This window comes from Comamonas sp. 26 (assembly GCF_002754475.1).
GTDB lineage: Bacteria > Pseudomonadota > Gammaproteobacteria > Burkholderiales > Burkholderiaceae_C > Comamonas.
Genome location: NZ_PEFL01000001.1, coordinates 1 through 230686, shown reverse-complemented (window position 1 = coordinate 230686; position 230686 = coordinate 1). Strand labels below are relative to the sequence as shown.

At 59.4% G+C, this 230686-nt stretch carries 204 protein-coding genes, 5 tRNA genes, 8 rRNA genes and 1 pseudogene (1 of these 218 cut by a window edge); 81 read left to right on the top strand and 137 right to left on the bottom strand.

Features of this window, described 5'->3' with window-relative positions:
• The 3 genes from htpG to CLU84_RS01070 all read right to left on the bottom strand — a co-directional run.
• Positions 1-426, bottom strand: partial view of a molecular chaperone HtpG gene (gene htpG, locus CLU84_RS01080; RefSeq protein WP_099735536.1) — the 5' portion only. Its footprint begins 1515 nt before the window's first position; the window shows 426 of its 1941 coding nt (coding positions 1-426); its start codon is at positions 424-426; its stop codon lies beyond the left edge, outside the window.
• Positions 427-735: 309 nt separating this feature from the next.
• Entirely contained in the window at positions 736-2946 is a 2211-nt protein-coding gene (locus tag CLU84_RS22285; RefSeq protein ID WP_233209896.1) for a pseudouridine synthase, read from the bottom strand.
• Positions 2947-3144: 198 nt separating this feature from the next.
• The gene (locus CLU84_RS01070; RefSeq protein ID WP_099737794.1) at positions 3145-3876 is read right to left on the bottom strand and encodes a Crp/Fnr family transcriptional regulator; all 732 of its coding nucleotides are present in this window, start codon (positions 3874-3876) and stop codon (positions 3145-3147) included.
• A 229-nt stretch (positions 3877-4105) separates the two neighbouring features.
• Between CLU84_RS01070 and CLU84_RS01065 the strand changes: the two genes are divergently transcribed.
• The 8 genes from CLU84_RS01065 (at position 4106) to CLU84_RS01030 (ending at position 14115) form a co-directional block, all read left to right on the top strand.
• Positions 4106-6043, top strand: a complete 1938-nt coding sequence (locus tag CLU84_RS01065; RefSeq protein ID WP_099735535.1) for a long-chain fatty acid--CoA ligase — start codon at positions 4106-4108, stop codon at positions 6041-6043.
• A gap of 11 nt (positions 6044-6054) precedes the next feature.
• The gene (locus tag CLU84_RS01060; protein WP_099735534.1) at positions 6055-6840 is read left to right on the top strand and encodes an ABC transporter ATP-binding protein; all 786 of its coding nucleotides are present in this window, start codon (positions 6055-6057) and stop codon (positions 6838-6840) included.
• A gap of 124 nt (positions 6841-6964) precedes the next feature.
• Positions 6965-7894, top strand: a complete 930-nt coding sequence (locus CLU84_RS01055) for a branched-chain amino acid ABC transporter permease (RefSeq protein WP_099735533.1) — start codon at positions 6965-6967, stop codon at positions 7892-7894.
• A 17-nt stretch (positions 7895-7911) separates the two neighbouring features.
• Positions 7912-8976, top strand: a complete 1065-nt coding sequence (locus CLU84_RS01050; protein ID WP_099735532.1) for a branched-chain amino acid ABC transporter permease — start codon at positions 7912-7914, stop codon at positions 8974-8976.
• Between the two features lie 216 nt (positions 8977-9192).
• Complete coding sequence (locus tag CLU84_RS01045) at positions 9193-10506, top strand: ABC transporter substrate-binding protein (RefSeq protein ID WP_099735531.1); 1314 nt, start codon at positions 9193-9195, stop codon at positions 10504-10506.
• Between the two features lie 115 nt (positions 10507-10621).
• Positions 10622-11461: an ABC transporter ATP-binding protein gene (locus tag CLU84_RS01040; RefSeq protein ID WP_099735530.1), complete on the top strand. Its 840-nt coding sequence runs from the start codon at positions 10622-10624 to the stop codon at positions 11459-11461.
• Positions 11462-11609: 148 nt separating this feature from the next.
• Positions 11610-12857 carry a phenylacetate--CoA ligase family protein gene (locus CLU84_RS01035; protein ID WP_099737793.1) on the top strand — a complete coding sequence of 416 codons (1248 nt, stop codon included), beginning with the start codon at positions 11610-11612 and terminating at the stop codon, positions 12855-12857.
• Positions 12858-13125: 268 nt separating this feature from the next.
• Entirely contained in the window at positions 13126-14115 is a 990-nt protein-coding gene (locus CLU84_RS01030) for a tripartite tricarboxylate transporter substrate-binding protein (protein ID WP_099735529.1), read from the top strand.
• 70 nt (positions 14116-14185) lie between these two features.
• Here the strand turns inward: CLU84_RS01030 and CLU84_RS01025 are convergent, their stop codons facing one another.
• From CLU84_RS01025 to CLU84_RS01015, 3 genes are all read right to left on the bottom strand, one after another.
• Entirely contained in the window at positions 14186-14521 is a 336-nt protein-coding gene (locus CLU84_RS01025; RefSeq protein ID WP_099735528.1) for a DUF1840 domain-containing protein, read from the bottom strand.
• A 12-nt stretch (positions 14522-14533) separates the two neighbouring features.
• On the bottom strand, positions 14534-15805 hold the full coding sequence (locus tag CLU84_RS01020; protein ID WP_099735527.1) for a cyclopropane-fatty-acyl-phospholipid synthase family protein: 1272 nt from the start codon (positions 15803-15805) through the stop codon (positions 14534-14536).
• Positions 15806-15874: 69 nt separating this feature from the next.
• Complete coding sequence (locus CLU84_RS01015; protein WP_099735526.1) at positions 15875-16492, bottom strand: hypothetical protein; 618 nt, start codon at positions 16490-16492, stop codon at positions 15875-15877.
• Between the two features lie 42 nt (positions 16493-16534).
• On the opposite strand from CLU84_RS01015, the gene CLU84_RS01010 reads away from it, so the two are divergent.
• Complete coding sequence (locus CLU84_RS01010) at positions 16535-17716, top strand: aminopeptidase (protein ID WP_099735525.1); 1182 nt, start codon at positions 16535-16537, stop codon at positions 17714-17716.
• A 114-nt stretch (positions 17717-17830) separates the two neighbouring features.
• Entirely contained in the window at positions 17831-19516 is a 1686-nt protein-coding gene (locus CLU84_RS01005) for a phosphoethanolamine transferase (protein WP_099735524.1), read from the top strand.
• A gap of 111 nt (positions 19517-19627) precedes the next feature.
• Here the strand turns inward: CLU84_RS01005 and CLU84_RS01000 are convergent, their stop codons facing one another.
• From CLU84_RS01000 to CLU84_RS00980, 5 genes are read right to left on the bottom strand one after another with little or no spacing between them, the layout of a single operon-like run.
• Entirely contained in the window at positions 19628-20398 is a 771-nt protein-coding gene (locus CLU84_RS01000; RefSeq protein ID WP_099735523.1) for an ABC transporter permease, read from the bottom strand.
• An 8-nt stretch (positions 20399-20406) separates the two neighbouring features.
• Positions 20407-21255, bottom strand: coding sequence for an ABC transporter ATP-binding protein (locus CLU84_RS00995; protein WP_099735522.1), 849 nt, complete (start codon positions 21253-21255; stop codon positions 20407-20409).
• A 59-nt stretch (positions 21256-21314) separates the two neighbouring features.
• The gene (locus tag CLU84_RS00990) at positions 21315-22343 is read right to left on the bottom strand and encodes an ABC transporter substrate-binding protein (RefSeq protein WP_099735521.1); all 1029 of its coding nucleotides are present in this window, start codon (positions 22341-22343) and stop codon (positions 21315-21317) included.
• A 32-nt stretch (positions 22344-22375) separates the two neighbouring features.
• The gene (locus CLU84_RS00985) at positions 22376-22885 is read right to left on the bottom strand and encodes a nucleoside deaminase (RefSeq protein WP_099735520.1); all 510 of its coding nucleotides are present in this window, start codon (positions 22883-22885) and stop codon (positions 22376-22378) included.
• A 13-nt stretch (positions 22886-22898) separates the two neighbouring features.
• Positions 22899-23915 carry an ABC transporter substrate-binding protein gene (locus tag CLU84_RS00980; RefSeq protein ID WP_099735519.1) on the bottom strand — a complete coding sequence of 339 codons (1017 nt, stop codon included), beginning with the start codon at positions 23913-23915 and terminating at the stop codon, positions 22899-22901.
• 490 nt (positions 23916-24405) lie between these two features.
• Here CLU84_RS00980 and CLU84_RS00975 point away from each other — a divergent pair, with 490 nt between their 5' ends.
• Positions 24406-25401: an isopenicillin N synthase family dioxygenase gene (locus CLU84_RS00975; RefSeq protein WP_369826848.1), complete on the top strand. Its 996-nt coding sequence runs from the start codon at positions 24406-24408 to the stop codon at positions 25399-25401.
• Between the two features lie 185 nt (positions 25402-25586).
• Here CLU84_RS00975 and CLU84_RS00970 read toward each other — a convergent pair whose 3' ends face one another.
• The 6 genes from CLU84_RS00970 to CLU84_RS00945 all read right to left on the bottom strand — a co-directional run bounded on the left by CLU84_RS00970 (position 25587) and on the right by CLU84_RS00945 (position 31557).
• Entirely contained in the window at positions 25587-25841 is a 255-nt protein-coding gene (locus tag CLU84_RS00970; protein ID WP_099735517.1) for an acyl-CoA-binding protein, read from the bottom strand.
• A 169-nt stretch (positions 25842-26010) separates the two neighbouring features.
• Complete coding sequence (locus CLU84_RS00965; protein WP_099735516.1) at positions 26011-27216, bottom strand: porin; 1206 nt, start codon at positions 27214-27216, stop codon at positions 26011-26013.
• Between the two features lie 252 nt (positions 27217-27468).
• Positions 27469-28440: a quinone oxidoreductase gene (locus tag CLU84_RS00960; protein WP_099735515.1), complete on the bottom strand. Its 972-nt coding sequence runs from the start codon at positions 28438-28440 to the stop codon at positions 27469-27471.
• A gap of 107 nt (positions 28441-28547) precedes the next feature.
• Entirely contained in the window at positions 28548-29516 is a 969-nt protein-coding gene (locus tag CLU84_RS00955) for a tripartite tricarboxylate transporter substrate binding protein (RefSeq protein ID WP_099737792.1), read from the bottom strand.
• A gap of 17 nt (positions 29517-29533) precedes the next feature.
• A complete protein-coding gene (locus CLU84_RS00950; protein WP_099735514.1) occupies positions 29534-30592 on the bottom strand; it encodes a 3-keto-5-aminohexanoate cleavage protein in 1059 nt (352 codons plus the stop codon).
• Positions 30593-30708: 116 nt separating this feature from the next.
• Positions 30709-31557 (bottom strand): TauD/TfdA family dioxygenase, encoded by an 849-nt coding sequence (locus tag CLU84_RS00945; RefSeq protein ID WP_099735513.1) that lies wholly within the window; start codon positions 31555-31557, stop codon positions 30709-30711.
• Positions 31558-31713: 156 nt separating this feature from the next.
• On the opposite strand from CLU84_RS00945, the gene CLU84_RS00940 reads away from it, so the two are divergent.
• The gene (locus CLU84_RS00940) at positions 31714-32748 is read left to right on the top strand and encodes an AraC family transcriptional regulator (RefSeq protein WP_099735512.1); all 1035 of its coding nucleotides are present in this window, start codon (positions 31714-31716) and stop codon (positions 32746-32748) included.
• On the opposite strand, the gene CLU84_RS00935 is transcribed toward CLU84_RS00940, so the two are convergent.
• Both CLU84_RS00935 and CLU84_RS00930 read right to left on the bottom strand, forming a co-directional pair.
• Positions 32735-33946 carry a M20 aminoacylase family protein gene (locus CLU84_RS00935; protein WP_099735511.1) on the bottom strand — a complete coding sequence of 404 codons (1212 nt, stop codon included), beginning with the start codon at positions 33944-33946 and terminating at the stop codon, positions 32735-32737. The two genes, CLU84_RS00940 and CLU84_RS00935, sit on opposite strands and share 14 nt — an antisense overlap.
• Positions 33947-34029: 83 nt before the next feature.
• Positions 34030-35190 (bottom strand): ABC transporter substrate-binding protein, encoded by a 1161-nt coding sequence (locus CLU84_RS00930; protein ID WP_099735510.1) that lies wholly within the window; start codon positions 35188-35190, stop codon positions 34030-34032.
• Between the two features lie 155 nt (positions 35191-35345).
• On the opposite strand from CLU84_RS00930, the gene CLU84_RS00925 reads away from it, so the two are divergent.
• On the top strand, positions 35346-37409 hold the full coding sequence (locus tag CLU84_RS00925; protein ID WP_099735509.1) for a molybdopterin-dependent oxidoreductase: 2064 nt from the start codon (positions 35346-35348) through the stop codon (positions 37407-37409).
• A gap of 143 nt (positions 37410-37552) precedes the next feature.
• Positions 37553-39163, top strand: a complete 1611-nt coding sequence (locus tag CLU84_RS00920) for a sensor domain-containing diguanylate cyclase (RefSeq protein ID WP_099735508.1) — start codon at positions 37553-37555, stop codon at positions 39161-39163.
• 241 nt (positions 39164-39404) lie between these two features.
• On the opposite strand, the gene CLU84_RS00915 is transcribed toward CLU84_RS00920, so the two are convergent.
• The 4 genes from CLU84_RS00915 to CLU84_RS00895 all read right to left on the bottom strand — a co-directional run bounded on the left by CLU84_RS00915 (position 39405) and on the right by CLU84_RS00895 (position 44914).
• Entirely contained in the window at positions 39405-41435 is a 2031-nt protein-coding gene (locus tag CLU84_RS00915; protein ID WP_233209895.1) for an MFS transporter, read from the bottom strand.
• Positions 41436-41437: 2 nt separating this feature from the next.
• Positions 41438-43327, bottom strand: a complete 1890-nt coding sequence (locus CLU84_RS00905; protein WP_099735506.1) for an amidohydrolase — start codon at positions 43325-43327, stop codon at positions 41438-41440.
• Between the two features lie 104 nt (positions 43328-43431).
• On the bottom strand, positions 43432-44109 hold the full coding sequence (locus CLU84_RS00900) for an isochorismatase family protein (protein ID WP_099735505.1): 678 nt from the start codon (positions 44107-44109) through the stop codon (positions 43432-43434).
• 85 nt (positions 44110-44194) lie between these two features.
• Positions 44195-44914, bottom strand: coding sequence for a pirin family protein (locus CLU84_RS00895; protein ID WP_099735504.1), 720 nt, complete (start codon positions 44912-44914; stop codon positions 44195-44197).
• Between the two features lie 178 nt (positions 44915-45092).
• Here CLU84_RS00895 and CLU84_RS00890 point away from each other — a divergent pair, with 178 nt between their 5' ends.
• A complete protein-coding gene (locus CLU84_RS00890; RefSeq protein ID WP_099735503.1) occupies positions 45093-45995 on the top strand; it encodes a LysR family transcriptional regulator in 903 nt (300 codons plus the stop codon).
• Positions 45996-46107: 112 nt separating this feature from the next.
• Here the strand turns inward: CLU84_RS00890 and CLU84_RS00885 are convergent, their stop codons facing one another.
• The 3 genes from CLU84_RS00885 to CLU84_RS00875 form a co-directional block, all read right to left on the bottom strand.
• Entirely contained in the window at positions 46108-47082 is a 975-nt protein-coding gene (locus CLU84_RS00885; RefSeq protein ID WP_099737791.1) for a tripartite tricarboxylate transporter substrate binding protein, read from the bottom strand.
• 98 nt (positions 47083-47180) lie between these two features.
• Positions 47181-48272, bottom strand: a complete 1092-nt coding sequence (locus CLU84_RS00880) for a TraB/GumN family protein (RefSeq protein ID WP_233209894.1) — start codon at positions 48270-48272, stop codon at positions 47181-47183.
• 17 nt (positions 48273-48289) lie between these two features.
• On the bottom strand, positions 48290-49357 hold the full coding sequence (locus tag CLU84_RS00875; RefSeq protein ID WP_099735501.1) for a fumarylacetoacetate hydrolase family protein: 1068 nt from the start codon (positions 49355-49357) through the stop codon (positions 48290-48292).
• Between the two features lie 108 nt (positions 49358-49465).
• Here CLU84_RS00875 and CLU84_RS00870 point away from each other — a divergent pair, with 108 nt between their 5' ends.
• The gene (locus CLU84_RS00870; RefSeq protein ID WP_099735500.1) at positions 49466-50257 is read left to right on the top strand and encodes an IclR family transcriptional regulator; all 792 of its coding nucleotides are present in this window, start codon (positions 49466-49468) and stop codon (positions 50255-50257) included.
• A gap of 41 nt (positions 50258-50298) precedes the next feature.
• Here CLU84_RS00870 and CLU84_RS22280 read toward each other — a convergent pair whose 3' ends face one another.
• Positions 50299-50469 (bottom strand): hypothetical protein, encoded by a 171-nt coding sequence (locus CLU84_RS22280; RefSeq protein ID WP_233209893.1) that lies wholly within the window; start codon positions 50467-50469, stop codon positions 50299-50301.
• A 321-nt stretch (positions 50470-50790) separates the two neighbouring features.
• On the opposite strand from CLU84_RS22280, the gene CLU84_RS22275 reads away from it, so the two are divergent.
• A complete protein-coding gene (locus CLU84_RS22275) occupies positions 50791-51447 on the top strand; it encodes a DUF3108 domain-containing protein (protein WP_233209892.1) in 657 nt (218 codons plus the stop codon).
• Between the two features lie 287 nt (positions 51448-51734).
• Positions 51735-52034, top strand: a complete 300-nt coding sequence (locus CLU84_RS00860; protein ID WP_099735499.1) for a DUF3567 domain-containing protein — start codon at positions 51735-51737, stop codon at positions 52032-52034.
• A 26-nt stretch (positions 52035-52060) separates the two neighbouring features.
• On the opposite strand, the gene CLU84_RS21760 is transcribed toward CLU84_RS00860, so the two are convergent.
• Complete coding sequence (locus tag CLU84_RS21760; RefSeq protein ID WP_144445400.1) at positions 52061-52411, bottom strand: hypothetical protein; 351 nt, start codon at positions 52409-52411, stop codon at positions 52061-52063.
• A gap of 1 nt (position 52412) precedes the next feature.
• Between CLU84_RS21760 and CLU84_RS00855 the strand changes: the two genes are divergently transcribed.
• Entirely contained in the window at positions 52413-53306 is an 894-nt protein-coding gene (locus CLU84_RS00855; protein WP_099735498.1) for a ChaN family lipoprotein, read from the top strand.
• 31 nt (positions 53307-53337) lie between these two features.
• Here CLU84_RS00855 and CLU84_RS00850 read toward each other — a convergent pair whose 3' ends face one another.
• Positions 53338-56055 carry an EAL domain-containing protein gene (locus CLU84_RS00850; protein WP_099735497.1) on the bottom strand — a complete coding sequence of 906 codons (2718 nt, stop codon included), beginning with the start codon at positions 56053-56055 and terminating at the stop codon, positions 53338-53340.
• Between the two features lie 51 nt (positions 56056-56106).
• On the opposite strand from CLU84_RS00850, the gene purU reads away from it, so the two are divergent.
• The 5 genes from purU (at position 56107) to CLU84_RS00825 (ending at position 62810) form a co-directional block, all read left to right on the top strand.
• Positions 56107-56955, top strand: coding sequence for a formyltetrahydrofolate deformylase (purU, locus tag CLU84_RS00845; protein ID WP_099735496.1), 849 nt, complete (start codon positions 56107-56109; stop codon positions 56953-56955).
• Positions 56956-56978: 23 nt separating this feature from the next.
• Positions 56979-57881, top strand: a complete 903-nt coding sequence (locus CLU84_RS00840) for a LysR substrate-binding domain-containing protein (RefSeq protein ID WP_099735495.1) — start codon at positions 56979-56981, stop codon at positions 57879-57881.
• A gap of 68 nt (positions 57882-57949) precedes the next feature.
• Positions 57950-59869, top strand: a complete 1920-nt coding sequence (locus CLU84_RS00835) for a UvrD-helicase domain-containing protein (protein WP_099735494.1) — start codon at positions 57950-57952, stop codon at positions 59867-59869.
• Between the two features lie 135 nt (positions 59870-60004).
• Entirely contained in the window at positions 60005-61123 is a 1119-nt protein-coding gene (locus CLU84_RS00830) for an ABC transporter substrate-binding protein (RefSeq protein WP_099735493.1), read from the top strand.
• A gap of 139 nt (positions 61124-61262) precedes the next feature.
• Entirely contained in the window at positions 61263-62810 is a 1548-nt protein-coding gene (locus tag CLU84_RS00825) for an FAD-linked oxidase C-terminal domain-containing protein (protein WP_099735492.1), read from the top strand.
• 4 nt (positions 62811-62814) lie between these two features.
• Here CLU84_RS00825 and CLU84_RS00820 read toward each other — a convergent pair whose 3' ends face one another.
• Genes CLU84_RS00820 through CLU84_RS00800 form a run of 5 tightly spaced genes read right to left on the bottom strand, consistent with a single transcriptional unit; the run spans position 62815 to position 70419 of the window.
• Positions 62815-63216 carry a hypothetical protein gene (locus CLU84_RS00820; RefSeq protein ID WP_099735491.1) on the bottom strand — a complete coding sequence of 134 codons (402 nt, stop codon included), beginning with the start codon at positions 63214-63216 and terminating at the stop codon, positions 62815-62817.
• Positions 63213-64553, bottom strand: a complete 1341-nt coding sequence (locus CLU84_RS00815; protein WP_099735490.1) for a D-serine ammonia-lyase — start codon at positions 64551-64553, stop codon at positions 63213-63215. The genes CLU84_RS00820 and CLU84_RS00815 overlap by 4 nt, the downstream gene beginning before the upstream one ends.
• A gap of 34 nt (positions 64554-64587) precedes the next feature.
• Complete coding sequence (locus CLU84_RS00810; RefSeq protein WP_099735489.1) at positions 64588-67746, bottom strand: efflux RND transporter permease subunit; 3159 nt, start codon at positions 67744-67746, stop codon at positions 64588-64590.
• 14 nt (positions 67747-67760) lie between these two features.
• The gene (locus CLU84_RS00805; RefSeq protein WP_099735488.1) at positions 67761-69134 is read right to left on the bottom strand and encodes an efflux RND transporter periplasmic adaptor subunit; all 1374 of its coding nucleotides are present in this window, start codon (positions 69132-69134) and stop codon (positions 67761-67763) included.
• Positions 69135-69147: 13 nt separating this feature from the next.
• Positions 69148-70419, bottom strand: coding sequence for a TolC family protein (locus CLU84_RS00800; RefSeq protein ID WP_099735487.1), 1272 nt, complete (start codon positions 70417-70419; stop codon positions 69148-69150).
• Positions 70420-70567: 148 nt separating this feature from the next.
• Here CLU84_RS00800 and CLU84_RS00795 point away from each other — a divergent pair, with 148 nt between their 5' ends.
• Positions 70568-71257: a heavy metal response regulator transcription factor gene (locus tag CLU84_RS00795; protein ID WP_099735486.1), complete on the top strand. Its 690-nt coding sequence runs from the start codon at positions 70568-70570 to the stop codon at positions 71255-71257.
• A gap of 16 nt (positions 71258-71273) precedes the next feature.
• On the opposite strand, the gene CLU84_RS00790 is transcribed toward CLU84_RS00795, so the two are convergent.
• The gene (locus CLU84_RS00790) at positions 71274-71615 is read right to left on the bottom strand and encodes a DUF5713 family protein (RefSeq protein ID WP_099735485.1); all 342 of its coding nucleotides are present in this window, start codon (positions 71613-71615) and stop codon (positions 71274-71276) included.
• Between the two features lie 75 nt (positions 71616-71690).
• Between CLU84_RS00790 and CLU84_RS00785 the strand changes: the two genes are divergently transcribed.
• From CLU84_RS00785 to CLU84_RS00775, 3 genes are all read left to right on the top strand, one after another.
• Positions 71691-73100: a heavy metal sensor histidine kinase gene (locus CLU84_RS00785; protein ID WP_099735484.1), complete on the top strand. Its 1410-nt coding sequence runs from the start codon at positions 71691-71693 to the stop codon at positions 73098-73100.
• Between the two features lie 100 nt (positions 73101-73200).
• Positions 73201-73605: a carboxypeptidase regulatory-like domain-containing protein gene (locus tag CLU84_RS00780; RefSeq protein ID WP_099735483.1), complete on the top strand. Its 405-nt coding sequence runs from the start codon at positions 73201-73203 to the stop codon at positions 73603-73605.
• 101 nt (positions 73606-73706) lie between these two features.
• The gene (locus CLU84_RS00775; RefSeq protein WP_099735482.1) at positions 73707-74138 is read left to right on the top strand and encodes a hypothetical protein; all 432 of its coding nucleotides are present in this window, start codon (positions 73707-73709) and stop codon (positions 74136-74138) included.
• Positions 74139-74243: 105 nt separating this feature from the next.
• Here the strand turns inward: CLU84_RS00775 and CLU84_RS00770 are convergent, their stop codons facing one another.
• The gene (locus tag CLU84_RS00770; RefSeq protein WP_099737790.1) at positions 74244-75569 is read right to left on the bottom strand and encodes a DUF445 domain-containing protein; all 1326 of its coding nucleotides are present in this window, start codon (positions 75567-75569) and stop codon (positions 74244-74246) included.
• A gap of 153 nt (positions 75570-75722) precedes the next feature.
• Between CLU84_RS00770 and CLU84_RS00765 the strand changes: the two genes are divergently transcribed.
• On the top strand, positions 75723-75968 hold the full coding sequence (locus CLU84_RS00765) for a DUF3297 family protein (RefSeq protein WP_099737789.1): 246 nt from the start codon (positions 75723-75725) through the stop codon (positions 75966-75968).
• 245 nt (positions 75969-76213) lie between these two features.
• Here the strand turns inward: CLU84_RS00765 and hmpA are convergent, their stop codons facing one another.
• Positions 76214-77392: an NO-inducible flavohemoprotein gene (gene hmpA, locus CLU84_RS00760; protein ID WP_099735481.1), complete on the bottom strand. Its 1179-nt coding sequence runs from the start codon at positions 77390-77392 to the stop codon at positions 76214-76216.
• Positions 77393-77551: 159 nt separating this feature from the next.
• Here hmpA and norR point away from each other — a divergent pair, with 159 nt between their 5' ends.
• Positions 77552-79135: a nitric oxide reductase transcriptional regulator NorR gene (gene norR / locus CLU84_RS00755; RefSeq protein WP_099735480.1), complete on the top strand. Its 1584-nt coding sequence runs from the start codon at positions 77552-77554 to the stop codon at positions 79133-79135.
• 15 nt (positions 79136-79150) lie between these two features.
• Here norR and CLU84_RS00750 read toward each other — a convergent pair whose 3' ends face one another.
• The 4 genes from CLU84_RS00750 to CLU84_RS00735 form a co-directional block, all read right to left on the bottom strand.
• Positions 79151-79561 carry an FKBP-type peptidyl-prolyl cis-trans isomerase gene (locus tag CLU84_RS00750; protein WP_099735479.1) on the bottom strand — a complete coding sequence of 137 codons (411 nt, stop codon included), beginning with the start codon at positions 79559-79561 and terminating at the stop codon, positions 79151-79153.
• 78 nt (positions 79562-79639) lie between these two features.
• On the bottom strand, positions 79640-80788 hold the full coding sequence (locus CLU84_RS00745; RefSeq protein WP_099735478.1) for an aminotransferase class V-fold PLP-dependent enzyme: 1149 nt from the start codon (positions 80786-80788) through the stop codon (positions 79640-79642).
• Between the two features lie 223 nt (positions 80789-81011).
• On the bottom strand, positions 81012-84311 hold the full coding sequence (locus CLU84_RS00740; RefSeq protein WP_099735477.1) for a carboxyl transferase domain-containing protein: 3300 nt from the start codon (positions 84309-84311) through the stop codon (positions 81012-81014).
• 67 nt (positions 84312-84378) lie between these two features.
• Positions 84379-85977, bottom strand: coding sequence for an AMP-binding protein (locus CLU84_RS00735; protein ID WP_099735476.1), 1599 nt, complete (start codon positions 85975-85977; stop codon positions 84379-84381).
• Between the two features lie 164 nt (positions 85978-86141).
• Here CLU84_RS00735 and CLU84_RS00730 point away from each other — a divergent pair, with 164 nt between their 5' ends.
• On the top strand, positions 86142-86930 hold the full coding sequence (locus CLU84_RS00730; RefSeq protein WP_099735475.1) for a TetR/AcrR family transcriptional regulator: 789 nt from the start codon (positions 86142-86144) through the stop codon (positions 86928-86930).
• Between the two features lie 43 nt (positions 86931-86973).
• On the top strand, positions 86974-88221 hold the full coding sequence (locus CLU84_RS00725) for a branched-chain amino acid ABC transporter substrate-binding protein (RefSeq protein ID WP_099735474.1): 1248 nt from the start codon (positions 86974-86976) through the stop codon (positions 88219-88221).
• Between the two features lie 115 nt (positions 88222-88336).
• Here CLU84_RS00725 and CLU84_RS00720 read toward each other — a convergent pair whose 3' ends face one another.
• On the bottom strand, positions 88337-89068 hold the full coding sequence (locus tag CLU84_RS00720; protein WP_099735473.1) for a YggS family pyridoxal phosphate-dependent enzyme: 732 nt from the start codon (positions 89066-89068) through the stop codon (positions 88337-88339).
• A 37-nt stretch (positions 89069-89105) separates the two neighbouring features.
• On the opposite strand from CLU84_RS00720, the gene CLU84_RS00715 reads away from it, so the two are divergent.
• The 3 genes from CLU84_RS00715 to CLU84_RS00705 all read left to right on the top strand — a co-directional run bounded on the left by CLU84_RS00715 (position 89106) and on the right by CLU84_RS00705 (position 92466).
• On the top strand, positions 89106-90149 hold the full coding sequence (locus CLU84_RS00715) for a type IV pilus twitching motility protein PilT (RefSeq protein ID WP_099735472.1): 1044 nt from the start codon (positions 89106-89108) through the stop codon (positions 90147-90149).
• 143 nt (positions 90150-90292) lie between these two features.
• On the top strand, positions 90293-91429 hold the full coding sequence (locus tag CLU84_RS00710) for a PilT/PilU family type 4a pilus ATPase (RefSeq protein ID WP_099735471.1): 1137 nt from the start codon (positions 90293-90295) through the stop codon (positions 91427-91429).
• Positions 91430-91557: 128 nt separating this feature from the next.
• Positions 91558-92466 carry an NAD(P)-dependent oxidoreductase gene (locus tag CLU84_RS00705; RefSeq protein WP_099737788.1) on the top strand — a complete coding sequence of 303 codons (909 nt, stop codon included), beginning with the start codon at positions 91558-91560 and terminating at the stop codon, positions 92464-92466.
• 63 nt (positions 92467-92529) lie between these two features.
• Here CLU84_RS00705 and CLU84_RS00700 read toward each other — a convergent pair whose 3' ends face one another.
• From CLU84_RS00700 to CLU84_RS00690, 3 genes are all read right to left on the bottom strand, one after another.
• Positions 92530-93183 carry a BON domain-containing protein gene (locus CLU84_RS00700; RefSeq protein WP_099735470.1) on the bottom strand — a complete coding sequence of 218 codons (654 nt, stop codon included), beginning with the start codon at positions 93181-93183 and terminating at the stop codon, positions 92530-92532.
• Positions 93180-93788, bottom strand: a complete 609-nt coding sequence (locus CLU84_RS00695; protein WP_099735469.1) for an SIS domain-containing protein — start codon at positions 93786-93788, stop codon at positions 93180-93182. The genes CLU84_RS00700 and CLU84_RS00695 overlap by 4 nt, the downstream gene beginning before the upstream one ends.
• 86 nt (positions 93789-93874) lie before the next feature.
• On the bottom strand, positions 93875-94291 hold the full coding sequence (locus tag CLU84_RS00690; protein ID WP_099735468.1) for a YraN family protein: 417 nt from the start codon (positions 94289-94291) through the stop codon (positions 93875-93877).
• Here CLU84_RS00690 and rsmI point away from each other — a divergent pair.
• Positions 94291-95223, top strand: coding sequence for a 16S rRNA (cytidine(1402)-2'-O)-methyltransferase (rsmI, locus tag CLU84_RS00685; protein ID WP_099735467.1), 933 nt, complete (start codon positions 94291-94293; stop codon positions 95221-95223). The genes CLU84_RS00690 and rsmI overlap by 1 nt on opposite strands.
• A gap of 57 nt (positions 95224-95280) precedes the next feature.
• Here the strand turns inward: rsmI and CLU84_RS00680 are convergent, their stop codons facing one another.
• From CLU84_RS00680 to CLU84_RS00580, 20 genes are all read right to left on the bottom strand, one after another.
• Positions 95281-96534 (bottom strand): Hsp70 family protein, encoded by a 1254-nt coding sequence (locus CLU84_RS00680; RefSeq protein ID WP_099735466.1) that lies wholly within the window; start codon positions 96532-96534, stop codon positions 95281-95283.
• A 190-nt stretch (positions 96535-96724) separates the two neighbouring features.
• A tRNA-Met gene (locus CLU84_RS00675) sits at positions 96725-96801 on the bottom strand.
• Between the two features lie 41 nt (positions 96802-96842).
• Entirely contained in the window at positions 96843-97226 is a 384-nt protein-coding gene (gene rplQ, locus CLU84_RS00670; protein ID WP_099735465.1) for a 50S ribosomal protein L17, read from the bottom strand.
• A gap of 132 nt (positions 97227-97358) precedes the next feature.
• Positions 97359-98357 carry a DNA-directed RNA polymerase subunit alpha gene (gene rpoA / locus CLU84_RS00665; RefSeq protein ID WP_003050542.1) on the bottom strand — a complete coding sequence of 333 codons (999 nt, stop codon included), beginning with the start codon at positions 98355-98357 and terminating at the stop codon, positions 97359-97361.
• A 112-nt stretch (positions 98358-98469) separates the two neighbouring features.
• A complete protein-coding gene (gene rpsD / locus CLU84_RS00660) occupies positions 98470-99093 on the bottom strand; it encodes a 30S ribosomal protein S4 (protein WP_099735464.1) in 624 nt (207 codons plus the stop codon).
• 88 nt (positions 99094-99181) lie between these two features.
• On the bottom strand, positions 99182-99586 hold the full coding sequence (gene rpsK, locus CLU84_RS00655; protein WP_003050538.1) for a 30S ribosomal protein S11: 405 nt from the start codon (positions 99584-99586) through the stop codon (positions 99182-99184).
• A gap of 17 nt (positions 99587-99603) precedes the next feature.
• Positions 99604-99969 (bottom strand): 30S ribosomal protein S13, encoded by a 366-nt coding sequence (gene rpsM / locus CLU84_RS00650; RefSeq protein ID WP_099735463.1) that lies wholly within the window; start codon positions 99967-99969, stop codon positions 99604-99606.
• Between the two features lie 21 nt (positions 99970-99990).
• On the bottom strand, positions 99991-100104 hold the full coding sequence (gene rpmJ, locus CLU84_RS00645) for a 50S ribosomal protein L36 (protein WP_003050535.1): 114 nt from the start codon (positions 100102-100104) through the stop codon (positions 99991-99993).
• A 116-nt stretch (positions 100105-100220) separates the two neighbouring features.
• Positions 100221-101534, bottom strand: a complete 1314-nt coding sequence (secY, locus tag CLU84_RS00640) for a preprotein translocase subunit SecY (protein ID WP_099735462.1) — start codon at positions 101532-101534, stop codon at positions 100221-100223.
• A 24-nt stretch (positions 101535-101558) separates the two neighbouring features.
• Positions 101559-101990 (bottom strand): 50S ribosomal protein L15, encoded by a 432-nt coding sequence (gene rplO / locus CLU84_RS00635; RefSeq protein ID WP_099737787.1) that lies wholly within the window; start codon positions 101988-101990, stop codon positions 101559-101561.
• Positions 101991-102001: 11 nt separating this feature from the next.
• The gene (gene rpmD, locus CLU84_RS00630) at positions 102002-102184 is read right to left on the bottom strand and encodes a 50S ribosomal protein L30 (RefSeq protein ID WP_099735461.1); all 183 of its coding nucleotides are present in this window, start codon (positions 102182-102184) and stop codon (positions 102002-102004) included.
• A 14-nt stretch (positions 102185-102198) separates the two neighbouring features.
• Complete coding sequence (rpsE, locus tag CLU84_RS00625) at positions 102199-102720, bottom strand: 30S ribosomal protein S5 (protein ID WP_099735460.1); 522 nt, start codon at positions 102718-102720, stop codon at positions 102199-102201.
• Positions 102721-102736: 16 nt separating this feature from the next.
• Complete coding sequence (gene rplR / locus CLU84_RS00620; RefSeq protein ID WP_099735459.1) at positions 102737-103102, bottom strand: 50S ribosomal protein L18; 366 nt, start codon at positions 103100-103102, stop codon at positions 102737-102739.
• Positions 103103-103113: 11 nt separating this feature from the next.
• On the bottom strand, positions 103114-103647 hold the full coding sequence (gene rplF / locus CLU84_RS00615) for a 50S ribosomal protein L6 (RefSeq protein ID WP_099735458.1): 534 nt from the start codon (positions 103645-103647) through the stop codon (positions 103114-103116).
• Between the two features lie 24 nt (positions 103648-103671).
• Positions 103672-104067: a 30S ribosomal protein S8 gene (gene rpsH, locus CLU84_RS00610; protein WP_099735457.1), complete on the bottom strand. Its 396-nt coding sequence runs from the start codon at positions 104065-104067 to the stop codon at positions 103672-103674.
• A 20-nt stretch (positions 104068-104087) separates the two neighbouring features.
• Positions 104088-104393, bottom strand: coding sequence for a 30S ribosomal protein S14 (gene rpsN, locus CLU84_RS00605; protein WP_099735456.1), 306 nt, complete (start codon positions 104391-104393; stop codon positions 104088-104090).
• Positions 104394-104401: 8 nt separating this feature from the next.
• Positions 104402-104941 (bottom strand): 50S ribosomal protein L5, encoded by a 540-nt coding sequence (gene rplE / locus CLU84_RS00600; protein ID WP_099735455.1) that lies wholly within the window; start codon positions 104939-104941, stop codon positions 104402-104404.
• A gap of 10 nt (positions 104942-104951) precedes the next feature.
• Positions 104952-105272, bottom strand: a complete 321-nt coding sequence (gene rplX / locus CLU84_RS00595) for a 50S ribosomal protein L24 (protein ID WP_099735454.1) — start codon at positions 105270-105272, stop codon at positions 104952-104954.
• An 11-nt stretch (positions 105273-105283) separates the two neighbouring features.
• Positions 105284-105652, bottom strand: coding sequence for a 50S ribosomal protein L14 (rplN, locus tag CLU84_RS00590; protein WP_099735453.1), 369 nt, complete (start codon positions 105650-105652; stop codon positions 105284-105286).
• 424 nt (positions 105653-106076) lie between these two features.
• Positions 106077-107672 (bottom strand): glycerol-3-phosphate dehydrogenase/oxidase, encoded by a 1596-nt coding sequence (locus tag CLU84_RS00580; RefSeq protein ID WP_099735451.1) that lies wholly within the window; start codon positions 107670-107672, stop codon positions 106077-106079.
• A 525-nt stretch (positions 107673-108197) separates the two neighbouring features.
• Here CLU84_RS00580 and CLU84_RS00575 point away from each other — a divergent pair.
• The 3 genes from CLU84_RS00575 to glpK are packed head-to-tail and all read left to right on the top strand — an operon-like array spanning position 108198 to position 110949.
• Positions 108198-108962, top strand: a complete 765-nt coding sequence (locus CLU84_RS00575; protein ID WP_099735450.1) for a DeoR/GlpR family DNA-binding transcription regulator — start codon at positions 108198-108200, stop codon at positions 108960-108962.
• Positions 108959-109456: a GNAT family N-acetyltransferase gene (locus CLU84_RS00570; RefSeq protein WP_099735449.1), complete on the top strand. Its 498-nt coding sequence runs from the start codon at positions 108959-108961 to the stop codon at positions 109454-109456. Before CLU84_RS00575 ends, CLU84_RS00570 begins: the two co-directional genes overlap by 4 nt.
• Complete coding sequence (gene glpK, locus CLU84_RS00565; protein WP_099735448.1) at positions 109453-110949, top strand: glycerol kinase GlpK; 1497 nt, start codon at positions 109453-109455, stop codon at positions 110947-110949. The genes CLU84_RS00570 and glpK overlap by 4 nt, the downstream gene beginning before the upstream one ends.
• Before the next feature lie 115 nt (positions 110950-111064).
• Here glpK and aqpZ read toward each other — a convergent pair whose 3' ends face one another.
• On the bottom strand, positions 111065-111763 hold the full coding sequence (aqpZ, locus tag CLU84_RS00560) for an aquaporin Z (protein ID WP_099735447.1): 699 nt from the start codon (positions 111761-111763) through the stop codon (positions 111065-111067).
• Between the two features lie 232 nt (positions 111764-111995).
• Here aqpZ and proC point away from each other — a divergent pair, with 232 nt between their 5' ends.
• Complete coding sequence (gene proC / locus CLU84_RS00555; RefSeq protein ID WP_099735446.1) at positions 111996-112829, top strand: pyrroline-5-carboxylate reductase; 834 nt, start codon at positions 111996-111998, stop codon at positions 112827-112829.
• Positions 112830-112921: 92 nt separating this feature from the next.
• On the opposite strand, the gene CLU84_RS00550 is transcribed toward proC, so the two are convergent.
• The 4 genes from CLU84_RS00550 to recG all read right to left on the bottom strand — a co-directional run bounded on the left by CLU84_RS00550 (position 112922) and on the right by recG (position 118133).
• On the bottom strand, positions 112922-113575 hold the full coding sequence (locus CLU84_RS00550; protein ID WP_099735445.1) for a DUF1269 domain-containing protein: 654 nt from the start codon (positions 113573-113575) through the stop codon (positions 112922-112924).
• Positions 113576-113787: 212 nt separating this feature from the next.
• Complete coding sequence (gene ubiA / locus CLU84_RS00545; RefSeq protein WP_099735444.1) at positions 113788-114678, bottom strand: 4-hydroxybenzoate octaprenyltransferase; 891 nt, start codon at positions 114676-114678, stop codon at positions 113788-113790.
• Positions 114679-114822: 144 nt separating this feature from the next.
• Positions 114823-115791, bottom strand: coding sequence for a LysR substrate-binding domain-containing protein (locus tag CLU84_RS00540; RefSeq protein WP_099735443.1), 969 nt, complete (start codon positions 115789-115791; stop codon positions 114823-114825).
• 143 nt (positions 115792-115934) lie between these two features.
• On the bottom strand, positions 115935-118133 hold the full coding sequence (recG, locus tag CLU84_RS00535) for an ATP-dependent DNA helicase RecG (protein ID WP_099737786.1): 2199 nt from the start codon (positions 118131-118133) through the stop codon (positions 115935-115937).
• A 149-nt stretch (positions 118134-118282) separates the two neighbouring features.
• Between recG and CLU84_RS00530 the strand changes: the two genes are divergently transcribed.
• The 4 genes from CLU84_RS00530 (at position 118283) to CLU84_RS00515 (ending at position 122696) form a co-directional block, all read left to right on the top strand.
• Positions 118283-119503, top strand: coding sequence for an HD-GYP domain-containing protein (locus tag CLU84_RS00530; RefSeq protein ID WP_099735442.1), 1221 nt, complete (start codon positions 118283-118285; stop codon positions 119501-119503).
• Positions 119504-119590: 87 nt separating this feature from the next.
• On the top strand, positions 119591-120679 hold the full coding sequence (gene queA / locus CLU84_RS00525; RefSeq protein WP_099735441.1) for a tRNA preQ1(34) S-adenosylmethionine ribosyltransferase-isomerase QueA: 1089 nt from the start codon (positions 119591-119593) through the stop codon (positions 120677-120679).
• A gap of 127 nt (positions 120680-120806) precedes the next feature.
• Positions 120807-121667, top strand: a complete 861-nt coding sequence (locus CLU84_RS00520; RefSeq protein ID WP_099735440.1) for a Wzz/FepE/Etk N-terminal domain-containing protein — start codon at positions 120807-120809, stop codon at positions 121665-121667.
• Between the two features lie 126 nt (positions 121668-121793).
• Entirely contained in the window at positions 121794-122696 is a 903-nt protein-coding gene (locus CLU84_RS00515; RefSeq protein WP_099737785.1) for a DMT family transporter, read from the top strand.
• Positions 122697-122704: 8 nt separating this feature from the next.
• On the opposite strand, the gene CLU84_RS00510 is transcribed toward CLU84_RS00515, so the two are convergent.
• The gene (locus CLU84_RS00510) at positions 122705-123442 is read right to left on the bottom strand and encodes a uracil-DNA glycosylase (RefSeq protein ID WP_099735439.1); all 738 of its coding nucleotides are present in this window, start codon (positions 123440-123442) and stop codon (positions 122705-122707) included.
• 173 nt (positions 123443-123615) lie between these two features.
• On the opposite strand from CLU84_RS00510, the gene CLU84_RS00505 reads away from it, so the two are divergent.
• Positions 123616-124020 (top strand): winged helix-turn-helix domain-containing protein, encoded by a 405-nt coding sequence (locus CLU84_RS00505; protein ID WP_099737784.1) that lies wholly within the window; start codon positions 123616-123618, stop codon positions 124018-124020.
• A 22-nt stretch (positions 124021-124042) separates the two neighbouring features.
• On the opposite strand, the gene trpC is transcribed toward CLU84_RS00505, so the two are convergent.
• The 6 genes from trpC to trpE form a co-directional block, all read right to left on the bottom strand.
• A complete protein-coding gene (gene trpC, locus CLU84_RS00500) occupies positions 124043-124843 on the bottom strand; it encodes an indole-3-glycerol phosphate synthase TrpC (protein WP_099735438.1) in 801 nt (266 codons plus the stop codon).
• The gene (locus tag CLU84_RS22105; RefSeq protein WP_199173663.1) at positions 124836-124997 is read right to left on the bottom strand and encodes a hypothetical protein; all 162 of its coding nucleotides are present in this window, start codon (positions 124995-124997) and stop codon (positions 124836-124838) included. Before CLU84_RS22105 ends, trpC begins: the two co-directional genes overlap by 8 nt.
• Positions 124994-126034: an anthranilate phosphoribosyltransferase gene (trpD, locus tag CLU84_RS00495; protein WP_099735437.1), complete on the bottom strand. Its 1041-nt coding sequence runs from the start codon at positions 126032-126034 to the stop codon at positions 124994-124996. Before trpD ends, CLU84_RS22105 begins: the two co-directional genes overlap by 4 nt.
• Before the next feature lie 119 nt (positions 126035-126153).
• Positions 126154-126735 (bottom strand): aminodeoxychorismate/anthranilate synthase component II, encoded by a 582-nt coding sequence (locus CLU84_RS00490; RefSeq protein ID WP_099735436.1) that lies wholly within the window; start codon positions 126733-126735, stop codon positions 126154-126156.
• 4 nt (positions 126736-126739) lie between these two features.
• On the bottom strand, positions 126740-127075 hold the full coding sequence (locus tag CLU84_RS00485) for a chorismate mutase (RefSeq protein WP_099735435.1): 336 nt from the start codon (positions 127073-127075) through the stop codon (positions 126740-126742).
• Positions 127072-128571, bottom strand: coding sequence for an anthranilate synthase component I (trpE, locus tag CLU84_RS00480; protein WP_099737783.1), 1500 nt, complete (start codon positions 128569-128571; stop codon positions 127072-127074). The genes CLU84_RS00485 and trpE overlap by 4 nt, the downstream gene beginning before the upstream one ends.
• Before the next feature lie 426 nt (positions 128572-128997).
• Here trpE and CLU84_RS00475 point away from each other — a divergent pair, with 426 nt between their 5' ends.
• Positions 128998-129603 (top strand): chalcone isomerase family protein, encoded by a 606-nt coding sequence (locus CLU84_RS00475; protein WP_099735434.1) that lies wholly within the window; start codon positions 128998-129000, stop codon positions 129601-129603.
• Position 129604: 1 nt separating this feature from the next.
• On the opposite strand, the gene speE is transcribed toward CLU84_RS00475, so the two are convergent.
• The 3 genes from speE to rpe form a co-directional block, all read right to left on the bottom strand.
• Positions 129605-130888 carry a polyamine aminopropyltransferase gene (speE, locus tag CLU84_RS00470; RefSeq protein WP_099735433.1) on the bottom strand — a complete coding sequence of 428 codons (1284 nt, stop codon included), beginning with the start codon at positions 130886-130888 and terminating at the stop codon, positions 129605-129607.
• 136 nt (positions 130889-131024) lie between these two features.
• Complete coding sequence (gph, locus tag CLU84_RS00465) at positions 131025-131708, bottom strand: phosphoglycolate phosphatase (protein WP_099735432.1); 684 nt, start codon at positions 131706-131708, stop codon at positions 131025-131027.
• Positions 131709-131855: 147 nt separating this feature from the next.
• Entirely contained in the window at positions 131856-132536 is a 681-nt protein-coding gene (rpe, locus tag CLU84_RS00460; protein WP_099735431.1) for a ribulose-phosphate 3-epimerase, read from the bottom strand.
• 31 nt (positions 132537-132567) lie between these two features.
• On the opposite strand from rpe, the gene apaG reads away from it, so the two are divergent.
• From apaG to CLU84_RS00430, 6 genes are all read left to right on the top strand, one after another.
• Positions 132568-132975, top strand: a complete 408-nt coding sequence (gene apaG, locus CLU84_RS00455; RefSeq protein WP_099737782.1) for a Co2+/Mg2+ efflux protein ApaG — start codon at positions 132568-132570, stop codon at positions 132973-132975.
• Between the two features lie 20 nt (positions 132976-132995).
• On the top strand, positions 132996-134957 hold the full coding sequence (locus CLU84_RS00450; protein ID WP_099735430.1) for a site-specific recombinase: 1962 nt from the start codon (positions 132996-132998) through the stop codon (positions 134955-134957).
• Positions 134958-135240: 283 nt separating this feature from the next.
• The gene (gene thiL / locus CLU84_RS00445; RefSeq protein WP_099735429.1) at positions 135241-136218 is read left to right on the top strand and encodes a thiamine-phosphate kinase; all 978 of its coding nucleotides are present in this window, start codon (positions 135241-135243) and stop codon (positions 136216-136218) included.
• A gap of 59 nt (positions 136219-136277) precedes the next feature.
• A complete protein-coding gene (locus CLU84_RS00440; RefSeq protein WP_099735428.1) occupies positions 136278-137897 on the top strand; it encodes a DUF4139 domain-containing protein in 1620 nt (539 codons plus the stop codon).
• Between the two features lie 101 nt (positions 137898-137998).
• A complete protein-coding gene (locus CLU84_RS00435) occupies positions 137999-138592 on the top strand; it encodes a phosphatidylglycerophosphatase A (protein WP_099735427.1) in 594 nt (197 codons plus the stop codon).
• Between the two features lie 23 nt (positions 138593-138615).
• Complete coding sequence (locus tag CLU84_RS00430; RefSeq protein ID WP_099735426.1) at positions 138616-139116, top strand: CinA family protein; 501 nt, start codon at positions 138616-138618, stop codon at positions 139114-139116.
• Here the strand turns inward: CLU84_RS00430 and CLU84_RS00425 are convergent.
• The 14 genes from CLU84_RS00425 to CLU84_RS00360 all read right to left on the bottom strand — a co-directional run bounded on the left by CLU84_RS00425 (position 139110) and on the right by CLU84_RS00360 (position 152993).
• Positions 139110-140996, bottom strand: coding sequence for a TadG family pilus assembly protein (locus tag CLU84_RS00425; RefSeq protein WP_099735425.1), 1887 nt, complete (start codon positions 140994-140996; stop codon positions 139110-139112). The two genes, CLU84_RS00430 and CLU84_RS00425, sit on opposite strands and share 7 nt — an antisense overlap.
• A gap of 24 nt (positions 140997-141020) precedes the next feature.
• Positions 141021-141464, bottom strand: a complete 444-nt coding sequence (locus CLU84_RS00420; RefSeq protein WP_099735424.1) for a DUF3613 domain-containing protein — start codon at positions 141462-141464, stop codon at positions 141021-141023.
• Between the two features lie 30 nt (positions 141465-141494).
• Positions 141495-143180, bottom strand: coding sequence for a lipopolysaccharide assembly protein LapB (locus tag CLU84_RS00415; protein ID WP_099735423.1), 1686 nt, complete (start codon positions 143178-143180; stop codon positions 141495-141497).
• Entirely contained in the window at positions 143177-144121 is a 945-nt protein-coding gene (locus CLU84_RS00410; protein ID WP_099735422.1) for a type II secretion system F family protein, read from the bottom strand. Before CLU84_RS00410 ends, CLU84_RS00415 begins: the two co-directional genes overlap by 4 nt.
• A complete protein-coding gene (locus CLU84_RS00405; RefSeq protein WP_099735421.1) occupies positions 144121-145089 on the bottom strand; it encodes a type II secretion system F family protein in 969 nt (322 codons plus the stop codon). The genes CLU84_RS00410 and CLU84_RS00405 overlap by 1 nt, the downstream gene beginning before the upstream one ends.
• The gene (locus CLU84_RS00400) at positions 145082-146404 is read right to left on the bottom strand and encodes a CpaF family protein (protein WP_099735420.1); all 1323 of its coding nucleotides are present in this window, start codon (positions 146402-146404) and stop codon (positions 145082-145084) included. Before CLU84_RS00400 ends, CLU84_RS00405 begins: the two co-directional genes overlap by 8 nt.
• The gene (locus CLU84_RS00395; protein ID WP_233209891.1) at positions 146401-147747 is read right to left on the bottom strand and encodes a histidine kinase; all 1347 of its coding nucleotides are present in this window, start codon (positions 147745-147747) and stop codon (positions 146401-146403) included. The genes CLU84_RS00400 and CLU84_RS00395 overlap by 4 nt, the downstream gene beginning before the upstream one ends.
• A gap of 28 nt (positions 147748-147775) precedes the next feature.
• Complete coding sequence (locus CLU84_RS00390) at positions 147776-149059, bottom strand: type II and III secretion system protein family protein (protein ID WP_255409123.1); 1284 nt, start codon at positions 149057-149059, stop codon at positions 147776-147778.
• Positions 149060-149140: 81 nt separating this feature from the next.
• Positions 149141-150133, bottom strand: coding sequence for a Flp pilus assembly protein CpaB (gene cpaB / locus CLU84_RS00385; RefSeq protein WP_099735418.1), 993 nt, complete (start codon positions 150131-150133; stop codon positions 149141-149143).
• 52 nt (positions 150134-150185) lie between these two features.
• Positions 150186-150671 (bottom strand): TadE/TadG family type IV pilus assembly protein, encoded by a 486-nt coding sequence (locus tag CLU84_RS00380; RefSeq protein ID WP_099735417.1) that lies wholly within the window; start codon positions 150669-150671, stop codon positions 150186-150188.
• Between the two features lie 13 nt (positions 150672-150684).
• Positions 150685-151164 (bottom strand): prepilin peptidase, encoded by a 480-nt coding sequence (locus tag CLU84_RS00375; protein ID WP_099735416.1) that lies wholly within the window; start codon positions 151162-151164, stop codon positions 150685-150687.
• Between the two features lie 19 nt (positions 151165-151183).
• Complete coding sequence (locus CLU84_RS00370; protein WP_099735415.1) at positions 151184-151369, bottom strand: Flp family type IVb pilin; 186 nt, start codon at positions 151367-151369, stop codon at positions 151184-151186.
• Between the two features lie 422 nt (positions 151370-151791).
• On the bottom strand, positions 151792-152109 hold the full coding sequence (locus CLU84_RS00365; protein WP_099735414.1) for a helix-turn-helix domain-containing protein: 318 nt from the start codon (positions 152107-152109) through the stop codon (positions 151792-151794).
• 86 nt (positions 152110-152195) lie between these two features.
• Positions 152196-152993, bottom strand: a complete 798-nt coding sequence (locus tag CLU84_RS00360) for a YecA family protein (protein WP_099737780.1) — start codon at positions 152991-152993, stop codon at positions 152196-152198.
• 199 nt (positions 152994-153192) lie between these two features.
• Here CLU84_RS00360 and CLU84_RS00355 point away from each other — a divergent pair, with 199 nt between their 5' ends.
• The gene (locus CLU84_RS00355; protein WP_099735413.1) at positions 153193-154941 is read left to right on the top strand and encodes an FMN-binding glutamate synthase family protein; all 1749 of its coding nucleotides are present in this window, start codon (positions 153193-153195) and stop codon (positions 154939-154941) included.
• A 68-nt stretch (positions 154942-155009) separates the two neighbouring features.
• Complete coding sequence (locus tag CLU84_RS00350; protein WP_099735412.1) at positions 155010-155819, top strand: RIO1 family regulatory kinase/ATPase; 810 nt, start codon at positions 155010-155012, stop codon at positions 155817-155819.
• A 127-nt stretch (positions 155820-155946) separates the two neighbouring features.
• Here CLU84_RS00350 and CLU84_RS00345 read toward each other — a convergent pair whose 3' ends face one another.
• Complete coding sequence (locus CLU84_RS00345; RefSeq protein ID WP_099735411.1) at positions 155947-157266, bottom strand: dicarboxylate/amino acid:cation symporter; 1320 nt, start codon at positions 157264-157266, stop codon at positions 155947-155949.
• 305 nt (positions 157267-157571) lie between these two features.
• On the opposite strand from CLU84_RS00345, the gene CLU84_RS00340 reads away from it, so the two are divergent.
• Positions 157572-160169 carry a PAS-domain containing protein gene (locus CLU84_RS00340; protein WP_099737779.1) on the top strand — a complete coding sequence of 866 codons (2598 nt, stop codon included), beginning with the start codon at positions 157572-157574 and terminating at the stop codon, positions 160167-160169.
• 169 nt (positions 160170-160338) lie between these two features.
• Here CLU84_RS00340 and CLU84_RS00335 read toward each other — a convergent pair whose 3' ends face one another.
• The 5 genes from CLU84_RS00335 to CLU84_RS00315 form a co-directional block, all read right to left on the bottom strand.
• The gene (locus CLU84_RS00335; protein WP_099735410.1) at positions 160339-160977 is read right to left on the bottom strand and encodes a response regulator transcription factor; all 639 of its coding nucleotides are present in this window, start codon (positions 160975-160977) and stop codon (positions 160339-160341) included.
• 116 nt (positions 160978-161093) lie between these two features.
• Complete coding sequence (locus tag CLU84_RS00330) at positions 161094-162068, bottom strand: tripartite tricarboxylate transporter substrate binding protein (RefSeq protein WP_198460437.1); 975 nt, start codon at positions 162066-162068, stop codon at positions 161094-161096.
• A 100-nt stretch (positions 162069-162168) separates the two neighbouring features.
• A complete protein-coding gene (locus CLU84_RS00325) occupies positions 162169-162435 on the bottom strand; it encodes a DUF2783 domain-containing protein (RefSeq protein ID WP_099735409.1) in 267 nt (88 codons plus the stop codon).
• 31 nt (positions 162436-162466) lie between these two features.
• Positions 162467-164155 carry an FAD-dependent oxidoreductase gene (locus CLU84_RS00320; protein WP_099737777.1) on the bottom strand — a complete coding sequence of 563 codons (1689 nt, stop codon included), beginning with the start codon at positions 164153-164155 and terminating at the stop codon, positions 162467-162469.
• Positions 164156-164316: 161 nt separating this feature from the next.
• Positions 164317-165273: an MBL fold metallo-hydrolase gene (locus CLU84_RS00315; protein WP_099735408.1), complete on the bottom strand. Its 957-nt coding sequence runs from the start codon at positions 165271-165273 to the stop codon at positions 164317-164319.
• A 148-nt stretch (positions 165274-165421) separates the two neighbouring features.
• Here CLU84_RS00315 and CLU84_RS00310 point away from each other — a divergent pair, with 148 nt between their 5' ends.
• On the top strand, positions 165422-166249 hold the full coding sequence (locus tag CLU84_RS00310; protein WP_099735407.1) for an IclR family transcriptional regulator: 828 nt from the start codon (positions 165422-165424) through the stop codon (positions 166247-166249).
• 10 nt (positions 166250-166259) lie between these two features.
• Here the strand turns inward: CLU84_RS00310 and CLU84_RS00305 are convergent, their stop codons facing one another.
• Positions 166260-167144: an IclR family transcriptional regulator gene (locus tag CLU84_RS00305; RefSeq protein WP_233209888.1), complete on the bottom strand. Its 885-nt coding sequence runs from the start codon at positions 167142-167144 to the stop codon at positions 166260-166262.
• Between the two features lie 193 nt (positions 167145-167337).
• On the opposite strand from CLU84_RS00305, the gene CLU84_RS00300 reads away from it, so the two are divergent.
• Both CLU84_RS00300 and CLU84_RS00295 read left to right on the top strand, forming a co-directional pair.
• A complete protein-coding gene (locus tag CLU84_RS00300) occupies positions 167338-168324 on the top strand; it encodes a tripartite tricarboxylate transporter substrate binding protein (RefSeq protein ID WP_099735406.1) in 987 nt (328 codons plus the stop codon).
• Positions 168325-168428: 104 nt separating this feature from the next.
• The gene (locus CLU84_RS00295) at positions 168429-170780 is read left to right on the top strand and encodes a cytochrome P450/oxidoreductase (protein ID WP_099735405.1); all 2352 of its coding nucleotides are present in this window, start codon (positions 168429-168431) and stop codon (positions 170778-170780) included.
• Here the strand turns inward: CLU84_RS00295 and CLU84_RS00290 are convergent, their stop codons facing one another.
• The 9 genes from CLU84_RS00290 to CLU84_RS22270 form a co-directional block, all read right to left on the bottom strand.
• Complete coding sequence (locus CLU84_RS00290) at positions 170781-171611, bottom strand: urease accessory protein UreD (protein ID WP_099735404.1); 831 nt, start codon at positions 171609-171611, stop codon at positions 170781-170783.
• Between the two features lie 30 nt (positions 171612-171641).
• The gene (gene urtE, locus CLU84_RS00285) at positions 171642-172334 is read right to left on the bottom strand and encodes an urea ABC transporter ATP-binding subunit UrtE (RefSeq protein WP_099735403.1); all 693 of its coding nucleotides are present in this window, start codon (positions 172332-172334) and stop codon (positions 171642-171644) included.
• Between the two features lie 169 nt (positions 172335-172503).
• Entirely contained in the window at positions 172504-173382 is an 879-nt protein-coding gene (gene urtD / locus CLU84_RS00280) for an urea ABC transporter ATP-binding protein UrtD (protein WP_099735402.1), read from the bottom strand.
• On the bottom strand, positions 173379-174593 hold the full coding sequence (gene urtC / locus CLU84_RS00275; RefSeq protein ID WP_099735401.1) for an urea ABC transporter permease subunit UrtC: 1215 nt from the start codon (positions 174591-174593) through the stop codon (positions 173379-173381). The genes urtD and urtC overlap by 4 nt, the downstream gene beginning before the upstream one ends.
• 1 nt (position 174594) lies before the next feature.
• Positions 174595-176208, bottom strand: a complete 1614-nt coding sequence (gene urtB / locus CLU84_RS00270; RefSeq protein ID WP_099735400.1) for an urea ABC transporter permease subunit UrtB — start codon at positions 176206-176208, stop codon at positions 174595-174597.
• Between the two features lie 118 nt (positions 176209-176326).
• On the bottom strand, positions 176327-177595 hold the full coding sequence (gene urtA, locus CLU84_RS00265) for an urea ABC transporter substrate-binding protein (protein ID WP_099735399.1): 1269 nt from the start codon (positions 177593-177595) through the stop codon (positions 176327-176329).
• 214 nt (positions 177596-177809) lie between these two features.
• A complete protein-coding gene (locus tag CLU84_RS00260) occupies positions 177810-178541 on the bottom strand; it encodes a DUF4198 domain-containing protein (protein ID WP_099737775.1) in 732 nt (243 codons plus the stop codon).
• A gap of 14 nt (positions 178542-178555) precedes the next feature.
• Positions 178556-180517: a TonB-dependent receptor gene (locus CLU84_RS00255; RefSeq protein ID WP_233209887.1), complete on the bottom strand. Its 1962-nt coding sequence runs from the start codon at positions 180515-180517 to the stop codon at positions 178556-178558.
• Complete coding sequence (locus tag CLU84_RS22270; RefSeq protein ID WP_233209886.1) at positions 180504-180641, bottom strand: hypothetical protein; 138 nt, start codon at positions 180639-180641, stop codon at positions 180504-180506. Before CLU84_RS22270 ends, CLU84_RS00255 begins: the two co-directional genes overlap by 14 nt.
• 246 nt (positions 180642-180887) lie before the next feature.
• Between CLU84_RS22270 and CLU84_RS00250 the strand changes: the two genes are divergently transcribed.
• The 4 genes from CLU84_RS00250 to ureC all read left to right on the top strand — a co-directional run bounded on the left by CLU84_RS00250 (position 180888) and on the right by ureC (position 183979).
• On the top strand, positions 180888-181190 hold the full coding sequence (locus CLU84_RS00250; protein ID WP_099735397.1) for an urease subunit gamma: 303 nt from the start codon (positions 180888-180890) through the stop codon (positions 181188-181190).
• 60 nt (positions 181191-181250) lie between these two features.
• Entirely contained in the window at positions 181251-181880 is a 630-nt protein-coding gene (locus CLU84_RS00245; protein ID WP_099735396.1) for a HupE/UreJ family protein, read from the top strand.
• Between the two features lie 10 nt (positions 181881-181890).
• The gene (locus tag CLU84_RS00240) at positions 181891-182196 is read left to right on the top strand and encodes an urease subunit beta (protein WP_099735395.1); all 306 of its coding nucleotides are present in this window, start codon (positions 181891-181893) and stop codon (positions 182194-182196) included.
• 64 nt (positions 182197-182260) lie between these two features.
• Complete coding sequence (gene ureC, locus CLU84_RS00235; protein WP_099735394.1) at positions 182261-183979, top strand: urease subunit alpha; 1719 nt, start codon at positions 182261-182263, stop codon at positions 183977-183979.
• On the opposite strand, the gene CLU84_RS00230 is transcribed toward ureC, so the two are convergent.
• Positions 183964-184455 carry a gamma-glutamylcyclotransferase gene (locus CLU84_RS00230; protein ID WP_099737774.1) on the bottom strand — a complete coding sequence of 164 codons (492 nt, stop codon included), beginning with the start codon at positions 184453-184455 and terminating at the stop codon, positions 183964-183966. The genes ureC and CLU84_RS00230 overlap by 16 nt on opposite strands.
• Positions 184456-184551: 96 nt before the next feature.
• On the opposite strand from CLU84_RS00230, the pseudogene ureE reads away from it, so the two are divergent.
• From ureE to CLU84_RS00210, 4 genes and pseudogenes are all read left to right on the top strand, one after another.
• Positions 184552-185088: pseudogene (ureE, locus tag CLU84_RS00225) on the top strand (urease accessory protein UreE); the annotation flags it as partial.
• A complete protein-coding gene (locus CLU84_RS00220; RefSeq protein ID WP_099737773.1) occupies positions 185081-185812 on the top strand; it encodes an urease accessory protein UreF in 732 nt (243 codons plus the stop codon). The pseudogene ureE and the gene CLU84_RS00220, both read left to right, overlap by 8 nt.
• On the top strand, positions 185809-186468 hold the full coding sequence (gene ureG / locus CLU84_RS00215; RefSeq protein WP_099735392.1) for an urease accessory protein UreG: 660 nt from the start codon (positions 185809-185811) through the stop codon (positions 186466-186468). Before CLU84_RS00220 ends, ureG begins: the two co-directional genes overlap by 4 nt.
• 606 nt (positions 186469-187074) lie before the next feature.
• The gene (locus CLU84_RS00210) at positions 187075-187590 is read left to right on the top strand and encodes an N-acetyltransferase (protein ID WP_099735391.1); all 516 of its coding nucleotides are present in this window, start codon (positions 187075-187077) and stop codon (positions 187588-187590) included.
• Positions 187591-187697: 107 nt separating this feature from the next.
• Here the strand turns inward: CLU84_RS00210 and CLU84_RS00205 are convergent, their stop codons facing one another.
• Together CLU84_RS00205 and CLU84_RS00200 are read right to left on the bottom strand one after the other, a co-directional pair.
• On the bottom strand, positions 187698-188837 hold the full coding sequence (locus CLU84_RS00205; protein WP_233209885.1) for a 3-deoxy-7-phosphoheptulonate synthase: 1140 nt from the start codon (positions 188835-188837) through the stop codon (positions 187698-187700).
• A 44-nt stretch (positions 188838-188881) separates the two neighbouring features.
• A complete protein-coding gene (locus CLU84_RS00200) occupies positions 188882-189202 on the bottom strand; it encodes a multidrug efflux SMR transporter (protein WP_099735390.1) in 321 nt (106 codons plus the stop codon).
• Positions 189203-189439: 237 nt separating this feature from the next.
• Between CLU84_RS00200 and CLU84_RS00195 the strand changes: the two genes are divergently transcribed.
• Positions 189440-190243: an SDR family NAD(P)-dependent oxidoreductase gene (locus CLU84_RS00195; protein WP_099735389.1), complete on the top strand. Its 804-nt coding sequence runs from the start codon at positions 189440-189442 to the stop codon at positions 190241-190243.
• A gap of 69 nt (positions 190244-190312) precedes the next feature.
• Here the strand turns inward: CLU84_RS00195 and CLU84_RS00190 are convergent, their stop codons facing one another.
• On the bottom strand, positions 190313-190828 hold the full coding sequence (locus tag CLU84_RS00190; protein ID WP_099735388.1) for a putative toxin-antitoxin system toxin component, PIN family: 516 nt from the start codon (positions 190826-190828) through the stop codon (positions 190313-190315).
• Complete coding sequence (locus CLU84_RS00185) at positions 190828-192123, bottom strand: class I SAM-dependent RNA methyltransferase (RefSeq protein WP_099735387.1); 1296 nt, start codon at positions 192121-192123, stop codon at positions 190828-190830. The genes CLU84_RS00190 and CLU84_RS00185 overlap by 1 nt, the downstream gene beginning before the upstream one ends.
• Before the next feature lie 167 nt (positions 192124-192290).
• Here CLU84_RS00185 and CLU84_RS00180 point away from each other — a divergent pair, with 167 nt between their 5' ends.
• The 3 genes from CLU84_RS00180 to CLU84_RS00170 all read left to right on the top strand — a co-directional run bounded on the left by CLU84_RS00180 (position 192291) and on the right by CLU84_RS00170 (position 194978).
• Positions 192291-192629 (top strand): tRNA-binding protein, encoded by a 339-nt coding sequence (locus CLU84_RS00180; RefSeq protein WP_099735386.1) that lies wholly within the window; start codon positions 192291-192293, stop codon positions 192627-192629.
• A 57-nt stretch (positions 192630-192686) separates the two neighbouring features.
• Positions 192687-193919 (top strand): DUF711 family protein, encoded by a 1233-nt coding sequence (locus CLU84_RS00175; protein WP_099735385.1) that lies wholly within the window; start codon positions 192687-192689, stop codon positions 193917-193919.
• Positions 193920-194054: 135 nt separating this feature from the next.
• Positions 194055-194978, top strand: coding sequence for an aspartyl/asparaginyl beta-hydroxylase domain-containing protein (locus tag CLU84_RS00170; protein ID WP_099735384.1), 924 nt, complete (start codon positions 194055-194057; stop codon positions 194976-194978).
• 77 nt (positions 194979-195055) lie between these two features.
• Here CLU84_RS00170 and CLU84_RS00165 read toward each other — a convergent pair whose 3' ends face one another.
• The 8 genes from CLU84_RS00165 to CLU84_RS00130 form a co-directional block, all read right to left on the bottom strand.
• A complete protein-coding gene (locus CLU84_RS00165) occupies positions 195056-196657 on the bottom strand; it encodes an RNA polymerase factor sigma-54 (RefSeq protein WP_099735383.1) in 1602 nt (533 codons plus the stop codon).
• A 142-nt stretch (positions 196658-196799) separates the two neighbouring features.
• A complete protein-coding gene (gene lptB / locus CLU84_RS00160) occupies positions 196800-197582 on the bottom strand; it encodes an LPS export ABC transporter ATP-binding protein (RefSeq protein WP_099735382.1) in 783 nt (260 codons plus the stop codon).
• A complete protein-coding gene (gene lptA / locus CLU84_RS00155) occupies positions 197579-198235 on the bottom strand; it encodes a lipopolysaccharide transport periplasmic protein LptA (protein WP_099735381.1) in 657 nt (218 codons plus the stop codon). Before lptA ends, lptB begins: the two co-directional genes overlap by 4 nt.
• A 129-nt stretch (positions 198236-198364) precedes the next feature.
• Positions 198365-199015: a thiol:disulfide interchange protein DsbA/DsbL gene (locus tag CLU84_RS00150; protein WP_099735380.1), complete on the bottom strand. Its 651-nt coding sequence runs from the start codon at positions 199013-199015 to the stop codon at positions 198365-198367.
• 168 nt (positions 199016-199183) lie between these two features.
• Positions 199184-199912, bottom strand: coding sequence for an SPOR domain-containing protein (locus CLU84_RS00145; RefSeq protein WP_099735379.1), 729 nt, complete (start codon positions 199910-199912; stop codon positions 199184-199186).
• 28 nt (positions 199913-199940) lie between these two features.
• Positions 199941-201650 (bottom strand): arginine--tRNA ligase, encoded by a 1710-nt coding sequence (argS, locus tag CLU84_RS00140; protein ID WP_099735378.1) that lies wholly within the window; start codon positions 201648-201650, stop codon positions 199941-199943.
• A gap of 82 nt (positions 201651-201732) precedes the next feature.
• On the bottom strand, positions 201733-202179 hold the full coding sequence (locus CLU84_RS00135; RefSeq protein ID WP_099735377.1) for a DUF2214 family protein: 447 nt from the start codon (positions 202177-202179) through the stop codon (positions 201733-201735).
• A gap of 85 nt (positions 202180-202264) precedes the next feature.
• On the bottom strand, positions 202265-203200 hold the full coding sequence (locus tag CLU84_RS00130; RefSeq protein WP_099735376.1) for a LysR family transcriptional regulator: 936 nt from the start codon (positions 203198-203200) through the stop codon (positions 202265-202267).
• Between the two features lie 390 nt (positions 203201-203590).
• Between CLU84_RS00130 and CLU84_RS00125 the strand changes: the two genes are divergently transcribed.
• Together CLU84_RS00125 and CLU84_RS00120 are read left to right on the top strand one after the other, a co-directional pair.
• A complete protein-coding gene (locus tag CLU84_RS00125; protein WP_099735375.1) occupies positions 203591-204805 on the top strand; it encodes a PAS domain-containing sensor histidine kinase in 1215 nt (404 codons plus the stop codon).
• 11 nt (positions 204806-204816) lie between these two features.
• The gene (locus tag CLU84_RS00120) at positions 204817-205503 is read left to right on the top strand and encodes a response regulator transcription factor (RefSeq protein ID WP_099735374.1); all 687 of its coding nucleotides are present in this window, start codon (positions 204817-204819) and stop codon (positions 205501-205503) included.
• Between the two features lie 75 nt (positions 205504-205578).
• Here the strand turns inward: CLU84_RS00120 and CLU84_RS00115 are convergent, their stop codons facing one another.
• Positions 205579-205938: a hypothetical protein gene (locus tag CLU84_RS00115; protein ID WP_099735373.1), complete on the bottom strand. Its 360-nt coding sequence runs from the start codon at positions 205936-205938 to the stop codon at positions 205579-205581.
• 489 nt (positions 205939-206427) lie between these two features.
• On the opposite strand from CLU84_RS00115, the gene CLU84_RS00110 reads away from it, so the two are divergent.
• Positions 206428-208617, top strand: coding sequence for a malate synthase G (locus tag CLU84_RS00110; RefSeq protein ID WP_099735372.1), 2190 nt, complete (start codon positions 206428-206430; stop codon positions 208615-208617).
• A gap of 138 nt (positions 208618-208755) precedes the next feature.
• Here the strand turns inward: CLU84_RS00110 and CLU84_RS00105 are convergent, their stop codons facing one another.
• A complete protein-coding gene (locus CLU84_RS00105) occupies positions 208756-209652 on the bottom strand; it encodes a LysR family transcriptional regulator (RefSeq protein WP_099735371.1) in 897 nt (298 codons plus the stop codon).
• An 83-nt stretch (positions 209653-209735) separates the two neighbouring features.
• On the opposite strand from CLU84_RS00105, the gene CLU84_RS00100 reads away from it, so the two are divergent.
• The 8 genes from CLU84_RS00100 to CLU84_RS00065 all read left to right on the top strand — a co-directional run bounded on the left by CLU84_RS00100 (position 209736) and on the right by CLU84_RS00065 (position 215854).
• Positions 209736-211139: an acyclic terpene utilization AtuA family protein gene (locus tag CLU84_RS00100; RefSeq protein ID WP_099735370.1), complete on the top strand. Its 1404-nt coding sequence runs from the start codon at positions 209736-209738 to the stop codon at positions 211137-211139.
• A complete protein-coding gene (locus CLU84_RS00095; protein WP_099735369.1) occupies positions 211132-211521 on the top strand; it encodes a hypothetical protein in 390 nt (129 codons plus the stop codon). The genes CLU84_RS00100 and CLU84_RS00095 overlap by 8 nt, the downstream gene beginning before the upstream one ends.
• Before the next feature lie 55 nt (positions 211522-211576).
• Positions 211577-212548, top strand: a complete 972-nt coding sequence (locus tag CLU84_RS00090; protein WP_099735368.1) for a tripartite tricarboxylate transporter substrate binding protein — start codon at positions 211577-211579, stop codon at positions 212546-212548.
• Positions 212549-212786: 238 nt separating this feature from the next.
• Positions 212787-213005, top strand: coding sequence for a cysteine-rich CWC family protein (locus CLU84_RS00085; RefSeq protein ID WP_099737771.1), 219 nt, complete (start codon positions 212787-212789; stop codon positions 213003-213005).
• A 53-nt stretch (positions 213006-213058) separates the two neighbouring features.
• Positions 213059-213247 carry a 4-oxalocrotonate tautomerase gene (locus tag CLU84_RS00080; RefSeq protein ID WP_099735367.1) on the top strand — a complete coding sequence of 63 codons (189 nt, stop codon included), beginning with the start codon at positions 213059-213061 and terminating at the stop codon, positions 213245-213247.
• 111 nt (positions 213248-213358) lie between these two features.
• The gene (locus CLU84_RS00075) at positions 213359-213547 is read left to right on the top strand and encodes a 4-oxalocrotonate tautomerase (RefSeq protein ID WP_099735366.1); all 189 of its coding nucleotides are present in this window, start codon (positions 213359-213361) and stop codon (positions 213545-213547) included.
• Positions 213544-215028 (top strand): DHA2 family efflux MFS transporter permease subunit, encoded by a 1485-nt coding sequence (locus CLU84_RS00070; protein ID WP_099735365.1) that lies wholly within the window; start codon positions 213544-213546, stop codon positions 215026-215028. The genes CLU84_RS00075 and CLU84_RS00070 overlap by 4 nt, the downstream gene beginning before the upstream one ends.
• Before the next feature lie 58 nt (positions 215029-215086).
• Entirely contained in the window at positions 215087-215854 is a 768-nt protein-coding gene (locus tag CLU84_RS00065) for a class II glutamine amidotransferase (protein ID WP_099735364.1), read from the top strand.
• Between the two features lie 193 nt (positions 215855-216047).
• Here the strand turns inward: CLU84_RS00065 and rrf (CLU84_RS00060) are convergent.
• The 12 genes from rrf (CLU84_RS00060) to CLU84_RS00005 form a co-directional block, all read right to left on the bottom strand.
• A 5S ribosomal RNA gene (rrf, locus tag CLU84_RS00060) occupies positions 216048-216160 on the bottom strand.
• A gap of 180 nt (positions 216161-216340) precedes the next feature.
• Positions 216341-219220: ribosomal RNA gene (locus tag CLU84_RS00055) — 23S ribosomal RNA — on the bottom strand.
• A 418-nt stretch (positions 219221-219638) separates the two neighbouring features.
• Positions 219639-219714: transfer RNA gene (locus CLU84_RS00050), tRNA-Ala, on the bottom strand.
• Positions 219715-219743: 29 nt separating this feature from the next.
• Positions 219744-219820 (bottom strand) — tRNA-Ile (locus CLU84_RS00045).
• 100 nt (positions 219821-219920) lie between these two features.
• Positions 219921-221453 (bottom strand): 16S ribosomal RNA (locus CLU84_RS00040).
• Between the two features lie 352 nt (positions 221454-221805).
• Positions 221806-221918, bottom strand: a 5S ribosomal RNA gene (gene rrf, locus CLU84_RS00035).
• Positions 221919-222098: 180 nt separating this feature from the next.
• Positions 222099-224978, bottom strand: a 23S ribosomal RNA gene (locus tag CLU84_RS00030).
• A gap of 418 nt (positions 224979-225396) precedes the next feature.
• A tRNA-Ala gene (locus CLU84_RS00025) sits at positions 225397-225472 on the bottom strand.
• Positions 225473-225501: 29 nt separating this feature from the next.
• Positions 225502-225578, bottom strand: a tRNA-Ile gene (locus CLU84_RS00020).
• A 100-nt stretch (positions 225579-225678) separates the two neighbouring features.
• Positions 225679-227211, bottom strand: a 16S ribosomal RNA gene (locus CLU84_RS00015).
• 352 nt (positions 227212-227563) lie between these two features.
• Positions 227564-227676: ribosomal RNA gene (rrf, locus tag CLU84_RS00010) — 5S ribosomal RNA — on the bottom strand.
• Positions 227677-227856: 180 nt separating this feature from the next.
• Positions 227857-230686, bottom strand: a 23S ribosomal RNA gene (locus CLU84_RS00005); the annotation flags it as partial.

Sequence of the window (230686 nt, the reverse complement as noted above, 5' to 3'; positions counted from 1 at the left end):
ACGGCGGGTTTCCACAGTGATCTTGTCGGCCACGATGAAGCCGGAGTAAAAGCCCACGCCAAACTGGCCGATCAGCTGCGAATCCGCCTTCTGGTCACCAGACAGCTTGTCCATGAACGCCTTGGTACCGCTCTTGGCGATCGTGCCCAGGTTGTCGATGGCTTCCTGCTCGGTCATGCCGATACCGGTGTCGGTAATCGTCAGCGTCTTGGCGGCCTTGTCAAAGGACACGCGCACTTCCAGATTGGGCTGATCACCGTACAGGCTGGCATCAGCCAGCGCTTCAAAGCGCAGCTTGTCGCAAGCATCCGAAGCATTGGAGATCAGCTCGCGCAGGAAAATTTCCTGGTTGGAATACAGCGAATGCGTAACCAGGTGGAGCAGTTGGGCCACTTCGGCCTGAAAGGAATGGGTTTGCTTTGTCATGAGCGTTCTATGAAATTCTGAAAAAACCGCAAAAATTTATCGCCCAAGGCGATGCGCTTTATTAGCTTGGGACAGCCCTGCCAATTTCAAGGGCTTTGGCCTACAAACGGAAAAAGCGCAAGCGCTATTCAAAAAGAATAGCTGCTTGCGCTTATCTATCAAGGGCTACAGGCCGATTTTTCTTAAAAACCGCCACTCCCCAAACCCAGAGATGCCGAGCAAGAGCCGCCTCGCGGCGAAGGCATCGTCCCCCTCCCCTAGCGCGACAGTGCGTAGAGAGGGGGAAGGCGCAAAGCGCCTCAGGGGGTGTCAAAACGTCTCGTTTTGACCCAGATAACGCCACTGACCCACAGGCAAGTTGCCCAGAGTCACGCCGCCGATGCGGATGCGCTTGAGGCCCACCACGCGCAGACCTACCTGCTCGCACATACGGCGAATCTGGCGCTTCTTGCCTTCGGTCAGCACAAAACGCAGCTGCTCGGGGTTCTGCCAGTCCACCTTGGCGGGCTGCAGAGGCTGGTCGTCCAGCGACAGGCCATGGCGCAGCAGTTCCAGCTTTTCTTCAGGGAAGACAGACTGAATGTCCAGATCACGGTCACCCATGGTCACGCGCACCAGGTATTCCTTGTCGACTTCGGAATCCTCGCCAATGATCTGGCGGGCCACGCGGCCATCCTGAGTCATCACCAGCAGGCCCACGGAGTCAATGTCCAGACGACCGCAAGGTGCCAGACCCTTGAGCTGGCTGAAGTTGAAGCGGGTCTTGCTGCGGTCTTCGTTCCAGCGGTTCTCGTTGGTGAACAGCACCACAGCCGGTTCGTGACCGTCTTCAGCCTGACCGCTCACATAACCCATGGGCTTGTGCAGCAGGATGGTGACTTGCTGTTCCTGGCGCTCCTGCGCCTTCTGGTCGATCTCAACCTTGTCGCCGGGAACCACGTTCTGGCCCATGATGGCGACTTCGCCGTTGACCGTCACCCAGCCGTTTTCCACCCACTCATCGGCCTCGCGACGCGAGCACATGCCCATGTCAGCGATGCGCTTGTTGATGCGAACTGCACCGGGACGGTCATCCTGACGGGCTTCCACTTCGGGCAGCTTGACGGGAATCACGCGATCCGAGCCATCAGCGGCAGGACGGTAAGTGCGGATACCGGTCGTTGGGCGGCGGGTCGCTTCAGAAATAAACGAGCCGGGGATATGGCGCTTTTCAGGCTCGCCACCACGGTCATCACGACGATCGCCACCGCGTTCACCACGGCGCTCGTCATTGCGGCGATCACCACGGTCGTTTCGGTCAAAGGAACGGCCTTCAGGACGGTCACCAAAACCACGGTTCTGTGGACGATCACCAAAGTCACGACCTTGAGGGCGCTCATCACGGCGGCCTTCAAAGCGGTCACCACCACGACGCTCAGCGTCACGCGGTTGATAGTCGCGGCGTTCGTCGTCACGGGGACGGAATTCACGGCGCTCACCACCTTCGGAGCGCTCCGGGCGACCAAAGCCACGGTTTTGTGGGCGATCACCAAAGTCACGGCCGCCTTGAGGACGGTCATCGCGGCGGTCGTCACGCGGACGGAACTCGCGGCGCTCGCCACCTTCGGAACGCTCTGGACGGCCTTGGTCAGGACGGCCAAAACCGGAGGAACGTGGACGGTCACCAAAGTCACGACCACCTTGAGGGCGGTCATCACGGCGGTCGTCACGAGGACGGAACTCGCGGCGTTCGCCACCTTCGGAACGCTCTGGGCGACCTTGGTCAGGACGACCAAAACCGGAAGAACGTGGACGGTCACCAAAGTCACGGCCGCCTTGAGGGCGGTCATCACGGCGGTCGTCACGCGGGCGGAACTCGCGGCGATCGCCACCTTCGGAGCGCTCTGGACGGCCTTGGTCAGGACGGCCAAAACCGGACGAACGTGGACGGTCACCAAAGTCACGACCACCTTGAGGGCGGTCATCACGGCGATCGTCACGCGGACGGAACTCGCGGCGATCGCCACCTTCGGAGCGCTCTGGGCGACCTTGGTCAGGACGGCCAAAGCCGGACGAACGTGGACGGTCACCAAAGTCACGGTTTTGAGGACGATCGCCACCGCGATCACCATCACGCGACTCGCCGTAAGGGCGGAAGCCACGGTCACCACCGCCGAAGCTGCGCTCGCCGCCTTGAGCGGGGCGTTCATCGCGGTTAAAGCGGGGACGATCATCACGTGGGGCAAAGCCACCACGGCGGTCGCCGTCATCGCGGGATGGGCGACCTTGTTCAGGGCGACCATAGCCGGAGGAACGCGGACGATCGTCACGTTGAGGGCGTGCACCGCGATCACCACGCGGTGCATCGCTGCGGGGGCCGCGATCGGAGCGGTCGCCGCCGGATCGGTAGCCACGGTCTTCAGCGGGCCTCTCGGCCTTGGCTGGTGCACGCAAAACAGGGCGTTCCGACGAGGAATCGGACGACGCGGAGGAATTGCCAGCACCTGGGGTGCCGGAATCTTTAGGAGTATTGACTGACATTTGGCCGCTATTTTCGCGCAACGCGCGTACGCGAGGCGAAAGTTATCCACAATTCCAGCGTGGCACTGGGTTTTAGGACAAGAGGCCAGCGCAGCTTGCTTCAGAACGTGTTGAAGCTTTCTGGCTGCGCCCACAAGCGCCATGGAATCAACACCTTACGCCAAGAGCATGGAGTTGGCGCAAACTTCATAGCAAGCATCAGGCCACAGCCTTGCGCGGCGAGCTGAATTGGCCATAACGCAGCGCTTCAAGGTCGAGCACACGCAGGCCGCCGTACTCGATCTGAATCACCCGCTCGCGCTGCAGCACAGACAGCGCCTCGTTCACGCGCTGACGCGACAAACCGACGAGATTGGCAAGTTCCTGCTGAGTAATGCGCAGCACCTGCCCCACGCCGGGGTAAAGCAAGGGGTTAAACAGCGCGGCCAGACTGCGCGCCACGCGCAGGTCGGGGTTGCTCATGCGGTCAATCTCGCGCGCAGCGATGAACTGGCCCAGTCGTTCATTGAGCTGGTTCATCACAAAGCGGTTAAAGCCAATGGAGTGATCAAGCAGCCAGTGAAACATGTCAATGGGCAAGCCGCCCACCACGCTTTTGCGCAAGGCCTGCACGTTGTAGCGATAAGGCTCGCGCTTGATGACCGTTCCCTCGCCAAACCAGCCGCCTGGCGGCAGCCCGGCCAGCGTCATGCTGACACCGTCGGCGTTCTCGGTGTTCATCTTGAACAGACCATCAACCACGCCAAACCAGTAGGTCGGCGAATGGCCGGTGCGGCAGACATAGTCTCCGGGCTCGGCATCCCCCACCACCAGCACGCGCTGCACGTTCTCGCGCTCAAGGGGCAGCAGCACCGGCCACCACGGAATACCCTCCAGCTCCACATCCAAAGGCTTGCGACGCCTTTGATGCAATGACAGTTCTTGACTCATGGCATGCAGCATTGCCAAAGCCGGGCCGATGCAAAAGCGGGATTTCCACGAGGCAGCAAATGCACCGTTTTCAGCAGCATTTGCCACAGCGGATATTCACTATGAAGGCTTTCCCTCAAATTGTCGCCCAACAGACATCCTGGCGTCAAAGTCATCCTTAGCATGACTGCAAGACTTCAGGTTCCGGGTGTTCATCACGCCGGCGCTCCCAAGACCCAAAGGACCCGGCATGACAACCACGTTTCCGCAACTGCTGCTCAAGCACGCGACAGAGCGCCCCGATGCGCCCGCCTTGCGTGAGAAGGAGTACGGCATCTGGCAAACCTGGAGCTGGCGCGAAGCCGCCCAAACCGTGCGCCACATGGCCTGCGGCCTGCGTGCGCTGGGGCTTGCACGAGGACAGAACCTGGCTTTTATCAGCGACAACCGCCCGCATGTCTACATGGGTTTTCTGGCGGTGCAGGCCTGCGGGGCTGTTCCCATCCCGCTGTACCAGGATGCCGTGGCCGCCGAGATGATGTTTGTGATGGAGGACGCAGAAATCGCGTTTGCCTTTGCTGAAAATCAGGAGCAGGTGGACAAGCTGCTGGAAGTGCGCGAGAGCGTTGCCAGCATTCGCCACATCATTTATGACGACCCGCGTGGCCTGCGCAAGTACGACCAGCCCGGTCTCATCAGCACCGAAGATCTGCTGGCCAAGGGCAAAGAGTGGGATGCGCAAAACACCGGTGCGTATGAGGCCATGATTCAGGCCGTTCAACCTGAGGATGTCTCGGTCATCCTCTACACCTCGGGCACCACCGGCAAACCCAAGGGCGTGTGCCAGACTCACGCCAGCTTTGGCGAATCCGCTCGCGGCGGTGCGCAGACCGATAAGCTCAATGCTTCAGACAACGTCATCTGCTACCTGCCCCCAGCCTGGGTCGGTGACCATCTGTTTTCCTTTGCGCAGTGGCTGGTGGCGGGTTTCACCATCAACTGCCCGGAATCTGCGGCCACCATCTCCATCGACCTGCGCGAGATTGGCCCCAGCTACTACTTTGCGCCGCCCCGCATTTTCGAAGGCATGCTGACTTCGGTCTCCATCCGCATGGAAGACGCGTCGCCACTCAAGCAATGGATGTACGCCAAGGCCATGGGCGTGGCCCGCCGCGTGGGCTCGGACATTCTGGATGGCAAGAGCGTGGGCGCCATCGACCGGCTCAAGTACCAGCTGGGCAATCTCTTCATCTACGGGCCGCTGCGCAACGCCATGGGTCTGTCGCGCATTCGGGTGGCCTATACGGCGGGTGCGGCCATCGGCCCTGAGCTGTTTCGCTTCTTTCGCTCCATCGGCATCAACCTCAAGCAGCTCTATGGCCAGACCGAGACCTGCGCCTATGTCTGCCTGCAGCGCGACGGGCAGGTTGAACTCTCCAGCGTGGGACAGGCAGCACCCGGTATTGAGCTAAAAATTGCCGACAACGGCGAGGTACTGGTCAAGGGCGTATCCGTGCTCAAGGAGTACTACAAGCGCCCCGACGCAACGGCCGAAGTGATGGATGCCAACGGCTACTTTCACACCGGCGATGCCGGCGTGATCGACGCCAGCGGCCAGCTGCGCATCATCGACCGCGCCAAGGACGTAGGCAAGACCAGCCGCGGTGCCATGTTTGCGCCCAACTACATCGAAAACAAGCTCAAGTTCTTCCCCCACATCAAGGAAGCCGTGTGCTTTGGCCATGGCAAGGACGAGGTCTGCGCCTTCATCAACATCGACTATGAAGCTGTCGGCAACTGGGCCGAGCGCCAGGGCCTGCCCTATGGCGGTTATGTCGATCTGGCCAGCAAGGCCAAGGTTCTGGAACTGGTGGCCGAATGCATCGGCCAGGTCAACGCCGACCTGGCCAGCGAGCCCGGCATGGCCGACACCCAGGTAGCGCGCTTTCTGGTGCTGCACAAAGAGCTGGACCCCGATGACGACGAGCTGACCCGTACCCGCAAGGTGCGCCGCAACTTCATTGCCGACAAATACGGCGTGCTGATTGAGGCACTGTACACGGGCAAAAAAGAGCAGTTCATTGAGACGCTGGTGAAGTTTGAGGACGGCCGCACCGGCAGCGTCAGCGCCACGCTGTCCATCGTGGATGCAAGCATCCATCCCGCCGCCGTCAAAGCCGTCGCCTGAGAGGAATTTTCATGAATACAAAAACCGCTGGCGACGTGATTCTGGACATCAAGAACATCAGCCTGCGCTTTGGCGGCGTCAAGGCTCTGACCGATATTTCTTTCAACGTCAAAGAGCATGAAATCCGCGCCATCATTGGCCCCAACGGTGCCGGAAAAAGCTCCATGCTCAACTGCATCAACGGTGTCTACACGCCGTCCGAAGGCTCCATCACTTTTCGTGGCCAGACCTTCAACCACATGAACAGTCGGCAGGTTGCAGAGATGGGCGTAGCGCGCACCTTTCAGAATCTGGCGCTGTTCAAAGGCATGAGCGTGATCGACAACATCATGACCGGCCGCAATCTCAAAATTAAGAGCAATATTCTCATGCAGGCATTGCGCCTTGGTCCTGCACAGCGTGAGGAAATGCAGCACCGCGAGTTTGTCGAGCACATCATCGACTTTCTTGAAATCCAGGCCTGGCGCAAGACCCCTGTGGGCCAACTGCCCTACGGCCTGCAAAAGCGGGTGGACCTTGGCCGAGCCCTCGCCATGGAGCCGCAAGTGCTGCTGCTGGACGAGCCCATGGCCGGCATGAACGTGGAAGAAAAGCAGGACATGTGCCGCTTCATCCTTGACGTAAATGAAGAGTTCGGCACCACCATCGTGCTGATTGAGCACGACATGGGCGTGGTGATGGACATCTCGGACCGCGTCGTGGTGCTGGATTACGGCAAAAAAATTGGCGACGGTGCCCCCGATGAAGTACGCAACAACGAAGACGTGATCCGGGCCTATCTGGGCGCTGGCCACTGAAATGAGATACCCCCTGAGCCGCTTCGCATCGTCCCCCAAGGGGAACGACAGCCTTTGCTGCGGGGCGGCCCTTGCTGGCTGTCCCTCGCTGGGACGGCTCCACGGATAACTGACAGGAGCAGTCATGGGATTTTTTCTAGAAACCTTGTTCGGCGGCCTCATGGTGGGCACGCTGTACGCGCTGATTGCCATTGGCTTTGTGCTGATTTTCAAAGCCTCGGGCGTCTTCAACTTTGCGCAGGGTGCGATGGTGCTGTTCTCAGCCCTGACCATGGCACGCTTTTCGCAGTGGATTCCCGGCTGGCTGGGCATGGAGCCCGGCTTGGTCGGCAACCTGCTGGCCATCATCGTCACGCTGGCGCTCATGGTGGTGGTGGCCTGGGTGATTGAGCGACTGGCCCTTCGTCATCTGGTCAACCAGGAGCCCATCACCTTGCTGATGGCCACGCTGGGCATTGCCTATCTGCTCGACGGCCTCGGCCCCATGATTTTTGGCAGCGAGGTTTACAAGATTGATGTGGGCATGCCCAAAGATCCTATCTTCATCATGGACGGCCTGTTCCCCGGCGGCGTGATGATCAGTCTGGAAGATCTGTACGCCGCCTGCATTGCCGCTGTGCTGGTGATTTGCCTGAGTGTGTTTTTCCAGAAAACCAAGACCGGCCGCGCCCTGCGCGCCGTGGCCGACGACCATCAGGCGGCGCAGTCCATCGGCATTCCTCTGTCGCGCATCTGGGTCATCGTCTGGTCGGTGGCCGGTGGTGTGGCACTGGTCGTAGGCATCATCTGGGGCAGCAAACTGGGCGTGCAGTATTCGCTGTCACTGGTCGCCCTCAAGGCCCTGCCCGTCGTGATTCTGGGCGGCCTGACATCGCTGCCCGGCGCCATCATCGGCGGCCTGATCATCGGCGTGGGCGAGAAGCTGTCCGAAGTCTATCTGGGCCCCATGGTGGGTGGCGGCATCGAGACCTGGTTTGCCTACGGTCTGGCCCTGTGCTTTCTGCTGGTACGGCCTCAAGGCCTGTTCGGCGACAAGATCATTGACCGCGTTTAAGGCCGAAGGAACGACCTATGTTTTATCGTGAAAACGGCCAATTCAAGACCAGCTACGCGGCAGACCAGCAGATTTTTGGCGTGGCGCAAGACCGCTGGGCCATCTTGCTGGTACTGGCCTTCGCCTTTCTGATCGTCCCCTTTGTCGCCAGCGACTACACCTTTCAGGCGATCCTGATTCCCTTCGTCATCATGTCGCTGGGTGCACTGGGGCTCAACATCCTCGTGGGCTATTGCGGTCAGATCTCTCTGGGAACCGCCGCCTTCATGGCTGTAGGCGCTTATGCGGCCTACAACCTGCAGGCCCGCATCGAAGGCATGCCACTGCTGCTGGCCTTGATCGGCGGCGGCGTGGTGGCCATGGTGTTCGGCGTGATTTTCGGCCTGCCCAGTCTGCGCATTCGCGGCCTGTACCTGGCCGTGGCGACGCTGGCCGCCCAGTTCTTTGTGGACTGGCTGACCACCCGCGCCGCCTGGGTGACCAACAACTCCTCGTCCGGCTCGGTCAGTGCCAAGCCGCTGGCCATCTTGAGCTGGCAGATCGACACCCCCATGGAGAAGTACCTGCTGTGCCTGGTGCTGCTGTGCGTGCTGGCCCTGGCTGCCAAGAATCTGGTGCGCAGCGCCATTGGCCGCGAGTGGATGGCCATGCGCGACATGGATGTGGCCGCCGCCGTGATCGGCATCCGCCCCACCTACGCCAAGCTTTCGGCCTTTGCCGTCAGCAGCTTCATCGTCGGCATTGCCGGCGCGCTCTGGGGCTTTGTCCACCTGGGTGCCTGGGAGCCCGCAGCCTTCAGCCTGGATCGTTCGCTGCAGCTGCTTTTCATGATCATCATCGGCGGTCTGGGTTCAATTGTTGGCAGCATTTTTGGCGCCGCCTTCTTTGTGCTGCTGCCCCTGCTGCTCAACCAGGTGCCGCACTGGCTGGGTCTTCCCCTGTCCACGGCTACAGCCACCTATCTGGAACACATGATTTTTGGTGCCCTCATCGTGTTCTTCCTGATTGTGGAACCCCATGGATTGGCCAAGCTGTGGGCAACCGCACGCCAAAAGCTGCGCGTCTGGCCCTTCCCACATTGATATGAAACACCTCCTGAGTCGCTTCGAGCCTTCCTCCTCTCTCGCTTCGCGGGAAGAGGACGGCATCCTCGCTGCGGGGTGGCCCTTGCTTGATGTCTCTGAGACGGCTCTTGCCAGTTCCAAAGACCGTTTTCATTGCCTTAGCTCATATTTTTCTTAAGACACCACAGAGTGCCTGCCCGGGACTTTGTCCCAAACAACCCAAGGAGACAGTTGATGATGTTCAAGAAAGTTGCGATGGCTGCCGCTACTGTGGCGGCAAGCATGGGCGCCTTGATGACTGCGCCCGCAGTGCAGGCACAAGAACAGTTTGTCCCTCTGCTGGTGTACCGCACCGGCCAGTTCGCACCGCTGGGTATCCCATGGGCCGACGGCAAGCAGGACTACCTCAAGCTCATCAACGCCAAGGGCGGCATCAATGGGGTGAAGATCAAGTTTGAAGAATGCGAAACCGCTTATGACACCGCCAAAGGCGTGGAATGCTATGAGCGCCTGAAAGGCAAAGACGGCGGCGCATCCGGTTTTGATACCCAATCCACCGGCATTACCTTTGCCGTGACGGACAAGGCCGTAGGCGACAAAATTCCCGTCGTCACACCCGGCTATGGCCTGTCGCAATCGGCAGACGGCAAGGTGTTCGAGTGGAACTTCCCGCTGCTGGGCAATTACTGGACCGCCGCAGATTCCATGATTCAGGACATTCTGAAGAAGGAAAAAGGCAGCCTCAAGGGCAAGAAAATCGCCCTCGTCTATCACGACTCGCCTTATGGCAAGGAGCCCATTCCATTGCTGGAAAAGCGCGCCGCCAAGGAAGGCTTTGAGTTAATCAAGCTGCCCGTGACGGCTCCGGGCGTGGAGCAAAAATCGACCTGGCTGCAAATTCGCCAGAACCGCCCCGACTATGTGCTGCTGTGGTCTGCCGGCGTGATGACACCCACGGCCGTACGTGAAGCACAGGCCACGGGCTACCCGCGCGAGAAAATGTATGCCATCTGGTGGGGCGGCTCCGATCATGACGTGAAAGACATCGGTGCCGGTGCCAAGGGTTACAACACCGTGACCATTCACAACACGGCCGAGCGCGACAAGGTACATGACGAAGTCAAGGCCCAGGTCTACGACAAGAACCAGGGCACGGCCAAAGATGTCAAGGAGCTGGGCCAGCTGGCCCACACGCGCGGCATGATGATTTCCATGCTGCAGGTCGAGGCCATCCGCACCGCGCAGGAAAAGTTCGGCAAGGGCAAGGTCATGACGCCCGAGCAAGTGCGCTGGGGCCTGGAGAACTTGAACCTGACTCAGGCTCGCCTCAATGAGCTGGGCTTTGGAAAAATGATTCGCCCCTTCAAGACCAGCTGCGACAACCACCTGGGTGCCGACTGGGCGCGCATTGCAACCTGGGACGGTGCCAAGTTCACAGTGACCTCCGACTGGTACCAATCCGACAAGACCTTGATCGATCCCCTGGTCAAGGAATACGCGGAAAAGTACGCCAAGGAAAAGAACGTCAAGGTACGTAGCTGCAGCTAAGCAGCCCACAGGCCCGGTCCATTACGGGTTGGGCCTGTTTTCAAGATAAACATGCCTCAAGCGCTTACCAGTCAAACGGAAGCAGCTATCAATTTAGAGATCATCAGGTGATGCCATGAGTGATACAGCGCCCACAGTTTCCGCCTCCGCCAAGCCTGCTCCGCTGGTGGAAGTCAATGGCATCGAGGTCATCTACAACCATGTCATTTTGGTGCTCAAAGGCGTGTCGCTGCAGGTGCCGCACCAGAGCATCGTGGCGCTACTGGGCGGCAATGGTGCGGGCAAGACCACCACGCTGCGCGCCATCTCCAACCTGCTCAAGGGCGAGCGCGGCGAAGTCACCAAGGGCGGTATCACGCTGGAGGGCGAGCAGATTGCCAATCTCTCGCCAGCCGATCTGGTCAAGCGCGGTGTGGTGCAGGTCATGGAAGGCCGTCACTGCTTTGCCCACCTGAGCATTGAAGAAAACCTGCTGACGGGCAGCTACACCCGCACGGACAAAGGCGAGATCGCCGCCAATCTGGAGAAGGTCTACAACTACTTTCCGCGCCTCAAGACCCGGCGCACCAGCCAGGCCGCGTACACATCGGGCGGCGAGCAGCAGATGTGCGCCATCGGCCGCGCGCTGATGAGCAACCCGCGCATGGTGCTGCTCGACGAGCCATCGATGGGCCTTGCCCCGCAGATCGTCGACGAGGTATTCCACATCGTCAAAGACCTCAACAGCAAGGAAAAAGTCACCTTCCTGCTGGCCGAGCAGAACACCAATATGGCGCTCAAATACGCCGACTACGGCTACATCATGGAAAGCGGCCGCATCGTGATGGATGGTCCGGCTTCCGATCTGGCCAGCAATGAAGACGTCAAAGAGTTTTATCTGGGCGTTGGCGGTGGGGAGCGCAAGAGTTTCAAGGATGTGAAGAGCTACAAACGGCGCAAGCGCTGGCTGGCTTGATGACTCCCCCCTGAGATGCTTCACGCCTTCCCCCAAGGGGATGACAGCCTCGCTACGCAGCCGCGCTTGCTCGCTGCCTTTCGCTTGGGTTGCGCCAGTTTTAACGATTCGCCCTGCTCCTGAATTTTTCTTTTTCACAGGATTTGCCATGAGTGCTTTCTACGACGCGCTGGAAACGCGCAGCCCTGATGAACGCGAAGCGGCATTGCTGGCTGCGCTGCCGACTCAGATCGCCCATGCACAGCAGCGCTCCGGCGCTTTTGCAGAAATTCTCAAGGGTGTGAATCCAGCAACCATCACCAGCCGCGCGGCGCTGGCGCAACTGCCTGTGACGCGCAAGAGCGAGCTACTGGAGAGGCAAGGCGCACAGCGCCCACAGCAGATTTTTGGCGGCTTCAACGCCATCGACCTGGGCCACGAAATGCCCCGGCTGTTTGCCAGCCCCGGCCCCATCTATGAACCCGAAAGCCGCCGCCCCGATTACTGGCGCATGGCGCGCTCCATGTACGCCGCAGGCTTTCGCGCGGGCGAGCTGGTGCACAACTGCTTTTCCTATCACTTCGTCCCTGCGGGCTCGATGATGGAAACCGGCGCCCATGCTCTGGGCTGCACGGTTTTTGCGGGCGGGACCGGTCAGACCGAGCAGCAAGTTCAGGCCATGGTTGATCTGCAACCCGCCGCCTATGTGGGCACGCCCAGCTTTCTGAAAATCATTGTGGAAAAATCGCAGGAGATGGGCGTCAAGCTGCCCAGCCTGACCAAGGCCATGGTCAGCGGCGAGGCGTTTCCACCCTCGCTGTGCAACTGGATGCGCGAGCACGGCATCGACGCTTATCAGGGCTATGGCACGGCTGATCTGGGTCTGATTGCCTATGAAACCTCGGCCCGCGAAGGTCTGGTTCTGGACGAGGGCGTGATCGTGGAAATCGTGCGCCCCGGCACGGGCGACCCGGTGGCCGAGGGCGAAGTGGGCGAACTGGTCATCACCACGCTCAACCCCGATTATCCGCTCATCCGTTTTGGCACCGGCGACCTGTCCGCCTATCTGCCCGGCCAGTGCCCCACAGGCCGCACCAATGCCCGTATCAAGGGCTGGATGGGCCGCGCCGACCAGACCACCAAGGTGCGCGGCATGTTCGTGCATGCCAAGCAGGTGGCCGAGGTCGTCAAGCGCTTTCCGCAGATCGGCAAAGCCAGACTGGTGGTCACGGGCGAGATGGCCAACGACCAGATGCAGCTGCTGGTGGAGACCACGGAAACCGCTCCAGGTTTCGCCCTGCAGGTGATTGAAGCCCTGCGCGATGTCACCAAGCTGCGCGGCGATGTGCAGATGGTGGCCCCTGGCAGCCTGCCCAACGATGGCAAGGTGGTCGAGGACGCTCGCTCCTACCAGTAATTTTTCTGCCTGCACACTGGCGGCAAACGTTAGTGCGCGCAGCTTTAAGGGGGGCCAGTGGCCCCTTCGCGCATTTTTGATGCACCCCAAACTCGATGCAAGCCTTTTTTGCGGAAGCTCAAAAAGCTGTGTGATTGCACTCACCAAAAAGGGATAACACTTAGAAAATAGATAAAACCCCACGGTTTTACGTTGCCTAAAATCCGGTCTCACGTCACAACAAGCCAACTGTCTTGGTCCGTTTGGACGGTATTCCTAGGGAGACAACATGCAGACAATTTTCAAGATCGCCGCCATCGCTCTGGCCGCCACCGCAGCTATCAGCAGCCATGCCGACACCTACCCTGTCGCAGGTAAGACGATCACGATCATCGTGCCTTTCACCGCAGGCGGCCCCACCGACAAGGTCGCCCGTGACCTGGCAGAGTCCATGCGCAAGCAGTTGGGCAATGCCACCATCGTGATCGACAACGCCGACGGCGCTGGCAGCACCATCGGTATCGGCAAAGCTGCACGTGCCAAGAATGACGGCTACACGCTGCTGCTGACGCACATCGCGATGTCGACCATCCCTACGCTGTATCGCAAGCTGCCCTTCAATGTGCTCAACGACTTTGAGTACGCCGGCATCATCAACGATGTGCCCATGACACTGATCGGTCGCCCCACGCTGCCCGCCAAGAATTTCGCTGAAGTCAAAGACTGGGTCGGCAAGAACCAGGGCAAGGTAAATCTGGCCAACGCTGGCGTGGGCTCCGCCTCGCACCTGTGCGGCCTGATGTTCCAGTCGGCCCTGCAGCAGGACATGACTCCCGTGCCTTACAAGGGTGCAGCCCCCGCGATTGCCGATCTTATGGGCAACCAGGTGGACCTGCTGTGCGACCAGACCACCAACACAACATCACAGATCGCTGCCAAGAAGGTTCAGGCCTATGGCGTGACCACCACCAAGCAGCTGACTACGCCCGCACTCAAGGATCTGCCCACGCTGCAGTCTCTGGGTCTGAAGGACTTCAACGTCACCATCTGGCACGGCCTGTACGCACCCAAGGGAACGCCAGCCGAGGTCGTCAAGAAGGTCAACGAAGCCATGAAAACTTCGCTGAAGGATCCTGAATTCATCAAGCGCCAGGAAGCACTGGGTGCCGTGATCGCCTCGGATGACCGTATCAATCCCGCAGGCCACAAGAAGTTTGTGGAAAGCGAAATTGCCAAGTGGGGCAAGGTCATCAAGGCCGCAGGCATCTACGCCGACTAATCAAACGATTGACCCATAAAAAAGCCTGCTCACGCAGGCTTTTTTATTATTGGGCGGAGCAGAGAGCTGCTTACCAGGTCACGTCCTTACCCTCGGCTGCACTGCGGCGCAGCATATCGACCAGCGGCACGATGCGCTGGGCCAGACCCACGCTGTCGTGGCTCGCGCTGTCTGCATCTTCGCCCTGCTCATCGTCCTCGGGCTGAGCATTGCTCTGGCCATTACGCCGCGCGGTTTCTTCTGCGGCAGCGGCTTCCAGAGCCGCGATGGCAGCCGGAATTTGCTCTACGGTGATGATGCCTTGCGCATCGTCAGGCGACTTGCCCATGATTTCCAGCAGCGTGCGGGCATTGGCATCCAGCATGATGAGGTCTGCGGTGGCGCGCGATTTGAATTTATAAGTCATGGTGCTATTCCTTCAACGGTAGATGTATTCGCGATTGAAAGGATAGCCGCTCTGCGCGCCTTTCATCACCCCGGTGTTCAGGTCGCCATCAGGTCTGCTGCATAGCATCTGATGCAGGGCAATCCAGCCATGCTCAAAACCCATGGCGCTGCCCGCCAGATACAAGCGATAGGCGCGTATGGCCTTGGCGGCCTTCGCCTCGTCATACTGGGCCTGCAGTATGGCCTGCGCCTCGCCCAGTTGGGCTTCCAGCATATCCGACCAGGCCCAGAGCGTGCGCGCATAGTGGGGGCGCAAGTTTTCTGTGTCCACCATCTCCAGTCCGCTGGCCGCCACATCGTGCAGCACACGACTCACATGCATCAGCTCGCCGCCGGGAAAGATGTAGCGGTTGATAAAGTCGCCCATGCCCGCGCCCAGCTCCACGTTGCTGACGCCGCCTGCGGTAATACCGTGCACCAGCGCCAGCCCGCCGGGCTTGAGCATGGAATAGATGGTCTCGAAGTATTCAGGCAGATTGGCACTGCCTACATGCTCGAACATGCCAACCGAGCCAATCTTGTCAAAGGGCTGTACTCCCTCCATCTGCCGGTAGTCCCGCAACTCCACCTGCACGCGGCCCTGCAGGCCTTTTTCGGCAATCAGCCGCTGGACATGGTCAAACTGGTTGCGCGACAGGGTGATGCCGTGGGCCTGCACGCCGTAGTGCTCTGCGGCCCAGAAAATCAAGCCGCCCCAGCCCGAACCAATGTCCCAGAAGCGTTCGCCCGGCTGCAGCTTGAGCTTTTTGCAGATGTGGTCCAGCTTGGCTTCTTGCGCCTGCGCCAATGTCATGGCCGCATCTTTGTAATAAGCGCAGGAATAGACTCGACGTGGGTCCAGCCACAGCGCGTAGAAATCATCCGAGAGGTCGTAGTGAAACTGAATTTGCTCGGCATCATGCGTCAGCGTGTGCATGGCCAGCGAGCGAGCCTTGGAGATCGTCTGCCCCAGCCATGAGGGGGTGTGACTGACCGGGTCGCCGTGCAGCAGGCCAGCAGCGACGGCCATGATGTCGCGCGGGCTGCCCTGCACTTCGACCCAGCCCTCGACGATGGCCGAGGCCACAGACCCCACCTCGCCCCCCACCAGCGCCGCAAACGCTTTGGGAGATCGAAAGATCAGCTGAACCGCACTGCCTTCAGGGCCAGTGCGCTCGCCCGAGGGGAGTTGCACCGATACCGTCACCGGAAGTTTTTCAAGCAGCGGCGCCAATGTGCTCAACAGGTTTTTCATGAAAACCATTGTTCACATCGACTATGGCAGGGTCAAGACGGGAAACTTCTCAACCGCAAGCGAAAACCAGGTCAGAGCTCAGCGGCGAGCATTCACCAGCTTTTGATAGGCCTTGAGCGTTTCAGGTGCCACGGACTGCAGCACCTGCTCGTACGCTGTCTTGTGGCGCGCCAGCAGGCGCATGGATGCCACGGTGCGGCCACGGCAGAACCAGTGGCAGGTGTGCTGCATCAGCATCAGCTCAGCCGTCATGGTGAAGGCGCGGCGCTTGCGCTCTTCGTCGTCGGTGGCATCACCCACGCGGGCTGCGGCCATGGCCTTGGCGTGTAGCTTCATGGCCTCGCGTACATCCAGCGTGGCCGATGGCAGAACGCGGGTCATATAAGGAAGGGCCAGTGGCAAGGTGCTGGCGCGCGTCTGCTCTGCAGGCAGGGAGGCAAATTCATCGGCAAAGCGCTGAAACTGACTGACCAGACTGCTTTCGGTATTCTCAAGCACGGGCCAGATCTGATCGCGGCGCTGGGTATCTGGCTCACCCAGCACGCGCAGATAGCCTTCCATCAGATTGGCCATGAGTTTTTCAATCTGAAAGTTCGACAAGTGCTGGCCCAGCAGCTGGGTGTGCTGGCGCTGCTCCTGCTTCTTGAGCACAAAGAGCACGGTGGTGACAATGATGGCGAGAGTTAAAAAATCCATGAAACAGAACCAGACTGGCGGACAAGCGCAATGAGAAAAAGGATGAGTGTAGTCAGCCTGACGGCTGCACTAGGAATTAGCGCCGTAATTCTCGGCCTTGCGGGCTGCAGCAGCGCGGGCTATTACTGGCAGGGATTCAAGGGGCAGATGCAAATCATGCAGGCAGCCAAACCCATTGATGACTGGCTGACCGACCCGGCGCTGAGTCCTGCTCTGCGCCAGCGGCTGCAAACCGCGCAGCAGATGCGCCGCTTTGCCAGCCAGCAACTGGCCCTGCCCGACAACGCCAGCTACACCCGCTTTGCCCAGCTGCAGCGCCCGTTTGCCGTTTGGAATGTGGTGGCCGCGCCGCCCTACAGCCTGACCATGCACCAGTGGTGCTTTCCCATTACCGGCTGCATTGCCTACCGCGGCTATTTCGCCAAGAGCGACGCGCAGACCGAGGCCAGCGCCATGCAAGCCCAAGGGCTGGAAACCAGCGTCTATGGCGTACCCGCCTATTCCACGCTGGGCTATCTGAACTGGCTGGGCGGCGACCCGCTGCTCAGCACCTTTACCCACTGGCAGGAGGGCGACTTTGCCGGCTTGCTGTTCCATGAACTGGCGCACCAGCTGCTGTATGTGAAGAACGACTCGGCCTTCAACGAATCGTTTGCCAGCACGGTGGAGCGCATTGCCACGCCGCTGTGGCTGCAAACCCATGCCAGCGCTGCCACGCAAAAGCGCTGGCAGCAAGGCCAGCAGCGCCGCTCACTCTGGCAGCAGCTGACGCGCGACACCCGCCAGCGTCTGCAAAGTATTTATGAGTCAAACAGCACTCAACCGCTTGATGAACAAACGCTGATAGCTATTAAAACAAGAGTGTTTACAGATTTCCGCGCCAGTTATGCACAGCTCCGAGCGCAATGGCTGGTCGCCGATGAGCCACTGCTCACCACGCCCGCCCTGCGTGAGCAGTACCTGCAGCGCCTAGCCCAGACGGATGACTGGGTGGCCAACGCCAACAACGCCAGCTTTGGCGCCCTGTCCACCTACGATGACTGGATACCGGCCATGACGCACTGGTGGCAGCAGCTGCGCGGCAATGACCCGGCAACACCCGAGACCTGGCAGCGCTTTTACGCACAGATGCGCGAGCTGGCCGAGCTGCCTGCCGATGAGCGCCGCCAGCGCCTGTGCGCGCAGTGGGACGACGCAGCCACGGCAGCCGCACTCTGCCCATAAACCTGGTAAAAAGACATAAACCATTGCTTACAAGGGTTAACCATGTAGGAGGCTTCAGCGGTTTTTAAGAAAGTCCAGCCAGAATTCCTCGATACCTATTTACTCGCTGTCGTTGTGGCTACCCTAGACTCCGAACTCTCCTCCTCGCACAAGCGACTCTTCCAGCCCCGCACCCCCCAGTTCATCGCTCTGGCTCTGGCCATCTGGCTGACGCTGACAGCCAACTGGGCACTGTGGCTGCGCCTACCTGAACTGGATGGCTACCACGGCAGCCTGACCCTGCTTGCCATTCGCATCCTGCCACTGGTGCTGGGTGCCAGCCTGCTGGTGACGGCCCTGTTCGCCTGGCCTCGCTTTACCAAGCCTTTCTGGACGGTGCTGCTGCTGGTGGCAGCCAGCGCTCAGTATTTCATGGTCAGCTACGGCACGGTCATGGACAAGGGCATGATTCACAACATCCTGCAAACGGATGCGCGTGAGAGTGCCGACCTGTTCAACATCAAACTGCTGGGCGAGATGCTGGTCGTCGCCATACTGCCAGCCATCTGGCTGTGGAAAACCCCTCTCAAGCCAGCTCGAAGCGCTCTGCGCAATGTGCTGCGTACGGCGCTGATGCTGGTGCTGGGCGCAGCGCTCATCGCAGCGTCGCTGGCCGTGTCGTACAAAGACCTGGCTCCTGTGGTGCGCAACAACCTGTGGCTGCGCTACATGATCAACCCGATCAACCCCGTGCTCTCCGCCGCATCGGTGGCGCTGGACCCCATCCTCAACAAGACCAAACCCTTTGTCAGCATCACAGCGGGCGCGGCGCTAGGCACAAGTTATGCAGCAGCTCAAAAGCCGCCGCTGCTGGTGCTGGTGGTGGGTGAGACAGCCCGCGCCAAGAACTTCAGCCTCAACGGCTATGCGCGCGACACCAACCCCGAACTGTCCAAACTCGACGTGCTGAGCTGGCGCAATGCCCGCTCCTGCGGCACCAGCACCCGCGAATCCGTGCCCTGCATGTTCTCCAATCTGGGACGCGAAGGCTATTACGCCTCCAAGGTCGAGCATGACAACCTGCTCGACGTGATACAGGCCGCCGGTCTGGCCGTGCTCTGGGTCGATAACCAGGCAGGCTGCAAAGGCGTGTGCAAGCGCATCCCCATGGCCGATACCGCCGACAGCGTGAACACCCCTGCAGGCAAGGCTCTGTGCAGCAAAGACGGCGAATGTCTGGACGGCATGCTGCTCAACGGCCTGGATGAACGCATCGCCAAGCTGGACCCCGCACGCCGCGCCAAGGGCGTGGTGCTGGTCATGCACCAGATGGGCAGCCATGGCCCTGAATACTTCAAGCGCTCCACGCCCGATCTCAAGGCCTTCAAGCCTGAGTGCGCCACCAATGCCCTTTCGAGCTGCAGCAAGGACAGCGTGGTCAACGTCTACGACAACTCCATTCGCTACACCGACCACTTTCTGGCCCAGACCATAGCCTGGCTCAAGACCCAGCAAAGCCAGTACGAAACCGGCATGTTCTACATGTCCGATCACGGCGAATCGCTGGGCGAGCTGGGCGTGTACCTGCACGGCATGCCCTATGCCATGGCCCCTGATGACCAGAAACATGTACCCATGATCAGCTGGCTGGGCACGCTGGGCGCGCGCACCCGCCTTGACCAGAGCTGCCTGAGCAAGACGCTGGATCAGCCGCTCTCGCACGACAACCTGTTCCACACCGTGCTTGGCTTGATGGATGTGACAACGCCTACCTACAAGCAGCCTATGGACGCTTTCTCCAGCTGCCGCAAAGCCAGCTAAGAGTCACACCCTGCCGAAAACAAAAGGCCTGCCAGATTCATGATCTGGCAGGCCTTTTCCTTATATGGATAGTGCGCAGGCAGCTATCAAAATCAGTGCAACGATCTCAGATCACTCACCCTGGGAGCCACGGTGCGCCCAGCCCGTTGTGTGCTTTTCGACCAGATTGAACAGCTCATACATCACCATCGCCATAGCGCCCACCACGATGAGCCCGGCAAACGCCAGCCCCATCTGCATGGATGATCCGGCGGAAACCAGCAGGTAGCCAATGCCTTCGTTGGCAGCCGTCATCTCGCTGACTGTGGTGCCCACAAATGCCAGCGTGATCGCCACTTTGAGCGAACCAAAAAAGTAGGGGAGCGAACGCGGCAGGCCGACTTTCATCAGCACATCCCAGCGCTTGGAACCCAGCACGCGCAGCACGTCTTCCAGCTCAGGCTCCAGCGTGGCCAGCCCTGTCGCGATATTGACCATGACGGGGAAGAAGCTGATGAGAAACGCCGTCAGAATCGCCGGCCCCGCGCCAATGCCGAACCAGACCACCAGAATCGGCACAAACGCCGCCTTGGGCAGCGCATTGAAGGCCGTCATCAACGGGTAGAAGGCGGCATAGGCCAGGCGCGATGAGCCGATCAGAAAACCCAGCAGCACGCCCACCACAATCGCCAGCCCAAAGCCCGCCATCGTCACCCAGTAGGTGCGCCACGCGTGCATGGCAATCGTGCCTGCAAACTCATAAAGCTGATGGCCTATGGCCCAGGGGCTGGGGAAGATGAATTCCGACACGCCAAAGCCCGCGCAGATCACCTGCCAGAGCAGAACGATCAGCAGCAGCAAGACCCAAGGCGCCCAGCGTTCCGCTATTTTTTTATGCTTCATGGTGCGCCTTATTGGTTGATCACAGTGCCGCTCGAAGCGCCACTCTTGCGCATGGCACCGATATGGCCGCGCAGTTCATAAACAATGTCTGAAAACTCTGGCGTGTAGGTCACTTCCAGATCTCGCGGACGTGGCAGATCGATGTCGCGGCGCACCACAAAGCGGCCAGGGCTCTTGCTCATCACATAAATGGTGTCCGCCAGAAACACGCTCTCGCGCAGGTCGTGCGTGACCAGAATCACGTTGAACTTCTGCTCGGCCTGCAGGTCACGCAAAATGCACCACAGCTCCTCACGGGTGAAGGCATCCAGCGCGCCGAAGGGCTCATCCAGGAGCAGCATCTGCGGCTCATGAATCAATGCCCGGCAAATGCTGGCGCGCTGCTGCATGCCGCCCGAAAGCTGCCATGGAAACTTGCGCTCATAGCCCGCCAGCCCCACCTTGGCCAGCAGCGCAATCGCACGCGCCTCATATTCCTTGCGCTTTTTCTTGAACTGCGAGCGGTGCGGCTCCACGATCTCCAGCGGCAGCAGTACGTTATCGAGCGTGGTGCGCCAGGGCAGCAGCGACGATGACTGAAACGCCATGCCCGAAATTTTGAGCGGCCCGGTCACGCGCTCACCATCCACGGTAATGCGCCCTATGGACGGCATCTTCAGCCCCGTGGTCAGCTTCATGAAGGTGGACTTTCCGCAACCCGACGGGCCAACGATGGCGATGAACTCGCCGCGCTTGACCGTCAGGTCAATCGCCTCCACCGCAAAGTGATTGGCCTGCAGCAATTCCTCGTTGTAGGCCAGCCAGACATCCTTGAATTCGACAAACGGTCTGGCAATTTCAGTATCTGATGAGTTCATAAGAAACAGGGCTGTAGCGCTTGTCCATCAAGCGCATTCAGCTATTAATCAATGAGCAATTATTTCTTGGGGAAGACGTCGAGATCGGCAACAGGCGGCAGAAATCGGCCACTCCAGACCAGGTCAGGATTCACGCGCGTCTTGGTCGCATACACATCCGACACCTGCGACGCCATCAGCGCCATGCGCGTGGTGCTGATCTGGCCAAAACCCTCAGCACGTGCATCGCTGGTGTTGACCACGCCATCCAGCGCCAGCTGCAGGCGGCGGGTTTCCATGGCGGGGTTGACGATACCGTCACGCTCTTTCACATAAGCAATGGATGCTGCCGGGTTGGCCATGACCTCCTTGGCCCCTTTGGCAAAGGCTTTGAGAAACGCGCGAATGGCTTCGGGGTTCTCGCGCACCATCTTGGCGCTGGCGATGATGGCGTTGCCGTAGTGCTTCACACCGTTGTCCGCAAACGGCATGACCACCACATCAGAAGCCTTGACGCCACGCGCTTCGAGATTCAGCAGCGATGTGAAACTGAAGCCCGTGATCGCATCAATATCACCACGCACCAGCATGGTCTCGCGCAGCGGTGGGTCCATGCTCGTCCACTGCACATCGCCCACCTTGTTGGCCTTGGCAAACAGCGCAAAACCACGGCGGCCACCATCAAAAACCGGTGCACCCATCTTCTTACCCGTCAGGTCCGCAGGCTTGGCGATACCGCTTTTCTTCAGCGCCAGCACCGATGATGGCGTGCTGTTGTAGACCATCATCACGGCCACTGGCTTGTCTTTCACCTCGGGGTTGTTGGCGTGAAACTCCATCAGCGCTGCCATGTCGGCAAAACCCATGTCATACGATCCTGATGCCACGCGCTGAATGGCACCACCAGAGCCACTGCCAGCATCCACCACCACATTCAGACCTGCGGCCTGAAAGTAGCCCTTGGCGACAGGCTGCAAAAACAAGGCAGACGGTCCTTCAAAGCGCCAGTCCAGCTGAAACTTGATGGGCGTGGCGGCAAAGGCTGCCGTGGCGCTGGCGCAAGCACCCAGAGCCAGCACGGTCTGCATGAACAGTCGCTTGGTTTGCATGGTGAATTCCTCTCTCGTTGGCTTGTAAAAATTCAATTCGTTCCGCTTTTCCAGCCGCCTTGGTGCGACTGACTCGCCTCGTCTATGAGTGACGGACCGATACATTCAATGGCGTGTGACGAACGCTCAAAAACGTCGCGACAAGACAGCTCTGCATCCTTTTGATCCAGTCTCTCGCCACGGAATACGCGCAGGCGCTCGGCATCAATGCCATAGACCACGCGGCCAATGGCCGACCAGAAGATCGCGCCCGCGCACATCACGCAGGGCTCGGCCGATGAGTACAGCGTGGCGGTGGCCAGCGCATCACGGCAGTACAGCGGGCTGGCCAGGCGAATGGCCGACAGCTCGGCATGGGCCGTGCAGTCGCCGCTTTCGCCGTTGGCGTTACTGGCCTCGGCCAGCACGCGCCCATCGGCCGCCACAATCAGCGCCCCAAACGGGCGGTTGCCGCGTTCACGCGCCCTGTCGGCCAAGGTGATGGCCTGGCGCAGATAGCGGCCATCCACGTCATTGAGTATTTGTTCTTGAGGCAAAGACATGTGCATCTGCTCCTCAGGCCTTGAGCATTCGCACCGACTTGGGCGGCAACATGCTGCTATTGAACAGGGCATCCGCCGATGGCATTGTTTTGAGCGCAAAGGTCTGCACCACGCTGTCCACCTGCTGCTCCAGAAGGCGCTTGCTGAAGTCGCCCAAACCATGGCTTTTCGTGTCTGCCGCAGCGATGTACTGGGTGGTGATGGCCCAGCGCGCCAGCTCCGTTTTCTCATCCAGAATCGGCTCGCGCTGGCGCACGGCGGCGATTGCAGCGGCCGGGTTGGCAATGCACTCCACAATCGCGCGGTTGGTGGCCCGCAAAAAGGCGGCAACCAGCTGCGGCTTTTCAGCAATCAATGCGCTGGAAGCAAGGATGGCGTTGCCATACAGCTGCACGCCAGCATCGGTGTAGTGCAGTATGGAAAGTTCCTCGGGCTTGATGCGCGCAAACAGCGACACCGCAGAGTCATGGAAATAAGTGGCGGCATCGACATCACCACGCACCATCACGTTATCGCGGGCTGAGAACTCGGTGGTAGACCATGAAAACAGATCGGCAGGCAGATGCTTGTTGCGCGCCACCATGGGCCATGCACGGCGTGTGGACTCCACCGCCGCAGCGGCGACCTTCTTGCCCTTGAGGCTCAGGAAGTCAGAGGTGATTCCGCGATCTTTGCGCCCAATGATGACGAAGGGCGCGCGGTTGTAGTACTGGTAGACGGCCTGCACACGGGGCGTTCCAGCATTCTGTGCATTGAACTCGATCAGCGAGCTGATATCGCCCAGACCCAGCTGGTAGGCGCCGCTGGCAATGCGGGTAATCGAAGCCACCGAGCCCGAGCCCACGTCCAGACTTACATCCAGCCCTTCTTCGCGGTAGTAGCCGTTTTGCAGCGCCAGAAAAAACGGTGCCGTCTGCGAAGTGACGCGAAAGTCCAGCGTGAATTTCAGCGGAGTCAGCGACTTGTTCTGCGCATGCACCCAGGGCGCAGAACATAGGGGTAAGGCAGCGAGAAAATGACGACGTTGCATGGCGGAACTCTCAAGTCTTGGGGCACATATCCAGCAGCACAGCCACTGGCAGAACATGAGCAATTTCCGGGCGCTGCGCGAATGGCAGGCTGAACGCTTCTACTCGTTCATCAACTAAGCAATTGGCGTGCCTGCTTTTTGACGCCTCTGAAAAGTAGTGCCAACGACTCACAACGGTGCAAGGTAACCACCACTGTGCATGCGTTGATGCACAGGTCTGCACCAAGTTGAAGCAATGCACCAAAAATGCCGCCATCTATCCCGTAAGCCTTGCTGGCACGGTGTTTGCTGCACTTCAATCAAGAGTAGAAGCGTTCAGCACGGTGCACTGTTCTCAACCAGAGATTCAGCAGCTTCGCGGGTCATTGCTCTTGAAGCGGGTACGGCTTTGGCCGCACTTGTTCCTCATACTTCAGAGGCACGCCATCTCAAGCCAACGCTCCATGCGCGTGCGTCTGAAGTCATTGCAAGAGAGAGACTTATGCAGACCATGAATGCCAACCAATCCACTTACGCACTGGACGAACTCGACAAGGAAGCCCGCATGGGCGGACAGGGCGTAGAGACCAGCGCCCGCGAAGTGCGCGTCATCGACATCAGCAACTTTGAAGCGCGCAGGCCGGAAATTGCCGAACAGCTGTGGAGCGCCGCTGTAGACATCGGCTTTTTTCAGGTTTCAGGTCACGGCATTGCGCAGGCCGATATCGATGCGGCGTTTGAGCGTGCGCAGCAGTTCTTTGCCCAGCCCGCAGAAGTGAAGGCGCAATGGCCGCTGGCACGCAATGCCGGCTGGGAGCACAAGGCGCAGATTCGCCCATCCACCAAGACACCGGACCAGAAGGAGTCTTATCAAGTCACACGCCCGCGCATGCAAGGGCTGTGGCCCGGTGAAGAGGAGCTTTCAGGTTTCCAGCAAGCCACACTGGAGTTTGAGCAGCAATGCTGGAAGGTGGGCATGCAGCTGCTGTCTTGCTTTGCCTACAAGCTGGGCTTTGACGAAGACTTCTTTACCCGCGCGCACAACCCAGCAGTGCCCAGCTACCAGAGCACTCTGCGCATGCTGCATTACTTTGCGGTCGACCCGGCATTGAAAGAAGAAACAGGCTTGTGGCGTGCAGGTGCGCATACCGACTTTGATTGCCTGACCCTGCTGTTCCAGCGCGCCCGACAAGGCGGCCTGCAGGTGCTGCCAGGAAAAGAGGCCGAAGCTCAGCAATGGACGCCGGTAGAGCCCGTGGACGGCGTCATCACCTGCAATATCGGTGACATGCTGACGCGCTGGAGCGACGACCAGCTACCCAGCAACTTTCACCGCGTACGCAACCCGCAGCCCCATGAATACCAGGGCTCGCGCTACAGCCTGGCGTTCTTTTGCCAGGCCAACGAAGATGCGGTCATTGAAGGGCCGGGCAAAAAATATCCGCCCATCACAGGGGCGGATTATTTGCGACAGCGCATCTCTGCCAACTTCTCGAATAGGTATTGATCCCCCCTGAGCGGCTGCGCCGCTTCCCCCTGAGGGGGACGACACCTTCGGGGCGGGGCGCCCCTTCCTCGGTATCCCTGGCTTGGGGTCCAGCCCCCCGCCTTTGGCGTGGTGTGATGTGGTCTGAATTGAAACGACAAGGCCCCGGAACTCGGGGCCTTGTCGGTAATCAGGGGCGGCGCAGATCAGCGCAGCGACGCGATGAGATCGATGTACAGCTGCTTGGCTTCATCTGACGAGGTGCCTTCGAGCTTGGCCCAGGCATCCCACTTGGCACGCGCCACCATGTCGGTGAAGCTGGGCTTCTTGGTCTCGTTGTCTCCATCTGTGGCCTGCTTGTACAGTCCATAGATCTTGAGCAGCGTGGCGTTATCAGGGCGCTCGCTGATCGAGGTGGAATTCTTGACGGCTTCTTCAAACGTGGTGTTCAGATCGGACATGAAGGGCCTCCTGGGCTTTGAGTAGTTCAGTGCAGTGTAGCCAAAAATCCATCAAATTAGAACGACCGTTCTTTTTATTTCGCAAAGTGCACAACCACAGAAACGCAGTACGTGCTGAAAGCCAGGTTTGCGCTTCACAGTCACGTCTGCCATGCACGCCAGCCCGGCCTCAGAACACCATGCGCAGACCCATATCAAAGCCCAATGCGCTGCGTGGCTGCATTCCAGGGCTGTTGCTGTAGGCTGGTTGCGGCATGATGACTGGGCTGCTGACGGCCAGCGGCGTCACACCCATCACAGCCGGGTTGTTGTGCCCATTGCTCACACTGATACGTGACACCGTGGTGTACAGTGCCGTGCGTTTGGAGAGGTTGTGCACATAGCCCAGGGCCAGCTTGTTCACCGATGCGTCGCCCGTTCCCTGGCCGTTCTTGAATTGCACCCGCGCCACCGATGCCCTGAGCTGATGGAGCCCGACAGGGATCTGCACACCGGCCAGCAGCCCGTCATAGCGGTCAGTGGCCTGAACATCGCTGCGCGCATTGCGCACCTGCGACCACTCACCCAGAACCTTGACTGGGCCAAAGTTGTACGACCCACCCAGGTTCAATGACTTGATGGTTTCCTTTCGGCCATTGAAAGTACCCAGCATGCTTTCGCCATAACCCAGCGCGATATCGGTGGGGCCACTGGCCCAGCCGATGCGCCCGCCCGCATAGCGGCCACGCCTGGAATCATTTTCTGGAAAGGCATACATCAGCTGACCGTAAACACCGCCCAGCCCTGTTGGCAGGTGGTAGCCAATGGAGTTATTAGCACGCAGATAGTTATCCGTACCTGCCGACAGACCATTGCCCAGCAAGCGCTCGGTCAATGTGCCGGTAGTCTGTGTACTCAGCGCACGGTTAATGGCCAGGTTGCTGCTGACCACGGCCAGCAGATTCACACCCACGCCGTTGACGGTGTAAGGATCAAACGCCCAGTCATTCAGAAACGACGGCGTGTGGTCTCGCCCGAGACGCAGCTCGCCCCAGTTGCCTGTCAGGCTGACGGTGGAACGCCGCCCAAAGTTCAGCGCGCCACCACCCGTATCGTTGGTCACGGGAGCCTCAAGCCACATGCTTGCAGACATTCCGCCTCCCAGATCTTCAACAGCGCGAACGCCCAGACGACTGGCCAGATTGCCTGAGGGCGACAAGGCCCAGACGCCCTGACTTGCGGTTCGGCCGGAGCCATCCCAGGAATTGCTGCGCACCATGTAACGGCTGACGCCCGCATCCATCACGCCGAACAGAGTGACAGATGACTGCGCACTGGCCAGACTGGTGACAGACAGCGCAAAAAAACCCCAGAACTTTCGTGAAATACGCGGCATGTTGTGTCTCCTTTTCGTTATGAATTGGCGGTTTTGATCCGCGAAATCACTCTAAAAAAGGAAGACTTCAGCTCTTGTGCAGTTGATGCCATCCATTGCTTATTTGGTGCCACTCACTCAAGGTGAATTCCCTAGGAATGTCGCCGCATTGCATGAGCACTGTCTTTAAACAAAAAATGCCAGCGCTTTGGGTAAAGCGCTGGCACAGGTCTCTGCAATGGATTTACATGCCTTGCATTTCCACCAAGCGGTTCACGGCACGAGCACGGTAGATCCCATGGTCTTGCGCGACTCCAGCGCGCGATGGGCTTGCGCAGCATCGGCCAGCGCAAACTCTTGCTGAGGCTCGCTGACGATACGACCCGCCAGCACGTGATCGAACAGCTCTGCAGCCATGTCCAGCATATGCGAGCGAGGCTGGATGTAATGCATCATGGCCGGCCTTGTCATCCAGATCGAGCCTTTGGCAGCCAACAGCGAAGAGTCCACGACGACAGGTCCAGAGGATGTGCCATTGCTGACCAATGACCCACGTGACTGCAGACAGTCGAGTGAGTCCATCAGGGTGTCTTTGCCCACCGAGTCATAGACCACTGGAACGCCTTTGCCACCCGTAATGTCCTTGACCCGCTCGACGATGCTTTCGCGCGAAGTCACGATGGTGTGCGTGCACCCGTTCGCCTTGGCCAGTGCGGCTTTTTCATCCGTGCTGACGGTGCCAATCATGGTGACACCCATAGCGCGAGCCCATTGGCAGGCAATCAGGCCGACGCCGCCGGCAGCAGCGTGATAAAGAATGGTCTCGCCGCCCTTGAGCGGATAAACCTGACGAAACAGATACTGCGCAGTCATCCCCTTCATCATGAGCGTGGCTGCACTACGGTCAGAGATACCGTCAGGCAGCGAGATCAGCACTTCAGCCGGCATGACACGCACCTGTGAATAAGCGCCTTGCGGGCCGATCAGATAGCCGACGCGATCACCGACCTGGATGCCCGTCACACCCTGCCCCACCGCCTCGACCACACCCACCGCATCCGAGCCCAGACCATTTGGCAATGCCAGCGGGTAACGCCCGGTGCGAAAGTACACATCGATGAAATTGAGCGCGATATAGGTATGCCGCACACGCGCCTGACCGGGTCCGGGCTCGCCCACTTCAACGGTTTCCAGCCGCAGAACTTCTGGGCCGCCAGTCTCATGAAAGCGGATGGCTTGGGTCATGGAATGCTCCTGTTTTTATCGTTCACAACGAGATGCAGCAAGCGCTGCAAAGCAAAAGTCCGGGCACCCTCAATGACAGGCATGCCCGGACCGAGTAGCAAGCAGATTCAGTTCAGCTTGATGCCAAAGTTCTTGACGATCTCGCCGTTGCGGTTGTATTCCGCCTGCAGCTCCGTAGACAGCTGCTCCAGCGTTCGTTCCTGCTTGATGGGCTCGAAGCCGGTGGACACATAGCGCGCCTGCACCGCTTGGCTGGCATTGACCTTCTGCAGGGTGGCATTGATCTTATCCATCAGCGGCTGAGGTGTCTTGGCTGATGCGAACACGCCCGCCCAGTTGCTGAAATCAAGCTCCGGATAGCCCAGTTCAGCCATCGTCGGAACATTGGGGTAGTCAGGCAGACGGCTCTTGTAAGCCACGGCCAGCAGCTTGACCTTGCCACTGGGCACCAGAGGTTTGGTGGTCACAGAGCCATCGAACATCAGCGGAATCTGGTTGCCCATGACTTGCGCCAGCGCTGGGGAAGAGCCCGGAAACGGCACATGCTGCATGTCCAGCCCTGCCTTCTGATTCAGGATCGCCCCAGCGTACTGCGACGCCGTCCCTTGGCTATAGGAGGCAAAAGAAAGCTGACCCGGGTGGGCCTTCACATAGGCGATGGCCTCCTTGGCATCCTTGGCGGGGAACTGAGGTGACGCAATGAAGACCATGACCGAGCGCGCCATCTGCGAGACGGGCCGGACATCCTTCATGGCATCAAAGCCTCCTTTGAGCACATGGGGCACCTCGGTCAGGATGTTGGTCACCGTCACCAGCAAGGTATTGCCATCGGCAGGCTGCGCGAGCATGTACTTGACCGCCAGTGCGCCACCAGCACCGGGGCGGTTTTCCACCACCACGGGCTGCTTGATCTCATGCGCCAGCTGATCGCTGATGATGCGCGCAAACACATCAATCGTGCCGCCCGGTGGGGCCGGAACAATGAGCTTGATGGGTTTATCGGTAAACGCGAGGGCGCTGCCAACCGGCAAAACGGCAGCCAGAGCCATGGATAAAAGAGCTGGAATGCGTTGCATCATGTGCTCCTTTGAACTCAGGCGACCTTGCGCAGAAAGCCCTGCTGGCCGCCATTGCGGTTGGGGGCAAAGCCGTTCTTCTCCAGCGTTTCTTCCACGCTGTCATAGAACACGCCGATCTGGCACATCTCGCGCGCTTGCTGTGGCGTGGCGATGGGGCGGCTGAACTCCTTGGCAATACGCACCAGCTGCTCGATCTGCGCCACGGTGCCCATTTTTTCCGTGCGGGTCTGGTTCCACAAGTTGTCTTCGGTACCGCAACGCACATGCAAGCCCATGGCAATGCCCATCACGTTGATCGGCAGCACATTGAGCACCGAACTTTCCACCGTCAGCACCGCACCATCGGGCACGGCGCGCACAAAGTGGGCCAGGCTGTAGATATTGGGTGCATCCATGCCACCGCCAATCGCCACCCAGTTCATCACCAGCGGGCCCTTGTAGATGCCGCGACGCATCAAGCGCTCTAAAGATTCGAAGCTATTGATGTTGTAGCACTGGAAGGCGCTCTGGATACCGGCTTCGCTCAGGCGACGAATATGCTCTTCGGCCCATCCGGGCTGAGCCGGCACTGTCATTTCCTTGTAGGCATTAAAGATGGCCGGGTCTTCCATAGAGGTGCCCTGGATGTCGCGCACATCAAACTGCTCCAGCACGTTCATTTGCGAGGTGTTGATGGTCACCGTCACCTGATCGGGCTTGGGGTCCAGCTCGGCCAGCATATGACGCGTGTCATCGCTCAGCCACTTGGCGGCCGCACCGTCGCTCTCTGGCGCAAAACTGATGGATCCTCCCACCTGGATGATCATCTCGGGAACACGGGAACGCACCCCGGCAATCAGCTCATTGAACTTGGACAGACGCTTGCTGCCACGACCATCCAGCTCGCGCACATGCAGATGCAGCACCTGGGCGCCAGCGTTGTAGCAGTCCACCGCTTTCTGAATCTGCTCTTCCATGGTGACCGCGATCTCACCGGGAAAGTCCGATGGCAGCCAGGATGGTGCGTAGGGTGCTGCCGTGATGATCAGGGGTTGCTGGTTTTCGGGGAACAGGTGGCCGTCGAGAAAATTCATGGTGTTGTCTCCGTTGTTATATGAAAGTCATGCTCGCACTCAGAGCCATGCGCACAGCTCTGGATACATCGTTGCCCGGCCAGGCTCTACGCCTTGCCTCTGGCGCTCTTTGATGTTCAGTAGGTCGGCGTGCCGATGATTCCGGCACGTTCCATCTTGCGATGGCTGGGCGGGTAGTCCATCACCGCGTAATGCTGCGTCGCCCGGTTGTCCCAGATGGCAATGCTGTCGGGCTCCCAGCGCCAGCGCACCTGGTATTCCGGAATTGAGGCCTGGTTGATCAGGTACTGCAACAAGCTGGAGGCCCCCTGCGTGAAGTCCTGACCCACACGCACATTGGCGGGTGTGTGAAAGTTGGTGAAATGGGTGGCAAAGCCGCTGACAAACAGCACTTTCTCACCAGTCTCTGGATGCGTGCGCACCACCGGATGCTCTGCGTCTGGAAACTGGGCCTTGAGAGCCAGGCGCTTCTCAATCGGCATCGCCGCACCGAAGGTGCATTCAATGCTGTGGCGTGCCCTCAGTGGTGCAATCACCTCCTTGATATGCGGTGGCAGCATCTCGTAGGCCAGTGCCATATTGGCCCACATGGTGTCGCCGCCAACGGGCGGGCATTCGACACAGCGCAGCACACAGCCCATGGGCGGGACCTCGCGCCAAGTGGCATCACAGTGCCAGGAGTTTTCATAGCGGTCTTTGGACTTGTCCGGTGTCTTGTAGATCTGCACCAGGCCTGGGTGCTCCGGGTCGCTGCCTACCACCGGGTGGTCCTCCAGCTGACCAAAGCGCTGCGCGAAGGCCACATGCTCGCCGCGGCTGATTTTCTGGCGCCGCAGAAACAGTACTTTGTGCTTAAGCAAGGCTGCTTTGATCGCCGAGAAAAGTCCTTCATCGCGTACTGCGTCTGCCAGCTGCACATCAGCCAGTTCCGCACCGATGGCACAGGTCAGAGGGTTTATCCGCATAACTGTCTCCTACACTTTTTTGAATCCAGGCTTTTGCTAGTCTCTGCCGCCCGGTAAGTCCACTGTAGAAAACCTGTGTCACATAGGTTGTGCATTTCATGCCTCACGCTATGCATCTCATGCCAGAATTTCACTGCCTTTTTGCGTGGAGCAGTCATGGTCACTTTTGTGCGTGCGGCATCTCTGACGAATTTTTCAGAACTCCTCAGTGAACTCGGTGGAGACCCAGATGCAGCACTGCGCCGTGCAGGCCTGCGCCCCTCCATGGTGAGCGAGCAAGATCAATTGATTGATGTTCTGGTCGCCGGGCGACTGCTGGAAGATGCAGCCGCTGCGACGGGTTGCACGAATTTCGGGCTGCGCATGGCCCAATCGCGCCAGGTATCCAACTTCGGCATCGTGAGTCTTTTGCTGCTGCACCAGCCAACGCTGCGCAAGGTGCTGAGCACGCTGATCGAGCATGTGCACCTGCTCAATGAATCGCTGATGATTCACATGGATGAGGAGAACGGCGTCGTAGTCCTGCGCGAGGAGTTCACGTTGCCCGAGACTTTTCCTCAATCGATGGAGCTGGCAATTGGCGTGCTGTTTCGCACCTGTAATCTGCTGATGCACGAGCGCTGGCGCCCCCAGCGCGTCTGCTTCAGTCACACCACACCGCGTGATATCAGCTTGCACAAGCAAATGTTCGGCTGCCGTGTGGAGTTTGACGCAGACTTCAACGGGATTGTGTTTCGCACCGAAGACCTTGACGCTCACAACCCCATGGCAGACCCAGTGCTGGTGCGCTATGCCCAATCCATTGTGGATACAACCCAGCAGGGCCGCCAGGCCTCCATCGCCCAGCGCGTGCGCAAGGCGATCTACCTCATGCTGCCCTCAGGCAATGCGACTTGCATCTGCGTGGCTCAAGGCCTGGGGCGCAGCGTGCGGACTTTGCAACGCGAGCTTGACGGTGAAGGTTTCAGCTTTACCGATCTGCTGGTTGAAGTTCGATACGACCTGGCACAACGCTATGTGCGCAACCCGGAGTACTCCGTCGGCCAGATCGCATCCATGCTGGGCTACAACAGCCACAGCGCCTTCACGCGCTGGTTCAGCACGCTCTTTGGCTGCCCGCCCGAAGTCTGGCGTGAAAAAAACCTGCCTCCGGGCAAACTCCAGCGGACGGAAGCAATCAACCGCGCGTAGGCTGCTCCAGCCAGCGCTGGGCCAGCTTGACCCAGAAGGTAGCGCCCAATGGGATCAGCTCGTCATTGAAGTCATAACTGGGGTTGTGCAGCGTGCAGGGGCCGCCGCCGTGGCCCAGCGCGCGGTGATCGCCGTCGCCGTTGGCGATAAAGCAGTAGGCGCCGGGCTTTTCCAGCAGCATGAAGGCAAAGTCTTCCGCGCCCATGGATGGCTCCTGCGGCACCACACCAGCATCGCCCAGAATCTCACGCATCACGTTTTGCGCAAATTCGGCCTCGGGGGCGGTGTTGATGGTGGGCGGGTAGTTGCGCACAAACTCAAACGTGCATTGCGTGCCGTGGGCAGCGCATAGCGATTCGCTGATCTGCTTCATGCGCTGCTCGATCAGGTCCAGCACCTCAAGCGAGAAGGTGCGCACCGTGCCTTGCAGCTCTACGCTGTCGGGCACCACGTTGGTAGCTTCGCCCGCATGAATCATGGTGACGGAGATCACGCCTGCTTCAATCGGCTTTACGTTGCGGCTGACGATGGTCTGAAACGCCATGATGAGCTGGGCCGCCACGGGCACCGGGTCCACCACCATGTGCGGCATGGCGGCGTGACCGCCCTTGCCCCGCACCACGATCTTGAATTCATTGCTGGAGGCCATGGCCGGGCCTGCACCTACGGCCATGGTTCCGGCCTTCATGCCAGGCCAGTTGTGCATGCCATACACGGCCTGCATGGGGAACTGGGTGAACAGGCCGTCATTGACCATCTCACGCGCGCCGCCACCGCCTTCTTCTGCGGGCTGAAAGATGGCGTAGACCGTACCCTCAAAGCTGTCGCGATGGGCCGCCAGATATTGCGCAGCGGCCAGCAGCATGGCCGTGTGGCCGTCGTGACCGCAGGCGTGCATCTTGCCCGCGTGGCGGCTGGCATGTTCAAAAGTGTTGAACTCCTGCATGGGCAAGGCGTCCATATCCGCACGCAGGCCAATGGCGCGGCCATTCTTGCCACCATCGCGGCCGTGGATGATGCCTACCACCCCGGTCTTGCCCAAACCACGATGGGTAGGAATACCCCATTGTTCCAGCTTGTCAGCGACCAGATCGGAGGTGCGAATTTCCTCAAAACACAACTCCGGGTGGGCATGAATATCGCGGCGCAGGGCGGCAATGTCAGGGGCGCTTTTTTGAAGTTCGGGCAGCAGGGCCATGCGCTCTCTCCTTGGGGTCATCATTGGCAAAACAATATGATGACCCAAAGCAAGAGAGGCTGCGCCCACGCTGCATCAAAACCTCAAACTCTCGCCTTGCCGTCGCTTGTAAGCATGGACAGCTCCACAAAACCCGGCTTGCCTGCCTGAGGGCGGAAAGCAATGGGGAAACCAGCAACCTGCTGACCGTTGAGGGCCTCCAGCGCCGCCACCAGACCGTCGCGCTGCAGCCGACCTGCAGCAGCTGCAGACTTCAGCGCCTCACCGACAACGCGGGCGGCCAGATAACCTTCCATGCTCGAGTAATTGGGCTGCAATGACGCACCATTTTTCTGCAGTGCCGCCTGAAACTCTCGCGCCAGAGGATGTGATGTCTTGAATGGCGAGGGCACGACCTGGGTCACCACTACGCCCTCGGCCTCCTTGCCCAAAGCCTGGGCCAGCGCCGAGGTCCCCACAAATGACACGTTGTAGAACTGACCGCCATAGCCGGATTGGCGCGCGGCGCGCACAAAGGCGGCGCTGGCCGCATAAGTGCCCACCTGCACGATCACATCCGCGCCCAGTGGCACCAATGTCTTGATCGCGTTGCCCACATCCTGAGAGTTGCGCTCCACGGTGGCGGCTCCCACGGGCTTGAGGCCCTGGCTTTGCAATGCCTGCGTCACGCCGTCCAGACCCGACTGGCCATAGGCATCGTTTTGATAAAACACCGCGATTTTCTTGAGGCCCAGCGAGACCAGCTGCTTGACCATGAGCGCGGTTTCATCGGCATAGGAGGCGCGCAGATTGAAGACCGTCTGCGCCAGCTTGGGGTCACGCAAAGCGGCGCTACCTGTCAGCGGCGCAATCAGTGGCACCTTGGCTTTTTGCAGCAAGGGCAGTGCAGCCATGCTGGTCGGCGTGCCAAGGTAACCAAACAGGGCCATCACGTTATCGGCCAGAAATTTCTGCGTATTGGCCACACAGCGCTCGGGCTCGTAGCCATCATCCAGCGTGCGCAGCTCTACCAGACGGCGGCCGATGCCGCCCTGGGCATTGAGCTGATCGAAGTACAGCTTGGCACCCTGCGAGAACTGCGTACCCAGCTGTGCTGATGCCCCTGTCAGTGCGCAAGACTGGCCCAGCACGATGGGGCCTGTCGCCTCCTGTGCGTAGCTGTTCACTCCCCAGACTCCTGCGGCCAAGCCTGCCGTGGCAGTCACAAACTGACGACGATTCCACCCCATTTGCATGTCTCGCATTGCTCTCGCTCTCATTACTGGCTGTTCATCGTTACGAGCCTGATCGGCTCATTTTTGGTATGTCGCACTTCAGGTTTTTTGACCTTCATGCGAGCCGCATAATAGGCTGACAAAGCGGTTTGTCCGCGAATTGCTCCCGTTTTCGAGCTCACAACATGCCCCACATCGCTCAAGTACGCGGCGCCTGCCCGCATGACTGCCCGGACACCTGCGCCCTCATCACCACCGTCGCAGACGGCACGGCCATCAAGGTCCAGGGCAACCCAGAGCATGCACACACAGGTGGCGTTCTCTGCGCCAAGGTCAGCAAGTACACAGAGCGCACCTATCACGCAGGCCGCGTGCTGCAGCCGCTCAAGCGCAGCGGCCCCAAGGGCAGCGGCCAGTTCACCCCCGTCAGCTGGGACGAAGCCCTGGCCGACATTGCCCAGCGCCTGCACCACATTGCGCAGCACAACCCCGAGGCGATTCTTCCCTACAGCTACGCAGGCACCATGGGCCTGGTGCAAAGCGAAAGCATGGACCGGCGCTTCTTTCATCAGTTGGGGGCCAGCCTGCTGGATCGCACCATCTGCGCCAGCGCGGGCAGCGAAGCGCTCACCCACACCTATGGCGGCAAGCTGGGCATGCGGGTGGAATTCTTTGCCGAGAGCCAGCTCATCCTGATCTGGGGCAGCAACAGTATTTCCAGCAATCTGCATTTCTGGCGCTATGCGCAAGAGGCCAAGCGCAACGGCGCCAAGCTGATCTGCATAGACCCACGCAAGAGCGAAACCGCCGACAAATGCCACGAACATCTGCAACTGCTGCCCGGCACCGATGCCGCACTGGCACTGGCACTGGCACTGATGCATGAGCTGATCGCCAACAACTGGCTGGATCATGACTACCTGGCGCAATACACGCAAGGCTGGGATGCTCTCAAAGCCAGAGCACTGCAGTGGCCGCCAGAGAGCGCTGCTCAGGTCTGCGGGCTGACGGTGGAGCAGATTCAGTCACTGGCCCGTGACTACGGCACGACCCAACCGGCAGCCATTCGCCTGAACTACGGCATGCAGCGCGTGCGCGGGGGCGGCAATGCGGTGCGGGCCATTGCCTGTATACCCGCCTTGATTGGCGCCTGGCGCAACCGTGCCGGTGGCCTGCTGCTATCAAGTTCAGGCGTATCGCCCTTCAACCGGCCTGCAGTGCAGATGCCACAGTTGCTGGGCCAGCGCAGGCCACGCACGCTGAACATGAGCCAGATTGGCGATGTGCTGCTGCATGAAGGCGATGCCCAATTTGGCCCGCAGGTACAAGCCGTGGTGGTCTACAACAGCAACCCCGTGGCCGTGGCTCCGGAGTCTGCCAAAGTAGCCGCCGGTTTTGAGCGCGAAGACCTGTTCACCGTGGTGCTTGAGCATTTCATGACCGACACGGCCGATTACGCAGACTATGTGCTGCCCGCCACCACCCAGCTCGAGCATTGGGACATTCACGGCAGCTACGGCCACACCGATGTGCTGCTCAACCGCCCCGCCATTGCGCCCGAGGGTCAGGCCCGCAGCAACGGGCAGATCTTCCGCGACCTGGCCTCCCATATGGCCAGACTCGACCCCGCCTTTGCCGCAGCCCATTTTTCAGATTCAGATGAGGCTCTATGCCGCGCAGCTGTTGCGCATACGGCTATTGATTTTGAAGAGTTGATGGAGCGCGGCTTTGCGCATATTCCGCTGCCCGATGCGCCGTTTGCTAAAGGGCACTTTGCCACTCCATCCGGTAAATGCGAGTTTGACAATCCGGCGCTGGCGGCACTGGGCATCAACACCCTGCCCGACTATCTTCCCAATTACGAGCCGCCCACGGCCGAATACCCGCTGGCCATGATCTCGCCGCCCGCGCGCAACTTTCTCAACAGCACGTTTGCCAATGTGGGCAGTCTGGCCCGCATGGAAGATAAGCCCATGCTGGAGATGCACCCTGACGATGCCGCCCTGCGCGGTATTGCCGACGGTGACCGGCTGCGCGTCTTCAATGCTCGTGGCGAGCATGTCTGCCACGCCAGCCTCAACGGCCGCGCACGTCTGGGGCTGGTGGTGGGGCTGGGTATCTGGTGGCGCAAGCAAGGGGCAAACGGCACCAATGTGAACGAGCTGACGCACCAGAAGCTCACCGACATTGGCCGAGCACCCTGCTTTTACGACTGTGCGGTGCAGGTTCAGCGAATAGGGCCGGCCTGACATGCCCCCCATCGTTGTTGACCATGAACCGGTTTCTGGCCCGAAGAACCATAATGAGAATAAATACTCGATGAACATGTGATCGGGGACTGCCCGCCCTGAAGCACAGGAGCAAGACCGCCCTCGCCACTGCGACACACACTGTGAAGAAATCCACCTCCTGGCGCCGCAGCCTTGCGCCCTCCCGGCTTGACCTGCGGCGTCTGATCCTCGCGCTGACCATCGCCAGCGCGCTGATTCCGTTTATCAACACCTTCTACGCCGGCTACCTGGTGCAGCGCCAGCAGTTGATAGACACCACACTGGAAGGCCACCACGCCTACGCGACCAAGCTAGCCAAGAGCACGGACGATTTTCTGCAGTCCGCCCTGCAGCAGCTGGCATACAGCGCCCAGCTCATGGTCCCTCACATGAAGGACCCCGGGTACCTGACCCAGGAAGCCCATCGCCTGCGTCTGCAGACCAAGAGTTTCAACTCCGTCACCATCATAGACCCCACGGGTTATGTGCTGGCCACCTCACCCGAAACCTTGCAAATCAAGGGCAAGACACTGCAAAGCGCAGGGGTGGTGGAAACGCTGACCAAGCGCGGCCCGGTGGTCAGCCAGCCTTATTTGTCCGTCACGGGTAACTACATCGTCTTTATTTCGCAGCCTATTTTTAGCGCTGACGGGCAATACCTGGGTGCAGTGGGCGGCAGCGTCTACCTCAAGGAAGACAATATTCTCGACACGCTGCTGGGCTCGCACTTCTACCAGGACGGCACCTATGTCTATGTGGTGGACAAGAACAAGCACATCATCTACCACCCCGACGGTCATCGCGTAGGCGACAGAGTGATCAATAACGACGTCATCAACTCCGTGATCAAAGGGGAGTCAGGCGCAGCCACCGTATTCAACAGCAAGGGCGTTGAAATGCTGGCGGGCTACGCCATCATTCCCGTCGCCGGCTGGGGGATAGTTGCCCAGCGTCCCAAGACCACTACGCTGGCACCGCTCAACAAGCTGATGCGTGCCGTGCTCTACAAAACGCTGCCCATTGCATTGGTCATGCTGATCGTCATCTGGTGGAGCGCACGCCGTATTGCCAGCCCGCTGCGCCAGCTGGCGAATGGCGCACACGATATGGACAAGCCCGAGACCGCGCAGAACATCCAGGCCGTCAAGTCCTGGTACTTCGAGTCTCATGAGCTGAAAAAAGCCATGCTCAAGGGGCTGAACCTGCTGCAGCGCAACATCACCAAGCTGCGTGAAGACGTGAATACCGACCCACTGACCGGCCTGGGCAACCGTCGCCATCTGGAGGCTGCCGTCACGGCCTTCCGGACACAGGAGCTGTCTTTCTCCGTCATTGCCATCGACATCGATCACTTCAAACGCATCAACGACAGCTTTGGCCATGACACGGGCGACGAAGTGCTTACGCAACTGGCCCACACCATGCGCGATGTCTCGCGCGCGGGCGACGTAGCCTGCCGTGTGGGCGGCGAAGAATTCTTGCTGCTGCTGCCCTGCACTGCGCTGGAGGCCGCGGCCCATGCCGCCGAGCGCCTGCGCCAACTCGTCGAGGAGATGGAGATTCCACAGGTCGGCCGCATCACCATCTCTCTGGGCGTTGCGCAATGGCCAGACAGCGATTCGGACATCAAAACCGTTTTCCTGCAGGCCGACACCATGCTCTATGCCGCCAAACGCAGCGGACGCAACCGGGTAATGGTCAACGAAGCAGGCAGCATGCCGCACAAAACCTGAATCACGCGCGGGAAGTTCTGCTGCCACGATGACCCCAAGGCGTATCCGCAGTGATGGTGGATACGCCTTTTTTATTCATTCTGCGGTTCGAATGCACCAATTTGAATCGAGGTAGCGGACGTGCGTGCTGCCAAGGCCATCAAGTGAGTTGCTGAACCGGCAAACATCCATCAACACTCTCCACATCGAAATAAGGAGCACCCATCGCTTATTCCATCGGCGATGAGTGCCGATTTCATATTCAGTGCAAGGACACACCCGGGCCTGCCTGCGTGCTGCGTCCATTCAAGGACAGAAAATGGTGGACCACGGGCTTGTCAGGTCCCTGGTGGTAGCGCAGCGCTGCAGCCTGCAGGTCGGCATCGGCCTTGGACACACGGCCATGCTGGCGCAGGTGCTCGGCCCAGGATTCGACCAGGAACCACTCGATCACCCGTCCCGGCTCTCCCGTGTGCTCGGCCACGCCCCAGGCATAGGCCCCGTCGCGGCGGCGTTCATGGGCCACCTGCTGCATGGCCTGCAGAAAGGCGGACAGATCCTCGCGGGCAATCCGGTATTCGATCTGGATCATGACCGGGCCGCGGTCGTGGGCCACAGGCTCGGCCAGCAGCGGCTCGGGCCAGTGGTTGGACGGCTGCAGATCGGCCTCGCCGGTGGGCAGCTTGATGCGGTGGAAGACCAGCGACACCAGCACCAGACCCACGGCTCCGATCAGCAGCGTGACCGGCAGGCCCATCTGACCGGCGATCAGGCCCCAGCCCAGGCTGCCCAGCGCCATGGCGCCGTTGAACACCATGAGATAGATCGCCAGGCCTCGGCCGCGCACCCAGTTGGGCAGCACCGCCTGGGCCACACCGTTGAGCGTGGTCAGCGCCAGAATCCAGCCCAAGCCCAGCACCAGCATCAGCGCCACGGCCAGCCACTGGGGTGGAGCCTGGGTCAGCACCGCCATCACGGCCGCCGTGATCACGGAAGCCAGCAGCACCAGACCGTCGGTATCGAGGCGCTTGCGCAGCTTGGGCAGCAGCACGGCGCCCAGGATGGCCCCCGCACCTACGGCCCCCAGCATCACGCCGTAGAAACCGGCCGTACCGCCCAGCATGCGGCGCGCCACCAGGGGCAGCAGGGCCCAGACCGCACTGGCGAACAGGAAGAACACGGCAGCACGCAGCAGCACCACATGCAGCTCGCGGCTGGCACGGGCATAACGCACGCCGGCCCGGAAGGCGCCGAAGAACTGCTCGTTGAGCGCCGAGGCCTCGGCCTTGGGACGTTTCCACCAGATCAGGGCGGCAATCACGAACACATAACTGAGCACATCCAGGCCGTAGGCCGCGGCGGCGCCGAAGCTGGCCAGCAGCAGGCCGCCGGCGGCCGGGCCTATGGCACGGGCGATGTTGATGCCCAGCGAGTTGAGTGCCACGGCGCTCTTGAGTTCGCTGCGCGGCACCAGTTCGGGCACGATGGACTGCCAGGTCGGGCCCATGAGGGCGGCGCCGATGCCGCCCACAAAGGTCAGGGCCACGAGATACTCCACGGTCAGCGTGTTGGTCTGTGCCAGCACCAGCAGCGTGCCGCTCACGGCACCCAGCAGCACCTGCACGCCGATGAGGAAGCGACGACGGTCCAGGATGTCGGACAGCACACCGGCGGGAATGGCCAGCAGGAAGACGGGCAGCGTGGCCGCCGTCTGGATTAGGGCCACGGCCGTGGGGCTGCTGGACAGCTCGGTCACCATCCAGGCGCTGGCCACATCGCGCATGAAGCTGCCGATATTGCCCAGCACCGTGGCGGCCCACAGCACGGCGAAGACGGGGATGGCGAGCGGCGCGAAGCTGCCCGAGGTGTTGTTGGTGGTGGTTTTGTTATCCGGCACGGTGGCCTCCCAGGTCGTGCCAGACGACGAGCAACATGCCGCCAACCAGGCCCAGTGTTCAAAAAATGCATTGGCAGTACGCTGGCGATCGGCCTGCGGCGCTGCCCAGAAGCGGTCGGCCAGAAAGGCCGCGGCCACGGTGAAGGCTGCCAGCGCCAGGGCACCCGCCCAGCGGTACCAGCCCGACACGATCAGCGCCGAGGCGCCCAGCTGCAGCGCGATGGTGGCCGCCGCGATGGGCACGGCCGGCGCCAGGCCGAACTGGCGCATCTCGGCGACCGCGCCGCGGAAGTTGCGGGCCTTGTCCACCCCGCCTTGCAGGTAGGCGGCACACAGACACAGCAGGGCCAGCGACTGCACCCAGGGTGCGGTGGCAGCGGAACGCAGCGCGTCCATGCTCAGACCGCCCAGCAGGCGCAGCCCAGGGCGCCCCAGAAGCCCTTGAGATCGGCCACGGGCAGTTGGCTGCTCCAAGCCGTGGCATGGGCGTGTCCGTGCATGTTGCAGTTGCTGGCGCAGCCGCAGTTTGCCGCCGCATTGCGCATCACGGCTTGCAGCGGCGCGCCTTCCTGCACACCCCAGGCACCATAGCCCTTGAAGGTGCGCACGGGGGACCAGTCGGGCATGGCCAGGGGCGGGGCCGATTCATCGAAGTCGGCGAAGCTGCCGGCGCCGTAGACCACCTTGCCGCCCACCACGGTGAGCAGGGCCGAGGTGTCGGCGATATCGGACTCTGGGCAAGCGAAGAAGTCGCGGTCGGGCACGATCACATCGGCCAACTGGCCCACCTGGATACGGCCCTTCTTGCCCTGTTCGTTGCTGAACCAGGTCACGTTTTCGGTCCACATGCGCAGGGCCTGGTCGCGGGTCAGGCAGTTGCGCTGGGGCGTGAGCTGCAGGCCGCCCAGGGTCTTGCCGGTGACAAGCCAGGACAGCGAGACCCAGGGGTTGTAGCTGGCGACGCGGGTGGCGTCGGTACCGGCGGACACGTTCACGCCCTTTTCCAGCATGCGCTTGACCGGGGGCGTGGCTTCGGCCGCAGCGGCACCGTAGCGCTCGACGAAGTACTCGCCCTGGTAGGCCATGCGGTGCTGCACGGCCACGCCGCCGCCCAGGGCCGCAATGCGATCGATGGACTTTTCGGAGATGGTTTCTGCGTGATCGAAGAACCAGTTCAGGCCGGCCAGGGGGATGTCTTCGTTGACCTTCTCGAACACATTGAGGGCGCGGTCGATAGTCTCGTCGTAGGTGGCGTGCATGCGCCAGGGCCAGCGATTCTGGGCCAGGATGCGCACCACCTCTTCGAGCTCGCCTTCCATGCCGGGGGCCAGCTCGGGCTGTGGCTGGCGGAAGTCCTCGAAGTCGGCGGCCGAGAACACCAGCATCTCGCCCGCGCCGTTGTGGCGGAAGTAGTCCGTGCCCTGCTTGTACTGCGAGGTCGCGGTCCAGCGCAGAAAGTCGTCCTTCTCTTGCTTGGGCTTTTGCGTGAACAGGTTGTAGGCCAGGCGGATGGTGAGCTGGTCGGCATCGGCGAGCTCCTGAATCACGTCGTAGTCGTCGGGGTAGTTCTGCATGCCGCCACCCGCGTCAATGGCGCCGGTCACGCCAAGGCGGTTGAGTTCGCGCATGAAGTGACGCGTGGAATTGACCTGGTAGTCGCGCGGCAGCTTGGGGCCTTTGGCCAGCGTAGCGTAGAGGATGGCCGCATTGGGCTTGGCCAGCAACAGGCCCGTGGGGTTGCCGGCGCTATCGCGCACGATCTCGCCACCGGGAGGCGAAGGCGTGTCCTTGGTATAACCCACTGCGCGCAGGGCAGCAGCATTGAGCAGGGCACGGTCGTACAGGTGCAGGATGAAGACCGGGGTGTCGGGCGCCACGGCGTTCAGCTCGGCCAGCGTGGGCAGGCGCTTTTCCACGAACTGGTGCTCGGTGAAACCACCCACCACGCGCACCCATTGCGGCGCGGGGGTCACATCCACCTGGGCCTTGAGCATGGCCATGGCATCGGCCAGGCTCTTCATACCGTCCCAGCGCAGCTCCATGTTGAAGTTCAGACCACCCCGGATCAGATGCAAGTGGTTGTCGATCAGACCCGGCAGCGCACTGCGCCCGCCCAGATCGATGCGCCGGGTCTGCGGGCTGGCCAGGGGCAGTACTTCGCGGTCGCTGCCAACGGCACTGAAGCGGCCCTGACTCACGGCCACGGCCGTGGCCGTGGGCTTGCTGCGGTCCAGGGTGGTGAAGCGGCCGTTGAACAGGATCAGTTCGGGAGTGGTGAGCTGGGTCATGGATGTCTCTGAAAGTTCAGTGGCGCGAGGAATGCGCCAGATTTCGTAGCGAGCAGACCGCAGGTGTGAGATCGGTCTGCACGGCAGAAAGATGGTGCGCTCTTTTAGCCTTCGTGAGCACCGAACATGGTCTTGGCGTAGGTGATACCGATGCCGTAGCCGCCGCCCAGCTTCTTGGCGATGCCGGTCGTCATGTCATAGGTCTCGGTACGGGCCCAGTCACGCTGCATTTCCAGCAGGTATTGCAGCGAGGTGATGGGCTGGGCACCGGCTTGGACCATGCGGTCCATGGCACGGTTGTGCGCTTCGGTGGAGATGTCGCCGCAGGCATCGGCGATCACAAAGACTTCAAAACCCTGGTCCAGCGCCGACAGGGCCGGACCCACGATGCACACGCTGGTCCACAGGCCGGCCAGCACGATGCGAGGCTTGCCGATCTCGTTGACCTTCTTAATGACGGCCTCGTCTTCCCAGGTGTTCATCGAGGTACGGTCCAGTAGAGCCTGGCCGGGGAACGGCCCGGTCACTTCCTCGAACATGGGACCTGAGAAGCTCTTTTCCGCCACGGTGGTCAGGATGGTCGAGGCACCGAAGCCGGCGGCAGCCGAAGCGACCAGGGCGGCGTTGGAGCGCAGTTGCACGGGATCGATGGAGTGCGTGGCAAAAGCCATCTGCGACTGGAAGTCGATCATGATCAGCGTGTGATCATGGGGGTTGATCAGCTTGGCTCCGGGTTTGGCGAAGGCGACGGGACGGGCGATGGAAGCGTTGGTGTTGGACATGGTGGTACTCCGGGTGAAAGGTGAAAGTGAGGTTGAGGGCGGAACAAGAAAGCGCTATGAAAACAGGGGGACAGGACGCAGTTGCTTACAGCGCAGGTAGCTCATGGGGGCGCAGGTCGAAGACCAGCACCTCGGCCTGCTCACCCTGATCAAAGCGCAGGGCGCCGGCATTGCGGATGCGGGCGCCGTCGCCTTCGGACAGGCGCTCGCCGTTAACATTCAGGCTGCCGCGAGCCACATGCACATAGACATGGCGCTCGGGCCCCACATCGAGTTCGGCGGATTCAGCGCCATCGAACAGGCCGGCATAGACCCGGGCGTCCTGGCGCACGGCCAGGGTGCCGTCTGCGCCTTCGGGGGCGATGATCAGGCGCAGGCGGCCACGCTTGTCTGCCTCGTCCACATGAACCTGCTGGTAGCGCGGTGTGGCGCTGCGTTCGCCAGGCACGATCCAGATCTGCAGGAAGTGCACGGAATCCTGGGCCGAGTGGTTGAACTCGCTGTGTTGCACGCCGGTGCCGGCACTCATCATCTGCACGTCGCCGGGGCGGATCACCGAGCCCGTGCCCATGGAGTCCTTGTGCTCCAGGGCGCCTTCCAGCACGTAGGAGAAGATTTCCATGTCGCGGTGGCCGTGGGTACCGAAACCCTGGCCGGGGGACACATGGTCGTCGTTGATGACCAGCAGGTCCGAGAAGCCTTGCTGGTTGGCGTCGCGGTAATGGCCGAAGGAGAAAGTGTGGCGCGATTGCAGCCAGCCATGGTTGGCGCGACCGCGATGGTTGGATTGGCGAACTTCAAGCATTTTCATCTCCTGATAAATCGATGGGTTTCACACGTCCTGCTGCGGTTCGGCTCTTCCGTTTTTCGCTGTATTCCGTGTTGCGATGAATGAAGTATCGGCGGCTGATAAAGGCCAAATGTTGAAAGAAAAATGCTTTAATCATCGAAAATTTCGATGATTAGTTTTTACGCACACCACCATGCTCAAACTCTCCCTGGAAGCCATTGAACTCGTGGACGCCATCGCGCGCTATGGTTCATTCGCCAGCGCGGCCGAACGCCTGCACAAAGTGCCATCGACCATCTCCTACGCCGTATCCAAACTGGAGGAGCAACTGGGCCTGAACCTTTTCATGCGCAACGGCCCGCGCGTCAGCCTCACGCCTGCGGGTGAGGAACTGCTCAAGGAAGGGCGCTGGCTGCTGGCGGCGGCACGCCAACTCGAGTCCCGGCTGCACCAGGTGGCTACGGGGTTTGAAACCGAAATCCGCCTGGTCCACGACTCACTGATTCCCACCAGTGCCTTCGGCCCCGAAATCCAGGCTTTCGAGGCCTTGAACAGCGGCACGCGCCTGCGCATCGGCAGCGAAACCCTGACCGGCACCTGGGAGGCCCTGCGCGAAGGCCGGGCCGACCTGGTGGTGGCCGCGGGCGAAGGTCCGGCCGGTGGCGGCTACAAGGCAGTGGCCGTGGGCCAGCTGGACTTTGTGTTCTGCGTGACGGCCAGCCACCCGCTGGTCCGCCTGGGTCGACCGCTGGCGCGCAGCGATCTGCTGGAGCACACGGCCGTGGTCGTGGGCGACGGCGCGCGTTCGCTGACCGACCGCACCGTGGGCCTGTTGGCGGGCCAGCGCCGCATCACCGTGCCCGATATGCAGGCCAAAATCCAATGCCAGGTTGCAGGCCTGGGCCTCGGCTTTCTACCGCGCGCCTGCGTGCGCGTGGAACTGGAAACGGGGATGCTGGTGGAACTGCCCGTGGAGGAGCCGCGCCCGCCAGAAACCTTCTGGCTGGCCTGGCGCAGCGATGCGCGGGGCCGCGCCCAGCAATGGTGGCGCGAGCGCCTGAATCGCCAGTTGCTGCCCGGCATACTCCCCTATTGAAAACAGCCCTGCAACGCAAGATTGCAGGGCTGTTGCTGTGCGAAGCTGGCGAGGTCTGCGAGACGGCTCACGCCATGCGCCATGACCTTCGCGAAGTCCAGAGACGGGACGGTCAGTCCAGCTTCACACCGGCGGTCTTGATCACCTCCCCCCAGCGCTTGGCTTCAGCACGGGCCAGCTGGTGGAATTGCTCAGGCGTGCCGGGCAGGGCTTCCATGCCGAAATCAGCCATGCGCTTGACCACATCGGGAGAGCTCAAGGCCTTTTGCAGATCGCTGTTGAGGCGCTGCACGATGGCAGGCGGCATGCCCTTGGGGCCCAGAATGCCCTGGAAGGCATAGACCTCGGAGTCCTTCAGACCCAGCTCGGCCAGCGTAGGCACATTGGGCAGGTTGGGCACGCGCTTGGCAGTGCCAATGGCCAGGGCTCGCACCTTGCCGGACTGAATCACGGGCAAGCCCGAAGCCAGATCCAGGAACATGCAAGGCACTTGTCCGCCCATCACATCGGCCACGGCTGGCGCAGCACCCTTATAGGGGATGTGGGTCAGGCTGGTGCCGGTACGGCTTTTGAACAGCTCCATGGCCAGATGGTGGGGCGAGCCATTGCCGGGCGAGGCGTAATTGAGCTTGCCGGGATTGGCCTTGGCATAGGCCAGGAATTCCTTGAAATCCTTGGCTTCAAACGCAGGGTTCACCACCAGCGCCATAGGGAAGCGGCTGATGCCACCCACATAGCTGAAGTCTTTGTCGGGGTTGAACGGCAGCTTGCTGAACAGGTGCTCATTGAAGGCCAGGATGGCGTTGTCCGCAGACATGATGGTGTAGCCATCGGGCTTGGCCGAGGCCACCATCTGGCCGCCAATATTGGTCGAGGCACCGGGGCGATTGTCCACCACAATGGTCTGATTCAGGCTCTTGCGCATGGCCTCGGCCACCGTGCGGGCCAGCACATCGGTGCCGCCACCCGGTGGATAAGGCACGACCCAGCGTACGGGGTTGGCAGGCCATTCCTGTGCCATGGCGAAGGGGGATGCTCCCGCAGCCGAAGTGGCAGCCACAGCGGCCAGAAATTGTCGACGATCCATCATTTGTCTCCTAAGGTTTATGTTTGGGGCGATGAAATCTTGTGCTGTCTTCGCAAGGCCGCTTGCTCTAATTTATTCATAGCAGCCTGCGCTTGTCTTTATTTGGTTTTCATGGGTTTTGACGGTTTTTTCTGCAATGGCAATGGTGTGAACTCCACCCGTTCAACCCGGTAGCCCTTCTGACGCAGCAGCTCGGGCAAGCCCATGGGACCCACCATGTGCAGAGCACCCACGGCGGCAAACACCGTTTTGTCTTGTTTAAGCAACGCCGCAATACCATCGGCCATGCCGGGGTTGCGGCCGTCAATCATGCGTTTAAGCTGGGCGCGCTCGCGCTCGGTATTGGCGCAATCGCACCAGTCGGCATAGTTCTCCAGCTTGCGCGCATTGCCGCTGGCCCAGACCTGCGCCAGCAGCTGCAGCATCTCGGGAGCCATGCCATCTTCCAGCTGTTTAAGCCCGTCATCCACGGTTTCGACGATCTCGACGGGGTCATCTGACACCAGCTCATTGAGCTGGGTCTGCACCGCCTCCAGCCCTGTGATGGGCTTGCCCAGCGCATAGGCCATGCCCGCCAGCGTGATATCTACGCCGTACTCCGCATTCAGCCCTTGCCGGCTGCCAGTCTTGGCCAGCAGGCCCAGAATCTGCGCTTCTGGCCTCAGCCGGACCAGGTCTTCGGCGCAGGCCAGCTTGAGCTGCCGGTTCAGTCGCTGGCTCAAGTCTGCTGCCAGCGGCGGCGCATCAGCACGTGCCTTCAGGCCTTCTGCCAGTGCTTTACCCACCTCCGGATCCAGAATATTCAACTCCAGCGCCAGTTGATCTGCGCCCTGCACGGCACGCACAATACTGCGCCCCGGCATCATCCATTCGCGCTTGCCCACGTGCATGGTTCCGTAGAGCCAGCTAGCACGCGCGCCATCACGTTGGCTATCCGTCACGCGCCAGAGCAGGCCTCTGTCCTGCGCCTGCGCGGCCAGCGCTTTCATCTCTGCCGGTGTCGGCATAGCGGGCTTGGCGGGGCAAATCACAGCAGCTTGCGCTGTGCTGCTGGCCTTGCTGCCATTTTTCACGCCATGGGCAGGCGATGCAGCCAGTACCAGGCCAGAAGTCAGCGCAGCGGCCAGCGCCAGAAAGCGGCGAGCCAACGGCGAACAAACAGGCTTGGGGGTCAGCATTCGGGTAGCCATCAGCGTTCCAGCAAAGTTCAGACCTTGGGAGTATCGGCTGCAGCGCTTTCTGGAGCCGCATCATTGCCACCGGGCGGCGCAATGTTCTGGTCGATGGCGCCAAAAATGCTCTGGCCATCCTTGCCCTTCATCTCGATGCGAATCGTGTCGCCAAACTGCATGAACTCGGTCTTGGGCGCGCCGTCCTGAATGGTCTCGATGCAGCGCTTTTCAGCGATGCAGCTATAGCCCTTGGGCCATTCCATGCGCTTATTCTTGCCGCTGCCAGTCTCCACGCCACGATTGCTCACCGTACCGCTGCCCACGATGGAGCCCGCGCGCACATTACGCGTCTTGCAGATATGGGCAATCAGCTGGCCGAAGTGGAAGGTCATATCCTCGCCGGCATCGCACATGCCGACCTTGCGGCCGTTCCAGGTCGATTGCAGCGTCAGGTGCAGACGGCCGCCCTTCCAGGCATCGCCCAGCTCATCCAGCGTTACCGCCACGGGGCTGAAAGCCGTCGCTGGTTTGCTCTGGAAGAAGCCAAAGCCCTTGGCCAACTCATTGGGAATCAGGTTGCGCAGGCTGACGTCGTTGACGAGCATGACCAGGCGAATATCGTCCAGCGCATCCTTGGCATCCGTGCCCATAGGCACATCGCCGGTGATGACGGCAATCTCGGCCTCAAAGTCGATACCCATGGCCGTGCTGGGCACGATCACATCGTCGCAGGGACCGATGAAGTCATCGCTGCCGCCCTGGTACATCAGCGGGTCGCTGTAGAAGTTGGCGGGCACCTCGGCATTGCGCGCCTTGCGCACCAGCTCTACGTGGTTGATATAGGCCGAACCATCAGCCCATTGGTAAGCACGTGGCAGCGGCGCCATACAGCGCTGCGGGTCAAACGGGAAGGCATGGCGTGCCTTGCCGTGATTGAGCTCATGCGACAAATCCTGCAACTGGGGAGCCATATAGCTCCAGTCATCCAGCACCTGCTGCATGCGGTTGGCAATGCCGGTCGCATAACAGGCCTGACTCAGGTCGCGCGACACCACAACCAACTGCCCATCACGCGAGCCATCCTTGTACGTTGCCAGCTTCATGCTCTATCCCTCTGCTTTGCTTGCGTTGCTGGCACAATGCCTGACAACGCTAGCCAAAATTACGATTGGTTAAATTGATTTAACTAAACAAAACACGATTCTATTGCAATGGATAAGGAACGCGCAGGGATTCAGTCGGTCGAAGTGGGTTTCTCCCTAGTCGAAGCACTGGCGCAAGCCAGCGGCCCGCTGATGCTCAAGGATGTTGCCGCCGCCGCAGGCATGAGTGCGGCCAAGGCTCACCGCTATCTGGTGAGCTTTCAGCGCATCGGTCTGGTCAGTCAAGACGAGCGCAACTCGCGCTATGACCTAGGGCCAGCGGCACTCAAAATCGGCCTGGCCTCGTTGGCCCGGCTCGATCCGGTACGTCTGGCCCGAGAGCGCATTCCTGGCCTGCTGGACACCCTCAACCACACGCTGGCGATTGCCGTCTGGGGCAATCACGGCCCCACCATCGTGCACTGGGAGGAGTCGGCACAGTCTGTCACCGCCAATCTGCGTCTGGGCGATGTGATGCCCATGCTGGCCTCGGCCACGGGCCGCTGCTTTGGCGCATGGCTGCCGCGCGAGATCACCGCGCCGCTGCTGGAGCCCGAGCTGGAACGCGCCCGCAAGGCCAAGCGCCAAGACCTGCCGCTGACCGAGGAAGCCGTTGCCGCCATGCTGACCGAGGTCCGCAAGCGTGGCACGGCCCGCGTGGTCGATACCGTACTGCCGGGCATCGTGGCGTTTTGTGTGCCGGTCTTCGATGCATCAGGTCATATCGTGCTGGGCCTGATGACCCTGGGCTCGCTGGCGACTTTCGACCCCGAATATGGTGGAGCCATAGACGCGCCGCTGCAAGCCGCCGCCCGCCAGCTATCCAGCGATCTGGGCTGGCGCGCCACCGCTGGCGAATAATCCACTCCCAGCCAATCCCCACAGCCCATGGGCCGCATCACTCAGCCACGCAAAATCCTGTTGCCAGTCACCGGCGCGGTGCTGGTGGCCCATGCACTGGCCTTATGGGGTCTGCCCCAGCTCAACCCACCCAAGCCCGCAGATGCGTCCATCGTGATGGAGACGCGCATGGTGGAAGTGGCTCCGCCGCCACCCACGTCCAAGCCGCCCACTCCCAAGCCACCTGCGCCTGAACCAGCTGCCCCTCCCCCCAAACCGCCAAGCCACGGCCTGCGCCAAGGCCACCCGCTCCAGCACCGGCTCCTGCCCCCGTCCCTGCCGCGCCAGAATCTGAGTCAAATCAGCCTCAAGACCAAGATACGCAAGCGCAACAAGCTCCTGAAACAGAAGCACCCGCAGAAGCCCCGGCAACATCACCTGCACCACCGCCAGCCCCCGAACCCGCAGCCGAGCTGCCTGAAAGCAATGGCGCAGACACCGCCCGTCCGCTTCAGATCACCCCCGCAGGCGGTGCGCCGCTGCCGCCGGGCACGGTGCTGCCCGTCTCCCTGCCCAACTCGGCCACGCTGGAGTTCAATGCCTCCGGTCAGGTCAAAGGCTTTCAGTACTCGGCCGGTGCCAAGCTGCAGTGGCAGCATGACGGCCAGTACTACCAGGCGCGTCAGTCCATCAGCATGTTTTTGATGGGCGAGCGCTCTCAAACCAGCGAGGGCCTGATCACGCCCAGCGGCCTGCAGCCGCTGAACTTCAGCGACAAGGGGCGCAAAACCCAGTCCGCCAACTTTGACGTAGCCAGCGGCAAGGCCCACTTCAGCGGCGGCACGGCCGATGCGGCGATTGCCGACGGCATACAAGACCGCCTTAGCGTGTTTCTGCAGCTCTCCGCCCTCATGGCGGCTGACCCCGGCAAATACCCGCCCGGCACTCTGATAGAGATGACCGCCAGCAGCGCCCGCTCAGCCGCCCGCTGGCAATTCCGCGTGGGAGCGACCGAGGCGCTGGATTTGCCGTTTGGCAGCGTAATGGCACTGCGGCTAGACAAGCTGCCCGGCAAAAGCGGCAACGACCAGCGCGGCGCCGTCTGGCTGGCTCCTGCCATGCAATACCTGCCCGTGCGCATCAAACTCACGCAGGGGCAGGATGACTTTGTCGACCTGCAGCTCAAAAAATACTCGCCTGCGCCGCAATAGCCGCAAAGCCTCTGGCTCCTGACGTAAACCCCGAGCCCGCATCAGATCAAGCACTCACACCCAGAGCGCACAAGGCCCGCCGCCTGCAAGCCCAAGAGCCCCGCGCTGGCGCGCCGCCCAAAGCGCGGACTACCACAGCAGGCGAAAGCCGGGCCTGCACAGCGCGGCCTAATCCATGGAATACTGTGATCAAGTGCCAAGAGCAGGCATTTCCAGCTTGAAATGCGGCACCCTGTCGCCATATCCATGGCAGGCATGCTCATAACGGAAATGAAAGGGGGATCACCATGCAAATGCTTTACGACTCGGAATCCTTTGCGGTGCTCCATCTGCGTCCAGACATGGAGGCAGACGTTCCGGCAGGCACTGCCCCGGCCGCAACAGAGCGAAAGCACCAACTGCCCCGCCACGGCTTTGAAATTGTGGACAAGCGCTCGGGCAAAGAGGTGTATCTCGATGGTTCCTGGGCCGAAATGTTCCAAAAGACTATCTTGGCCTGGCAGCAAGACGCCCCCACTGAGGAAGAGGTAGAGGAAACGCTGGACAAATACACCGGCCTCGCCCAGCAGCCAGTCATCATCCACTGAGCGATCCGTCTCAAAACAAAAGCCACTCAATCACTTGAGTGGCTTTTTTCATGGTTTACGCAGATGCAGAAAGCGCTGCCAGCTATGCTTTTTGTAGTTTCTGCAGTGCCTAGAGCAGCAGCCCCCTGCAAACCGCCAAGACTCAGGCTGATGAAGCTGCAGATTCGCCAGTGCTTTTTCATCAACCCATTGGGGTTTTGCGCGCTGAAGCCCTCGATAAAGTGGCGCTTACGCAGAACAGCAGCCCGCCAAGGCCTGACAATATCTGGGAGGCAGCAGCCAACACCGCTGCCCCGCGTCAAATTTCGGTGGGCAAAGCCGGTGCGATTTTCTGAGGTACGAAGCCATGCCCCGTCTTTCAAAACAGGACTGGTCAATATGTGGACTTCTTCGCAGGCACTTCAACGCCCTTTTTTCAAACCGCTGGCTAAGCCTCTCGTTCTTGCCACCGCCTTGCTGCTGGGCGGTTGTGCCCATCAGAGCACAGCTCTGACTAGCGATGCCCAGTGGCAGCAGACGCTGGCGCAATGGTCAGGCACCCCCGCCATCTTGCTGGGCGAGCAGCATGACCAGACATCGCACCACCAGTGGGAAGCGGCTACGGTGCGCCACCTGGCAGCGAAAGGGCAGCTGGCCGCTTTGGTGATTGAGATGGCCCCAGCCGGCGGCGATACCCGCGCCCTGCAGCCCGGTGCCAGCGATGAAGAGGTCAAAACCGCACTGCTGTGGGCGCAGGGCGGCGGCCCCGGTGGCTGGCCTTGGAAGGACTATGGCCCCATGGTGATGGCTGCCGTGCAGGCTGGCGTGCCCGTACTGGGCGGCAACCTGCCCCGCGCCCAGATGAAACAGTCCATGGGCGATGTCCGTTATGACAGCCACTTGCCCGCCACAGGCTGGCAGTTGCAGCTGGATGCCATCAAGGAAGGCCATTGCGGCCTGCTGCCCGAGTCGCAATTCGCCCCCATGGCCCGCATTCAGCTGGCGCGCGATGAATCCATGGCCAAGGTAAGCACTGCTGCGCACAAACTGGCCAAGCCCGGTCAAACCGTGCTGCTGGTGGCAGGCCGTGGCCATGTGCGCAGCGATATTGGCGTGCCTACCTGGTTGGCTGCAGACTTCAAGCCAAAAGTGGCCATAGCGCAATCAGATAAAGCGCAAACAGCTATCAATATGAAAGCAGACAAGCTGCTGACGCTGCCAGGTACCGCCTCTAAAGATCACTGTGCAGAGTTAAGCGAGCAGTGGAAGAACAGGGCCGCGCCCAAGCCCTGACTCCACGGAGTTGCGCATCGGCGGCTGACGTTCAAACCACCACATGCTCGCCAGCCGCAGCGATATCCACCAGCGGCAGGCCATCACGCGCTTTCTCCAACAGACGCGTGAAGTCTTCCGCCGGAACGGGACGGCTGCAAAAGTAGCCCTGAAAGTAGTCGCAGCCTTTTTCCTGCAAAAATGCCAGCTGCTCGCGTGTTTCCACCCCCTCGGCCAGCACCTTCAGGCCCATGGCGTGGCCCAGTGCAATGACCGAGCTGCTGATGGTCATGTCGTCCGCGCTGTTGGGAATGTCGCGGATAAAGCCCTGGTCGATCTTGAGAAGATCGAGCGGAAAGCGCTTGAGGTGAGCCAGCGACGAATAGCCGGTGCCAAAGTCATCAATGGCCAGACGCAGGCCCAGATCACGCAGGCGGGTGAGCACGGTAAGCGCGTCTTCAGGCTTTTCGGCCAGCGCGCTTTCAGTGATTTCCAGCTCCAGAAATTCCGCTGGAAAGCATGACTCTGCCAGCACCTGGTTCGTCGCGCCCACCAGATCGGTGAGCAGAAACTGGTGCAACGAGACATTCACGGCAATCGTCAGATCGGGCAGTCCCGCAGTGCGCCATTGCTGGCCCTGACGGCAGGCCTCGCCCAGCACCCACAAGCCCAGCGGGCCGATGACGCCCGAGCTTTCAGCCACCGGAATAAAGCGTGCCGGAGAAATCAGGCCTTCTTCAGGATCCAGCCAGCGCAGCAGTGCCTCAGCACCCATCAGGCGACCAGTCTGCAGATCAATCTGCGGCTGGTAGTACAGGCGCATATGACCCAGATCCAGGGCACGGCGCAGGCGTGCCTCCAGCTCAAGGCGCTCGCGCGCGGCCTGCGTCATGTCTTCATGGAAGAAGCACCATGCGTTGGAGCCTCGGCTCTTGGCCCCATACACTGCGGCATGGGCGCCTTGCAGCAATTCCTCGGCAGTCTGCGCATGCTCGGGGTACAGGCAAATACCAGCGCTCACGCTGACCACGACAGACAGGCCATCTGGCGTAGTCCACGGTTTGCCCGCAGCAGCCATTAAACGCTCTGTCACTTCTATGGCGGCTTGACGGCCAGAGAGGGAGTTGGCCACCACACACAGCTCGTCTCCGGCAAGTCGAGCAATGATGTCGCCGCTGCGCAAGGCGGCCTGCATCTGATGCGCTACATGCCTGAGCACCTCGTCACCAATGGAGTGACCGTAGCTGTCGTTCACGTCCTTGAAGCGGTCAATATTGAAGAGCATCACCGCCATGCCAGTGCCAGTGAGCTGGCTGTCCGCCAGCGCATTGCCCAGCATCAGGCTGAACTGCGAGCGATTTGGCAGACCGGTCAGCACATCCCTGTGCGCGAGAAACTCCAGCTGCTGCTCACGCGCCTTCTCGGCCGAGATGTCGGTGAACATGCAGACGTAATGGGTGACATGATCATTGGCGTCCTTGACCGCGCTCAGCGACATGCGCTCGGGAAAGACTTCCCCGTTCTTGCGACGATTCCAGATCTCCCCCTGCCAGTGCCCATGGGAGCGCATTCTTGCCCACATGGCATCGTAGAACGCCTTGTCGTGACGGCCGGACTTGAACATGCGCGGAGTCTGGCCCAGCATTTCTTCTTCAGAGAAACCCAGCAGACGCGTGAAAGAGCGATTGACCGAGAGAATGCGGCTGTACGCATCGGTCACCACCACGCCCTCGATGGTGTTTTCTACCACGGTGGAGGCAAGTCGGCGGCGCTCATCGGCCTCGCGGCTTGCGGTCTGATCAGACAGCAGGCCGGAAATACGCAGCAATCGACCATCCGCATCTTTATGGGCCTGACCACGAGCGCGAAACCAGCGGTACATGCCATCAAAGCACAGCAGTCGCGCCGTCAGCACCAGCATGCTGCCCTGCTCCAGAGCCTGATCCACCTGCAGGCGTGCAGCAGCCACATCTTCGGGGTGCAGGCGCTGGTAGAAGTCAAAGTCCGCAGCCAGGTCCTGGCCCTGATATTTCAGCAAAGCGCACATGCCCGAAGAAAAGTTCAGGCGCAACGCCAGCGCATCCCATTCCCAGACACCATTACCGCTGCCTTCCAGCGCCATGCGCAGCATGGTTTCACTGCGCACCATGGCATTGCGCGCATTCACCATCTCGCTCAAATCTTGCAGCACACAGACCAAGGCCACCGGCCCATCCACGCCAGAGGACGCCACGCGACTAGTGGTACACAGCACAGGCGTGACCTTGCCGGTGGTGGCGTTGACGCAGGTGCGCAAAGCCTGGTAGTAGTTGGTACTGCCGTCGAGCAAGCGCTCAAGCTGCAGCGCGATTTCTTCCTTGTCGTCAGCGAGCACCAGAGCGCGAAAGTCCTGACCGCGCAGAGATTCGACGCTGCAGCCCAGCCAGCCTGCCAGCTTGGGATTGGCCCAGGCAATTTTTCCGCCGCCCAGGTGCACACGAGCCATACCGGCCGGTGCGTAACGCACGATCAGCTCTAGCTCCTGCGCCGTTTCCCGGCTGCGCTGATCAGCTTGCCGCTTGCGCTGCATGAACCACAGCGCCACCAGTGCAGTCACTAGCAACCAAACGATGAACAGGCCTATCTGCCAACGCAGCGACTGGCGATTGAGCGATACCGCAAAATAGTCAAGCACGCTTGCCTGAGCGCCCAACCACATCATTCCCGCACACACATAGAGGGTGACTATCACCCAGGGTGTGAGGCGAGAATGGCCTCCCTCGCTTTTCATGAATTTCCTTTGTCCGCAGGGTCCTCGCCTTGCTGCGACAATCGCCGAGCTATGACCCAAGCCTATATTTTGACTTTATCTTGCCCAGATCGACTGGGCCTGGTGCATGCCGTTTCGGGCTTTTTGCTCGAACAAGGCGGCAATATCGAAGAAGCAGCACAGTACAACGACACGGTGACTGGCCTGTTTTTCATGCGCGTGCAGTTTGCCTGTGACGGCAAGGACCCCGCCGCTCTTAAAGCATCTGTCGCTGAATTAGCTGATCAATATCAAATGCAGTGGAGTTTGCACTCCAAAACTGAGCGGATGAAGACCGTGATCATGGTCAGCAAGGAAGGCCATTGCCTCAACGACCTGCTGTTCCGCTGGAAGTCGGGTCTGCTGCCTATCGAGATCAAGGCCATCGTCAGCAACCACCGCGAGTTCTACCAACTGGCGGCCAGCTACAACATCCCCTTCCACCACATCCCCGTGACGGCTGCGACCAAGGCTCAGGCCGAAGAGCGCCAGTACGAGATCATTCAGGAAGAAGGCGCAGAGCTGGTCGTGCTGGCCCGCTACATGCAAGTGCTGTCCAACGACCTGTGCAAGAAGCTGTCTGGCCGCGCCATCAACATCCACCACAGCTTTTTGCCCAGTTTCAAGGGTGCCAAGCCCTACTACCAGGCGCATGACCGCGGCGTAAAGCTGATCGGCGCTACCGCCCACTATGTAACGGCTGACCTGGACGAAGGTCCTATCATTGAGCAGGACGTCGCCCGTGCCGACCACACCGACACAGTGGAAGACCTGACCGCTCGCGGCCGCGATACCGAAAGCCAGGTGCTGGCCCGCGCCGTGAAGTGGCACAGCGAACGCCGCGTGATCTTGAACGGTCACAAGACCGTGGTCTTCCGCTAACCCTCAGGCTTGGGACTTTTTGCATGACCCGCAGCCCCAGCGCCTTAAACAGCATCACCGCCCGGCGCATCCCGCCGATCCAGTGCCTGCTTACTTTTGAGGCCCTGGCGCGGCTGCGTTCTGTCACGCAAACGGCAGAGGAGCTGTGCGTGACGCCCAGCGCCGTCAGCCACCGCGTCAAGCAGCTGGAGCAGATGCTGGGCGCGCGTCTATTTGGTCGGGCGGATTTTTCGCTGACCACAGACGGCATCGCCTATCTGGCCCATGTCCGCGAAGGTCTGGGCGCACTGCAGCGCTTTCCCGGCGCAGCCGCATCCCCGGGACGCAGACGCCTGAAACTGGCCGTCACCCCCACTTTTGCGCGCGTGATTCTAATTCCGCGCCTGCGCCAGTTCACCGAGGCCTACCCGGAAATCGACATTGCGCTGCAAGTCTCGATTCCGCTGCTGGACGTCATTGGTGAAGATGCCGACCTGATGGTGCGTTTTGGTGCCGGTCACTATGCCGATGTGGAGCATATCGAGTTGGCCCGCGACACTATCACGCCCCTGGCATCGCCCAGCTTCATCCGGGAACATGGCCCGTTCGAGCGGCCCGAAGACCTTGAAGGCATGCCGCTGCTGCGCAGCCCTCTGGAGCCCTGGCGAACCTGGTTTGCGGCCACTGGCCTCGACATGGCCGAGCCCAACGAAGGCTCGCAGTTCAACGACATTGGCCTGATGTGCGACGCCGCATCCGCCAGCATGGGCATTGCACTGGTGCGCCACAAACTGGGCGCGCCCTGGCTGGAGAACGGCACGCTGGTGCGCCTGTTCGACACCGATGCCCACAGCCCGCACGCCCACTACCTGTGCTGGAAGACCGGCATCATGGACCGCTGGGAATGCTCGGCCTTTGCCGAGTGGCTGCGCAAGGCCATGAGCTGACGACTGCTCCGGAAAGCGCCCCACGGCATGGGCTGCGCCATGGATAACGAAGATGGAGTACCCACTGCATGAACCTTCAGCCCAGGCATTACCCCGGCATTGACCAGAACCAGGCACTCAACAGCGAAGCGCCCTCTTTGCTCATCCGCGCCCTGGCCGGCACGGGCAAAACAACCACGCTGGCCATCAAGGCCGCCGATCTGATCCACACCAAGGGTGCGCGCAACGTGCTGATGCTGGCCTACTCGGAAGCCGGCATCAAGGCCATTCAGGAGCGGCTGACCCGGTTCACCGCCGTGCGGCTCGAAGACCTGCATCTGCTCACACTGGAGCAGTTGTGCGCACAGATGCTCACAGAGCAAGGCGACCCTGTCCCCACTCTTTCCTCCGACCTAGAGAAGAACCTGCTCATCGCGCAGGCGCAGGGAGCACTGTCTCAAGAGGTTGAGCGGCACGCGGAGATCGACATACCCGAGCTGGCGGACTACTTCGCCCGCCCACTGGACATCAGCGCCTTCCTCGCCTTCGAGGCCCAGGCCAAGCAGCGCATGCTGGAGCTCAGCATCGAGGACAGCGGCCTTGGCGCGCTGGCCTATTGCCGCGACAACGCACTGGACTACGGCCTGTACCGGCTATTGCGCAGCTATGAGCGGCTGCGCGCTGGCCCCACCCGGGAGCCACAGTTCTACGCACCCGGCGACTGCACCTATGCGCTGGCCTGCCAACTGGCCACACTGGACTTCAATGCCTGCTTCGCGCCACTGCAGGGCCGCTTCGACGCAGTGCTATTCGACGAGCTGCAAGACCTGGACGAAGCCGCACTGCTGGTGCTGCGCCACCTGGCGCGTGGCAACGGCGGCTTCATCGGTGTGGGCGATTTCAACCAGCACATCCTACCGGGTGCATCCTCCGTCTTTGGAGACGGTGCCCAGCGCATACTGCAAGAGCTACCCGTCGGCACGGCCCAGACCACGCTCAACACCACCTATCGCTTCGGCCCCGCCATCTGCCAGCAGCTGAACCGATTCTTCAGCGTGGGGTTCGAAGCCCATTACCGCAACGCTGCCGCATGGTTCGAGCATCGCCACGGCGATGATGAGGACTGTGCGCGACAGCTACTGGATATTCATGCCACGGTGGCCCGCCTGCCCCGCAAGCCGCACGAGGCGCCCGCCCTGCTGCGAATCATCCTGCGCTCGCCCGAAGATTCGGTACCGCTCGAATGGCTGTTCGCCCATGAAGGCGTGCACTACGCCTGCAAGGGCATGCAGCGCTTCTACCAGCGCCGCGAAATCGCCCTGGTGCTGGCCATGCTGTGGGCCATGAAAGGCTGCAGTGGCAGCGCGCTGCTCTCACAAGGTATTTTGAACAGCGCAGCCGAAGGCCTGATGCGCTACGTGCGCCATGCCACCTCACCCGACCGGGACCTGCTGGCCAACGGCCTGTTCGACATGGGCGCACTGGGGGATGCTCCTCCTGAATCCGACACGCTGCGCATTGCCGCCGAACTCATGGGGCAGCAAGCCGCCATGCGCCGCTTCTTTGCCGCTCACATCGCATCAGACTCGCCTGCTGCCCGACTGCTAGCCCTGCCCGCCGACCAATGCGCCGATGCAGGGCGGCTGTGCCAGCACCCTCTGATGCAGCAGTTCTTCGCTCAGGCCCCCATCAGTCAGGGCGAACTGCGCCAGTGCCTGGCCAGCCTGAAAGCGCTGTCACGCATCTGCGCTGGTCTTTCCGTCGATGAATTTCTGGGCCGTCTCAGCCTCATGGTTCAGTCGAGCATCGCGCAGCATCAGCGCCAGGAAAAGCCAAGCCTGCAACTGCTCACGGTGGAGCGCAGCAAAGGCCATGAATATGAATTCGTCGCTGTGCCTTTTGTCGATATCAGGCACCTCTCGCCCAATGCGAGCGACCCAGAGCGCAACATGCTCTACGTTGCCATGACCCGCGCCAGCAAACGCCTGTGGATGCTGGAAAGACGCTGACCCCGGTCAAATGACCAAGCCATACGCGGGTCAAAACAGCATAACGTCGCCCCCAGCCGACATAGCCACGGTTGCCCTCTCCCTCACCTGTTGCCACCCAACCACCATGGGCTGATAACAACGAGGAGGAGAGATATGCAATCCCTATTGCGCAGCGCCTGGCTTCTGGCCGCCGCCACCACCACCCTGTCGCTACATGCACAGGAAAGCAGCATCACCATCGGCACCAGCCTGCCTCTCTCCGGAGCGCAGGCCGAGGCCGGCAAGGAAGGGCTGGCCATCATGCAAGCCCAGATTGATGCACTCAACAAACAAGGTGGCCTGAGCGGACGGCAACTGGCCCTCAAGGTGCTGGACGATGGCTATGACCCGCAGCGCGCCGCCAGCAATGCACGCCAGCTGCTTCAGGAGGGCTCTGTCGCCCTGCTCAACTGCTGGGGCACAGCCAGCTGCACCGCCATGCAGCCCGAAGTGCAGCAGGGCCAGACCCCGCTGGTAGGCGTGATTGCCGGTGCAGGCACTATGCGCCAGCAGCCGGGCCGCCACGCCTACCCGCTGCGCGCCACCACGCAGGCTGAAATCTCCGCCATGCTGCAGCAAATGCAGACCCTTGGTCTGCAACGTGTTGTCATCGTTTATCAAAATGATGGCTTCGGCAAAGACGGCCTGCAGATCGCAATGACCGCCTTCACCGCCAAGGGCTTGAAACCAATCACCACCCTGGCTGTGGAGCCATCAGGCGCCAATACCCCAGACCTGGCCAAGCAACTGGCTGCCCAGCCCGATCTGCAAGGCGTCATCGTGCTGGCTGGCACCCCTGCCACCATCGGCCTCATCACCATGGCAAGGCAGGCCCACATCACCGCCCCGTTCTACAACCTGGCTGCACAGGCCAACCGCGCCGTGGTGCAGGGACTGGGGCCGTACACACGCGGCATTGCCTTTACCACGCTGGTGCCCAGCCCGTGGAAGGGCGCGGTGCCTGCGGTCAAGGATTACCAGCAACTCGTCAGCCACAGCGGCATGCCGCCTGCGTCCTATCTGGGGCTGGAGGTTTTTCTCAACACCCGTACCCTGCTCGATGGTCTGCGCAAAGCCAGTCCTGCCGCCAGTCGCGCAGCGCTGACCACCGCACTCGATGCCATGGGTGAAATTCGCTACGGTGCCATGAGCCTGCGCTTTGCCGCACCGCGCACAGGCTCCAGCTATGTGGGGCTGACCATGATTGACTCCGGCGGTCAATTCAGAGAATAAAAGGCCTTCAGCGCTTATCAATAAAACGCTGATAGCTATCATTTAAATAGCAAACATCAGCCTTATGCACTGCGCATTTCAATCAGCTTTGCAATAAAGCTCACACCGCTGTGCGGGCTCATCCCCTACATTTGCAGGCATGACGCCCGCCAGCACCTTCACCGATCTTGTCGCAACCTCTAGCGATGCCGCCAACGCCGCGCACCGCCAGCCAGAACTGTCTGAGCGCGCCCGGCGCCAGGCCGAGGTGCTGGCCGCTCTGCGCCCACATGTGCCAGCACATGCCCTGCTCTACCAGAGCGAAGACACCACGCCCTATGAGTGCGATGGCCTGACCGCCTACCGCCAGCGCCCACTGCTGGTCTGCCTGCCCGAGACTTATGCACAGGTGCAGGCCGTGCTTAAGGCCTGCCACGCCGTTGGCGCGCCGGTCATTGCACGCGGTGCGGGCACGGGCTTATCGGGCGGTGCCATGCCCCACCCCATGGGCGTGACGCTGTCACTGGCCAAGTTCAACAAAATTCTGAACGTCGATGCCTATAGCCGCACGGCGCTGGTGCAATGCGGCGTGCGCAATCTGGCCATCAGCGAAGCCGCTGCGCCCTACGGCCTGTATTACGCCCCCGATCCCAGCAGCCAGATTGCCTGCACGATTGGCGGCAACGTGGCTGAAAACTCCGGCGGGGTGCACTGCCTGAAATACGGGCTGACGGTGCACAACGTGCTCAAAGTCAAAGGCTTCACCATTGAAGGCGAGCCGGTCGAATTCGGCTCAGACGCGCTGGATACGCCGGGCATGGACTTGCTGGCCATCATGATCGGTAGCGAAGGCATGCTGGCCGTGGTCACCGAAGTCACCGTCAAGCTCATCCCCAAGCCCCAACTGGCGCGCTGCATCATGGCCAGTTTTGACGATGTGCGCAAAGCCGGCGCGGCCGTAGCCGCCGTGATTGCCGCCGGCATCATTCCCGCAGGGCTGGAGATGATGGACAAGCCCATGACGGCCGCCGTGGAAGACTTTGTGCGCGCCGGTTACGACCTCACGGCAGAGGCGATTCTCTTGTGTGAGAGCGACGGCACGCCCGAGGAAGTAGAAGAAGAGATCGCCCGCATGAGCGAGGTGCTGCGCAACGCCGGTGCCACAGCCATCACCGTGAGCGAAAGCGAAGAAGAGCGCCTGCGCTTCTGGAGTGGGCGCAAGAACGCCTTCCCCGCCAGCGGCCGCATCAGCCCCGATTACATGTGCATGGACTCCACCATTCCACGCAAGCGCCTGGCCGACATCCTGCTAGCCATTCAGGAGATGGAAAAGAAGTACCAGCTGCGCTGCGCCAACGTCTTTCACGCCGGTGACGGCAATCTGCACCCGCTGATTCTGTTTGATGCCAACAACCCCGACGAGCTGCACCGCTGCGAGCTGTTTGGTGCCGACATTCTGGAAACCAGCGTGGCCATGGGCGGCACGGTGACGGGCGAACATGGTGTGGGCGTGGAAAAGCTCAACAGCATGTGCACCCAGTTCACCACGGCTGAAAATGCCCAGATGTTCGCCCTCAAGGCGGCATTTGACCCGCAAGCCCTGCTCAACCCTGGCAAGGTAATTCCCACGCTCAACCGCTGCGCCGAATACGGAAAAATGCTGGTGCGCGGCGGGCAGATTGCCCACCCCGATCTACCGCGGTTTTAAGCCTTCAACGCAGTTGCGCCAGTCGCTCTGCCAGCTCGGCATCCTGCAAGGCCTGCATTTCCAGCTGTGCAAAAACGGCGCTGGCTTCATCGGCCTTTTGCGGCCCAAACAAGGCCTGATAGCAGTCCATGAACGGCAGAGCGGTATCACGCATTTGCAGCCACTGCGGCGCACAGGTCAGCAAGGCCTTTCGGGCTTGTTCGGCCTGTTCATGCCCTGCACCCAGCTGTGCAATAGCCCAGAGCGCAGACTGCGCCTCCACCTCATCCAGATCGGCGTGGTCTTGCACCAGCAATTGCAGGGCTGCGTACTTGTCGGTATCGGCCACGGCAGGGTCGCCCAGCAGGCGACCAATTTCTGCAATCGCCGGTACGCGAGACGGCAGACCGTGATTGTTAACGCTCATGCAGACATCAGCACGGCACCGCGCTGCAAAAACTTGGCGTATTCCTCATCGGGCACAAACAGGCCGCCTGTGGTCCAGACGATATGCGTGGCGTTGGGCAGATACGCCAGCAGGTTCTGGCGCTGCAGATAGTCCTGCCCGGCAGCGCTTTGCAGCAACTCACGCGGGCCGCTGAAGCCTGCAGCAGCCGATGGCTCGATGCTCAGGCCTTCGCTGTTCTTCAGCAGGTAGAGGTGGCGAAACAAGGTTTCATCTTCCACCGTCAATACGCCGCCCAGAAAGCCGCGCACCACATCAGCCGCCAGCTCAGATGCGCGCGGCACAGCCAGACCATCGGCCTCGGTCTGGTTGTTCAGGCCCAGCTCATACACCGAAGGATGTGCCTCTAACTGCGGCAGCGCTGCCGCGCCAGCCAGCATCTCGACGATGAAGCAAGGCGACTGCACGGGTTCTGCAAAAAAACAGTGCACATGCGGACCAAAGGCTTGCTGCAAACCCAGCGCCACGCCGCCCGGCGCACCGCCCACACCGCAGGGGATATAGACAAACAAAGGGTGTTTTTCGTCTACAACGCGCTTGCTTTCTGCGATCTGCGCTACCAGATGCGGAGCAGCGGCGGCATAGCCCAGCAGCAGCGACAGAGAATGTTCATCATCCACAAAATGGCAATGCGGGTCTTGCTCGGCCAGCGCGCGGCCAGCGGCCACGGCCATGGCGTAGTCACCCGTATGCTCCACCACCTGCACGCCACGGGCGCGCAGGCGCTGCTTTTTCCACTCCTTGGCGTCAGCAGACATATGTACCGCTGCCTTGAAGCCCAGCGCCGAAGCCATAACGCCAATCGACAGGCCCAGATTGCCGGTAGAACCCACCGCCACCTGGTACTGGGCAAACACGGCACGCGCGGCATCCGAGGCCAGTTGCAGATAGTCGCCATCGGCCAGCAGGCCATGCTGCAGGGCGATGTTTTCGGCGTATTCCAGCACCTCATGCACACCGCCACGCGCCTTGACAGAACCTGCCACTGGCAGGCTGTGATCGGCCTTAAGCCACAGCTGACCCGCCTCTTGCGGCAATTGCAGTGCCTGCTGCATCTGCGGCACTTGCAGCAAGGGCGACTCGATACGGCCAGCGGAGGCCGTCAACTCAGGGAACAGCTTCATCAACAGGGGTGCAAAACGCTCAAAGCGCTGCACAGCCTGCTGCACTTGCTGCGGGCTAATGTCGTGGGTGGATTGCTCCTTCGCCCCCCGCCCGGCCCACAGCGTGGGCTTGGCGCTCTGCAAGGATTCAATGATGCTGGCTTGCAGATCGGTGGGGGCGGAGGATGGATGCATGACGAGGCTCTCTCAAAACCCGTATGTTAAGTGCTCACTCTTCCTTCAAAATTGTTGCTGCACCGGCTTTTGGCAACTTGTCGCCATAAACCAGTCGATACAGCAGCGGCAGCACCAGCAGCGTCAGGATGGTGGACGAAATAATGCCCCCAATCACCACCGTGGCCAGCGGCCTTTGCACCTCGGCTCCGGTGCCTGTCGCAATCGCCATGGGCACAAAGCCCAGCGATGCGACCAGCGCCGTCATCAGCACCGGGCGCAGGCGGGTCAAAGCGCCTTCGGTCACGGCCTGCTCCACACCCATGCCCTGCTCACGCAGAGAGCGGATGTACGAGATCATCACCAGCCCGTTGAGAACGGCCACGCCGCACAGTGCGATAAAACCAATAGCCGCCGAAATCGACAGCGGAATGCCCCGCAGCCACAGCGCGGCGATACCGCCCGTCAATGCAAACGGAATGCCGGTGAAGACGATAAGACCATCGCGCACATTGCCGAACATGGCGAACAGCAGCGTGAAAACCAGCGCCAGCGCCACAGGCACCACGATCATCAGGCGCTGGCGAGCGGATTCGAGGTTCTCGAAGGAGCCGCCCCAGCGTGTCCAGTAACCGGCGGGCAGCACAATGCCTTGCAGCTCTTGCTGGGCCTGTGCCACAAACGAGCCGATATCACGCCCGCGCACATTGGCGCTGACGACGATGCGGCGCTTGCCATCCTCACGGCTGACCTGATTGGGGCCGGGTGCCAGCTCAACCGTGGCAATGGATGACAGCGGCACAAAGCCAAGTCGCCCATCGCCACCGCGCGGCAGCGCAATCGGCAGGCGGCCAATGCCGTCCATATCGCTGCGCACCGCCTCAGGCAGGCGCACCTGAATGGCAAAGCGGCGGTCGCCCTCAAACACAGTCCCCGCTTCACGCCCGCCCAGGCCAGTGCTGATGGCGTCTTGCACATCGCCCATGTTCAGGCCGTAGCGCGATGCTTTTTCCCGGTCGATCTGTACCGTGAGCATGGGCAGGCCCGTGGTCTGCTCCACCTTTACTTCAGATGCGCCGGGAATCTTCTGCAGCATGGCGGCCACGCTTTGCGCGGACTTCTCCAGCTGGGCCATATCATCGCCAAAAATCTTGACGGCCACATCGCTGCGCACACCCGAAATCAGCTCATTGAAGCGCAGCTGAATCGGCTGAGAAAACTCATAATTGCTGCCAGGAATCTGCTCCACCGCTTCTTGCACGGCAGCCAGCAGATCATCACGCGTGCGCGTTGGATCGGGCCACTGATCGCGGGGCTTTAGCATGATGTAGCCGTCCGAGATATTGGGCGGCATGGGGTCAGACGCAATCTCGGCCGTTCCGGTGCGCGCAAACACACGTTCAATCTCGGGGAACTCATTTTTCAGCGTGCGCTCCAGTTGCATCTGCATCTCTACCGACTGCGTGAGGCTGGTGCCCGGTATGCGCAGCGCCTGCACGGCAAAGTCGCCCTCGTTCAGATTGGGCGCAAATTCGCTCCCCATGCGCGTCGCCAGCAACAAGCTCAATGCGACAACCACAGCTGCCGCCGTCAGCACCACGGCAGGTGCGTGCATGACCTTGTCCAGCACCGGCGCATAAGCACTGCGTGCCCAGACCATCAGGCGGTTTTCTTTCTCTGCAACCTTGTCGCCCATGAACAGCGCAATCGCTGCGGGGATAAAGGTGATGGACAGCAGCATGGCCCCCAGCAGCGCAATCACCACCGTCAGCGCCATCGGGTGGAACATCTTTCCTTCGACGCCCGTTAACGCAAAAATGGGCAGGTACACCACCATGATGATGAGCTGCCCAAACAGCAAGGGGCGACGCGATTCTTTGGCGGCGGCAAACACTTCTTCAAAGCGCTCACTGCGCGTGAGCGAGCGGCCCGCAGCCTGCTGCGCGTGCGCCAGACGCCGCACGCAGCTCTCCACAATCACCACCGCACCATCGATGATGATGCCGAAGTCCAGCGCGCCCAAGCTCATCAAATTGGCGCTGACGCGCATCTGCACCATGCCCGTGAAGGTGAACAGCATGGACAACGGAATAATCAGCGCCGTAATCAGCGCCGCACGCAGATTTCCGAGGAACAAGAACAGCACGACCACCACCAGCGCGGCGCCTTCGATCAGGTTCTTCTTCACGGTGGCAATGGCTTTGTCCACCAGATGCGTGCGGTCGTACACCGTCACCGCCTTCACACCGGGCGGCAGGCTTTTGTTGATCTCCTGCATGCGTGCATCCACGGCCTGCGACACGGCACGACTGTTCTCGCCAATCAGCATGAAGACGGTGCCCAGCACCACCTCGCGCCCGTTGTCCGTCGCAGCGCCGGTGCGCAGCTCGCGCCCCAGCTCCACATCCGCCAGATCGCGCACACGAATGGGCTGACCCTGAGCCGTGCCCACAATCACCTCGCGAATATCGGCCATGCCACGCACCTGGCCCGGTGCGCGAATCAGGTACTGCTCGCCCTGGCGCTCGATATAGCCTGCGCCCACATTGGCGTTGTTGCGCTCCAGCGCCGTGACAATATCGGCCAGCGTAAAGCCATAGGCTGCCAGCTTTTGCGGCTGCGGTGCGACCAGATACTCCTTGGCAAAACCTCCAATGGAGTTGATCTCTGTGACCCCTGCCACGTTGCGCAGCTGGGGCTTGATGACCCAGTCCTGAATTTCGCGCAAATCCATAGGGGTGTAGGGCGATCCATCGGGCTTTTGGGCACCGTCATCGGCCTCCACCGTCCACAGATAAATCTCACCCAGACCGGTAGAAATAGGCCCCAGCGCCGGGGCCACGCCCGCAGGCAGGGCATCACGCGCCTGCTGCAAACGCTCGTTGACCAGCTGGCGCGCAAAGTAGATGTCCGTGCCGTCCTTGAAGACCACGGTGATCTGCGACAAGCCATAGCGCGACAGCGATCGCGTCTGCTCCAGATGCGGCAGGCCCGCCATGGCGGTCTCGATAGGGAAGGTGACGCGCTGCTCGGTCTCCAGCGGCGAATAGCCGGGCGACGAGGTATTGATCTGCACCTGCACATTGGTGATGTCCGGCACGGCATCAATGGGCAGGCGCTGGTAGTTGTAGATGCCAAGGCCGATCAGTGCGATGGTGGCCAGCATGACCAGCCAGCGCTGGGCAATGGCGAAACGGATGATGCGTTCAAACATGAAGAATCACCCTATCAATGAACGTGTTCAGCACTGGCTTTGCCCAGCTCAGACTTCAGCACAAAGCTGCCACCCACCACATAGCTCTGGCCTGCGCTCAGGCCCTGCAGCACCTCGGTGTTCCGGCTGTCGGCCTTGCCCAGCTTCACGCTTTGCGCCTTGAAGCCGCCTTGCACCGGCACAAACACCACGGTTTTTTCGCCCTCAATTTTCTGAATGGCCGCGCTGTTCACCGTCACCGCCGCCTTTTGGCTGGATGCCGTCAAATCCACGTTCACAAACAGGCCCGGACGCCAGATGCCGTCTGGGTTATCCAGCGTGATGCGCGCGGGGGCCGTGCGTGTTTCCTGCCCAATCAACGCGCCCACATAGGCTACCGTACCCGTGCCCTTGGATTCAAAGGCCGTGGCATGCACCGTGGCCTTTTCGCCCACGCGCACAAACGGCAGGTCAGATGCAGCCACCTTCATCTCGGCCCAGACGGAGCGCAAGTCAGAGATGGTGAACACCGCCGTGCTGTCCTGCACGGCTTCGCCCACGGACAAATGCTTTTCCACCACCACGCCATCAAACGGCGCACGCAGCTCAAAGCGGTTCAGCGCACCGCCAGAGGCCACACCAGCGCCAATCGCCGCCAGTTTTTGCTGGGCATTAGCCGCTGCAATTTCTGCTTCACGCAGCGCCTGCTGGGCCTGCAGATAGTCTTGCTCAGCCGATATTTTTTCCTGCCACAGCTGCTTTTCACGCTGATAGGTGGTGCGCGCCAGCGCGAGGCGCTTTTGCGAAGCCATCAACTCGCTGCGCTGCTCGGACACTGTGGGGCTGGTCAAAGTCGCCAGCACCTGGCCCTTTTTCACCACCTGCCCCAGATTGGCGGCCACGCTCTCGGCCACACCGGCTACGCGCGGCACGACGTGGGCAGTCTTGTCGTCGTTGAAGCGAATTTCACCGGGCAATTGCAGCGTGTTGCCAATGCTGGCAGCACCTGCCTGGGCCAGCGTGACACCAGCCACCTTGGCACGAGCGGCATCGAGCTGGAGCACGCCTTCTTCATGCGCTTCGCCGCTTTCTTTGGCGTGGTCATGATCGTGGTCGTGCTCAGCTTCTGCAGCGGGCTTTTCATGACTGTGGTCATGCTTTTCGTCCCCGTGGCCGTTCTTCTCATCATGCTCGCCATGGGCTTCTTCTTTGCCGTGGGCATGATCGCCCTCTTTACCTTGTGCAGGTGCATCTGGCGACTTTTTCTCGCCTGCGTGTGAGTGGCTATCAGCGCCCGCAGCGGCAGGTTCCGTGCCGCGAACAATGAAGAAAGCGGCGGCCGCGCCCAGCGCCAGAATGGCGGCAATGGCAATCGCCGTGCGGCGCGATGTGGTGGGTTGTGCGTTCATGGGTGGTGACTATTTATTCAAGACCGGGCACATCGCCCAGCTGTCGGGTAATGTCGGCGGCAGCCTGATGGGTGGCGACCAGCTGCTCCAGATACAGGCTGCGCGCATCGGCCAGAGTGCGCTGCGCGTCCAGCACTTCCAAGTAGCTGAATTTGCCCAGCGCAAAGCCCTTGGCAGAGACCTCGTAGGCCGACTCTGCCGCTGGCAACACCTGCTGCGCCAGCTGCTGCGCCTGTGCCCGGCTGGTTTGCAGCAGCTCCAGTTGCTGTTGCAGCTGCGCGTTCAGCTGCTGGCGCATGGCCAGCAATTCGTCTTCAGCCTTGTCCGCCAGGCGCAGCGCCTGCAGCTGGTTGCCACGATTGCTGTCCAGAATCGGCAACGGCACCGAAATGCCGACCACCAGCTGATTGCGCCCCACTTCCTGCGCGCGCTTCATACCCAGACTTACCGTGGGATCAGGTAGGCGCTTGGCGCGCTCCAGCTCGGCCACAGACTTTGCCTGCAAAACGGCCTTCTGCGCCCGCAGCATCTGCGGTGAATGCTCTAATTTTTCTAGCATGGAACGGCTATCTGGCAAGGCGGGCAAATCACCCAGCTCGCCCACGGCGCGGCCCATGGATGTGGGCTGTGCGCCCCACAGCAGGGCGAGCTGCTGGCGTGCCACACGCATGCCAGACTGGGCTTGCGCCAGCGCCAGCTGGGCACTGCTCTCGGCCACGCGGGCCTTGGTTTCTTCCAGCGGGGCAATCTTGCCGGCCAGCACGCGCTTGGCAGCGGCATCGAGGGCGTTGCTGGCAATCTCCAGCGTTTTTTCATGCAGCTGCACACGCTGCTGCCCGGCCAGCACCTTGGCAAAGGCGGCGCGCACATCGGCACGCAGACCGGCGCGGGCTGCATCCAGCTCGGCCTGCACCAGCTCGCGGCCATGCTCGGCAGCCTTCATGCGGGCGGCGCGCTTGCCGCCGATTTCTATGGGCTGGTTCCACTGCAGCGTCATGCTGCGGGTTTCGCGCCGCGTGTCTTCTTGCGAATAGGCCAGCTCCGGGTTGGGCCGCGCACGGCTTTGAAGAACCGCGCCTTCGCTGGCGGCCACGGCCTGCGCAGCAGCGCGCAGGCTGGGGTTGTGCTCCATGGCCAGTGCCAGCGCGGTCTGCAAGCTCATGGGAACGGGCGTGGCGGCAATCACTGGTGCTGTAGCTGATGCCTGCTGCGCCCAGCCCAAGGGCGCCAGCAGGCTCAGCCCGCCGCCCAGCAGCACTGCAGCTGCCTTGGTAATAAATGTCATGGTGATGCTCCTCCTGCAAGCCTGCCCTCCCGTTGGCAGACCTTTGCAGGCTGGGCGAATCTAGCGCGCCAGCACCGACAGAGCACTGTCCTGCAGATTACAAATTTGTCATTTAGTGAGCCGACCGACTTGCTCGACAATCTGTGCCATGAAGCTTCTAGTCATTGAAGACGAAACCAAGCTCGCCGAGTACCTGCAAAAAGGCCTGAGCGAAGAAGGCTTTGTGGTCGATACCGTCCACAACGGCATTGACGGCCTGCATCTGGCAACCGAGCAGCCCTACGACCTCATCATTCTGGATGGCATGCTGCCCGGCATTGATGGCCTGGCCGTGCTCGCCGCGCTGCGCCAGTCACGGCAGACGCCTGTGCTCATGCTCACGGCCCGCGCGCAGGTGGAAGACCGCGTCAAAGGGCTGCAAGGCGGCGCGGACGACTATCTGGTCAAGCCCTTTGCATTCTCTGAACTGGTAGCCCGCATCCATGTGCTGCTGCGCCGGGGTCTGCAGACGCAAGCCACGCCCGAAGCTACGGTGCTGCGCATGGCCGATCTGGAGCTGGACTTGCTGCGCCACCGCGCCACCCGCGCCGGGCAGCGGCTGGAGCTGACGGCCAAAGAGTTCAATCTGCTGAGCCTTTTGCTGCGCAGACAGGGCGAGGTGCTGTCGCGCACCGAGCTGGCATCTCAGGTCTGGGACATGAACTTTGACAGCGAAACCAATGTGGTCGAAGTCGCCGTGCGCCGCCTACGCCTCAAGCTCGATGCGCCGTTTGAGCTGCCTCTGCTGCACACCGTGCGCGGCATGGGCTATGTGCTGGAACTGCGCAAAGAGGAGTGAGAAGGCGAAACAGCGCTTACCAGTCGCGCTCGCTGATCAGCGCTTCATTGTCGGCATTGTCAAAACCATAGGCATGGGCAATCGCCAGAAAATCGGTGCCAATGCAACCTCGGGCCACTGTTTCAATCTCGCTACCCTGCTCATCAAATTCTTGCTGCAAGTCATTGAAGCGCTCGGTCGCCACCAGGGTCAGCGCATAAAGCTGCTCCAGACTGGCAGGCTTTTGCGCCTCAATCTGCTGGCACAGCTCCACCAGAATGTCTGCTCCTTTTTTTACCAGTGCGCCGGGGTAATACGCATCGTCATACATTTCTGCCAAAAAGCGGTAGCCCGCCATTTTTGAATTGCTCAAGCTCACAAAATATCTCCTGAATACAAGGCCGGTGCAGCATAGCAGCGCTATGTGGCAGAACCTGATCCCCAAGGAAAACCCATGACCCCATCTACTCCCCATCTGGGCAAACGCCTGTCGCGCTCTCTGGCTCTGCAGACCATGCTGGGGCTGGGTCTGGTCTGCGTGGCCGTGTACTGGGGCAGTCTGCTGGCGTTGACACTGCGCCAGCAGGAAAGCCTGGAACAAAAACAGGCCACCGTGACGCACCTGCTCCAGCAAGGCCGGGACAGCCATTCAGCAAGCGCCATGCAGCACATGCTGTCCGACTTTCTGACGGGGCATGAGGACATGTCTATACGCGTCACGCAACAGTCCGGCCAGCTGTTTTTTGAAAAGCTCAATCGCCCACTGGACGACCGCCACAGCACACGCCGCAGCTTTAGTGTGGAGCTGCCCGCCAGCGCTGCCAATCAGTCGCCTCAAACCCTGCAGGTGCTGCTGCTGCTGGACCGCCGCCCCGACGATGCTCTGCTGCGCCAGCTGGCATGGATTCTGGGCCTGGCCGCCGTGAGCAGCTCGCTGCTGGTGTCCCTTACCAGCGCCTGGCTGGTGCGGCGCGGGCTGGCGCCGCTGCATTCGCTGGTTGAACAAACCCGGCAGTTAGGCGCGCAAGACCTGAGCCGCGACTGGCAAAAACGGCTGGACGACACCGACCAGCCGCAGGAGCTGCGCCCGCTGATCGACCAGTTCAACGCCCTGCTGGAGCGGCTGGCCGTGGCTTACCGGCAGATGGAGGCTTTTAACGCCGATGTGGCCCATGAGCTCAACACTCCTCTGACCACGCTCATCAGCAGCTGCGAGCTGGCCCTGCGCAAGCCGCGTGATGCGGAGGAGCTGCGCGACATTCTGGCCTCCAACCTCGAAGACCTGCAGCGCATGGCCGGTATCGTGGCGGACATGCTGTTCCTGTCCCACGCCGATAGAGGTGAGAGCGCGCACCGCATTCAGGTCGCCAGCCTCGCCAGTCTGGCCGCCGAAGTGGTGGACTATCACGAGGCCGCCTTGCAAGAAGCTGGCCTGCGAGTGCGCGTGCAAGGCGATGCACAGGCCCAGGTCGACGCCCGTCTGCTGCGCCGCGCGTTATCGAACCTGCTGGGTAATGCCACGCGCTACGCCACGCCGGGCAGCTGCATTGAAGTGCAGATTCAGAGCACATCACAGCACACAGCGCAGGAGACCATCACTCTGAGCGTACAAAACCACGGCCCAACCATTACCGCCGAGCACCTGCCCCGGCTGTTTGACCGCTTTTACCGCTCAGACACCGCCCGCAGTCAGGCCGACCGCAACCACGGGCTGGGGCTGGCGATTGTGTCCGCCATTGCACGCATGCATGGCGGGCAGGCGTTTGCGCGATCCGACCTCACTGTCACCACCATCGGACTGAGCTTGCTTGCAGATCAGATCTCACAGCCCGAGCCGGCCGATACCGTCAGCAACACTGCGTAAACGCCCATGGCGCCCACAAGCAGCACCCAGCAGAGATGACATACGACAGAGCGGCAAAGCCGCAATATCTCCTGCCTGTGCATCTCTGAAAGAAAACACCATGCTTGGTTTTCGAAACACTGCCTGCCTGGCCCTTGCCGCCAGCGCCTGGCTCAGCCTGCCCGCCCTGGCTCAAGGTCAGATTCCCGAAATGCAAGAGGCCGGTGCGCTGCGCTACAGCTGCGGCGGCATCGGCGAAGACGAATCCACGGCCATGCGTTCCGCAATGAAGAACTACCCGCTGGCGCTGCTGTTTGCGGAAAAAAGCGGTGCCTATTTGGCCAATGTCGCCGTCGATATTCGCTCTAAACAGGTCAACAGCCAGTTCACGGCCGAAGGCCCGGTCTGCCTGATCAAGCTGCCCGCTGGCAATTACAAGATCACGGCCACCACCAAGAGCGGCAGCAGCCAGACTCAGTCGGTACAGGTCGGAAAAACTCCCCGCCAGCTCGACTTCCGTTACTAGCAAAAAATCACCGGCCCGGCGCGGGCAAAGCCCCGAGGCAGCGCAGGGGACATGGACCTCGGCGCGCTCCGCACGGCCACTCAATGAGGACAATACCGGCCATGTCCCAAGATCAAGACGCATCCAACTATCAGGCCCACCTGCAGGCCGGCAACGCACTGGTGCAGCAAGCCCAGAAGATTGCCACGCAAGACTTCGAGCAGGCCCGCGGCCTGTGGCAAGCCGCTGGCAAAGAGTTCTATCTGGCGCATAAGGCCGACATGAACGAGCCGGAAGCCGCTTTCCGCCTCGCTCAGGCCTGGATGGCCGAAGCCCATGCGCTCCAAAAAGAAGGCTCGAACAATGCCCAGGTCATGTGGGCCAACGCCGCCGCGCAGTGCGAACTGGCTTTTGACCTGGAGCCCGAAAACGGCCGCCTGGCCATGACCGCCGCCAGCTGCCACCTGTTTGCAGGCCAGAACGACGCCGCCAAGGCCTGGCAGCAAATCGGCAAACAGCTGCTGCCGCCAGAGCCAGCTGAAGAGCAGAAGTAAAAAATACTTTATAGATAGCTTTCAGCGCTTTTATTCATTGGGTTTCAGGCGCATTAATAGATAAAGCCCTTGGTTAACAAGCGCTGGAAGCTATCAAAAACTGAGTCACCCAAAAGACTGCATCGCGCTGCGCCACAAAATTCCGGCGTGCGAAAAAAGGAACAGCAGCAGCCCAATCGCCCCGCCCACCAGCGTGCCGTTGATGCGTATGTACTGCAAATCTTTGCCGATATGCGCCTCGATCAGCTCTGAGAGCTGCTCCGCATCCCAGCGTTTGACGGTGTCTGCAATATGCTGGCCGATAAACTTCGACACATCGGGTGCCAGTGTCGTCGCCCAGCGTTTCAGGCGCTCGTTCATCGAGGCTCTCAGCGCCTCGTCATGCGCCAGCGCCTGCCCCAGCCAGCGCCCCATCACGGCGGCACGCCGCGCCATGGCCGAGTTTTCGTCGGCCAGATCACGCTCAAGACGGGCGCGCCAGCCCGCCCACAGCTCGCGCAGATAGGCGGCAAGCTTCTCGTCATGCAGCAGATAGTTGCGCAGCTTTTCCACGCGCTCGGCATAGGCCGGATCATTTTGCAGCCCCTCAATCAGCCGCTGCACCGAGCCATCAAACGCCTCGCGCAGGCGGTGGTCAGGGTTGTGCGCCACATCTTGCAGCAGGCTATCCAGCGCGCTGGCGATCAAGGCCGCACCCTTGTCGCTGAGCCAGTCCGTGGGCAGCATTTTTTCCTTGATCGGGTGCTCGCGCTTGAGCCAGACCACAATGGTCTGCGCAATCAGCACATGGGTCTGCTCTTTTTGCAGCACGCGGCTGATGCGGGCCAGCACATCGTCCAGCACCTCCTGATGGCGGCCGCCCGCCGTAAGCCCGGACAGCAGCGAAGCGGCCGTGCGCGACAGATCGACATGCGCCATCACGGCCTTGAACGACTGGGTCAGAAACTTCTCGACCTGCTTGTCCTGCACCATTTCCAGCGCGGCCAGCGCCAGCCGCGCCACCTGCTTGCCCAATAGCTGATGGTTGGTGGGTGCCGTCAGCCAGTCGGCCAGCGCCTGTGCGGGGTTATGGCGCTCGATCAGCGCGACCAGCGATGGCGCATCAAGAAATTTGTCACGCACAAACACGGCCAGGTTCTCGCCAATGCGATCTTTGTTGCGCGGGATGATGGCCGTGTGCTGCCCCACCAGCGGCAGCGGTATGCGCCGAAACAGGGCCGAGACGGCAAACCAGTCGGCCAGCGCGCCCACCATGGCGGCCTCGCAGATGGCGCGCAGACACACCAGCCACAGCGGCACGGCCTGCCCGGCAATGCCCCAGCGTGCGCCAGCCAGCGCCGTAGCGATGAATCCAGCGGTCACCAGCAGCAGCAAAATCAGCGGCAACCGCTTGGCGTGTTGCAATGACAGACGTTGTTCTTGAGTCAGCATGAACGCCAGCATAGGCGAGTCAGGCCAGCTCGCCTATGCCGGCAGCCCCGATCAGCGGTCGTCGCCGGTCTTACACAATTGCGTCAGTCCAAGGCAGGCTTTTGCAAATACACCGAAAATGGCCCCCTTGTATTTCCTGAATTTCGAAAAATCATGACCGACGCCATCCGCCCAGAACTGCCCGACCACCTGTCCATCGACCCCCGCAGCCCCCACCATGTGGCCGCCGTGTTCGAGCATGACATCGGCATCCGCTTCAACGGCACCGACCGTTTCGACGTCGAGGAATACTGCGTCAGCGAAGGCTGGGTCAAGATCCCTCACGCCAAGGCCATCGACCGCAAGGGCAAGCCTCTGCTGATCAAGATCAAGGGTACGGTCGAGGCGTACTATCGTTAACCCCCTGAGGCGCTTCGCGCCTTCCCCCTCTCTCTTCGGGAGGGGGACGACATCCTTGCTGCGGTGCGGTCCTTGCTTGATGTCTCTGATTGGGTAATCGCCCAATTCAAAGCGCAATGAGCCAAGTCGCTGCCTCAATAAAAAGAGCTGCTTGCGCTGGATTGATATGGGTTTCAGATGTTTTATGCACTGAAAACCAGCAATACCAGCCGCTAGCAGCTCTTTTTTAATGAGCAATCAGTCGCTCAGACCAGTGCCTCGGCCGGGCCAAAGAACTCGTAATGCACCTGCGCATCAGGCACGCCTAAAGTGCTCAGCGATTGCTTGACGCTGCGCATAAAGCCACGTGGACCCAGGAAGTAGACGTCTGCATCACGCGACTCTGGCAGCCACTCACCCAACTGCTCGGTGCTCAGCAGGCCTTGCGCATCCACCTCGTCGCCAGCCACTGCGGCGTCGTAGCAATAGCGGCGCGTGAGCTGGCTGTGGGACGCTGCCAGCGCATCAATTTTTTCGCGGAAGGCGTGCACACCGCGATCACGTGCGCAGTGGATGAAAGTGATCTCGCGGCCCGTGGGCAGAGCGGCCTGCAGCATGGGCAAGGTGGGCGTAATGCCCACGCCGCCGCTGATCAGCACCAGTGGCTTGGCATTGCTTTGCAGCGTGAAGTGGCCTGCGGGGGGGAACAACTCCAGCGTATCGCCCACATGAACGCTGTCATGCAGATAGCTGGAGACCTTGCCGCCCGCCTCGCGCTTGACGCTGATGCGGTAGCTCTTGCCATTGCTGGCCGCCGACAGCGAGTAGTTGCGGCGCTGCTCCACGCCATCCACCACCGCGCGCAGGCCGATGTACTGGCCGGGCTGGTGGGTGATGACCGCACCGCCATCCACGGGCTCCAGATAAAACGAGGTGATTTCGGCAGATTCGGCCTGTTTTTGCACCAGCTTGAAGGCGCGCGCACCGCGCCAGCCACCTTCGGCCGCTGCAGTCTGCTCGTACACCGCGCGCTCTGCACCAATCAAAATATCGGCCAGTTGCTGATAGGCGGCGGCCCAGGCGGCAATCACCTCATCCGTCGCAATCTCGGCGCCCAGCACCTCGCGAATGGCACGTAGCAGGCAGGCACCCACCACCGGGTAATGCTCGGCCTGCACCTGCAGCGCCACATGCTTGTTGATGATTTGCGCAGGCAGGCTGCCCAGGTTTTCCAGACGGTCAATGTTCTTGGCGTACATCAGCACGCTGTTCGCCAGCGCGCGCGGCTGGGCACCGCTTTGCTGGTGTGCCTGATTGAACAGCGGGCGCACTTCCGGGTGCTCAGCCAGCATGATTTGGTAGAAATGGGTGGTCAGCGCCTCGCCGCCGGTTTCCAGCAGTGGTACGGTGGCTTTGACAATCTCGCGTTGACGTTCGGTAAGCATGCAAATCTCCTGATGAGGTCCTTGCCAGCTGCAAGGTTTGATTAATTCAACGCAAGCCGCATGCCAGTTTAAAGACCATTACAAAACAATGACTTGCGAAAACATGAGTCAATATGACATCTAACAAATAAAGTCTTATTGACACCAATTGATGTCGTTATGACAACATCCCATATCCTCAATGCCGTCAGCCCGCTGATTGCCGATCTGGCCCAGGACCTGAGCGAACGCGAACGCCTGCGCCGCCTTCTGGCTGCGCTGCGCAATCTGCTGCCCGCCGATGCCGTCGCCCTGCTCAAACTTGAGGGCGAATGGCTGCACCCCATGGCGATTGATGGCCTGATGCCCGATACGCTGGGCCGCCGCTTTCGTCTGGCCGAGCACCCGCGCTTTGCCCAGTTGCTGGCCGCCGGTCAGGCCATGCGCTTTGAGCCAGACAGCCCCCTGCCCGACCCCTACGACGGTCTGATCGCCCACAAAGGCCAGACGATTACCGAGCTGCATGTGCACGACTGCATGGGCTGTGTGCTGCAGCTGAGCGGCACGCCCTGGGGCCTGCTGACGCTGGATGCGCTGGAGCCCGGCCGCTTTGCCGACCCGGCGGCGCTGGCCATGCTGCAGGCCTTCAGCAATCTGGCAGCGGCCACCGTGGCCACGGCAGAGCGCGTGCACCAGCTCTCTCAGCTGGCACGCGGTGCCAGCAATACTGCCAGTACCGCTGCAGCGCCTGAACGCGGCTTGCAGGGCTCAAGCCCTGCCATGCGACAGCTGCAAAAAGACATAGCACTGGTCGCAGCCAGCGATCTCAGCGTGCTCATCACCGGGGAAACCGGCACCGGCAAAGAACTGGTGGCACAGGCCGTACACGCACAGTCAGGGCGCGCGGGCAAGCCCATGGTCAGCATCAACTGTGCGGCCCTGCCCGACAACCTGGTGGAAAGCGAGCTGTTCGGCCATGTGCGCGGTGCCTTTACCGGCGCACTGACCGAGCGCAGCGGCAAGTTCGAGCAGGCGCATCAGGGCACGCTGTTTCTCGATGAAGTGGGTGAGCTTTCGCTGCCCGTGCAGGCCAAGCTGCTGCGTGTGTTGCAAAGCGGGCAGCTGCAGCGCCTGGGCTCGGACCGGGAGCACCATGTGGATGTGCGCGTGATTGCGGCCACCAACCGCGATCTGGCGTCGGAAGTCAGCGCCGGGCGCATGCGCGCGGACTTTTATCACCGACTCAACGTCTACCCGCTCAATGTGCCGCCGCTGCGCGAGCGCGACAGCGATGTGCTGCAGCTGGCCGGCTATTTTCTCGAAGAGAACCGCTCGCGGCTCAAGCTGGGCGGCCTGCGGCTGGAGACCACTGCGCAAGCGGCTTTGCTGAACCACCGCTGGGCCGGCAATGTGCGCGAGCTGGAGCACCTGATCAGCCGCGCCGTGCTCAAGGCATTAAGCCGCAACGATGGCAGCGCTGGCCGCGCCAGTAGCAGGCTGCGTATCGTGACCCTGGGGGTGGTCGACCTCTGGGACCAACCAGAAGCTACGGTGGCGACAACTGCGCCACAGGCCCCAGTCACTCAATTGCTACCCGCACCAGAAATGGGTCTGCGCGATGCAGTCACCAGCTACGAGCGCGAGCTGGTCAATGCCAGTCTGGCGCGCCATCATGGCAGCTGGGCTGCAGCGGCGCGCGAGCTTCAAATCGACCGCGCCAATCTGCAGCGGCTGGCCAAACGGCTGGACATCGCCAGACCGTGAATTCAAAGCCGCAGATCAGCGGCCCTGAATGCCCAGCAATTCCACATCAAAGTTCAGCGTGGCATTGGGCGGCACGGCGCGGCCTGCGCCTCGGGCACCGTAGGCAATCCCTGGTGGGCAGGTGAGCTTGGCCTTGCCACCGACCTTCATTTTCTGCACGCCCTCCGTCCAGCAGGGGATCACGCCGCTGAGCGGAAACTCAATCGGCTGCTGGCGCGCGTAGGAGCTGTCAAACTCTTTGCCGGTATCGGGAAAGTAACCACGGTAATGCACCTTGACGGTGTCCGTTGCCTTGGGGCTAGGGCCGCTGCCCTCGACCTTGCTGTCATAAATCAGGCCGCTGGCGGTGGTGACCGGCGTAGCCTGAGCGGCTGCGCCAGCAACCATGGCAAACAAGACACAGAGAGCGGATGCTGCTTTTTTCATAGGTATGGGCTGTAACAACAAAGCCCCGACTGTAGTACGAAGCGGGGCTTTGCAGAATTCATTGCCGCAGTGCGGCGCTTAATTCGGAGCGGCGGGGATGCCAATATCATCGAGCGCCTTTGAGAGATGACCCACCGTGCGATCGGGGTCATGCCACTTTTCCAGCCCGAACAAGCCGATGCGGAAGCTCTTGAAATCTGGCCCTTCATCGCACTGCAGCGGCACGCCAGAAGCCGTCTGCAAGCCCACCTTCAGAAAGGCGCGGCTGCTTTGAATTTCGGGGTCGGTGGTGTAGCTGACCACCACGCCGGGGGCTTTGTAGCCTTCCATCGCCACGCTGGGGAAGCCGCGTGATTCCAGCAGCGCGCGCACCTTGCGGCCCAGCTCGATTTGCTCTTCACGCACCTTGGCAAAGCCGTATTCACGCGTCTCCAGCATCACATCGCGCAGGCGCAGCAAGGCATCGGTGGGCATGGTGGTGTGATAGGCGTGCTGGCCTTTTTCATAGCCCTCGGCAATCAGCATCCACTTCTTCAGATCACAGGAGAAGCTGGAGCTTTGCGTGTGCTCAATCGCTTCGCGGGCACGCACGGACAGCATCACCATGGCGCAGCAGGGCGAGCTGCTCCAGCCTTTTTGCGGTGCCGAGATCAGCACGTCCACACCGGTCTTTTCCATGTCCACCCACATGGCACCCGAGGCCACACAGTCCAGCACAAACAGCGCGCCCACCTCGTGCGCAGCATCCGCCACGGTGCGCAGATAGTCATCGGGCAGCATGATGCCGCTGGCGGTTTCCACATGCGGAGCGAACACCACCTTGGGGCGCTCGACGCGAATGGTTTCCGCCACATCGGCGGCAGGGCAAGGTGCCCAGGGATCCTGGCTGCCTTCGCCCTGCTTGCGTGCCTTGCAGACGATAGAGCCTCCACCCAGGCCTGCATCGGCGTCGAAAATCTGCGTCCAGCGGTAGCTGAACCAGCCGTTGCGCACGATGAGCACTTTCTCTCGGTTGACAAACTGGCGCGCCACGGCTTCCATGCCGAAGGTGCCACTGCCGGGGATCAGCACGGCCGTATTGGCGTGATAGACCTCTTTGAGCGTGGCCAGCACATCCTGCATCACACCCACAAATTTTTTGGACATGTGGTTGAGCGCTCTGTCGGTATAGACCACCGAAAATTCGAGCAGGCCATCGGGATCAACATCGGGCAAAAGTCCAGGCATGAAATATCTCCAGTCGCAAGAGCGGTAGCAGTCCAAAGTGCCCGTCACAGCCACCTTGGCGGTCAGGCAATTTCGGCAAGACTTTCAGCTTAGCATGAGGCTGAATATGGTTTCCTGTATAGAGAAAATATCAAAAACAGGAGCTATAGGCGCTTTATACATAAGCACTAGAAGCTGATTTCATACCAAATCCCAAACACTGAGCCAGCGAAAGTCTCAGCGTTTACCATGTGTCCACAAACGCCCCTTGGCTCTCACGCAGCTGTGCACCGGCCAGAGCGCGCACCAGCCAGTGACGGGTGTCCGCAGGGTCGATGACGGCATCAATCTCCAGCGTGGCAGCCATATGCATGGCCTCGCCGTGTGCGTACTGCTGGGCCAGCAATTTCTGAAACAGTGCATCGCGCTGTGCCCCCTCGGGCAAGGCTTCCAGCTCCTTGCGAAAACCCAGCCGCACCGCGCCTTCCAGCCCCATGGCTCCAAACTCTCCCGTCGGCCAGGCCACGTTGAAGATAGGCGCGTGAAAGCTGCCCGCTGTCATGCCCATAGCCCCCAGCCCATAGCCCTTGCGCAGCACCACACTGAAGTAGGGCACGCGCAGCTTGGCCGCCGTGACGAACAAGCGGCTGACATGGCGCACCTGGGCCGTCTTTTCAATCTCAGGCCCCACCATGAAGCCGGGCGTATCGACCAGGCTGATGATGGGAAGGCCATGCGCATTGCACAGTTGCATAAAGCGCGCGGCCTTGTCTGCGGCATCGGCATCAATCGCGCCGCCCAAGTGGCCGGGGTTGTTGGCCATTAAAGCCACAGGCCGCCCTTCAATACGCGCCAGCGCGGTGTGAATGCCCAGGCCAAAGCCGGTGCGCAGCATGAGCAGACTGCCCTCATCCACCAGACCGACCATGGCGGCGCGTGTGTCGTAAATGCGCAAGCGATTTTCGGGCACCACATGGCGCAAATGGCGCTGATCAGGCGCTGACCATTGCGCGCTGCTGCGGCCCTGAAAAAATGACAGATAGTGGCGCGCTGCGGCCACGGCCTGCGCTTCATCTTCCACCAGAATGTCGATCACGCCATTGGCATGCTGCACGCTGCTGGGGCCGACTTCTTCAGGCTTGAAAACGCCCAGCCCACCGCCCTCGATCATGGCTGGCCCGCCCATGCCAATGGTGCTGGAACGCGTGGCAATAATCACATCGCTGCAGCCCAGCAGCGCCGCGTTACCCGCAAAGCAGCGGCCATGCGTAATGCCAATCACCGGCACCTGCCCCGAGAGCGCTGCATAGGCTGCAAACGTGTGGACATGCAGGCCCGCCACCACGGGCGTATCGGTATCGCCAGGGCGGCCACCGCCACCTTCGGCAAACAGCACCACGGGCAATTTTTGCTGCAGGGCAACACCCAGCATGCGATCGGTCTTGGCATGGTTGCGCGCGCCCTGCGTACCGGCCAGCACCGTCGCGTCATACGACATGACGACAGCTCGCGATTTTTCTTCGCCAAACTGATGGCCATTGATGGAACCAATGCCTGTCACCATGCCGTCTGCGGGCGTGTTGGCGACCAGATCGTCAATGCTGCGGCGACGTGTTTGCGCGGCAATGGCCAGTGCGCCGTATTCGATAAAACTGCTTTCATCACACAGGTCTGCAATATTCTCGCGGGCGCTGCGGCTGCCCTGCGCGTGGCGCTTGGCCATGGCATCGGGCCGGGCGGCATCCAGCGTGAAGGCATGGCGATCTTTGACACGCTGCAGGTCGGCACGAATGTCATCAGGGTCCAGCGCTTGCTGCTGCACTTCGGAATGGGCGGCGTCGCCCTGCGCATCGCCCAGCACCAGCAACGCCTGACCCTGCACCACATAGCTGCCTGGCTCTGCCAGCAATTCCTGCACCACACCCGCAGCCTGTGCCAACAGCACATGCTGCATCTTCATGGCTTCCAGAATGCCTAGCTCTGCGCCCTTGGCCACCACATCACCAGCGGCGACAGCCCATTGCACGACTCTGGCTGGCATGGGTGCCAGCACTGCATTTTCAGGAGCTTTTTGCGCTTGATTTGATTGAGTTTCAGCCGGTTTGTTCTCTGAATTTTTTTGAAGAATGGCGTTAACAGCTATCTTTTCAGAAGCATCTACCAGCTGCGGCAAAACTTCTTCCAGCCAGCGCGTGTGCACGGCCTGGCTTTGCATTTCTGGCCGTTCGGCTAGCGCCTGCAGCAGCGGCAGATTGGTGTCAAAACCGACAATGCAGCACTCGGCCAGAGCACGCCGCGAGCGGCGCAGCACATCCTCAAAGCGCGGGGCATTGTTGTGCACGATGAGCTTGGCCAGCAAAGTGTCGTAATGCGGCGATGGGCTGGCACCCTGCTGAGCATGGCTGTCGATGCGAATGCCCGGCCCTTGCGGCCAGCGCAGCTCAGCAATGCGGCCGCTGCCGGGGTGGGCGTTGCCTTGCGCGTCCAGTGTTTCGGCGTTGATGCGCCACTGCATGGCATAGCCGCGTGGCTGCGGTGGCTGATTCACGTTCAGGCCTAAGTCCGCAAAGTGATCACCGGCGGCAATACGAATCTGCGCCTGCACCAGATCGACACCAAAGACCTCTTCGGTAATGGTGTGCTCCACCTGCAGGCGCGGGTTGGCCTCGATGAATACATAAGGCAAGGTCTGCGACTGCAGATCGACCAGAAATTCGAAGGTGCCCAGACTCTCGTAGCGCAGCTGGGCTGCCATGCGCAGCGCATCTTGCGTGATGCGTTCGCGCAGCGGCTGCGGCAGGCTGGGGCTGGGCGCAACCTCCACCAGCTTTTGAAAGCGGCGCTGCAGCGTGCATTCGCGCTCGCCCAGTGCCATCGGCCATTCGCTGCCGTCACCCAGCAGCTGAATCTCGATATGGCGTGCGCCTGTCATCAGGCGCTCTACATACACGCCGTCCACACCAAACGCCGCTTTTGCCTCGCTGCGGCAGCGCTCATAGGCAGCGGCCACCTCACCGGCCCGATTCACCGCCCGCATACCGCGCCCGCCGCCACCGCCAATGGCCTTGATCATGATACCGCTGGCCCCATCGGCCTGCTGCTGGGCAAAGAACTGCTGAGCCTGTGCAAGCGTCACCGCCTCGGTACTACCGGGCATCAAAGGCACGCCGCATTGCTGCGCCAGCACGCGGGCTCTGGCCTTGTCGCCCAGCAGTGCCAGCTGCTCTGGCGTGGGGCCAATAAAGCGCACACCGGCTGCAGCACAAGCCAGCGCAAAGTCTGCGTTTTCGCTCAAAAAACCGTAGCCGGGGTGCAGCGCATCGCAGCCCTGTGCCTGCGCTATCTGCAGCAGATGTGCGCCATCCAGATATGCCGATGGGCCGCTGGCGCCCAGTGCGACGGAGGCGTCTGCGGCCTGCCCATGGGGAGCCTGCGCATCATCCTGCGCATAGACCGCAAGGCTGGAAATGCCCAATTCCTGCAAGGCGCGGATGATGCGCAAGGCGATTTCGCCACGGTTGGCGATCAGGACTTTTTCAAACATAGAACTCTCGTTTTAATAGCTTTAGCGCACGCCCATCAAGGGCTTGAGGCATTTTTCACTCGAAACATCAAGGAATATCGCGCAGCAAGCGGCGCAGCACTTTTCCCGCGCCGGTGGCGGGTAGCGCCTCAATAAAACGCACCTCACGCGGAGCCTTGTAAGTCGCCATGTTTTCTTTGGCCCAGGCCAGCAGCGCATCGGCTTCCAGACTCTGACCGGGCTTGCGCACGATGAAGGCGCGCACCACTTCGCCCTTTTGCGCATCGGCCACGCCAAGTACGGCGGCCTGCGCAATCGCGGGGTGCTTGATCAAAATGGTTTCAACCTCTTCGGGGAAGACGCTGTAGCCCGAGACCTTGATCATTTCCTTGAAGCGGCCGATGAAGGTGAGGTAGCCGTCTTCATCAAACTTGCCCATGTCGCCGGTGTAGACCCAACCGTCTTTGAGCGTCTTGGCCGTGGCTTCGGGCTTGTTCCAGTAACCCTTGAAGTTGCCCGGGCCGCGAATGATGATTTCACCCACCTCGCCGGGTGGCAGTTGCGCGCTGGTTTCGGGGTCGATGACGCGAATTTCATTGCCCGGTGCAGGCTTGCCGTGCGTGCCCCAGCGAATGGCATCGCCGGGCATGAAGGTGTCCATGGTGTGCGTTTCGGACAGGCCGTAGGCCGCTTCGCTGGAGATGGCATTGGGCGTAAAGCGCTTCCATTGCTCGGCCAGCGCCTGTGTATAGCTAATGCCAAAGCTGGTGACGGTGTTGCGGCGCAGCGCACTGAAATCCATCTGTTCAACGCCGGGCACCTGCATCAGCGCCACATTCATGGGTGCAATGCTGTACCACCAGGTCACGCGGTAACGCTCAAGCGCCTGCGCCACGGCCAGCGGATCAAAGCGGTGCAGCAGCACGCAGGGCGCACCCGAGTGCACGGGCATGTTGACGCCCATGGACATGCCGGCAATGTGATAGAGCGGCGCCACGGCCAGCAGCACATCCTGATCGCTCACACCCGTCACCGTCGATGCGCCAGCGGTCTTGTACGCCGCTGCGCCAAAGCTCAGCATTGCGCCCTTGGGCAGGCCGGTAGTGCCCGAGGTATAGGTCATCAACGCCACGTCATCCATGCTGACGGCGACAGGCAGGGGCTTTGCGCCGCTGTGCATGACCGCCCAGAACGACTCCACATGGCCGGGCAGCTCCTGCGCTGGCACTTGCAACTCCGGCGGCAGGGCCAGCGTGGTTTGCGCAGGCAGCCAGTCGCCATAACGCACGGCCAGCACATGCTCAATCGCCGTGGTGCTGCGCACCTTGTCGACCACAGGCAACAAGCCATCAGCGGCGATGATGATGCGCGCACGCAAATCGTTGAGCTGGTATTCCAGCTCATGCTCTTTGTTCAGCGGCCCGCAAGGGCAGACGATGGCCCCGATTTTCTGCACCGCGTAGTGCGCGACGATGTACTGCGGGCAGTTGTTCATGAACAGCGCCACCGGCTCACCTTTTTGCACGCCCAGCTGCTGCAGGTGCGCAGCCACGGCATCGCTGGCCTCGTCCACTTGCCGCCAGCTGATGTGCTGGCCATACCAGATATAGGCAACGCGTTCGGGGTGCTTGCGCGCATTGCGGCGCAGGGCCTCATGCAAGGGAATGAGGGTCTCGGATTCAGCCATGGTTGTCTCCTGGGTGTCTCGTGAAAACCGAGGCGTGGTGCGCTTTTTGCGTCATCTCAGGGATAGCCTTAGGCCGATTCCCGCCCCGATGTCTTGCCAATGTATACCTGCCGGTAGAACAATACTACCCATCGGTATAACGAACGTGACACACGGAAACCCGCATGGCTACCGCCCCCAGAAAAACAAAGAAATCGCTTGCCCCAGCTGTCGCCACGCCTGTGGCTCCGAGAGGTCGCCAGAAGCTTCAAACCGCCGGTTCTGACGAGAAGCGCGAGCGCATTCTGAAAGCCGCTGAAGCGCTGTTTGACCGCTACGGCTACGCCAGCACCACCATTGAGCAGATCGTGCAGGCGCTGGGCGTGACCAAGCCTTTTGTGTACTACTACTTTCGCAACAAGCAGGAGATTTTTGAGACCCTGTGCTGGGCACCGACTGAGGCCTGTTTTACGGTGCTGGACTTTGCGGCAGACGACCCGCGCCCCGCGCATGAAAAAGCGATTGATGGTCTGCAGCGCCTGATTGCGGTCACCATTGCGCATTACCCGGCGGGCTTTTTTCCGTACCGCGAACCACAGGCCTTCAGCCCCGCCTACCTCAAAGCTTCACGCGATGTGGCGCAGCAGTTTTACCAACAGTTTTGCACCCTGCTTGAAGAAGGCCGCGCCAGCGGGAATTTTGATTTTCGCGATGCCCGCATCACGGCGCAGGCCGCCTGCAGCCTGCCTGGCTTTCTCTACAACTGGTACCAGCCAAACGGCAGACTCGGCCCCGCCGAAATGGTGGTGGAACTGACCGATCTCGCATCGCGCGTGTTAGGACTGCGCAGCAGCTCAGCACTTGCCCCGCCCCCTTCCCGTAAACGCAGCACAAGCAAGCCAGCGCCAGCCGCCGAAGAGTCCCCGCCCAAGCGCCGCAAGAGCGCCTCATCCCCCAGCAGCACCGCCGCATAAGAGAACGGCTACGGCGTAATTCCACCCTCTGGAGACAACCACCATGTCAGTTCGTTTTTCAGCCATTGCACTGGCTGCCAGCCTTTGCGCTGGCGGCGTTTCTGCCCAGACGGCAGAGCCGTTCAAAATTGCCTTTATCGACCCGCTCTCTGGCCCGTTTGCCAACGTGGGCGAAGTGATGCGCAACCATGTGCTGTATGCGGTGGATGATGTCAACGCCAAGGGCAGGCTCTACAACGGCGCTAAATTTCAGCTGCTGCAGTTCGACAGCAAGCTCTCCGCTCAGGAAAGCCAAAGTGCGCTGCAAGCCGCCATTGATCAGGGCGCACGCGTGGTGGTGACGGGTGGTTCCGGCTCGTCCGTAGTCACTGCACTGGTTCAGGCCGCATCGCGCTACAACCAGCGCAATCCGGGCAAGGAGGTACTGATCCTCAACCACTCATCAATTGACCCGGAGCTGACGGGCAAGGCCTGCAGCTTCTGGCATTTCATGTTTGACGCCAATACGGCCATGCGCATGCAAGCGATTGCCAACTACATCAAGACCCAGCCGGAAATCAAGAAGGTTTTTCTGCTCAACCAGGACTATGCCCACGGCAAGCAATGGGCCAGCTTTGGCCGCAGCATGGTGGGCAAGGCAAGACCCGATATTCAGTTTGTGGGCGAAACCCTGCACCCCATGGGCCGCATCAAGGATTTCGCGCCCTATGTGGCCAAGATGAAGGAGGTCGGAACCGACTCCGTCATCACCGGCAACTGGGGGCAGGACATGACGCTGCTGCTCAAATCTGCAGGCGACTCCGGCTACAACCTGCGCTATTTCAACCATAGCGCGGGTGGCTTTCCGGGCACCGTAACCTCCATCTCTCAGGCCAAAATCGGCCAGGTGACCTGGGTCGCCGAATGGCACCCCGGCATGGCGGATCGCGCCCAGGCCGCCGCCCGAGCCAAGGAATACAAGGCCAAGATGAACCAGGACTTTCTGGCCCCGCGCATGGACCTCGTTCCCCGCATGCTGGCCGCTGCCATGGCCAAAGCCCAGTCCACCGAGCCCGTCAAAATCGCAAAGGCGATGGAAGACATGCAGATGGACACCGTCTTCGGCCCCGTCAAGATGCGCGGCAAAGACCATCAGCTGCTGCTGCCCCAGGTCGTCAACACCATCGCCCCAGTGGATGGCAAGCTGGTCAAAACCGGCTGGGAAGGTACGAACCACGGCTTCAGAACCGATGCTGTCTATTCCGCCCAGCAGCTTGATCTACCGACCGAATGCCAGATGAAACGGCCTTGAGCGCAAGAGCTTGAAACCGCCGTGTCCCATGCGAGAAACGCCGAGCAAGGGCAGCCCCGCTGCAAGGGCGTTGTCCCCTCCCGCGAAGCGAGAGAGGGGGAAGCCGCTACGCGGCTCAGGGGGTGGGCGTACCGTAGGTACGACTTCCAAATATCCCGCTACCCACTCGCACCATCGTGCTGCCCGCTGCCACCGCCGCTTCCAGATCACCCGTCATGCCCATGGACAGCGTGTCAAAGCGCTCCAGCCCCGGCAAGCCACTGACCTTGATGACATCAAAAATGGCGCTAGCCCTTTGATGGACAGCGCATTGCGCTTCAAAATCAGGAGTGTCATCAGGAATGCTCATGATGCCGCGCAGCACCAGATTGGGCAGTTTCACAATGGCTTCAGCCAGCGCCAGCGCATCCTCAGCCATCACGCCCGACTTGGTCGGCCCGCCATCCACATTGACCTGAATGCAGATATTGAGCGGTGCCATGCCCTGGGGGCGCTGGGCCGACAGGCGTTCGGCAATCTTGAGCCGGTCCACGGTCTGGGCCCAGTCAAAGTTCTCGGCCACCAACCGCGTCTTATTGCTTTGCATGGGGCCGATGCAGTGCCATTGCAAGGCTTCAGCGCCAGGCAGTTGCATGGCGCGCACAGCAGCAATCTTTTCGACCGCCTCCTGTATATAGTTCTCACCAAAGCTGCGCTGACCGGCCAGCACTGCCTCGCGTACGGCATCTGCGCCAAAAGTTTTGGAAACGGCCAGCAACTGCACCGATGTCACGGGTCGGTTTGCCTGAGCGCAAGCTGCAGCCATACGGGCATGAATCTGCCCCAGATTGTTTTCAATCGTCGTCATAATTGGCGCCAGAGTATCAAACAAGAGAGGGATCTCCGTGGATATCACGCAATTGCTGGCATTCAGTGTCAAGAACAAAGCTTCGGACTTGCATTTGTCGGCGGGCTTGCCGCCCATGATTCGCGTGCACGGCGATGTGCGCCGCATCAACATCGACCCGCTGGATCACAAGACCGTGCATGCCATGGTCTACGACATCATGAGCGATGCGCAGCGCAAGCAGTACGAAGAGTTTCTGGAGGTGGACTTCTCCTTCGAAATTGAAGGGCTGGCACGCTTTCGTGTGAACGCCTTCAACCAGAACCGAGGCTCCGCAGCCGTCTTTCGTACCATTCCCAGCAAGATTCTGACGCTGGAGCAACTGAACGCCCCCAAGATTTTTGGCGACCTGGCCTTGAAGCCACGTGGCCTGGTTCTGGTGACCGGCCCTACGGGTTCGGGCAAGTCCACCACGCTGGCGGCCATGGTCAACTTTCTGAATGAAACCGAGTACGGCCACATTCTGACGGTGGAAGACCCCATCGAATTTGTCCACGAGTCCAAGAAGTGCCTGATCAACCAGCGTGAAGTCGGCCCGATGACGCTGTCCTTCGCGGCAGCGCTCAAATCTGCGCTGCGTGAAGATCCGGATGCAATTCTGGTCGGTGAAATGCGTGACCTGGAAACCATTCGTCTGGCCATGACGGCAGCCGAAACCGGTCACCTGGTGTTTGGCACGCTGCACACCTCGTCTGCCGCCAAGACCATCGACCGTATCATCGACGTCTTCCCTGCCGAAGAAAAAGAAATGGTTCGCGCCATGCTGTCCGAATCACTGCAGGCCGTGATCTCGCAGACACTGTGCAAGACCAAGGACGGCCAGGGCCGCGTGGCCGCGCACGAGATCATGCTGGGCACGCCCGCGATCCGTAACTTGATCCGCGAAGCCAAGGTGGCGCAGATGTACTCCACCATCCAGACCAGCCAGAACGTGGGCATGCAGACGCTGGACCAGAACCTGACCGACCTGGTGCGCCGTAACCTGATCAGCCCAGCCGAGGCACGCAGCAAGGCGAAGATTCCAGAGAATTTTCCTGGATAAGGCTCCCCCTGAGCGGCGTTGCCGCGTCCCCCTGAGGGGGACAACACCTTCGCGGCGGGGCGGCCCTTGCTCGGTGTTTCTCGTCCGGGCCGCGCCAGTTTTTAGAGTGGCCCTTGCTGTTGGCCACTGCACAAGGAGTGATCATGGAACGCGATCAGGCCAGTAAATTCATCAACGATCTGCTCAAGCTCATGGTCAGCCGCAACGGCAGTGACCTGTTCATCACGGCAGAGTTTCCGCCCGCCATCAAGATTGATGGCAAGGTCACCAAAGTCTCGCCCCAGCCACTGACGCAGTTGCACACTTTGGCTCTGGCTCGCTCCATCATGAGTGACAAGCAGGTGGCGGACTTCGAGCACACCAAGGAGTGCAACTTCGCTATCTCGCCAGCTGGCGTAGGGCGCTTTCGTGTCAACGCCTTTGTGCAGCAGGGCAAGATTGGCATGGTGCTGCGTACCATTCCCACCACCCTGCCAACGATTGATGGACTGGGCGTGCCGCAGGTGCTCAAGGAAGTGACCATGACCAAGCGCGGCCTGTGCATCATGGTTGGCGCGACGGGCTCTGGTAAATCCACCACGCTGGCTGCCATGGTGGACTGGCGCAATGAGAACTCCTTTGGCCACATCATCACGATCGAAGATCCCGTGGAATTTGTGCACCCGCACAAGAACTGCGTAGTCACCCAGCGCGAAGTGGGACTGGATACCGAGAGCTGGGAAGCTGCGCTGAAGAACACGCTGCGCCAGGCCCCCGACGTGATTCTGATGGGCGAAATTCGTGACCGTGAGACCATGGAGCATGCCGTGGCCTTTGCCGAAACCGGTCACTTGTGCCTTGCCACGCTGCACGCCAACAGCGCCAACCAGGCACTGGACCGTATCGTCAACTTCTTCCCTGAAGAGCGCCGCCCGCAGCTGCTGATGGATTTGTCGCTGAACCTTCGCGCACTGGTCTCCCAGCGCCTGCTCCCCAAGCAGGACAGCAAAGGCCGGGTAGCCGCGATTGAAGTGATGCTCAACTCGCCGCTGATTGCCGACCTGATCTTCAAGGGCGAGGTCGCAGAGATCAAAGAAATCATGAAGAAAAGCCGCAACATCGGCATGCAGACCTTTGACCAGGCGCTGTTTGACCTGTTTGAGGCCAATCTCGTCACCTACGAAGATGCGCTGCGCAATGCTGACTCGGTCAACGATTTGCGCCTGCAGATCAAACTCAACAGCCAGCGCGCCCGCACGCTGGATCTGGCGGCAGGTACCGAGCACTTGACGATTGTGTAACTCCCTGAGGCGCTACGCGCATCAGGACAGCCGCAGGGCGACCCTTGCGGTCCAAGCCCGACTTCAAGCCTGCGCACAGTACGATGGGCAACTGGTTTTCTCAGCAGCCAAGTATTCAAGGACTTCTCATGACCGCCTCCATCACTTCCCGCAGCTACAAGCCATCGCCCTCCACCAAGGTTGCATTTCTGGGCCTGGGCACCATGGGCTACCCCATGGCAGGGCATCTGGCCATGGCGGGTCATCAAGTCACAGCCTACAACCGCACAGCTTCCAAGGCCCAGGCCTGGGCCGAGGAATTCCCCAGCGGCCATCAGGCCTCAACGCCACGCGAAGCCGTCAAGGGCGCACGCATGGTGTTTTGCTGCGTAGGCAATGACGATGACCTGCGCGCCATTGTGCTGGGCGACGATGGCGCTTTTGCGGGCATGGAGCCCGGTGCCATCTTTGTAGACCACACCACTGCCTCAGCCCAGGTTGCACGCGAGTTGTATGCCGAAGCGCAAAAGCACGGCCTTCACTTCATCGATGCACCGGTCTCGGGCGGTCAGGCTGGAGCCGTCAACGGCCAGCTCACCGTCATGTGCGGCGGCGATCAGATGGTGTTTGATCAGGTCATACCCATGGCCGATGCATTCTCGCGCGCCTTTACCTATATGGGTGAATGCGGCAGCGGCCAGCTGACCAAGATGGTCAATCAGATCTGCGTGGCCGGCCTAGTGCAGGCCCTGTCTGAAGCCATTGCCTTCGGCCTGCGCGCCGATCTCGACGTGGAGAAGGTGCTGGATGTCATCGGCAAGGGGGCCGCTCAGAGCTGGCAGCTGGACAACCGCGGCAAGACCATGGCCGTGGGCAAGTTTGACTTTGGCTTTGCCGTGGACTGGATGCGCAAGGATCTGGGCCTGGTACTGCAAGAAGCTCAGCGCAACGGCGCCCGCCTGCCCGTCACAGCGCTGGTGGATCAGTTTTATGCCGATGTACAGGCCATGGGCGGCAGCCGCTGGGATACATCGAGCCTGATTCAGCGTCTGCGATAAGCCATTCTCTCCATGAAAAAAGCCGGACTCAGATCCGGCTTTTTGATTGAAGGCCAAAGCGCATCAATTGACGCTGGCCTTGTCCTCGGTCACGGGAGCCGCATTGGGCGTCATGGATGCCAGCTCGTCTTCAGAGATAACTTCAAAGAGTCGCACTACCTTGGTGACGTCATTGACACCACGGGCAATCTCAGCGGCACGCTTGGATTCACGTGGGGTGACGATACCCATGAGGTAGACCACATTGTTCTCGGTCACGACCTTGATGGCTGATGAGGTAATGTCCTTGGCATTGACCAGACTGGCCTTGACCTGGCCGGTAATCATGGTGTCCTTGGAGCGCTGGCCCAGCGTGGCCGTGAACGGAACGACTTCAATCTCGTTATAGACCTGACGCACGGTGGCTTGCTCGCGCACCAATTTTTCCATCGCGGCCTTGTCCGTCGCGTTGCCAGCCTGCCCCGTCAGCAGCACCATGCGGTTGTAACTGGTGACGCTGACACGGGCCTTGTCACCCATCACCTCACTCACCCGGTTGCCTGCACGCAGCTCGATACCCTGATCTTCCACCTGCGTGCCTGTTGTGCGGCGGTCAACCGCCGACATGCCTGCCACGGCAGCACCGCCGCCCACCAAGGCAACGCAGCCACTCAAAGCGCCGCCCAGTGCGGCTACGGTCAAGGCGGCACATGCCACACGGGTCCACTGCAACTTCATAAAGGCATCTCCTGGTCACCAAGCAATTGAGAGTCCACACCGTCAGCCAGACAGTGCAATATCAAAGTATGGGCTTCACGCACGCGGGCACCGCGGTCATGGGGCACGCAGATCAGTACATCGGTCTCGCGCACCACCGTTGCCAGATTGCCGCCTGTGCGACCTGTCAGCACCACGGCCATCATGTCGCGCTCATGAGCGGCCTCCAGCGCGTCCTGCACTGCCACGTCGTTACCCGTCACGGACATAACCAGCAGCAGGTCGCCAGGCTGGCCCAGCGCACGCACCTGGCGCGCCAGATACTGGGTGGCATTACCGCCCGAGCCTGTCGTGCCCACGGAGCCCAGCAGGCCACCGTCTGACGTCAAAGCCAGCGCAGCCAGCTCGGGGCGGTCGCGTTCAAACCCTGTGACACACAGGGAGGCAAATAATTGGGCATCGCTGGCCGAAACGCCTGCGCCGCAAGCCAGAACCTTGCCGCCGCCGGTCACGCAGGCCAGCATGGCTTGTACGGCAAAAGCGATAGGTTGGCTCAGCGCTTGGGCGGCCTGGTACTTCAGGTCGGCACTGTCGATGAAATGCTGTTGGATTCGTTGCTCTAGCATGGAGGCCCGATGATACCTGCCAGCTGTTATCTCTTTGCTAGCAAACCGTTATTTACGCACCAGTGTTGCGCGCAAATTGTGACGAACTACATCGCATCGAAGGCCGCCTTAAGCCATTCAATCGCTGCAGGGCTGCCTGAACTGTCTACCAGCACCACATCAAAACGGCACGGCGGCGGTGCCGCCAGCCTCATCAGGTAATGCCGGGCGGCCAGCACAATGCGCTGCTGCTTGGCATGACCAATGCTGGCACCAGCGCCACCAAAGCGGTCGGTATTACGGCTTCTGACCTCTACAAACACCAAAGACCCGTCACGGTCACGCACGATCAGATCGATTTCACCGCCGCCACGGCCCGGCGTCCGATAATTGCGCTCAACGAGCTTCAAGCCCTGCGCCTGCAAATAGGCCAGCGCCGCATCTTCGGCCAACTGGCCACGTGCGGTGGTGCTATTCACAGGTTTGACGGCAGGCCTTTGCGGCCGCTTTCCAAGGAAATCCATTGACTACCTCTTTCGCCTCTGCACTGACTGCCGCACATGAAGCGGCCGCTTCCCAGCATTATCCGCAGGGAGCCCTGTATGTGGTGGCGACCCCCATCGGCAATCTGGCCGACATCAGCCTACGCGCTCTGCATGTGCTTCAAATGGTGGACTGCATTGCCTGTGAAGACACCCGCCACACACAAGGCATGCTGCGCAGCTATGGCATCGATCGCCCCGGAAGCCAGTTGCTGGCCGTGCACCAGCACAATGAGGCAGAGGCCGCACAGCAGGTCATCAGCCGCCTGCAGCAGGGCCAGCGCGTGGCTTATGTCAGTGATGCAGGCACACCCGGCGTCAGCGACCCCGGCGCACGCCTTTGCGCAGCGTTGCAGATTGTCGGCCTGCGCAGCATTCCATTGCCTGGTGCCAGCAGCGTGACGTCTGCCATCAGCGTGGCTGGCGCGGTGACGCCCGGGCAAGGCGAAAGCGGTTTTCTGTTTGCCGGTTTTCTGCCCACCAAGAATGCAGAGCGTCTGTCTGCTGTGCAAAAGCTGGCTGACGAGCCGCGCTGCACGGTGCTGCTGGAGGCTCCACACCGCATCATCGACATGGCACAGGCTCTGGCGCTGCTGGGCGATCGCCCGGTCACACTGGCGCGCGAGATCACCAAGCAGTTTGAAGACATTGCCACCATGCCAGCCCGCGAGCTGGTCAGCTGGCTGCAGGCGTCGCCTCAGCGCGTAAAAGGTGAATTCGCCATCGTGCTGCACCCTGTTGCCGTATTGCAGGGCGAGGGCCTGGATTCTGAAGCCGAGCGTGTGCTCAAGCTACTGCTGGCCGAGCTGCCCACCAAGGCTGCCGTCAAGCTGGCCACCGAAATCACCGGAGCCAGCCGCAACACGCTGTATGACCGCGCACTGGAACTCAAGCGCGCCGCCGAAGAAGAATAAGCATCAAAAATGCCGATAGCGCTTGTGTATCAAACGCTATCAGCTCACTTTTTAATATCAGGCGTAGGCCAACCCTGTGGCGACGCCGCCAAACAAATCACCTTCAACCTGCGGAACATCGGGAAATGCTTCGCGCAGCGCATCGCGCAAAGTGCGCAGGGCCGAAGACCCTCCCGTCAGATAGATGGCATCGGGCGCGGCCACACCTGCTTGACGCACGCAATCCTGCGCGCACTCCACCACCTGCTTCAGCAAGGCCTGCAACTGCTCCTGCAACACCTCGGGCGAGATTTCTGCAGGCAAGTCATCTTCCAGCCAGCCCAGCGCAATCTCAGCTGCAGCATGGCTTTGTGAAGCGCCAATCTTGGCCTGCTCCACGGCATCGGCCAGACGATGGCCCTCGCGCCAATCCAGCACCTTCATCAGGCGCCGGTGCAGTTGCAAATCGCTGTAATCGGTCTTGAGGTTACGTGCCGAAGCCAGCGACTTGGCCGTGTACAGCCACTGAATCAGGTGCCAGGTCGAGAGGTCAAAAAACACACCACTTGGTACTTCACGCCCGCTGGGTCCAATGTGCTTGTAGCCCAGCAGCGGCATGACCTGTGCCACATTCAGGCGGTGGTCAAAGTCGGTACCGCCAATGTGCACACCCGTGGTGGCCAGAATGTCCTGATTGCGATCCTCATGCTTGGCCTGCTGCGGGCCAAGGCGCACCACGGTGAAGTCCGAGGTGCCGCCGCCAATATCGACCACCAGCACCAGTTGTTCTTCGCTCAGGCGCTGCTCATAGTCCAGCGCTGCGGCAATCGGCTCCAACTGAAAACTCACTTCCCCCAGGCCTGCTGTACGCGCAGCCGCAGCCAATGCATCTTGCGCCTGACGGTCACGCTCTGGATGGGCGTCGACAAAATGCACTGGGCGACCCAGCACCACACGCTCAGGCAGTGCGCCATTCAGGGCCACGCGCGCCTGATCGGCCACACGCTTGAGGAAGATGGCAATCACATCCTGATAGCTCATCAGCTGCTCATGTACTGCCGTCTTCTCCAGCAGCAGGCTGCTGCCCAGCAGGCTTTTGAGCGAACGCATCAAACGGCCTTCTTCGCCAGCCAGATATTGCTGCATGGCATCGCGGCCAAAGTGCGTGCTACGCTCTTCGGTGTTGAAGAACAAAGCCGTTGGCATGCCGGTCGCAGCCGATTCCAGAGGGAGCAGGCGGGCTGTCTCGCCCATCACACGGTAAGCCGCAGCCGAGTTCGAGGTGCCAAAGTCGATACCCAGCGTGCCGGGAACAGTCAATGCATTTGCCATGAGAGTACAAAAATTGAAGCAGCAACCGTTTGCTATTACTTAACCTTGAATCACTTTGATCTTCAAAGTCATCAACATCAAGCGCTGGTTGCTCACATTTTCACCAGTGCTTTATTCAGAAAGCAGTGGCAACTAAAAATGAAAAGCCAAAAACAAAAACGCCCGCTGATGTCAGCGGGCGTTTTTAATTTGGTTGCGCGAGAAGGATTTGAACCTCCGACCTTTGGGTTATGAGCCCAACGAGCTACCAGACTGCTCCATCGCGCGGTATTTCCAAATTATAGCAGACTTTTCAGCCTGCCATTTGCTTATTCAGCAGCTGCGACGGCTTCTTCAGCGCGCTCAACCAGCTCAACATAGGCCATAGGAGCGTTGTCGCCCACGCGGAAGCCCATCTTCAAGATACGTGTGTAGCCACCGGGACGCGTTGCGTTGCGGGGACCCAGCACGTTGAACAGCTTGGTCACGCTGTCGCGGTCGCGCAGACGGTCAAAAGCCAGACGACGGTTAGCCACGGTATCAACCTTGGCCAGAGTGATCATGGGCTCGATCACGCGACGCAGTTCCTTGGCCTTGGGGACCGTGGTCTTGATGGCTTCGTGCTCGATCAGCGAGTTCATCATGTTCTGCAGCATCGCCTTGCGGTGAGCAGAAGTGCGGTTCAGTTTGCGGAGTCCGTTGCCGTGACGCATGGTGCTTTTCCTTTTGCTCCGTTTTTATCCGGAGATCATTTCTAAATTAAATCAGGCAGCCGTATCAGGTACTGCCCGATGCACTTGGGCTTTTGCCGAAATCAATTCCAGCAAAGCCCATGATTGTAGCAATTAACGCTTTTCCAAGCCAGCCGGTGGCCAGTTTTCAAGCTTCATGCCCAGAGTCAGACCGCGGGAAGCCAGGACTTCCTTGATCTCGTTGAGCGACTTACGACCCAGGTTAGGAGTCTTCAGCAGCTCGTTTTCGGTACGCTGAATCAGGTCGCCGATGTAGTAGATGTTTTCTGCCTTCAGGCAGTTAGCAGAACGAACGGTGAGTTCGAGCTCATCCACAGGACGCAACAAGATTGGATCGAAGGACGTAGCAGCGCCACGACCACCGGCAGGAGCGTCAAACACGCTGGCGATATCGCCACCGTCCAGCTGCGCGAACACAGCCAGTTGTTCCACCAAGATCTTGGCGGATGCGCGCACTGCATCTTCAGCGGTGATAGCACCGTTGGTTTCGATTTCCAGAACCAGCTTGTCCAGATCGGTACGCTGTTCCACACGTGCGGATTCGACAGCATAGCTCACGCGCTTGACGGGCGAGAACGAAGCGTCGAGCACGATACGGCCGATCGACTTAGTCGATTCGTCACCGTAGCGGCGCACGTTGCCGGGCACATAGCCACGGCCCTTTTCAACCTTGATCTGCATGTCCAGCTTACCACCTTGCGACAGGTGAGCGATCACGTGATCAGGGTTGACGATTTCTACGTCGTGGGGTGTCTGGATGTCACGTGCAGTAACAACACCTTCACCATCCTTGCGCAGGCTCAAGGTGACTTCGTCACGGTTGTGCAGCTTGAACACCACACCCTTGAGATTCAGCAGGATGTTGGTTACATCTTCCTGGACGCCATCGATGGAAGAGTACTCATGCAGCACTCCAGCAATCGTCACTTCAGTCGCTGCGTAACCCACCATGGAGGAGAGCAGAACACGGCGCAGGGCGTTGCCCAGCGTATGACCGTAGCCACGCTCAAACGGCTCCAGAACCACCTTGGCACGGTTGTGACCAAGTTGTTCGACATTAATTGTCTTGGGCTTCAGCAAATTCGTTTGCATGCAGACTTCCTCTCAATACCCTCGGCTCGTTACACCGGTAAGGCTGGTGAAGCACCCACGGCGCGATGCCTCGCGCCGTGGGAACGTTTAACAGAAATGTCGCTGCTAAGAATTAACGCGAGTACAACTCAACGATCAGAGATTCGTTGATGTCAGCTGCGAATTCATCGCGGTCAGGAGACTTCTTGAAAGTACCTTCTGCCTTGTCAGCAGACACTTCAACCCATGCGGGGAAGCCCACTTGAGCAGCCAGTTGCAGAGCTTCGACAACACGAGCTTGCTTCTTGGACTGTTCACGCAGAGCAACCACGTCGCCTTCCTTCACGGAGAAAGAAGGAATGTTCACGGACTGGCCGTTCACGGTGATAGCCTTGTGCGAAACCAGCTGACGTGCTTCAGCGCGAGTGGAGCCGAAGCCCATGCGGTACACGACGTTGTCCAGACGGCATTCCAGCAGCGACAGCAGGTTGGCACCAGTGTTGCCACGCTTGCGATCAGCTGTTTCAAAGTAGCGGCGGAATTGCTTCTCCAGCACGCCGTACATGCGCTTGACCTTCTGCTTTTCACGCAGTTGCAGACCGTAGTCGGAAGTGCGTTGACCGGAAGTGCGTCCATGCTGACCAGGCTTGGTGTCAAACTTAGCCTTGTCAGCGATGGAGCGACGTGCGCTCTTCAGGAACAGATCAGTGCCTTCGCGGCGGGAGAGTTTAGCCTTAGGGCCAATATAGCGTGCCACTTGATTTCCTTTGTGTCATCTACCGTGCGCAAACACGGGAGCCGCCCGCGATGCTAAAGCATCTGGGCGGCGGTGGGCTTGATAATAATTAGATACGACGACGCTTTTGAGGGCGGCAGCCGTTGTGGGGAACCGGTGTCACGTCCGAAATGGAAGTGATACGGATGCCCAGAGCACCTAGGGCGCGAACCGAGGATTCACGGCCTGGACCGGGACCCTTGATTTCGACTTCCAGGTTCTTGATGCCCTGTTCGATAGCAGCACGACCAGCCACTTCCGAAGCGACCTGAGCTGCAAAGGGAGTCGACTTACGCGAACCCTTGAAACCTTGGCCACCCGACGAAGCCCACGACAGAGCGTTGCCTTGACGGTCGGTGATTGTGATGATCGTGTTGTTGAACGAAGCGTGCACGTGTGCAATGCCGTCAGAAATATTCTTGCGGACTTTTTTGCGAACGCGAGCAGCTGCGTTATTTGCGGGAGACTTAGCCATAATGATCTTTCAATCTCTTATTTCTTCAGAGCCGCTGCACCCTTGCGCGGACCCTTACGAGTGCGAGCATTCGTACGGGTACGTTGACCGCGCATAGGCAGTCCGCGACGATGACGGAAACCGCGGTAGCAGCCAATGTCCATCAATCGCTTGATGTTCATCGTGGTTTCGCGACGCAGGTCGCCTTCCAGAGTCATGGGATTCAGCAGATCGCGGATCTTTTCCAGATCAGCGTCCGTCAGATCCTTGATCTTCTTGGAGTATTCAATACCGCATGCTTCGCAAATTTTACGAGCTGTTGTGCGACCGATGCCGAAGATGGCGGTCAGGCCGATTTCAGCATGCTTGTGCGGCGGGATGTTAATGCCAGCAATACGTGCCATATTAGTCCTCTATGCTTTCAATCAACCTTGGCGCTGCTTATGGCGCTGGTCAGTGCAGATCACGCGCACGACACCTTTGCGGCGGATGATCTTGCAGTTGCGGCAGATTTTCTTGACCGAAGCCGAAACTCTCATTTTATTCTCCTAAAACTATCCATCCACTATCGGCCTATCGACCGGGGACAATGCCCGCGATAGCTCGATGGGCGTCTACTAACTTTTGGCAGGCTGCCCTTAGGGCAACCCTATCATCAAATACCAGCTTTAAAGTTCGCTTTTTTAAGAAGCGACTCGTATTGCTGCGACATCACGTAGTTCTGCACTTGCGCCATGAAGTCCATCGTCACGACCACAATGATCAGCAGCGATGTACCACCAAAGTAGAACGGAACGTTGTACTTCAGGATCATGAATTCGGGCAACAAGCACACGAAGGTAATGTAGATCGCGCCAGCCAGGGTCAGGCGAACCAGAATCTTGTCAATGTAGCGGGCTGTCTGTTCGCCAGGACGAATCCCAGGGATAAAAGCGCCACTCTTCTTCAGGTTGTCGGCAGTTTCCCGGCTGTTGAAGACCAGGGCCGTATAGAAGAAGCAGAAGAAAATGATCGCGGCAGCATAAAGGATGACATAGATTGGTTGACCGGGGGTCAACGTGCTCGAAATATCCTTCAGCCAGCGCATGGATTCCCCTGCACTGAACCAATTCACCACCGTTGCAGGCAGCAAGATGATTGACGAAGCGAAGATGGGAGGAATCACACCTGCCATGTTCAGCTTCAGTGGCAAGTGCGAAGACTGACCACCGTACACCTTGTTGCCGACTTGTCGGCGTGCGTAATTCACCAAGATCTTGCGTTGACCTCGTTCGACATACACGACGAAGTACGTCACGGCTGCCACAACGAGAACAATGAAGATTGCCGCCAGAATGCTCATGGCACCGGTTCGCACCAGTTCCAGCAGACCACCAATGGAGCTCGGAAGACCTGCGGCGATACCGCCGAAGATCAGTATCGAGATACCGTTGCCCAGACCACGTTCCGTGATCTGTTCACCGAGCCACATCAGAAACAGGGTACCAGCCGTGAGACTGACTACCGCAGTCATGCGGAAGCCAAAACCAGGGTTTAAAACCAAGCCTGCAGAGCTTTCCAGAGCAACAGCAATTCCCAAGGACTGAAACAGCGCCAGGCCCAATGTGCCGTAGCGGGTGTACTGGGTAATCTTGCGACGACCCGCTTCACCTTCCTTTTTCATCTGCTCAAATGTAGGGACCACGTAGGTCATGAGCTGCATGATGATCGATGCCGAGATGTACGGCATGATCCCCAGTGCAAACACTGTGAAACGCGAGAGCGCTCCACCCGAGAACATATTGAACAGATTGAGAATGCCGCCCTGCTGGCCAGAGAACAGCTGCTGCAGCTGCGCTGGATCGATGCCCGGAACGGGGATATGAGCCCCGATTCGGTATACGACCAGCGCAAGCAACAGAAAAACCAGACGACGACGTAGGTCGCCGAATTTTCCAGTCTTTGCAATTTGAGCTGCGCTAGTAGCCACGGATGTCTTCTTTCAGAACTTTAATCAGGCGATGCTGCCACCGGCAGCTTCGATGGCGGCTTTGGCACCGGCAGTAGCGCCGATGCCGTTGAGCTTGACAGCCTTAGTCAGTTCACCACGCTTGATGATCTTGACGACCTTAGCGATAGAACCAACCAGACCGGCTTGCTTCAGAGCAGCCAGATCGACTTCAGCCAGGCCGAGCTTATCCAGCTCAGACAGGCTCACTTCTGCATTGAACTTCAGCAGATGCGACTTGAAGCCACGCTTGGGCAGGCGACGCTGCAGAGGCATTTGACCGCCTTCGAAGCCTACCTTGTGGTAGCCACCCGAGCGCGACTTTTGACCCTTGTGGCCACGACCGGCGGTCTTACCCAGACCAGAACCGATACCGCGACCCACGCGACGCTTCGCATGCTTGGAGCCATCTGCAGGCTTGATGCTATTGAGTTCCATCATCAATCCTTTCAGAGAACTTTCACCAAGTAGGCGATCTTGTTAATCATGCCGCGCACTTCAGGAGTGTCCTGCAGTTCGCTGACGCTGTTCAGCTTACGCAGACCCAGGCCACGCACAGTCGCACGATGCGACTCTTTGGTGCCAATGGGGCTACGAACCAGCTGAACCTTGACAGTTTGTTGTGTTGTCATGTGCTGGTCTCCGATCAGGCGGTGAAGATGTCTTCAACCGACTTGCCGCGCTTTGCTGCCACGTTCGCAGGGGTCGTGGAGTTCTTCAAAGCGTCGAAAGTTGCGCGAACCATGTTGTAGGGGTTCGACGAACCGTGGCTCTTGGCCACGATGTCGGTGATACCCACCACTTCAAAAACAGCGCGCATTGGGCCGCCAGCGATGATGCCGGTACCCTTAGGAGCTGGGTGCAGTTCAACCTTGGCTGCGCCGTGATGGCCCTTCACCGAGTGGTGAATGGTGCCGCTCTTCAGTGCAACCTTCATCAGGTTGCGACGGCATTCTTCCATCGCTTTTTGCACGGCAGCAGGCACTTCCTTGGACTTGCCCTTACCCATGCCAACGCGGCCATCACCATCGCCAACCACGGTCAGTGCAGCGAAGCCGAGAATACGACCACCCTTCACAACCTTGGTGACGCGGTTAACCGCGATCATTTTTTCGCGCAGACCGTCGTCATTGCCCTGGTCTTGCACTTTGGGGGAAAACTTTGCCATTTTCAATCCGCTCCGCTTAGAACTGCAGGCCCGCTTCGCGAGCGGCCTCTGCCAAAGCCTTCACGCGGCCGTGGTATGCAAAACCGGCGCGGTCGAAAGCGACTTTCTCAACGCCAGCAGCCTTTGCCTTTTCAGCAATACGCTTGCCGATCAGTGTGGCTGCAGCCACGTTGCCACCCTTGCCAGCGGCGCCGATTTGGGCGCGCACTTCGGCTTCTGCAGTGGAGGCCGAAGCCAGCACCTTGGTGCCGTCTTCCGAAACCACGGAAGCGTAGATGTGGAGGTTCGTGCGATTCACGCTCAAACGCGCAACGCCTTGCTGTGCAATGCGGATACGTGTTTGACGCGAGCGACGCAGACGCTGCTCTTTCTTGGTCAACATAATGCAGCTCCTTACTTCTTCTTGGTCTCTTTGATCGTGACCTTCTCATTCGCATAGCGAATGCCCTTGCCCTTGTAAGGCTCGGGAGGACGAACGGCACGGATCTCAGCAGCCAATTGACCGACCACTTGACGGTCAGCACCCTTGATCACGATTTCAGTCGGAGTGGGGGTAGCAATAGTGATGCCGGCAGGCATCTCGAAGTTGACGGGGTGCGAGAAGCCCACTGCCAGGTTCAGCTTGGAACCGGATGCAGCAGCCTTGTAGCCCACGCCAATCAGCGTCAGCTTCTTCTCGAAGCCTTCAGTCACGCCCTTGACCATGTTGTTGACCAACTGGCGGAATGTACCGGCCAGAGCGTCAGCTTCACGGGAATCGTTCGAGGGAGCGAAAGACAGCTTGCCGTCGTTGTTGCCGATGTTCACCAGGGCGTTCAGAGCCAGCGACAGATCGCCGCCCTTGCCCTTGACCTTGATGGAGTCAGCGTTGATAGACACATCCACGCCAGCGGGGATGGTCACAATAGCTTTTGCTACGCGAGACATTTCAGTATTTCTCCTTAATGTCCGTTAAGCCACATAGCACAGCACTTCACCGCCGATACCGGCAGCACGTGCTTTGCGATCTGTCATCACGCCCTGGGGGGTAGTGATGATGGCTACGCCCAGGCCGTTTTGGACCTGAGGGATTGCGTTGCTACCCTTGTAAACGCGCAGGCCAGGACGGCTCACACGTTCAATACGTTCGATCACAGGCTGACCGGCGTAGTATTTCAGGGTAATTTCGAGTTCGGACTTGCCACCTTCGGACTTCACTTCGAAGCCGTCGATATAGCCTTCTTCCTTCAGCACCTGTGCAATAGCAACCTTCACTTTGGAGGAAGGAGCCGACACGGTGGTCTTGGAAACCATTTGTGCGTTGCGGATGCGTGTCAGCAAGTCAGCGATGGGATCACTCATGCTCATGTTTAATCTCTCCTGCTTGCTTACCAGCTGGCCTTGGTGACACCGGGGATGTCGCCAGCAAAGGCCAATTCACGCACCTTGGCGCGGCCCAGACCGAATTGACGGAATGTGCCACGTGGACGGCCAGTGATCTCGCAACGGTTACGCTGACGAGTGGGGTTCGAGTTACGGGGCAGCTTCTGCAGACCCAGGCGAGCGGCATCGCGCTCTTCGTCGGAACGCTTTGCGTCGCCGGCGATTGCCTTCAGTTCTGCATACTTGGCAGCAAACTTGGCTGCCAGCTTTTCGCGCTTGATTTCGCGCTGAATCATTGCTACTTTAGCCATGCGCCACCTCAGTTCTTGAAGGGGAATTTGAACGCTGCGAGCAGTGCCTTGCACTCTTCGTCGTTCTTCGCTGTTGTCGTGATGCTGATGTTCAGACCACGCAGAGCGTCCACCTTGTCGTACTCGATTTCAGGGAAGATGATTTGTTCTTTGACGCCAACGTTGTAGTTGCCGCGACCATCGAACGAACGGCCCGAAATACCACGGAAGTCACGAACGCGGGGCAGAGCCACGGTCACGAAACGGTCCAGGAATTCGTACATTTGAACGCCACGCAGGGTCACCATGCAGCCAATTGCTTGGCCTTCACGGATCTTGAAACCAGCGATAGCCTTCTTGGCCTTAGTCACCACAGGCTGCTGACCAGCAATTTTGGTCAGATCAGCTACGGCGTTGTCCATCACCTTCTTGTCGGCCACGGCTTCGCTCACACCCATGTTCAGGGTGATCTTGCTCAGACGAGGCACTTCCATAGCGGAGGTGTAACCGAACTTTTCTTTCAGTTCAGCCGCGATCTTTTCGCGATAGAGTTTTTGCAGTCGTGCCATGTGTTACTCCTCAAGCGGCCTTGATTTCGGCGCCGCTGGACTTGAACACGCGAACACGTGCGCCGTCGGCGTTGACCTTGATGCCCACGCGATCAGCCTTGCCAGTCGCTGCATTGAAGATAGCCACGTTGGACTGGTGAATAGGCATAGCCTTTTCAACGATACCGCCGGTGGTGCCCTTCATGGGGTTTGGCTTGGTGTGCTTCTTGACCAGGTTGATACCGTCCACGATAACGTGGGAGTCATCCTTGCGCAGAGAAACAGTGCCACGCTTGCCCTTGTCACGGCCAGTCAGCACGATAACTTCGTCGCCCTTGCGAATCTTGTTCATAGTGCTTTCCTTTAGAGAACTTCAGGGGCCAGCGACACGATCTTCATGAACTTTTCGGTACGCAGTTCACGAGTCACGGGGCCAAAGATGCGGGTGCCGATAGGCTCCAGCTTCGCATTCAGCAGCACGGCGGCATTGCCGTCGAACTTTACGAGCGAACCGTCTGCACGACGGATGCCCTTTGCGGTGCGCACCACCACAGCACTGTAGATCTCGCCTTTTTTGACGCGACCACGAGGAGCTGCTTCCTTGATGCTCACCTTGATGATGTCGCCAACGCTCGCATAGCGACGATGAGAACCGCCCAGTACCTTAATGCACTGAACAGATTTCGCACCGGTGTTGTCGGCAACCTCTAACCGAGATTCTGTTTGGATCATTTCAATATTCCCAACTTGCTCCAGCAAACCAGACAGCCCCAGAGTCTTCTCAAGGGCTGATCAAGCAGCCAGTCAGTCTTGGGCCCGTCGTCCACACCACGAACCATTTCGTAGTGCTTCCACTGGGCAGAACACTTCACGTTTTTACATGTGAAGCAGAAGATTGTCGCAGTAATTCCTTTGTACGTCAAGCGCTTAGCCTGCAATACCCGCAACAACCACATCGACAATTGATGCGGGCAGCCATCCCTGCATCAATCATTATCAAAACAATAGCAGGCAGCACCTGCAATGTTTTGATTTCATGACAGAAAACGCTTGAAATCATTAGACATCAAGCGCTTTCAGCTCATATTTCCCCAAGGCTATGTGGAAGGAGCCGCTGTTGCCGCTCAGCCACAGCCCCTTATCCGCAAGAGGCCGCTCAGGCCTGTGCTGGCAAATATTGCTGGGCCAGCATCATGAAATCGTTCAAGTTCGCATCACGACCCAGCTCTTCGACCAAGATAGCGGCCACGCGCGGAGCGATCTCAGCAGCCTTGCGTGCATCGAGGAACAGCAGGCGACTGCGGCGCGCCAGCATGTCTTCAACCGTGCGTGCATATTCAAAACGCGCCGCAAAGCGCACCATGGCTTCGGACAAACCATCCATCAGCCAGTTCTGCGCACCGGGCAGCGAAGCGACCGCTTCTGCATCCGTGCCGTAGGAGTGCAGGCCTTGCGCCTGATTCATGCTGTGCGTCACCGCCGCTTCCGCTGGCGCACCAACCAAGGGCAGATTCACCGTTACACCCGCAGGCCGGCTGGGCAGACGGCCAATCTGGAAGCATTCGCTCAGCACATCTTCCGACATGGCACGGTAAGTCGTCCACTTGCCGCCAGTGACCGTGACCAGACCGGTTTTACTCGACATGACGGTGTGTTCGCGACTGATCTTCTTGGTGTTTTCGCCGTCATCGTCCTGTGGCTTGACCAGAGGGCGCAGGCCTACCCACATGCTGCGCACATCGGCCAGCGTGGGCTGACGGTTCAGATACTTGCCGGCTTCGCTCAGGATGAAGTCCAGCTCTTCAGGGAAGGGCAAGGGCTCACGAGCCAGATCGTGACGCGGAGTGTCTGTCGTGCCCAGAATGACCTTGCCCAGCCATGGCACGGCGAACAGCACACGACCATCGGCGGTCTTCGGCACCAGCAGTGCGTGGTCGGTCGGCAAAAACTCACGATCAACCACCACGTGAACACCCTGGCTAGGCGCAACCATGGGCTTAACGGGCTTGCCCTGCGCCTCGGCGTCTTGTTGGCGAAATAGATCCACCCAAGGGCCTGTGGCATTGACCACGCACTTGGCGCGCACGGTGTAGCTCTGGCCAGACTCGGTATCGCGACAGACCAGACCGGCAATCTGCTTGTCTTCGTAGATCAGCTTTTCAGCAGCGCAGTAATTAACGAGCAAAGCACCCTTGACCGCAGCCGTGCGGGCCAGCGCCAGCGCCAGTCGGGCATCGTCAAACTGTCCATCCCAGTACTTGACGCCGCCCTTGAGGCTTTTCTGCTGCACCGTTGGCAGGTATTTCACCGTCTTGGCAGCCGAGAGAAATTCCGTGGAACCCAGACCGGCTTTGCCGGCCAGCGCGTCATACATCTTGAGGCCGATGCCGTAGAACGGCGTATCCAGCAGCTTGTATGAAGGCATGACAAAGGCCAGCGGCTGCGCCAGATGCGGCGCGTTGTGCAGCAGCGTGGTGCGCTCATGCAGCGCCTCGCGCACCAGCGAAATATTGCCTTGCGCCAGATAGCGCACACCGCCGTGCACCAGCTTGGTGGCACGCGACGAGGTGCCCTTGGCAAAGTCCATGGACTCCAGCAGCACCACCTTGAAGCCGCGCGCCGCCGCATCCACCGCCACGCCCAGCCCGGTGGCTCCGCCCCCTACGATCGCCAGGTCATAGGTTTCAGACTGCGCCAAACGCTCCAGCAATTGCGCGCGCGTTGTGGCCAAGAGTTGAGTGGACTGATTCATGGAAAGATTTCTGCAGTGACATGCCGAGTCGCACCCACATCACCCCAAGCGATGTGCTGCGCAAAGCAAAGAACAAATTTCAGACCGTGTATTTTCGCTCTTTTTCGTTTCTATGGTATTCAACCCTAGAAATAATGATTCGTTTTAGCGCGATTTGAAAAATCGTCCTTCACAAACAGGCCTGAGCGGATACATCCACTATTACCACAAGGCAAGCCAAAAGCAATCAGAATCAGCCGTACGTCCTTGAACGCAATAGACCCAGGCATCCCAAAAATGCTTGTGTGGCGGATCAGCCCACGACCCTGGCACGCTCTTCACCCCCGGTCATCCCAACGTTCCAAATCCGTCACAACCGCTCAACGCGCATTCATTTTTGTTTCTTACCGCGCAAATCCATAGAAAATCCCCCTATTAGAGGTTCGTTTGGATTCGCCCACAATCTGGACTCAGCGCACGACAAGCATCGTTGAGCGAGCCAAGGCAGGCAATGCGCCAAGTCACCTATATAACTAGTCAGAAGCCATGAACAGCAACCCCCGTCAGCTACAGCTTGTCGAAGAAGTCCGTGCCCGTCAGTCCACCTCGGTGGAGCATCTGGCCGAAACCCTCGGAGTCACGCTGCAAACCGTGCGCCGCGACATTCAAAAGCTGGCCGATGCAGGCTTGCTGGTGCGCTTTCACGGCGGTGTGCGCGTGCCCAGCGCCACGGTGGAGAACCTGGCCCATACCCAGCGCCAGGTGCTGCATGCCGAGGGCAAGATGCGCATTGCACGCGCCGTTGCCGATTCCATCCCTAATGGCTGCTCGCTGATTCTCAATATCGGCACCACAACAGAAGCCGTGGCTCAGGCTCTGCTGCACCACAAAGGCCTGCGCGTCATTACCAACAATCTGAACGTGGCGGCCATCCTCAGCAGCAATGCGGACTGCGAAGTCATCGTGGCAGGCGGCGTGGTGCGCACCCGCGACCGCGGCATTGTGGGCGAGGCGGCGGTGGACTTCATGCGCCAGTTCAAGGTGGACATTGCCGTAATCGGCATCTCGGCCATCGAGTCCGACGGCAGCCTGCGCGACTTTGACTTGCGTGAGGTGAAAGTGGCCCAGACCATCATCGGCCAGTCGCGTGAAGTATGGCTAGCCGCCGATCACAGCAAGTTCAGCCGCCAGGCCATGGTGGAGCTGGCCCGCCTGAACCAGATTGACCGCCTGTTTACCGATGTGCCGCCCTCCCCCCCCTTCGACGCCTTGCTGCGCGATGCCGAGGTGCAGTGCACGATTGCCCAATGAGCGGGCCCAGCCATGTCATTCGCCACGCCCTGACCTCTGACGCAGCAGGCATTGCCGAGCTGCTGCACGGCATCGGCTGGTTCAAGGCCTATGAGAGCCAGACCCCAGCCCAGAACCGGCAGGCCGTACAGACTTTGCTAGACCATGCACACACCGAGCCAGAAAGCAGCCTGCTACTGATCGCCGAAGACGCGCAGCAGCACATTCACGGTTACTGCGCCGTGCATTGGCTACCCATTGCCGTCTTGCAGGGCTGGGAAGGCTATGTGAGCGAACTCTTTATTGCCGAGGCCGCACGCGGCGCTGGTCTTGGCCAGCAATTGCTCGACGCCGCCACGCAGGCGGCACGCGACAAGGGCTGCATGCGCATCTGGTTGGTCAACAACCGCGAACGCTCATCCTATGTGCGCGGCTTCTACCCTCAACAGGGCTGGAGCGAGCAAGCCGAAATGGCACGCTTTGTTCTCCCCCTCAGAACGACAGTTCCATCATGACCACTTATCTGCTCGCCCTGGATCAGGGCACATCCAGCTCCCGCTCCATCGTGTTTGACACGCAGGGTCGCATCGTCGCATCGTCCCAGCAAGAGCTGACGCAAATCTACCCTCAGCCGGGCTGGGTGGAGCACGACCCGCGCGAGATCTGGCGCACCCAGCTGATCACGGCCCAAGAGGCGTTGGTCAAGGCTGGCCTCAAAGCCAGCGACATTCGCTCAGTCGGCATTACCAACCAGCGCGAGACCACCATCGTCTGGAACCGCAAAACCGGCGCGCCCATTCACCACGCCATCGTCTGGCAGGACCGCCGTGCCGAGCCCACCTGCGTGCAACTGCGCGAGGCAGGCCATGGAGACGCCATTCTGCAAAAGACAGGCCTGCGCATTGATGCTTACTTCTCGGGCACCAAGCTCAAGTGGCTGCTGGATAACGTGCCCGGCGCTCGCGCCGCCGCACAAGCAGGCGAGCTGGCCTTTGGCACGGTGGATTGCTGGCTGATGTGGCAGCTAACTGGTGGCAAGCGCCATGTGACGGATGTGAGCAACGCCAGCCGCACCATGCTGTTTAACGTGCATAGCAACCAGTGGGATACCGACCTGCTGGCTCTGCTGGACATTCCCGCCAGCCTCATGCCCGAGGTTCTGCCCTCGGCCGCCGACTTTGGCCAGACCGCTGACGACGTGCTGGGCGGCCACATCAATATTGGCGGCGTGGCGGGCGACCAGCAAAGCGCCCTCTTCGGCCAGGCCTGTTTTGACGCGGGCATGGCCAAAAACACCTATGGCACGGGCTGCTTCACGCTCATGCACACAGGCTGCCACTTTCAGACATCAGCCAACGGCCTGCTGACCACCAGCGCCGCCCAGACCAGCGCGGCGCCCCAGTTTGCGCTGGAGGGCAGCGTATTCGTCGGCGGCGCCGTGGTGCAGTGGCTGCGCGATGGCCTGCAGGCCATTGAACACAGCGGCCAAGTACAGCAGCTGGCCGAAAGCGTGCCCGACAGCGGCGGCGTGATGATGGTGCCCGCCTTCACCGGCCTGGGCGCCCCCTACTGGAAGCCCGATGCCCGCGGCACCATCACCGGCCTGACCCGTGGCACCACCATTGCCCACATTGCCCGCGCCGCGCTCGAATCCATCGCCTACCAAAGCGCCGCCCTGCTGCAAGCCATGAGCCGCGACGCAGTCAGCAACGGCGGCCGCCCTGTCAGTGAGCTGCGCGTGGATGGCGGTGCCAGCGTGAACAATCTGCTCATGCAGTTTCAGGCTGACCTGCTAGGCATTCCCGTAGTGCGCCCGGCCTGCGTGGAGACCACCGCCTTGGGCGCTGCGTATCTGGCAGGCCTGTCCAGCGGCGTCTATCAAAGCACCCAAGAGCTGTCCGCCATGTGGAAGGCCGATCGCCGCTTCATGCCAACACTGAGCAAGGACCGCGCCGACGAGCTGATGCAGCGCTGGGAACAAGCCGTGCGCCAGACCACCGCACTGTAGAACTATCAATTCAGGAGCTACTGGCACTTACCTATAAAGCACTGCAGGCCTCAAAGAGTATAAAAAAGGGATGCCCAGGCATCCCTTTTTTCATTCAGCGCGTGGTGATGGCTGATTATTCTTCGTCGCCCAGCAGCGCCTTGTGAATCACGGCGCCGATAATGGCACCCACGATGGGAGCCAGCCAGAACAGCCACAGCTGCTCCATGGCAATGGCCGGACCGAACAGTGCAGGGCCCGTGCTGCGCGCAGGGTTGACCGAGGTGTTGGTCACAGGGATCGAAATCAGGTGAATCAGCGTCAGGCACAGGCCGATGCTCATGCCCGCAAAGCCCACAGCAGCCTTCTTGGAGGTGGAGCCCAGAATCACCAGCAGGAAGACGGCCGTCAGCACCACCTCAATCACCAGTGCAGCCCACATATTGAACTTGCCGGGCGAGTGATCGCCAAAACCGTTGGTAGCCAAATCGGTCACATTGGCACCGGCCTTGCCGCTGGCAATGAAATACAACACGGCTGCAGCCATGATGGCGCCCAGTACCTGGGCAATGATGTAACCCGGTAACTCGGCCAAGCGAAAACGCCCCGCGACCGCCAGGCCCACCGATACCGCCGGGTTGAAATGACCGCCAGAGACCGGGCCAAACGCATAGGCTCCCGTCAACACTGTCAGGCCAAAAGCGAAGGACACGCCCAGCAGGCCTATGCCTATTTCTGGGAAGGCCGCCGCCAGTACCGCGCTGCCGCAGCCGCCAAAGGTGAGCCAGAAAGTCCCCAGAAACTCCGCTGACCATTTCTTGACATTGGATGCCATGATGTTCTCCCGCTCTTGGATCAATGCAGTCCCTGCCGCACAACGCGGCACAGAGCGCACTGTGCATGGATCTTAGAAACGCTTGGGTGATGAGCACAAGTCAGGAATGTGAACAATCTGCGACATAGCCGGCAATCCCCATCGCTTTGGCCTGAAACAGGCGACGGCGCAGGCGGGCATGCCACCGGTTTATAGTCAACATCCACTTTCATTCGCCATCCGTGAACCGACCATGAGCCAGAACGCAAGCACCACCTTTCCTCCCATCGCCTTTATCGGCGGGGGCAATATGGCCAGCGCCATCATTGGCGGCCTGATAGGCCAGGGGGTTCCTGCCGCCAACATCCTCGTGGTCGAGCCCTTCGAAGCAACCCGCACCGCTTTGCACAGCCAGTTCGGCATCAATGCCCTGCCCGAGGCCACGGCAGCGCTGCAAGCGGCTCAGCTGGTGGTCTGGGCCGTTAAGCCCCAGACGTTCAAGGGTGCAGCCGCTGCTGCCGCCCCGTTCACCCAGGCCGCCCTGCACCTGAGTGTGGCCGCGGGCATCACCACCGACAGCATTGCCAGCTGGACCGGCAGCCGCCGCATTGTGCGCGCCATGCCCAATACGCCTGCGCTGGTGGGCAAGGGCATGACGGGGCTGTTTGCCCGACCCGAGGTGGAAGCCGTCGGCAAGGCCTTGATCGACGCCGTGATGGGCAGTACCGGCCAGATCAGCTGGGTGGACAGGGAAGAGCATCTGGATGCCGTGACCGCCCTGTCCGGCTCGGGGCCGGCTTATGTCTTCCTGTTCCTCGAGGCCATGACGCAGGCCGGCGTGGATATGGGCCTGAGCGCCGAACAAAGCTACAAGCTGGCCGTGGCCACGTTTGCCGGCGGCTCTGAGCTGGCAGCACGCTCCAGCGAAAGCGCCGAAGTGCTGCGCCAGCGTGTGACCAGCAAGGGCGGCACCACGTACGCGGCCATCACCCATATGCAGGAGCAGAAGCTGCCTGAGCATTTCATCGAAGCCATGCGCAAGGCCGAAGCCCGCGCCAAGGAGCTGGCGCAGGAGTTTGGCCGCTAAGCCGCCAAGTCGCTCGGACTCGCTTTCCCACACAGAAAAAAGCCAGGCGTTGCCTGGCTTTTTTCATAGCTGCTTGCGCCCTATCAGTAGGCTTAAGAGCCGGATTTCTTATCCGAACTAAAAGCATGCTCTATGCGGGCTTTGAGCTTTTCTATGCCTTCGCCCAAGTCATCCTTCCAGTCGTCGAGCTTTTCGCGCCACTCCTCGGTCTGCTTGCCGCGCAGAACTCGGCGCGCTTCCTTGGCCGCTGCGGCCTGGGCTTCGTTCTGGGCATCCACCTCTGCCTGCACCACAGCCAGAGGGCGGCGCATCACGCTGCCGTCGAGCTGCTGCACCATGCCGTTGATCACCTCTTGCGCATACTCGCCCACCGTGGCTATCAGCATGGTGGAGCCATTGGGCATGGCATCCATCATCTGTTCGAGCACGCTCAGTCGATCCTTTGCCTTGTCGATGGCAATCGTGCTGCCAATCAATGCTCCCGATGCGCTGCCCAGCAGCACACCAAGAGGTCCGGCCAGCAGACCCACCAAGGCACCGATCAGCGTGCCCGTCAGAGGCCCGGTGGCATCGGCACCGTCACTGGCCCCATCCTTGACCGAGACTACGCCATTGCGATCCCGGCTGACGACCGCAGCATTGATCAGTTGCACCTTTTGCTGAAGTGCCAGCGCCTTCAGCTCCGACAAGGCCTGATAGGCCTTGCTTTCCTCGGCAAAGCTCAGAACCACGACGTTTTGATCCATAACAAGCACTCCTATTCATGTTTTCAACACCCAAAACTTGCACAGGCCACTGTGCAGCACGACTGGACAACAGCCTAGAGGAAGAAGCAGGTAACAGGCATCAAAAATAATTGATGAAGACCAAACAACATGTATTGCCTTGAAGGAAAAAATCAATCAAAACCGCTTTAAAGGCTTTCTATAAGGACGTAAGCAGCTATCAAAAAAATTTACTATCGGAATCCAAACCCCAATACCACGCCAGCAAAGATGCTGGCTCCAATCCAGTGGCTCTTGCTGAAAGCCACAAAGCAGCCCTCGCGCGTGCGGTTGCGAATCAGCGTGTAGTGCCAGACGATCTGAGCAGCAGCCACGCCCATGCCCAACCAGAAGGGCCAGCCCAGCTGATAGGGTGCCAGCACCCAGGCCGTGAGCCCCCAGCAAAGGGCAAAAAACGCCATGACGCCTGCTACATCAAAACGGCCCAGGGTGATGGCCGAGGTTTTCATACCGATCTTCAAATCATCGTCACGATCCACCATGGCGTATTCGGTGTCATAGGCCAGCACCAGAAACATATTGGCCAGCCACAGCGTCCACGCCGTGGCGTTAACCTCACCCGTCACCGCAGCAAAGGCGATCACGATGCCAAAGTTAAAAGCAATGCCCAGAAACGCCTGGGGCATGGCAAAAAAGCGCTTGGTGAATGGGTAGAGGATGGTGAACAGCACAGCTGGCACCGACCACGCCACGGCTTCCCAACGGGTAGACAGCACCAGGCCGAATGAAATCAGCGTGAGCACCAAGCCGACCATGGCGGCCTCTCTGACCGAGACCTGGCCGCTGGTGATGGGGCGGTTGGTGGTGCGCTTCACATGCCGGTCAAAGTCGCGGTCAGCAATGTCGTTGATGGTGCAGCCCGCGCTGCGCATGAGCACCGTGCCCAGCACAAAGACGATGAGCAGATGCCAGCCCGGAAAGCCATTGGACGCGACCCACAGCGCCACCAGCGTGGGCCAGACCAGCACCAGCCAGCCAGCGGGGCGGTTAAAGCGAATCAAATCCAGATACAGCGACAGGCGGCTGCGCTGCGCTGCTGGAGCGATGGGGGTGGAGGCAGTCATGGCAAAAATCTTGGGTTTACGGCTGCGCTTATTGTGCCGCGCATAGGCGCAGCACCATCACCGCCGCAACCACATAGCCATTCAGTGAACATGAAAAAGGCCGCATTCAGCGGCCTTGGGAAGAGTCTGCAACTGCGAGCGTTTTTACTCGGACAGGCGCTGCACACCGGGCAACGGACAGGCATACACGGCGTTGCGCAATGCGGCAATCGCTTCATAGCGCGTAAAGCTGCGGCGCCATGCCAGCACCACGCGGCGAGTAGGCGGCGCAATGCCGTCTTCCTCATGAATGGGCAGGTAGCGGATATGCGGCTCATCCACACGGCGGCGGCGCTCGGTGGAGGCCAGGGCTTCTTCAGGCACGGACAGGCGCGGCACCAGTGTCACGCCCATGCCTGCAGCCACCATGTATTTGATGGTTTCCAGCGACGAGCCTTCAAACGTACGGCGAATGCCTTCGGAATTGCTGGCGTAGCGCGCAAATTCGGGGCAAACCTCCAGCACATGGTCGCGGAAGCAGTGGCCCGCGCCCAGCAGCAGCATGGTCTCGTTCTTGAGATCAGTGGTGGACACGCTGGCCTTTTGAGCCAGCGGGTGCGCGCTGGGAACGGCGGCCATGAAGGGCTCGTCGTACAGAGGTGCCAGCGCCAGACCGGTATCAGGGAAGGGCTCGGCCATGATGGCGCAGTCAATCTCACCCGTGCGCAGCATCTCCAGCAGCTTGACGGTGAAGTTCTCCTGCAGCATCAGCGGCATTTGCGGCGTCATGTTGATGGAGTTACGCACCAGATCGGGCAGCAGATAAGGGCCGATGGTGTAAATCACACCCAGCGTCAGCACTCCGGACAGGGGGTCTTTGCCACGCTTGGCAATTTCTTTGATCTCGCTGGCCTGCTCCAGCACGCTTTGCGCCTGGCGCACGATTTCCTCGCCCAGCGAGGTCACCGAGACTTCCCCAGCACTGCGCTCAAAAATCTTGACATCCAGCTCTTCTTCCAGCTTCTTGATGGCCACGGACAGCGTGGGCTGGGAGACGTAGCAGGCTTCGGCCGCACGGCCAAAGTGCTTTTCCCGCGCCACGGCCACGATGTACTTCAATTCAGTGAGAGTCATTTAGAGAGTGGGTAATTGAGACTATCAATAACAGCATTGACTCATCTCTTTTATTGCATTCAATCACATATCGGATCGGCAAAGGATTACAGATATTCCTAAAACAGGATAACCAGTTACGTTTCAGCACACATTAGCCGTTTTCAGGCCTTCAGATACTCGGCTTTTCCACCCAGCCAGCGACTGACATGGCGCGCGGCCAGCATGGGGTTTTGCTCAAGCATACGCGGCGCCAGTTCTCGCGCCCAGTCCAGCAGCAGCACATCCTGCTCCAGATCGGCAAAGCGCAGCATGGCTGCACCTGATTGCCGCGCGCCCAGAAACTCGCCAGGGCCACGGATTTCCAGGTCACGCCGGGCGATTTCGAAGCCGTCATTGGTTTCAGCCATGGCGCGCAGGCGCTCTTTGCCGGTATCTGACAATCTTCCGTTGTCGTTCACCGAATAAAGCAGCACGCACGCCGATGCGGCGGCTCCGCGCCCCACGCGCCCACGCAGCTGGTGCAGCTGCGAGAGGCCAAAGCGCTCTGAATGCTCAATCACCATCAGGCTGGCATTGGGCACGTCCACACCGACTTCAATCACGGTGGTGGAGACCAACACGCCCATGATGCCGGCCGAGAACAACTCCATCACGGCCTTTTTTTCAGCCGTGGGCATGCGCGAATGCAGCAGACCGACCATGACGCCTGGCAGCATCTCGCTCAAATGCTCATGCGTGGCCGTGGCGTTGGAGAGGTCCAGCGCCTCACTCTCTTCAATCAGCGGACAAACCCAGTACACCTGCCTGCCGCTGGTGACCTGGGCAGCAATGCGCTCAATCACCTCGTCTTTGCGGCTGTCAGCAATCAGTTTGGTGACGATGGGCGTGCGCCCCGGTGGCAGCTCGTCGATGGTCGAAACATCGAGATCGGCGTAATAGCTCATGGCCAGCGTGCGCGGAATGGGCGTGGCGCTCATCATCAGCATATGTGGCTCAAGGCCAGTGGCCGCCAGCTTTTGCCGCAGCGCCAGACGCTGGGCCACGCCAAAGCGGTGCTGCTCATCAATCACGGCCAGCGCCAGATTTTTGAATTGCACCTGGTCTTGAATCACGGCATGGGTGCCGACGACCAGCGCGGCCTCGCCGCTGGCCACCAGCGCCAGCATTTCGGCCCGCTCTTTCTTCTTTTGCGCCCCCGCCAGCCATGCCACCTTTTTGCCCAAGGGCTCCAAAATCGGCTCCAGCCAGCCGACCAGCTTGCCAAAATGCTGCTCGGCCAGAATTTCGGTGGGCGCCATCAGCGCGCATTGCCAGCCAGCCTCAATGCAGGCCATGGCAGAGAGTGCCGCCACCACGGTTTTGCCCGATCCCACATCGCCCTGCAGCAGGCGGTGCATGGGAATGCGGCGCTCCATATCGGTACGAATCTCGGCCACCACGCGCTGCTGCGCCCCGGTCAGGCCAAACGGCAGCTGGGCCAGAAATTGCTGCGTCAGGTCGGGCATATCCGGCAGCGGTTTGAGCACCGGGGCACGCAGTCTGGCGCGCTCGCGCTTGGCTTTGTATTGCGACAGTTGCTGGGCCAGCAACTCTTCAGCCTTCAGGCGCTGCCAGGCAGGGTGGGAGTGATCTTCAAGCGTGACCAGAGCTACATCGGCCGTCGGGTGATGCAAAAAGGTGAGCGCATTGCGCAGATCATAAAAGGGCTGCAAGCCGTTTTGACCATAAAACTGCGCCACAGGGGGCTGCTCACCATGCGGCAGGGTTTCGGCCAGATCAGCGCGCAGCAAGGCCGTGGCAATGGCCCGGCGCAGATACGCCTGAGGCAGCGTGGCCGTGGCAGGATACACCGGCGTCAGCGCCGTAGGCAGCTCACCACCCGCAACGCGAAAGGTCGGGTGCATCATCTGCCGCCCCCAGAAGCCGCCTTTGACCTCGCCTCGAATACGCAGGCACGCGCCCACAGCCATGGTTTTTTGCTGCGATGGGTAAAAGCTGAAAAATGTCAGCAAGCAAGTGCCTGTGCCGTCATCCACAGTGACGTTGAGCATGCGCCTGGGGCGCAATTGCACTTCGCTATGCGTGACCGTGGCTTCGATCTGTACCGTATCGCCATCCCGTGCGTTCTTCAGCTGGGTGATGCGGGTTTCGTCCTCGTAGCGCAGCGGCAGGTGCAGGGCCAGATCGATATCACGGGTCAGCCCTAGTTTGATAAGCGCCTGCTGGGCTGGGCTGATGGTCTTTTTGGGCGCAGCCTCAGTGCCTGCCACAGCCTTCTTGGCACGGCCAGCACCTCGCTTGGCGGAATCTGCCTTAGCAGCAGGCTTCGGCTCGGCAACAGGCTTTTTTGACACAGGCAACTCAAGCTCCTTGACTACATTGCCCACTCACAGGCAAATAGTGTATTTATATACAGCATTCTGCACGTTTTCCAGCAGTCAGTTGTCAGCGAGCTCCTGCCAAAATCGCTAACATCTCAATTTGTTACTCTATGCTTTTTTAATACTCCATGTTGAAGCGCATTGCTGTCGAGCACCTCTGCCCTGAAATGTTTGTGCACGAGTTTTGTGGCTCATGGATGGAGCATCCCTTTCTGCGCACCCGTTTCCTGCTCACTCAGCCCAGTGACCTGGAGCGTCTGCGTGCAACCACCGTCCGTCAGGTATGGATTGATACCAGCAAAGGCGCAGACCTTCCGGTCGAAATAGACGCCGCTGAAGAAGTCGATTCGCCTGCCGATGAGGCAGATCAGCAACCCGCCCCGCAGATCAAGCCCATCAGCACCAGCAAGGAGCTGCATCAGGCCCGCGAGATCATTGGTCAGGCCCGCGAAACGCTCAAGACCATGCTCCAGGACATCCGGCTCGGCCACTCGCCGGATTTGCCTGCATCAGTACAGCTGGTCGATGAGATGACGCTCTCCATCAAGCGCAATCCTCATGCACTGATAAGCCTGGTGCGCTTGAAGACGGCCGATAACTACACCTATATGCATTGCATCGCCGTGGGTGCGCTGATGATTGGTCTGGCGCGCCGCATGGGGCAAGACGATGACAGCGTGCGCCAGGCTGGTTTGGTGGGTCTGCTGCACGATGTAGGCAAGACCCGCGTGCCCCTTGCAGTTCTCAACAAGCCCGGCCCGCTGGACACGCAGGAATGGGCCATCATGAAAGCGCATTCGCAATGGGGCTTCGAGATTCTTCAGCCGCTGGGACTGGATGAGGCCATTGCCGATGCCTGCCTGCACCACCATGAGAAAGTGAATGGTTCTGGCTACCCTGATGGCTTGAAACAGGGCGAAATCAGCCTGCTGGCGCGCATGGCCTCTATTTGCGATGTGTATGACGCCATCACCTCAGATCGCCCTTACAAGGAAGGCTGGCAGCCGGCCATTGCACTGCAGCGCATGGCGCAGTGGGCACCCCAGCAGTTCGACAAGAGCATCTTTGAGCAGTTTGTTCAGACCGTCGGCATCTACCCTCTGGGCTCCTTGGTGCGCCTGCAGTCAGAGCATCTGGCCGTGGTGATTGATGTCTCTGAAAGCCGTCTGCTGACTCCGCAGGTCAAACGCTTTTACTGCCTGCGCGAGCAGCGGCGCATTACCCCCGAGATTGTGGACCTGGCCTCGCCCAGTGCCCGCAACAGCATCATCGGGCGTGAAGACCCTGCCGACTGGCCTTTCAAGAATCTGGAAGAGCTGTGGCACGGCTTCACGGCTACACACCCCTGAGAGCTGCAGCCCTAATGGTGATTTGAGACAATCTCACACTTGTTTGATTGAACTTGGAACGGGCCCCGTTCGGCCCTCAAGCCCCGCATGTCTTCCAGCACCCGTGAATTCACTCTCAGCGATTTCGACTTCGACCTGCCCGAGTCGCTGATTGCCCAGCATCCCACCGCCGTTCGCAGCGCATCTCGCCTGCTTGACGGCCGCAGCCTCCCGCCCACCGACCGGATCTTCCGCGAGCTGCCCGATCTGCTGCAGAGCGGCGATCTGCTGGTCTTCAATGACACAAAAGTCATCAAGGCGCGCGTCTTTGGCGAAAAAGCCAGCGGCGGCAAGATTGAGCTTCTGGTTGAGCGCGTGCTGCAGAACAACGAAGTCGTAGCACATATGCGCGTGAGCAAGAAGCCCTTGCCCGGCGCAAAAATTCACTTGTGCGGCGGTCTGAAAAACGGCGGCTTTGAAGCCACCCTGCTGGGCCGCTGGCCCGATGAGAATGGCCCGCTGTTTCACCTTTCCTTCAAAGGCATCAACGGCGCGTCGCCCTACGATTTGCTGGAGCAGTTCGGTCACCTGCCGCTGCCGCCCTATATCGAGCGCCAGCAAAACGCCGAGCATGACCCTGACGAAAAAGAAGACAGCGAGCGCTATCAAACCGTGTTCGCCGCCCACCCCGGTGCGGTAGCCGCACCGACAGCCGCTCTGCACTTTGACGAGTCCGTGCTCGCTGCCCTCGAAGCCAAGGGCGTGGAGCGCGCCAGCGTCACTTTGCACGTAGGCGCAGGGACCTTTCAGCCCGTCAAGACCGAAAAATTGGCCGACCACACCATGCACAGCGAGTGGTACGACGTCCCTATGGCCACGTTAGCCGCCATGGAGCGCTGCCGCCAGCGCGGCGGTCGAATCATCGCTGTTGGCACGACTACCGTGCGCACGCTGGAGTCTTGGGCCAAATACGGCAGTATTACGGGCGACACCAGCATCTTCATCACCCCCGGCTTTCAGTACCAAGTCGTGGACATGCTGATCACCAACTTTCACCTGCCCAAAAGCACGCTGATGATGCTGGTCAGCGCCTTCGCCGGTTACGAGCACATCATGGGCATGTACCGACATGCGATTGCCCAGCAATACCGTTTTTTCAGCTACGGCGACTCCATGCTGCTGGAGCGCGAGCGCTGATTAGCGACAAAGTGAGCCTGCATTTCATACACTTGAAATATTGAGTTGCATGAAATGCCGCTTGACTCACTGCTTGATGGTAGATTCCCGGGTTTAGTCCAAATATTTGCTCGTCCGCAAGAAGTCAATGGAAATACAAAACCAAAACCCACAAGATGAAGAGCTTGATCTGCTGGACCTCTTGGTCACACTCGCAGAAAACTGGAAGCTTTTAATTTTTGGGCCGCTGATCGCAGGAGTAGTGGCGTTTGGCATTGGTTTTGTCATTCCAAAGACTTTCGAAAGCAGCTCCTCTGTTCAGGTAGAGCGCCCAGGGTCGAGCTTCTCGGCCCCCATGGCTGCCAGCTTGGCCATGTCCGCCGACGTTCTTCACCAGATTGCCCCAGTTGCTGGTCTGGATGACGGTCTGACCGCCGAAGAAATCTACAAAAAACTAAGCAAGCGCATCACGGTCAGCGTCGGCAAGCAAGATAAGCTGCTGAACATCGCGACTCAAGCCAAATCGCCTGAAGCCGCTCAAAAGTTGAATCAGGCTTTGCTGGACACGCTTTTCCCGTTCAGCAAGCCTCGCGGCCTGGAAAAGAAGCAGCTTCAAATGCAACTGGACAGCGAAAAACTGCGCCTACAAGAAGCCCTCAAGCTGGAGCATGACACTGCCGCCAACATTGCATCTGGCAAAAGCATAAGCGAAGCAACCAGCCGCCTTTATGGCGAGCTTCTTTCGGCCAACAGCGCTCGCCAAAAAGCCGTTCTGGATATGGAGCGCCGTATCGAAGGTCTGGACAAGGACGACATCATTCAGGCGCCTACCTTGCCTGAGCAATCCATCAAACCAAAGAAATCACTGCTGGCCATTGGCGGTGCCGCCGCGACGGCCTTTGCCTTGCTGTTGTTCGTTTTCATTCGACAAGCCCTGCGCACTGCCAAGGAGTCTTCGCCTGAACAAGCCGAAAAGCTGGCCCGCATTCGCAGCGCGATGCCTTGGTAAAGGCAAAGTCGCCTCTCAAGCCCGCGTCAACCTTCGCGGGCTTTTTTATGAGCGCAATGGATAGTGACGCCATTCCAAAATTCCCGTATTACTTCACCGCCTTCGTCACCTCAACTCGCTCCAGACATACGTTTTCGCCGGCTCTCTTTTCTCTCGCCTTCAGCGCAGTCTGCAGCCCTTGGCGTCACACTCACCGTCGCAGCCTGTGCGCTATTTGCGGTTCTGGATAGCGCCACCAAATTCAGCGGACAGCTTCTGCCTGTACTCATGGTGCTGTGGCTGCGCTTTCTGGCTCAGGCCTGCGTGACCAGCGCTCTGGTCTTGCCACGGCACGGCTTTGGCGCACTCAAAACCCAACATCTGAAATTTCAGCTACTGCGCGCCATTGCCGGTCTCTTGACCACGGTTTGCGCATTTTTCTGCATCCAGAACATGCCTCTGGCCAACTTCACCGCCATCTGGTCTGCTGCGCCGCTGTTTATTGTCGTGGCCTCTGCGCTCATTTTTAAAGAGCGAGTCAGCACTGCGCGCTGGGCTTTGCTGGTGATGGGCTTGCTCGCAGTGATTGCCATTGTCCGACCCGAAAATGACGGCCACAGTCTGGGCCTGTCAGCGCTCTGGCCCGTGGGTTTGCTGATTTGCGGCACTACATACCAAGTGCTGGGCAGTCGCCTCTCGCGTCTAGACTCCCCCTCCACCACCCAGATTTACTCCACTTGGCTCCCCATCTTGCTGACCACGCCCTTGGTTGGCTGGCTATGGCAGCCCATCGACCACTGGCAAATCTATGCTGCAGTTGCGGTCATGGGGCTTTGCAGCGGCATTGGTCACCTGATGCTGCTGCAAGCCTACACATATGCCACACCGGCCACCGTGGCGCCATTTCTCTACAGCCAGATCGGCTTTGCCATGCTGATGGGCTGGTTGTTCTTTGGGCAAATGCCTGATGCCCTGTCACTGGCAGGCATGGGCGTTGTCACACTCAGCGGCCTGCTTGGCGTCTGGCTGGGGGTACGAGAAAAGCACTAGCCCCAGCCTCAATACCCGTGCTCGATGCGAAACGCCTTGGCCTTGCCAAAGTGCCCGTTGCCGATAAACGGCACGGGCGGGCGCAGCGCCGAAAGCGGTGAGGGGTGGTTGCTCATCAGCACCAGGTGTCCACGATCCTCAGGAATGAAAACACGCTTGGCTTGGGCATGAGCGCCCCAGAGCATGAAAACGGTAGGTCGTCCTTGCTCGGCCACATGCCGAATGATGGAGTCGGTTAGCGCTTCCCAGCCTTTTTTAGCATGACTGGCGGCCTGTCCTTCTTCAACCGTCAGGCAGGTGTTGAGCAACAGCACGCCATGCTCGGCCCAACTCACCAGACTACCGCCGGGCTGGGGAAAAGCGGGAAATGGCGCGCCCAGGTCGCGCAGCATTTCTTTGAAGATGTTCTGTAGCGAAGGAGGAATACGCACACCAGGTGCGACCGAAAACGACAGCCCCTCGGCCTGACCTCGGCCGTGATAAGGGTCCTGGCCCAGGATGACGACACGCACATTCTCTGGCGCCGTCAGCTCCAGCGCACGCAAAGGCTTGGGCGGGAAGACAACCGCACTCGCATCCAGTCTTTGCTGTAGAAACTGCAGCAGCTTCTGCCCCGTTGCCCCTTCAAAAAATGCATCTGTCAGCGCTTGCCAGCCAGGTGCCACAGGCCAGGCCTGCGGATCAGCACTGTGCAATTGCGTAGGGGTGGATTCGTCCGTGCTTAGACTCTGGCTTGTGAGGTTCATGCCCGGATTTTCGCAACTTCCGAGGGGTCTACCGCCCACAAAACCGAGGGTTTTCACTGAATTTCAGGCTAAAAAATACCTGATTTCAGTGAGTGACATCTGGTCACCAATTGCAAAGAATTGACTCCAGTACAGCTGGCCACTTGATGGCACAGGCTCACAAGGAGTTATTTATGCACACCGCGTCCGCCACCCACGCTCGCTCCGCCATCCCAAAAGGCTTCTTTGCGTCCGCCCGCTCCGCTTTCAATCTGGGGCCACAGGGCTTCAAATTTGCCGACTGGGAACTGCGCCTGCGCTCGCGCAGCCTCATCAGCGATACAGGGCATGAGGTAGGCCTGACAAAAACCGAGTTCGCACTGCTGCTGGTTTTGCTCAAGTGCCCCAGGCAGATCATGAGCCGCGAGCAAATCATGGACATGACGCAGGCTGAAGACGAAGTCTTTGACCGCGCCATTGATGTGCAGATGCTGCGCCTGCGCCGCAAGGTTGAGCCATCAAACCGCGCCCCGACGCTGCTCAAGACCAAGCGTGGCGCGGGCTATTTTCTGGATGCGGATGTGCAGGTTCTGGCCTGAACCTGCTCCGCTTTTTTGCAGATTACTGGAACAGTTTAGCCAGCGCTTCGCCCGGCTCAGGGGCACGCATAAAGGCCTCGCCCACCAGGAAGGCATCTATGCCTGCACCTCGCAGTGTCTGCACATCGGCCTGGGTCAGGATGCCGGACTCGGTCACCAGCAGGCGGTCTGCAGGCACATCCTTCTTGAGGGCAATCGTGGTCTGAATATCCACATCAAAGGTGCGCAGATTGCGGTTGTTGATGCCCACCAGCGGTGTCTTCAGCTTGAGGGCGCGCTGCAACTCCTCACCGTCGTGCACCTCAACCAGCACATCCATGTTCAAATTGAAGGCAATCTGCTCCATCTCGGCCATTTGCGCGTCATCCAGACAAGCGGCAATCAGCAGCACGCAGTCGGCGCCCATCACGCGTGATTCGTAGATCTGGTACGGATCAACCATAAAATCCTTGCGCAGCACGGGCAGCAGCGTGCTGGCTCGGGCTTGCTTCAGATAATCAGGCTGGCCTTGAAAAAACTGGCGGTCGGTCAGCACCGACAGGCAGGCAGCGCTGATCTTGCCATCGCCCACCATATAGCTCTGGGCGATATCGGCAGGGTCGAAGTCGGCGCGAATCACACCCTTGCTGGGGCTGGCTTTCTTGACCTCGGCAATCACACCGGCCTGACCCTTGTCAATTTTGGCGCGAATAGCACCCACAAAATCACGTGTGGAGACCCGGCTTTCCGCATCGCGGCGCATCTCGGTGAGTGGGATGGCCTTCTTGGCTGCAGCCACTTCCTGGACTTTGACGTCACAGATTTTTTTCAGAATGTCAGACATGTTTTTCCTTGTTGGTGGCATCGCCCTGCGGCGCGCGCAAGACCGTCATGATGACGCGGTGCATCACGATGCCCACCACGATAAATAGAAGGGAGATGCCCAGCACAATCCATGTGCCGGCATCGTTCCAGATGGGTGCATCCAGCAGGCTCATGTCGCTGTGCTCAGCTTTTGCGAATAGCTCACCAAATCCTTGAGCTTGGCCAGCGCCGCGCCGCTATCCACCGCCTTTTGTGCACGATCCAGACCATCTTCGATGGAGCTGGCCACATTGGCGGCATACAGCGCCGCGCCTGTATTCAGGCAGACGATATCGCGCGCCGGGCCTTGCTCGCCCTGCAGCACACCCAGCAGCATGGCCTTGGATTCTTCGGGGTTCTCGACCTTGAGCGAGCGCGTTCCCGCCATGCGCAGGCCAAAGTCTTCGGGGTGGACTTCGTATTCACGCACCACGCCGTCTTTGAGCTCACCAACCAGCGTTCCGGCACCCAGACTGATTTCGTCCAGACCATCGCGGCCATAGACGACCAGCGCGTGTTCTGCGCCCAAGCGCTGCAGCGCACGCACCTGAATGCCGACCAGGTCTTCGTGGAACACGCCCATCAGAATATTGGGAGCACTGGCCGGATTGGTCAGCGGGCCCAGGATATTGAAGATGGTGCGCACGCCCAGCTCTTTGCGCACGGGCGCCACATTCTTCATGGCGGGGTGATGGTTGGGCGCGAACATGAAGCCGATACCCACGTCGCGGATACAGTCCGCAATTTGCGCAGCGTTCAAGTTGATGTTGACGCCCAGCGCTTCCATCGCGTCTGCGCTACCGCTTTTGCTGCTGACGCTGCGGCCGCCATGCTTGCTCACCTTGCCGCCCGCAGCCGAAATCACAAAGGTGGAGCAGGTGGAGATATTGAAGGTGTTGGCGCCATCGCCACCCGTGCCCACGATGTCGACCAGATGGGTCTTGTCATGCACATTCACCTTGTGGGAGAACTCACGCATCACCTCGGCTGCGGCCGAAATTTCGCCAATCGTTTCCTTCTTCACGCGCAGGCCGGTGAGGATGGACGCGGTCATGACCGGGGACAGCTCTCCACGCATGATCATGCGCATCAAATGCAGCATCTCGTCGTGGAAGATTTCGCGGTGCTCAATCGTGCGTTGCAGCGCTTCCTGGGCAGTAATCATTGCAATATCTCTCTATGTTTTTAAGAGCTGCTTGCGCCTGTCTTTGCTGGCTTTCTTATAGTTTTCATTCTGAAACCAATACAAGACGAGCGCTAGCAGCTACTGATTAATGAGTAAAACCCGGTTTACTTCTGATCGAGAAAGTTCTTGAGCATGGCATGACCATGCTCGGTCAGGATGCTTTCGGGGTGGAACTGCACGCCCTCAATAGCCAGCGTTTTGTGGCGCACGCCCTGAATTTCACCATCTTCACTGGTGGCCGTGATTTCAAGACACTCCGGCAGCGTGTTCTTGTCGATCACCAAGGAGTGATAGCGGTTGACCGTAAACGCCTTGGGCAGCTCGGCAAAAACGCCCTTCTGGTCGGTGTTGATGACGCTGGTTTTGCCATGCATTTGCTGGCCCGCACGGATGATGTCGCCGCCAAACGCGGCACCAATGCTCTGGTGGCCCAGACACACGCCCAGAATGGGCAGCTTGCCCGCAAAATGCTGGATCGCAGCCACCGATACTCCAGCCTCGTTGGGCGAGCAAGGGCCGGGAGAAATCACCAAACGCTCAATGCCTTCGCGGGCGATCAGCGCTTCCACTTCGGCCACGCTGGCTTCATCGTTGCGCACCACGGTCACCTCGGCACCCAGCTCACCAAAGTACTGAACGATGTTGTAGGTAAAGCTGTCGTAGTTATCGACCATCAGTAACTTCATGGTCTTACTCCTGATTGTGCGTTTTTTGAGCCGTGCGCAGGCGCGCGAACTCACTGTGTTCGTAGGCGATGCACTCTTCCATCAGATGGCGGTACACGGCCTCCATCACATCGGGCTGACCGCCTTCCTGCAACGTGCGCTCACGCACGCGGCTGACGATGGCTTCGATGCGATCTTCATCGCGCACCTGAGTCACATCACCCTTGATGCGCGCGGCCTGCTGCATATAGCCGATACGTGTGACCAGCAGCGGCACCAGCACATCGTCCAGCGCATTTACATTGCGGCGCACATCTTCCATGGTGGTGCAGGGCTGCACCAAGTCAATTGCCTTGTTCATTCCAGACCTTCTTCCACCAGTTCAGCCGCACGCAGCAGGGCGCGGGCCTTGTGTTCCGTTTCTTTCCATTCCATCTCGGGGATGGAATCGGCCACCACACCAGCAGCTGCCTGCACATAGAGCATGTTGTCTTTGATGACGCCGGTGCGAATCGCAATCGCCAGATCCATATCACCCGCAAAGCTCAGGTAGCCGCAAGCGCCACCGTAAATACCGCGCTTGGTGGGTTCCAGCTGGTCGATGATCTCCATGGCATGCACCTTGGGCGCGCCGGTCAGCGTGCCAGCGGGGAAGGTGGACTTGAAGACATCCATATTGTCCATTCCGTCCTGCAAGATGCCTTCCACATTGCTCACGATATGCATGACGTGGCTGTAGCGCTCAACCGAGAAGGCCTCGGTCACCTTCACGCTGCCAGTCTTGGCGATGCGGCCAATGTCGTTGCGCGCCAGATCAATCAACATCACGTGCTCGGCACGTTCCTTGGGATCAGCGATCAATTCTTGTTCGGTAGCCTTGTCTGATTCCACTGTGCTGCCACGCGGGCGGGTTCCAGCCAGCGGGCGAATGGTGACCTTCTGGCCATCAGGCGTGCGCTCCTGGCGCACCAGAATCTCGGGGCTGGCGCCCACCACATGGAAGTCACCAAAATGGTAGAAGTACATGTAAGGGCTGGGGTTCAGCGAGCGCAGCGCGCGGTACAAACTCAGCGGCGATGCGGTGAAGCGCTTTTGAATACGCTGACCGACCTGCACCTGCATGAAGTCGCCCGCCGCAATCAGATCCTTGGCCTTTTGCACGGCGGCAAGATAGTCCTGCTTGTCAAAACTACGCTCGGCAGGGTAGCTCTCCCCCGCACGAATTTGCGGCGCGCTGACGGAGTAGCGCAGCTGATCTTTCAGCTGGCGCAGGCGCTTCTTGGCCTTGCCAAAGGCTTCAGCCTCGGCAGGGTTGGCGTAGACGATGAGGTAGAGCTTGCCAGAGAGGTTGTCGATGACGGCGACCTCTTCGCACTGCAGCAGCATGATGTCGGGCGTACCCAGACTGTCGGGCGGGCAGGATTTTTCGAGCTTTTTCTCGATATAGCGCACAGCGTCATAGCCAAAGTAGCCCGCCAGACCACCGCAAAAACGCGGCATGCCAGGCGTAATGGCAACCTTGAAGCGCTGCTGATAGGCAGCGATGAAGTCCAGCGGGTTGCCGCTGGCAGTCTCCACCACCTGACCATCGCTCACCACCTCGGTTTTGGCCTCGTCACCAAAGCCCGATGCGCGCACAAAGCTGCGGGCCGGCAGGCCGATAAAGCTGTAGCGACCAAAGCGCTCGCCACCGACCACGGATTCCAGCAAAAAGCTGTACTTGCCGTCGCCATTGGCGTGTGCCAGCTTGAGGTAGAGGGAGAGCGGGGTTTCGAGGTCGGCAAACGCCTCGATCAACAAAGGGATGCGGTTATAGCCCTGGGCCGCGAGAGACTTGAATTCCAGTTCCGTGATCACGGTGAAAACTCCGGATACATGGCGCATGGCTCACCTGCTCTGACTTTTGAGATGGCAGGTGACGCTGATTTTCTGGGGGATGCGCCGGTTCATTCCATGGCCCTAGGTCGGGCCGCGAGTGCACGCCGGGCTCGCGGCCGGGTGCTTTAGCAGTTCAGATGTGCAGGCTTACGCCAGGGCCAGGCTCCCCGGTCTCCACAACCTGCATTGAACGTGCGATGAATGAACATGATGCAAACAGTGTAGCGCATACAGGGACACGCCATCGCTTTCGCGCGGTTCGTAGAGCGGCGAGCCGTGACCGCTGCCATCCTCACTGCGCTGGGGTGAGTCCTTATTGCAGTGAACGCTTACAAATTTAAACATACACATCCCAACCGGCAGCCACCAGAGCTTCAACGCCGGCCTACCGAGGAGACACACCCCATGCCCAGCTCTCGTTTTACGCGCGCCCTGCTGCTCGCGGTGGCGCTTGCCAGCTCCGCCTCTCTGGCACAGGCCACATCGACCGAACCCGTCAAAATCCACGGCGTGACCTATGCACCTACGGTGCAGTCGCAAGGCAAGGCCCTGGAACTCAACGGCGCGGGCACGCGCTACAAGGCAGTTTTCAAGGTCTATACCGCCGGCCTGTATCTGGAAAAGCCTGCCCACAGTTTTCAGGATGTGGCAGCCCTTGGCGGCCACAAGCGCATCACCGTGACCATGCTGCGCGACATTGATTCGGCAGAGCTGGGAAAGCTGTTTTCACGCGGGATGGAAGACAACATGGAGCGCGCTGCGTTCTCCAAGCTGATTCCTGGCGTGATGCGCATGAGCGAGCTGTTCAGCCAGCACAAAAAGCTGCTGACGGGCGAAAACTTCTCCGTGGACTGGATTCCCGGTCAGGGCAGCATCGTCACCGTCAAGGGGCAGCCGCAGGGCGAAGCCTTTAAAGAGCCAGAGTTCTTCAACGCCCTGCTGGGCATCTGGCTAGGCCCCAGGCCCGCCGATCAGCAGCTTAAAAAAGCGCTGCTGGGCGAGGCCGGCTGACTCACTGCGGCTTCAGCAGCTCGCGGTAGTAGCCAGGCAGTGCAAACAGCGCTCCGTGTACCTGGGTGTTGTAGTACTGCAGATCGCCCACATTGCGCTGCTTAAGGCGCTCGGCCACCCTCTGCTCCCTCAGCTCCAGCGGGTCCAGTTCGTCAGAGGCCACAGCCAGCCCCCAGTAAGCACCATAAAGCGGAATGTAGAGGCCATAGCAGCGCACCACGGCAAACTGCTCGCGCAGGCTGCGCGCCAGCTCAGCCACCTGCTTGCCATGAAAGACCGGGCTGCCCAGATGCAGCACCAGCGCGCCGCCCGGTGCCAGCACACGCTTCATGCGCGCCAGTGACGCTGGCGAATACAGGGCGCTGGCAGGTGTATCGGGGTCTGTCAGGTCCATCAGTGCCAGGTCAAAGCGTTCATCGGTTTCGTCCATCAAGGCCAGCCCGTCACCTATGCAGACCTGCACGCGCGCATCATCGAGCGCGCCGCGATGCACTGTTTGCAGATGCTGACGCGAGAACTGCACCACAGCCTCATCCAGCTCGGCCAGCACTACACGCTCAATGCTCGGGTGCTTGAGCAGCTCTTCGGCCGCCCCGCCGTCACCACCGCCCAGAATCAAGGCCTTGCGCGGCGCGGGATGGGCCATGGCGGCAGGGTGAACCAGTGCCTCATGGTAAAAAAATTCCTCGCCCTCGGAGGTCATGAAGCGATCATCGAGCCGCAGCACCTTGCCAAACTGCGGCGTCTGCAGCAGCTCCAGTTGCTGAAACGGAGTCTGCTGCTTTTCGCTGCCCGTTGTGCGATAGCCAAAGCGGGTGTTCGGCGTGAGTTGCTCCATGGTCCAGCTGGATTCGGTCTGCGCCGCGCTCTCTGGAACGTCCTCAGTCGCGTCTTCAGCAGGCGTTGCCATGCGGATGTCGCCACGCATCAGGTGCTGACGCAGCACGCGCTGGGGTGCAAACGCTTCGATCACGCCTTCCATCAGGCTGCGGGCCTTGCCCGAGTTGTCATCCGAGAAGTTGCACACATAAACGTCAATGGTGACGCTGCCCGTTTCCGGCCAAGTGTGGATGGCCAGATGCGACTCCGCCAGCAAAACAGTTCCCGTAACGCCACCGGGCTGACCTTCATAGGGTGGGAATTTCACCCATGTGTCATCCACCAGCGTCAGGCCCGAAGCCGCAGTCTGGTCGCGGCAAAGCTGGGCGATGGCATCGGCATCGAGCATGTAGCGCTCGTGGCCTGTGCATTGGTAAAGGTCGGCAGTCAGGTGCAGTCCGTGCATGTGGCGTGAGTCCCTCTCGTTCTCTGCCAGCACCCCAGTACATCTGGGGGCGGCATGGTTCATGCAAAGCCAACGACTCTAGCAAATATGCTTATCCGCACTCTTTCTTGCCAGAAATGTGGACAACACTACGGTATCACACAGCAAACTGCGCCAGAGAATGCAAATGCGCCTTGGCATCCACCGCCGTGATGGGCTCACCATGGTTGTAGCCGTAGGTCATCAGTACCACCGGGCAGCCTGCGGCGTGGGCGGCCTGCGCGTCGTTGCTGGAATCGCCCACCATCAGCGTGCGGGCCGGTTCACTGCCCAATGCCTTGCAGGTCTCGACCAGCGGCATCGGGTCAGGCTTTTTGCGCGGAAAGGAATCACCACCAAACACGCAGTCAAAAAAGCCATCCAGGCCTTTGGCAGCCAGCAGCGGCTGAGCAAAAGACAAAGGCTTGTTGGTCAGGCAGGCCATGCGCAACCCCATGGATTGAAGCGCCTGCAAACCTTCAAGCACGCCGGGGTAGAGGTCGGCAAACTGGCCGTTGATAGCCAGATAGTGATGCTCGTAGCGCAGCCAGGCTTGCTGGTAAACCGCCTCGATATCTGCCGCACCCACATGCGCCAGCACGGAGCGAATCAGGTTCTCGCTCCCCTTACCCACCATGTTCTCAATGGCTTGCGGCGCAATGGCGGGCAAAGACAGATCGGCCAGCATGCGGTTAAGTGCTTCGGCAAAGTCGCCCAGCGTGTTCACCATGGTTCCGTCGAGATCGACCATGACGGCATCAATATCCAGTGCAGCGGCGGGAGTGGGCAGGTTCAGCTTCATACAACTATCAATTCAATAGCTGCAAGCGCAATCAGATAGAGCGCTTACAGCCAAAAAGACTCAAAAAAAGCCTGCATGACGTGACCATGCAGGCTTTGGTTCAAACGACTCCAGCACGGACGCCAAGCCAGAGCCGCTCAGAGCGAGTTAGCCCAAGTTCTTACGCATCTGGTCAATCACGGCCTTGTAATCAGGCTGGTTGAAGATGGCACTGCCAGCCACAAAGGTGTCGGCACCGGCGTCGGCCACGGCACGGATATTGGCTTCCTTGATGCCGCCATCCACTTCCAGGCGGATGTCTTTGCCAGAAGCATCAATCAGCTTGCGGGCCTTTTCAATCTTGCGCAGCGTGCTATCAATAAAGCTTTGACCACCAAAGCCGGGGTTCACGCTCATCAGCAAAATCAGGTCGATGTCCTCGATCATCCAGTCCAGCACATCCAGCGACGCGGCGGGATTGAAGGTCAGACCAGCCTTGCAGCCGTGGGACTTGATGTTTTGCACACTGCGGTGCACATGCTGCGATGCATCGGGGTGGAAGCTGATGTAGTCAGCACCGGCCTTGGCAAAGGCGGTGGCCAGATCGTCCACGGGCTGAACCATCAGGTGCACGTCAATCGGCACGGGCTTGCCGTCGGCCGTCACGGCGTGCGGCTTCAAAGCCTGACAGATCATGGGGCCGAAAGTCAGATTCGGCACGTAATGGTTGTCCATCACATCGAAGTGAATCCAGTCTGCGCCTGCAGCAATGACATTGCGCACTTCTTCACCCAGGCGGGCAAAGTCGGCAGACAGGATGGAGGGGGCAATACGGTAGGTGGGGCTCATGGTTGGCAATTGTCGCAGTTACCATTGGGCCATGCCAATGCACGAGTTTCTGGTTCAAGTCCAGCCCGCCTATTTGCCCGAGCAGTCCACCCCGGCCGCCGGCGTCTATGTGTTTTCTTACACCATCACCGTGACCAACACGGGTGAGGTGCCCGCGCAGCTGATTGCGCGGCACTGGGTGATCACCAATGAGCTGGGCCATGTCGAAGAGGTCAAGGGCCTGGGCGTGGTGGGGCGCCAGCCGCTGCTGCAGCCCGGTGAATCGTTTGAGTACAGCAGCGGCTGCCAGCTGCGCACACCCTCGGGCACCATGCGAGGCACGTATCTGTGCGTGAGTCACGAAGGTGAAACCTTTGAGTGCGAGATTCCTCTTTTCGTGCTGCAGATGAACGACTCTGGCGAGGCTATGCCCATGCCCGAAACACGCGTTCTGCACTAAGACGCGATTACCGTTAAAGCATGAAAAAAAGCACTCTTGACCTGCCCGGCCTGCTCCTGTCTCTGGACCCCGGCGCAGGCCTTGCACAGCGCCATCTGTGGCTGATTTATCTGGCCGAATGGATACGCGCAGCCCAGCCATCGGTGGATGGCGCTGTGCGGCGCGTAGAAGAAATCGTGGCCGCCTTCGAGGCCGACCCCGAAGCACTGAATCGCCTGCGCCGCTGGAGCAAGACGCTGGTGGAGACGGTTGACATCACCGCCTTGCTGGCCGACTTTGGCTTTGCGCCTCGCACCGCCATGGCCAGCGAAGTGGTCGAGCGCCTGCGCTACAAGCTACCCAGCACGCCCGAGACGGTAGATGCCTCAGAGCTGTTCATGCTGGTCTTTCCCGACCGCTTTGATGCCCGCTGGCTGCATGCGCTGGATAGCCAGCTCATGAACCGCATCACGGCGCTGCTGGCCCCGCAGCAGGAAGAAGGCGTCAGCTTCTGGGAACGCAATCTGCTCGACGCCATCACCTATTGCTCGGGCCAGATTCTCTCCACGGGCTTTGCGCCCGAGCTGCGTCTGCGCATGAGCGAACAAGCGCGCGAGGAAAAGCCATTTCACGCACTGATTCACGACGTGGAAAACCTGCGCGTGGAAGTCATGCTGCCGCTGCGCACCACAGATCGTCGTGATGCCGCTGCCGCACAGTTGCGCGAACGCCTTGAAGCCTGCCGCGCCGCCGTGTCCTCGGTGTACTCCTATGTCGAGGCTGAAGGTATTTCCGTAGGCCTGATCTTCCGACTGCGCCAGGTGCGCGCCCGCATTGTGCGCATTCGCCGCCTGCTGGACTGCCTGCTGTCAAACGACCGCTCGTACGAAACGTCCGAGCTGCTCTCCAACCTCGTCGCTGTGGGCATTGAACGCCGCAGTGTGCGTGCGCTGATGTCCACCAACTCGTCGCTGCTGGCCGCCAAAGTGGCCGAGCGCAGCGCAGAAACCGGCGAGCACTACATCACCCGCGACGGTGCCGAATACCGCAGCATGATGGCCAAGGCCGCAGGCGGCGGCTTTGTGATGGCCTTTACCACGCTGGCCAAGTTTGCGCTGTATGCGCTGGGTCTGTCCGTCTTCTGGTCGGGGATGGCGGCGGGCTTCAACTACGCCATCAGCTTTGTGCTGATCCAGATGCTGCATTTCACGGTGGCCACCAAGCAGCCCGCCATGACGGCACCAGCCATGGCTGCCAAGCTCAAGGACATCCAGACCGACAGCTCCATTCAGGAGTTTGTCGACGAGGTTGCCCATCTGGTGCGCTCTCAGGTCGCAGCCATTCTGGGCAACGTGCTTATCGTCTTCCCCGCCGCGCTGCTGCTGTCTCTTGGCTACGCCTATCTCACAGGCCATCAGGCACTCAGTACCAAGCATGCAGAGCAGGTACTGGATTCGCTGAGCCTGCTCGGTCCATCGGTGCTGTTTGCAGCATTCACAGGCGTTCTGCTGTTCACCAGCAGCCTGATTGCAGGCGGTGCAGAAAACTGGTTTGTGCTGCGCAATATCGACTCGGTCATTCGCTACAACCCAAGCATCACACGCACGCTGGGCGCGGAGCGTGCAGACCGCTGGGCGACTTTTTTGCGCAAGAACATCTCCAGCCTCGCATCCAATATCTCGCTGGGCTTCATGCTGGGATTGGTACCCGCATTTACGGCCTTCTTTGGTCTTGGCATGGAGGTGCGCCACGTCACCCTGTCCACAGGCCAGATCGGCGTCGCCGCAGCATCGCTAGGCTGGGAAGTGCTGCACGACGACCTGCTTTGGTGGGCCGTGGCCATGCTGCCCTTCAACGCAGCGTTGAATGTGGGCGTGAGCTTTTACATGGCTTTCCGCGTGGCACTGCGTGCCCACAATGTCAGCGGTGTGGACCGCTCGCGCATCTACAAAGCCATACGCCAGCGCATGTGGCGCAAGCCATGGAGCTTTTTCTGGCCATGAGTCCAAAAAGCAGTCCCAAAATGTGAACTTCAATACTGCTGAGCCTCGCTTTCTCATGATCTGAGAGCTTGTTCTACTGTTTTGCAGCCATGCACAAGCCAATATCGCCCCTCAATCACCCAGTCTCATGTCTGCGAAGTGTTCGATTTCAGCGGCTTCCCGACCATCTGCCATGTCACGGTCACGCAAGGCAAGGCAAGGCAAGGCAAGGCACTGGAACAGTTTTAACCATGGCCGTTGACCAGCGGCCCAACGCGCCGCCTTTGAAGCGGCCAGTGACTTCATGGGTGAATTTGACCTGATCCGCCGCTACTTCCAGCGGCCCGTACGCCGCGCCGCTTTGGGCGTGGGCGACGACTGCGCGCTGCTGGCTCCGGCACCCGGCATGCAGCTGGCCATCTCCAGCGACATGCTGGTCGAAGGCCGCCACTTCTTCCCCGACGTCAATCCGCGCCTGCTGGGCCACAAGGCGCTGGCCGTCAACCTCAGCGATCTGGCAGCCAGCGGTGCCAAGCCTCTCGCCTTCACCCTCGCCCTGTCTCTGCCCCGCGCTGATGAGCCATGGATCAGCGAATTTGCCGCAGGCTTGCTGGCACTGGCCGACGCGCACGACTGTGAGTTGATCGGCGGCGACACCACCAGCGGCCCGCTCAACATCTGCATCACCGTGTTTGGCGAAGTACCGCCCGGTCAAGCCCTGCTGCGCAGCGGTGCCAAGGCTGGCGATGAAATCTGGGTCAGCGGCCACCTGGGCGATGCGCGACTGGCGCTGGAAGCCCTGCAAGGCCATATCCAGCTGCCAGCTGCCTTGCTTGAACAAACCCGCCAGAGGCTGGAAAGTCCCACACCACGCGTCGCCCTGGGCCTTGCCCTGCACGGCATTGCCAGCAGCGCGCTGGATGTGAGCGATGGCCTGCTGGGCGACCTCGGCCATATCCTTGAACTGTCGCAAGTCGGTGCCACTGTGGATAGCCGCCTCACTACGCCTTTGATAGCTGCCAGCGATTATCCGCAAAGCGCTTCATGGCAGTTTGGCTTGAATCTTCAGCAGCAATGCACGCTAGCCGGTGGCGACGATTACGAGCTGTGCTTTACCGCCCCAGTCGCACGTCATGCCGATGTACTGGCCGCAGGTGCCGCTAGCGCCACGCCCGTGACCTGCATAGGCCGCATTGATGCCAGATCAGGCCTGCGCGTCATCGGCGCTGATGGCGCTTTGATGGCCAGCCAGTGGAAGTCCTTCGACCACTTTGGCAGCTAAACGCTGTGCGCGCTCTCGGTTAAGCTCAAACCTTGTTCACTGGAAACAAGAGCTGTCTCATGCGTTCACGCCATCTGCTGCCTGTCTACTTTGCCGGCCTTGCTGCCACTCTGCCTGCATTGAATGCGCAGGCGGCGGATGGTGCCAGCCTCAGCGTTTCAGGCAGCCGTGCGCCGATTACGGAGGTCACGCTCTACCCCGGCATTGCCGCCGTGCAACGCGAGGCCCGCATTGAAGCGCAAACCCGTCAACTGAGCTTTGAGTGCCTGCCCGCCAGTGTGGACACGCAAAGCCTGCAGATCAGCGGCGACGAAGGCCTGCGCGTGGGTGAGATCAAGGTGCTGATGCAGGCCCGCCAGATGGCGGCCAAAGATTGCACCAGCCCGCTGGATCAGCAGATTCGCACGCTGGAAGACCAGCTCGCCAGCATCGAAGCCGAAGAAAACGCCGCCAAGCTGGTGGGCGACTTTCTGCAGGGCGTGAGCAAACCCAGCGACGAAGCCCGAGTTACGCCCACGCAGATTGCGAGCACCAGCCAGGTCCTGCGCCAAAGCAGCCGCGACAACAGCCTGCGCGCCCACCAAGTTCAGCGGCAAAAGCAAGACCTGCTGGCGCAATTGCAGCCGCTGCGCCAGGAACGCGACCGCACCGGTGGTCAGCAGTCACAGGTCATGAAAATCACCGTGCAACTGGCCAGCCCCCGCGCAGCCAATGTGCGACTGAGCTATCAAGTGCGCGGCCCAAGCTGGCAGCCCACCTACCGTGCCCAGCTGAACAGCGTCAAAAATCAGGTACAGCTTGAACGGCAGGCCTTTGTCGTGCAGGCCAGCGGCGAGGACTGGAGCAATGTGCGCCTGCGCCTTTCCACCGGCCAGCCCACACGCAACACACAAGGTGCCATGCCCCGCCCTTGGGTGGTCGATGTCGTCCAGCCCATAGCCCTAGCAGCGCCTGCGCCAGCACCGGTCATGATGGCCCGCGCCAGCGCCAAGATGACTGCCGAAGTCGCTGACGCGCCGGCTCTTCCAGATTTGGATGTCTCCAGCATCAATACGGCATACAGCACGCAATTTGTCGTGCCCTACAAGATCACCGTTCCATCCAGCGCCGAGCGCACCACGCTCTCGCTGGGGCAGGAAAATCTGGCCACCAGCCTGCTCACCCGCACGGCCCCTGCCGTGGAAGAGGCGGCCTACCTGATCGCCACGCTGCAGGCGCCGCAAGGCATCTGGCCTGCAGGCCCTGTCACCCTGTTCCGCGACGAAGCACTGGTCGGCAATGGGCGGCTGGACTTTGGCAACGCCCAGGCACTGGCACAGGGCCTGTCTTTTGGCCGCGATGAGAAAGTGGTGGTGCGCCGCCTGCCCGCACAGAGCAATACCGGCAGCAGTGGCTGGGCCAGCAGCAAGACCGAACGCACTGTGGTGCGCAGCTACGCCGTAGAAAATCGCCACGACCAGCCCATTGCGCTGCAGGTGCTGGACACGGCTCCCATCTCTGGCAATGAGCAGATCAAGGTGCAATCGCAATACGCGCCCCAGCCCACCAGTACCCGCTGGAATGCGCAAAACGGCATGATTTCCTGGGAACAAAACCTTGCCGCACGCAGCACAGCGCAATTTCAGGCCACGCATGAGATTCGCTTCCCCGAAAACCTGCCCATCAGCGGCCTTCAGTAAAAGCGATTGACACGCATCTTGCCCATTAAAAAGGGCAAGGCTTGGCGATGCCCTGACAAGGTGAGTATTGGCAGAGCCAAGGCCACGCGTATCATCAAGTCATGACCGACGAACCCTCAAATATCGCTGAAGCGCAGGCATATATTGCGCAAGCAGCTATCAATAGCAAAGCGCACGCTGAGATGGGAACTGCTCCCATCGCTCACCCCTCGGTCAGCTTCATGCTGCAGCACCCGGCCCACATGATTGCGCTGGGCTTTGGCTCAGGCCTGCCCCGCATAGCTCCCGGAACCTTCGGCACGCTATGGGCCTGGCTTGCCTATCTGGTACTGGCGCAGTGGCTGGATAAAGCACAGATCGGCTGGGTGATTGCCGCCAGCATCCCCGTGGGCTGGTGGGCCTGCACCGTCACAGCCCAGCACATGCGCGTGGCCGACCCCGGCCATATCGTCTGGGATGAAGTCGTCGCCATGTGGATCATTCTTTGGCTGTGCACGCCTCTGGGTTTCTGGGGCCAGCTCGTCTGCTTTGCACTGTTCCGCTTCTTTGATGCCGTCAAACCCCAGCCCGTCAAATGGGCCGACCGCCTGTTCAAAGGCTTCGGCCCGCGCGGCGGCTGGGGAATCATGTGGGATGACCTGGTAGCTGCTTTTTGCACGCTACTTGTGATCGCGCTCTGGCGACATTTCTTCTAAGTAAATAAGCGATGGAGAAGACAATGAGCGAACAAGAAACCAGCATTGAAGAGCTGGTTCAACAACTGGCAGCCAAGCTGACCGAAAAAGGCTGGATGCTGGCCACCGCTGAAAGCTGCACCGGAGGCATGATCGCCGCCGCCTGCACCGATCTTGCAGGCTCCAGCCAATGGTTTGATCGCGGCTTTGTGACCTACTCCAACGAAGCCAAGACCGAGATGCTGGGCGTGCCCGCCGAGCTGATCGCCAAACACGGTGCCGTCAGCGAAGAAGTCGTGTGCGCCATGGCAGAAGGCGCGATTCGTCACTCCCGCGCTCAGGTCAGTATTGCGGTGACGGGGATTGCCGGGCCTGGAGGCGGGTCGGTGGAGAAGCCTGTGGGAACGGTTTGGGTGGGGTGGTGTGTGCAAGGCGTGCCCCATAGTATTTTGCTCAACCTGATAGGCAGCCGACACTACATAAGGCAGGCCACGACCACTTATGCGTTGCAGAGACTCCATTTGCAGTTGCATCAAGCTCAGTAGACCAGCTCGACCGCTCCGCAGTCCATGCGGCCTTCTACCTGTGCCTGGGCCACATCAATGCCAAGCAGGCCCAGCAGTTGATCCAGCACCGGGTCCAACAAAGGCGCAAGTATCTTGCCAACGACGCTCGAGAGAGTCTTGAGCACTTCCGCCAAAATATTGTTTACCAGCCCTACGAGCCCGGCAAGTGGACTACTTCCAGTGGGCGGTTGAATGATCTGAAGTGCATCCGAGTTGAGTAAACCCTGCAGGCTTGCGATGATTCCCGTCATGCTGAAGTTCTGAAACGCCTCCTTGCTACTGTTCAAAGGCAACACAGTATCAGGTGCAGCAAGATTAAAAATCTTGCTGTTTTTCAATCCAGCGGTGGTATCAATCTTCAGCCCCACTCCGCCGTAGTATCCAGCCTCTCGAAACAAAAGCACCTGCCGCCCGATATCAATGACCTTGAACGGCTGCAGATAGTTGGATGGATTTTTGCTATAGGCATTTGCCAGGGCCTCATCAGCCGTATTGCCCATTCTTCCAAACCGAATCTTGGCAATAGATGTCTCCGCATGCACCTTCATCTGCTTAGTTGGAGAACATTGCCCACTTTCCACCCATGCCTGACCTCCAACACCTTCGATATGCAGGTCAAATCTCGCTGGAATATCCGTCAATTGAGGTGACACGGACGTCAGCAAACCCACTAAACCACCCAGAATGTTGACTAGCCCACTGAGACCATCCAGCACCTTGAGGTCTGCAGAAATCAGTGCCTGGATCTGTGCTGTTTTCACAGCAATGGCAGCATTCTCGAAAGATGTTGCACTTACAGATGGCAGTGGAGCGATCACCGATGACTGAGGAGGCTCAATCACTTTCAAGCTGATTTTGACGGCCCCGATTCCTGGAAGATCAAGAACATTGCTCTTGACCACAAGACCATTCTTTTGCCCCGAAACCTGTGCCAAAAGCTGCACAGTATTTAGTGCGTTCAGTTGTGCGCCCAAAGCCGCATCCGAAGTGCCAGACTTGATATCCAGCAGTTCCCTCAGCTTGAGCTGAACCTTGGATATATTGGCCGAAACAATGGCACTCAAAGCGGTTATCGCCGCACTCACGGCCTGGGGGTTGTTGTTGCTATTGGTTTGCCTCTGAAGCGCAGATAGCATGACATCGATCACGTCCAAGGCCGAGATGTTGGTATCAAGAATTTTTTCGTAATCGATGACGGTGGCATTGACATCGATCAGACCTTTCTTCAGCCCTAACTCTCTGAAAAAATCCAGCAATGAGAGCTGGACGTTCGCCAGGCCGTTCCAGCCAGCAGCAGAGACATTCAAGCTGCCGCCCAAAAGTCCCCCAATGATGGGGTTGAGAATGGCCGATTTCTTGTCATCAATCTGAATCAGCTTGCTTCTGACTCTGAGCTGTGCCAACGGCCTGCTACGCGCGGCTGTCGCCACTGCCTGCACATCGCGACTATTGCTGGCCCCTGCTGCAAAGAAAAAGAAATAGGGTACGTTGCGAGATGCAGTGACCCGGCTAGCATTCATTGGCACTGCACCGCTGACAAAGAAACTATTAGAGTCCGTTGCTCCCGCAACCGGCACCCAATTACCGCACTCCACCAGCGGAGTGCCTGTCATTCCATTCAAGGTCGCAATCTGCTTTGCATTGGCTTGGCACTCACTGCTGGTCAGCGCCTGCGCCCCCGCCAGCGCCGCCAAATCCGCAATCTTTTGCAACTCGCGCTTTTGCCAGAACACATTGCCAATATCAATGGTGGCCAGGCAGATGACAGCGATCATCAGCCATAGCGCGCCCAGCATCGCCACTGCACCGGATTGGCGACGTATGCGGGCACGGCTCAGACCTGTTGCAAAAGACGGCATGTAGATAAACCTTGTAGCAACCGCTTAACGACGGCCTCCTGATGAGGAGCCCACTTGCGAGTCTGAGCTTTCAGGAATCTTGTGGGTAAAGCTTTCGAGGTAGCGCGCATAGGTTCGCTGCGCTACATCACTGGTCACAGGGTAGGCATTGCGCGATGCGTAATGGCCGCCTGCCTGTAGTGCCAGCAGATAGCTGGTGGCATCACCCACACGGTTGGTGGCTGGCGGATTCAACGATGTGCTGCTTGGCACCTGAGTCACCGCAGCCAGCGCAGGAACTGCTGGCGCGGCTGCCGGAGCTGCTGATACTGGAGCAACGCTTTGGGGCGCGCTCATATTGGTTACGCCGCTGCTACTGCCTGTGCTGGTATTGGACTGTTGCGCAAGGGCAGCCGAAGCCATAGCCGTCGTCATTGCCACTAGGGTGAATGCACGAGCCAGCGTGAGGGAAGGAGTCTGGATGTTCATAAGGTTTCCTTTGGGGTTCACGCAAGAGGATCAGGGCCACACACGCTCTGGCGTAGCAGTCTTGTGAGCAGATACTGGCGGGCTGCTCGCTTCGACTTCCGGGGTTTCAAAAAACAATCCTCCTGACGAGGTGCCGCTCGGCAACATGGCTTGTACTGTCTGCTTGCTGCCACTGGCTAGATTGGCCTGACGAACGGCAGCAGGGCTGGCGACAGCCATGACGACGGAGCCCTCTTGCAGTGATCGCGCAGGCCCTGCGGGCTGGCGTGGCACGATGGGCTTTGCTACTTCTGGACGCAGCACTGGCGGCTGAGGCTCAGGTATTTTTTGCACTACTGCGGGGGCAACTGTTGCTACAGATACAGGAGCTACTGACGATTTCTGCACGGGCGCAGGGAACAGATAAGGCTTCACAGGTTCTTGCACAGAGACTACGGCTTGGTTGGCAGCTGACTTTTGCTCGACTGGCGCACGCGTTGTAGCCACTTCTGCGACTGGAGGCAACACCGCTACCGCTGCAGGAATATGAGCAACCGGATCAGTCTGGACGGCCGCTGGCGTTGCATAAGCATAGGTTTGCGAAGCCGCAGGCATGAACTGGCCAGGGTGGCGCGGGCGCGCTGAATCAAAGCTGCTGCCAGACACCATCCACTGCCCACCGCTGGGCGCACGCGCAACACTTTGCGGCAGCATGGGTTGCACTGCAGGCAAAGGCAGCTCGGCTAAAGCAGCAGGCGCAGTGACAGACGTTGCAACCGGTGCAGATACTGGCAGCTGGGCCGTAGCCATTACCGGAGCCTGTGCAACATCAGGCTCCGGCAGGGATTTTTTTGCGGCAGGTACCTCCTGCACTTGTGCAGGTTCTTGTGCAGGGGTCGGTGCCGCCGTTTTAGCCACGGTTTCTGCAGATCTCGTCACTTCAGGGCGAGAGAGGTTGACGACCTTGCCGGTGGCCTGCGTCGCAGGATCTGACGCGGCTTGAGCCGCCGCCTGCTTGGCACCTTGCAGCCATTCGCTGGCTTGCTCCTTCACGGCCTGCTGGGTCTGCGCATCCAGCTTGCGCTGGCGCATGAATTCTTCGGCCTGAGCGGCCTGGCCGCTGACCATCATGAACAGGCTGAGATTGACATTGGCCTGCGTATCTTCGGGGTTGAGCTGCGCGGCCTGCATGAGGGGAATGCGTGCTGCATTCAGGTCACGCGCACGCAGATGCGCATAGCCCAGATCCGTGAGCAACTGCGGGTCCACCGGGTTACTCATGCGCGCCTGCTCCATCTGCTGCGCGGCATTGCGAAAGTCGCCTTTCTCGGCCGCCACGCGACCAAGGCCATAGCGTGCAGCACCGTCCTTGGCACTGCCCAGCAAGCTTTGGTAGATAAGCGTCGCTGCATTGAACTGGCCCATCTGACGCAACGCATCCGCACGCATCAATCTCGAATCGCTGGAAGCGCCCCATTGCTTGTCCAGCGCATCCAGGTGAGCGATAGATGCATACCAGAGCGACTTGGCCTGCATCTGCTTGACCAGAGAGAGGTAGGTCTCCTGCGTGTTAACAACGGCTTCTTTTTCCAGCGGCATCTCGGCAGCCGCTTTGGCTGCGGGCGAGAGCACTGGCTGGTTCTGCCCAAACAGACTACCCATGCTGGAGCAGCCTGCAAGCATGGATACGGCGACCGCAGCCAGCGGCAACATCAGGTACTGGTTTTTTCTTCTCATTCTGTCATCTCTCCCAACGCACGAATCACGGCCAGAAAGCCGGGGCCCGCTGTAATGATGATCAGGGCAGGAAGCAGCGTCACCACCATGACGCCAGTCATCTTGACCGAGATCTTTCCAATCAACTCTTTCATCTTGGCCTTGCGCTGTTCGCGCAAGCGCTCGCCAAAAACGCGCAGCGGCTCTTGCACCGCGCCGCCGTATTTGTCTATCTGAGCCATCAGCGAAGTCAGATTGGCCAGGTTTTCGTTTTGATAAACCTCGCTCATGCGGCCAAAAGAGCGCTCACGCGTACTGCCCCGGCTGTACTGCTGGTTAGCAAGCATCACCTCTCGCGAGAGCACAGGCATGACGTTGCCAAAGTCCGAGCCAATGACCTGCAGCGTCTGATCCAGACTCATTCCTGTGCCCTGCAGCAAACCCAGCAAATCCACCAGCAGCGGCAGCTCGCGCGCCGCACTGGCACGGCGGCGGCCAGCCACGCTGCGTAGCACCCATTTAGGAATCAGAAATCCCACGGTGAACGCTGCAAAAAGAGAAAGCAGAAAATATTTGCCCCCCGAAAAAACAAAGGCACAAAGCAGTGGAAGCATCACAGCGCATACGCAGCGCGCTATCAAATACTGCAGCTGCTCGCGAGTAGATCCCCAGCCACATCGGCCCAGCAAGATGCGGTCTTCTTCTGCCACCAGCGCCTTACCAAACGAGGTGTTCAGCCAGTGCTCTGGCAAAGCTTCCTCGCCGTTAAGAGAATTCAGAATATTCACCGGTTTACCGGGCGCAGCAGGTGCCGTCACACCGCTGCGATTAAGCGCATTCATCACCACTTTGCTACTACGTTCACGCCGCTGATGCGCGTAGGCAACAACACCCGCAGCGATCAAGGCAGCCAATGCCAAAAAGGCCGCGCTCAGCATTAAAAGAAGACGTGAATTTCCCATTAATCAGCCCCCTCATCCAGCTTGGCCAAGCGGTAGAGCAGCATCACACCAAACACCTGCAGCGCCGCAGCGGCCCAGATGATGTTGCGACCACTGGCGTCGTTCCACATCTTCAAGAAATAGCCTGCGTTGAAGGAAATAATCAGCCCGCACACCGCTACGGGCAGCAGGCTCAGCACCCATGCAGACATACGCGTTTCTGCCGTCATGGCGGATAAATCCTGCTCGGCTTGTTCACGGTCACGCATGAAGTTGGCGACACGCTCCAGCAGCAAATCCACCCGACCTCCATATCGCACGCTGATACGCAAGATGGCCGCCAGCAAATGCAGCTCATCGAGCCGCGTCTGACGCGCCACATGGGCCACGGCGTTTTCAAGATCCATGCCCGCACGGGCCAAGCTGGCTGCTTTTTCCATCACCGATTGCAGAGGATCTTTGGTCGTTGCCGCCGCCATCTGGAATGCGGCTTGAATGGAATTACCAATCGTCACCAGCCGCACCGTGTTGTCCAGAAACCCCGGCAACTGGCGCGTGAGACGGGAACGATACTTCTGCGCACGCGAGTACAGAAAAAAGAAGAAGGCGATACCCAGCACCACCACTCCGGCGCTGGCAGCCAGCCAGCCGGCGGTAAGACCGACCACCAGAAACGTCGCAAGAATCAGCGCCAGCCCGCCATAGAACAGCTTGGCGCTGACCGTACCAATTAAGACGGCAGGAACAGGCCAACTCGCTTTTTTTTCTTTGACCAGCAAGGAATCGGCCACCGAGTTGTCAAAGGCTGAGGCACTGGCATCTCTGGCCACAAAGCCTGCCGCAGCGGCTGCACTTTTTTCAAGGCTTTGCTCAAGATGCTGCGCCATCTGGCGCATCTTCTGCTGCCGACTGACAAACAGCCACAGCACGACAGCCGCCGCCGCCATCAGCAGTGCAAGACTTAGCAGCAAGAAGGCATTGCTAGCCATGGCGCATCCCTGCGTTGTTGCCCGCGTGCTGCAGCACCGCTCTGAAGCGCGCCAGCTTGGGCGTATGCGGCACCATGCCCAAGGTGATCCAGCGCTCTTGATCCTCACCCTCAGGCTGGGGCAACAGCTCGTGTCGATAAAGCTCTTGCATCGCAATCACGCTGTCGGTGATGCCGGTGACTTCGGTAATCGAAGTGATGCGCCGCTTGCCGTTGGGCAGGCGACTGATCTGCACAATAAAGTCGAGTGCATTGGATATCTGGCGACGCAGGCTGACTTCGCTGCCCTGAAAACCGGCAAAGCCGGCCAGCATTTCCATACGGTGCAGACATTCACGCGGCGAGCTGGCATGAATGGTGGCCATCGATCCGTCGTGACCCGTGTTCATGGCCTGCAGCATTTCCAGCACTTCAGCACCACGCACCTCGCCCACCACAATGCGGTCAGGGCGCATACGCAGGCTGTTGCGCAGCAGGTCGCGAATGGAGACAGCACCCGCACCTTCAAAGCCGCCGGGGCGGCTTTCCATGCGCACCACATGCGGGTGCGGCAGCGTCAGCTCAGCCGTGTCTTCAATGGTCACCACGCGCTCATTGGCCGGGATAAAACCAGCAATCGCGTTGAGCATAGAGGTCTTACCGCAGCTCGTCCCCCCGCTAATGAGAATGTTGCAGCGCTCGCGCACGGCCAGCTCAAGCAGGCGGGCCATACCTTCATCCAGGGTGCCGAAATTGACCAGATCCTGCACCAACAGAGGGTCATTGCGGAACTTGCGAATCGAGACCGCCGGGCCATCCAGCGACAGCGGCTCGATTACTACATTGATACGCCCACCATCGGGCAGGCGCGCATCGACCATGGGGGTGGATTCATCCAGACGACGACCCAGCGGCGAAATAATGCGGCGCACGATACGCAGCACATGGGCGTTGTCGGTGAAGTGCAGAGTCTCCTGCTGCAGCACGCCTTTGCGTGAGACAAAAACATTTTTGTGGCCGTTGATCAGAATGTCTTCAACCTCGGGGTCGGCCATCAGGTCATCCAGCGGCCCAAGACCCGACAGCTCTTTATTCAGGGCCTGCGCAATCCACTGCACTTCCTCATCGTTGACGGGAAAGCGCTGCTGGCGCACAAACTGCTCTAGCTCTTGGTGCACAAACTGGCGCACCCGACTCGTCGACCATTTGGCAAAAACAGCGCCCAGCTCTTCCACACGTGTCAACAGATGCTCGTGTGCGACGTTCTTGATCAGCAGCAGCTGTTTGGAATCCGAAAAATTGCTGCTTTTTTCGGCGAAAACGATATCCATGCTCATTCGCCTCTCCTCAAACGCTTGGCCCATTGCCCCAGAATGCTTGGAGTTGGCGGTGCCGTCGCTTTGTCGCCAGCCATCGCCTCGCCCAGCAAGGTGCGTGCCATGCTCCGTATGCCAGTCACGTAGGGGTCACCTCTTAGGGTTTGCGACAGCAGTTGTCCGCAGCTGGCGGCATTTAGCAGCACAGTGCTGCGGTCGGGCACCACATGCAACAGATCAAGCCCCAGGCGCTGCGCCACTTCTTTTGCAGGCAGGCCGGCTTGCGCATTAAAGCGATTGAGCACCAGCTTGAGCGTGCGGCGATCTACACCCTTGGCATCCAGCTCTTTGAGCATCTGCGCCGTAGACACAATGCCTCCCAGCGACTGATCGCATACCACCCAGCCTTGCCCACATTCGCGCAGCACGGGGGCCAGAAAGTCGGCCTGCATCATTCCCCCCAGGTCGATCACCTGCGCCTTGAGTAAGCGTTTGAGCGTGCTGACCACACTGGCGGCCGCAGAAGAGCTGACATCGCGCAGCTGCCCCAGATCAGAAGGCCAGGCAAGAGTTGCCGTGCCCGTGGAGTGCTTGGTAAAGGCGGAATCAATCAGTGTCGAATCCAGACGGCGCATGCTTTGCACCGCATCCACAAAACTGAAGTCACCCGCAACACTCAAATACAGCAAGCCATCGCGTACCGGTAAACCCAAATCGAGCAGCGCCACATGCGCGGCCTCATCCTGCGGCAGCTGGCTGGCTCCAAAAGGTCTTGCTACCTGTTTGCGGCGCATTGCGTCGCTCAGATCGTGGGCCTGCATTTCCTGCAGCATCACCGCAAGATGTGTAGCCAGCGTGGTAACGCCCATGCCCACGCGTGCACCCAGCAAGGGCAGCGCAAAGCCTTGCGTCTCTGGCTCCAACGCCAAAGCCGCTGCAACAGGTGCCTGGGTACGGGCTTGAAGCTGCTGTTTGATAACAATGCTGGCCTCGCCTTCAGTCGCCTCCCAGTCAATAAATTCAACCACGCCACAGCGCAAAGCTGCACGCATGGAGGTCGGCTCTGCTGCCGCGCCTGCGCCCATGATGATGATGCCAGGGCAAACTCTGCGCAGCTCGCTCACCAGACTCACCGCGGCGTCCGTCATCGGTGAAGAGAAGTCCACTACAACAACGCCCATGCTGGGGGCAGAAATTGTTGATTGCAGCAGCGCAAGATCGTTGGCCACGGGAATCACTTCGGCGTCGTTCCCCAAAGCGCTAGCCAACCAGAAGGCATGTGCTGACGATTGCGTCACCAGCACCACACGCGCATTGCCAGCGCCTGAGGTGGGCTGTGCGGTGTTGAGGTAGGAGGAGTCCATGCGCATATTCATGCCTCAACCCTTGTCCTCAACGCGAGAAGCCTGGTGCCACGGGGGACAGGCCTCCTGCTATCCACGGCCCCCAGACGGAAGGATTGCGCTGCTCTGTGCGCCCGGGCAGCAATGCATCCACATTCACATCGCGGGCCAGCGGCTTGACCAGGCGCGGTGTCACCACAATCGCCAGTTCGCTTTCTTTTTGCTGAAATTCCTGGCGTTTGAACAGCACGCCTAAGATCGGAATATCACCCAGCAAAGGAACTTTATCGGTGCCCGAGCTCGTGTGACGGCTGACTAATCCCCCGATCACAAAGCTCTCGCCATCACCCAGCTCAACCGTGGTGTCAGCGCGGCGGGTCGTTATGGACGGGACCGTGGCACTATTGAGAACAATGCTGTTTGCATAGTCCAGCTCACTCGCCTCTGGCGCGACCTTGAGCACAATGCGATCGTTAGACAGCACAGTTGGAGAGACGGTCAGGGCTATGCCATAGGGCTTGTACTGAATGGCCACCAAGCCAGTGCCAGCGGGCACAGGAACGGGGACCTCGCCACCCGACAGGAAGCTGGCACTCTGACCAGACAGAGCGACCAGCGTCGGTGCCGCCAGCACCTTCGCCAAGTTATTGCCTTCAAGCATGCCGATGTTGACGCCAATACCTGCCTTGTCAAACTGCATCAGCAAGTTAAAGGCCTGAGTCAGTGGGTTCGCAGCAGCACCGGGGATAGAACTCCCCCCACTGATGCCGTAAGAGCCACGACCAAAAATGCCGAAGCTAAAGCCCGAGCTGTTGGGCGCAGTGTTGAAAAGGTTGAGCCCCACCTTTTTCATCAGTGTCTTGTTGAACTCAACCACCTTGACGTCAACCTGCACCACATTGCTTTTGAACTGGACGCTGGACAGGTCGACGGTCTTGACCTTGTCATCAGACTGAGCGTTGGCCAGTTCATTCGCAAACTGCTGCTCGATCAGGCTGGATGCCTTGGCCGTGCGCAACTCCACGCGCTGCTGCACATTCAGTACATAGGCCTGAGCATTCGCCTCGCCGCGCGGCCAGACCATGAATGAAGTGCTTCCGGGTTTGAGCGGATTCAGCAAAATTTTGGCGGCTACACCCTTGCCTGAGCGCTTGATATGCACGCCCGCCACCGTATCGTCACCAATCGCAATGCGCTCTACGCCATTGGGCAGATTCAGCTCTTGCTGGGTTCCCATGACGAGCTTTATTTCTTTCGCGCCAGCGGCTTGATTTGCTATTTTTTCAGAAGCGCCTACCGCTTGCTGCGCAAGCGCTGGGACACTCCAAGTCATCAAAGACAGGCTACACAGAACAGACAGACGATTCATCGTCAGGGTGCGGGAAGAGATAGAAGTCATCTTGTGATGCATAGATCAATACCGCACTGTTTGAGAATTAGCACCGCGCACAAATTCAACAGACAAGGAGGGGTCTGCAGACGCGGTTCGTGTCCGGGGCACTGCTGGCTTTTCAACACCTGCCGTCATGGGCTTGGCGGCATTCATGCGCGTTGCGGGAGCAGCTGTGGAACCTGCCAAGGTGCTCATCGCCACGCCGGCCTGCGCGGCATCAGCGCCCTCCAGAGGCGCATTGGCGGTTGCACCTTTGGGCAGAGAAACAGCCAGCACACCGGGCAGTGGTGCAAACTTCTCAAGATCAGGCTCGCTCATATCCGTGGGGTTGCGCAAAGCCAGCACCAGACTTCCGCTGGAACCACCCAAGGCCAGCTGGCTCACCTCTGCCACAGGCACCGCTAAAACGGCTGTGCGGGCGTTATCTGGGCCATTGACTTGTTTGCCATCGGTCTTTTCAGCAGAGGTCAGAGCATCCACCGATGCAGCGCCATAAGCCAGCACGCGCTTGCGTGAAAGCAGCAAACGCGCCTGGCTTTGATCAATTTCATTGCCGTCGCGGCGCAGAATAAAGAACACATCCACAAAATCACCAGGGCGAATGCGATTGCCTGCGCCCACGCTTTCATCCACCTTGACTGCCACTGCCCTCTCACCATCAAGAACCTTGAGAGCCAATCCAGTGACCATTTGCCCCTTGAGTACCGGGGCGCCTTGGGGAATATCTACAGCAGGCACAGAGCCCACAGCCGCCTGCACATCGTCATAAGCGCCATCGGGTTTGGAAGGAAGACCTGAGACCAGCAAGTCTTCGGCTTTGAGTATCTGGCCAGCAGGCACCGCTTTTGCAGCTACCACCACATTTACTGCTGCGCTGGTTTGAGTGTCAGAGCTTGATGTCTGCGCCTGAGCGTCTGGTACAGCTGGAGCTTTGGTTAGCATCCACCCATAAATGCCCAAAGCCAGCGCAAGCGCCAGCAAAACACCGACCGCGATCTTTGCGACATTCACCATAATGTCCTCTCTTTTTGCCTTTGCTTATTGAGACAAGGCTTTATCTTTGTAGTCAGTCAACCAAGCTTATTTGCGCAACTGCTTGCCCTTGCAACGCTTTAGGTGTGGGCAGATTCATCAACGGCCCGAAAAGTTTTGGAATCAACGGCGCTTTTTCGTAGTCATACGTCACCAGTACTTTTACGCAGGTCACACCATTGAGAGCAGAGCAGAATGCTGTGTCTGTCGTCACTTCTGTTTTGACAATACCAGTAGAGCAAACGCCAGGAGCCCCCCCTACGGATTTACTTAGCCAAATAAGAGCCTTATTGGACATATCACAAGCTGCGGCAATTCGAGCCACTTTTCTTGCATTTTGATCTTGCCCTGTTTGATAACGGACTGCTGCGCGTGCGCCTTCTGCAGCCGCCAAAGTCACCGTTTGCTGGGCCGCAAAAATCAAACCATAGGTAATGATGGCGTAAAAAATCAGAAAAAACATAGGAAAGATAATTGCAAATTCAATCGCTGCAGCACCTTGCTGTTTTTTGAATCGCATACCCCCTCCTTTATTAATTTTCATTTAGCATTAAAACTATTACTGTAGCGGCAGACAGATACGTCACATAAGGGATGAATCTTTTTTCATTTTTTCCGACTCCATCGTGCCAATTAAACACAGATGTGAAAAAATATTTCATATAACTCCGAGCAACCACGCCATGAATTACTGAAAATGCACAACTCAAAGCCCAAATTGGCAAAAGCAACTTCCAGCCAACCCATAACCCCAATACAGTTGCAAATTTCACATCTCCTGCACCCATCATTCCAAAGTAATAGAAAATCAAAAGAATTAAAAACGCTCCTCCACCGCCTATTAACTTTTTCTCTATTGATATATCGATGAAATTAGAGTCAGGGCTTATTAAAAAAAATATTAGCAAAAAAATAAACCCTGACAGCACAAGCCAGTTGAAACACTTTCTGTATACAACATCCACTGCTCCAGCCATACATAGCCAGAACAAAAATGTCAAACTTATCAGCATTTCTTAAAAATTATTAAATTCATCCAGGAGTAGGAGAAACTCCATTTAAAAGGGTGCTGATTCTTGTGAAAAGGCCAGCAATTGCAGTACGAACGCCCTCCAAAGAGACGATCAATCCCACAGCAATCAGCCCAGCAATCAGCCCATACTCAATAGCTGTTGCGCCTTCTTCGTCGCGCCAGAATTTAACGATTTGGTCTTTCATGATCAGCTCCTTCAACAATCAGGTTTAAGAATCGCTGTGGCGACCTTTTCGACCACCGCGGTACTGATCTTACGAAGATGGAAACATTTTGAAATATTTGAAATAGCTATCAACAAATTAAAAACATAGCTCTTGGCAATTATTTTTCATTGATAAGAAGTTTCAAAAAACTAAAAATCCTAATAAAAACAATCACTTTTCTTTCTAGGGAGGGACAAAAGGCAGCGCTCAAGTACAAATCTCACGCTGCAGCCCTCTTTCAAGCTACACAATCTTCATTGGTTTCCTACAGAGTATTTGATTTAGTCCTACATTGACCAATCGGGTTAACCCTTTGAATCTGTTGCGAAAACAAAAAGACCTGCCAGCAGCAGGTCTTTAGAAAGGGGAAGGAATGGCCTGAATTGCAGCAATTCAGAAAATCACTGCAAGGCTTTAATCAATTTGAGAGCAATGTCCTGTAACGGCGGCCCCAGCTTTCTATAGCTGTCGAGCAAGCGCTGCTCGTCGGTGGGCAGCGATGCTGTTTCACTGTGCAAGCCCTCCATCAGCTCCAGTGCCGTTGTCTGCAATCCCACTGCGAGGCGGGAGAGCGTGTCGTTCTTGAGGGTGCGAATGGCACCCGATTCAATCTGAGAGATAGCGGAAGCCGTGACATCCGCCATCTGCGCCAGCCGCCCCTGGCTCAAGCCCAGCTCTTGCCGCCGCGCGCGTATGCGTTCACCTAAATGCGTCGTCATCAAACCCAAACCTGTCTCACAACGCTTGCAGCGATGCTGCCGTCTCCCTTCGGGAAAGCGGCAACGCCGCTCAGGCAGTAGCTGGTTTATGCACCATGGCACTTCTTGAACTTCTTGCCGCTACCGCAGTGGCAAGGATCGTTACGGCCGGGCTGTTCGCCCTTGACGATGGTTTCCTGGCGGGGGCCCATGCTCTTCCACAGGCGATGCAGGTCATACACGGCCCAGATGGCTTCACCAAAGGCGTCCACGCGCTCCTGGCTGGTCGATGCGGGGCCAGATTCTTCGTACAGGTTCAGAGCAGGAGTGTCGGTGTCGTCTTCGGTCAGGTTGACGATGAACTCCATTGCTGCGTCCAGCCACTGAGCAGCTTCCTTGTCACGGGGAGCGGTCCATTCTTCGGCCCAGTTTTCCACCACAAACATGAAGCCCAGAGCCCACACTTGCGAGAAGGAAGGAATCTCTTCGTCAGCCAGCTCGGCCTGTTCTGCTTCGGGCAGGATCAGGATGGCGCCACGGGTGTCCAGAGCTTCAGGCTGAAAGGCGACCTCGTCAGCCAGAGACTTGATGTCCGTATTCAGCTGGGTGCGCACTTCGTTCAGGCGCAACTCGAACAGCTCCATGAAACGGGCTTGCTGGGCTTCGTCCTTGAAGGCTTCCAGCTTGGGTAAGGGCTGACCAGCGGCCACGTCCAGCGTTTCACCGTCGCCCAGCAGCATGGGCAGGTATTCAGCGGCTTCAATGGGGCGGCGTGTGCAGACCAGAGCGGTCAGAAAACCGTCGCAGAACTCCCACTGAGGAATTTCATCGCCACGGGTGCGCATTTCGTCGAGCAGGGCATCCAGCTCTTCGAGCTGATCGTTGCTCAGTGCGCCCTCAGGCATGTCGGCGGAGGCCGTATCTTCAACGGCGGGGGTAGGTGCTTGTTCTTGCATAGGGAAAGGCTTTTATGATGGCCCGGACTGTTTTCATCACTATCGAGGAGCAGGGCCGGGCGATGGACCAAGGGGACTGGAGCATCTGGTATGGATGCGCCCCCGTACAGGACTGAATTTTAACGGGCCACCATCAACACCCCCTGCCATGGGAGTATCTGCAGTGAATCGTTTTCTCAATAGTCTGCCCCTGCGTTACGGCGCGCTCATCGTTTCCGTGGTCGTTTTTGGAGCATCGCTCTATACGCAAACGACCGCTGGCAAGGGCTTGTGGTGGCTGATTGCCTCGGCTGTGCTGGTGCTGGTGGGCCTTCACGACCTGCTGCAAAAGCCCCACGCCATCTTGCGCAACTACCCCATCATGGGTCACTTTCGCTTCTTATTTGAATTCATCCGCCCCGAGATTCGCCAGTACTTCATCGAAGGTGACAACGAAGCTCAACCCTTCTCCCGCGCCCAGCGCTCGCTGGTCTATCAGCGCGCCAAGGGGCAGGTAGATAACCGCCCTTTCGGCACCCAGCTTGATGTGGGACAGCAAGGCTATGAGTGGGTCAACCACTCCATGCAGCCGAGCAAGCTGGGCTCGCACGACTTTCGCGTCTGGATTGGTGGCTCGCCAGAGAAGGCTCAGGAAGGCCACGAGCCCTGCACCCGCCCCTATCACGCCAGCGTCTTCAATATCTCGGCCATGAGCTTCGGTGCGCTGTCGGGCAATGCCATTCAGGCCCTGAACCAGGGTGCGAGGATGGGCGGATTCATTCACGACACGGGTGAAGGCTCCATCAGCCAGTACCACCGCATGCATGGCGGTGATCTGATCTGGGAAGTTGCGTCCGGCTACTTTGGCTGCCGCAATGCAGACGGCACATTCAGTGAAGAGAAATTTGTCGCCAACGCCACCGACCCGCAGGTCAAGATGATTGAGCTCAAGCTCAGTCAAGGTGCCAAGCCTGGGCACGGGGGCATGCTGCCCGGAGCCAAGGTCACTCCTGAAATTGCAGCAGCTCGCGGCATCCCTGTGGGGGTGGACTGCATTTCACCTTCCAGCCACAGCGCGTTTTCAACCCCTGTGGAGCTGATGCAGTTCATAGGCAAGCTGCGTCGTCTCTCGGGCGGAAAGCCCACGGGCTTCAAGTTCTGCGTGGGGCACCCCTGGGAATGGTTTGCCATGGTCAAGGCCATGCTGGAGACCAATATCACCCCCGACTTCATCGTGGTCGATGGCGCTGAAGGCGGCACCGGCGCAGCACCTGTGGAGTTTGTCGACCATGTGGGCGTGCCGCTGCAAGAAGGTCTGCTGCTGGTCCACAACACGCTGCTGGGGGTGAATCTGCGCCACCGCATCAAGATCGGCGCGGCGGGCAAGGTCATCACCGCCTTTGATATCGCCCGCATGATGGCTCTGGGTGCCGACTGGTGCAACTCGGGGCGCGGCTTCATGATGGCGCTGGGCTGTATTCAGGCCCAGAGCTGCCACACGGGCACCTGCCCCACGGGTGTGACCACTCAGGATGCCGTGCGCCAGCAAGCGCTGGTGGTGCCCGACAAGGCCACGCGCGTGGCCAATTTTCACAAAAACACGCTGCACGCGCTCCAGGAACTGGTGCAGGCCGCCGGGCTCAAGCACCCGAATGAGATTACCGCCCATCACATTGTGCGCAGGCTGGACGATACGCAGGTCAGCCTGCTTTCCAACCTGATCCTGCGCGTAGAGCCGGGTGGCCTGCTCCAGAACCTACAGCGCCAGCACAAGGTCTTTAAAAATTACTGGCCGCTGGCCACGGCGCAGAGCTTTCAGCCACTGCATGAGCCGGTTCTGCGCCCATCTGCTCCGGGCAGTGCCGACAACGCGGCACAATCGCAGACTTTGCCTTTGCGCAGCGGTATCTGGACCTGAGAAGCCAGAGCCCAGCGCCTGCCAGACCCTTCGCCGTGACATCTCAGGATAATTCCGCTCAAGCCCATATGCAAAAAGCGCAGACAGCTATCGATTACGAAGCATTTCTGCGCGAGCATCTGAACCAGCCCCACAGCATCATGCGTTATGAACTGGCGCATGAAACCCTCTGGGTCAAGTGCGCCAGCAAAGGCAACCCGGCCTTGAACTACTGGCTGCTGAACACGCTGGCCAAACTCTTCAGCGCCGCCGTGCTGCAACCCGTGCCCAACCCCGGAGGGGCCGAGTCCATTCAGACCGAGGCGCGCCGCCTTCGTAACTTCAAGGCCAAAGGCCTGCGCGTGCCTGAAGTGCTGGCCACAACGGAGCAAGCCTTTGTCATGCGCCATCTGGGCCGCCCCGGCGAAGAAGCGCCGTCGCTGAGCAACGCCATTGAAGACGCCATTGCCCAAGGCTCAGCCTCCACGCTCAAGCTGTGGCGGCAGGGGCTGGATGCGATTCATGAGGCGCACACAAAGGGCGAGGTACTCAGCCAGGCCGTGGCCCGCAACATGGTGGTCTGCCCCGATGGAGTGATTGGTTTTATCGACTTTGAAGACGACCCCGCTGCCCACCTGCCCCGCGCCGTGTGCATGGCGCGTGATGCACTGAACTACACCCAGTCCACAGCCCTGTTTTTGCAGCAGACGGGGGCGATGGAAGAAGCGCAAAAGCATTGGCTAGCCTTTGTTCAGCAACTGCCCGCCGATGCACAGCAAGTTCTGGCCCGTACGGTCAAAAAACTGGGCTGGGTGCGCGTTCTGCCCCGCAGCAAACGACTGGGCCGCGACACACTGCGCGTGCTGGCCGCGTATGACTTGCTGACATCGACAAGCTGACATCACTCACAACACCATTAAAAGTAAATTTCATAGCTACCAGCGCTTAAATTTCAAGCGCCAGAGCCTAGAAACACCACAAAAAAGCCCCGCATCGCGGGGCTTTTTACATGCATCAGTCAAAGACTCAGATCTTCAACGCCACCTCATTGGCATCTTCAATCTGACCATCCAGCGCCGCATTCAGCTGCTCATAGTCCAACGCCTTTTCCCACTTGGAAACCACCACCGTCGCCACAGCATTGCCGATGAAGTTGGTCAGCGAACGGCATTCAGACATGAAGCGGTCCACACCCAGAATCAGCGCCATGCCGGCCACTGGCACTTCAGGCACCACGGCCAGAGTGGCAGCCAAGGTAATGAAGCCCGCACCAGTCACGCCCGCTGCGCCCTTGGACGACAGCATGGCAACCAATAGCAGTGCGATCTGGTGGCCCAGCGTCAGGTGCGTATCGGTGGCCTGGGCGATGAACAGCGCAGCCAGCGTCATGTAGATATTGGTGCCGTCCAGGTTGAAGGAGTAACCGGTAGGAACCACCAGACCCACCACAGACTTGCTGCAGCCAGCCTTTTCCATCTTCTGCATCAGCGAAGGCAGGGCCGACTCGGACGACGATGTACCCAGCACCAGCAACAGCTCGTCCTTCAGGTACTTGATCAGCTTGATGACCGAGAAGCCGCAGGCACGGGCCACAGCACCCAGAATCACCAGCACGAACAGCGCCGAGGTGATGTAGAAGGTCAGCACCAGCTCGGCCAGATTGACCAGCGAGCCCAGACCGAACTTGCCAATGGTGAAGGCCATGGCACCAAAGGCGCCGATGGGAGCGAACTTCATGACAATGTTCACCAGCTTGAAGATGGGCTTGGTCAGCGACTCCAGGAAGTTCAGCACGGTCTTGCCGCCCTCGCCGGCCAGCGCCAGCGACACGCCAAACAAAACCGCAACCAGCAGCACCTGCAGGATGTTGTCACCCACAAATGGGCTGACCAGCGTCTTGGGGATGATGTCCATCACAAAGCCGGTCAGCGTCATCTCATGCGACTTGGCCACATAGCCCTTGACAGCGCTCTGATCCAGATCGGCGGGATTGATGTGCATGCCAGAGCCTGGCTGCATCACATTGGCCACCACCAGACCGACCACCAGCGCCAGTGTGGAGAAGGTCAGGAAGTACGCCATGGCCTTGCCGAACACACGGCCCACGGCGCTCAGGTGCGTCATGCTGGCAATGCCGGTCACGATGGTCAAGAAGATCACCGGCGCGATGATCATCTTGATGAGCTTGATGAACGCGTCGCCAAACGGCTTCATGGCCTCACCATAAGCCGGCGAGAAGTGACCCAGCAGCACGCCCACGATGATGGCGAACACCACTTGAAAATACAATTGGCGGTAAAACGGCAGGTGCTCGCGAGGAGCCGATTCAGTGGGTATTGAGTGCATGCTGCATCTCCCAAAATTAGGGGCGCACCACCGTGGTGCACCGATTTGTTGCCGTTTGTACCCCCGCGCCGTTTTTGTGCCGATAACCCATTGGTATTAGATGCAGCCTGCTTCCCTAGGAGAGCGAGTACAAACCTAGGGAAACCCCTAGTGCCTCACAATCCCTTTGAACGCGTCTGCCCACCCACACTGAGACGCCTGATCCACCACACACCTCGCGCTCAGAGTCCCATCTTGTGTCCAATCTCGTTCAAAAATTTGCGCGCAACCGCCTGCTCCTGACGCTGCTCGTCGTGCTGACCGGCATGCTGCTGTGCATGTTTGCCGCCAGCCGCATTGCGCTGCAGACCTCGCTGAACGACGAGAGCCAGAGCGTGCAGCGCCAACTCACCCTCCACGCACAGGCCATGCTGCAGCGCGTGGACCGCTATCGCACCCTGCCCGAGGTGCTGGCGCTTGACAACCAGCTCAAAGACGCACTCACCCACCCTTTGAGTTCGGTGGAGGTGGACCAACTCAACCGCAAGCTGGAGCAAGCCAACGGTGCCAGCCGCGCATCCACCCTCACCCTCCTCGACAAGAGCGGCAAGGCACTGGCCGCCAGCAACTGGCGCGACTCGCACACCAATGTGGGCGAGGATTACAGCTTTCGCCCCTACGTCACGCAGGCGTTGAGCCATGGCAGCGGCCGCTTTTACGGCATAGGCATGACGACCGGCCTGCCCGGCTACTTTCTGTCTCAAGCCATTCGCGCGGATGACGGCTCTGTGCTTGGCCTCATAGCTATCAAAATTTTGCTCCAAGAGTTGGAGGGCGAATGGCTACAGTCGCCAGACATCGTGCTGGCATCCGATGAGCATGGCGTGGTCTTCCTTTCCAACCGCGATGAATGGCGCTACCGCCTGCTGCAGCCGCTTTCCGCCAAAGACGAGCAGGAAGTACAGGACACGCACCAGTACGCAAACCAGACGCTGCAACCGCTGAGCTACCGTCTCAACCAGACCTCTGAAGGCAGCGGCGTACTGGCATCCTTCAGCCAGCCCCATTTGGCCGACCCCGTGCTCTGGCTACGCATGGATTTGCCAGAAAGCCGCTGGCAGCTGCACCTGCTGCACGACATAAGCCATAACCAGTCCACCAGCCACTGGGCAGCCATTGCCGCAGGCGGCCTTTGGCTGGCTGCATCGCTGCTGGTGCTCTACATACGCCAGCGTCAGCGGCTGGCTGCACTGCGCCAGCGCAGCCGCAAAGAATTGGAAACCGTGCTGCACCAGCACGCCCAAGAGCTGCGCACCGCACAAGACGGCATTGTTCAGGCCGCCAAGCAGGCCGAAACCGGCCTCTCGCGCAGCCTGCAGCACCTGCCCCAGGGCGTGGTGGTGGTTGACCCGCAGTTGCGGCTGGTTGCGTGGAATTCACGCTATATCGAGCTCTTTCGCTACCCCCCCGAGCTAATGCGCGTGGGCCAGCCCATTGAGACCTTGATACGCCACAATGCCAAGCGCGGCTTGCTGGGCAAGGGCGATGTGGATCAGGCCATACAGCGCCGACTGGAGCACCTGCGCAGCGGCAGCCCGCATCTGCATGAAAGCGCCAAGGGCGACGGCACGGTGCTGGAGATTCGTGGCAACCCACTGCCCGATGGCGGCTTTGTCACCAGCTACGCCGACATCACCAGCTACAAAAACACCGCTCGCGAGCTGCGCAATCTGGCCGACACGCTGGAGCAGCGCATCGCCGAGCGCACGCATGATCTGGCGCAGGCCAAGCAGGATGCAGAGCGTGCCAACCGTTATAAAACCCGCTTTGTCGCATCCGCCGTGCACGACCTGCTGCAACCGTTGAACGCCGCGCGCATCTTCACCAGCCTGCTGCCCGCCTACCTGCAAGACGATGCAGGACGCCTGTTGGCCCAGCGCGTGGACAAATCACTGGCCTCGCAAGACGCCATCCTCACCAGCCTGCTCGATATCTCGCGCATGGAATCGGGCCAGCTTGAAGTCCATGTGCGCGACTTCACCATCAATTCGCTACTGGAAGTGGTGCACAACAACTTTGCGCTGCAAGCCGAGCATGAAGGCCTGAGCCTGCGCTGCATCCCCAGCCAGCTGGTGGTGCACAGCGACGAAGCCCTGCTGCGCCGCATTCTGCAGAACTTTGTCTCCAACGCCATCCGCTACTCGCACAAGGGCCGCATCGTCGTCGGTTGCCGCCGCCATGGTGACCATGTCCATATCGAAGTGCACGACCAGGGCCCCGGCATTCCGCCAGCCCTGCAAAAAGAAATCTTCGAAGAATTTCGCCGCCTCGATGAAGGCCATGCCGACGACCGCGGCACCGGCCTGGGCCTGGCCATTGTCGAGCGCCTTGGCAAGCTGCTGGGCCATGAAATCGGCCTGCGCTCAACGCTGGGCAAAGGCAGCATCTTCTGGGTCAGCGTGCCACTGGGCAACGCCGCAGCCGTGGCGCCCACCTTGCAGGAACCATCACCGAGCACGCGCAGCGACAGCCCTCTGCAAGGAGCCGCCATCTGGTACGTAGAAGACGACCCCCCTACGCGCGATGCCACCTGCGCCCTGCTGGAACGCTGGGGCTGCAAGGTACAGCTGGCCGCCAACGCCCCCGAGGCACTGGCATACGCCAAACCCGGTAACGCCCCGCAACTGGTACTTCTGGACGTACACCTGGGCCAGCTCTACGGCCCGGATGTCTATGCCCAGCTCTGCGAGCGCTGGGGCCAGCAGCCACCCGTCATCCTGCTCACCGCCGAAGGCGACAGCACTCTGCGCCGTCAGGCCGCCGAGCGTGGCTGGGGCTTTCTGGCCAAGCCGGTGCGCCCGCCTGCGCTGCGGGCGCTGATGAGTCAGACGTTTTTGCGGGGGCAGGAAGGTGGCGGTGCGTGAGCGTTGATTGAAGTTCTTCGCCGACGACTGTGACCCAACAGCTCTTGCTGTTTTGCTTGATACAGAGGCCGGGGCAAAACCCGGCTGCTGCACCTCAATCAGGCTCTAAGCAAGAACAGACTCAAACCCAATCAAATAAAGCGCCAACAGCTATCAAAAAAGGCAGCCTTCACACCTCGTGATCATTCTCCAGACTCTTCACCAGAACCGCTGCCTGCGTTCGTGAATAGCATTCCAGCTTCTTGAGAATCGCCGTCACATGGACCTTGACGGTGTTCTCGGCCAAGCCCAGTTCATGGGCAATCTGCTTGTTCAAAAGTCCATCCGCAATGCACAGCAACACCCGAAACTGCTGAGGGGTGAGCTGGGCCAGACGGGCGGCCAGTGTGGCGTCGGCCTCAGAGCGCTCGGCCACCATGGAAGGAAAACTCACATCGCCGTTGAGCACATCGTCAATCGCTGCGCTCATGTCCTCGGCAGCGGCGGACTTGGAGATAAAACCAGCCGCGCCAAACTGCTGGGCTCGACGGATGATGCGTGAGTCATCGTTGGATGAAATCACAATCACCGGCACCTGCGCATATTCACCGCGCAGATGCAGCAGCGACGAAAAGCCACGCGCACCAGGCATGGCCAAGTCCAGCAACACCAGCTCGATCTCGGGATACTCCTGCATGGCCGTGCCTACGGTCTGAGCGCTGGCCGCTTCAACAATGCGAAATTGCGGATAGCGATCGTGCAGCACCTGGATCAGCGCGGCCCGAAACAGCGGGTGATCATCGGCAACGAGAAGAGTGGGCTGGGACATGGCCCGGAGTCTGCCACGGCTGGCATGGCGGCGCATCTGCAAAAACGCATATCCCGCCGCGTCCAGGCCTGTCCGTCACCCGGGCTCAAAATCATTAAGCTGGGTGACCTCAGCCATCAATCGAGCTTGATGTTGTTGGCCGTTATCACGCGGCCCCATTTACCGCGCTCGGTGCTGACAAACTTGTCCATCTGCTCGGAGCTACCGGGCATGGGTTCAACCCCCATGGCGGCCAGCCGGGCCTTGGTGCGCGTGTCGGCCAGAGCGAACTGCAGCGACTGGCTGAACTTCTTGACCACCTCGCCTGAGCTGCCCTTGGGCACGACGATGCCCTGCCAGGCATAGCCTTCAAAGCCCTTGAGGCCCTGCTCCTGCAAGGTGGCAACCTTGGGCAGCACATCAATGCGTGCCGGGCTGGCCACACCGATGGCCTTGAGCTTCTTCTCGCCGAGGAAAGGAATGATGGTGGCGCTGTCGGCCCACATGGCCGGAATCTGGCCACCAATCACGTCCTGCACCGCTGGTGCGGCACCACGATATGGCACATGGGTCATATTGCCCAGACCTGCTTCTTCGCGGAACAGCTCGCCGACCAGATGGTGAGGGCTACCAAGACCGGCAGAGCCCCAGCTCACGCCGGTTTTCTGCTGCTTGGCCCAGGCGATGAACTCGCTCAGATTGTTGACAGGCACATCGTTGTTGACGACCAGCAGCATGGGAAAGCGCACCAGCATGCCCACGGGTTTGAAGTCTTTTTCGGCGTTGTAGTTGAGCTTGCGAAACAAAAAGGGATTGGCCGCCAGCGTCGCAAAGTCCGCCGTGAACATCAGATTGCCGTAGTCATGCGAGCGCGCGCTGTACTCGGCCGCGATATTGGTGCCAGCGCCGGGCTTGTTGTTGATGACGATGACCCTCTCCAGATTGCGGCCCATAGACTCGGCAATCACACGGGCAACCACGTCGGAGCCCCCGCCGGCGGCATAGCCGATGACCCATTCCAGCGGTTTTTCCTGAGCCATGGCGGCAGGCCCTGAGGCCCAGGCCAGGGTCGAGCAGGCCAGTGTGGCCAGAAATTGTTTGCGTTGCATCATCCTTGTCTCCTTGATTGGCGGCACCCCTTGAATAGATATAAGTGGCAGGGGCACCTTTTGGGGGGATGGCGCAGCCGCTATGCAAGCGGTGCGCTGCTTCTCAAGCGGCGGCGTGTACCGGGGCAACCGGCGTCACGGCGCCGCGCTCGGCCAGTTCCGCAACGGCAGGAGCAAATCCTGCGCTGGTGCGGGCCAGTTCGAGCGCATGCAGCAAGGTTCCCTGATGACCAATGTGATTGGCCAGCAGCAGCACCAGGCGGGCATTGAGGGCATGGCTTTGCGCGGTTTCCAGGCCCTGATGCGTGGCGATCAGAGCTTCGTAGAAATCGTCGCAAGCCTGCAAATTCGGGCGAGTGGACAGCAGCATGGCAGTCTCCTGTGGATGGGGCGTGGGTGGTTCAGACAGCGGATGCCGTGGCGCTGCAGGCGCGCTGCAGCGCGGCGCGCACGCCGGCCTCATCGGGGCGGCGCCAGCGGGCGCAGACATGCTGGTCGGGCCGCAGCAGGTAGCTGGTGCCGGCGCGCGCATCCAGGCGTTTGGCGGCCAGGCCTTGCACATCCAGCAGGTCGGCATGTGCGGCATGGGCCTCACCCTCGCTCGCTATCGAAAGATTGGTCACGCCGGCAAGCTCGATTGCCCAGGCCGGTGTAGGGCCGAAGTGCAGCAGCGTGAAATCGCTGCCCAGTGCGCGCAGCAGCCAGATCGTGGCGGCGTCGCCAGGGCGTCTCATGGGCGCGTCGCTGAGCACGGCACCGGGCAGCTGCGTGCCATCGAAAACCTCACCGTCCGGCGTGTTGAGCGGCGAATAATGCAGCGTGGCGGGCACCGACAGACGCCCGCTGTTGACGATGCGACGCGCAAACTCATGCTCACGTGCCAGTGCCAGCGCCGCGTCGCGGAACAGGCGGCTGATCTCACTCTTTGGCGTGATGAAGTCGGTGGCGCGTGTGGAGTTACGGATGTTCTCGTCGGCCGCATATTCGCGCTCGGCACCATAGGTGTCGATCAGCGCCTCATCGGCCTGAGCACGCAGCACGCGGTCCAGTTTCCAGGCCAGATTCTCGGCATCCTGCACGCCGCTGTTGGCACCGCGTGCGCCAAAGGGCGAGACGCCATGCGCGCTGTCTCCCGCGAAGACCACGCGGCCGTGGACAAAGCGGTCCATACGCAAGCAGGCAAAGGTATAGACGCTGGCCCATTCCAGCTCGAAGTCCGCATCCTTGCCCAGCAGCGCGCGGATGCGCGGAACAATGTTCTCGGGCCTTTTCTCTTCCTCGGGATCGGCATCCCAGCCCAACTGGAAGTCGACGCGCCAGACATCGTCGGGCTGGCGATGCAGCAGCACGCTCTGGCCCGGGTGAAACGGTGGGTCGAACCAGAACCAGCGCTCGGTGGGAAAGTCGGCGTGCATCTTCACATCGGCAATCAGAAAGCGATCGCGGAAGATGCGTCCATGGCTTTCCTGGCCCAGCAGGCCGCGCAAGGGCGAGCGCGATCCGTCGCAGGCCAGCACCCACTGGGCTTCAATCCGGTAATCGCCATCGGGCGTTTCCACCGTCACTGAGGCACCATCGGCGCGGGGCGTCAGCGCCGTGACTTTGCTGTGCCAGCGCAGATCGATCAACGGCAACTGCAGCGCGCGCTCGACCAGATAGGCCTCGACGTAGTACTGCTGCAGGTTGATGAAGGCCGGGCGTTCATGGCCGTCCTCGGGCAGCAGGTCAAACTGGTACAGCGACTGGTCTTGGGCAAATACCTTGCCCAGATTCCAGGACACGCCCTTGTCCACCATGGGCTGGCCCACGCCCAGTCGATCCCAGATCTCCAGCGTACGCTTGGAAAAGCAGATGGCGCGCGAACCCGTGGACAACTTGCAGTCGTTATCGAGCACCACCACCGGCTGGCCGCGCTGGGCCAGATCAATGGCCAGCGACAGGCCCACGGGGCCGGCACCGACGATGACGACGGGGTGCTGCACAGGTTCTGCCACATCCTGATCCGGATGGCGCACATAGGGAATCTGAATGGCCTGAATGTCGGCGCCGCTGCCGCGCAGGGCCTCAAGGGGTATGGCTGTGTTGGGCATGGCGTTCATCAAGGAAAACGGTGAGAAAACGACGACAGCAGAGAAATCTCGGGCAAAAGCCATCCCTCCGGCGCTTGGCAGCCGGATAGGTCATCTGTTTTGATAGCTGTCAGCGCTTATTTATCAAGCGCTTGACGGCAGTTTGGCTCTTGAAGAGCGAATCAACCTTCCAGCGCCAGCCACATCTCGCGGTCGCGCTCGGCGGTCCAGATGCGCGGATCGGCATGGCCCGAGGCCTCGTCGTAGGCGCGGGTCACGTCGAAGGGTATGCAGTGGTTGAAGATCACCCACTGGCCGTACTTGGGCTTCAGCTTGGCAAAGGCTGCCTCGTAGACCTTGCGCAGGTCCTGTTTGGCGTCGGCGCCTGCCTTGACCTCGGCCCAGAGGTCGCTGATGAAATTGCGCGTGCCCGTCAGACCGGCCTGCACCTCGGCTGCGTTTTGCAGCGCTGCGCCACGACCCGGCACCAGCTTTTCGGGCTTCAGCGCTGCGATGGCATCCAGTGTCTGCGGCCAGTCCTGGAAATAGGCATCACCGGCATAGGGCGTGGCATCGAACTCGACCAGATCGCCGCTGAACAGCACCTTCTCCTGGGGCAGCCAGACCACGGTATCGCCCTTGGTGTGGCCTCGGCCCAGTTGCAGGATCTGCACTTCGAGCTTGCCCAGCCACAGCGTCATCTTGCCCGTGAAGGTGATGGTAGGCCAGGTCATGCCATCGGGCACGCTTTCCACGTTCTGGAACAGGCGCGGGAAGCGGCCAATCTCGCTGGCCTTGTCCTGCTCGCCACGCTCGACGATGAGGTCGTAGGTGTCCTGGCTGGCAATGATGTGTTCGGCACCATAGGCCGAGGCACCCAGCACGCGCACCGCATGGTAGTGGGACAGCGTGACGTACTTGATGGGCTTGTCCGTGACCTCGCGAATGCGGCGGATCACATCCTCGGCCATGACGGGTGTGGCCTGGGTATCGATGACCATCACGGCATCGTCGCCAATGATGATGCCGGTGTTGGGGTCACCCTCGGCCGTATAGGCGTAGGCATGTTCGGAAAGCTTGTCGAAGCTCACCTTCTTGATTTCGAGATCGGCGGCGGAGGCAAAGGTCTTGGTGTTCATGGGCTTCACGTTTTTTGCTTATAACAAATGCATTTGTCTTTATCGAATTTCTGAATGCTACGTAAAAATTCAACATTGAACAATTCATTTGTCATAGTGAAAAACCCTTGAAGCTCTCAAGCCCCTTTTCAGCAGTCACAATGCCGCCATGCCCGAAGCCACCCGACTCCTGAACGACGCCCGCTTTTCCCTCGATGCCGCCGACGACGAGCCCACGCGCGGGCCACGTGGCATACAGAGTGTGGAAGTCGGCGGCCAGCTGCTCAAGGTGCTGGCACGCACGGGACGGCGCATGGCGCTCAAGGACCTGGCGCGCGAGGCCGAGATGACGGCCGCCAAGGCCCACCCCTACCTGGTGAGCTTCTGCAAGCTGGGCCTGATGGAGCAGGACCGCGCCAGTGGCCATTACGGTCTGGGCCCGCTGGCCATACAAATGGGCTTGATAAGCCTGCAGCAGGCCGATCCCGTGCGCATGGCGATTGCCGAGCTGCCCGCACTGGCGCAGGAGGTCGGTTACACAGTCTCGGTCGCCATGTGGAGCGGCCAGGGTCCGATCATCATCCGTGTAGAGGAGGGCCCCACACATGTCTATGTGGCCATGCGCCACGGCACACCGGCCTCTTTACGTCATACGGCCACGGGCAAGATTTTTGCAGCCTTTGGCGACCCCGCACGTATCGCGCCGCTGCTGCAGGCCGAAGGCCATAGTCTGGACGAACCGGAGTTTGCGCAGGAGCTGGAAGCGATCCGCGCCAGTCACCTGAGCGTGGTCGAGAACCAGCTGCTGTCGGGAGTCAGTGCGCTGGCCGTGCCGGTGTTCGACGGTTTTGGCCAGCTGGTGCTGGCAATTGCCGCCATCGGCCCATCGGTCACGCTGACACTTGACCCCGCCGGCCTGCCGACCCAGAAGCTGCAGGCCCAGGCCCGCCAGCTCTCACAGCGCCTGGGCGCACCGAGCACGCTGGCCGAGGCCTGATCCCTCGCCGCTAGGTGCGGTAGCCCAGCGAGATGCTGACGCTGCGCGCCTCCTCACACACGGCCGCTGCAATGCGGCCCTGCGGATCGGGATCGAAGCCTCCGCTGGCACCCAGCGCGCAGAGCACGGCCACCACATGACCGTTGTAGTCGAACAATGGCGCAGCCACGGCGCTGATTCCGGGCAGGTTCAGATCCTTGATCGCCGCGCAGCCAGCCATGCGAATTTCGCTGCGCAGTTGATCCAAAGGATGGGCCGCATGCAGCAGACGACGGCGCTCGGGACTTGCAGCCGCAAGCTCCTGAGCCAATAGCGCATCGACCTCGGCCTGCGGCTCCGCAAAGGCAAAAAATGTGCGCCCCGTGGCTGACCACAGCATGGACATGACCGAGCCCACACGCACGTTGACAGTGATCGGCAGACTCGGCTCCTCAAAGCGCACGATGGTTGGCCCCATATTGCCCATGACGGCCACAAAGCTCGTGACCTGCAATGATTCACGCAGATGCAGCAGCGCCGGTTCAGCCATGCGAATGGGATCGCTTTGGCGCATGGCAGCCAGACCAACATGGATGGCCTCCCGCCCCAGTGCGTACTGGGTACCACCGCGATCCTGTTCCACCAGACCTTCGGCCATGAGGCTGGCCAGATAGCGGTGGACCTTGGCCGGACTCTCATCGACGGCAGCACCGATGGCCGTGAGACTGGCACGCCCACCCAGCCTGGCAAGCGCCTTGAGCACGGCCAGACAGGTCTCGGCAGCCTGAACACGCTGACGCCGCTCGCGCCCATCTGCTGCATCTGCCTCGGCCTTCGGCCTGTGCATCGCTCTGACTTTGGACTTGTCCACATCGGTCGCCGGCAACGCCGCGTTTGCACTCTTATCTTTTTTCATAGCTGTACACGATTGTCTCCAGAGCTTTGACTGGCATTTTGATTCAGACCCATGGCTTGAGTTATGGAAATCCCTGAAATCAATATTACGCAATGCGTATCAAAATTACGCAAAATAAAAATCAAAGTTGAGCGCAATGCGGGTCTCTGTCATCCGCAGCCAAAACTACACCACAGCCCAGGAGACACCCTCAATGAAGAAACGCCTTTTTACCGCCTCGGTTCTGGCCACCAGCATGCTTTGGCTGGCTGCAGCCCCCACAACAGCTGTCGCTCAGGACAAGTTCCCCAGCAAAAGCGTGCGCTGGATCGTGCCCTACGCAGCGGGCGGTGGTTCGGACTTTCTGGCCCGCACCATAGGCCAGGCCTGGGGCGGACAGGCGCACCACCCCATCGTGGTGGACAACCGCCCGGGTGGCAATACGGCCATCGGCGCATCGGAAACCGCACGCGCTGCAGCCGACGGCTATACGGTGCTGTCGGCCGACAACGGCACACTGATTTTCAACCCCGTGCTCTACAAGAGCCTGAGCTACAACCCCGGCAAGGACCTGACGCCGGTCACGCTGATGGGCCGCTTCCCCATGATTCTGGTGGCCGGCCCCGCCGAAAAAGCCAAGACCGCAAAGGAGTTCATTGCCGCCGCCAAGGCCAGCACAGACGGCGTGAACTACGGCTCCGCCGGTGCGGGCAGCCCTCACCACCTGGCCATGGAACTGCTGAAGTCCGAAGCCGGGCTCAAGCTCGCCCATGCACCCTATCGCGGTGCGGCTCCGGCACTGGCCGATGTGGCGGGCGGTCAGATTCCCGTGATGATGGTGGACCTGGCTGCCGGTGCGGGGTTCATCAAGGGCGGCAAAGTGCGTCCGCTGGCCGTGGCCAACGCCACACGCCTGCCCCAGTTGCCCGATGTGCCCACGTTTGCTGAACTGGGCCTGCCCGGTGTACAGGCTGCGGCCCTTGTAGGCATGGTGGCACCGGCCAAGACGCCAGCAACTGTAGTCACCGCACTCAACAAGCAGGTGGTGGCAGCCATCAACGAGCCCGCCGTCAAGCAAAAGCTCGTCGACTTTGGCGTGGAACCGGTGGGCAATACGCCCGAGCAATTCCAGGCCCTGATCCAAAGCGAAAGCACACGCTGGCAAAAGCTGATCAAGGATCTGAACATCACGTTGGACTGACTGCTCTGCAGATCCATCTCGCGGGGGCTGGCGGCAGGCCGCTCCCCGCGCTCTCCTTGGATGGTGCACCGCCGTCCCCTGCCTCTTTGAGTTGCGAGATAGCCATGACCGTTTCCACCCCCAGCCGCTGCCCCATCGACCACAGCCAGTTCAGTCAACCCAGCGGCAAGAGCGGCCCCACGGGCTGCCCCATCAGCCACGGGGCGGCCGACTTCGACCCCTTTGCCGATGGCTACCAGCAGGATCCGCCCGAATATGTACGCTGGGCACGCGAGCAGGAGCCCGTGTTCTACAGCCCGCAGCTGGGCTACTGGGTGGTCACGCGCTTTGACGACATCAAGGCCATCTTTCGCGACAACCTGACTTTCAGCCCCTCGATTGCGCTGGAAAAAATCACTCCCACGGGCGATGAAGCCAACGCCGTGCTGGCCAGTTACGGTTTTGCACTCAACCGCACCCTGGTCAACGAAGACGAGCCGGCCCATATGCCGCGCCGCCGCGCGCTGATGGAGCCATTCACGCCCGAGGCACTCAAACACCACGAGCCCATGGTGCGCAAACTGGCGCGCGAATATGTGGACCGCTTCATCGATGATGGCCGCGCCGATCTGGTCGACCAGATGCTGTGGGAAGTGCCACTCACGGTGGCCATGCATTTTCTGGGCGTTCCTGCAGACGACATGGACACGCTGCGCGAATACAGCATTGCCCACACCGTCAACACCTGGGGCCGCCCCAAAGCCGAGGAGCAGGTGGCGGTGGCCCATGCCGTAGGCAATTTCTGGCAGCACGCGGGCCGCATTCTCGACAAAATGCGTGCCGCACCCGATGCCGAAGGCTGGATGCAGTACGGCATTCGCAAACAGAAAGAACTGCCCGAGGTCGTCACCGACTCCTATCTGCACTCGATGATGATGGCCGGCCTCGTCGCCGCCCACGAGACCACAGCCAATGCCACTGCCAACGCGGTCAAGCTGCTGCTGCAGCACCCCAAGGTCTGGCAGGAAGTCTGCACCGATCCTTCGCTGATCCCCAATGCCGTCGAAGAATGCCTGCGCCACAACGGCTCGGTGGCCGCCTGGCGACGCCTGGCAACCAAGGATGTCGTAATCGGCGGCCAGGCCATTCCCGCAGGCAGCAAGCTGCTCATCGTCACCTCTTCAGCCAACCACGATGAACAGCATTTCGTCGATGCCGACCTGTTCGACATCCATCGCGACAACGCCAGCGATCACCTGACGTTCGGCTACGGTTCGCACCAGTGCATGGGCAAGAATCTGGCGCGTATGGAGATGCAGATCTTCCTCGAAGAATTCACGCGCCGCCTGCCGCATATGCAGCTGGCCGAGCAAACCTTCAGCTATGTGCCCAACACCTCGTTTCGCGGCCCCGAGCATCTGTGGGTGGAGTGGGATGCAAGCCACAATCCAGAGCGCAGCAACCCCGGCTTGCTGGGCGAGCAACAGCCCGTGCGCATCGGCGAATCCTCGCAAGGCGGCGTCAGCCGCAGCATGCTAGTGGAAAGCACCGAGCTGATCGCACAGGATGTGCTGCGCGTGCGCCTCAAGGCACCCGACGGCCGCGACCTGCCACGCTGGACGCCTGGCTCGCATATCGACCTGCAATGCGGCGACACAGGTATCTCGCGCCAGTACTCGCTGTGCGGCGATCCACAGGAAGCCGATACCTACGAGATCGCCGTGCTGCGGGAAGAGCAAAGCCGTGGCGGTTCGGCCTGGGTGCATGGCGCGCTGCAAGCCGGCATGAAGGTGCAGATGCGCGGCCCGCGCAACCACTTCAAGCTCGACGAAGGCGCGAAGCAGCTGATATTGGTGGCCGGCGGCATCGGCATCACGCCGATTGCGGCCATGGCGGCGCGCGCCCAGGCTCTGGGCATTCCCTATGAAATTCACTACAGTTGCAGCCAGCGTGAACGCATGGCGCTATTGAATACATTGCAGGCTCGGCATGGTTCAAGACTCCATATCTATGTGGGCGCAGAAGGTTTGCGAGCCGATTACCCGGCGCTGCTGGCGATGACCCGGCCCGGTACACAGATCTATGCCTGCGGACCGCAGCGCATGCTCGAAGGGCTAAGCCAGGCCAGCCGCCACTGGCCCGAAGACAGTCTGCGCGTGGAGCATTTCTCCAGCTCGCTGGGCGCGCTTGACCCAAGCAAAGAGCACGGCTTTGAAGTGGAGTTGCGCGAGTCCGGCATCACGCTGCAGGTGCGCAACAACGAGAGCTTGCTGGACGCGCTGCGCAGCGCCAATATCGACGTGGAATGCGATTGCCGCGAAGGTCTGTGCGGCTCCTGCGAAGTACAGGTCATCGAGGGCGATATCGACCACCGTGACATGGTGCTGACCCGCGCCGAACGCGCGGCTTGCACCAAGATGATGAGCTGCTGCTCACGCGCCAGAACACAGGAGTCCAGGATCGTGCTGGCACTTTGATCACATGGACCAGATTCTGGGCGTACTGCCCTGCAGCTCCCAGAGTTCTTTTCTCCAAAAAGCCCACACGGTTTTCCACAGCATCATCACAGGCTCAACCACAGGTGATACACCGCGCAGAATCAACATGTTTTCATTGGGAGAAGTCACGCCACTCACCACCCCGCCGGTAGCTGATTCCAGCAGCGCATGCGTGCCCTCCAGCAAGGCCTCGCGCTGCTGGCGGGTGATGGGGGTGCCGCTGGCAAAAATCAGACTGGCCAGACAGCGGTGGCCAGCCAGCCCCAGATCGCCGCTGAGCAGCAAGTCATCATGCGCATTGACCACGCCTCGCTCCAGAAAGCGACCCGGCCATTCGATGTGCTGCTCAAAAGTGCCCGCTTCATAAGGCTGGGCCGCCAAAGGCAAGCCCAGCGCCGTCACATCCCAGGTCAGCAGCTGCGCGCCCTCTTCCAGCTCAAATTCAAGGTGGTTGATGGCATCGCAGGCGTTGTACGCAATCGCCTCCAGAGGCAGCCATTCCAGCCGTGCGCCCTGCTCCAGATGCAGCTTGGTCTGCTGCAAGGCACGCTGCCCATTGCTTTTGTAAAAACGCGTGGCACCGGGCGTAGTGATCAGTGCATGTGCGCCTTCGGTCACACGCACATCAATATCCAGTACATCGCCGCCCACCAGTCCGCCCGGTGGATGAACGAGCACGTTATGGCAAATGCCCGGGCCTTCGGGGTACAGGCTCTTGAGAATGCGCAGCGGCCCATCGTGCGTGAAATGCACCGAAGTCTTGTCCACAGTTTGTGTGTAGTTCAGCGCCAGCTTGGCATGCCATGTCATGGGCTCTCCTCGTTGATTTACAGCACGTCATCAAATCGCCACCAGCGACCGCACATTTTTGGCCTGCATCTCGCTGCCGGGGCCAGATGCCAGCACCTCGCCACGCTCCATCACCACGTAGTGATCGGCCAGCTCTTCGGCGAAGTCGTAGTACTGCTCGCACAGCAATATGGCCATATCACCCCGATTAGCCAGCATGCGGATCACCCGGCCAATGTCTTTGATGATGCTCGGCTGTATGCCTTCGGTGGGTTCATCCAGAATTAAAATTTTGGGCTGCGGCGCCAGCGCACGTGCAATGGCCAGTTGTTGTTGCTGACCGCCCGAGAGATCGCCACCACGCCGGTGCAGCATCTGCTTGAGCACGGGGAACAGCTCATACAGTTCCCCCGGAATTTTGGTGCGAGCCGAACAGTACGACAGGCCCATGCGCAGGTTGTCTTCGACCGACAGCCGCGAGAAGATTTCACGGCCCTGGGGCACATAGCCGATGCCGCTGCGAGCACGCTCATACGGCGTTTTTTTAGCGATGTCTACGCCTTGCCATTCCACACTGCCGCTTTTGATGGGCACCAGGCCCATCAGGCTTTTGAGCAGCGTGGTCTTGCCCACACCATTTCGGCCCAGTAGCACGGTGACTTTTCCAACCTCGGCCTGAATGTTCACATCGCGCAGGATGTGCGAGCCGCCGTAGTACTGGTGCAGATTTTGAACTTTAAGCATTTTTGACCTCTAGCGCTTTCCTATCAAGCGTAAGCAGCTACATTTTTCATAGTCCACACCTGTCACACAGGCATGCCCTAACCCAGAGACACCAAGCAAGGGGGCCCCGCAGCAAAGGTGTCGTCCCCCTTCCGAAGAGAAAAGGGGAAGGCGCAAAGCGCCGCAGGGGTTACCTGCCTAAATACACTTCAATGACTCGCTCATTGGCCTGCACTTGCGCCAGCGTTCCTTCGGCCAGAACCGAGCCATCGCATAGCACCGTCACCTTCTCGCTGATGGTGTCGATAAAGCTCATGTCGTGCTCCACAACCATCAGCGAATGCTTGCCTTTAAGGGTAAGAAACAGCTCAGCCGTGCGCACAGTTTCTTCATCCGTCATGCCCGCCACGGGCTCGTCCAGCAGCAGCAGCTTGGGCTCTTGCACCAGCAGCATTCCTATCTCCAGCCATTGCTTCTGGCCGTGGCTGAGCAGGCCAGCCTGCCGCGTCACGCTGCCTGCCAGATGAATGGTGTGCAGCACCTCAGCAATCCGGTCTTTTTGCGCGCCGCTGAGCTTGAACAACATGGATGCGGCAATGCCTTTGTGCGTTTTCAGCGCCAGCTCCAGGTTTTCAAAAACGCTGAGTTCTGCAAACACCGTGGGTTTTTGAAACTTGCGCCCAATGCCCATGGCGGCGATCTCAGGCTCCTTGTAGCGCAGCAGGTCGATGGTGGAGCCGAAGTACACCGTGCCGCTGTCGGGCCGGGTCTTGCCGGTGATGATGTCCATCATCGTGGTCTTGCCCGCGCCGTTGGGACCGATGATGCAGCGCAGCTCACCGGGTGCGATGTCGAGGTTCAGGCCGTTGATGGCTTTAAAGCCATCAAAGCTCACATGTACATCTTCCAGATAAAGAATTCGGCCGTGGGTCACATCCACCTCACCCGCCATCACGGGTCGCGCCATGCTGGCGTTGCGTCCGCCGGATTCGGTGCCCGGCTGGGACTGCTGCGCCGCGTGATAGTCGGCCAGACGCTGCGCGCCTTCCTGCATCAGGTCGGGTGTCATGCGCGGACTCCTTTCAGGGTGTCTGCCGTACGTTCGCTGGCCTGTCTGGCCATGGCAGCAGCGGCGTGGTTCAGCTCGGACCGGGTCTGTGCATTGCGCTTTTCACGCCATTGCTTGATTTGCTGGGGCAGGCGAATCACTCCGCCGGGCATGAACAGCGTGACGATGATGAACAACGCGCCCAGCACATACAACCAGTACTCAGGCGCTGCCACGGTAAGCCAGCTCTTGCCACCATTCACCGCAAAGGCGCCGATGATGGGGCCGACCAGCGAAGCACGGCCGCCCACTGCCGTCCACACCGCCATTTCAATGGAGTTGCTCACGCTCATTTCACTGGGGTTGATGATGCCCACCTGAGGCACATACAGAGCACCCGCCAGGCCGCACATCATGGCCGAGATGATCCAGATCGACAGTTTGTAAGGCAGCGGGTTGTAGCCGCAAAACATGGTGCGCGTTTCGGCATCACGCACGGCCTGCAGCACGCGACCATATTTGCTGCGAATCAACCAGCGCGAGAACAAAAAGCAACCCAGAAGCGCCAGCCCGGACAGTGCAAACAGCAACACCTGAATACGCTGTGAAGTCAACGAAAAGCCCAGCAAAGTCTTGAAGCCGGTAAAGCCGTTATTGCCCCCAAAACCCGTCTCATTGCGGAAGAACAGCAGCATGGCAGCATAGGTCAGCGCCTGCGTGATGATGGAGAAATACACACCCTTGATGCGCGAGCGAAAAGCGAAGTAGCCAAACACGCCGCCTATCAGTCCCGGCACCAGAAACACCAGCAGCACGGTGGCGACAAAGCTGCCCGACAAGGCCCAATGCCAGGGCAGCGTCTTCCAGTCCAGAAAGCCCATGAAGGCCGGCAGCGCATCGGGGCCAGCGGCTTCACGCATCAAGTACATGCCCATCACATAGCCACCCAGCGCAAAGAACAGGCCATGGCCCAGACTCAAGATGCCGGTATAGCCCCAGATCAGATCAATGGCCAGCGCGCAGATGGCGTAGCACATGAACTTGCCCAGCAGGCCAAGCATGTAATCCGACAGGTACAACGCACTGCTTTCAGCCACCCATAGATTGAGCGCCGGAGCCACGGCGCAGATCACGATCAGCGCAACGAGAAACACCGTCCAGCCCTTGCGACTCAAAAGGCGCTCGGGCTGCGGCAGTTCGATGATTGGCGATGTTGAATTTGCAGCTGTCATGTCATGCCTCCGCGCTACGACCCTTGAGGGCAAAAATGCCCTGAGGACGCTTTTGAATAAAGATCACGATGAACAGCAGCACGGCAATCTTGGCCAGCACCGCGCCCGTCCAGCCTTCGAGCAGCTTGCTAAGCACACCCAGCCCCAGCGCGGCATAGACCGTGCCAGCCAGCTGGCCCACACCGCCCAATACCACCACCAAGAAACTGTCCACGATGTAGTTCTGACCCAGGTCGGGGCCTACGTTGCCAATCTGGCTCAAGGCGCAACCAGCCAGACCAGCAATGCCCGAGCCCAGCGCAAACGCATAGGTGTCGGTGCGTGCTGTATTCACGCCTACGCAAGACGCCATGGCGCGGTTTTGCGTGACGCCGCGTACAAACAAGCCGAGGCGCGTTTTGGCGATCATGAAAGCCACGGCGCCCAGCACCGCAAAGGCGAACACGATGATGGCGATACGGTTGTAAGGCAGCGTGAGGTTGGGCAGCAGTGCAATGCCGCCACTCATCCAGACGGGGTTTTCCACGCCCACGTTCTGCGCGCCAAACAGGCTGCGCACTGTTTGCTGCAGCACCAGGCTGATGCCGAAGGTGGCCAGCAGCGTCTCCAGCGGGCGACCGTAGAGGAAGCGAATCACGCCACGCTCTAGAACCGCACCGACCAGCGCCGAGGTCATGAAAGCCACAGGAATAGCCACCACCAGATACCAGCCAAAAGCAGCCTCAGGCACCCAGCGTTGAAAGGCAAGCTGCACCAGATAGGTGGCATAGGCACCAATCATGATCAGCTCGCCATGCGCCATGTTGATAACGCCCATCAGTCCATAGGTAATGGCCAGGCCCAGGGCGGCCAGCAGCAGCACGGAGCCAAGGCTGATGCCGCTGAACGCTGCGCCCAAGCGCTCGCCCCAAGCCAGATTTTCAGCAATGTCTGCCAGCGCCGCTTTGATGGCTTTTTGCACGGCAGGATCCGCTTCATCGGCCAAGCGCTGGTTGAGCAGCAACTGTGTCTCTGGCGTCTGCGAATGGGCCAGTTGCTCCACGGCCTGAAGACGCTGCTGCCTGTCATCGCTATTCAGCAAGCTAGCGGCTTTGGCGCGGCTCAGCAGGGCTTTGACTTGTTCATCGGTTTCGCCGGCAAGCGCCTTGTCGATCAAGGCGAGGCGCTCAGCATCGGGCTCGGCGGCCAGCTTTTCGGCCGCACTGCGGCGCGCTGCAACATCGCTGCTACTCAGCGCCAGCGCGGCCTGCGCTGTGTCAATGACAGAGCGCATGTAATTGTTGTTGACGACTTCTTCGGCATCCACCGGTAGCTTGGCGGCCTGCCCCGTCGCCGCATCAGTGACCACATCGCCGCTGACCACAAAGGCCTTGCCTTGCGATACCCGCACCTCATCATTGGAGAGTGCGGCAAGGTAGGCAGCAAGGCGTGCGCCATCGCTCTGAGCATCATGAGCAAGCACCACTTGATTGATGGCCTGTGCGCGCTGCTCGGCGTCATCTGCCGCAGCCATTGCATAGGCCTGCTCGGCAGTCATTGAATGACTGGAAAAGCTCAGCAACGCACCCAGGCTGGCGGCCAGAGCCCATCTCCATCGCTTGCTCGGTATGTTCATAAAGGTATCTCGGATACTTTCTTGCCGCAGACCTTATTCAACAAGCGCCAGCAGCTATCTTTTCAGGACTGGAGAGCCCACCAGACCTCTCCAGCCCGCGTTCCACGCCGGTGGAGAATCAGGAGCTCTTGCCGTTGGGCTCGTCCTTCTTCTTGTCATTGCCTTCGATGAAGGGGCTCCAGGGCTGGGCCTTGATCGGGCCCTTGGTCTTCCACACCACGCTGAACTGACCGTCCGCCTTGATCTCGCCCACCATCACGGGCTTGTGCAGGTGGTGGTTTTTTTCATCCATCTTTACGGTGAAGCCATCCGGTGCGGCAAAGGTCTGGCCGGCCATGGCGGCGATCACTTTGTCGGTGTCCGTGCTCTTGGCTTTTTCCACGGCCTGCTTCCACATATGAATGCCGACCCAGGTGGCTTCCATCGGGTCGTTGGTCAGCGGTTTGTCTTTGTGACCGGCGATGTTCTTGGCCTTGGCGTAGTCGCTCCACTGCTTGATGAAAGCGGTGTTGGTCGGGTTCTTCACGCTCATGAAGTAATTCCAGGCGGCCAGGTGGCCGACCAGCGGTTTGGTGTCCACACCGCGCAGCTCTTCCTCACCCACGCTGAAGGCGACCACAGGCACATCCTTGGCCTTCAAACCTGCATTGCCCAGCTCTTTGTAGAAGGGAACGTTGGAGTCGCCGTTGATGGTGGAGATCACCGCCGTCTTGCCGCCGGTGGAGAACTTCTTCACATCGGCCACGATGGTCTGGTAATCGCTGTGACCGAAGGGGGTGTAGGTTTCCATGATGTCGGAATCCTTCACGCCCTTGGACTTGAGGAAGGCACGCAGAATCTTGTTGGTGGTGCGCGGGTACACATAGTCGGTACCGAGCAGCACAAAGCGCTTGGCACCGCCTCCTTCCTTGCTCATCAGATATTCAACGGCTGGAATGGCTTGCTGATTGGGCGCTGCGCCTGTGTAGAACACGTTTTTCGACAGCTCTTCACCCTCGTATTGCACGGGGTAGAACAGCAGGCCGTTGTTCTGCTCAAACACGGGCAGCATCGATTTGCGCGAGACGCTGGTCCATCCGCCAAACACCACGGCCACCTTGTCTTGCGTGATCAGCTGCTTGGCTTTTTCCGCAAACAGCGGCCAGTTCGATGCGGGGTCTACCACCACAGGTTCAAGCTTTTTCCCCAGCACACCGCCCTTGGCATTGATGTCGTCAATCGCCATCAGCACCGTGTCTTTGAGCACGGTCTCAGAGATCGCCATGGTGCCTGAGAGGCTGTGCAAAACGCCCACCTTGATGGTGTCGGCTGCCAGTACCTGTGAAGTCAAACCCAGGCCCAGAGCCATGGATGCAGCCAGTGTTGTGAGGGTTCCGCGACGGTTCATTTCAGCACTCCCAGGAGGTTTATTCGGTCACATTGACCGCATCTCCTCAAGTGCAAATACCGTGCCAGCGTTCTTTGCCTCTCAAACAACTCTTTCATGTGCCACGCGGCCAGTAACGCCCTGCAAGACCCTGCACTACGGTAGTGCGCCATGCACCAGATACAGGCGCAGCACAGGGAGTGGCACTGTTGAAGTGCATGACCACCGCTATACCTCAGTGCACGGCAAAGCGCAGCAGAAATTCGTAGCTGTTTTGCGTCGTTTTCACATCGCCCTGCACGGCTTCGCGCCAGATGGCCTGCAAGATATTGGTGCCTGCGGAAGGCGTCACGCTGGCCATGCCTTGCGCATCGCTCAGCGTCGGCGCACCGGCTTCATTCCATGACAGGCGTGCGCCCGCCAGTGGCTTGCCGTTCAGCAGCACCTGCACCTTCAAGGGCTGGCCTGCATGCGGTGCCTTCCCTGCCTGCGGAACGATTTCAAAAATCTGGCCCAGTGGCTTTTGCATCACCGCACCCCAGCGCACCACGGTTTTGTGAAACTTGCGCGCATGCACGCCGCGCACCGCACCGGGGTTCTTGTCCATGGGCAGGGGCAGCATGTCACCTTCAGGTTTGACGCTGCTGAAGTAGCCGTTATCCAGCTCCACCGCAATCAGTGCAGCCCTGGCATCGGGCTTGACGCGAATGCCGCCGCGCACGCTCTGCACATCGCAGCTCAGCTCGCGCCCGCGCAGGTCGTAGGCATGCACACGCTGCAGCTTGGCCGGGTCAAAGGTTTCGGTCTTTCCTTCGTGGCCGCCAAACTGCATGACATAGCCGCCCTGCGCATCGGGTTCAAGCCACACGTTATGGGCATACACGGGGTTGGCGCAGAGCAGCCAGGCCGTAGCGGTCGTGCAAAGAATGCGCGCGATCACGCTTTTACAGGTCAGGGGCTGAAACATGAGAACTCCAAAATTCATAGTGAAAACTGCAGGCCCAGCTGCAGGCTGCGCGGCGCACCGGGTGCCACCAGACGCTGGCCGCCAATCAGGGTGGTGGTGCTGGCATAACGGGTGTCTGCGGCATTGCGCAGCCACAGGTTCAGACTGGCATTGCGCGCCACGCTGGCGGGCAGGCGGTATTGCAGACCCAGATCAATCCAGTGGTAGCTGGCCGCCCATTCGGTATTACTGGTGTTGATGGGCGAGCGGCCCACATGGCGCAGCACGCCGTGCACGGTGATATCGCTGCGCGGCATCCAGCGCGCATGCAAGGTGCTGGTGTATTCGGGCACCGCCACCACGCGCTGACCCAGCAAAGCGGCATTGGCGTTCTGCGTGACTTCGGAACGGTTGAGGCCATAGGCCCATTCGAGATGCCAGGCACGCCCGGGCAGCCAGTGCAGCTGCAGCTCGGCGCCCTTGCGCAGGGTAGCGCCCAGGTTTTCATACTCGCCGGGGGCGGTGTTGCGAATCTCCTGGCTGGAGGTGATGCGGTAAACCGAGGCATCGAGCAGCCACTGGCTAGAAGGCTTCCACTGCACGCCCAGCTCGATCTGGCGGAAGATGTTGGCGCTCAGGTCGCTGTTGCGCAGCGCATATTTGGCAAAGTCGCTGGGCAGGGCAAAGCCTTGCGACCAGCTGGCGCGCACTGCCGTCTGCGGATTGATCTGTGCCAGCGCACCCAGCTTGGGGCTGGCCTGGTTGCGACCTTGCATGCGGCTGCATTCATCGCCGCCGGTTTCGGTGCCCAGCAGGCGACAACTGCCGTCAAAGCGGTCCCAGCGCAGCTCGGCCGTGGTCTGCAACCAGTCCGTGGCTTGCCAGTTGCCCTGGCCATACAGGGCGGTGTTGTTAAGCCGCGTATTGCGGTCATCCAGCGCAGCAGCCATGCGCTGGCGGTTGACCAATCCATCCCAGTAGCCGTAGTCGGTGGACTCGCGCACCTGTTCCAGCCCCAGCATCCAGTTCAGCTCGCGCGCGGCAAGAGCCGTCTTGCCGTTCAGATTCAACCCCGCGCCCAGCACGCTGCGGTCATAGCGCTCCTCACGCTGCATCCAGGTGCCGCTGCGCGGGCGCGTGAACCAGCGCACAAAATCTTGTTGCGTGGCATAGACAAAGCCCAGCAGCCGGGTCTCGCCGCCGAGCGCGTACTGGGCATCAAGGCGCAGCGTGCCGAAGTGCTTGTTGGCACCGTCTCCCACCACATGGCCATCCTTGCCCTGCGGGTCCTGCCGCCACTGCGCTTCGGTCAGATAGCCGGGCGAATCGCCGCGCGCCTCATGCCAGCGGCCGGACAGCGAGATATCCAGCTTTTCATGCACATGGTGCTTCCAGTGGCCGCCGAGGGTGCTGCGCTCGTAGCCCGAGCTGGGCCGCGCACCATCGCCACGCGAATGCTGGGCCGCCAGATTGAGCTGATCGCCGCCCTTAAGCTCGCGCCCCAGCGCGGCCTGCGTATCCCACAGACCGTGCGAGCCTGTGCTGACATCCACATCGGTATAACTGCCGCTGCGGCGCGTGCGCAGCTCCACCAGACCCGCGCGGTTGTAATTGCCCTGCAGCACCGATACCGGGCCGCGATAGACATTGACCTTGTCCAGCTCCAGCGGCACCACCACATTCAGATCGAAGTAGCCATCGGCATGTGAAGTGGCTTCGTTCAGCGGAATGCCATCCAGCGTGGCCGCCACATCACCACCATGGCCACCACCGCCAAAGCCGCGCAGCACCAGCCCATTGGCCACGCCGCTGAGCTGGTAGTGATGGATATGCATTCCGGGCACCTTGCTCCAGAGCGATTCGACCTCCTGGCGCGGCTGCTCACGCAAATCGTCACGGCCTATTTCCGTCACCGAAAACGCGGGCTGCACGGCATCCAGCGACTGGCCCTTGACCTGGACTTCAGCCAGTCGAACTTCGGCCTCATGCGCCCACACATTGCCATGCAGCAACGCACAACAGGCCAGTGCTGTGCACCCAAGCGTCAGCTCCTGGCAGCGACTTCTGTGCGTTGAATTCTTCTTTGTCCTCATGCGCCAGATAGAGCAAGGTCCATGCCATGCAATGCACCGATTCAGCTCTTGCACTACACCCGCATGCACCACAAGCAAACACACCGAGCAGGTGTTGGTGCAATAACCGTCCACAGATGCACCAACAAGGTGCACCCTCATCCATTTCAGGCCATGTGAGCGCAGTGCAAACGCACCGCTTTGGCACAGCACTTGCTAGATACAAGCCCATAGAAATCACACCGCGCGCAGTCAGCAGCGCCGACTGCGCGAGCTGACTGAGGAATTAAAGAAGATGGAACTGACTCCTCGTGAAAAAGACAAGCTGCTGATCTTTACCGCCGCCCTGCTGGCAGAGCGGCGCAAGGCGCGCGGCCTCAAGCTCAACTACCCAGAGTCCGTGGCGCTCATCAGCGCCTTTGTGATGGAAGGCGCGCGCGATGGCCGCACTGTCGCCCAGCTCATGAGCGAAGGCCGCAGCGTTCTGACACGCGCCGATGTGATGGAAGGCATTCCCGAGATGATTCCCGACATACAGATCGAGGCCACTTTTCCCGACGGCACCAAGCTCGTCACCGTGCACGAGCCCATTGCCTGACCCAGCAGAAACTTCAAGCCTTTTAGCCCGCTAGACCTTACCTATCAAGCGCAGACAGCTATGAAATTCAAGCAATTCATCATCACCACTGCCACTGCCACTGCCACAGCTGCAGCGGCCCTTCCCCTGTCCGCGCTCGCCCATGTGGGTGCCGATGGCGGCGGCCACCATCACTTTCTGGACAGCCTGAGCCACGCCTTTGCCCACCCTTTCACGGGTGCTGACCATCTGGCCGCCATGCTGGCTGTAGGCGCATGGAGCGCTCTGACCATGCCCAGCCTGCGCACCGCATGGCGCGCCCCTGCGGCCTTTGTCGCCCTGCTGGTAGCGGGCGCACTGGCAGGCTTTGTGGGCCTGTGGGTGCCGGGTGTGGAGCCCATGATTGCCGCATCCGTGCTGGTGCTGGGCCTGCTGGTACTGGTGCAGAAAAAAATGCCTTGGGGCATCGCCGCCGCACTGGCAGGCGTGTTCGCTTTCTTTCACGGCGCAGCACACGGGTTTGAGCTGGCTGGTGACAGCGGCATGGCGACTGTCGGTGCCCTGGCAGGCATTGCGCTGGGCTCAGCCACCCTGCATATCGCGGGCATGGTGTTCGGCCACGCGGTCATGCAGCGCCATCAATGGGTGGCCCAATTCGGCGGTGCAGCGACAGCGGCACTGGGCGCTTTCATGCTGACCAAGCTCGCTTGAGGAGGCCCGCATGATCCCCGGTGAACTACTGCTCGACCAAGGCGCGCACGAACTCAACCCCGGCCGCCCTGTCACCACGCTGGTGGTGCAAAACGCCAGCGACCGGCCGATTCAGGTCGGCTCCCACTACCACTTTGCGGAGACGAACGCGGGCCTGTCTTTCGACCGCGAAGCCGCCCACGGCAAGCGCCTGAACATTGCCAGCGGCATGGCCGTGCGTTTTGAGCCGGGCCAGCAGCGCACGGTGGAATTGGTAGACATAGGCGGCGACCGCCAGATTTACGGCTTTCGCGGCCTGATTCAAGGAAAGCTGTAATGCACCCACGCCCCTCACTTCATGTAGTCACTGCCCCTTGCGGCGACCCAGCGGGAGACATGTAATGGCCACCATGGACCGACGTGCCTACGCCGAAACCTTTGGCCCCACGGTGGGCGACCGCCTGCGTCTGGCCGATACCGAGCTGATCGTGGAGGTGGAGCAAGACCTCACGCTGCGCGCCGGTGGCTATGGCGAGGAAGTGAAATTTGGCGGCGGCAAGACCATACGCGACGGCATGGCGCAAAGCCAGCGCACACGCGCGCAAGGTGCCGTCGACACCGTGCTGACCAACGCCCTCATCATCGACCACTGGGGCATTGTCAAAGCCGACATCGGCTTGAAGGACGGGCGCATTGTTGCGATTGGCAAAGCGGGCAATCCGGACACCCAGCCCGGTGTGGACATCATCATTGGCCCCGGCACCGAAATCATTTCGTGTGAAGGAAATATCGTCACCGCAGGCGGCATAGACACCCACATCCACTTCATCGCACCGCAGCAAATTGAAGAGGCACTGACCAGCGGCGTGACCACCATGATTGGCGGTGGCACGGGCCCCGCCACCGGCACCTTTGCAACCACCTGCACGCCAGGCCCCTGGCATATGGAACGCATGCTGCAGGCGGCAGATGCCTTCCCCATGAACATCGGTTTTTTGGGTAAGGGCAATGCCAGCCTGCCTGCCGGGCTGCATGAGCAAATCAGCGCGGGGGCCATCGGCCTGAAGCTTCACGAAGACTGGGGCAGCACGCCAGCGGCCATCAGCAACTGCCTGGATGTGGCCGAAGAGACCGACACACAAGTCGCCATACACACCGACACGCTCAACGAGAGTGGCTTTGTGGAAGACACGGTGGCGGCCTTCAAGGGTCGCACCATTCACACCTTCCACACCGAAGGCGCGGGTGGCGGCCACGCGCCCGACATTCTGAAAGTGGTGGGCGAGACGAATGTGCTGCCCAGCTCCACCAACCCCACGCGCCCCTACACCATCAACACGCTGGACGAGCATGTGGACATGCTGATGGTCTGCCACCATCTGGATGCTGGCATTGCCGAAGACCTGGCCTTTGCCGAAAGCCGCATCCGCAAGGAGACGATTGCGGCCGAGGACATACTCCATGACATCGGCGCGATCAGCATGTTCAGCTCTGACAGCCAAGCCATGGGCCGCGTGGGCGAGGTGATTTTGCGCACCTGGCAGACCGCCCACAAGATGAAGCAGCAGCGCGGGCCTTTGCCGGGTGACGGAGCCAGAAACGACAACTTCCGCATCAAGCGCTACATTGCCAAATACACCATCAACCCCGCGATTGCGCACGGAATCAGCCATGAGGTGGGCAGCATCGAAGTGGGGAAATGGGCCGACATCGTGATCTGGAAGCCTGCCTTTTTCGGCGTCAAACCCTTTTGCATCTTGAAGGGCGGCAGCATTGCCATGGCGGCCATGGGCGACCCCAATGCGTCCATTCCCACGCCCCAGCCCGTGCACTACCGCCCCATGTTTGCCAGCTTTGGCGGAGCGATTGCAAAGACCTCACTCACCTTTGTCTCGCAAGCCGGTCTGGCTGCAGGTATTGGCCAACGCTTTGGGCTGCACAAGACTTTGTCGGCAGTGAAGGGCATTCGCAATGTGAAGAAGCAGCACATGATTCACAACGATCTGGCACCCCACATGGAGGTAGACGCCCAGACCTACGCCGTGCGCGCCAATGGCGACTTGCTGACCTGCGAGCCCGCCACCAGCCTGCCCATGGCGCAGCGCTACTTTTTGTTCTGAGCGCTGTTGAGAGAAAACGCGGTATCCGGATGCTGAACGCCCTTGCCTTCAAACCACTGCAGCCAGTCGCTGGCGGCAATGCGCGGCGCGTGCTGCACGGTGGCGGGCATGGCTTCGTAGACCAGCACCGCCAGCGGTTGCTGGCTGCCATCGCTGCACATCACAGCCAGGGTCAGCACGCGCTTGCGGTACTCGCCCATGTCCTGCAGCCACAGGCCTTCAATGCGGTCCATGGCCTGCTCCAGCGCGTCGCTCATGGGGTAGACCTCGGCCAGCACGGTCTGCGTGCCATTGAGGCTCAGGCCGGGGTACCAGCCCAGGTCAAACAGGCTGCCCATGAGCTGCGTTCTACCCCTGCAGACAATGCCCGGCTGCAGTCTGGCAATGTCGTTGACGCCACCTGCACGCAAAGTGCCATAGACCGCCACATGGGCCGCGCCGCAGGCATGCCAGCCCATAGAAGATTCTTTTTCCATCACCGCATCCAGAGAGTTTTCAAACCGTTTGGCAGTAGCAAAAAACACGCCAACCTGTTCCATGATCTGCGAAGCACGCTCCTATTTTGATTGCCTATGCTGACTGCCAACAAACTGCTGCCTCAGGGCCAAGGCCTCTCCACCGTCCTGCTCAAGCGTGCCGCCACCATTGAGCTGGACTGGGATGTGCGCCAGAAATCCCGCTTTGCCGCCACCGACAGCAAGGGGCGGACGCTAGCCATTTTCTTGCCACGCGGCCAGGCTGTGCGGGGTGGTGATGTACTGGTGGCGGAGGACGGCAGCCTGATCCGCGTGCTGGCCGCGCCGCAAAAAGTGCTGCGCATTACGGCCTGCGCCGAGCATGGCACGCCGTTTGATTTGATGCGCGCCGCCTACCATCTGGGCAACCGCCATGTACCGATCGAGCTGCAGCCCGATCACCTGAAAATCGAGCCCGACCATGTGCTGGCCGACATGCTGCGTAGCATGCATATGACGGTGGTCGAGGCCGATCTTCCCTTTGAGCCCGAAGGCGGTGCCTACGGCGGCCATGTGACCAATGATGGACACAGCCATCACCACCACGGGCATGACCACCCGCATGCACACGATCACGGTCATGGGCATGAACACTGATACCCAGCCCGCAGCTCCAGCCCCGACTTTGGCTCTGAATCAGCACAGCTTTTTGCAGCTGATGTGGCTGGCTTCGCCTGCCTTGCCGATTGGTGGTTTTTCATACTCCGAAGGGCTTGAAGCGGCCATCAATGCTGCGCTGGTTACTACAGAAAAAGGAGCAGCCAGCTGGCTGGTGCAGCAACTGCATCTGACCCAGTCGCGCGGAGATATGGCGGTGATTGCGCAGGCCGTTGCGGCATGGCAGCACAACGACCTGAGCCAGGTTGCCGCGCTGAACCAGTGGGTGCGTACCACGCGCGAAACGAGTGAGCTGCGGCTGCAGACCGAGCAAATGGGCCGGTCGCTGACCGAGTGGTTGCGCAACCGCTATGCCGATGCCCCCGAACATCACGCCTCCATCACCTGGCTGGGCGCTCAAGATGCCAGTTACCCCGTGGCCTTTGCGTTTGCGGCCTTTTGCACGGGGGCTGCACCCCGCGATGCGTTGCTGGCCTTTGCCTTTGGCTGGGCGGAGAACATGGTGCAGGCCGCCATCAAGGCCGTGCCTCTGGGCCAAAGTGCAGGTCAGCGCATTCTGGCCAAGCTGACGCAAGAAATCCCCCAAGCTGTTGACCATGCGCTGGCACTGCCAGACAGCGGGCGGCAGGTTTTTTCGCCCATGCTGGCTATTTTGTCGGCCCAGCATGAACACCAATACTCACGCCTGTTTCGATCATGAGCACTGCACTGCACCACATCCCCAACCGCACAAAAAAACTGCCCCCCTTGCGCGTGGGCATTGGCGGGCCCGTGGGCTCGGGCAAGACCACCATTCTGGAAATGCTGTGCAAGGCCATGCGCGACAAATGGGACCTGATCGCCATCACCAACGACATCTACACCAAGGAAGATCAGCGCCTGCTGACCGTCAGCGGCGCGCTGCCCGCTGAGCGCATCATGGGCGTGGAAACCGGCGGCTGCCCGCACACCGCCATTCGTGAAGACGCGTCCATCAACCTGGAAGCCATTGACCGCATGCTCAAGGACTTCCCCGATGCCGACATCGTCTTCATCGAGTCGGGCGGCGACAACCTGGCTGCCACCTTCAGCCCCGAACTTTCGGACCTGACCATCTATGTCATCGACGTGGCGGCAGGCGAGAAGATTCCGCGCAAGGGCGGGCCCGGCATCACCAAGAGCGATCTGTTTGTAATCAACAAGACCGATCTGGCCCCCCATGTGGGCGCCAATCTGGAGATCATGCGCAGCGACACCATCAAGCAGCGCACCACGCAAAAAGGGCTCAAACCCTTTGTGATGACCAACCTCAAGACGCTGGAAGGACTGGACGAAGTGGTGGCACTCATCGAAAAACAGGGCCTGCTGGCAGCCTGATTTCAGACGAAAAAAAGCCGCCTCAAACGGCGGCTGTTTCTATCACCTGTGGGTGATTATTGGTTTGCCAGATCCAGATGGAACTCGCGAGCTTCTTGGATGAATTCGATCAGGGAGTTGAGAGCTTGGCGCATGATGAACTTTCTATGAAATCAAGAGATGCACTTCAAGCGACGGACAGTACGCATCTCATGCACTGCCAGAACCGGGTTAAACCTTAAGGGTTAACCCTTGAGATAAGTATAAACCACTACTTTTGATTTTGCAAACGCTGCCGAGCACCGCTGTCGCACGCCAATGCTCAAAAACGACATCCCGCCTTGTCGAATCGCTTAATCAAGCCCAGGTTTGCCAGATTCCCGCATGCAATTGAGTGAAATTTGCTGTACTTTTTAACAGTACGTCGTCAGGCTTGCATGCTGACTGCTACGCTATGGGCTGTTGACAATATTTGAGGCGGGCTCACAACGCCCGCAGGTGGAAAGTGGAAATGGCGCGTGATTTAGGTTTGCAGCAGATGGCCGGGGCTCCGGCTCATCGAATGAACGCCGACATCCTGCCCGGCGAATATGCCGCGCCCCGGTTTTGCCCATGTGGAGCCTGCGCATGACATCCACACTGACTGGCCCCAGCACCCCCGCCTCGTGGAACATCACGACCATGAACCCCGCAGAAGCCCCCTGGCATCTGCTGCTGCTGGCCGACCCCTCGCGTGAGCGCATCAAGCGTTACCTGCCCCACTCCACCTGCTTTGCGGCCCGCCAGACCGCCCAGTTCACGCCCAGCGGTCTGGGTGCGCTGATTGGTGTCTGCGTGCTGACACCTGAAGGTGACGGGCAGCACAAGTGGGAGCTGATCAATATGGCCGTGTCCACGGCCTGGCAACGCAACGGCATTGGCTCGGCCCTGCTGCACCGCGCCATCCGCGAGATGCGCCAGCGCGGCGTGCGGCAACTGGAAGTAGGAACCGGCAGCTTTGGCGATCAATTGCTGTTCTACCAGCGCATAGGCTTTCGCGTGACCGACATAGAGCGCGACTTCTTTTTGCAAAACTACACCACCCCACTGTGGGAGCGCGGCGTACAGCACAAGGACATGCTCAAGCTGACGCTGGAGTTGTAGTAATTCAAAAACGATAGCAGCGTGCGCAATCGGTAAAAGGGCTAGAGCGTCAAAAAACAAAAAGAGGCACCTGAGTGCCTCTTTTTTGATCGTCAGACCCGAATCGCTCAAGCGGTCTTGATACGACGCGCACGCACGGCCTGCGCCAGCTGCTCCAGCACCGGAATCGTCTGTTCCATGCTGATGCAGGCATCGGTCAGAGACACGCCGTAGGCCAGCTCTTCGCCTTCCACGATGTCCTGACGGCCTTCGTGAATATGGCTTTCAATCATCACGCCGGTAATGCGTGCATCACCGGCCGCAACCTGCTGGGCCACATCAGCACCGACGTCGATCTGGCGACGGTGCTGCTTGCTGCTGTTAGCGTGCGAGAAGTCAATCATCACCTGCGGACGCAGGCCGGATTTTTCCAGAATCTCGCTGGCAGCCTGCACATGGGCCGCGTCGTAATTGGGGGCCTTGCCACCGCGCAGAATGACGTGACAGTCCCGGTTGCCGCGCGTTTCAAAAATCGCGCTCTGGCCCATCTTGGTCATGCCCATGAAGGCATGGCTGGACTGTGCGGCCAAGATGGCGTCGCTAGCCACTTTCAGGCCGCCATCGGTACCGTTCTTGAAGCCCACAGGGCAGCTCAGGCCGCTGGCCAGCTGGCGGTGGCTCTGGCTCTCCGTCGTGCGCGCACCAATCGCGCCCCAGCTGACGAGGTCACTGATGAACTGGGGCGACAGCAAATCCAGAAACTCAGTGCCCGCAGGCAGGCCCAGCTCCAGAATATCCAGCAGCAGGCGGCGTGCCAGCTCCAGCCCTTCGTTCACGGCAAAGCTGCCATCGCGGTAGGGATCGTTGATGTAGCCCTTCCAGCCCACCGTGGTGCGCGGCTTTTCAAAATACACGCGCATGACGATGAGCAGATCGTCCTTGAGCGCATCGGCCTGCACCTTGAGCTGGCGAGCGTAATCCATGGCCTGATCGTGATCGTGAATCGAGCATGGGCCGACCACCACTACCAGACGGTCATCCTGCCCATGCAGCACGCGCGAGATAGCTGCGCGGCTGGATTCCACCAGCGCGTAGGCTTGCTCGGTAATCGGCAGCCACTCTTCCAGCAGGGCGGGCGTGAGCAGCGGGCGCACGATCTTGATGCGCGTGTCATCGACGCGGGTTTTGTCCAGAGTGGTCAGCTTGGGGGCAGCGGGCACGGCCTTGCGCGGGGCCGGTGCAGTCGTGGAAGGCGTGGAGGAGTTCATCCCTCTATTGTCGCCTTGCCCGAACGGTTGCGCGGGCAGACCTGTTATTCGCCGCTGGAGAGCTTCATCAGCACCAGCCCGCTGACGATCAGCACGGCGGCACCCACGCGCATGGCGCTGACCTGCTCGCCCAGCACCGTAATGCCCACCACAAACGCACCTACGGCACCAATGCCCGTCCAGATCACATAGGCCGTGCCCAGCGGCAGCGTGCGCATGGCAATCGACAGCAGGCCAAAGCTGGCAATCATGGCCACGATGGTGATGGCGCTGTATTTGAAGTGAGTGAAACCGTTGGACTGCTTCATGGTGAAGGCCCAGAGCACTTCAAGAACGCCAGCAATCAGCAGATAAACCCAAGCCATAGCAAACCTCTTTGGAGATGAATGGCCAGGTCGTCCCGGCAAGAAAAAAGCCATGTGCAACACAGCCAGGCAAGGTCGTCCCTGCTGAGCGAATGCTAACCGGCTGCGGCAAACCCGGTCCAGCCTTGGGTGGTTCATGCACCACAGGCGCTGGCAAATACTTCGTCCAACTCAACGATGCCGACATGCTAAGGCTCACGCACAGTGAGCCTGACAAGCAACAAGGAGAGCTGACAAATGAATCGACTGCAAGACCGCATCGCCCTGATTACTGGCGCAGGTGCCGGCATTGGCAAAGGCGTTGCCCGCCGCTTTGCCGCCGAAGGTGCCAGCCTGTGGCTGGCCGATATCAATGCCGAAACCTGCGCCGCAGCGGCGCAAGAAATCAGCGAAGAGTTTGGCGTACAAGTCGGCTATTCGGCGGCAGATGTCAGCGAACATGCTGCCGTGCAAGCCATGGTCGATGCTGCGCTGGCGCACTTTGGCCGGGTGGACATTCTGGTCAACAACGCCTGGGGCCGTCGCCCCGGTGCCAAGCCCGGCTTTGCGCAGGTAGAGACGCTCAGCGATCTGGATGCCGACTGGGCATGGCGCATTGGCACGCAGTCTGCGCTGTGGGCCATGCAAGCCGTCTTTCCCGGCATGAAGCAGCGCGGCTGGGGGCGGGTCATCAATATGTGCTCGCTCAACGGCGTCAACGCTCACCCCTATTCGGTGGACTACAACATGGCCAAAGAAGCGCTGCGCACTCTTACCCGCTCCGCCGCGCGGGAATGGGCGGCCCATGGCATCTGCTGCAATGCCATCTGCCCTGGCGCAGCCACCGAGGCCTACAAAAAATTCGCCGCCGCCCAGCCAGACAATGCGGCCGATATGCTGCGCATGAACCCCATGGGATACATGGGCGAGCCTGAGCGTGATATTGGCGGCGCAGCGCTCTTCCTGGCCAGCGATGACTGCTGCTATGTAACCGGAAACACGCTGTTTGTCGATGGCGGCAGCCACATCAACGGCGTGCCGTGGTTGCCCAAGCAGAAATAATCACTCTCAAAAAAATAGCTGCCAGCGCTTATCTATCAAGCGCTGGCAGCTATTTTTAATGAAAAGACATCAGGCCTCGGCGGTCGCCTCAGCAGTCACCTCAGTCACGGCCTCTTCCAATAAAACGATATTCCCCACCGTCGCGCCATAGTGCGTCGCCACGCGCTTGCGCTGCTTGAGCACGGCGCGGTCTTTGCTGACCAGAACCGCTTTGTGCAGGCTAGCCAGGTCGAGGAAATGCTGGTCATCCGGGTCGGTGCAGGTAAAGCGAATCTTTGGGGCCTCGGCCACATATTCGACAGCTTCATCAAACGCCGCCATCACGCCTTCGGGCGTCTTGCCGTAGAAGCTCACACGCGGGGCGATCTGGCTGTAGTGCAGCACGCGGCCCAGCTCTATGCGCTGGGCTTGGTCGGCAATCCAGCGAACCTCGCCCTTGGCGACCAGTTCACGAATCGATGGGATATGCGGGTCGTCAAAGATCAGCATGTCCAGCACCACATTGGTGTCCAGAATCATGGGGCGCGGCAACGGGCCTTCGTAGCCGGCGTTACAGGCCGGCCAGCGCAGGGGGGCGATTTTCATTACGCTTCGCCTGCTTGCGCATTGCCGTCTGCAGCGCCATCGGCATTCTTGCGGGGCTTGGTCGAGCCCTTGATCATGTCGAAGCGGAACAAGCGGCACTCAATCGGGCCGTTCCACATGGGGGTGCGGCGCGATTCTTTGAGGCGCATCTGGCTGGGCAGCTTCAGGTCGGGCGTGAGCATGAAGGCGCTCCAGCCGCTGTAGTTCTTCTTCCAGTGGCTGGCCAGCTGGCTGAAGAATTCGCCGCCGTCTTCGGTCTGCGCAGTTTCGCGGCCTGCGCGTTCGACCTGACCCATACGCTCTGCAGCATTACGGCCCGAGCTACCAGCAGCGGCAATACGTTCGCCATAGGGCGGGTTCAGAATCATCATGCCGGGCTGGTCGGTAGGCGGCATACGCTGCAGCGCATCGCCACCGCGCAGGTTGATGGTCTCGGCCACGCCCGCACGCTCGGCATTGCGCTGGGCAAAGTCGACCATACGGAAGGAAATGTCCGAGCCATAAATGCCCACGGGCGACTCGGGCAGGATGGCGGCCTCGGCCTCGTCCAGAATCACTTCCCACACATGGCGCTGGAAGGGCACGAGCTTTTCAAACGCAAAGCGGCGCAGGATGCCGGCCGGAATCTTGCGCGCAATTTGCGCCGCTTCGATCAGCACGGTGCCGCTGCCGCAGCAGGGGTCGTACAGCGGCTGGGGGTTGTCGCCGTGCGGGTTCCAGCCACTGGCGGCAATCATGGCGGCGGCCAGGGTTTCCTTCAGCGGCGCATCGCCCTTGTCCTCGCGCCAGCCGCGCTTGAACAGCGCTTCGCCCGAGGTGTCGATGTAGATGGTGGCGCCGTCAGTCGTCAGGTGCAGGTGGACACGTACATCGGGGTGGTGTGTTTCCACACTGGGGCGCACGCCGTGGCGCTTTTCGCGGAAGCGGTCGGCAATCGCGTCTTTGACCTTGAGCGCGGCAAAGTTCAGGCTGGTCAGCGGGCTGTGCTGGGCCGTGACCTCGATCTTGAAAGTCTCTTTGGGCGAGAACCAGATCTCCCACGCCACCTCGCTGGCGGCGCGGTACAGATCGTTCTCGCTGCGGTACATGGTGTGCGACAGCTCGACCAGCACGCGCTGCGCAAGGCGGCTGTGCAGATTGAGCAGCATGGCATCACGCCACATGCCACGCAGCATGACGCCGCCCCGGCCCACGAGCAAATCTTGCCCGGTGGCGCCGGTGATGGCGTGGACCTCATCGGCCAGAAAACCCTCGACGCCGGCGGCGCAGGGCAAAAACAAATGCAGTTGGTTCATAAAAATCAATGCGCGCCAGCTGCGGTGTCAGGTGCCTGACACTCGGTATGCGCGTTACAGGGCATAAGCATACGCGCTAGGCCTTTTCCGGTGCCAGCGCACGGCAAGCGTTGCGCTATAGATGCGCGCTGCGGCGCGGTCATCATGACGGCCAAGGAGTATCAAAAATGGAAGAAATCAGCTGGAACGACTTCATGAAGGTGGAGCTGCGTGTGGGGCGCGTGCTGCAGGCCGAGGTCTTTACCGAAGCGCGCAAGCCCGCCTACAAACTGCTGCTGGATTTGGGCCCCGAGCTGGGCCAGCGCAAGTCCAGCGCGCAGATCACCGGGCATTACCAGCCCGAGGACTTGATTGGCCGGCTGGTGGTCGCGGTGGTGAACTTTCCCAAGAAACAGATTGGCCCGTTGATGAGCGAATGTCTTGTGACCGGTTTTCACGATGCCGCAGGAGCCGTGGCACTGTGCGTGCCCGACAAGGAGGTGCCGCTGGGCACTCGTCTGCTGTAGCCTTGGCGTCTGCATGCAAAATGGCCGACAGCCCTTTTACAGACTGCGGATAATGCTATGAATATCAGCTTCAACCCTCTGGTGCGCGTGCGTACCGTCACCGCCTTCGTCAACATGCCCACCGAGCGTGCGCAGTGGCAGGCAAGTCTGAGTCAGGCCAAACAGCAATGCGATGCGGTCGCCGATGCCATTGAGGCCCAGGGCTACCGGGTGCAGTCGATTCGCATCGTGAGCAATCCGTTTGGCGAGTTCATCGATGTCTGCGGGATTGATTCGGCGCTGGCCGATTTGCAGCACATCACGCAGTTGCTGACCACCATCAATACCGGCGCGCGCCGCATTCGCTTTGCCATTGGCGAGGCGCGCAACGCACAGGAGGTAGCTCTGCTGCCCCAGCTGATTGCCGCCTATGGCGACCTGTGCAATGCCTGCGTGAATATCGACCTGGACGAGCACTGTTTTTTGCAGACCGAGCTGCTGGCCCACAGCGTGCAGGCGATTCAGGAAATTGCCCGTACCACGCCACGCGGCGAAGGCAATTTCAACTTCACGGTCAACTTCAACTGTGCGCCCGGCATTCCCTACTTTCCGGCCAGCTACCACCGCGGCCAGCACCATGGCGCGCTGGTGCTGGGTCTGGAAACGCCAGATCTCATGGTAGCTGACCTCCAGGCGCTCCAAGCCCAGCGCCAGCAGCTGGACCACGCCACCTGGTTCAGGCTGGCCTTCGAGCGCCTGAGCCAGTCGCTGACCGCGCATGCCACCGCCATCCAGCGCTGCGCCGATGGCGTGAAACTGGCCGACGGCTGGCGCATTGCGGGCATGGACACCTCGGCGGCCCCCTCCAAGTCCTGCGCCTCCATGGTCGATGTCTATCAACTGCTGGGCGTGCCCTATTTCGGCGCCAGCGGCACGGTGGAAGCCTCGGCCCTGCTGACCCGCGTGTTCAAGTCCGTCCAGGGCGTGACGCCAATTGGCTTTAGCGGCCTGATGCTGGCCGTGACCGAAGACCAAGGCCTGGCCCAGGCCAGCCTGAACAACGAGTTCGATATTCGCGCCCTACTGACTTACAGCAGCGTCTGCGGCATTGGCCTCGACACCGTGCCCGTGCCCGGCGACAGCAGCAATGAGCAGATCGCCGCCGTCATGCGCGACACAGGCACCATGGCCTACCGGCTCAACAAACCGCTGACCGTGCGCCTGTTTCCCGTACCAGGGCTAAAAGCGGGCGATAAAACCGCCTTTGAAAGCGACGACCTCTGCAACTGCGCGGTACTGGCTTTGCCTTGAATTTCATACAAAACAAGGCTCTAGCGCTTATTGATCAAGCGCTAGCAGCTATCGTTATTGATATTCCCCTACCCCGGTTCTGTTTGACCTGCCCCCATGGTCGCCAACGGGGTGCCCCCGGTAAAATTGACCCTTATGGCAAAAATTATCGTTCTGGCACTGGTGCTGCTTTTCTTTGGCTGCGGGCTGTACATGCACCTGCGCGGCAAGGTGCGCCACAAGGTGGTGAAGCAATTGTTTGATCACTCCACGTTCACAGCGCCGTTCAACGTCTTCATGCTGATGTTCAGCAAGGTGCCGCGCACGCCTTATCTGCCCACCAGCACCTTCCCCGAGCTGGCGCCGCTGCAGGCCAACTGGCGCGAGATTCGCGAGGAAGCCGTGAATCTGCAAAAGAACATGCAGATCAAGGCCGCCGCCAACAATGACGACGCGGGTTTCAACTCCTTCTTCAAGACCGGCTGGAAGCGCTTTTACCTGAAGTGGTATGGCGATGCCCACCCGTCTGCCATGGAGCTGTGCCCCAAGACCACCGCACTCGTCAAATCCATTCCCAGCATCAAGGCCGCCATGTTTGCCGAGCTGCCGCCCGGCGCCAAGCTCAATCTGCACCGCGACCCTTATGCCGGCTCGTTGCGCTACCACCTGGCTGTGCTGGCACCCAATGATGACCGCTGCATGATTGAGGTCGACGGCAAGCCCTACAGCTGGCGCGAGGGCGAAGGCGTGATCTTCGACGAGACCTATATGCACTGGGCTGAAAATCGCTCGGAAGGCAACCGCATCGTGCTGTTCTGCGATGTGGAGCGCCCCATGACCAACGGCTTTGCCCAGTGGCTCAACCACTGGCTGGGCAAGAATGTCGTGGCCGCCGCCAGCTCGCCCAATAACGAGGGCGATCCGCGCGGCATGATCAGCAAGCTGTTCAAGATCTCGTTCTACGCCGGCAAGTACCGCCGCGCGTTCCGCAGCTGGAACCCGACGTTCTACAAGATCCTCAAATTTGGATTGATGATTGGCGTGCTGGCTTTGTTTATCTGGTGGTTAATCCCCAGCTAACCATCGGTTAGAGCAAGCCCGCCAAACAAAAAGCCGCTGAGCAATGCATCAGCGGCTTTTTTTATTCCCAGCGATGGCTACAACGCCTTGCGCAGCGTCGTCGTCGGTATCTTGAGCTGCTCGCGGTACTTGGCCACCGTGCGACGCGCGCATTCAATGCCCTGCTCCTTGAGCATATCGGCCAGCTTGGCATCGGATAGCGGCTTTTTAGGACTCTCGGCATCCACAAACTGCTTGATCAGCGCCCGCACTGCGGTGCTGGAGGCGCTGCCGCCGGTCTCCGTTCCCAGACCCGAGCCAAAGAAGTATTTGAGCTCAAACGTGCCCTGCGGCGTGGCCATGTACTTGGCCGTGGTCACACGGCTGATGGTGGATTCGTGCAGGCCCAGCTGATCGGCAATATCGCGCAGCACCAGCGGGCGCATGGCCAGCTCGCCATGCACAAAGAAGTTTTTCTGCCGCTCCACAATCGCTTGCGACACGCGCAAGATGGTGTCAAAGCGCTGCTGAATGTTCTTGATGAACCAGCGCGCCTCCTGCAATTGCTGTTGCAGCGCGGCATGGCCTTCGCTGCTTTTGTGGCGGCGCAGCACGCCTGCGTAAATGTCATGCACCCGCAGGCGCGGCATCACATCGGCATTGAGCTGCACGGAAAAATCGACGCGCCCTGAGCTGACGCGCACCGGACGCACGATGACATCGGGGACGATGATATTGCGCTCCACATCCACAAAGCGGCGACCGGGGCGCGGCTCCAGCCCCGCAATAAGGCTCATGGCTTCGCGCAGCGGCTCCTCGCGCGCGCCGCACAGGCTGGTGAGCTTGCGCAGGTCGCGCCGCGCCAGCAAGTCCATGGGCTGCTTGCAAATGGCCTGCGCCAGCTTCAAGCGGTTCATGTGCGCCTCGGTCGTGCCTTCGTCCTCAGCGGTGTGAATCAAATCACGCAGCTGCAGCTGCAGGCATTCGGACAGATCACGCGCACCCACGCCCACAGGCTCCAGACTTTGCAGCAGCTTCAGCGCAATGGCAAAGCGCTGCTCCAGCTCTTCGCGCTCTTCCAGATCGTCGCCCGCCAGACTCCGGGCCAGCTCCTGCAACGGGTCTTCAAGGTAGCCGTCGTCGTTGAGCGATTCGATCAAAAAGCGTAGCGCCGCGCAGTCTTCGGCACCCAGACGCAGGCTAAGCGCTTGCCGGTGCAGAAATGCGGTCAGGCTTTCGTGCTCGCGGGCCAGATCAATGGCATCGGTTTCGCCATCACCATCGCGGTTGCGGGTGGAGCCACTGCCCGAGGGGGAGTCCCACTCGCTGCTGGATTCACCGCCCCACTCGCCATCCTGGCCGTCAATGCCGTCGGCATCCCAGTTCAGTGCTTCCGGGGTTTCGGCGCTGGGGGTCTCTGCTACAGAGTCAGTAGCTGTTTGCGCCTGTCCTGTCTCTTTTTCAGATGAAATATGGTCTGAAGCGCTGTATTCATGAGCGGTAGGCGCTATCTCCGCAGGAGCATCGCTTCCTGCATCAGCCTCATCGCCAGCGCGTTCCAGAAATGGGTTGTCGACCAGCATCTGTTCGACTTCCTGCGCCAGCTCCAGCGTGGACAGCTGCAGCAGCTGAATGGACTGCTGCAACTGCGGCGTGAGCGAGAGATGCTGCGAAACGCGTAGCGAGAGACCTGGCTTCATCAGCTAAATGCCTCCAGCCGGCGGCTGCAGCAAATGCTCGCGCCACTCAGAATTCGCCGCCGTGCGGCTTCAATGCGCTGGCCCGCAGCGCTGGTCAACGCCAGTGCCGGGGGGAATGTGAGAGAGCGAAAGCCTGCGCTCATCACATACGGAAATGTTCGCCCAGGTAGACGCGGCGCACATCGGCGTTCTCCACAATCTCCTCGGGGGTGCCTTCGGCCAGCACATGCCCATCGCTGATGATGAAAGCATGGTCGCAAATGCCCAGTGTTTCGCGCACGTTGTGGTCGGTAATCAGCACACCAATGCCGCGCTCCTTGAGGAAGCCAATGATGCGCTGAATCTCGATCACGGCAATCGGATCGATACCGGCAAAGGGTTCATCCAGCAGAATGAAACGCGGCTGAGTCGCCAGTGCACGCGCGATTTCCACGCGGCGACGCTCACCGCCGGACAGCGCCAGCGCGGGCGACTGGCGCAGGTGCTCAACGCGCAGCTCCTGCAGCAGGCCGGTCAGGCGTTTTTCGATCTCGCCCTGCGTCAGCGCCTTGCCCTGCTCGTCTTTTTGCAGCTCCAGCACGGCGCGCACATTGTCTTCCACGCTGAGCTTGCGGAAGATGGATGCTTCCTGAGGCAGATAGGACAGGCCCAGGCGCGAGCGCTGGTGAATAGGCATGCCTCCGACAGGCTGACCATCAATAAAGATCTCGCCACCATCGCTGCGCACCAGACCCACGATCATGTAAAACGATGTGGTCTTACCCGCACCATTAGGGCCGAGCAGACCGACCACCTCGCCTTTTTGCACGGACAGGGACACGTCCTTGACCACCTTGCGGCTGCCATAGGACTTGGCCAGATGCTTGGCTTCCAGACGACTCGTAGACTCGCCGGTGCGGCTGCTGGAGAAGGTGGGCTCAATCATTTCTTCTCGTCCGCCTTCTCGCCACCCAGAGTCATGCTCTGGCGCAATTGCGTAGCCGGTGTCGCAGGCTTGGGCTGAGCGCCCGGCGTGCCTTCCTTGGGTGCCATGATGGCGCGCACACGACCGCCCTGACCGATGGAAGAGCTGGGCAAGCCGCCGCTGGTCTTCTCGCCATCGACCGTATAGACGTCCGTGATGTTGTTGTAGACGATGATGGAGCCGGTGACCTGATCACTGAGCTGGCCGCCACGGTAGCGGCGCATCTCGCCACGGCGAATGAACTTGACGATATCGGCCTTGCCGTCGTACTCGATGACTTCGCCTTCGCCTTCGATGAATTCTTCAGGCTGACCCGGCACACTGTCGCGCTTCTGGCGGAAGAAGGCGCGCTTGCCCGGCTCGGCCTTGATCACTCCGAACTGGTAGCCCTCGGCATCCTGGCGCACATCCAGCTGTACGCCACGCAGCACGATGGTGCCCTTGGTCATCACCACATTACCGGTGAAGACGCTGGTCTGCTGCAGCTCGTCGTGGCGCAGCGCATCCGCCTCGATATTCATGGGCTTGGCGCTGTCGGCTTTTTCGGCATGCGTAATGCCGGTCGCTGCTGCCAGGGCGCAGGCCAGCGCAAGAGGTAGGAGTGATTTTTTCATGGAAGGCACGTTTCTTGCATCCATTGTAGTCATTCCCTTTTTAGGACTTGCGTAAAAAACACCCATAAAAAAGCCCGCACGGCGGCGGGCTTGCTAAGTATCAAGGCTTGATGACGCTAGTCACCGACCTTATGCCTTGCGGCTGGAGGCAATCAGCGCATTGACGACGCGCAGCACGTTGTCCATATTGCCGGCCTTGGTGCCGTCAGTGTAGTAGCGGCCGGCCACGCCCATGGCGGGCACACCTTCCACGTCGTACTCGTTTTGCAGCTGCGCAGCCTTGCGCGCCTGATTGGCCACAGTAAAGGAGTTGTAGACCTCCTTGAACTTGGCCACATCCACGCCTTGCTTGCCGATCCATTCAAAGATGGCATCGTCGTTCTTCAGACCGTTGCGCTCCACGTGAATGGCACGGAACACCTTGGCGTGCAGCTGGGGCAGCAGGTTCATGCCTTCCAGTGTGAAGTACAGCTTTTGCTGGGGCAGGAAGGAGGCATTGAAAGCCACAGGCACGCGGCGCACCACCACATCGGCAGGCTGGCTCTTGGCCCAGGCTTCAAACTGGGGCTCGAACGCATTGCAGTGCGGGCAGCTGTACCAGAAGAACTCGATCACCTCGACCTTGCCGGCAGGTGCGCTCACGCTGGCAGGCTTGGCGAGCTTGATGTAGTCATTGCCTTCCTTGGGGGCTGCGGCTTGGGCCCAGCTGGAGGACGTACCCAAAGTCAGGGCACCGGCAGCAGCTGCCGAAGCAGCCAGAGAGAATTCGCGACGTTTCATCTAAACAAACTCCTGTATCAGGTCTGCAGTATCAGAGCCAACAAGCTCCAAAAAGTTCAGCCAACCCTAAAACTAACAACGGGCAGGCCAGAAGCATCAAGCCAGGGCCGCCCCGCAGCGATGCTGCTGCCCCTTCGGGGGACGCGGCGCAGCCGCTCAGAGGGAAGATTATTTCCCCGACCTCACCAGCGTGGAATCCACACCAGCGCCATCGAGCTTTCCTTTGAGCTGCTCGGCGTCATCACGCTTGCTAAATGGACCCACGCGCACGCGGAAGACGGTAATACCGTTTTGCTCACGCTCGCTGATACGCGACTCCCAGCCCAGCATGGCCAGCTTGGCGCGCTGCGCTTCGGCTTCGCTCTGCCCGCGGAAAGCACCGGCCTGCACAAAGTAGTTGAAGGCAGTATCAGAGGAGCTTGGTGCCTGCGCAGCCGCTTTTTCCTTGTCAGCACGTGCTTTTTCGGCCTTTTCAGAAGCAGCAGAACGCTCCTTGACCAGATCACCCAGCGGATCGCCAGTGGCGGGCTTGCTGGGCTTTTCTTTTTCAGCCACCGGCTTTGAGGGTGTTGCTGGCACTTCAGGCGTAGTCACACCGCCCGTCGCTGTGGGCTGGGCCGCAGGCGTGGGGGGCGTTACCGTCACTTCGCTGGGCGGCTGCACAGGCGTGGCCACGGGGGGCTGCGCGGGCTGGCGGCTTTGCAGCGGGGCGTTGGGGTCCCAGTTCTTATTGCGCTCGGCCTCGGCGGCATCACGCTGGTTGTTGTTGCCGCCCTTGTTGAGGAACGGCACAGGCACCTTGGTCACATAAATGGCCACGGCCAGAGCCGCAGCCAGGCCGATAACCATGCCAAAGATAAGCCCCAGGATGGTTCCACCGCGTTGCTGGTTCTTCATATCAGTCGCTTAACGCTTTCTGCTTTGATTACATGCGCTCGGGTGCACTTACACCCAGCACGGCCAGACCATTGTGCAACACCTGAGCGGTGGCGGCGACCAGGGCCAGGCGGGCGAGCTTGACCTTTTCGTCGTCCACCAGAATGCGCTCAGCGTCGTAGTAGCTGTGATAGCTGGAAGCCAGATCACGCAAGTAGAACGTCACATCGTGCGGTGCATTGCCTTCGGCGGCGGCGGTGAGCATCTCTGGGTACTTGGCCAGCAGCAGCATCAGGGCCTGAGCCTGAGGGCCTTCCAGTGCGGACAGATCCACGTCCTTGAGCGCGGGCACGCCAGCGCCGCCAGCTTCTTGCCATGCACGCAGCACGGACTGAATACGGGCATGGGCATATTGCACGTAGTACACAGGGTTCTCGTTGTTCTGGGCCACGGCCAAGTCAACGTCAAAGGTGTACTCGGTGTCAGGCTTGCGGCTCAGCAGGAAGAAGCGCACGGCGTCCTTGCTGGTCCACTCGATCAGATCGCGCAGCGTCACGTAAGAACCTGCGCGCTTGCTGATCTTCACTTCTTCGCAATCTTTCACCACGCGAATCATGGTGTGCAGCACGTAATCGGGGTAGCCCTCTGGGATGCCCACATCGGCCGCCTGCAGGCCAGCGCGCACGCGGGCAATGGTGCCGTGGTGGTCGGTGCCCTGAATGTTCACCACCTTGGTGAAGCCGCGCTTGAACTTCTGAATGTGATAAGCCACATCAGGCACGAAGTAGGTGTAGCCGCCATCGGTCTTGCGCATCACGCGGTCTTTGTCGTCACCGTAGTCGGTGGACTTGAGCCACAGCGCACCGTCTTGTTCGTAGGTCTTGCCGTTGGCGATCAGGCGATTGACCGTCGCTTCGACATGGCCGTTTTCGTACAGGCTCGACTCGAGGTAGTACTCGTCGAACTTGAGGTGAAAGGCCTGCAAGTCCTTGTCCTGCTCGTTGCGCAGATAGGCCACGGCGAACTGGCGAATATTGTCGTAATCCTCAACATCGCCATTGGCGGTGAACTCACGGTCATCAGCCTTGATGGTTTCCTTGTTCAGGAAAGCCTTGGCGATGTCGGCAATGTAGTCACCGTTATAGAAATTCTTGGCCAGCGGGTTGTCGCTGTCAGTAGGCCAGCACTCGTCACCGGGCTTGAAGCCCTTGGCGCGCAGTTGCGTGGACTTGGTCAGGGTATCGATCTGCACGCCCGCGTCGTTGTAATAGAACTCGCGGTGTACCTTCCAGCCCTGAGTGGAGTACAGATTGCTGATGGCGTCGCCAATCGCAGCCTGACGGCCATGGCCCACATGCAATGGGCCTGTGGGGTTAGCGGAGACGAACTCGACGAGGATGTTTTCGCCGCGATCAGCCTGGTAGCCGAACTTTTCGGCCTGCGCCAGCACTTCGCGGATGATTTCCTGCTTGGCAGCGGGCTTCAAGCGAATGTTCAGAAAGCCGGGGCCGGCGATCTCGATCGCATCCACCCATTTCTGGAAAGCGGGTGTGGCTTCCAACGCGGCTTTGAGCTGCTCACCCAGAGCGCGAGGGTTCGCCTTCAGGGGCTTGGCCAGTTGCATGGCTGCCGTACAAGCGAAATCGCCATGGGCTGCCACTTTGGGGTTTTCAAACGCAGCGCGTGCGCCAGCGCCGGGCGAGAGTGTTTCGAGCTCAGCAGCCAGGGCCGCGAGCAATTCTTGTTTGACGGAAAGCATCCGGTGATTTTACGTGGCTGCCTTGATCTGCGCAGCTAAGCTGGATTGCAGGGACGCAACAAGTCGTTGCAGCCCCACAAAATTACATGCCGCGCGCCCAGAAGACGGCGACGATGGCAATCACCGGCACCAGATGGCTTTGCCACATCACCCACTTGCGGGTTTGCTTGACTTCTTCGGGAGCGGGCAACTGGCCGGTGGCGTCCAGCGCCTTCTTCCAGCGGCGGAAGGTAAAAGTGGGCTTGAGCGAGAGCAGCACGGCGATGACGAACAGGGTCATCTTGATATGAAACAGCGGCGATGCCACATAGCCGCCCATGCCCTTGACGCCCCAGACCAGACGCGCAATACCGGTCAGCAGCAGCACGATGGCGGCAATGCCGTAAATCATGTCCAGCCTGGCAAGGCGCTGCACTACGGCGGCGTTCATCCACTCCACCCGGCACAAAGCGGCTTGGCTGGAGAGAAACACCACCAGCGTCAAAATAGCCAGCAGGTGGGCGCTGGCGAGAACGGCTTCAAAGGTCATGACTCAGCGGAGGAATGCTCATCAAACCCTGCCGAAACATTCCGCAGGGGCGACGAATGCATGCTCCGCCCTCCTTACCTTTGCATCATGCCAGCAAGCCGTTGCGGAAAAATTCCGGCTGGTTGTAGTGATGCTTGAGGTAGTCAATCCACATGCGCACGCGCAAAGGCATGTGCTTGCGCTGAGGGAAGACCACGAAGATGCCGTTGGGCGGTGCGGCGAAATCTTCCAGCACGGGCACGAGGCGGCCTGCGGCAATTTCAGCCTCCACCTCCCAGGTGCTGCGCCAGGCAATGCCCCAGCCGCCAAGGCACCAGTCGTGCAATACCTGACCGTCGGAGCAGTCCAGCGGGCCGCCCGGCTTGAAGTGCACCACTTCGCTGCTGCCGCTTTCAGGGTGAGGAATGCGGAAGGCCCAGCCGCGCGTCTGCGATGCGTCCGACGACAGTGTCAGGCAGTCGTGCTGCGTCAGTTCGCTGGGGTGCTTGGGCGTGCCGCGGCGATCCAGATAGGCGGGCGTAGCCACGCACAGGCGGCGGTTGTCCGCAATGCGCACGCTGACCAGAGCCGAGTCGGGCAGGTCACCCACGCGCACAGCGCAGTCAAAACCTTCACCGGCCAGATCGACCACGCGGTCGCTCAGATTCAGCGAAATGGTGACATCGGGGTGCAGATCGCGGAAACGCGGCACCAGCGGTGCGACGTGGCGACGGCCGAAGCCGGCAGGGGCGGTGATGCGCAGATGGCCCGTGGCCTTGACGCCGCCGGCGGAAACGCTGGCCTCGGCATTGCACACATCGGAGAGCAGGCGCTGGCAATCTTCCAGAAACGCGCTGCCTTCGTGGGTGAGCGAGATGCGGCGCGTGGTACGCACCATGAGCTTCACGCCCAGATGCTCTTCCAGAGCATCCAGTCGGCGTCCCATGATGGCGGGCGCTACGCCTTCGGCCTTGGCGGCAGCCGTCAAGCTGCCTCGGGTCGCTACTGATACAAAAGACTCAAATGCTTTGAGTTTGTCCATGACCGCTGCTCCTGTCTTATCCGTGTTGTCTCCTGTGTCAGCTGGGCGCTTTATTAAAAAAAAGAGCGCCCACCGCACAAGCAGCCTTGATTATTTAAATGTTTTTAGCGAAAGTCCTTTAAGCAAGAGCGCTAGCTGCTATCACTTTTACCAGTGCGCAATCAGTGCTACATGCCTGTCACCTGTGTGACTATATTTCGATATAGCCTAACTATAAGTCACAAATTGCAAAGGAATCTTTAGTCTTTATATACCTTTATAGCAAAATTTGCCGTTTTCCCTAGGTAGGGAATATCGCTTATTCGCCTGCGCCATGAGCTTGCAGGCCAGCGGCGCCTTTAAATCGATGAGTTGTAAAACACATTTACACGATCGGCACTACCCGAAGTCATGACCTCTTCACCTCTGTCTGCCAACCCTTGCGTGCTCCCCGCCCAGCTCGTCGACTTGCTGGGCCAGTCCGGTCAAGGCTATGCAATCTGGAATGCTGAAGGTCATCTGCTTATGGCTACGCCCGCGTGGTGCCAGTGGTTTGACGTACCGCCAGACAGCGCCACAGGCCAGCCTCTGCAGCCCTTGCTCAGTGATGCCGTCTGGCAAACCCACAGCCCGCGCTTTACCGCCGCAGGCAAAGGCCAGCGACAGGAATACGACGACACCCGGCACGACGACTTTGGTGCCCAACGCCACCGCCGCATACAGCTCACCCCCGGCGCTGCAGATGCGCAGGGCCGGCACGAGGTGCTGATGACGCTGAACGATGTGGGCCGCGAATATGCGCGCGGCACCGTCATCACACGCCAGCACGAGCAGTTGAAGTCCTTGCAGGAGCAGTTGCGCAGCCACCGTGACGATGATGCTGAGCTGGAAAAGCTGCGCACCCTGCTGGACTGGCGCACTGCCATGCTGACCGAGCACAACGAGATGCTGCAACTGCTCTCGCACGAGATTCGCCAGCCACTGAACAATGCATCGGCGGCCATGCAGGCCACACTCAAAGCCATTGACGACCTGCACCTGGCCGACGCCACCCCCGCCACCAAAGCCTTGCTACGCGCCGAGCATGTGCTGCAGCAAGTGATTGGTACGCTGGACAACACACTGGCCGCTGGCACCATTCTGGCCGTGGGCGGCAAGGCCGGTGCATCGAGCGAAACCGATCTCCCCACCCTCATCAAGCTGGTGCTGCACGATATTGCGGCTGACCTGCGCCCGCGCATTGATGTGCAGTGGCAGGCCCAGCCACGCACCGTACAGCTGCACCCGGCGCTGATGCGGCTGACCATTCGCAATCTGCTGCACAACGCACTGGCCTACGCCCCGGCAGAAACGCAGGTGGCGCTGCGTATTTCAGAATCTGACGAGCCACTGGCCCTGATTCTGGAAGTGATTGACCAAGGCCCAGGCATTCCGGCAGAACTGCTGCCTCGCCTGTTCGACAAAGGCTCGCGCGGCAATCACAGCCACAACCGTCCGGGCGCGGGACTGGGCCTGTTCATCGTGCGTTCCGTGCTCCAGTTACACCAAGGTACAGTAGAGGCACTGCCTCTCAGCCCGCATGGCACGGTCATGCGTCTGATCATCCCCCAAGGTCTTGCTGAATAAGAACCGCCGCCATGCTGCCTGCCACCCTTGCTCTGGTTGACGACGACACCGAATACTGTGAATTTCTGGCCCAGCATCTGCGCAGCCAGGGCATAGCTGTCACCGCCTACAGCGACAGCAGCGACCTGCTGGCCGATGTCGCCCCTTACCGCTTTGACTTTTATGTGCTCGACCTGATGCTGCCGGGGGTGGACGGCACCGAGCTGATCCGCATCATCCGCAAACGTACACAGGCCGGAGTGCTCATCGTTTCAGGGCGACTGGGGCCCGAAGTATTTGCCGAAGTCATCAACGCCGGTGCCGACATGTATTTGACCAAGCCTGTGACCTTTGAGCAGGTGGAACTGGCCGTACGCGCCGTACATCGCCGCATCATGACCACGGCCAAGACGGCCACGGCCTGGAAGCTGGACAGCCGACGCAGCGTACTGACTGCGCCCGATGGGCAGTCCGTAGAACTGAGTGCCACAGACCGGATGCTGATGGAATGTTTTTTGCAGGCGCAGGGCGAAACCGTCAGCCGCGACCACATTCGCAGTCTGCTCGGTCACACCAGTGCTGCCGATTCAGACAACAGCCTGCACGCGACCATATACCGCCTGCGCCGCCGCATTGAACGCGCAACGCCTGTGGCCGTACCGCTGCAGTCGCAGCAAAAAGTGGGCTACCAGTTCCGAGCCCCACTGATTGCGGCTTGAGTTAGCACCCAAAAACAAAAACGGACCCAAGGGTCCGTTTTTTGTTGGCTCATTAGTTTCAGCCAAGCGCGAAGCTTACATTTCCATCTTGGACTCAACGTCCGCAATCTTGCGGCGTGCCAGAGCCAGGTTGGCGCGGCTGCTGTCCAGCACGTAATAGATGAAGATGCCGTTGATCTTTTCTGCAGGGCGCAGGATGTGGTATTGACGGCCCAACGTAATCAGAATGTCTTCGATGCTGTCGTTCAGACCCAGAGACTTCATGGTCTTCATCTTGGCGCGCACCACTTCGGTGTTACCTGCAGCCGCCAATTCCAGATCCACACCGCTACCGATGCTACCCAGCAGCATGCCGCTGTTGTAGTCCACCGCCGCCGCGCACAGAGCGCCATCCAGGGTCATCAAATCTTGCAAGCTATCGTTCAAATTCGCCATCGGGGGCTCCTTGGTAAAAATTGACTGACAAAAATCAAAGAATGATCAACTGGTTGCAAGTTTAACAAATCATTTCTGATTTCGATTGTCAATTTATGACAGACAAGAACCCGCGTTACGCGAGTACACGCTTACTTAAATCTCACTAACTCACCTGCAAAAATACCTATCAAACAAAGTCTTAGCCCAATAAAAGATAGCGTTTGAAGCTACTCTTTCAGGAGTCTGTCTGTATCCAGCACGCCTTCAGTCTGTAACGCCAGAGTTGCACTCTGCCGATTCATGCCAGTCAAGAGGAATCAGAACTGATCAACATCATGATTTCGGTGGGTAAAACGCATAAATCCGGCAGACTCCATATAAAAACATCATGAGTTCCGAACTATTTAGGCTCTTTATGTACTGAAAGAATTCAAATAAAGTCCTCCTACATGCTGCCCTTCATGGGCACCGACTCCTGAATATCTGAGACATCAATCGAGGTTCCACATGACTGATCGCACCCAAGTCCACGGCCTGCAAGTCGCCACCGAGCTGTACAACTTTGTGAACGCCCAAGTGCTGCCCGGCACTGGTGTAGATCAAGAAGCCTTCTGGAAGGGCTTCGACCAGATCGTGGCCGACCTGGCCCCCAAGAATGCCGCTCTGCTGGCCGAGCGTGATCGCCTGCAAGTCGAGCTGGACACCTGGCACAAAGCCAACCCCGGCCCCATCACCGACATGGTGGCCTACCGCAAATTTCTGACGACCATCGGTTATCTGGTCGAGTCGCCTAAGGACGCCAAGGCCACGACCGAGAACGTCGATGCCGAACTGGCCGTCCAGGCTGGCCCCCAGCTGGTCGTGCCTATTCTGAACGCCCGCTACGCACTGAACGCCGCGAACGCCCGTTGGGGCTCGCTGTACGACGCTCTGTACGGCACGGATGTGATCAGCGAAGAAGGCGGCGCCGAGAAGAGCAAGGGCTATAACCCTGTGCGCGGTGCCAAGGTGATTGCATTCGCCCGCGACTTCCTGGATCAGGCTGCGCCTCTGGCAAGCGGCTCGCACAAAGACTCCACAGGCTACGCTGTAGAAGGCGGCAAGCTGGTCGTGTCGTTGAAGGACGGTAGCAAGACCTGCCTGAAGGACGAAGCCAAGTTCGTCGGCTACCAAGGCGATGCAGCAGCGCCCACTTCCGTGCTGCTGAAGAACAACGGCATTCACGCCGACATCATCATCAACAAATCCACACCCATCGGCAGCACCGATGCAGCAGGTGTGTCCGACGTGGTGCTGGAAGCGGCTCTGTCCACCATTCTGGACCTGGAAGACTCCGTGGCCGCCGTGGATGCCGAAGACAAGATCAACGGCTACGCCAACTGGCTGGGCATTCTCAAGGGCACGCTGACCGAATCCTTTGACAAGGGCGGCAAGACCGTGACCCGCGGCCTGAACGCAGACCGCGAATACACCGGTGCCGACGGCCAGAGCGTGAAGCTGCATGGCCGCTCGCTGATGTTTGTGCGCAACGTCGGTCACCTGATGACCAACCCCGCCATTCTGTGGGGCGCTGAAGCCAAGGAAATCCCCGAAGGCATCATGGACGCCATGGTGACCACGGCCATCGCCATTCATGACCTCAAGGGCGGTGCCAACGGCATCAAGAACAGCCGCACCGGCAGCGTCTACATCGTCAAGCCCAAGATGCACGGCCCTGCCGAAGCCGGCTTTGCCAACGAGCTGTTTGGCCGCGTGGAAAAAGTGCTGGGCCTGCCAGAGAACACCGTCAAGCTGGGCATCATGGACGAAGAGCGCCGCACCAGCGTGAACCTGAAGGCAGCGATTGCCGCTGCGCCTGCGCGCGTTGCGTTCATCAACACCGGCTTCCTGGACCGCACGGGCGATGAAATGCACACCGCCATGTACGCCGGCCCCATGGTTCGCAAGGCCGATATGAAGACCTGCGCCTGGCTGCCTGCCTATGAAAAGAGCAATGTGCTGGTCGGCCTCTCCATGGGCCTGCGCGGCCGCGCTCAGATCGGCAAGGGCATGTGGGCCATGCCCGACCTGATGAAGGCCATGCTGGAGCAGAAGATTGCTCAGCCCAAGGCCGGTGCCAACACCGCCTGGGTGCCCTCGCCCACCGGCGCGACACTGCACGCTCTGCACTACCACCAGATCAACGTGGCCGAAGTGCAAAAGGGTCTGGAAAGCCCCAACGCCGACGCGGAGTGCGACGACCTGCTGAACGCCATTCTGCAAGTGCCCGTTTCCACCAACCCCGTGTGGTCTGATGCTGAAAAGCAGCAGGAAGTGGACAACAACGTACAGGGCATTCTGGGCTACGTGGTGCGCTGGATTGACCAGGGCGTAGGCTGCTCCAAGGTGCCCGACATTCACAACGTGGGCCTGATGGAAGACCGCGCCACGCTGCGTATCTCCAGCCAGCACATCGCCAACTGGCTGCAGCACGGCATCGTGACCGAAGCTATGGTGCGCGACAGCTATGCCCGCATGGCCAAGATCGTGGACGAGCAAAACGCTGGCGACGCTCTGTACAAGAGCCTGGCGGCCAACCCCGATGGCGCTGCTTACCAAGCCGCTCTGGATCTGGTATTCAAGGGCAAGGAACAGCCTTCGGGTTACACCGAACCCCTGCTGCACGCCTGGCGTCTGAAGGTCAAGGCTGGCCAGTAAAACTATCAAATAGATAGCTGTATCCGCCCGCTCTTGATGTTTTCAGAGATTGTTATCTCTGAAAACTCAATGAAACAAGGCGCACACAGCTATCAAATTTGCTTGGTCATCAATGCACTTCCCCGGAAGTGCATTTTTTTATGTCTGCGAGAATCCCGGACGTTTCTCCAGCATCAAGCGGTAAAGCGCCTGCGCTGCAAGCGACAGGCTGCGCTCTCGCCGCCGCACCAGATAGATTTGTCTGTCCATGCCCGGCAAAGATAGCGGCCGCGTGATCAAGCCCGGCTTGTCGAAATGAAACAGCGACAGCGCCGGCACCACGCTGATGCCCAGACCCGCATGCACCAGGCCCATCACCGTGGCCAGTTGCTCCACTTCGACCAGGGTATGCATGCTCTGCGGAAAAAAAGCGGCATCCAGGTACTGGCGCACGCTGCTGTGGCGTGCCAGATGCACAAAAGGCCACGGCAGCAGATCGGCAACGCCTAGCGTCTCTTGCCCCGCTAGGGGATGGTCTTCACGGCAGACCAGGTGAAAGTCGTCGCTGCAAAACAGCTCGGCCTGCAGATCGGGCGTGTCGGCACGGATGGCTGCCAGCGCAAAGTCGGCCTCGCCATTGCCCACGGCGGCAATACAGGGCTCGGAAAGCACATCCAGCACGGCCACTTCCACCCCGGGGTGCTGACCCAGAAACTGCTGCAGAACATCGGGCAGCCAGCCTGCGGCCAGCGATGGCAACAAGGCCACGGCCACACGGCCCTGGGCCAGCAAAGCCGTATCGCGCATGGCTTTTTCACAGGCTTGCAGCTCGGCCTGTATGCGCAAGGCGGAATGCAGAAAACGCTCGCCCTCAGGCGTCAGTTGCACATGGCGCGTGCTGCGGTCAAACAGCTTGAGACAGACGCTGTCTTCCAGGGACTTGATCAAGGCACTGAAGGCGGGCTGGGACAGATGGCAATGGCTGGCCGCGCGGGTGAAGTTTTTCAGCTCCACCAGCGCCAGAAAAGCCTGAATCGTCCGTGTCGATAGATTCATCTGCGATGCAAATCAATTGATCTCAATAATCGATTTTACTGCTGATATCGCTTTACCTATAGTGGATCGCAGGAGACAACACCGTGACCCCAACCCCATCCCAAGCACCGTTGCTGATTGGCTGCGCCGCCGGATTTTCCGGTGACCGCACCGATGCAGCAGGCCCGGTCGTACAGGAGCTGATTCGCCAGGCCAAGCCCGCCGTGCTGATTTTCGAAACCCTGGCCGAGCGCACTCTGGCCCTGGCCCAGCTGGCGCGCCAAAGCGACCCCGATGCGGGCTTTGAGCCGCTGATGCTGGATTTTCTGCGCCCGGTGCTGGGCGACTGCCTGCAGCACGGCATTCGCATCGTCAGCAATTTCGGGGCAGCCAACCCCGCAGGTGCGGCCCGTGCCATTGCCGGCTTGGCGCAAGAACTAGGCCTCAAAACGCCGCGCATTGCCGTGGTGCAAGGCGATGATTTGAGTGCGCCCGAGCATCGCCCTTTGCTGCAAGCAGCGCTGGCCCAGCGCATGCCCAGCCAGCCCTTGGTCAGCGCCAATGCCTATATAGGCGCGCGTCCGATTGCCGATGCGCTGCAGGCCGGTGCCGATATCGTGGTCTGCGGCCGGGTGGCCGACCCCTCCCTGGTCGTCGGCCCGGCCATGGCCCACTTTGGCTGGGCCTGGGATGACTGGAACCGACTGGCCCGCGCCACCATGGCTGGCCATCTGCTTGAGTGCGGTACCCAGGTCAGCGGCGGCTACTTCGCCGACCCTGGCTACAAAGATGTGCCAGGCATGGATCAGCTGGGCTACCCGATTGCCGAGATCGATGCCGACGGCCATTGCAGCATTTTCAAACCTCAGGGCACGGGTGGCTGCATCAGCACGGCCACCATCAAGGAGCAATTGCTCTACGAAATCCACGATCCCGCCCAGTACTTCACTCCTGATGTCGTGGCCAATATCACGCAAGCGGAAGTCATTGCCCTGGCACCCAACCGGGTGCGCCTGCAAGGGGTGATAGGCCATGCGCGGCCAGCCACGCTCAAGGTCAACGTCTGCTATGCCACGGGCTGGTTTGCCGAGGGCGAAATCTCCTATGCCGGCCCACGCGCTGCCGAGCGTGCCCGCCTGGCCGGTCAGACCATTGCGCAGCGCCTCGCGGGCATCGCCGCGCTGCGCACCGACTTGATTGGCGTCACCAGCGTCTGGGGCAATGATGCCAGCGACTGGCTGAGCCACACCGACCTCAGCCAGGCGACTGCCGATGTGCGCCTTCGCATGGCCTGGCAGCACGAGGAGCACGCCACCGCTGCCCGCCTGCCGCGCGAAATCAATGCCTTGTACTGCTGCGGCCCCGCCGGTGGCGGCGGCGTGCGCACCCATATGCGCCAGCGCCTGGGCCTGACCTCCTGCCTGGTAGCGCAGGAACAGATCCGTACCGGATTCATCTGGGCCGAAGCGCAAACAGCCCAGAACGCCAAGGAGGCTAGCCATGTCTGAGGCCTGCAACACCATCGCCATTCCACTATACCGCCTGGCCCACGGCCGCACCGGCGACAAAGGCAACCGTTCCAATATCAGCGTCATTACCTGGCACCCCGAGTTCTGGGAGCTGATCTGCGAACAGGTCACCGAGGATGCGACTCGCGCACTGTTTGCCGACCGCCGCCCCAGCCAGGTCAAGCGCTATCTGCTGCCCCAGCTACAGGCCATGAATCTGGTGCTGGACGATGTGCTGGATGGCGGCGTCAACGATGCTCTCAATCTCGACAGTCATGGCAAGACCCTGTGCTATCGCGTGCTGCAAATGCCCATCCACATCCCTGCCAAACATATGCCGCGGCTGCGGCCCCATTTCGCCGGCCCGGCCGACAACGAATAGACGACATAGATCGCCTCGACCTTTCCACAACAAACATCCGATCAGGAGACAAACCATGACCTCTTTCACCAAACGCGGCCTGCTGGTCAGCAGCATCGCCCTCGCCTTTGCGCCCACGGTTTTTGCGCAAAGCGACTACCCGAGCAAGCCCATCACCTTTGTCGTGCCCTTTGCAGCAGGCAGCGCCACGGACCAGCTGGCTCGCGCACTGGGCCAGTCCATCACCGAGAAAACCAAGCAGCCCGTCGTGGTCGAAAACAAGGGCGGAGCCAGCGGCATGATTGCCGCCCAGGCCGTGGCCAAGGCACCGGCCGATGGCTATACCGTGCTGATCACCACCAACACCACGCATGCGGCCAACGAACATTTGTACAAAAAGCTGTCCTATGACCCGGTCAAGGACTTCGCCCCGCTGTCCGGTCTGGGCAAGGGCGGTCAGGTGCTGGTCGTACCGGCCGGCGCGCCTTATAAATCGGTGGGCGAGCTGGTGGCCTTCGCCAAGGCCAACCCCGGCAAGCTGAGCTTTGGCAGCGGCAGCTCGTCAAGCCGTGTGGCCGGCGAAATGCTCAAGCAGCTGGCGGGCGTGGATATCTTGCATGTGCCCTACAAAAGCAACCCACTGGCGATTACCGACCTGCTGGGCGGACAGATCAATCTGATGATCACCGATGTCTCCACCGGCGTGCCTCAGATCAAGGCCGGCAAGCTGCGCGCCCTGGGGTACTCCACGCAAAAGCGCAGTGCCCAGCTGCCCGATGTGCCCACCATTGCCGAAGCCGGTGTCAAAGGCTATGACATGGGTTACTGGTTTGCAGCCTATGCCCCAACCAATACGCCCGCCCCCGTGGTCGCCAAGCTCAACCAGTTGCTGAACAGCGCCGTGGCCAGCAGCGCAGCCAAGTCGTTCTTCGACATGTCGGGCTCCGAACCCTGGACCACCACGCCGCAAGAGCTGTCGCAGTTCCAGGCGGCAGAAACGCAAAAATGGGGCAAGGTGATCAAAGCTGCAGGCATTACGCCCGAATAACTGGCGTCGTTCACAGTTCGGTCACACCCGCTGCGGCGTGCCTAAAAGCAGTGAATTGGTCACTTCTGTTTTCAGAGCATCAACTGCTTGCCACTCATAAGCCCCACATATACTTTTAGTGGGATTGATTGATTTGCAAGCGCAAGCAGCTATCAAAAATGCACTCCATGCCACTACATCGAGTGCATTTTTATTGGACGCGGCGGGGTTGATGCGGCACGGCTTCTACACTGACGCCATGCCAAGCAATACGCCTCTCGATCCCAGCCTCTGCCCGCTATGTGGTCAGGCCAACCAGTGCGCCATTACCACTGGCCTGCCGCCAGAAAGCTGCTGGTGCATGCAGACCCCGGTGTCGCAAGATGCACTGGCCCAGCTGCCGCCTGAAGCGCGCGGCAAGGCCTGTATCTGCCCGGTCTGCGCCCAGCCCGCAAAGCCCGATTTCACGACCGACTGACTCTGCGGCGCATCTTTGCGCAGGTCAGGCACCCAACTACCCAGGAGACCTTGATGCCCACCTATCGCATTGAACTGTTTGAAGGCCGCAGCGTTGATGAAAAGCGCAAGCTGGCCGAGGCCATCACCCGCGTGACCACCGAAGTGCTGGGCAGCTCGCCCGAGTCCGTGGACATCATCATTACCGACGTGCCGCGCCACAACTGGGCCACGGCGGGCAAGCTCTGGTCAGAGCAGAGCTGAGCTGAGAGCCGCAGATCGCGTGACAAGCAGCCCTAGGGCTGCTTTTTTTGCGCCGTCTTACAGACTGCCATTTATGATTGATGTTTAAAAATACATACAGAAAGTCAGCACATGCCCACCTATCACATCGAAATGATGGAAGGCCGCACCGTTGAGCAAAAGCGCAAGCTGGTCGAAGAGATCACCCGTGTCAGCGTTGAAGTTCTGGGTGGCTCGCCCGAGTACGTAGACATCGTGATCACCGACATCAAGCGCGAAAACTGGGCCACCGGCGGCAAGCTCTGGCTGGAGCGCGAATGAACGCAGGCGCAAGACAAGGCGGTGCATCCACCGCCGAGCTTCGCGCCCGTTACGGAGAACGCTACCGCTGGCTGCTTTTGCTGGCCGTGCTGGTTGGCGTGGTGGCTTCGGTTCTCCCCTCCACCAGCGTCAACGTGGCCATTCCGGCCATCAGCGCTTATTTCCACATCGGCCCGGCGCAGGCCCAGTGGATCACTTCTGGCTTTATGGTGGCATCCACCATCGCCATGCTGGTCACGCCTTGGCTGCTGCACCGCTTTGGCTACCGCCGCACCTATGTGGCCGCTCTCGTACTGCTCACCATCGGTGCCGTGGTGGGTGGTCTGGCCCAGCACTACCCGCTGATTCTGGCTTCTCGCGTCGCTGAAGGCATTGCCGCAGGCATCATCCAGCCCATACCAGCCGTCATCATGATGAGCGCTTTCAAACCCCATGAGCAGGGCCGCGCTGGCGGACTGTTTGGCATGGGTGTGGTGCTGGCCCCAGCCCTTGCCCCCGCGCTTGGCGGTGTGTTGACGGACTGGCTGGGCTGGCGCTCCACCTTCTTCATGGTTGTGCCTTTTGCACTGGTATCGATCTGGCTGGGCTTCAAGCTCGTCCCCCATTCATCCCCCGGCGGTGCAGAGGCCGGTACGCAAAAAACACCGCTGGACTGGCTGGGCCTGACACTGGGCGGCGCTGGCACGGTCTGCCTGCTCAATGGTCTGGCGCAACTGCATAGTCCTTCCAAATTGGCTGCCGCCGGGCTGCTGCTTGCCTCTGCTGTGTTGCTTGTCGCCTTTTTGCTCTGGCAACAGCGGCTGTTGCGTCAGGGCCAGAAGCCGCTGATGGATCTTCGCCTGTTTGAGTGCCGCCCGTTTGTCATGGGCTGCATCGTCTCTCTTGTCTACGGTGCAGCCATGTACGGCTCCACCTATCTGCTGCCTCTTTTTATCCAGATGGGTCTGGGCCTGTCAGCCAGCTACGCAGGCAATCTACTCGTTCCCGCCGGGCTGATACTGGCCTTTACCTTCCCGCTCGTGGGTCGCATGGCAGACAGGCACCCGGTGCACTGGCTGGTCGGCACGGGCGTTGCACTACTGGCCCTGTCCTTCGCTCTCAATATCTGGGTTAGTACGACAACGCCGCTGTGGTGGCTGGCCGTCGTCATCATTATTGGCCGTGTCGGTCTGGGCTTCATCCTGCCCAGCCTGAACCTGGGGGCCATGCGCCCTCTGGATCGCTCTTTGCTGGCCCAAGGCTCCAGCACCATCAGCTTCATCCGCATGCTAGGTGGTGCCGCTGGCGTCGGCCTGTCCGGCATCATGCTGCAGTGGCGTATAGCGGTCCATGCGACTAATAGCAGCCTCAGCCCTCAGGCGGCGCAACTGGCGGCTTTTCACGAGTGCTTTGCCATGCTCACCCTGCTCTGCCTGATTGCACTGGTTGCGTCAATGCAGCTGCGCTTACCACAAGCCTCGAGCAGTCCTACCCCCAGCTAAGTTGCGCATAATTAAGCCATTGAGGTTTAACGGGCTCAGGCCCTTGAGAAAGCATCGCATGTGCCAGCTACTGGGAATGAACTGCAACACACCAACCGATGTGCGCTTCAGCTTTTCGGGCTTCACCCAGCGCGCGGGTAATACCGGCGACCATACCGATGGCTGGGGCATCGCCTTTTTTGAAGAAAAAGGCCTGCGTCACTTTGTCGATCACGAACGCGCGATCGACTCCCCCATCGCCAAGCTGATCCGCGAATACCCCATCAAAAGCAATAACGTCATTGCCCACATCCGCAAGGCGACTCAGGGCGTGGTCAGCCTACAAAACTGCCACCCTTTCGTGCGCGAGCTCTGGGGGCATAACTGGGTCTTCGCGCATAACGGCGACCTCAAAAACTTCGCTCCCAAACTCCACGCGCACTTTCAGCCCGTAGGCAATACCGACAGTGAACTGGCCTTTTGCTGGATCATGCAGGAGCTGTGGAAATCTCATGCCGGTATCCCCAGCATTGAAGAGCTCACCCACACCCTGCGCGAGCTGGCCGCCAAGATTACACCCCACGGCACCTTCAACTTCCTGCTCTCCAACGGCGAAGCACTCTGGGCCCATGCCACCACCCATCTTTGCTACATAGAGCGACAGCACCCGTTTGCCCAAGCCCAGCTCTGCGACGAAGACCTCAGCGTGGACTTCTCCCGCGAGACGACCCCGCAAGACAAAGTGGCCATCATCGTCACGACACCGCTAACCCACAACGAAACCTGGATCCCAATCCGCTCAGGCGAGCTCAAGGTCTTCAAACACGGTCAGGGCCTCGGCATCTGAGGCCTTCACTTCACAAATAAAAAGAGAGCGCTATGCGCTCTCTTTTTATTTGTTTTCAGGTTGTTAGGCTCTGGAGCCCAATCACAGCCAGCACAAGCTGCTCTGCTTTTTGATGACCCAGTCTTCAACGCTTTTGCATTCCGCAAATAAAAAACCCCGTAATCTTTCGATTACGGGGTTTTTCTCTGTAAGAGCCTGACGATGACCTACTTTCACACGGGAACCCGCACTATCATCGGCGCTAAGTCGTTTCACGGTCCTGTTCGGGATGGGAAGGAGTGGTACCAACTTGCTATGGTCATCAGGCATAAACTTTTTGTCAGATTGATCGCTCTTCGATTAACTTCTTAATCAAAGCTCACTTTCAATCCAACGAATTCATAGAGTCTCGATCAGCTTATTCGATTGCGCCTTTTTGGCATAACTTGAATGATCACTTGCATGATTCATTCTGTCTTTTCATTTCTGAGCTAAACCCAAAGTTATAGGGTCAAGCCGCTCGGGCAATTAGTACTGGTTAGCTTAACGCATTACTGCGCTTCCACACCCAGCCTATCAACGTCGTGGTCTACAACGACCCTTCAGGGGGCTCAAGGCCCCGGCAGATCTCATCTTGAAACGAGTTTCCCGCTTAGATGCTTTCAGCGGTTATCTCTTCCACACTTAGCTACCCTGCGATGCCACTGGCGTGACAACAGGTACACCAGAGGTGTGTCCACTCCGGTCCTCTCGTACTAGGAGCAGGCTTCCTCAAATCTGCAGCGCCCACGGAAGATAGGGACCAAACTGTCTCACGACGTTTTAAACCCAGCTCACGTACCTCTTTAAATGGCGAACAGCCATACCCTTGGGACCGACTACAGCCCCAGGATGAGATGAGCCGACATCGAGGTGCCAAACACCGCCGTCGATATGAACTCTTGGGCGGTATCAGCCTGTTATCCCCAGAGTACCTTTTATCCGTTGAGCGATGGCCCTTCCATACAGAACCACCGGATCACTATGTCCTGCTTTCGCATCTGCTCGACTTGTCAGTCTCGCAGTTAAGCACGCTTATGCCATTGCACTATCGTCACGATGTCCGACCGTAACTAGCGTACCTTCGAACTCCTCCGTTACGCTTTGGGAGGAGACCGCCCCAGTCAAACTGCCTACCATGCACTGTCCCCGATCCAGATAATGGACCAAGGTTAGAACCTCAAACGCACCAGGGTGGTATTTCAACGTTGGCTCCATGTGATCTAGCGACCACACTTCAAAGCCTCCCACCTATCCTACACAGATCCGTTCAAAGTCCAATACAAAGCTACAGTAAAGGTTCATGGGGTCTTTCCGTCTTTCCGCGGGGAGATTGCATCATCACAAACATTTCAACTTCGCTGAGTCTCAGGAGGAGACAGTGTGGCCATCGTTACGCCATTCGTGCAGGTCGGAACTTACCCGACAAGGAATTTCGCTACCTTAGGACCGTTATAGTTACGGCCGCCGTTTACTGGGACTTCAATCAAGAGCTTGCACCCCATCATTTAATCTTCCAGCACCGGGCAGGCGTCACACCCTATACGTCCACTTTCGTGTTTGCAGAGTGCTGTGTTTTTATTAAACAGTCGCAGCCACCAATTTTTTGCAACCCCTTTTAGCTCCGTTTGTTCAACTTCACTGACTTGGGGTACACCTTCTCCCGAAGTTACGGTGTTAATTTGCCGAGTTCCTTCTCCTGAGTTCTCTCAAGCGCCTTAGAATACTCATCTCGCGCACCAGTGTCGGTTTGCGGTACGGTCGTCAATAGCTGAAGCTTAGTGGCTTTTCCTGGAAGCAGGGTATCACTCACTTCGTCTGCAAGCAGACTCGTTATCACCCCTCATCTTAGCCCGGCGGATTTGCCTACCAGGCATGACTACAGGCTTGAACCAACATATCCAACAGTTGGCTGAGCTAACCTTCTCCGTCCCCACATCGCACTATTGATCGGTACAGGAATATTGACCTGTTTCCCATCAGCTACGCATCTCTGCCTCGCCTTAGGGGCCGACTCACCCTACGCCGATGAACGTTGCGTAGGAAACCTTGCGCTTACGGCGAGGGGGCTTTTCACCCCCTTTAACGCTACTCATGTCAGCATTCGCACTTCTGATACCTCCAGCATCCGTCTCCAGACACCTTCACAGGCTTACAGAACGCTCTCCTACCACGTGCCATAAATGACACATCCGCAGCTTCGGTAACTGGCTTAGCCCCGTTACATCTTCCGCGCAGGACGACTCGATCAGTGAGCTATTACGCTTTCTTTAAATGATGGCTGCTTCTAAGCCAACATCCTGACTGTTTTAGCCTTCCCACTTCGTTTCCCACTTAGCCAATTTTAGGGACCTTAGCTGGCGGTCTGGGTTGTTTCCCTCTTGAGTCCGGACGTTAGCACCCGGTGCTCTGTCTCCCAAGCTGTACTCGTCGGTATTCGGAGTTTGCATAGGTTTGGTAAGTCGCCATGACCCCCTAGCCTAAACAGTGCTCTACCCCCGACGGTAATACTTGAGGCACTACCTAAATAGTTTTCGGAGAGAACCAGCTATTTCCAAGTTTGTTTAGCCTTTCACCCCTATCCACAGCTCATCCCCTAATTTTGCAACATTAGTGGGTTCGGACCTCCAGTACCTGTTACGGCACCTTCATCCTGGCCATGGATAGATCACTTGGTTTCGGGTCTACACCCAGCGACTGATCGCCCTATTCGGACTCGATTTCTCTGCGCCTCCCCTATTCGGTTAAGCTTGCCACTGAATGTAAGTCGCTGACCCATTATACAAAAGGTACGCCGTCACCCCTTACGAGGCTCCGACTTTTTGTAAGCATACGGTTTCAGGATCTATTTCACTCCCCTCCCGGGGTTCTTTTCGCCTTTCCCTCACGGTACTGGTTCACTATCGGTCGATGATGAGTATTTAGCCTTAGAGGATGGTCCCCCTATATTCAGACAGGGTTTCTCGTGCCCCGCCCTACTTGTCTGCAGCCTAGTACCACCGATCGGTTTTCACATACGGGACTATCACCCACTATGGTTGGCCTTTCCATGCCATTTTGTTAACCGGTCGACTATCACTGCAAGGCTCTTCCGAATTCGCTCGCCACTACTATCGGAATCTCGGTTGATGTCTTTTCCTCTGGGTACTTAGATGTTTCAGTTCTCCAGGTTCGCTTCGCATGACTATGTATTCATCATGCGATACCTCTTGCGAGGTGGGTTCCCCCATTCAGAAATCTCCGGATCAAAGCTTATTTGCCAGCTCCCCGAAGCTTATCGCAGGCTATCACGTCTTTCGTCGCCTATCATCGCCAAGGCATCCACCATATGCTCTTAGTCACTTGACCCTATAACTTTGACGTCTCTTGCGAAACACAAAGCTCTAGATTTCAAAGACTGGTGAGGTCTTGCACCTCACGCGTTATGCCGTAATGTGAATATCTTTGGCTGTATCTTTCGATACAGCTTAGAGAATATTCGTCATTACTAAATATCTTTGCTTTCGCAAAATATTTGTTTTGACGCAATCAAAAAGTTGCTGATGGCACGGTGCACAAACCTTGGTTTGCGCTTTCCACCAGCAACGCTGATTTCGACTCTATGAATTTTTAAAGAACAGCCTATTGATCAAAGATCAATATAAAAGCAGTCTGCTTCAGACTGCTTTTATATTGAATTTCTGTTTTCTTGCTTCTCAACCTCATGCCTTGCAACATCTGCTGAGCCAACGATTATAGCACCTTCAGGCGCTATCATTTTTAAACTTGGTGGAGGATGACGGGATCGAACCGACGACCCCCTGCTTGCAAAGCAGGTGCTCTCCCAGCTGAGCTAATCCCCCAGGATCCTCTTGCACTGGCATTGGAATCTTGGTGGGTCTAGTTGGGCTCGAACCAACGACCCCTGCGTTATCAACACAGTGCTCTAACCAGCTGAGCTACAGACCCATTCCTCAACACAACAAGCAAGTTTCCTTGCCTATCAAGCTTTGGCTTGTTCCAACAACCGATAAGTGTGGACGTTCAATTTAAAGCAGCATTTTTCCAGAAAGGAGGTGATCCAGCCGCACCTTCCGATACGGCTACCTTGTTACGACTTCACCCCAGTCACGAACCCCGCCGTGGTAAGCGCCCTCCTTGCGGTTAGGCTACCTACTTCTGGCGAGACCCGCTCCCATGGTGTGACGGGCGGTGTGTACAAGACCCGGGAACGTATTCACCGTGACATTCTGATCCACGATTACTAGCGATTCCGACTTCACGCAGTCGAGTTGCAGACTGCGATCCGGACTACGACTGGCTTTATGGGATTAGCTCCCCCTCGCGGGTTGGCAACCCTTTGTACCAGCCATTGTATGACGTGTGTAGCCCCACCTATAAGGGCCATGAGGACTTGACGTCATCCCCACCTTCCTCCGGTTTGTCACCGGCAGTCCCATTAGAGTGCTCAACTGAATGTAGCAACTAATGGCAAGGGTTGCGCTCGTTGCGGGACTTAACCCAACATCTCACGACACGAGCTGACGACAGCCATGCAGCACCTGTGTTACGGTTCTCTTTCGAGCACGAAACCATCTCTGGTAACTTCCGTACATGTCAAAGGTGGGTAAGGTTTTTCGCGTTGCATCGAATTAAACCACATCATCCACCGCTTGTGCGGGTCCCCGTCAATTCCTTTGAGTTTCAACCTTGCGGCCGTACTCCCCAGGCGGTCAACTTCACGCGTTAGCTTCGTTACTGAGTCAGTTAAGACCCAACAACCAGTTGACATCGTTTAGGGCGTGGACTACCAGGGTATCTAATCCTGTTTGCTCCCCACGCTTTCGTGCATGAGCGTCAGTACAGGTCCAGGGGATTGCCTTCGCCATCGGTGTTCCTCCGCATATCTACGCATTTCACTGCTACACGCGGAATTCCATCCCCCTCTACCGTACTCTAGCCATGCAGTCACAAAGGCCGTTCCCAGGTTGAGCCCGGGGATTTCACCTCTGTCTTACATAACCGCCTGCGCACGCTTTACGCCCAGTAATTCCGATTAACGCTTGCACCCTACGTATTACCGCGGCTGCTGGCACGTAGTTAGCCGGTGCTTATTCTTACGGTACCGTCATGACTCCGGGATATTAGCCCAGAGCTTTTCGTTCCGTACAAAAGCAGTTTACAACCCGAGGGCCTTCATCCTGCACGCGGCATTGCTGGATCAGGCTTTCGCCCATTGTCCAAAATTCCCCACTGCTGCCTCCCGTAGGAGTCTGGACCGTGTCTCAGTTCCAGTGTGGCTGGTCGTCCTCTCAGACCAGCTACAGATCGTTGGCTTGGTGAGCCTTTACCCCACCAACTACCTAATCTGCCATCAGCCGCTCTAGTAGCACAAGGTCTTGCGATCCCCTGCTTTCATCCGTAGATCTCATGCGGTATTAGCTACTCTTTCGAGTAGTTATCCCCCACTACTAGGCACGTTCCGATGTATTACTCACCCGTTCGCCACTCGTCAGCATCCGAAGACCTGTTACCGTTCGACTTGCATGTGTAAAGCATGCCGCCAGCGTTCAATCTGAGCCAGGATCAAACTCTATAGTTCGATCTTGAATTTAAAGTCTTTCGACTGCTCACTCACTTGACGGAATCAAGAAGAATAAATTCTTCAATAATTACTGTTTTTGTGAGCGCTTGATACTCCGAAGAGTTTTGTTCCGAAGAACTGGCTGCTTGCCATCAAACGCCCACGCTTATCGGCTGTATTTTTTTAAGGAACCGAGAACTCAAAACCGGCAGAACCACTTTTGAATTTCGTTGCTTGCTGTGATCAGCGAAGCCTTAGATTTTAGCACTGTTTTGCAGCACTTTAAAAACGTTTTTGCGTTTTCTTCTCACCCCTCTTTCGAAGAGAGAGAAGAAAACGCCTGGCGTGAGCCAGGCGTTTTGGCGTAAGAGCCTGACGATGACCTACTTTCACACGGGAACCCGCACTATCATCGGCGCTAAGTCGTTTCACGGTCCTGTTCGGGATGGGAAGGAGTGGTACCAACTTGCTATGGTCATCAGGCATAAACTTTTTGTCAGATTGATCGCTCTTCGATTAACTTCTTAATCAAAGCTCACTTTCAATCCAACGAATTCATAGAGTCTCGATCAGCTTATTCGATTGCGCCTTTTTGGCATAACTTGAATGATCACTTGCATGATTCATTCTGTCTTTTCATTTCTGAGCTAAACCCAAAGTTATAGGGTCAAGCCGCTCGGGCAATTAGTACTGGTTAGCTTAACGCATTACTGCGCTTCCACACCCAGCCTATCAACGTCGTGGTCTACAACGACCCTTCAGGGGGCTCAAGGCCCCGGCAGATCTCATCTTGAAACGAGTTTCCCGCTTAGATGCTTTCAGCGGTTATCTCTTCCACACTTAGCTACCCTGCGATGCCACTGGCGTGACAACAGGTACACCAGAGGTGTGTCCACTCCGGTCCTCTCGTACTAGGAGCAGGCTTCCTCAAATCTGCAGCGCCCACGGAAGATAGGGACCAAACTGTCTCACGACGTTTTAAACCCAGCTCACGTACCTCTTTAAATGGCGAACAGCCATACCCTTGGGACCGACTACAGCCCCAGGATGAGATGAGCCGACATCGAGGTGCCAAACACCGCCGTCGATATGAACTCTTGGGCGGTATCAGCCTGTTATCCCCAGAGTACCTTTTATCCGTTGAGCGATGGCCCTTCCATACAGAACCACCGGATCACTATGTCCTGCTTTCGCATCTGCTCGACTTGTCAGTCTCGCAGTTAAGCACGCTTATGCCATTGCACTATCGTCACGATGTCCGACCGTAACTAGCGTACCTTCGAACTCCTCCGTTACGCTTTGGGAGGAGACCGCCCCAGTCAAACTGCCTACCATGCACTGTCCCCGATCCAGATAATGGACCAAGGTTAGAACCTCAAACGCACCAGGGTGGTATTTCAACGTTGGCTCCATGTGATCTAGCGACCACACTTCAAAGCCTCCCACCTATCCTACACAGATCCGTTCAAAGTCCAATACAAAGCTACAGTAAAGGTTCATGGGGTCTTTCCGTCTTTCCGCGGGGAGATTGCATCATCACAAACATTTCAACTTCGCTGAGTCTCAGGAGGAGACAGTGTGGCCATCGTTACGCCATTCGTGCAGGTCGGAACTTACCCGACAAGGAATTTCGCTACCTTAGGACCGTTATAGTTACGGCCGCCGTTTACTGGGACTTCAATCAAGAGCTTGCACCCCATCATTTAATCTTCCAGCACCGGGCAGGCGTCACACCCTATACGTCCACTTTCGTGTTTGCAGAGTGCTGTGTTTTTATTAAACAGTCGCAGCCACCAATTTTTTGCAACCCCTTTTAGCTCCGTTTGTTCAACTTCACTGACTTGGGGTACACCTTCTCCCGAAGTTACGGTGTTAATTTGCCGAGTTCCTTCTCCTGAGTTCTCTCAAGCGCCTTAGAATACTCATCTCGCGCACCAGTGTCGGTTTGCGGTACGGTCGTCAATAGCTGAAGCTTAGTGGCTTTTCCTGGAAGCAGGGTATCACTCACTTCGTCTGCAAGCAGACTCGTTATCACCCCTCATCTTAGCCCGGCGGATTTGCCTACCAGGCATGACTACAGGCTTGAACCAACATATCCAACAGTTGGCTGAGCTAACCTTCTCCGTCCCCACATCGCACTATTGATCGGTACAGGAATATTGACCTGTTTCCCATCAGCTACGCATCTCTGCCTCGCCTTAGGGGCCGACTCACCCTACGCCGATGAACGTTGCGTAGGAAACCTTGCGCTTACGGCGAGGGGGCTTTTCACCCCCTTTAACGCTACTCATGTCAGCATTCGCACTTCTGATACCTCCAGCATCCGTCTCCAGACACCTTCACAGGCTTACAGAACGCTCTCCTACCACGTGCCATAAATGACACATCCGCAGCTTCGGTAACTGGCTTAGCCCCGTTACATCTTCCGCGCAGGACGACTCGATCAGTGAGCTATTACGCTTTCTTTAAATGATGGCTGCTTCTAAGCCAACATCCTGACTGTTTTAGCCTTCCCACTTCGTTTCCCACTTAGCCAATTTTAGGGACCTTAGCTGGCGGTCTGGGTTGTTTCCCTCTTGAGTCCGGACGTTAGCACCCGGTGCTCTGTCTCCCAAGCTGTACTCGTCGGTATTCGGAGTTTGCATAGGTTTGGTAAGTCGCCATGACCCCCTAGCCTAAACAGTGCTCTACCCCCGACGGTAATACTTGAGGCACTACCTAAATAGTTTTCGGAGAGAACCAGCTATTTCCAAGTTTGTTTAGCCTTTCACCCCTATCCACAGCTCATCCCCTAATTTTGCAACATTAGTGGGTTCGGACCTCCAGTACCTGTTACGGCACCTTCATCCTGGCCATGGATAGATCACTTGGTTTCGGGTCTACACCCAGCGACTGATCGCCCTATTCGGACTCGATTTCTCTGCGCCTCCCCTATTCGGTTAAGCTTGCCACTGAATGTAAGTCGCTGACCCATTATACAAAAGGTACGCCGTCACCCCTTACGAGGCTCCGACTTTTTGTAAGCATACGGTTTCAGGATCTATTTCACTCCCCTCCCGGGGTTCTTTTCGCCTTTCCCTCACGGTACTGGTTCACTATCGGTCGATGATGAGTATTTAGCCTTAGAGGATGGTCCCCCTATATTCAGACAGGGTTTCTCGTGCCCCGCCCTACTTGTCTGCAGCCTAGTACCACCGATCGGTTTTCACATACGGGACTATCACCCACTATGGTTGGCCTTTCCATGCCATTTTGTTAACCGGTCGACTATCACTGCAAGGCTCTTCCGAATTCGCTCGCCACTACTATCGGAATCTCGGTTGATGTCTTTTCCTCTGGGTACTTAGATGTTTCAGTTCTCCAGGTTCGCTTCGCATGACTATGTATTCATCATGCGATACCTCTTGCGAGGTGGGTTCCCCCATTCAGAAATCTCCGGATCAAAGCTTATTTGCCAGCTCCCCGAAGCTTATCGCAGGCTATCACGTCTTTCGTCGCCTATCATCGCCAAGGCATCCACCATATGCTCTTAGTCACTTGACCCTATAACTTTGACGTCTCTTGCGAAACACAAAGCTCTAGATTTCAAAGACTGGTGAGGTCTTGCACCTCACGCGTTATGCCGTAATGTGAATATCTTTGGCTGTATCTTTCGATACAGCTTAGAGAATATTCGTCATTACTAAATATCTTTGCTTTCGCAAAATATTTGTTTTGACGCAATCAAAAAGTTGCTGATGGCACGGTGCACAAACCTTGGTTTGCGCTTTCCACCAGCAACGCTGATTTCGACTCTATGAATTTTTAAAGAACAGCCTATTGATCAAAGATCAATATAAAAGCAGTCTGCTTCAGACTGCTTTTATATTGAATTTCTGTTTTCTTGCTTCTCAACCTCATGCCTTGCAACATCTGCTGAGCCAACGATTATAGCACCTTCAGGCGCTATCATTTTTAAACTTGGTGGAGGATGACGGGATCGAACCGACGACCCCCTGCTTGCAAAGCAGGTGCTCTCCCAGCTGAGCTAATCCCCCAGGATCCTCTTGCACTGGCATTGGAATCTTGGTGGGTCTAGTTGGGCTCGAACCAACGACCCCTGCGTTATCAACACAGTGCTCTAACCAGCTGAGCTACAGACCCATTCCTCAACACAACAAGCAAGTTTCCTTGCCTATCAAGCTTTGGCTTGTTCCAACAACCGATAAGTGTGGACGTTCAATTTAAAGCAGCATTTTTCCAGAAAGGAGGTGATCCAGCCGCACCTTCCGATACGGCTACCTTGTTACGACTTCACCCCAGTCACGAACCCCGCCGTGGTAAGCGCCCTCCTTGCGGTTAGGCTACCTACTTCTGGCGAGACCCGCTCCCATGGTGTGACGGGCGGTGTGTACAAGACCCGGGAACGTATTCACCGTGACATTCTGATCCACGATTACTAGCGATTCCGACTTCACGCAGTCGAGTTGCAGACTGCGATCCGGACTACGACTGGCTTTATGGGATTAGCTCCCCCTCGCGGGTTGGCAACCCTTTGTACCAGCCATTGTATGACGTGTGTAGCCCCACCTATAAGGGCCATGAGGACTTGACGTCATCCCCACCTTCCTCCGGTTTGTCACCGGCAGTCCCATTAGAGTGCTCAACTGAATGTAGCAACTAATGGCAAGGGTTGCGCTCGTTGCGGGACTTAACCCAACATCTCACGACACGAGCTGACGACAGCCATGCAGCACCTGTGTTACGGTTCTCTTTCGAGCACGAAACCATCTCTGGTAACTTCCGTACATGTCAAAGGTGGGTAAGGTTTTTCGCGTTGCATCGAATTAAACCACATCATCCACCGCTTGTGCGGGTCCCCGTCAATTCCTTTGAGTTTCAACCTTGCGGCCGTACTCCCCAGGCGGTCAACTTCACGCGTTAGCTTCGTTACTGAGTCAGTTAAGACCCAACAACCAGTTGACATCGTTTAGGGCGTGGACTACCAGGGTATCTAATCCTGTTTGCTCCCCACGCTTTCGTGCATGAGCGTCAGTACAGGTCCAGGGGATTGCCTTCGCCATCGGTGTTCCTCCGCATATCTACGCATTTCACTGCTACACGCGGAATTCCATCCCCCTCTACCGTACTCTAGCCATGCAGTCACAAAGGCCGTTCCCAGGTTGAGCCCGGGGATTTCACCTCTGTCTTACATAACCGCCTGCGCACGCTTTACGCCCAGTAATTCCGATTAACGCTTGCACCCTACGTATTACCGCGGCTGCTGGCACGTAGTTAGCCGGTGCTTATTCTTACGGTACCGTCATGACTCCGGGATATTAGCCCAGAGCTTTTCGTTCCGTACAAAAGCAGTTTACAACCCGAGGGCCTTCATCCTGCACGCGGCATTGCTGGATCAGGCTTTCGCCCATTGTCCAAAATTCCCCACTGCTGCCTCCCGTAGGAGTCTGGACCGTGTCTCAGTTCCAGTGTGGCTGGTCGTCCTCTCAGACCAGCTACAGATCGTTGGCTTGGTGAGCCTTTACCCCACCAACTACCTAATCTGCCATCAGCCGCTCTAGTAGCACAAGGTCTTGCGATCCCCTGCTTTCATCCGTAGATCTCATGCGGTATTAGCTACTCTTTCGAGTAGTTATCCCCCACTACTAGGCACGTTCCGATGTATTACTCACCCGTTCGCCACTCGTCAGCATCCGAAGACCTGTTACCGTTCGACTTGCATGTGTAAAGCATGCCGCCAGCGTTCAATCTGAGCCAGGATCAAACTCTATAGTTCGATCTTGAATTTAAAGTCTTTCGACTGCTCACTCACTTGACGGAATCAAGAAGAATAAATTCTTCAATAATTACTGTTTTTGTGAGCGCTTGATACTCCGAAGAGTTTTGTTCCGAAGAACTGGCTGCTTGCCATCAAACGCCCACGCTTATCGGCTGTATTTTTTTAAGGAACCGAGAACTCAAAACCGGCAGAACCACTTTTGAATTTCGTTGCTTGCTGTGATCAGCGAAGCCTTAGATTTTAGCACTGTTTTGCAGCACTTTAAAAACGTTTTTGCGTTTTCTTCTCACCCCTCTTTCGAAGAGAGAGAAGAAAACGCCTGGCGTGAGCCAGGCGTTTTGGCGTAAGAGCCTGACGATGACCTACTTTCACACGGGAACCCGCACTATCATCGGCGCTAAGTCGTTTCACGGTCCTGTTCGGGATGGGAAGGAGTGGTACCAACTTGCTATGGTCATCAGGCATAAACTTTTTGTCAGATTGATCGCTCTTCGATTAACTTCTTAATCAAAGCTCACTTTCAATCCAACGAATTCATAGAGTCTCGATCAGCTTATTCGATTGCGCCTTTTTGGCATAACTTGAATGATCACTTGCATGATTCATTCTGTCTTTTCATTTCTGAGCTAAACCCAAAGTTATAGGGTCAAGCCGCTCGGGCAATTAGTACTGGTTAGCTTAACGCATTACTGCGCTTCCACACCCAGCCTATCAACGTCGTGGTCTACAACGACCCTTCAGGGGGCTCAAGGCCCCGGCAGATCTCATCTTGAAACGAGTTTCCCGCTTAGATGCTTTCAGCGGTTATCTCTTCCACACTTAGCTACCCTGCGATGCCACTGGCGTGACAACAGGTACACCAGAGGTGTGTCCACTCCGGTCCTCTCGTACTAGGAGCAGGCTTCCTCAAATCTGCAGCGCCCACGGAAGATAGGGACCAAACTGTCTCACGACGTTTTAAACCCAGCTCACGTACCTCTTTAAATGGCGAACAGCCATACCCTTGGGACCGACTACAGCCCCAGGATGAGATGAGCCGACATCGAGGTGCCAAACACCGCCGTCGATATGAACTCTTGGGCGGTATCAGCCTGTTATCCCCAGAGTACCTTTTATCCGTTGAGCGATGGCCCTTCCATACAGAACCACCGGATCACTATGTCCTGCTTTCGCATCTGCTCGACTTGTCAGTCTCGCAGTTAAGCACGCTTATGCCATTGCACTATCGTCACGATGTCCGACCGTAACTAGCGTACCTTCGAACTCCTCCGTTACGCTTTGGGAGGAGACCGCCCCAGTCAAACTGCCTACCATGCACTGTCCCCGATCCAGATAATGGACCAAGGTTAGAACCTCAAACGCACCAGGGTGGTATTTCAACGTTGGCTCCATGTGATCTAGCGACCACACTTCAAAGCCTCCCACCTATCCTACACAGATCCGTTCAAAGTCCAATACAAAGCTACAGTAAAGGTTCATGGGGTCTTTCCGTCTTTCCGCGGGGAGATTGCATCATCACAAACATTTCAACTTCGCTGAGTCTCAGGAGGAGACAGTGTGGCCATCGTTACGCCATTCGTGCAGGTCGGAACTTACCCGACAAGGAATTTCGCTACCTTAGGACCGTTATAGTTACGGCCGCCGTTTACTGGGACTTCAATCAAGAGCTTGCACCCCATCATTTAATCTTCCAGCACCGGGCAGGCGTCACACCCTATACGTCCACTTTCGTGTTTGCAGAGTGCTGTGTTTTTATTAAACAGTCGCAGCCACCAATTTTTTGCAACCCCTTTTAGCTCCGTTTGTTCAACTTCACTGACTTGGGGTACACCTTCTCCCGAAGTTACGGTGTTAATTTGCCGAGTTCCTTCTCCTGAGTTCTCTCAAGCGCCTTAGAATACTCATCTCGCGCACCAGTGTCGGTTTGCGGTACGGTCGTCAATAGCTGAAGCTTAGTGGCTTTTCCTGGAAGCAGGGTATCACTCACTTCGTCTGCAAGCAGACTCGTTATCACCCCTCATCTTAGCCCGGCGGATTTGCCTACCAGGCATGACTACAGGCTTGAACCAACATATCCAACAGTTGGCTGAGCTAACCTTCTCCGTCCCCACATCGCACTATTGATCGGTACAGGAATATTGACCTGTTTCCCATCAGCTACGCATCTCTGCCTCGCCTTAGGGGCCGACTCACCCTACGCCGATGAACGTTGCGTAGGAAACCTTGCGCTTACGGCGAGGGGGCTTTTCACCCCCTTTAACGCTACTCATGTCAGCATTCGCACTTCTGATACCTCCAGCATCCGTCTCCAGACACCTTCACAGGCTTACAGAACGCTCTCCTACCACGTGCCATAAATGACACATCCGCAGCTTCGGTAACTGGCTTAGCCCCGTTACATCTTCCGCGCAGGACGACTCGATCAGTGAGCTATTACGCTTTCTTTAAATGATGGCTGCTTCTAAGCCAACATCCTGACTGTTTTAGCCTTCCCACTTCGTTTCCCACTTAGCCAATTTTAGGGACCTTAGCTGGCGGTCTGGGTTGTTTCCCTCTTGAGTCCGGACGTTAGCACCCGGTGCTCTGTCTCCCAAGCTGTACTCGTCGGTATTCGGAGTTTGCATAGGTTTGGTAAGTCGCCATGACCCCTAGCCTAAACAGTGCTCTACCCCGACGGTAATACTTGAGGCACTACCTAAATAGTTTTCGGAGAGAACCAGCTATTTCCAAGTTTGTTTAGCCTTTCACCCCTATCCACAGCTCATCCCCTAATTTTGCAACATTAGTGGGTTCGGACCTCCAGTACCTGTTACGGCACCTTCATCCTGGCCATGGATAGATCACTTGGTTTCGGGTCTACACCCAGCGACTGATCGCCCTATTCGGACTCGATTTCTCTGCGCCTCCCCTATTCGGTTAAGCTTGCCACTGAATGTAAGTCGCTGACCCATTATACAAAAGGTACGCCGTCACCCCTTACGAGGCTCCGACTTTTTGTAAGCATACGGTTTCAGGATCTATTTCACTCCCCTCCCGGGGTTCTTTTCGCCTTTCCCTCACGGTACTGGTTCACTATCGGTCGATGATGAGTATTTAGCCTTAGAGGATGGTCCCCTATATTCAGACAGGGTTTCTCGTGCCCCGCCTACTTGTCTGCAGCCTAGTACCACCGATCGGTTTTCACATACGGGACTATCACCCACTATGGTTGGCCTTTCCATGCCATTTTGTTAACCGGTCGACTATCACTGCAAGGCTCTTCCGAATTCGCTCGCCACTACTATCGGAATCTCGGTTGATGTCTTTTCCTCTGGGTACTTAGATGTTTCAGTTCTCCAGGTTCGCTTCGCATGACTATGTATTCATCATGCGATACCTCTTGCGAGGTGGGTTCCCCATTCAGAAATCTCCGGATCAAAGCTTATTTGCCAGCTCCCCGAAGCTTATCGCAGGCTATCACGTCTTTCGTCGC

Excerpts from the sequence above, each read along its gene's own strand:
- CLU84_RS00175 (WP_099735385.1), top strand. The coding sequence starts at position 192,687 with ATGAATATCAGCTTCAACCCTCTGGTGCGCGTGCGTACCGTCACCGCC.
- CLU84_RS00375 (WP_099735416.1), bottom strand. The coding sequence starts at position 151,164 with ATGCTGATAAGTTTGACATTTTTGTTCTGGCTATGTATGGCTGGAGCA.
- ureG (WP_099735392.1), top strand. The coding sequence starts at position 185,809 with ATGAGCACTGCACTGCACCACATCCCCAACCGCACAAAAAAACTGCCC.
- CLU84_RS00350 (WP_099735412.1), top strand. The coding sequence starts at position 155,010 with ATGCAAAAAGCGCAGACAGCTATCGATTACGAAGCATTTCTGCGCGAG.
- lptB (WP_099735382.1), bottom strand. The coding sequence starts at position 197,582 with ATGATTGAGCCCACCTTCTCCAGCAGCCGCACCGGCGAGTCTACGAGT.
- CLU84_RS00830 (WP_099735493.1), top strand. The coding sequence starts at position 60,005 with ATGCAATCCCTATTGCGCAGCGCCTGGCTTCTGGCCGCCGCCACCACC.
- CLU84_RS00750 (WP_099735479.1), bottom strand. The coding sequence starts at position 79,561 with ATGAAAAAAGCAGCATCCGCTCTCTGTGTCTTGTTTGCCATGGTTGCT.
- CLU84_RS01015 (WP_099735526.1), bottom strand. The coding sequence starts at position 16,492 with ATGGATTTTTTAACTCTCGCCATCATTGTCACCACCGTGCTCTTTGTG.
- CLU84_RS00130 (WP_099735376.1), bottom strand. The coding sequence starts at position 203,200 with ATGGACAAACTCAAAGCATTTGAGTCTTTTGTATCAGTAGCGACCCGA.
- CLU84_RS00780 (WP_099735483.1), top strand. The coding sequence starts at position 73,201 with ATGCTTGGTTTTCGAAACACTGCCTGCCTGGCCCTTGCCGCCAGCGCC.
- rpsE (WP_099735460.1), bottom strand. The coding sequence starts at position 102,720 with ATGGCAAAGTTTTCCCCCAAAGTGCAAGACCAGGGCAATGACGACGGT.
- CLU84_RS00995 (WP_099735522.1), bottom strand. The coding sequence starts at position 21,255 with ATGAACTCATCAGATACTGAAATTGCCAGACCGTTTGTCGAATTCAAG.
- CLU84_RS00520 (WP_099735440.1), top strand. The coding sequence starts at position 120,807 with ATGGAAATACAAAACCAAAACCCACAAGATGAAGAGCTTGATCTGCTG.
- cpaB (WP_099735418.1), bottom strand. The coding sequence starts at position 150,133 with ATGGTGAATGTCGCAAAGATCGCGGTCGGTGTTTTGCTGGCGCTTGCG.
- CLU84_RS00840 (WP_099735495.1), top strand. The coding sequence starts at position 56,979 with ATGACCCGCAGCCCCAGCGCCTTAAACAGCATCACCGCCCGGCGCATC.
- queA (WP_099735441.1), top strand. The coding sequence starts at position 119,591 with ATGTCTTCCAGCACCCGTGAATTCACTCTCAGCGATTTCGACTTCGAC.
- CLU84_RS22105 (WP_199173663.1), bottom strand. The coding sequence starts at position 124,997 with ATGAGCCTGCTGGATGCACCCATCTGGAACGATGCCGGCACATGGATT.
- CLU84_RS00955 (WP_099737792.1), bottom strand. The coding sequence starts at position 29,516 with ATGCAACGCATTCCAGCTCTTTTATCCATGGCTCTGGCTGCCGTTTTG.
- urtD (WP_099735402.1), bottom strand. The coding sequence starts at position 173,382 with ATGACACCCGACCTGATGCAGGAAGGCGCGCAGCGTCTGGCCGACTAT.
- purU (WP_099735496.1), top strand. The coding sequence starts at position 56,107 with ATGACCCAAGCCTATATTTTGACTTTATCTTGCCCAGATCGACTGGGC.
- CLU84_RS01065 (WP_099735535.1), top strand. The coding sequence starts at position 4,106 with ATGACAACCACGTTTCCGCAACTGCTGCTCAAGCACGCGACAGAGCGC.
- CLU84_RS00145 (WP_099735379.1), bottom strand. The coding sequence starts at position 199,912 with ATGAAGAACCAGCAACGCGGTGGAACCATCCTGGGGCTTATCTTTGGC.
- CLU84_RS00950 (WP_099735514.1), bottom strand. The coding sequence starts at position 30,592 with ATGAATTTTCTCGACGGCCACCTGTTCCCCGAAAACCAGCAACCCCTG.
- CLU84_RS00165 (WP_099735383.1), bottom strand. The coding sequence starts at position 196,657 with ATGAAGCCAGGTCTCTCGCTACGCGTTTCGCAGCATCTCTCGCTCACG.
- CLU84_RS00150 (WP_099735380.1), bottom strand. The coding sequence starts at position 199,015 with ATGAAACGTCGCGAATTCTCTCTGGCTGCTTCGGCAGCTGCTGCCGGT.
- CLU84_RS00895 (WP_099735504.1), bottom strand. The coding sequence starts at position 44,914 with ATGCTTGAAGTTCGCCAATCCAACCATCGCGGTCGCGCCAACCATGGC.
- CLU84_RS00800 (WP_099735487.1), bottom strand. The coding sequence starts at position 70,419 with ATGACATTTATTACCAAGGCAGCTGCAGTGCTGCTGGGCGGCGGGCTG.
- ubiA (WP_099735444.1), bottom strand. The coding sequence starts at position 114,678 with ATGACTGCCTCCACCCCCATCGCTCCAGCAGCGCAGCGCAGCCGCCTG.
- CLU84_RS00575 (WP_099735450.1), top strand. The coding sequence starts at position 108,198 with ATGAACAGCAACCCCCGTCAGCTACAGCTTGTCGAAGAAGTCCGTGCC.
- trpC (WP_099735438.1), bottom strand. The coding sequence starts at position 124,843 with ATGTCTGACATTCTGAAAAAAATCTGTGACGTCAAAGTCCAGGAAGTG.
- CLU84_RS00705 (WP_099737788.1), top strand. The coding sequence starts at position 91,558 with ATGACCGCCTCCATCACTTCCCGCAGCTACAAGCCATCGCCCTCCACC.
- CLU84_RS01030 (WP_099735529.1), top strand. The coding sequence starts at position 13,126 with ATGCAGACAATTTTCAAGATCGCCGCCATCGCTCTGGCCGCCACCGCA.
- CLU84_RS00330 (WP_198460437.1), bottom strand. The coding sequence starts at position 162,068 with ATGATGCAACGCAAACAATTTCTGGCCACACTGGCCTGCTCGACCCTG.
- CLU84_RS00990 (WP_099735521.1), bottom strand. The coding sequence starts at position 22,343 with ATGCAAACCAAGCGACTGTTCATGCAGACCGTGCTGGCTCTGGGTGCT.
- CLU84_RS01055 (WP_099735533.1), top strand. The coding sequence starts at position 6,965 with ATGGGATTTTTTCTAGAAACCTTGTTCGGCGGCCTCATGGTGGGCACG.
- CLU84_RS00135 (WP_099735377.1), bottom strand. The coding sequence starts at position 202,179 with ATGACCTTTGAAGCCGTTCTCGCCAGCGCCCACCTGCTGGCTATTTTG.
- rpmD (WP_099735461.1), bottom strand. The coding sequence starts at position 102,184 with ATGACAACACAACAAACTGTCAAGGTTCAGCTGGTTCGTAGCCCCATT.
- CLU84_RS00485 (WP_099735435.1), bottom strand. The coding sequence starts at position 127,075 with ATGAACAAGGCAATTGACTTGGTGCAGCCCTGCACCACCATGGAAGAT.
- CLU84_RS00195 (WP_099735389.1), top strand. The coding sequence starts at position 189,440 with ATGAATCGACTGCAAGACCGCATCGCCCTGATTACTGGCGCAGGTGCC.
- CLU84_RS00975 (WP_369826848.1), top strand. The coding sequence starts at position 24,406 with ATGAATGCCAACCAATCCACTTACGCACTGGACGAACTCGACAAGGAA.
- CLU84_RS00300 (WP_099735406.1), top strand. The coding sequence starts at position 167,338 with ATGAAGAAACGCCTTTTTACCGCCTCGGTTCTGGCCACCAGCATGCTT.
- rpoA (WP_003050542.1), bottom strand. The coding sequence starts at position 98,357 with ATGCAAACGAATTTGCTGAAGCCCAAGACAATTAATGTCGAACAACTT.
- speE (WP_099735433.1), bottom strand. The coding sequence starts at position 130,888 with ATGCACGGACTGCACCTGACTGCCGACCTTTACCAATGCACAGGCCAC.
- CLU84_RS00435 (WP_099735427.1), top strand. The coding sequence starts at position 137,999 with ATGACCGACGAACCCTCAAATATCGCTGAAGCGCAGGCATATATTGCG.
- rplR (WP_099735459.1), bottom strand. The coding sequence starts at position 103,102 with ATGTTGACCAAGAAAGAGCAGCGTCTGCGTCGCTCGCGTCAAACACGT.
- CLU84_RS00410 (WP_099735422.1), bottom strand. The coding sequence starts at position 144,121 with ATGGGAAATTCACGTCTTCTTTTAATGCTGAGCGCGGCCTTTTTGGCA.
- CLU84_RS00200 (WP_099735390.1), bottom strand. The coding sequence starts at position 189,202 with ATGGCTTGGGTTTATCTGCTGATTGCTGGCGTTCTTGAAGTGCTCTGG.
- CLU84_RS00110 (WP_099735372.1), top strand. The coding sequence starts at position 206,428 with ATGACTGATCGCACCCAAGTCCACGGCCTGCAAGTCGCCACCGAGCTG.
- CLU84_RS01070 (WP_099737794.1), bottom strand. The coding sequence starts at position 3,876 with ATGAGTCAAGAACTGTCATTGCATCAAAGGCGTCGCAAGCCTTTGGAT.
- CLU84_RS00475 (WP_099735434.1), top strand. The coding sequence starts at position 128,998 with ATGCCCAGCTCTCGTTTTACGCGCGCCCTGCTGCTCGCGGTGGCGCTT.
- CLU84_RS01045 (WP_099735531.1), top strand. The coding sequence starts at position 9,193 with ATGATGTTCAAGAAAGTTGCGATGGCTGCCGCTACTGTGGCGGCAAGC.
- apaG (WP_099737782.1), top strand. The coding sequence starts at position 132,568 with ATGCCAATGCACGAGTTTCTGGTTCAAGTCCAGCCCGCCTATTTGCCC.
- CLU84_RS00905 (WP_099735506.1), bottom strand. The coding sequence starts at position 43,327 with ATGACCCAGCTCACCACTCCCGAACTGATCCTGTTCAACGGCCGCTTC.
- CLU84_RS00125 (WP_099735375.1), top strand. The coding sequence starts at position 203,591 with ATGACCTCTTCACCTCTGTCTGCCAACCCTTGCGTGCTCCCCGCCCAG.
- CLU84_RS22285 (WP_233209896.1), bottom strand. The coding sequence starts at position 2,946 with ATGTCAGTCAATACTCCTAAAGATTCCGGCACCCCAGGTGCTGGCAAT.
- CLU84_RS00695 (WP_099735469.1), bottom strand. The coding sequence starts at position 93,788 with ATGCTAGAGCAACGAATCCAACAGCATTTCATCGACAGTGCCGACCTG.
- rpmJ (WP_003050535.1), bottom strand. The coding sequence starts at position 100,104 with ATGAGAGTTTCGGCTTCGGTCAAGAAAATCTGCCGCAACTGCAAGATC.
- CLU84_RS00730 (WP_099735475.1), top strand. The coding sequence starts at position 86,142 with ATGGCTACCGCCCCCAGAAAAACAAAGAAATCGCTTGCCCCAGCTGTC.
- CLU84_RS00390 (WP_255409123.1), bottom strand. The coding sequence starts at position 149,059 with ATGACTTGGAGTGTCCCAGCGCTTGCGCAGCAAGCGGTAGGCGCTTCT.
- CLU84_RS01035 (WP_099737793.1), top strand. The coding sequence starts at position 11,610 with ATGAGTGCTTTCTACGACGCGCTGGAAACGCGCAGCCCTGATGAACGC.
- glpK (WP_099735448.1), top strand. The coding sequence starts at position 109,453 with ATGACCACTTATCTGCTCGCCCTGGATCAGGGCACATCCAGCTCCCGC.
- hmpA (WP_099735481.1), bottom strand. The coding sequence starts at position 77,392 with ATGCTTACCGAACGTCAACGCGAGATTGTCAAAGCCACCGTACCACTG.
- CLU84_RS00690 (WP_099735468.1), bottom strand. The coding sequence starts at position 94,291 with ATGGATTTCCTTGGAAAGCGGCCGCAAAGGCCTGCCGTCAAACCTGTG.
- CLU84_RS00240 (WP_099735395.1), top strand. The coding sequence starts at position 181,891 with ATGATCCCCGGTGAACTACTGCTCGACCAAGGCGCGCACGAACTCAAC.
- CLU84_RS00220 (WP_099737773.1), top strand. The coding sequence starts at position 185,081 with ATGAACACTGATACCCAGCCCGCAGCTCCAGCCCCGACTTTGGCTCTG.
- rplN (WP_099735453.1), bottom strand. The coding sequence starts at position 105,652 with ATGATCCAAACAGAATCTCGGTTAGAGGTTGCCGACAACACCGGTGCG.
- lptA (WP_099735381.1), bottom strand. The coding sequence starts at position 198,235 with ATGAAAAAATCACTCCTACCTCTTGCGCTGGCCTGCGCCCTGGCAGCA.
- CLU84_RS01010 (WP_099735525.1), top strand. The coding sequence starts at position 16,535 with ATGAGTGTAGTCAGCCTGACGGCTGCACTAGGAATTAGCGCCGTAATT.
- CLU84_RS00080 (WP_099735367.1), top strand. The coding sequence starts at position 213,059 with ATGCCCACCTATCGCATTGAACTGTTTGAAGGCCGCAGCGTTGATGAA.
- CLU84_RS00835 (WP_099735494.1), top strand. The coding sequence starts at position 57,950 with ATGAACCTTCAGCCCAGGCATTACCCCGGCATTGACCAGAACCAGGCA.
- CLU84_RS00810 (WP_099735489.1), bottom strand. The coding sequence starts at position 67,746 with ATGTTTGAACGCATCATCCGTTTCGCCATTGCCCAGCGCTGGCTGGTC.
- CLU84_RS00395 (WP_233209891.1), bottom strand. The coding sequence starts at position 147,747 with ATGGACTCCTCCTACCTCAACACCGCACAGCCCACCTCAGGCGCTGGC.
- CLU84_RS00085 (WP_099737771.1), top strand. The coding sequence starts at position 212,787 with ATGCCAAGCAATACGCCTCTCGATCCCAGCCTCTGCCCGCTATGTGGT.
- CLU84_RS00885 (WP_099737791.1), bottom strand. The coding sequence starts at position 47,082 with ATGGATCGTCGACAATTTCTGGCCGCTGTGGCTGCCACTTCGGCTGCG.
- rpsN (WP_099735456.1), bottom strand. The coding sequence starts at position 104,393 with ATGGCTAAAGTAGCAATGATTCAGCGCGAAATCAAGCGCGAAAAGCTG.
- rpsM (WP_099735463.1), bottom strand. The coding sequence starts at position 99,969 with ATGGCACGTATTGCTGGCATTAACATCCCGCCGCACAAGCATGCTGAA.
- rpsH (WP_099735457.1), bottom strand. The coding sequence starts at position 104,067 with ATGAGCATGAGTGATCCCATCGCTGACTTGCTGACACGCATCCGCAAC.
- CLU84_RS00420 (WP_099735424.1), bottom strand. The coding sequence starts at position 141,464 with ATGAACATCCAGACTCCTTCCCTCACGCTGGCTCGTGCATTCACCCTA.
- CLU84_RS00930 (WP_099735510.1), bottom strand. The coding sequence starts at position 35,190 with ATGCGAGACATGCAAATGGGGTGGAATCGTCGTCAGTTTGTGACTGCC.
- CLU84_RS00095 (WP_099735369.1), top strand. The coding sequence starts at position 211,132 with ATGTCTGAGGCCTGCAACACCATCGCCATTCCACTATACCGCCTGGCC.
- thiL (WP_099735429.1), top strand. The coding sequence starts at position 135,241 with ATGGGTGAATTTGACCTGATCCGCCGCTACTTCCAGCGGCCCGTACGC.
- CLU84_RS00850 (WP_099735497.1), bottom strand. The coding sequence starts at position 56,055 with ATGAAAAGCGAGGGAGGCCATTCTCGCCTCACACCCTGGGTGATAGTC.
- CLU84_RS00120 (WP_099735374.1), top strand. The coding sequence starts at position 204,817 with ATGCTGCCTGCCACCCTTGCTCTGGTTGACGACGACACCGAATACTGT.
- CLU84_RS00090 (WP_099735368.1), top strand. The coding sequence starts at position 211,577 with ATGACCTCTTTCACCAAACGCGGCCTGCTGGTCAGCAGCATCGCCCTC.
- CLU84_RS00765 (WP_099737789.1), top strand. The coding sequence starts at position 75,723 with ATGACCGACGCCATCCGCCCAGAACTGCCCGACCACCTGTCCATCGAC.
- CLU84_RS00860 (WP_099735499.1), top strand. The coding sequence starts at position 51,735 with ATGCAAATGCTTTACGACTCGGAATCCTTTGCGGTGCTCCATCTGCGT.
- CLU84_RS00935 (WP_099735511.1), bottom strand. The coding sequence starts at position 33,946 with ATGGCCCTGCTGCCCGAACTTCAAAAAAGCGCCCCTGACATTGCCGCC.
- CLU84_RS00815 (WP_099735490.1), bottom strand. The coding sequence starts at position 64,553 with ATGCATCCATCCTCCGCCCCCACCGATCTGCAAGCCAGCATCATTGAA.
- CLU84_RS00305 (WP_233209888.1), bottom strand. The coding sequence starts at position 167,144 with ATGAAAAAAGATAAGAGTGCAAACGCGGCGTTGCCGGCGACCGATGTG.
- CLU84_RS00805 (WP_099735488.1), bottom strand. The coding sequence starts at position 69,134 with ATGAACGCACAACCCACCACATCGCGCCGCACGGCGATTGCCATTGCC.
- aqpZ (WP_099735447.1), bottom strand. The coding sequence starts at position 111,763 with ATGGCATCCAATGTCAAGAAATGGTCAGCGGAGTTTCTGGGGACTTTC.
- CLU84_RS00745 (WP_099735478.1), bottom strand. The coding sequence starts at position 80,788 with ATGCCTGGACTTTTGCCCGATGTTGATCCCGATGGCCTGCTCGAATTT.
- rplQ (WP_099735465.1), bottom strand. The coding sequence starts at position 97,226 with ATGCGTCACGGCAACGGACTCCGCAAACTGAACCGCACTTCTGCTCAC.
- CLU84_RS00770 (WP_099737790.1), bottom strand. The coding sequence starts at position 75,569 with ATGCTGACTCAAGAACAACGTCTGTCATTGCAACACGCCAAGCGGTTG.
- CLU84_RS00400 (WP_099735420.1), bottom strand. The coding sequence starts at position 146,404 with ATGAGCATGGATATCGTTTTCGCCGAAAAAAGCAGCAATTTTTCGGAT.
- rpsK (WP_003050538.1), bottom strand. The coding sequence starts at position 99,586 with ATGGCTAAGTCTCCCGCAAATAACGCAGCTGCTCGCGTTCGCAAAAAA.
- rpe (WP_099735431.1), bottom strand. The coding sequence starts at position 132,536 with ATGAGCCCCACCTACCGTATTGCCCCCTCCATCCTGTCTGCCGACTTT.
- CLU84_RS00380 (WP_099735417.1), bottom strand. The coding sequence starts at position 150,671 with ATGCGATTCAAAAAACAGCAAGGTGCTGCAGCGATTGAATTTGCAATT.
- CLU84_RS00725 (WP_099735474.1), top strand. The coding sequence starts at position 86,974 with ATGTCAGTTCGTTTTTCAGCCATTGCACTGGCTGCCAGCCTTTGCGCT.
- CLU84_RS00070 (WP_099735365.1), top strand. The coding sequence starts at position 213,544 with ATGAACGCAGGCGCAAGACAAGGCGGTGCATCCACCGCCGAGCTTCGC.
- CLU84_RS00230 (WP_099737774.1), bottom strand. The coding sequence starts at position 184,455 with ATGGAAAAAGAATCTTCTATGGGCTGGCATGCCTGCGGCGCGGCCCAT.
- CLU84_RS00205 (WP_233209885.1), bottom strand. The coding sequence starts at position 188,837 with ATGAACTCCTCCACGCCTTCCACGACTGCACCGGCCCCGCGCAAGGCC.
- norR (WP_099735480.1), top strand. The coding sequence starts at position 77,552 with ATGACAACATCCCATATCCTCAATGCCGTCAGCCCGCTGATTGCCGAT.
- CLU84_RS00880 (WP_233209894.1), bottom strand. The coding sequence starts at position 48,272 with ATGGCTACCCGAATGCTGACCCCCAAGCCTGTTTGTTCGCCGTTGGCT.
- CLU84_RS00985 (WP_099735520.1), bottom strand. The coding sequence starts at position 22,885 with ATGTCTTTGCCTCAAGAACAAATACTCAATGACGTGGATGGCCGCTAT.
- CLU84_RS00700 (WP_099735470.1), bottom strand. The coding sequence starts at position 93,183 with ATGAAGTTGCAGTGGACCCGTGTGGCATGTGCCGCCTTGACCGTAGCC.
- CLU84_RS00960 (WP_099735515.1), bottom strand. The coding sequence starts at position 28,440 with ATGACCCAAGCCATCCGCTTTCATGAGACTGGCGGCCCAGAAGTTCTG.
- CLU84_RS00065 (WP_099735364.1), top strand. The coding sequence starts at position 215,087 with ATGTGCCAGCTACTGGGAATGAACTGCAACACACCAACCGATGTGCGC.
- CLU84_RS00425 (WP_099735425.1), bottom strand. The coding sequence starts at position 140,996 with ATGCCGTCTTTTGCAACAGGTCTGAGCCGTGCCCGCATACGTCGCCAA.
- CLU84_RS00250 (WP_099735397.1), top strand. The coding sequence starts at position 180,888 with ATGGAACTGACTCCTCGTGAAAAAGACAAGCTGCTGATCTTTACCGCC.
- CLU84_RS00365 (WP_099735414.1), bottom strand. The coding sequence starts at position 152,109 with ATGACGACGCATTTAGGTGAACGCATACGCGCGCGGCGGCAAGAGCTG.
- CLU84_RS00190 (WP_099735388.1), bottom strand. The coding sequence starts at position 190,828 with ATGAAAATCGCCCCCCTGCGCTGGCCGGCCTGTAACGCCGGCTACGAA.
- CLU84_RS22270 (WP_233209886.1), bottom strand. The coding sequence starts at position 180,641 with ATGGCATGGACCTTGCTCTATCTGGCGCATGAGGACAAAGAAGAATTC.
- CLU84_RS00965 (WP_099735516.1), bottom strand. The coding sequence starts at position 27,216 with ATGCCGCGTATTTCACGAAAGTTCTGGGGTTTTTTTGCGCTGTCTGTC.
- CLU84_RS00450 (WP_099735430.1), top strand. The coding sequence starts at position 132,996 with ATGAAAAAAAGCACTCTTGACCTGCCCGGCCTGCTCCTGTCTCTGGAC.
- CLU84_RS00320 (WP_099737777.1), bottom strand. The coding sequence starts at position 164,155 with ATGCCCAACACAGCCATACCCCTTGAGGCCCTGCGCGGCAGCGGCGCC.
- urtB (WP_099735400.1), bottom strand. The coding sequence starts at position 176,208 with ATGAACATACCGAGCAAGCGATGGAGATGGGCTCTGGCCGCCAGCCTG.
- CLU84_RS00180 (WP_099735386.1), top strand. The coding sequence starts at position 192,291 with ATGGAAGAAATCAGCTGGAACGACTTCATGAAGGTGGAGCTGCGTGTG.
- CLU84_RS00355 (WP_099735413.1), top strand. The coding sequence starts at position 153,193 with ATGGGAGTATCTGCAGTGAATCGTTTTCTCAATAGTCTGCCCCTGCGT.
- argS (WP_099735378.1), bottom strand. The coding sequence starts at position 201,650 with ATGCTTTCCGTCAAACAAGAATTGCTCGCGGCCCTGGCTGCTGAGCTC.
- CLU84_RS00245 (WP_099735396.1), top strand. The coding sequence starts at position 181,251 with ATGAAATTCAAGCAATTCATCATCACCACTGCCACTGCCACTGCCACA.
- CLU84_RS00795 (WP_099735486.1), top strand. The coding sequence starts at position 70,568 with ATGAAGCTTCTAGTCATTGAAGACGAAACCAAGCTCGCCGAGTACCTG.
- CLU84_RS00540 (WP_099735443.1), bottom strand. The coding sequence starts at position 115,791 with ATGACTCTCACTGAATTGAAGTACATCGTGGCCGTGGCGCGGGAAAAG.
- CLU84_RS01025 (WP_099735528.1), bottom strand. The coding sequence starts at position 14,521 with ATGACTTATAAATTCAAATCGCGCGCCACCGCAGACCTCATCATGCTG.
- CLU84_RS00875 (WP_099735501.1), bottom strand. The coding sequence starts at position 49,357 with ATGAAGCTGGCAACGTACAAGGATGGCTCGCGTGATGGGCAGTTGGTT.
- urtE (WP_099735403.1), bottom strand. The coding sequence starts at position 172,334 with ATGCTTAAAGTTCAAAATCTGCACCAGTACTACGGCGGCTCGCACATC.
- CLU84_RS00550 (WP_099735445.1), bottom strand. The coding sequence starts at position 113,575 with ATGGATCAAAACGTCGTGGTTCTGAGCTTTGCCGAGGAAAGCAAGGCC.
- CLU84_RS00855 (WP_099735498.1), top strand. The coding sequence starts at position 52,413 with ATGTGGACTTCTTCGCAGGCACTTCAACGCCCTTTTTTCAAACCGCTG.
- CLU84_RS00405 (WP_099735421.1), bottom strand. The coding sequence starts at position 145,089 with ATGGCTAGCAATGCCTTCTTGCTGCTAAGTCTTGCACTGCTGATGGCG.
- CLU84_RS00295 (WP_099735405.1), top strand. The coding sequence starts at position 168,429 with ATGACCGTTTCCACCCCCAGCCGCTGCCCCATCGACCACAGCCAGTTC.
- CLU84_RS00210 (WP_099735391.1), top strand. The coding sequence starts at position 187,075 with ATGACATCCACACTGACTGGCCCCAGCACCCCCGCCTCGTGGAACATC.
- CLU84_RS00740 (WP_099735477.1), bottom strand. The coding sequence starts at position 84,311 with ATGTTTGAAAAAGTCCTGATCGCCAACCGTGGCGAAATCGCCTTGCGC.
- CLU84_RS00185 (WP_099735387.1), bottom strand. The coding sequence starts at position 192,123 with ATGAACCAACTGCATTTGTTTTTGCCCTGCGCCGCCGGCGTCGAGGGT.
- gph (WP_099735432.1), bottom strand. The coding sequence starts at position 131,708 with ATGAAGCTGAACCTGCCCACTCCCGCCGCTGCACTGGATATTGATGCC.
- CLU84_RS00105 (WP_099735371.1), bottom strand. The coding sequence starts at position 209,652 with ATGAATCTATCGACACGGACGATTCAGGCTTTTCTGGCGCTGGTGGAG.
- CLU84_RS00325 (WP_099735409.1), bottom strand. The coding sequence starts at position 162,435 with ATGCTGCTGTCCACTCGCCCGAATTTGCAGGCTTGCGACGATTTCTAC.
- CLU84_RS00925 (WP_099735509.1), top strand. The coding sequence starts at position 35,346 with ATGCCCCACATCGCTCAAGTACGCGGCGCCTGCCCGCATGACTGCCCG.
- CLU84_RS00940 (WP_099735512.1), top strand. The coding sequence starts at position 31,714 with ATGGTCACTTTTGTGCGTGCGGCATCTCTGACGAATTTTTCAGAACTC.
- CLU84_RS00825 (WP_099735492.1), top strand. The coding sequence starts at position 61,263 with ATGACGCCCGCCAGCACCTTCACCGATCTTGTCGCAACCTCTAGCGAT.
- CLU84_RS00415 (WP_099735423.1), bottom strand. The coding sequence starts at position 143,180 with ATGAGAAGAAAAAACCAGTACCTGATGTTGCCGCTGGCTGCGGTCGCC.
- CLU84_RS00570 (WP_099735449.1), top strand. The coding sequence starts at position 108,959 with ATGAGCGGGCCCAGCCATGTCATTCGCCACGCCCTGACCTCTGACGCA.
- CLU84_RS00075 (WP_099735366.1), top strand. The coding sequence starts at position 213,359 with ATGCCCACCTATCACATCGAAATGATGGAAGGCCGCACCGTTGAGCAA.
- CLU84_RS00820 (WP_099735491.1), bottom strand. The coding sequence starts at position 63,216 with ATGAGCGTTAACAATCACGGTCTGCCGTCTCGCGTACCGGCGATTGCA.
- CLU84_RS00440 (WP_099735428.1), top strand. The coding sequence starts at position 136,278 with ATGCGTTCACGCCATCTGCTGCCTGTCTACTTTGCCGGCCTTGCTGCC.
- CLU84_RS00720 (WP_099735473.1), bottom strand. The coding sequence starts at position 89,068 with ATGACGACGATTGAAAACAATCTGGGGCAGATTCATGCCCGTATGGCT.
- urtA (WP_099735399.1), bottom strand. The coding sequence starts at position 177,595 with ATGAACCGTCGCGGAACCCTCACAACACTGGCTGCATCCATGGCTCTG.
- CLU84_RS00680 (WP_099735466.1), bottom strand. The coding sequence starts at position 96,534 with ATGGCAAATGCATTGACTGTTCCCGGCACGCTGGGTATCGACTTTGGC.
- CLU84_RS01000 (WP_099735523.1), bottom strand. The coding sequence starts at position 20,398 with ATGAAGCATAAAAAAATAGCGGAACGCTGGGCGCCTTGGGTCTTGCTG.
- CLU84_RS00505 (WP_099737784.1), top strand. The coding sequence starts at position 123,616 with ATGCACACCGCGTCCGCCACCCACGCTCGCTCCGCCATCCCAAAAGGC.
- CLU84_RS00870 (WP_099735500.1), top strand. The coding sequence starts at position 49,466 with ATGGATAAGGAACGCGCAGGGATTCAGTCGGTCGAAGTGGGTTTCTCC.
- CLU84_RS00490 (WP_099735436.1), bottom strand. The coding sequence starts at position 126,735 with ATGAAGTTACTGATGGTCGATAACTACGACAGCTTTACCTACAACATC.
- CLU84_RS00710 (WP_099735471.1), top strand. The coding sequence starts at position 90,293 with ATGGAACGCGATCAGGCCAGTAAATTCATCAACGATCTGCTCAAGCTC.
- CLU84_RS00335 (WP_099735410.1), bottom strand. The coding sequence starts at position 160,977 with ATGTCCCAGCCCACTCTTCTCGTTGCCGATGATCACCCGCTGTTTCGG.
- rplO (WP_099737787.1), bottom strand. The coding sequence starts at position 101,990 with ATGGAACTCAATAGCATCAAGCCTGCAGATGGCTCCAAGCATGCGAAG.
- CLU84_RS00430 (WP_099735426.1), top strand. The coding sequence starts at position 138,616 with ATGAGCGAACAAGAAACCAGCATTGAAGAGCTGGTTCAACAACTGGCA.
- CLU84_RS00915 (WP_233209895.1), bottom strand. The coding sequence starts at position 41,435 with ATGGACGCGCTGCGTTCCGCTGCCACCGCACCCTGGGTGCAGTCGCTG.
- CLU84_RS00290 (WP_099735404.1), bottom strand. The coding sequence starts at position 171,611 with ATGACATGGCATGCCAAGCTGGCGCTGAACTACACACAAACTGTGGAC.
- CLU84_RS00510 (WP_099735439.1), bottom strand. The coding sequence starts at position 123,442 with ATGAACCTCACAAGCCAGAGTCTAAGCACGGACGAATCCACCCCTACG.
- CLU84_RS00345 (WP_099735411.1), bottom strand. The coding sequence starts at position 157,266 with ATGCACTCAATACCCACTGAATCGGCTCCTCGCGAGCACCTGCCGTTT.
- CLU84_RS00340 (WP_099737779.1), top strand. The coding sequence starts at position 157,572 with ATGCTGCTGTGCATGTTTGCCGCCAGCCGCATTGCGCTGCAGACCTCG.
- CLU84_RS01020 (WP_099735527.1), bottom strand. The coding sequence starts at position 15,805 with ATGGTTTTCATGAAAAACCTGTTGAGCACATTGGCGCCGCTGCTTGAA.
- CLU84_RS00900 (WP_099735505.1), bottom strand. The coding sequence starts at position 44,109 with ATGTCCAACACCAACGCTTCCATCGCCCGTCCCGTCGCCTTCGCCAAA.
- CLU84_RS00945 (WP_099735513.1), bottom strand. The coding sequence starts at position 31,557 with ATGCGGATAAACCCTCTGACCTGTGCCATCGGTGCGGAACTGGCTGAT.
- CLU84_RS00970 (WP_099735517.1), bottom strand. The coding sequence starts at position 25,841 with ATGTCCGATCTGAACACCACGTTTGAAGAAGCCGTCAAGAATTCCACC.
- CLU84_RS00735 (WP_099735476.1), bottom strand. The coding sequence starts at position 85,977 with ATGGCTGAATCCGAGACCCTCATTCCCTTGCATGAGGCCCTGCGCCGC.
- CLU84_RS00580 (WP_099735451.1), bottom strand. The coding sequence starts at position 107,672 with ATGAATCAGTCCACTCAACTCTTGGCCACAACGCGCGCGCAATTGCTG.
- CLU84_RS00170 (WP_099735384.1), top strand. The coding sequence starts at position 194,055 with ATGGCAAAAATTATCGTTCTGGCACTGGTGCTGCTTTTCTTTGGCTGC.
- CLU84_RS00530 (WP_099735442.1), top strand. The coding sequence starts at position 118,283 with ATGTTGAAGCGCATTGCTGTCGAGCACCTCTGCCCTGAAATGTTTGTG.
- proC (WP_099735446.1), top strand. The coding sequence starts at position 111,996 with ATGAGCCAGAACGCAAGCACCACCTTTCCTCCCATCGCCTTTATCGGC.
- rplX (WP_099735454.1), bottom strand. The coding sequence starts at position 105,272 with ATGAACAAGATTCGCAAGGGCGACGAAGTTATCGTGCTGACTGGCCGT.
- CLU84_RS00315 (WP_099735408.1), bottom strand. The coding sequence starts at position 165,273 with ATGAACACCAAGACCTTTGCCTCCGCCGCCGATCTCGAAATCAAGAAG.
- CLU84_RS00310 (WP_099735407.1), top strand. The coding sequence starts at position 165,422 with ATGCCCGAAGCCACCCGACTCCTGAACGACGCCCGCTTTTCCCTCGAT.
- rplE (WP_099735455.1), bottom strand. The coding sequence starts at position 104,941 with ATGGCACGACTGCAAAAACTCTATCGCGAAAAGATCGCGGCTGAACTG.
- CLU84_RS00360 (WP_099737780.1), bottom strand. The coding sequence starts at position 152,993 with ATGCCTGAGGGCGCACTGAGCAACGATCAGCTCGAAGAGCTGGATGCC.
- urtC (WP_099735401.1), bottom strand. The coding sequence starts at position 174,593 with ATGACAGCTGCAAATTCAACATCGCCAATCATCGAACTGCCGCAGCCC.
- CLU84_RS00260 (WP_099737775.1), bottom strand. The coding sequence starts at position 178,541 with ATGTTTCAGCCCCTGACCTGTAAAAGCGTGATCGCGCGCATTCTTTGC.
- CLU84_RS00890 (WP_099735503.1), top strand. The coding sequence starts at position 45,093 with ATGCTCAAACTCTCCCTGGAAGCCATTGAACTCGTGGACGCCATCGCG.
- CLU84_RS00115 (WP_099735373.1), bottom strand. The coding sequence starts at position 205,938 with ATGGCGAATTTGAACGATAGCTTGCAAGATTTGATGACCCTGGATGGC.
- ureC (WP_099735394.1), top strand. The coding sequence starts at position 182,261 with ATGGCCACCATGGACCGACGTGCCTACGCCGAAACCTTTGGCCCCACG.
- rplF (WP_099735458.1), bottom strand. The coding sequence starts at position 103,647 with ATGTCTCGCGTAGCAAAAGCTATTGTGACCATCCCCGCTGGCGTGGAT.
- CLU84_RS01060 (WP_099735534.1), top strand. The coding sequence starts at position 6,055 with ATGAATACAAAAACCGCTGGCGACGTGATTCTGGACATCAAGAACATC.
- CLU84_RS00775 (WP_099735482.1), top strand. The coding sequence starts at position 73,707 with ATGTCCCAAGATCAAGACGCATCCAACTATCAGGCCCACCTGCAGGCC.
- CLU84_RS00785 (WP_099735484.1), top strand. The coding sequence starts at position 71,691 with ATGACCCCATCTACTCCCCATCTGGGCAAACGCCTGTCGCGCTCTCTG.
- CLU84_RS01040 (WP_099735530.1), top strand. The coding sequence starts at position 10,622 with ATGAGTGATACAGCGCCCACAGTTTCCGCCTCCGCCAAGCCTGCTCCG.
- CLU84_RS01050 (WP_099735532.1), top strand. The coding sequence starts at position 7,912 with ATGTTTTATCGTGAAAACGGCCAATTCAAGACCAGCTACGCGGCAGAC.
- CLU84_RS00980 (WP_099735519.1), bottom strand. The coding sequence starts at position 23,915 with ATGCAACGTCGTCATTTTCTCGCTGCCTTACCCCTATGTTCTGCGCCC.
- CLU84_RS00370 (WP_099735415.1), bottom strand. The coding sequence starts at position 151,369 with ATGAAAGACCAAATCGTTAAATTCTGGCGCGACGAAGAAGGCGCAACA.